At 71.7% G+C, this 228,066-nt stretch carries 201 protein-coding genes, 1 tRNA gene and 2 pseudogenes (2 of these 204 only partly in view); 116 read left to right on the plus strand and 88 right to left on the minus strand.

What is annotated here, in order from left to right; all coding sequences use genetic code 11:
* The 3 genes in view from ABT127_RS07355 to ABT127_RS07365 are tightly spaced (each overlapping or abutting the next) and all read left to right on the plus strand, a layout consistent with a single transcriptional unit that may run on beyond the window.
* Window positions 1-31, plus strand: partial view of a roadblock/LC7 domain-containing protein gene (locus ABT127_RS07355; protein ID WP_111666118.1) — the 3' end only. It extends 398 nt beyond the left edge of the window; the window shows 31 of its 429 coding nt (coding positions 399-429); its start codon lies off the left edge, out of view; it ends in the stop codon at window positions 29-31.
* Complete coding sequence (locus ABT127_RS07360; protein WP_351445537.1) at window positions 28-384, plus strand: DUF742 domain-containing protein; 357 nt, start codon at window positions 28-30, stop codon at window positions 382-384. Before ABT127_RS07355 ends, ABT127_RS07360 begins: the two co-directional genes overlap by 4 nt.
* Entirely contained in the window at window positions 368-964 is a 597-nt protein-coding gene (locus ABT127_RS07365; RefSeq protein ID WP_351445539.1) for a GTP-binding protein, read from the plus strand. The genes ABT127_RS07360 and ABT127_RS07365 overlap by 17 nt, the downstream gene beginning before the upstream one ends.
* 132 nt (window positions 965-1,096) lie before the next feature.
* Here ABT127_RS07365 and ABT127_RS07370 read toward each other — a convergent pair whose 3' ends face one another.
* Window positions 1,097-2,065: an ABC transporter substrate-binding protein gene (locus ABT127_RS07370; protein WP_351445541.1), complete on the minus strand. Its 969-nt coding sequence runs from the start codon at window positions 2,063-2,065 to the stop codon at window positions 1,097-1,099.
* A 491-nt stretch (window positions 2,066-2,556) separates the two neighbouring features.
* Here ABT127_RS07370 and ABT127_RS07375 point away from each other — a divergent pair, with 491 nt between their 5' ends.
* The 12 genes from ABT127_RS07375 (at window position 2,557) to adhE (ending at window position 17,594) form a co-directional block, all read left to right on the plus strand.
* On the plus strand, window positions 2,557-3,420 hold the full coding sequence (locus ABT127_RS07375; RefSeq protein ID WP_351445543.1) for an amino acid ABC transporter permease: 864 nt from the start codon (window positions 2,557-2,559) through the stop codon (window positions 3,418-3,420).
* Window positions 3,417-5,201, plus strand: coding sequence for an FAD/NAD(P)-binding protein (locus ABT127_RS07380; RefSeq protein WP_351445545.1), 1,785 nt, complete (start codon window positions 3,417-3,419; stop codon window positions 5,199-5,201). Before ABT127_RS07375 ends, ABT127_RS07380 begins: the two co-directional genes overlap by 4 nt.
* Window positions 5,202-5,262: 61 nt before the next feature.
* Window positions 5,263-6,153 (plus strand): amino acid ABC transporter permease, encoded by an 891-nt coding sequence (locus ABT127_RS07385; RefSeq protein ID WP_351445547.1) that lies wholly within the window; start codon window positions 5,263-5,265, stop codon window positions 6,151-6,153.
* Window positions 6,150-6,911 (plus strand): amino acid ABC transporter ATP-binding protein, encoded by a 762-nt coding sequence (locus ABT127_RS07390; RefSeq protein WP_351445549.1) that lies wholly within the window; start codon window positions 6,150-6,152, stop codon window positions 6,909-6,911. Before ABT127_RS07385 ends, ABT127_RS07390 begins: the two co-directional genes overlap by 4 nt.
* Window positions 6,912-6,955: 44 nt before the next feature.
* Window positions 6,956-7,924: an ABC transporter substrate-binding protein gene (locus ABT127_RS07395; RefSeq protein WP_351445551.1), complete on the plus strand. Its 969-nt coding sequence runs from the start codon at window positions 6,956-6,958 to the stop codon at window positions 7,922-7,924.
* Between the two features lie 108 nt (window positions 7,925-8,032).
* Window positions 8,033-9,091, plus strand: coding sequence for an LLM class flavin-dependent oxidoreductase (locus ABT127_RS07400; RefSeq protein ID WP_351445553.1), 1,059 nt, complete (start codon window positions 8,033-8,035; stop codon window positions 9,089-9,091).
* Complete coding sequence (locus ABT127_RS07405; protein WP_351445555.1) at window positions 9,088-10,401, plus strand: LLM class flavin-dependent oxidoreductase; 1,314 nt, start codon at window positions 9,088-9,090, stop codon at window positions 10,399-10,401. Before ABT127_RS07400 ends, ABT127_RS07405 begins: the two co-directional genes overlap by 4 nt.
* Window positions 10,398-11,150: a DUF1684 domain-containing protein gene (locus ABT127_RS07410; protein ID WP_351445557.1), complete on the plus strand. Its 753-nt coding sequence runs from the start codon at window positions 10,398-10,400 to the stop codon at window positions 11,148-11,150. Before ABT127_RS07405 ends, ABT127_RS07410 begins: the two co-directional genes overlap by 4 nt.
* Window positions 11,151-11,406: 256 nt before the next feature.
* The gene (locus tag ABT127_RS07415) at window positions 11,407-12,312 is read left to right on the plus strand and encodes a S1 family peptidase (protein ID WP_351445559.1); all 906 of its coding nucleotides are present in this window, start codon (window positions 11,407-11,409) and stop codon (window positions 12,310-12,312) included.
* A gap of 207 nt (window positions 12,313-12,519) precedes the next feature.
* Window positions 12,520-13,311 carry a slipin family protein gene (locus ABT127_RS07420; protein WP_351445561.1) on the plus strand — a complete coding sequence of 264 codons (792 nt, stop codon included), beginning with the start codon at window positions 12,520-12,522 and terminating at the stop codon, window positions 13,309-13,311.
* Between the two features lie 331 nt (window positions 13,312-13,642).
* On the plus strand, window positions 13,643-14,725 hold the full coding sequence (locus tag ABT127_RS07425) for a S1 family peptidase (RefSeq protein WP_351445563.1): 1,083 nt from the start codon (window positions 13,643-13,645) through the stop codon (window positions 14,723-14,725).
* A 268-nt stretch (window positions 14,726-14,993) separates the two neighbouring features.
* On the plus strand, window positions 14,994-17,594 hold the full coding sequence (adhE, locus tag ABT127_RS07430) for a bifunctional acetaldehyde-CoA/alcohol dehydrogenase (protein WP_502971665.1): 2,601 nt from the start codon (window positions 14,994-14,996) through the stop codon (window positions 17,592-17,594).
* 82 nt (window positions 17,595-17,676) lie between these two features.
* Here adhE and ABT127_RS07435 read toward each other — a convergent pair whose 3' ends face one another.
* Window positions 17,677-18,330, minus strand: coding sequence for an acetate uptake transporter (locus tag ABT127_RS07435; RefSeq protein WP_351445567.1), 654 nt, complete (start codon window positions 18,328-18,330; stop codon window positions 17,677-17,679).
* Window positions 18,331-18,416: 86 nt separating this feature from the next.
* Window positions 18,417-19,466, minus strand: a complete 1,050-nt coding sequence (locus tag ABT127_RS07440) for an ABC-2 transporter permease (RefSeq protein WP_351445569.1) — start codon at window positions 19,464-19,466, stop codon at window positions 18,417-18,419.
* A 148-nt stretch (window positions 19,467-19,614) separates the two neighbouring features.
* Between ABT127_RS07440 and ABT127_RS07445 the strand changes: the two genes are divergently transcribed.
* Window positions 19,615-20,868, plus strand: a complete 1,254-nt coding sequence (locus ABT127_RS07445; RefSeq protein ID WP_351445571.1) for an ROK family protein — start codon at window positions 19,615-19,617, stop codon at window positions 20,866-20,868.
* An 11-nt stretch (window positions 20,869-20,879) separates the two neighbouring features.
* Here ABT127_RS07445 and ABT127_RS07450 read toward each other — a convergent pair whose 3' ends face one another.
* Window positions 20,880-21,986, minus strand: coding sequence for a Gfo/Idh/MocA family protein (locus tag ABT127_RS07450; protein WP_351445573.1), 1,107 nt, complete (start codon window positions 21,984-21,986; stop codon window positions 20,880-20,882).
* Window positions 21,987-22,123: 137 nt separating this feature from the next.
* Between ABT127_RS07450 and ABT127_RS07455 the strand changes: the two genes are divergently transcribed.
* On the plus strand, window positions 22,124-23,149 hold the full coding sequence (locus ABT127_RS07455; RefSeq protein WP_351445575.1) for a sugar phosphate isomerase/epimerase family protein: 1,026 nt from the start codon (window positions 22,124-22,126) through the stop codon (window positions 23,147-23,149).
* Here the strand turns inward: ABT127_RS07455 and ABT127_RS07460 are convergent.
* Together ABT127_RS07460 and ABT127_RS07465 are read right to left on the minus strand one after the other, a co-directional pair.
* Window positions 23,136-24,140, minus strand: a complete 1,005-nt coding sequence (locus ABT127_RS07460; RefSeq protein ID WP_351445577.1) for a DNA polymerase Y family protein — start codon at window positions 24,138-24,140, stop codon at window positions 23,136-23,138. The two genes, ABT127_RS07455 and ABT127_RS07460, sit on opposite strands and share 14 nt — an antisense overlap.
* Window positions 24,137-27,595: a DNA polymerase III subunit alpha gene (locus tag ABT127_RS07465; protein WP_351445579.1), complete on the minus strand. Its 3,459-nt coding sequence runs from the start codon at window positions 27,593-27,595 to the stop codon at window positions 24,137-24,139. The genes ABT127_RS07460 and ABT127_RS07465 overlap by 4 nt, the downstream gene beginning before the upstream one ends.
* Before the next feature lie 143 nt (window positions 27,596-27,738).
* Here ABT127_RS07465 and ABT127_RS07470 point away from each other — a divergent pair, with 143 nt between their 5' ends.
* Complete coding sequence (locus tag ABT127_RS07470; protein WP_351445581.1) at window positions 27,739-28,206, plus strand: GNAT family N-acetyltransferase; 468 nt, start codon at window positions 27,739-27,741, stop codon at window positions 28,204-28,206.
* 86 nt (window positions 28,207-28,292) lie between these two features.
* Here ABT127_RS07470 and ABT127_RS07475 read toward each other — a convergent pair whose 3' ends face one another.
* Window positions 28,293-28,667 (minus strand): cupin domain-containing protein, encoded by a 375-nt coding sequence (locus tag ABT127_RS07475; protein WP_351445583.1) that lies wholly within the window; start codon window positions 28,665-28,667, stop codon window positions 28,293-28,295.
* A 128-nt stretch (window positions 28,668-28,795) separates the two neighbouring features.
* Between ABT127_RS07475 and ABT127_RS07480 the strand changes: the two genes are divergently transcribed.
* Window positions 28,796-29,242, plus strand: a complete 447-nt coding sequence (locus ABT127_RS07480; protein WP_351445584.1) for a MarR family winged helix-turn-helix transcriptional regulator — start codon at window positions 28,796-28,798, stop codon at window positions 29,240-29,242.
* Window positions 29,243-29,320: 78 nt separating this feature from the next.
* On the opposite strand, the gene ABT127_RS07485 is transcribed toward ABT127_RS07480, so the two are convergent.
* Window positions 29,321-30,328 (minus strand): lytic polysaccharide monooxygenase auxiliary activity family 9 protein, encoded by a 1,008-nt coding sequence (locus tag ABT127_RS07485; protein WP_351445586.1) that lies wholly within the window; start codon window positions 30,326-30,328, stop codon window positions 29,321-29,323.
* A 198-nt stretch (window positions 30,329-30,526) separates the two neighbouring features.
* On the opposite strand from ABT127_RS07485, the gene ABT127_RS07490 reads away from it, so the two are divergent.
* Window positions 30,527-31,000 (plus strand): GNAT family N-acetyltransferase, encoded by a 474-nt coding sequence (locus tag ABT127_RS07490; protein WP_351445588.1) that lies wholly within the window; start codon window positions 30,527-30,529, stop codon window positions 30,998-31,000.
* 15 nt (window positions 31,001-31,015) lie between these two features.
* On the opposite strand, the gene ABT127_RS07495 is transcribed toward ABT127_RS07490, so the two are convergent.
* Window positions 31,016-31,153, minus strand: a complete 138-nt coding sequence (locus tag ABT127_RS07495) for a hypothetical protein (protein ID WP_351445590.1) — start codon at window positions 31,151-31,153, stop codon at window positions 31,016-31,018.
* 251 nt (window positions 31,154-31,404) lie between these two features.
* Here ABT127_RS07495 and ABT127_RS07500 point away from each other — a divergent pair, with 251 nt between their 5' ends.
* Together ABT127_RS07500 and ABT127_RS07505 are read left to right on the plus strand one after the other, a co-directional pair.
* Complete coding sequence (locus ABT127_RS07500) at window positions 31,405-33,186, plus strand: DUF6461 domain-containing protein (RefSeq protein ID WP_351445592.1); 1,782 nt, start codon at window positions 31,405-31,407, stop codon at window positions 33,184-33,186.
* Window positions 33,183-33,785, plus strand: a complete 603-nt coding sequence (locus ABT127_RS07505; protein ID WP_351445594.1) for a class I SAM-dependent methyltransferase — start codon at window positions 33,183-33,185, stop codon at window positions 33,783-33,785. Before ABT127_RS07500 ends, ABT127_RS07505 begins: the two co-directional genes overlap by 4 nt.
* Here ABT127_RS07505 and ABT127_RS07510 read toward each other — a convergent pair.
* Window positions 33,778-34,275: a ribonuclease FAU-1 family protein gene (locus ABT127_RS07510; RefSeq protein ID WP_351445596.1), complete on the minus strand. Its 498-nt coding sequence runs from the start codon at window positions 34,273-34,275 to the stop codon at window positions 33,778-33,780. The genes ABT127_RS07505 and ABT127_RS07510 overlap by 8 nt on opposite strands.
* Window positions 34,253-35,191 (minus strand): GNAT family N-acetyltransferase, encoded by a 939-nt coding sequence (locus tag ABT127_RS07515; RefSeq protein WP_351445598.1) that lies wholly within the window; start codon window positions 35,189-35,191, stop codon window positions 34,253-34,255. The genes ABT127_RS07510 and ABT127_RS07515 overlap by 23 nt, the downstream gene beginning before the upstream one ends.
* A gap of 71 nt (window positions 35,192-35,262) precedes the next feature.
* Between ABT127_RS07515 and ABT127_RS07520 the strand changes: the two genes are divergently transcribed.
* Window positions 35,263-35,628, plus strand: coding sequence for a GntR family transcriptional regulator (locus ABT127_RS07520; protein ID WP_351445600.1), 366 nt, complete (start codon window positions 35,263-35,265; stop codon window positions 35,626-35,628).
* A gap of 169 nt (window positions 35,629-35,797) precedes the next feature.
* On the opposite strand, the gene ABT127_RS07525 is transcribed toward ABT127_RS07520, so the two are convergent.
* Window positions 35,798-36,892 (minus strand): DUF5925 domain-containing protein, encoded by a 1,095-nt coding sequence (locus ABT127_RS07525; protein ID WP_351445602.1) that lies wholly within the window; start codon window positions 36,890-36,892, stop codon window positions 35,798-35,800.
* Between the two features lie 153 nt (window positions 36,893-37,045).
* On the opposite strand from ABT127_RS07525, the gene ABT127_RS07530 reads away from it, so the two are divergent.
* A complete protein-coding gene (locus tag ABT127_RS07530) occupies window positions 37,046-38,467 on the plus strand; it encodes a GH39 family glycosyl hydrolase (protein WP_351445604.1) in 1,422 nt (473 codons plus the stop codon).
* 30 nt (window positions 38,468-38,497) lie between these two features.
* Here the strand turns inward: ABT127_RS07530 and ABT127_RS07535 are convergent, their stop codons facing one another.
* The 6 genes from ABT127_RS07535 to ABT127_RS07560 form a co-directional block, all read right to left on the minus strand.
* Window positions 38,498-42,193: a lipopolysaccharide biosynthesis protein gene (locus ABT127_RS07535; RefSeq protein ID WP_351445606.1), complete on the minus strand. Its 3,696-nt coding sequence runs from the start codon at window positions 42,191-42,193 to the stop codon at window positions 38,498-38,500.
* Window positions 42,186-43,007: a polysaccharide deacetylase family protein gene (locus ABT127_RS07540; RefSeq protein WP_351445608.1), complete on the minus strand. Its 822-nt coding sequence runs from the start codon at window positions 43,005-43,007 to the stop codon at window positions 42,186-42,188. Before ABT127_RS07540 ends, ABT127_RS07535 begins: the two co-directional genes overlap by 8 nt.
* Window positions 43,004-44,050 (minus strand): glycosyltransferase family 2 protein, encoded by a 1,047-nt coding sequence (locus tag ABT127_RS07545; protein ID WP_351445610.1) that lies wholly within the window; start codon window positions 44,048-44,050, stop codon window positions 43,004-43,006. Before ABT127_RS07545 ends, ABT127_RS07540 begins: the two co-directional genes overlap by 4 nt.
* Window positions 44,047-44,877, minus strand: a complete 831-nt coding sequence (locus ABT127_RS07550) for a glycosyltransferase family 2 protein (RefSeq protein ID WP_351445612.1) — start codon at window positions 44,875-44,877, stop codon at window positions 44,047-44,049. Before ABT127_RS07550 ends, ABT127_RS07545 begins: the two co-directional genes overlap by 4 nt.
* A 395-nt stretch (window positions 44,878-45,272) precedes the next feature.
* A complete protein-coding gene (locus tag ABT127_RS07555; RefSeq protein ID WP_351445614.1) occupies window positions 45,273-45,653 on the minus strand; it encodes a hypothetical protein in 381 nt (126 codons plus the stop codon).
* 193 nt (window positions 45,654-45,846) lie between these two features.
* A complete protein-coding gene (locus tag ABT127_RS07560) occupies window positions 45,847-47,064 on the minus strand; it encodes a S8 family peptidase (RefSeq protein WP_351445616.1) in 1,218 nt (405 codons plus the stop codon).
* Window positions 47,065-47,351: 287 nt separating this feature from the next.
* On the opposite strand from ABT127_RS07560, the gene ABT127_RS07565 reads away from it, so the two are divergent.
* Window positions 47,352-48,149: an SGNH/GDSL hydrolase family protein gene (locus tag ABT127_RS07565; RefSeq protein WP_351445618.1), complete on the plus strand. Its 798-nt coding sequence runs from the start codon at window positions 47,352-47,354 to the stop codon at window positions 48,147-48,149.
* A 22-nt stretch (window positions 48,150-48,171) separates the two neighbouring features.
* On the opposite strand, the gene ABT127_RS07570 is transcribed toward ABT127_RS07565, so the two are convergent.
* The gene (locus ABT127_RS07570; protein WP_502971666.1) at window positions 48,172-49,725 is read right to left on the minus strand and encodes a serine/threonine-protein kinase; all 1,554 of its coding nucleotides are present in this window, start codon (window positions 49,723-49,725) and stop codon (window positions 48,172-48,174) included.
* 611 nt (window positions 49,726-50,336) lie between these two features.
* Here ABT127_RS07570 and ABT127_RS07575 point away from each other — a divergent pair.
* The gene (locus tag ABT127_RS07575; protein WP_111666157.1) at window positions 50,337-50,609 is read left to right on the plus strand and encodes a hypothetical protein; all 273 of its coding nucleotides are present in this window, start codon (window positions 50,337-50,339) and stop codon (window positions 50,607-50,609) included.
* A gap of 198 nt (window positions 50,610-50,807) precedes the next feature.
* Here ABT127_RS07575 and ABT127_RS07580 read toward each other — a convergent pair whose 3' ends face one another.
* Entirely contained in the window at window positions 50,808-51,593 is a 786-nt protein-coding gene (locus tag ABT127_RS07580) for an ABC transporter permease (RefSeq protein WP_351445622.1), read from the minus strand.
* Window positions 51,590-52,564, minus strand: coding sequence for an ATP-binding cassette domain-containing protein (locus tag ABT127_RS07585; RefSeq protein WP_351445624.1), 975 nt, complete (start codon window positions 52,562-52,564; stop codon window positions 51,590-51,592). Before ABT127_RS07585 ends, ABT127_RS07580 begins: the two co-directional genes overlap by 4 nt.
* A 63-nt stretch (window positions 52,565-52,627) precedes the next feature.
* Between ABT127_RS07585 and ABT127_RS07590 the strand changes: the two genes are divergently transcribed.
* Window positions 52,628-53,347: a TetR/AcrR family transcriptional regulator gene (locus tag ABT127_RS07590; RefSeq protein ID WP_351445626.1), complete on the plus strand. Its 720-nt coding sequence runs from the start codon at window positions 52,628-52,630 to the stop codon at window positions 53,345-53,347.
* Between the two features lie 6 nt (window positions 53,348-53,353).
* Here the strand turns inward: ABT127_RS07590 and ABT127_RS07595 are convergent, their stop codons facing one another.
* The 3 genes from ABT127_RS07595 to hmgA form a co-directional block, all read right to left on the minus strand.
* A complete protein-coding gene (locus ABT127_RS07595) occupies window positions 53,354-54,583 on the minus strand; it encodes a type ISP restriction/modification enzyme (protein ID WP_351445628.1) in 1,230 nt (409 codons plus the stop codon).
* 22 nt (window positions 54,584-54,605) lie between these two features.
* Window positions 54,606-55,355 carry a GntR family transcriptional regulator gene (locus tag ABT127_RS07600; protein ID WP_351445630.1) on the minus strand — a complete coding sequence of 250 codons (750 nt, stop codon included), beginning with the start codon at window positions 55,353-55,355 and terminating at the stop codon, window positions 54,606-54,608.
* A gap of 108 nt (window positions 55,356-55,463) precedes the next feature.
* Entirely contained in the window at window positions 55,464-56,777 is a 1,314-nt protein-coding gene (gene hmgA, locus ABT127_RS07605) for a homogentisate 1,2-dioxygenase (RefSeq protein WP_351445632.1), read from the minus strand.
* Window positions 56,778-56,933: 156 nt separating this feature from the next.
* Here hmgA and ABT127_RS07610 point away from each other — a divergent pair, with 156 nt between their 5' ends.
* From ABT127_RS07610 to ABT127_RS07625, 4 genes are all read left to right on the plus strand, one after another.
* Entirely contained in the window at window positions 56,934-57,446 is a 513-nt protein-coding gene (locus ABT127_RS07610) for a hypothetical protein (protein WP_351445634.1), read from the plus strand.
* A 21-nt stretch (window positions 57,447-57,467) separates the two neighbouring features.
* Window positions 57,468-58,076, plus strand: coding sequence for a TetR/AcrR family transcriptional regulator (locus tag ABT127_RS07615; RefSeq protein ID WP_351445636.1), 609 nt, complete (start codon window positions 57,468-57,470; stop codon window positions 58,074-58,076).
* A gap of 166 nt (window positions 58,077-58,242) precedes the next feature.
* Complete coding sequence (locus ABT127_RS07620) at window positions 58,243-59,670, plus strand: CitMHS family transporter (RefSeq protein WP_502971655.1); 1,428 nt, start codon at window positions 58,243-58,245, stop codon at window positions 59,668-59,670.
* A gap of 7 nt (window positions 59,671-59,677) precedes the next feature.
* Window positions 59,678-60,910, plus strand: coding sequence for an MFS transporter (locus ABT127_RS07625; protein WP_351445638.1), 1,233 nt, complete (start codon window positions 59,678-59,680; stop codon window positions 60,908-60,910).
* Window positions 60,911-60,922: 12 nt separating this feature from the next.
* On the opposite strand, the gene ABT127_RS07630 is transcribed toward ABT127_RS07625, so the two are convergent.
* The 3 genes from ABT127_RS07630 to ABT127_RS07640 all read right to left on the minus strand — a co-directional run bounded on the left by ABT127_RS07630 (window position 60,923) and on the right by ABT127_RS07640 (window position 69,790).
* Entirely contained in the window at window positions 60,923-64,168 is a 3,246-nt protein-coding gene (locus ABT127_RS07630; RefSeq protein ID WP_351445640.1) for an ATP-binding protein, read from the minus strand.
* Window positions 64,169-64,250: 82 nt separating this feature from the next.
* A complete protein-coding gene (locus tag ABT127_RS07635) occupies window positions 64,251-67,214 on the minus strand; it encodes an FG-GAP-like repeat-containing protein (RefSeq protein ID WP_351445642.1) in 2,964 nt (987 codons plus the stop codon).
* The gene (locus ABT127_RS07640) at window positions 67,214-69,790 is read right to left on the minus strand and encodes a S8 family serine peptidase (RefSeq protein ID WP_351445644.1); all 2,577 of its coding nucleotides are present in this window, start codon (window positions 69,788-69,790) and stop codon (window positions 67,214-67,216) included. The genes ABT127_RS07635 and ABT127_RS07640 overlap by 1 nt, the downstream gene beginning before the upstream one ends.
* Before the next feature lie 175 nt (window positions 69,791-69,965).
* Between ABT127_RS07640 and ABT127_RS07645 the strand changes: the two genes are divergently transcribed.
* On the plus strand, window positions 69,966-71,354 hold the full coding sequence (locus ABT127_RS07645; RefSeq protein WP_351445646.1) for an aldehyde dehydrogenase family protein: 1,389 nt from the start codon (window positions 69,966-69,968) through the stop codon (window positions 71,352-71,354).
* Between the two features lie 19 nt (window positions 71,355-71,373).
* Complete coding sequence (locus tag ABT127_RS07650; protein WP_351445648.1) at window positions 71,374-72,456, plus strand: Zn-dependent alcohol dehydrogenase; 1,083 nt, start codon at window positions 71,374-71,376, stop codon at window positions 72,454-72,456.
* Window positions 72,457-72,508: 52 nt separating this feature from the next.
* Here ABT127_RS07650 and ABT127_RS07655 read toward each other — a convergent pair whose 3' ends face one another.
* The 3 genes from ABT127_RS07655 to ABT127_RS07665 form a co-directional block, all read right to left on the minus strand.
* Window positions 72,509-72,883, minus strand: coding sequence for a hypothetical protein (locus tag ABT127_RS07655; RefSeq protein ID WP_351445650.1), 375 nt, complete (start codon window positions 72,881-72,883; stop codon window positions 72,509-72,511).
* A 123-nt stretch (window positions 72,884-73,006) separates the two neighbouring features.
* A complete protein-coding gene (locus ABT127_RS07660; RefSeq protein ID WP_351445652.1) occupies window positions 73,007-73,855 on the minus strand; it encodes an urea transporter in 849 nt (282 codons plus the stop codon).
* 230 nt (window positions 73,856-74,085) lie between these two features.
* Window positions 74,086-74,730, minus strand: a complete 645-nt coding sequence (locus ABT127_RS07665) for a TetR/AcrR family transcriptional regulator (protein ID WP_351445654.1) — start codon at window positions 74,728-74,730, stop codon at window positions 74,086-74,088.
* Window positions 74,731-74,792: 62 nt separating this feature from the next.
* Between ABT127_RS07665 and ABT127_RS07670 the strand changes: the two genes are divergently transcribed.
* The 3 genes from ABT127_RS07670 to ABT127_RS07680 all read left to right on the plus strand — a co-directional run bounded on the left by ABT127_RS07670 (window position 74,793) and on the right by ABT127_RS07680 (window position 77,053).
* On the plus strand, window positions 74,793-75,950 hold the full coding sequence (locus tag ABT127_RS07670) for an acyl-CoA dehydrogenase family protein (protein ID WP_351445656.1): 1,158 nt from the start codon (window positions 74,793-74,795) through the stop codon (window positions 75,948-75,950).
* Between the two features lie 76 nt (window positions 75,951-76,026).
* Window positions 76,027-76,317 (plus strand): YiaA/YiaB family inner membrane protein, encoded by a 291-nt coding sequence (locus ABT127_RS07675; RefSeq protein ID WP_351445658.1) that lies wholly within the window; start codon window positions 76,027-76,029, stop codon window positions 76,315-76,317.
* An 88-nt stretch (window positions 76,318-76,405) separates the two neighbouring features.
* On the plus strand, window positions 76,406-77,053 hold the full coding sequence (locus tag ABT127_RS07680; RefSeq protein ID WP_351445660.1) for a TetR/AcrR family transcriptional regulator: 648 nt from the start codon (window positions 76,406-76,408) through the stop codon (window positions 77,051-77,053).
* 15 nt (window positions 77,054-77,068) lie between these two features.
* On the opposite strand, the gene ABT127_RS07685 is transcribed toward ABT127_RS07680, so the two are convergent.
* The gene (locus tag ABT127_RS07685; protein WP_351445662.1) at window positions 77,069-77,530 is read right to left on the minus strand and encodes a MaoC family dehydratase; all 462 of its coding nucleotides are present in this window, start codon (window positions 77,528-77,530) and stop codon (window positions 77,069-77,071) included.
* Between the two features lie 81 nt (window positions 77,531-77,611).
* Here ABT127_RS07685 and soxR point away from each other — a divergent pair, with 81 nt between their 5' ends.
* Complete coding sequence (soxR, locus tag ABT127_RS07690) at window positions 77,612-78,079, plus strand: redox-sensitive transcriptional activator SoxR (protein WP_351445664.1); 468 nt, start codon at window positions 77,612-77,614, stop codon at window positions 78,077-78,079.
* Here the strand turns inward: soxR and ABT127_RS07695 are convergent.
* Window positions 78,036-79,349, minus strand: a complete 1,314-nt coding sequence (locus tag ABT127_RS07695) for a uracil-xanthine permease family protein (RefSeq protein ID WP_351445666.1) — start codon at window positions 79,347-79,349, stop codon at window positions 78,036-78,038. The two genes, soxR and ABT127_RS07695, sit on opposite strands and share 44 nt — an antisense overlap.
* Entirely contained in the window at window positions 79,346-80,464 is a 1,119-nt protein-coding gene (locus ABT127_RS07700; protein ID WP_351445668.1) for an aryl-sulfate sulfotransferase, read from the minus strand. The genes ABT127_RS07695 and ABT127_RS07700 overlap by 4 nt, the downstream gene beginning before the upstream one ends.
* Window positions 80,465-80,583: 119 nt before the next feature.
* Here ABT127_RS07700 and ABT127_RS07705 point away from each other — a divergent pair, with 119 nt between their 5' ends.
* Entirely contained in the window at window positions 80,584-81,096 is a 513-nt protein-coding gene (locus tag ABT127_RS07705; RefSeq protein ID WP_351445670.1) for a helix-turn-helix domain-containing protein, read from the plus strand.
* Between the two features lie 85 nt (window positions 81,097-81,181).
* Here ABT127_RS07705 and ABT127_RS07710 read toward each other — a convergent pair whose 3' ends face one another.
* Entirely contained in the window at window positions 81,182-81,904 is a 723-nt protein-coding gene (locus ABT127_RS07710; RefSeq protein WP_351445672.1) for a 3-keto-5-aminohexanoate cleavage protein, read from the minus strand.
* Between the two features lie 68 nt (window positions 81,905-81,972).
* Between ABT127_RS07710 and ABT127_RS07715 the strand changes: the two genes are divergently transcribed.
* From ABT127_RS07715 to ABT127_RS07730, 4 genes are read left to right on the plus strand one after another with little or no spacing between them, the layout of a single operon-like run.
* Window positions 81,973-82,485 carry a hypothetical protein gene (locus ABT127_RS07715; protein WP_351445674.1) on the plus strand — a complete coding sequence of 171 codons (513 nt, stop codon included), beginning with the start codon at window positions 81,973-81,975 and terminating at the stop codon, window positions 82,483-82,485.
* 58 nt (window positions 82,486-82,543) lie between these two features.
* Window positions 82,544-82,954: a helix-turn-helix domain-containing protein gene (locus ABT127_RS07720; protein ID WP_351445676.1), complete on the plus strand. Its 411-nt coding sequence runs from the start codon at window positions 82,544-82,546 to the stop codon at window positions 82,952-82,954.
* Window positions 82,951-83,334, plus strand: coding sequence for a DUF4180 domain-containing protein (locus ABT127_RS07725; RefSeq protein ID WP_351445678.1), 384 nt, complete (start codon window positions 82,951-82,953; stop codon window positions 83,332-83,334). Before ABT127_RS07720 ends, ABT127_RS07725 begins: the two co-directional genes overlap by 4 nt.
* Entirely contained in the window at window positions 83,331-85,070 is a 1,740-nt protein-coding gene (locus tag ABT127_RS07730) for an Imm49 family immunity protein (protein WP_351445680.1), read from the plus strand. The genes ABT127_RS07725 and ABT127_RS07730 overlap by 4 nt, the downstream gene beginning before the upstream one ends.
* A gap of 88 nt (window positions 85,071-85,158) precedes the next feature.
* Here ABT127_RS07730 and ABT127_RS07735 read toward each other — a convergent pair whose 3' ends face one another.
* The gene (locus ABT127_RS07735; protein WP_351445682.1) at window positions 85,159-85,761 is read right to left on the minus strand and encodes a hypothetical protein; all 603 of its coding nucleotides are present in this window, start codon (window positions 85,759-85,761) and stop codon (window positions 85,159-85,161) included.
* 268 nt (window positions 85,762-86,029) lie between these two features.
* Between ABT127_RS07735 and ABT127_RS07740 the strand changes: the two genes are divergently transcribed.
* Complete coding sequence (locus ABT127_RS07740) at window positions 86,030-88,918, plus strand: penicillin acylase family protein (protein WP_351445684.1); 2,889 nt, start codon at window positions 86,030-86,032, stop codon at window positions 88,916-88,918.
* 32 nt (window positions 88,919-88,950) lie between these two features.
* On the opposite strand, the gene ABT127_RS07745 is transcribed toward ABT127_RS07740, so the two are convergent.
* From ABT127_RS07745 to ABT127_RS07755, 3 genes are all read right to left on the minus strand, one after another.
* A complete protein-coding gene (locus ABT127_RS07745; RefSeq protein WP_351445686.1) occupies window positions 88,951-90,222 on the minus strand; it encodes a serine-threonine protein kinase in 1,272 nt (423 codons plus the stop codon).
* A 92-nt stretch (window positions 90,223-90,314) separates the two neighbouring features.
* Entirely contained in the window at window positions 90,315-91,568 is a 1,254-nt protein-coding gene (locus tag ABT127_RS07750) for an MFS transporter (RefSeq protein WP_351446232.1), read from the minus strand.
* Between the two features lie 157 nt (window positions 91,569-91,725).
* A complete protein-coding gene (locus tag ABT127_RS07755; RefSeq protein ID WP_351445688.1) occupies window positions 91,726-92,982 on the minus strand; it encodes an exo-beta-N-acetylmuramidase NamZ family protein in 1,257 nt (418 codons plus the stop codon).
* A 254-nt stretch (window positions 92,983-93,236) separates the two neighbouring features.
* On the opposite strand from ABT127_RS07755, the gene ABT127_RS07760 reads away from it, so the two are divergent.
* From ABT127_RS07760 to ABT127_RS07770, 3 genes are read left to right on the plus strand one after another with little or no spacing between them, the layout of a single operon-like run.
* Window positions 93,237-94,001 carry an SDR family oxidoreductase gene (locus tag ABT127_RS07760; protein WP_351445690.1) on the plus strand — a complete coding sequence of 255 codons (765 nt, stop codon included), beginning with the start codon at window positions 93,237-93,239 and terminating at the stop codon, window positions 93,999-94,001.
* Entirely contained in the window at window positions 93,998-95,668 is a 1,671-nt protein-coding gene (locus ABT127_RS07765; protein WP_351445692.1) for a class I adenylate-forming enzyme family protein, read from the plus strand. The genes ABT127_RS07760 and ABT127_RS07765 overlap by 4 nt, the downstream gene beginning before the upstream one ends.
* A gap of 23 nt (window positions 95,669-95,691) precedes the next feature.
* On the plus strand, window positions 95,692-96,288 hold the full coding sequence (locus tag ABT127_RS07770; RefSeq protein ID WP_351445694.1) for a TetR/AcrR family transcriptional regulator: 597 nt from the start codon (window positions 95,692-95,694) through the stop codon (window positions 96,286-96,288).
* Between the two features lie 594 nt (window positions 96,289-96,882).
* Here the strand turns inward: ABT127_RS07770 and ABT127_RS07775 are convergent.
* The 3 genes from ABT127_RS07775 to ABT127_RS07785 form a co-directional block, all read right to left on the minus strand.
* Entirely contained in the window at window positions 96,883-98,106 is a 1,224-nt protein-coding gene (locus tag ABT127_RS07775) for an acyl-CoA dehydrogenase family protein (protein WP_351445696.1), read from the minus strand.
* Window positions 98,107-98,114: 8 nt separating this feature from the next.
* Window positions 98,115-99,143: a phosphotransferase family protein gene (locus ABT127_RS07780; protein WP_351445698.1), complete on the minus strand. Its 1,029-nt coding sequence runs from the start codon at window positions 99,141-99,143 to the stop codon at window positions 98,115-98,117.
* Between the two features lie 187 nt (window positions 99,144-99,330).
* Window positions 99,331-99,627, minus strand: coding sequence for a hypothetical protein (locus ABT127_RS07785; protein WP_351445700.1), 297 nt, complete (start codon window positions 99,625-99,627; stop codon window positions 99,331-99,333).
* Between the two features lie 249 nt (window positions 99,628-99,876).
* On the opposite strand from ABT127_RS07785, the gene ABT127_RS07790 reads away from it, so the two are divergent.
* Both ABT127_RS07790 and ABT127_RS07795 read left to right on the plus strand, forming a co-directional pair.
* Entirely contained in the window at window positions 99,877-100,056 is a 180-nt protein-coding gene (locus ABT127_RS07790; protein ID WP_351445702.1) for a hypothetical protein, read from the plus strand.
* Complete coding sequence (locus ABT127_RS07795; protein ID WP_351445704.1) at window positions 100,049-100,927, plus strand: sigma-70 family RNA polymerase sigma factor; 879 nt, start codon at window positions 100,049-100,051, stop codon at window positions 100,925-100,927. Before ABT127_RS07790 ends, ABT127_RS07795 begins: the two co-directional genes overlap by 8 nt.
* Before the next feature lie 55 nt (window positions 100,928-100,982).
* Here the strand turns inward: ABT127_RS07795 and ABT127_RS07800 are convergent, their stop codons facing one another.
* The 4 genes from ABT127_RS07800 to ABT127_RS07815 are packed head-to-tail and all read right to left on the minus strand — an operon-like array spanning window position 100,983 to window position 103,142.
* Window positions 100,983-101,303: a DUF202 domain-containing protein gene (locus ABT127_RS07800; protein WP_351445706.1), complete on the minus strand. Its 321-nt coding sequence runs from the start codon at window positions 101,301-101,303 to the stop codon at window positions 100,983-100,985.
* Window positions 101,304-101,306: 3 nt separating this feature from the next.
* Window positions 101,307-101,699 (minus strand): YidH family protein, encoded by a 393-nt coding sequence (locus tag ABT127_RS07805; RefSeq protein ID WP_351445708.1) that lies wholly within the window; start codon window positions 101,697-101,699, stop codon window positions 101,307-101,309.
* Window positions 101,700-101,720: 21 nt separating this feature from the next.
* Window positions 101,721-102,242: an NUDIX hydrolase gene (locus ABT127_RS07810; protein ID WP_351445710.1), complete on the minus strand. Its 522-nt coding sequence runs from the start codon at window positions 102,240-102,242 to the stop codon at window positions 101,721-101,723.
* A gap of 9 nt (window positions 102,243-102,251) precedes the next feature.
* Window positions 102,252-103,142 carry a DMT family transporter gene (locus ABT127_RS07815; protein WP_351445711.1) on the minus strand — a complete coding sequence of 297 codons (891 nt, stop codon included), beginning with the start codon at window positions 103,140-103,142 and terminating at the stop codon, window positions 102,252-102,254.
* 342 nt (window positions 103,143-103,484) lie between these two features.
* Here ABT127_RS07815 and ABT127_RS07820 point away from each other — a divergent pair, with 342 nt between their 5' ends.
* From ABT127_RS07820 to ABT127_RS07835, 4 genes are all read left to right on the plus strand, one after another.
* Window positions 103,485-104,462: a hypothetical protein gene (locus tag ABT127_RS07820; protein ID WP_351445713.1), complete on the plus strand. Its 978-nt coding sequence runs from the start codon at window positions 103,485-103,487 to the stop codon at window positions 104,460-104,462.
* An 87-nt stretch (window positions 104,463-104,549) separates the two neighbouring features.
* Window positions 104,550-106,088 (plus strand): APC family permease, encoded by a 1,539-nt coding sequence (locus ABT127_RS07825; protein ID WP_351445715.1) that lies wholly within the window; start codon window positions 104,550-104,552, stop codon window positions 106,086-106,088.
* A 251-nt stretch (window positions 106,089-106,339) separates the two neighbouring features.
* A complete protein-coding gene (locus tag ABT127_RS07830) occupies window positions 106,340-106,993 on the plus strand; it encodes a molybdopterin-dependent oxidoreductase (protein WP_351446234.1) in 654 nt (217 codons plus the stop codon).
* Complete coding sequence (locus tag ABT127_RS07835; RefSeq protein ID WP_351445717.1) at window positions 106,977-107,585, plus strand: cytochrome b/b6 domain-containing protein; 609 nt, start codon at window positions 106,977-106,979, stop codon at window positions 107,583-107,585. Before ABT127_RS07830 ends, ABT127_RS07835 begins: the two co-directional genes overlap by 17 nt.
* Window positions 107,586-107,663: 78 nt before the next feature.
* Here the strand turns inward: ABT127_RS07835 and ABT127_RS07840 are convergent, their stop codons facing one another.
* Together ABT127_RS07840 and ABT127_RS07845 are read right to left on the minus strand one after the other, a co-directional pair.
* Window positions 107,664-109,070 (minus strand): GntT/GntP/DsdX family permease, encoded by a 1,407-nt coding sequence (locus ABT127_RS07840; RefSeq protein WP_351445719.1) that lies wholly within the window; start codon window positions 109,068-109,070, stop codon window positions 107,664-107,666.
* Window positions 109,071-109,136: 66 nt separating this feature from the next.
* On the minus strand, window positions 109,137-109,661 hold the full coding sequence (locus tag ABT127_RS07845; RefSeq protein ID WP_351445721.1) for a gluconokinase: 525 nt from the start codon (window positions 109,659-109,661) through the stop codon (window positions 109,137-109,139).
* 130 nt (window positions 109,662-109,791) lie between these two features.
* On the opposite strand from ABT127_RS07845, the gene ABT127_RS07850 reads away from it, so the two are divergent.
* Complete coding sequence (locus ABT127_RS07850; protein ID WP_351445723.1) at window positions 109,792-110,493, plus strand: FadR/GntR family transcriptional regulator; 702 nt, start codon at window positions 109,792-109,794, stop codon at window positions 110,491-110,493.
* Window positions 110,494-110,705: 212 nt separating this feature from the next.
* On the opposite strand, the gene ABT127_RS07855 is transcribed toward ABT127_RS07850, so the two are convergent.
* The 8 genes from ABT127_RS07855 to ABT127_RS07890 all read right to left on the minus strand — a co-directional run bounded on the left by ABT127_RS07855 (window position 110,706) and on the right by ABT127_RS07890 (window position 120,573).
* Window positions 110,706-111,086, minus strand: a complete 381-nt coding sequence (locus tag ABT127_RS07855; RefSeq protein WP_351445725.1) for a YchJ family protein — start codon at window positions 111,084-111,086, stop codon at window positions 110,706-110,708.
* 5 nt (window positions 111,087-111,091) lie between these two features.
* Window positions 111,092-113,365 carry a glycoside hydrolase family 3 N-terminal domain-containing protein gene (locus ABT127_RS07860; RefSeq protein ID WP_351445727.1) on the minus strand — a complete coding sequence of 758 codons (2,274 nt, stop codon included), beginning with the start codon at window positions 113,363-113,365 and terminating at the stop codon, window positions 111,092-111,094.
* Entirely contained in the window at window positions 113,362-115,296 is a 1,935-nt protein-coding gene (locus ABT127_RS07865) for a glycoside hydrolase 5 family protein (RefSeq protein ID WP_351445729.1), read from the minus strand. The genes ABT127_RS07860 and ABT127_RS07865 overlap by 4 nt, the downstream gene beginning before the upstream one ends.
* Before the next feature lie 35 nt (window positions 115,297-115,331).
* The gene (locus ABT127_RS07870) at window positions 115,332-116,354 is read right to left on the minus strand and encodes a LacI family DNA-binding transcriptional regulator (protein WP_351445731.1); all 1,023 of its coding nucleotides are present in this window, start codon (window positions 116,352-116,354) and stop codon (window positions 115,332-115,334) included.
* Window positions 116,351-117,208, minus strand: a complete 858-nt coding sequence (locus ABT127_RS07875) for a carbohydrate ABC transporter permease (RefSeq protein ID WP_351445733.1) — start codon at window positions 117,206-117,208, stop codon at window positions 116,351-116,353. Before ABT127_RS07875 ends, ABT127_RS07870 begins: the two co-directional genes overlap by 4 nt.
* A gap of 20 nt (window positions 117,209-117,228) precedes the next feature.
* Complete coding sequence (locus tag ABT127_RS07880) at window positions 117,229-118,170, minus strand: carbohydrate ABC transporter permease (RefSeq protein WP_351445735.1); 942 nt, start codon at window positions 118,168-118,170, stop codon at window positions 117,229-117,231.
* Window positions 118,171-118,213: 43 nt separating this feature from the next.
* Window positions 118,214-119,500, minus strand: a complete 1,287-nt coding sequence (locus tag ABT127_RS07885; RefSeq protein ID WP_351445737.1) for an ABC transporter substrate-binding protein — start codon at window positions 119,498-119,500, stop codon at window positions 118,214-118,216.
* Between the two features lie 158 nt (window positions 119,501-119,658).
* Window positions 119,659-120,573: a helix-turn-helix domain-containing protein gene (locus ABT127_RS07890; RefSeq protein ID WP_351445739.1), complete on the minus strand. Its 915-nt coding sequence runs from the start codon at window positions 120,571-120,573 to the stop codon at window positions 119,659-119,661.
* A 184-nt stretch (window positions 120,574-120,757) separates the two neighbouring features.
* On the opposite strand from ABT127_RS07890, the gene tkt reads away from it, so the two are divergent.
* The 9 genes from tkt (at window position 120,758) to ABT127_RS07935 (ending at window position 134,160) form a co-directional block, all read left to right on the plus strand.
* Window positions 120,758-122,854, plus strand: a complete 2,097-nt coding sequence (tkt, locus tag ABT127_RS07895) for a transketolase (protein ID WP_351445741.1) — start codon at window positions 120,758-120,760, stop codon at window positions 122,852-122,854.
* Between the two features lie 50 nt (window positions 122,855-122,904).
* Window positions 122,905-124,032: a transaldolase gene (tal, locus tag ABT127_RS07900; RefSeq protein ID WP_351445743.1), complete on the plus strand. Its 1,128-nt coding sequence runs from the start codon at window positions 122,905-122,907 to the stop codon at window positions 124,030-124,032.
* A complete protein-coding gene (zwf, locus tag ABT127_RS07905; protein WP_351445745.1) occupies window positions 124,029-125,576 on the plus strand; it encodes a glucose-6-phosphate dehydrogenase in 1,548 nt (515 codons plus the stop codon). Before tal ends, zwf begins: the two co-directional genes overlap by 4 nt.
* Window positions 125,573-126,514, plus strand: coding sequence for a glucose-6-phosphate dehydrogenase assembly protein OpcA (opcA, locus tag ABT127_RS07910; protein ID WP_351445747.1), 942 nt, complete (start codon window positions 125,573-125,575; stop codon window positions 126,512-126,514). Before zwf ends, opcA begins: the two co-directional genes overlap by 4 nt.
* On the plus strand, window positions 126,507-128,162 hold the full coding sequence (gene pgi / locus ABT127_RS07915) for a glucose-6-phosphate isomerase (RefSeq protein ID WP_351445749.1): 1,656 nt from the start codon (window positions 126,507-126,509) through the stop codon (window positions 128,160-128,162). The genes opcA and pgi overlap by 8 nt, the downstream gene beginning before the upstream one ends.
* 44 nt (window positions 128,163-128,206) lie before the next feature.
* Window positions 128,207-129,082, plus strand: coding sequence for a phosphogluconate dehydrogenase (NAD(+)-dependent, decarboxylating) (gene gnd / locus ABT127_RS07920; protein WP_351445751.1), 876 nt, complete (start codon window positions 128,207-128,209; stop codon window positions 129,080-129,082).
* A gap of 176 nt (window positions 129,083-129,258) precedes the next feature.
* Window positions 129,259-130,470, plus strand: coding sequence for a 4-hydroxybenzoate 3-monooxygenase (locus tag ABT127_RS07925; protein ID WP_351445753.1), 1,212 nt, complete (start codon window positions 129,259-129,261; stop codon window positions 130,468-130,470).
* 111 nt (window positions 130,471-130,581) lie between these two features.
* A complete protein-coding gene (locus ABT127_RS07930; RefSeq protein ID WP_502971667.1) occupies window positions 130,582-132,285 on the plus strand; it encodes a methyltransferase in 1,704 nt (567 codons plus the stop codon).
* A gap of 174 nt (window positions 132,286-132,459) precedes the next feature.
* The gene (locus ABT127_RS07935) at window positions 132,460-134,160 is read left to right on the plus strand and encodes a carbohydrate binding domain-containing protein (protein ID WP_351445757.1); all 1,701 of its coding nucleotides are present in this window, start codon (window positions 132,460-132,462) and stop codon (window positions 134,158-134,160) included.
* A 47-nt stretch (window positions 134,161-134,207) separates the two neighbouring features.
* Here the strand turns inward: ABT127_RS07935 and ABT127_RS07940 are convergent.
* Window positions 134,208-134,292 (minus strand) — tRNA-Leu (locus ABT127_RS07940).
* Between the two features lie 196 nt (window positions 134,293-134,488).
* Between ABT127_RS07940 and ABT127_RS07945 the strand changes: the two genes are divergently transcribed.
* The 3 genes from ABT127_RS07945 to ABT127_RS07955 all read left to right on the plus strand — a co-directional run bounded on the left by ABT127_RS07945 (window position 134,489) and on the right by ABT127_RS07955 (window position 137,117).
* Complete coding sequence (locus tag ABT127_RS07945; RefSeq protein ID WP_111666222.1) at window positions 134,489-135,814, plus strand: M20/M25/M40 family metallo-hydrolase; 1,326 nt, start codon at window positions 134,489-134,491, stop codon at window positions 135,812-135,814.
* Between the two features lie 164 nt (window positions 135,815-135,978).
* Window positions 135,979-136,212, plus strand: a complete 234-nt coding sequence (gene chpH / locus ABT127_RS07950; protein ID WP_351445760.1) for a chaplin ChpH — start codon at window positions 135,979-135,981, stop codon at window positions 136,210-136,212.
* Window positions 136,213-136,379: 167 nt separating this feature from the next.
* Complete coding sequence (locus ABT127_RS07955) at window positions 136,380-137,117, plus strand: chaplin (protein WP_351445762.1); 738 nt, start codon at window positions 136,380-136,382, stop codon at window positions 137,115-137,117.
* An 84-nt stretch (window positions 137,118-137,201) separates the two neighbouring features.
* Here ABT127_RS07955 and ABT127_RS07960 read toward each other — a convergent pair whose 3' ends face one another.
* Entirely contained in the window at window positions 137,202-137,390 is a 189-nt protein-coding gene (locus ABT127_RS07960) for a DUF5703 family protein (protein ID WP_111666225.1), read from the minus strand.
* Between the two features lie 47 nt (window positions 137,391-137,437).
* On the opposite strand from ABT127_RS07960, the gene ABT127_RS07965 reads away from it, so the two are divergent.
* Window positions 137,438-138,097 carry a hypothetical protein gene (locus ABT127_RS07965; RefSeq protein ID WP_351445764.1) on the plus strand — a complete coding sequence of 220 codons (660 nt, stop codon included), beginning with the start codon at window positions 137,438-137,440 and terminating at the stop codon, window positions 138,095-138,097.
* A 468-nt stretch (window positions 138,098-138,565) separates the two neighbouring features.
* A pseudogene (locus ABT127_RS07970) lies at window positions 138,566-139,410 on the plus strand (IS5 family transposase).
* A gap of 15 nt (window positions 139,411-139,425) precedes the next feature.
* Here ABT127_RS07970 and ABT127_RS07975 read toward each other — a convergent pair.
* Window positions 139,426-141,612, minus strand: coding sequence for a helix-hairpin-helix domain-containing protein (locus ABT127_RS07975; protein WP_351445766.1), 2,187 nt, complete (start codon window positions 141,610-141,612; stop codon window positions 139,426-139,428).
* Entirely contained in the window at window positions 141,609-142,592 is a 984-nt protein-coding gene (locus ABT127_RS07980) for an aldo/keto reductase (protein WP_351445768.1), read from the minus strand. Before ABT127_RS07980 ends, ABT127_RS07975 begins: the two co-directional genes overlap by 4 nt.
* Before the next feature lie 144 nt (window positions 142,593-142,736).
* Between ABT127_RS07980 and ABT127_RS07985 the strand changes: the two genes are divergently transcribed.
* Both ABT127_RS07985 and ABT127_RS07990 read left to right on the plus strand, forming a co-directional pair.
* Entirely contained in the window at window positions 142,737-143,801 is a 1,065-nt protein-coding gene (locus tag ABT127_RS07985; protein WP_351445770.1) for an LLM class F420-dependent oxidoreductase, read from the plus strand.
* 251 nt (window positions 143,802-144,052) lie between these two features.
* Window positions 144,053-144,841 carry a ferritin-like domain-containing protein gene (locus tag ABT127_RS07990; RefSeq protein WP_351445772.1) on the plus strand — a complete coding sequence of 263 codons (789 nt, stop codon included), beginning with the start codon at window positions 144,053-144,055 and terminating at the stop codon, window positions 144,839-144,841.
* Between the two features lie 21 nt (window positions 144,842-144,862).
* On the opposite strand, the gene corA is transcribed toward ABT127_RS07990, so the two are convergent.
* Window positions 144,863-145,870 (minus strand): magnesium/cobalt transporter CorA, encoded by a 1,008-nt coding sequence (gene corA, locus ABT127_RS07995; RefSeq protein WP_351445774.1) that lies wholly within the window; start codon window positions 145,868-145,870, stop codon window positions 144,863-144,865.
* 62 nt (window positions 145,871-145,932) lie between these two features.
* On the opposite strand from corA, the gene ABT127_RS08000 reads away from it, so the two are divergent.
* The 6 genes from ABT127_RS08000 to ABT127_RS08025 all read left to right on the plus strand — a co-directional run bounded on the left by ABT127_RS08000 (window position 145,933) and on the right by ABT127_RS08025 (window position 153,176).
* A complete protein-coding gene (locus ABT127_RS08000; RefSeq protein WP_351445776.1) occupies window positions 145,933-146,619 on the plus strand; it encodes a histidine phosphatase family protein in 687 nt (228 codons plus the stop codon).
* A gap of 65 nt (window positions 146,620-146,684) precedes the next feature.
* Window positions 146,685-147,275 (plus strand): DUF3090 domain-containing protein, encoded by a 591-nt coding sequence (locus ABT127_RS08005; protein ID WP_351445780.1) that lies wholly within the window; start codon window positions 146,685-146,687, stop codon window positions 147,273-147,275.
* A complete protein-coding gene (locus ABT127_RS08010) occupies window positions 147,239-148,078 on the plus strand; it encodes an SCO1664 family protein (RefSeq protein ID WP_351445782.1) in 840 nt (279 codons plus the stop codon). Before ABT127_RS08005 ends, ABT127_RS08010 begins: the two co-directional genes overlap by 37 nt.
* Window positions 148,079-148,146: 68 nt before the next feature.
* The gene (locus ABT127_RS08015; RefSeq protein ID WP_351445784.1) at window positions 148,147-148,587 is read left to right on the plus strand and encodes an SRPBCC domain-containing protein; all 441 of its coding nucleotides are present in this window, start codon (window positions 148,147-148,149) and stop codon (window positions 148,585-148,587) included.
* Window positions 148,588-148,715: 128 nt separating this feature from the next.
* Window positions 148,716-149,945 (plus strand): cysteine--1-D-myo-inosityl 2-amino-2-deoxy-alpha-D-glucopyranoside ligase, encoded by a 1,230-nt coding sequence (mshC, locus tag ABT127_RS08020; protein ID WP_351445786.1) that lies wholly within the window; start codon window positions 148,716-148,718, stop codon window positions 149,943-149,945.
* Between the two features lie 147 nt (window positions 149,946-150,092).
* The gene (locus ABT127_RS08025) at window positions 150,093-153,176 is read left to right on the plus strand and encodes an NPCBM/NEW2 domain-containing protein (RefSeq protein WP_351445788.1); all 3,084 of its coding nucleotides are present in this window, start codon (window positions 150,093-150,095) and stop codon (window positions 153,174-153,176) included.
* Between the two features lie 86 nt (window positions 153,177-153,262).
* On the opposite strand, the gene ABT127_RS08030 is transcribed toward ABT127_RS08025, so the two are convergent.
* The 15 genes from ABT127_RS08030 to ABT127_RS08100 all read right to left on the minus strand — a co-directional run bounded on the left by ABT127_RS08030 (window position 153,263) and on the right by ABT127_RS08100 (window position 167,779).
* On the minus strand, window positions 153,263-153,928 hold the full coding sequence (locus ABT127_RS08030; RefSeq protein WP_351445790.1) for a hypothetical protein: 666 nt from the start codon (window positions 153,926-153,928) through the stop codon (window positions 153,263-153,265).
* Window positions 153,929-153,966: 38 nt separating this feature from the next.
* Complete coding sequence (locus ABT127_RS08035; protein WP_351445792.1) at window positions 153,967-155,706, minus strand: S8 family peptidase; 1,740 nt, start codon at window positions 155,704-155,706, stop codon at window positions 153,967-153,969.
* 279 nt (window positions 155,707-155,985) lie between these two features.
* The gene (locus ABT127_RS08040) at window positions 155,986-156,981 is read right to left on the minus strand and encodes a PAC2 family protein (RefSeq protein ID WP_351445794.1); all 996 of its coding nucleotides are present in this window, start codon (window positions 156,979-156,981) and stop codon (window positions 155,986-155,988) included.
* Between the two features lie 156 nt (window positions 156,982-157,137).
* Complete coding sequence (locus ABT127_RS08045) at window positions 157,138-157,809, minus strand: FadR/GntR family transcriptional regulator (protein ID WP_351445796.1); 672 nt, start codon at window positions 157,807-157,809, stop codon at window positions 157,138-157,140.
* Between the two features lie 55 nt (window positions 157,810-157,864).
* The gene (locus tag ABT127_RS08050; RefSeq protein WP_351445798.1) at window positions 157,865-158,887 is read right to left on the minus strand and encodes a Rieske 2Fe-2S domain-containing protein; all 1,023 of its coding nucleotides are present in this window, start codon (window positions 158,885-158,887) and stop codon (window positions 157,865-157,867) included.
* A gap of 5 nt (window positions 158,888-158,892) precedes the next feature.
* The gene (locus ABT127_RS08055) at window positions 158,893-159,117 is read right to left on the minus strand and encodes a recombinase-like helix-turn-helix domain-containing protein (protein WP_502971656.1); all 225 of its coding nucleotides are present in this window, start codon (window positions 159,115-159,117) and stop codon (window positions 158,893-158,895) included.
* A gap of 19 nt (window positions 159,118-159,136) precedes the next feature.
* Entirely contained in the window at window positions 159,137-160,081 is a 945-nt protein-coding gene (locus ABT127_RS08060) for a PDR/VanB family oxidoreductase (protein WP_351445802.1), read from the minus strand.
* Window positions 160,082-160,093: 12 nt separating this feature from the next.
* Window positions 160,094-161,710: a thiamine pyrophosphate-binding protein gene (locus ABT127_RS08065; RefSeq protein WP_351445804.1), complete on the minus strand. Its 1,617-nt coding sequence runs from the start codon at window positions 161,708-161,710 to the stop codon at window positions 160,094-160,096.
* Window positions 161,711-161,719: 9 nt separating this feature from the next.
* Window positions 161,720-162,496, minus strand: a complete 777-nt coding sequence (locus ABT127_RS08070; protein WP_351445806.1) for an SDR family oxidoreductase — start codon at window positions 162,494-162,496, stop codon at window positions 161,720-161,722.
* Window positions 162,497-162,515: 19 nt separating this feature from the next.
* The gene (locus ABT127_RS08075) at window positions 162,516-163,256 is read right to left on the minus strand and encodes an SDR family oxidoreductase (protein WP_351445808.1); all 741 of its coding nucleotides are present in this window, start codon (window positions 163,254-163,256) and stop codon (window positions 162,516-162,518) included.
* Complete coding sequence (locus ABT127_RS08080) at window positions 163,249-163,770, minus strand: cupin domain-containing protein (RefSeq protein ID WP_351445810.1); 522 nt, start codon at window positions 163,768-163,770, stop codon at window positions 163,249-163,251. The genes ABT127_RS08075 and ABT127_RS08080 overlap by 8 nt, the downstream gene beginning before the upstream one ends.
* 5 nt (window positions 163,771-163,775) lie before the next feature.
* The gene (locus ABT127_RS08085; RefSeq protein ID WP_351445812.1) at window positions 163,776-164,570 is read right to left on the minus strand and encodes an alpha/beta fold hydrolase; all 795 of its coding nucleotides are present in this window, start codon (window positions 164,568-164,570) and stop codon (window positions 163,776-163,778) included.
* Window positions 164,567-165,364 carry an aspartate dehydrogenase domain-containing protein gene (locus tag ABT127_RS08090; protein WP_351445814.1) on the minus strand — a complete coding sequence of 266 codons (798 nt, stop codon included), beginning with the start codon at window positions 165,362-165,364 and terminating at the stop codon, window positions 164,567-164,569. Before ABT127_RS08090 ends, ABT127_RS08085 begins: the two co-directional genes overlap by 4 nt.
* Window positions 165,361-166,272 carry a VOC family protein gene (locus ABT127_RS08095; protein WP_351445816.1) on the minus strand — a complete coding sequence of 304 codons (912 nt, stop codon included), beginning with the start codon at window positions 166,270-166,272 and terminating at the stop codon, window positions 165,361-165,363. The genes ABT127_RS08090 and ABT127_RS08095 overlap by 4 nt, the downstream gene beginning before the upstream one ends.
* Before the next feature lie 22 nt (window positions 166,273-166,294).
* Entirely contained in the window at window positions 166,295-167,779 is a 1,485-nt protein-coding gene (locus ABT127_RS08100) for an aldehyde dehydrogenase (RefSeq protein ID WP_351445818.1), read from the minus strand.
* Between the two features lie 264 nt (window positions 167,780-168,043).
* Between ABT127_RS08100 and ABT127_RS08105 the strand changes: the two genes are divergently transcribed.
* Together ABT127_RS08105 and ABT127_RS08110 are read left to right on the plus strand one after the other, a co-directional pair.
* Complete coding sequence (locus ABT127_RS08105) at window positions 168,044-169,408, plus strand: MFS transporter (RefSeq protein ID WP_351445820.1); 1,365 nt, start codon at window positions 168,044-168,046, stop codon at window positions 169,406-169,408.
* A 128-nt stretch (window positions 169,409-169,536) separates the two neighbouring features.
* Entirely contained in the window at window positions 169,537-170,067 is a 531-nt protein-coding gene (locus ABT127_RS08110; RefSeq protein ID WP_351445822.1) for a MarR family winged helix-turn-helix transcriptional regulator, read from the plus strand.
* A 4-nt stretch (window positions 170,068-170,071) separates the two neighbouring features.
* Here ABT127_RS08110 and ABT127_RS08115 read toward each other — a convergent pair whose 3' ends face one another.
* The 5 genes from ABT127_RS08115 to ABT127_RS08135 form a co-directional block, all read right to left on the minus strand.
* Window positions 170,072-171,130, minus strand: coding sequence for an LLM class flavin-dependent oxidoreductase (locus tag ABT127_RS08115; RefSeq protein WP_351445824.1), 1,059 nt, complete (start codon window positions 171,128-171,130; stop codon window positions 170,072-170,074).
* A gap of 115 nt (window positions 171,131-171,245) precedes the next feature.
* Window positions 171,246-172,859: a glycerol-3-phosphate dehydrogenase/oxidase gene (locus ABT127_RS08120; protein WP_351445826.1), complete on the minus strand. Its 1,614-nt coding sequence runs from the start codon at window positions 172,857-172,859 to the stop codon at window positions 171,246-171,248.
* Window positions 172,860-172,867: 8 nt separating this feature from the next.
* A complete protein-coding gene (gene glpK / locus ABT127_RS08125) occupies window positions 172,868-174,406 on the minus strand; it encodes a glycerol kinase GlpK (protein WP_351445828.1) in 1,539 nt (512 codons plus the stop codon).
* Between the two features lie 57 nt (window positions 174,407-174,463).
* Window positions 174,464-175,255, minus strand: coding sequence for an MIP/aquaporin family protein (locus ABT127_RS08130; protein ID WP_351445830.1), 792 nt, complete (start codon window positions 175,253-175,255; stop codon window positions 174,464-174,466).
* A 375-nt stretch (window positions 175,256-175,630) separates the two neighbouring features.
* On the minus strand, window positions 175,631-176,404 hold the full coding sequence (locus ABT127_RS08135) for an IclR family transcriptional regulator (RefSeq protein ID WP_111666263.1): 774 nt from the start codon (window positions 176,402-176,404) through the stop codon (window positions 175,631-175,633).
* A 297-nt stretch (window positions 176,405-176,701) separates the two neighbouring features.
* Here ABT127_RS08135 and metH point away from each other — a divergent pair, with 297 nt between their 5' ends.
* The 3 genes from metH (at window position 176,702) to ABT127_RS08150 (ending at window position 182,985) form a co-directional block, all read left to right on the plus strand.
* Complete coding sequence (metH, locus tag ABT127_RS08140) at window positions 176,702-180,220, plus strand: methionine synthase (RefSeq protein ID WP_351445832.1); 3,519 nt, start codon at window positions 176,702-176,704, stop codon at window positions 180,218-180,220.
* An 88-nt stretch (window positions 180,221-180,308) separates the two neighbouring features.
* Complete coding sequence (locus ABT127_RS08145; protein ID WP_351445834.1) at window positions 180,309-181,004, plus strand: HAD-IA family hydrolase; 696 nt, start codon at window positions 180,309-180,311, stop codon at window positions 181,002-181,004.
* A 376-nt stretch (window positions 181,005-181,380) separates the two neighbouring features.
* On the plus strand, window positions 181,381-182,985 hold the full coding sequence (locus ABT127_RS08150) for an ABC transporter substrate-binding protein (RefSeq protein WP_351445836.1): 1,605 nt from the start codon (window positions 181,381-181,383) through the stop codon (window positions 182,983-182,985).
* Window positions 182,986-183,055: 70 nt separating this feature from the next.
* On the opposite strand, the gene ABT127_RS08155 is transcribed toward ABT127_RS08150, so the two are convergent.
* Together ABT127_RS08155 and ABT127_RS08160 are read right to left on the minus strand one after the other, a co-directional pair.
* The gene (locus ABT127_RS08155; protein ID WP_111665813.1) at window positions 183,056-183,727 is read right to left on the minus strand and encodes a response regulator; all 672 of its coding nucleotides are present in this window, start codon (window positions 183,725-183,727) and stop codon (window positions 183,056-183,058) included.
* A 38-nt stretch (window positions 183,728-183,765) separates the two neighbouring features.
* Window positions 183,766-184,686, minus strand: coding sequence for a RecB family exonuclease (locus ABT127_RS08160; RefSeq protein ID WP_351445838.1), 921 nt, complete (start codon window positions 184,684-184,686; stop codon window positions 183,766-183,768).
* Window positions 184,687-184,864: 178 nt separating this feature from the next.
* On the opposite strand from ABT127_RS08160, the gene ABT127_RS08165 reads away from it, so the two are divergent.
* The 3 genes from ABT127_RS08165 to ABT127_RS08175 all read left to right on the plus strand — a co-directional run bounded on the left by ABT127_RS08165 (window position 184,865) and on the right by ABT127_RS08175 (window position 188,135).
* Window positions 184,865-186,355, plus strand: a complete 1,491-nt coding sequence (locus ABT127_RS08165) for a site-2 protease family protein (RefSeq protein ID WP_351445840.1) — start codon at window positions 184,865-184,867, stop codon at window positions 186,353-186,355.
* Window positions 186,356-186,420: 65 nt separating this feature from the next.
* A complete protein-coding gene (locus tag ABT127_RS08170; RefSeq protein ID WP_111665810.1) occupies window positions 186,421-187,326 on the plus strand; it encodes a tRNA (adenine-N1)-methyltransferase in 906 nt (301 codons plus the stop codon).
* A 224-nt stretch (window positions 187,327-187,550) separates the two neighbouring features.
* On the plus strand, window positions 187,551-188,135 hold the full coding sequence (locus tag ABT127_RS08175; protein WP_351445842.1) for a hypothetical protein: 585 nt from the start codon (window positions 187,551-187,553) through the stop codon (window positions 188,133-188,135).
* Window positions 188,136-188,222: 87 nt separating this feature from the next.
* Here the strand turns inward: ABT127_RS08175 and ABT127_RS08180 are convergent, their stop codons facing one another.
* Window positions 188,223-188,537, minus strand: coding sequence for a ferredoxin (locus tag ABT127_RS08180; protein ID WP_351445844.1), 315 nt, complete (start codon window positions 188,535-188,537; stop codon window positions 188,223-188,225).
* A 275-nt stretch (window positions 188,538-188,812) separates the two neighbouring features.
* On the opposite strand from ABT127_RS08180, the gene arc reads away from it, so the two are divergent.
* The 6 genes and pseudogenes from arc to prcA all read left to right on the plus strand — a co-directional run bounded on the left by arc (window position 188,813) and on the right by prcA (window position 194,602).
* On the plus strand, window positions 188,813-190,579 hold the full coding sequence (gene arc, locus ABT127_RS08185; RefSeq protein ID WP_351445846.1) for a proteasome ATPase: 1,767 nt from the start codon (window positions 188,813-188,815) through the stop codon (window positions 190,577-190,579).
* Window positions 190,580-190,847: 268 nt separating this feature from the next.
* Entirely contained in the window at window positions 190,848-192,359 is a 1,512-nt protein-coding gene (dop, locus tag ABT127_RS08190; protein ID WP_351445848.1) for a depupylase/deamidase Dop, read from the plus strand.
* A gap of 140 nt (window positions 192,360-192,499) precedes the next feature.
* Window positions 192,500-192,718, plus strand: a complete 219-nt coding sequence (locus ABT127_RS08195) for a ubiquitin-like protein Pup (protein ID WP_111665804.1) — start codon at window positions 192,500-192,502, stop codon at window positions 192,716-192,718.
* Between the two features lie 78 nt (window positions 192,719-192,796).
* A pseudogene (locus tag ABT127_RS08200) lies at window positions 192,797-192,976 on the plus strand (endonuclease domain-containing protein); the annotation flags it as partial.
* A complete protein-coding gene (gene prcB, locus ABT127_RS08205) occupies window positions 192,928-193,773 on the plus strand; it encodes a proteasome subunit beta (protein WP_351445850.1) in 846 nt (281 codons plus the stop codon). The pseudogene ABT127_RS08200 and the gene prcB, both read left to right, overlap by 49 nt.
* A 61-nt stretch (window positions 193,774-193,834) precedes the next feature.
* Window positions 193,835-194,602: a proteasome subunit alpha gene (gene prcA / locus ABT127_RS08210; RefSeq protein ID WP_351445852.1), complete on the plus strand. Its 768-nt coding sequence runs from the start codon at window positions 193,835-193,837 to the stop codon at window positions 194,600-194,602.
* Window positions 194,603-194,700: 98 nt separating this feature from the next.
* Here prcA and ABT127_RS08215 read toward each other — a convergent pair whose 3' ends face one another.
* Window positions 194,701-195,750, minus strand: coding sequence for a LacI family DNA-binding transcriptional regulator (locus ABT127_RS08215; protein ID WP_351445854.1), 1,050 nt, complete (start codon window positions 195,748-195,750; stop codon window positions 194,701-194,703).
* A gap of 151 nt (window positions 195,751-195,901) precedes the next feature.
* Between ABT127_RS08215 and ABT127_RS08220 the strand changes: the two genes are divergently transcribed.
* The 17 genes from ABT127_RS08220 (at window position 195,902) to ABT127_RS08300 (ending at window position 213,125) form a co-directional block, all read left to right on the plus strand.
* Window positions 195,902-197,161, plus strand: a complete 1,260-nt coding sequence (locus ABT127_RS08220; RefSeq protein ID WP_351445856.1) for an MFS transporter — start codon at window positions 195,902-195,904, stop codon at window positions 197,159-197,161.
* Window positions 197,162-197,170: 9 nt separating this feature from the next.
* A complete protein-coding gene (gene pafA, locus ABT127_RS08225; RefSeq protein WP_026246688.1) occupies window positions 197,171-198,532 on the plus strand; it encodes a Pup--protein ligase in 1,362 nt (453 codons plus the stop codon).
* A 136-nt stretch (window positions 198,533-198,668) separates the two neighbouring features.
* Window positions 198,669-199,679 carry an FKBP-type peptidyl-prolyl cis-trans isomerase gene (locus ABT127_RS08230; RefSeq protein WP_351445858.1) on the plus strand — a complete coding sequence of 337 codons (1,011 nt, stop codon included), beginning with the start codon at window positions 198,669-198,671 and terminating at the stop codon, window positions 199,677-199,679.
* A gap of 61 nt (window positions 199,680-199,740) precedes the next feature.
* Complete coding sequence (locus ABT127_RS08235; protein ID WP_351445860.1) at window positions 199,741-200,115, plus strand: FKBP-type peptidyl-prolyl cis-trans isomerase; 375 nt, start codon at window positions 199,741-199,743, stop codon at window positions 200,113-200,115.
* Window positions 200,116-200,277: 162 nt separating this feature from the next.
* Window positions 200,278-201,231 carry a helix-turn-helix transcriptional regulator gene (locus ABT127_RS08240; RefSeq protein WP_351445862.1) on the plus strand — a complete coding sequence of 318 codons (954 nt, stop codon included), beginning with the start codon at window positions 200,278-200,280 and terminating at the stop codon, window positions 201,229-201,231.
* A 17-nt stretch (window positions 201,232-201,248) separates the two neighbouring features.
* A complete protein-coding gene (locus tag ABT127_RS08245; protein ID WP_111665795.1) occupies window positions 201,249-202,205 on the plus strand; it encodes a helix-turn-helix transcriptional regulator in 957 nt (318 codons plus the stop codon).
* A 76-nt stretch (window positions 202,206-202,281) separates the two neighbouring features.
* A complete protein-coding gene (locus tag ABT127_RS08250) occupies window positions 202,282-202,551 on the plus strand; it encodes a CpXC domain-containing protein (RefSeq protein ID WP_351445864.1) in 270 nt (89 codons plus the stop codon).
* Between the two features lie 9 nt (window positions 202,552-202,560).
* A complete protein-coding gene (locus tag ABT127_RS08255) occupies window positions 202,561-202,758 on the plus strand; it encodes a hypothetical protein (RefSeq protein ID WP_351445866.1) in 198 nt (65 codons plus the stop codon).
* A 259-nt stretch (window positions 202,759-203,017) separates the two neighbouring features.
* The gene (tatA, locus tag ABT127_RS08260) at window positions 203,018-203,311 is read left to right on the plus strand and encodes a Sec-independent protein translocase subunit TatA (RefSeq protein WP_351445868.1); all 294 of its coding nucleotides are present in this window, start codon (window positions 203,018-203,020) and stop codon (window positions 203,309-203,311) included.
* 61 nt (window positions 203,312-203,372) lie between these two features.
* Window positions 203,373-204,323: a twin-arginine translocase subunit TatC gene (gene tatC / locus ABT127_RS08265; RefSeq protein ID WP_351445870.1), complete on the plus strand. Its 951-nt coding sequence runs from the start codon at window positions 203,373-203,375 to the stop codon at window positions 204,321-204,323.
* Between the two features lie 42 nt (window positions 204,324-204,365).
* Window positions 204,366-205,256 carry a diacylglycerol kinase gene (locus ABT127_RS08270; protein ID WP_351445872.1) on the plus strand — a complete coding sequence of 297 codons (891 nt, stop codon included), beginning with the start codon at window positions 204,366-204,368 and terminating at the stop codon, window positions 205,254-205,256.
* 43 nt (window positions 205,257-205,299) lie between these two features.
* Window positions 205,300-208,107, plus strand: a complete 2,808-nt coding sequence (locus tag ABT127_RS08275) for a DEAD/DEAH box helicase (RefSeq protein WP_351445874.1) — start codon at window positions 205,300-205,302, stop codon at window positions 208,105-208,107.
* Window positions 208,108-208,460: 353 nt separating this feature from the next.
* Window positions 208,461-210,113 carry a sensor histidine kinase gene (locus tag ABT127_RS08280; protein WP_351445876.1) on the plus strand — a complete coding sequence of 551 codons (1,653 nt, stop codon included), beginning with the start codon at window positions 208,461-208,463 and terminating at the stop codon, window positions 210,111-210,113.
* Window positions 210,110-210,517, plus strand: coding sequence for a roadblock/LC7 domain-containing protein (locus ABT127_RS08285; RefSeq protein WP_351445878.1), 408 nt, complete (start codon window positions 210,110-210,112; stop codon window positions 210,515-210,517). Before ABT127_RS08280 ends, ABT127_RS08285 begins: the two co-directional genes overlap by 4 nt.
* Window positions 210,514-210,933 (plus strand): DUF742 domain-containing protein, encoded by a 420-nt coding sequence (locus ABT127_RS08290; protein WP_351445880.1) that lies wholly within the window; start codon window positions 210,514-210,516, stop codon window positions 210,931-210,933. The genes ABT127_RS08285 and ABT127_RS08290 overlap by 4 nt, the downstream gene beginning before the upstream one ends.
* The gene (locus ABT127_RS08295; RefSeq protein WP_502971657.1) at window positions 210,914-211,564 is read left to right on the plus strand and encodes a GTP-binding protein; all 651 of its coding nucleotides are present in this window, start codon (window positions 210,914-210,916) and stop codon (window positions 211,562-211,564) included. The genes ABT127_RS08290 and ABT127_RS08295 overlap by 20 nt, the downstream gene beginning before the upstream one ends.
* Window positions 211,565-211,619: 55 nt before the next feature.
* Window positions 211,620-213,125 (plus strand): cytochrome P450, encoded by a 1,506-nt coding sequence (locus ABT127_RS08300; RefSeq protein WP_502971658.1) that lies wholly within the window; start codon window positions 211,620-211,622, stop codon window positions 213,123-213,125.
* On the opposite strand, the gene ABT127_RS08305 is transcribed toward ABT127_RS08300, so the two are convergent.
* Window positions 213,119-214,087, minus strand: coding sequence for a pseudouridine synthase (locus ABT127_RS08305; RefSeq protein ID WP_351445882.1), 969 nt, complete (start codon window positions 214,085-214,087; stop codon window positions 213,119-213,121). The genes ABT127_RS08300 and ABT127_RS08305 overlap by 7 nt on opposite strands.
* A gap of 143 nt (window positions 214,088-214,230) precedes the next feature.
* Between ABT127_RS08305 and ABT127_RS08310 the strand changes: the two genes are divergently transcribed.
* The 3 genes from ABT127_RS08310 (at window position 214,231) to ABT127_RS08320 (ending at window position 218,217) form a co-directional block, all read left to right on the plus strand.
* A complete protein-coding gene (locus tag ABT127_RS08310) occupies window positions 214,231-215,688 on the plus strand; it encodes an FG-GAP-like repeat-containing protein (RefSeq protein ID WP_351445884.1) in 1,458 nt (485 codons plus the stop codon).
* Window positions 215,689-215,745: 57 nt separating this feature from the next.
* Window positions 215,746-217,221 (plus strand): integrin-like protein, encoded by a 1,476-nt coding sequence (locus tag ABT127_RS08315; RefSeq protein WP_351445886.1) that lies wholly within the window; start codon window positions 215,746-215,748, stop codon window positions 217,219-217,221.
* Window positions 217,222-217,368: 147 nt separating this feature from the next.
* Window positions 217,369-218,217: an SDR family NAD(P)-dependent oxidoreductase gene (locus ABT127_RS08320; protein WP_351445888.1), complete on the plus strand. Its 849-nt coding sequence runs from the start codon at window positions 217,369-217,371 to the stop codon at window positions 218,215-218,217.
* Here ABT127_RS08320 and ABT127_RS08325 read toward each other — a convergent pair.
* Both ABT127_RS08325 and ABT127_RS08330 read right to left on the minus strand, forming a co-directional pair.
* Window positions 218,214-219,050: a siderophore-interacting protein gene (locus tag ABT127_RS08325; protein WP_351445890.1), complete on the minus strand. Its 837-nt coding sequence runs from the start codon at window positions 219,048-219,050 to the stop codon at window positions 218,214-218,216. The two genes, ABT127_RS08320 and ABT127_RS08325, sit on opposite strands and share 4 nt — an antisense overlap.
* Window positions 219,051-219,100: 50 nt before the next feature.
* Window positions 219,101-220,060 carry a 5'-3' exonuclease gene (locus tag ABT127_RS08330; RefSeq protein WP_351446240.1) on the minus strand — a complete coding sequence of 320 codons (960 nt, stop codon included), beginning with the start codon at window positions 220,058-220,060 and terminating at the stop codon, window positions 219,101-219,103.
* 230 nt (window positions 220,061-220,290) lie between these two features.
* On the opposite strand from ABT127_RS08330, the gene ABT127_RS08335 reads away from it, so the two are divergent.
* From ABT127_RS08335 to ABT127_RS08360, 6 genes are all read left to right on the plus strand, one after another.
* Window positions 220,291-221,397, plus strand: a complete 1,107-nt coding sequence (locus ABT127_RS08335) for a quaternary amine ABC transporter ATP-binding protein (protein ID WP_351445892.1) — start codon at window positions 220,291-220,293, stop codon at window positions 221,395-221,397.
* Window positions 221,390-223,993, plus strand: a complete 2,604-nt coding sequence (locus ABT127_RS08340; protein WP_351445894.1) for an ABC transporter permease/substrate binding protein — start codon at window positions 221,390-221,392, stop codon at window positions 223,991-223,993. The genes ABT127_RS08335 and ABT127_RS08340 overlap by 8 nt, the downstream gene beginning before the upstream one ends.
* 119 nt (window positions 223,994-224,112) lie before the next feature.
* Entirely contained in the window at window positions 224,113-225,087 is a 975-nt protein-coding gene (locus ABT127_RS08345) for a hypothetical protein (RefSeq protein WP_351445896.1), read from the plus strand.
* 111 nt (window positions 225,088-225,198) lie between these two features.
* A complete protein-coding gene (locus ABT127_RS08350; RefSeq protein WP_351445898.1) occupies window positions 225,199-225,774 on the plus strand; it encodes a helix-turn-helix domain-containing protein in 576 nt (191 codons plus the stop codon).
* Window positions 225,775-225,784: 10 nt separating this feature from the next.
* Window positions 225,785-226,495: a helical backbone metal receptor gene (locus ABT127_RS08355; protein WP_351445900.1), complete on the plus strand. Its 711-nt coding sequence runs from the start codon at window positions 225,785-225,787 to the stop codon at window positions 226,493-226,495.
* Window positions 226,492-226,680: a hypothetical protein gene (locus ABT127_RS08360; RefSeq protein ID WP_351445902.1), complete on the plus strand. Its 189-nt coding sequence runs from the start codon at window positions 226,492-226,494 to the stop codon at window positions 226,678-226,680. The genes ABT127_RS08355 and ABT127_RS08360 overlap by 4 nt, the downstream gene beginning before the upstream one ends.
* On the opposite strand, the gene ABT127_RS08365 is transcribed toward ABT127_RS08360, so the two are convergent.
* A complete protein-coding gene (locus ABT127_RS08365; protein WP_351445904.1) occupies window positions 226,652-227,827 on the minus strand; it encodes a TDT family transporter in 1,176 nt (391 codons plus the stop codon). The two genes, ABT127_RS08360 and ABT127_RS08365, sit on opposite strands and share 29 nt — an antisense overlap.
* A 70-nt stretch (window positions 227,828-227,897) precedes the next feature.
* Between ABT127_RS08365 and ABT127_RS08370 the strand changes: the two genes are divergently transcribed.
* A protein-coding gene (locus tag ABT127_RS08370; RefSeq protein ID WP_351445906.1) for a LysR family transcriptional regulator crosses the window boundary here: on the plus strand, window positions 227,898-228,066 show its start. Its footprint extends 785 nt past the window's final position; only the first 169 of its 954 coding nucleotides appear in the window; the start codon lies at window positions 227,898-227,900; its stop codon lies beyond the right edge, outside the window.

Below are 228,066 nucleotides of genomic sequence, written 5' to 3' on the forward strand. Positions count from 1 at the left end.
CGCCGATCTGCGGGAGACGCTGCCGCGATGAGCGAGCCCCGCGAGCCCGGCGACTCGTCGGAAGCCTTCGTGCGTCCCTTCATTATCACCGGTGGACGGGTGCGGCCCGCCCAGGCCGATCTCCGGCTGGAGACCCTCGTGGTCGCGGTGGACGCCCCGGACGGCGGTGCCGCGCCTCTCGCCTTCGAGCACCAGCGCATCGTGACGCTCTGTCAGGAGCCCACCACCGTCGCCCATGTGGCCGAGGCCGTCGGAGTTCCGCTCGGCGTCGCCAAGGTGCTCATCGCCGACCTCGTCGTGGGCGGCCGGCTGTCGTGTTCGCAAACCACGGAGCTGCCGCTCCACACCCTCGAAAGGATCAGGGACCATGTCAGGGCGCTCTGAACGCGTCGCCCCCCTGGCCGTGAAGATCGTGGTCAGCGGCGGGCTCGGGGTCGGCAAGACGACCTTCATCGGGGCGGTCTCGGAGATCGAGCCGCTCGACACCGAGGCGGCGATCACCCAGGTCTCGGTGGGCGTCGACTCGTTGGCGGGTGTCGAGGGCAAGACGACCACCACGGTCGCCCTCGACTTCGGGCGCATCACGCTCGATCCGACGATCGCGCTGTACCTCTTCGGCACGCCCGGGCAGGACCGGTTCTCGTTCCTCTGGGACGACCTGGTGGAAGGCGCGCTCGGCACGGTCGTGCTCGTCGACACCCGGCGCATCGAGGACTGCTTCCCCGCGCTGGACTACTTCGAGGCGCACGGGGCGCCGTTCGTGCTCGCCGTGAACCGGTTCGAGGGGTCGGACCGGTTCGAACTCGGCGAGATCCGCGAGGCGTTGGGAGTGAGGGAGTCGGTGCCGGTGGTGGAGTGCGATGCGCGGGCGCGGGGGTCTGTGCGCGATGTCCTGGCCGCGCTGATGGACCAGGTCATCGGGGTTCGGGTGCGGGGGCGGCGGGGGGTTGTGGCCGCCCGGTGATGTGAGCGCCGTCGTGGCTGGTCGCGCAGTTCCCCGCGCCCCCGAGGCATGCGCTTCGCGCCGCCTCCCCTTCAGGGGCGCGGGGAACTGCGCGACCAGCCCCCACCGGCCCGCAGACGAGGACGGACCGGATCAGTCCTTGATCTCCGGAGGGGAGATCTGGGACTTGCTGATCGCCGAATCCGCCGTACCCCACTTGGCAAGGATCTTCCGATAAGTACCGTCCGCGATCAACCGGTTCACCGCGGAGCGGAACGCGGGGGCCAGAGGCGTCCCCTTCTTGAACGCGAACCCCACGTCGAGCCGATGGAACTCGTTCAGGAACCGCAGCCCCTCCTGATGGGCCACCCCGTAGCGCAGCCCGTTGATGGTGCTCATCACCACATCGCTGCGCCCCTGCTGAAGCGACGACCAGATCGCGCTCGGCTCCGCGTACGTCTTCACGTCGTACGCCTTCTTGCCCGCCTTGCGGCACAGATCCTTGTTCTCCTCCAGCGTCGTCTCGAACGTGGTGCCGGCGCCGGTCGCGACGTTCAGGCCGCACAGCTGCGTCAGGTCGGTGACCTTCTTCAGGTCGCTGTCCTTGCGGACGGCGAAGCCCTGGCCGTCGTTGATGTACGTGACGAAGTCGATGGTCCTGCGGCGTTCGTCGGTGACGCCGAAGTTTCCGGTGCCGAGGTCGTACTTGCCGCTGCCGAGGGCCGGGAGGATCGCCTCGAAGCTCGCGACCTGCTGGTCGAGCTTGATGCCGAGCACCTTGGCGACCGCGTTCGCGAAGTCGATGTCCTGCCCGACGACGGTCTTCCCGTCGGGCAGATACGTGGAGTTGGGCGGGCTGCCGCCCACGCTCACGGCGATGGTGAGGCTGCCGCTCTTGCGGACGGACGCCGGGAGGAGCTTCGCCGAGGCGGGGTCCTTCGCCACGGACGACACCACGTCCTTCGTCGGGATCTTGTCGCTCGCGGCACCGGCCGGCGCCGCGTCGTCCGTCCCGCTCCCCGAGCCGCAGGCGGTCAGTCCCAGAGCGGCGACGGTGATCAGGGCAAAAGTCGAGAGTATGGAGGAAGCGGACAGTCTGGAGGTGCGAGTGGAGGAACGCATGGCGGAGAGAGATGCCCTTCGATGGCAAGCAGAGCAGAGGAGAACAGAGCAGTGCGACTTGGCAGTGCTGGAGAACCGGCTGTGCGAGGGGAGCGTGCAGCAGGGTGAGGGCGCGTACCTGGACCGGGAACGGGACGCGTCGAAGTGCGGCGGAATCGCCGGGAGATGAAGGGAGAAAGAAGAAAAGACGCGCTCAGAGGCGTCGGAAGGGCATCAACAGGACGCGGACCACACGCGACCGAAGTCGATGTGGGAGCGGGTGACCAGCCACTGCTGCGGATGCATGGGCATTAGTGGAACAGGCATCCGGTTCGGCGTCAACTCACTTGAGACGCGCGGCTCACAGTCTGGACAGCCTTGACAGGCGGCGTGACAGGCCCCGTACTCTCGGGACGGGACCGCTGCTGAGGGGCTCGGCCCGAGCGACACGCACGCAGCAGGTGTGACGGCAGGACCGTACTGGACGGGATTCCAGCCCACGGAGCCTTCCCATGTCCTCAGACACACTGTCGTCCCCCTCGGATCCCCTGGCCGAAGCGCCACCCGGCAAGGCCTCCGCCGCCGCCCCGCGCATCGTTCCGCGCCGCCGTACCGGACAGTGGGCCGCCGCGGTCGTCGTGCTCGCCCTGCTCGGCCTCGCCGTGAACTCGGTGCTGCGCAACGACGCGTTCCAGTGGGACGTCGTCGCCGACTACTTCACCACCGCCTCCGTGCTGCGCGGGCTCTGGCTCACGCTGTGGCTGACCGCGCTCGTCATGACGCTCGGCTTCGCCTTCGGCACCCTGCTGGCCGTCATGCGGCTCTCCGCCAACCCCGTCCTGCGTGCCGTGAGTTGGGGATACGTCTGGCTGTTCAGGTCGGTGCCGATCCTGGTGCAGCTGCTGTTCTGGTTCAACATCGGCGCCCTGTACCCGCGCCTCCTCGGGGTGAAGACCGTCGACCTCTTCGGGCCCGTCACCGTCGCCATCATCGGACTCACCCTGCACGAGGCCGCGTACGCCGCCGAAGTGGTGCGCGGCGGCATCCTCTCCGTGGACCGGGGGCAGGTGGAGGCGGCCCAGGCGCTGGGACTCAGCCGGTACCGGCGCTGGCGCCGGATCGTGCTGCCGCAGGCCATGCGGGCCATCGTGCCGCCGGCCGGGAACATGCTGATCGGCACCCTCAAGGGCACCTCCATCGTCAGCATCATCGCCGTGCAGGACCTGCTCTACTCGGTGCAGCTCGTCTACCACCGCACCTACCAGGTCATCCCGCTGCTGCTGGTCGCCACCATCTGGTACATCGTGGTGACCTCGCTGCTCAGCGTCGGCCAGTACTACGTCGAGCGGCACTACGCGCGCGGGACGCAGCGATGAGTCCCGTACGGCAGTCCCTGGTGATCGTGGGGGCCGGGCCGCGGGGGACCGGCATCCTGGAGCGCCTCGCCGCCAACGTCCCGGACGAGGCGGACCAGTTGGCGCTCGACGTGCATCTCGTCGATCCCTATCCGCCGGGCGGCGGGCGCATCTGGCGGCGCGAGCAGTCGCCGCTGCTGTGGATGAACTCGCAGGCCCAGGACGTCACGATGTTCACCGACGAGACGGTGGAGCTGGCCGGGCCCGTGGTGCCCGGACCCGTGCTGCACGAGTGGGCGGGGATCGACGGGCGGACCTTCGCCGACCGGCGCCGGCAGGGCGGCTATCTGCGGTGGGTGTACGAGCGGGCCGTCGCCGCGCTGCCCGACGGCATCACCGTCCACCACCACCCCCGGCGCGCCCTGCGCGTCTCCGGGCCGCGCCACGGCCGCCAGCAGGTGTGGCTGGACGGCGTGCCGCGTCCGCTGTCCGCCGACGCCGTCGTCCTCGCGCAAGGACACCTGGACGCCGAACTGGACGATGAACAGCAGGCGTTGGGTGCGTACGCCGCCCGGCACGGCCTCGTCCATCTGCCGCCCGACTTCACCGCCGACTCCGACCTGAGTGTGCTCGCGCCGGGCCAGGACGTGCTCGTCCGCGGGTTCGGGCTCGCCTTCGTCGACCTGATGGTGCTGCTGACGGAAGGGCGCGGCGGCCGCTTCGAGGGGGACGCCTACGTGCCCTCGGGGCGGGAACCCGTCCTGCACGTCGGATCGCGGCGCGGGGTGCCCTACCACGCCAAGCTGGGCTACGACTGGGGCACGGGGGAGCGGCCGCCGCTGCCGCGCTTCCTCGGACCGGCGCAGATCGACGAACTCCTCGCCAGGGAGGGCGGGTTCGGGCCCGACGACTTCCGGCGCGACGTGTGGCCGCTGATCGACAAGGAACTCGGCTTCGCGCACTACCACCGCCTGTTCGCCGCCCACCCCGAGCGCACCCGTGTCGCCTGGGACGTCTTCGAGGCGAAGTACGCCGCCGCGGCACCGCTCAGCGCCGAGCAGCGGGCGCTCGTCGCCGCCACCGTGCCTGACCCCGCCGACCGGCTCGATCTCGCCGCCCTCGACCGCCCGCTCGACGGCGTGCGGTACGGCTCGTACGAGGAACTGCAGGAGGGCCTGCGCGGCCACATCACCGACGACCTGGAGCGCCGCCACGACCCGGCGCACAGCCCCGACCTGGCGGTCTTCCTCGGCCTGCTCTCCGTGTACGGGCAGCTCGTCAGGCTCGGCGACGTCGGCCCGTGGTGGCACGGGTTCTTCAGCTATCTGGCGTCGGGACCGCCCGGCCCGCGCCTGCGCCAACTGCTCGCGCTGTCCCGCGCGGGCATCGTGAAGTTCGTCGGCGCCGACATGCGGGTCGAGGCGCGCGACGGCGTCTTCAGGGCCACGAGCGCCGGCGCTCCGGGCGTCACGGTCGAGGCCCGCGCCCTCGTCGAGGCCCGCCTGCCGCAGCCGACCCTCGCCCGCACCCGCGACCGGCTGCTGCGCACGCTGTACGAGGAGGGCGCCCGGTCCACCGACGAAGGGCTGCTCGCCGTCAACCCGGCCGACGGGCGCGTCCTGGACCGCGACGGCACCGCCCACCCGCGCCGCTTCGCCCTCGGCCCGCACACCGACGCGCGCGGCGCCGGCGCCTTCACCCGGCCGCGCACCGGCGGCCCGGCGTTCCGGCAGAACGACGCCACGGCCCGCGCCGTCCTCGCCCTGCTGCACGACCTCTCCTGTCGCGCCACCGCCGCCTGAGGCCGGTCCGGCCGGTCTCGCCCGCTCCTTCTTCCCTGTTCGTCCGTCTCCGAGGACACCCATGTCTCTGACCAGTGATCCACCCCTGGACACCACCGACGCCGCCGAGGCGCCGCGCGACGCCTACGCACACCTCAAGGTCGTCCCCGTACGCCATCCCCTGCGGTGGGTGGCCATCGCCGTGACCGCCGTGCTGCTCGCCCAGTTCGTCCACGGCCTGGCCACCAACGCCGGCTGGGAGTGGGAGGTGTTCGCGGAGTTCTTCACCGCGGACGTCATCCTCAAGGCCGTCTGGACGACCCTCCAGCTCACCGCGTACGGCACGGCGCTCGGCTTCGCCCTCGGCATCGTGCTGGCCTTCATGCGCCTGTCGAGCAGCCGGTTCCTGCGGACGGTGGCGTTCGGCTACATCTGGGCCTTCCGCTCGATCCCGCTGATCGTGCAGCTGCTGTTCTGGTTCAACCTTGCCTATCTGTACAAGGAGTTGACGTTCGGCATCCCCTTCGGACCGGGCTTCTTCTCCTTCGACACGATGGGGCTCGTCGGCGCGATGAGCGCCGCCGTCCTCGGCCTCGCCCTGCACCAGGCCGCGTACGCCGCCGAGATCGTCCGCGGCGGTGTACTCGCCGTCGACGGCGGCCAGTTGGAGGCCGCGGCCGCCCTCGGCATCCCGCGCCTGCGGCAGATCCGCCGGATCGTGCTGCCGCAGGCGATGCGCTCGATCCTGCCCAACGCCGCCAACGAGGTCATCTCCCTCTTCAAGGGCACCTCGATCGTCTCCGTCATGGCGATCGGCGAACTCTTCTACCAGGTGCAGGTCATCTACGGCCGCAACGGCCGCGTGGTGCCCCTGCTGATGGTCGCCACCGCCTGGTACATCCTCCTGACCAGCGCGCTCTCCGTACTCCAGCACTACGTCGAGCGTCACTTCGCGAAAGGTTCCACCCGATGAGCGCCATGGTGGACATCAAGTCCGTGCACAAGAGCTTCGGCTCCGTCGAGGTGCTGCGCGGCATCGACCTGGAGGTGCGGGCCGGCGAGGTCACCGTCGTCCTCGGCCCCTCCGGCTCCGGCAAGTCGACGCTGCTGCGCACCATCAACCACCTGGAGAAGGTCGACAGCGGCTGGATCAGCGTCGACGGACAGCTCGTCGGCTACCGCCGCTCCGGCGACAAGCTGTACGAGCTGCGCGAGCGCGAGATCCTCAAGCAGCGCACCCACATCGGCTTCGTCTTCCAGAACTTCCACCTCTTCCCGCACCTGACGGTCCTGGAGAACGTCGTCGAGGCCCCGGTCTCCGCGCTCAAGCGCCCCCGCGCCCAGGCGGTGGAGAGCGCCCGCAAGCTGCTCGACCGCGTCGGGCTCGCCGACAAGGCCGACGCCTACCCGCGCCGGCTCTCCGGCGGCCAGCAGCAGCGCGTCGCCATCGCCCGGGCCCTCGCCCTGGAACCCAAGCTGCTGCTGTTCGACGAGCCGACGTCCGCGCTCGACCCCGAGCTGGTCGGCGAGGTCCTCGACGTCATCCGCGACCTCGCACACCAGGGCACCACGATGATCGTCGTCACCCACGAGATCGGCTTCGCCCGCGAGGTCGCCGACACCGTCGTCTTCATGGACGACGGCCGCATCGTCGAGCGGGGCACCCCCGGCGACGTACTGGACGCGCCGCGCGAGGAACGCACCCGGGAGTTCCTCTCCAAGGTCCTCTGACGTCCCCACCCTTCCTGTTCGACATCTCTTCGAGGAGTACGCACATGCTGTCCCGCCGCACCCTGACCGCCTCCGTCGCCGCGCTCGCCCTGGCTCCCCTGCTCACCGCCTGCGGCGGTGACAGCGATGCCGCGACCAGCGGCTCCGGCACGAAGAAGGTCGGGAACATCAACATCGGCCCCGACCAGCACCGCATCCGCGGCAAGAAGGTCGACAAGATCGCCGCGCTGCTCCCCGCGGCCGTGCGCGAGCGCGGCACGCTGCGGCTCGGCGGCAGCGCCGACGCCTCGCCGCCACTCGGCTTCTTCGCCACCGACGACAAGACCCGCATCGGCTCCGAGATCGACCTCGCCGTCCTCGTCGCCGACACCCTCGGCCTCAAGGTCAAGCAGGAGCTGGTCAGTTGGGAGAACCTGTTCGTCGGACTCGACAGCGGCAAGTTCGACGCCGTCTTCTCCAACGTCACCGTCACCGAGGAGCGCAAGGAGAAGTACGACTTCGCCACCTACCGGCTCGACAACATCGCCTTCGAGGCGAAGAAGGGCACGAGCTGGCGGGTGAAGGAGCCCAAGGACGTCGCGGGCAAGACGATCGCCGTCTCCTCCGGCACCAACCAGGAGAAGATCCTCGTCGACTGGAGCAAGCGCAACGAGAAGGCGGGCCGCAAGCCCGTCACCATCAAGTACTTCCAGAAGGACACGGACTACTACCTGGCGCTCCAGTCCGGCCGCATCGACGCCTACCTGGGACCGAGCCCCGCCTCCTCCTACCACGTCGCGTCCGCCGGGCAGTCGCAGATCATCGGGACCATCTCCGGGGGCGGCGACGAGGTCCAGGGCGAGATCGCCGCGACGACGAAGAAGGGGAGCGGGCTCGTCGACGCCTACGCCGCCGCGCTCAACCACGTCATCGAGGACGGGTCGTACGCGCGAGTGCTGAAGCGGTGGGGGCTGAGCAGTGAGGCCGTGCCGAAGTCGGAGGTCAACCCCCGGGGGTTGCCCAAGACCTCGTAGGCGGGTGCCGGGAGCTGTGGGTGGCCGGCCGCGGGCCTCGTCGCGGCCGGCCACCCGGTTCCCCTCGCCCCTGGCCGAGCTGCTGTTTTCCCTGATGAGAGGCCCGCCATGCTTCATCTCGCCGCCGCCGTCGACCTCGCCGACACCTACGATCCCGCCCCCTACCTGGAGCTCGCCCGGCTCGCCGAGCACGGTGCGCTCGACTTCGTCAGCCTGCGCGACACCTTCGCCGCGCCCGGACCGGACGCGCTCGCCGTACTGTCCGGGATCGCCCCGGCGACCTCCCGGATCGGGCTCGTGCCCACCGTGACCACCACCCACACCGAGCCGTTCCACGTCCAGGCCGCCGTCGCCACCCTCGACTGGGTGAGCCGCGGGCGGGCCGGCTGGCGGCCCGACGTGTCGCCCGGCGACGACGAGGTGCGGCTCTTCGGGCGGCGGGACACGGCCGCCCCGCCCGCCGACCTGTGGCACGAGGCGGGCGAGGTCGCCGAGGTGGCGAAGCGGCTGTGGGACAGCTGGGAGGACGACGCCGAGATCCGGGACGTCGCCACCGGCCGCTTCATCGACCGGGACAAGCTGCACTACGTCGACTTCGAGGGCCGGACGTTCTCCGTGCGCGGGCCCTCGATCGTGCCCCGCCCGCCCCAGGGCCGCCCCGTCGTCGTGGTCGACGCCACGCAGCCGTACGCGTACGACGTCGCGGCCCGGCACGCCGACGTCGCGCTCGTCGGCGTCGGCGACCCGGACCGGCTCGCCGCCGCCCGCACCGGACTGCGGCGCCGCGCCACCGAGCACGGCCGCGACCCGGACGAACTGCGGGTCTTCGGCGCGCTCCGCATCGACCTCGGCGGCGGCGAGCACGCCGCCCAGCCGGGACACGGCGGCGGACCGCTGCCCACCGACGAGGGACCGCTGTACCGGGGCGGCCCCGTCGACCTGGCCGACCTGATCGCCGACTGGCACCGGACGGGCGCCGCCGACGGCTTCCACCTCACCCCGCTCGACCCGCGCCGCGACCTGGAACGCCTCGTCAACGGCACCGTGCCGCTGCTCCAGCACCGCGGCCTGTTCCGCACCTTCTATCCGGGCGCCACCCTGCGCGAACACCTGGGGCTCGCCCGGCCCGTCAGCCAGTACGCAGCCGCCCCGGGGGCCCGCTCATGACCAGGCACGCCAGCAGTACGGACGACGCGCGACAGATCCATCTCGCCGCCCACTTCCCCGGTGTCAACAACACCACCGTGTGGGCCGACCCGCGCTCGAGGTCCCAGATCGACTTCACGTCCTTCGAGCATCTGGCCCGCACCGCCGAACGCGGCCTGTTCGACTTCTTTTTCCTCGCCGAAGGACTCCGCCTGCGCGAGCAGCGCGGCCGCATCCACGACCTGGACGTCGTCGGCCGCCCCGAGTCGATCACCGTGCTCAACGCGCTCGCGGCGGTGACCGGGAAACTGGGCCTCGCCGCCACCGTCAACGCCACCTTCAACGAACCGTTCGACACCGCCCGGCGCTTCGCGACCCTCGACCACCTCAGCGGCGGCCGGGCCGCCTGGAACGTGGTCACCTCCTCCGACGCGTTCACCGGCGAGAACTTCCGCCGCGGCGGCTACCTCGACCGCGCCGAGCGCTACACGCGCGCCGCCGAATTCGTCGACCTGGCACGGGAGTTCTGGGACGCGGGCACCGACCACCCGGTCCGCCACCGGGGGCGGCACTTCACCGTCGAGGGCGACTTCACCGTGCCGCGCCCGCCCCAGGGCCACCCCGTCGTCATCCAGGCCGGGGACTCCGCCGAGGGCCGCGAGTTCGCCGCGTCCGCCGCCGACGTGATCTTCACCCGGCACGGCACCCTGGAGGCCGGGCAGGCCTTCTACGCCGATGTGAAGGCACGGCTCGCCGCGTACGGGCGCGAGCCCGACGACCTCAAGATCATGCCCGGGGTCACCGTGGTGCTCGGCGACACCGCCGCCGAGGCACAGGAGCAGGCCGCCGAGATCCGCCGGCAGCAGGTCTCCCCGCAGACCGCGATCCTCGCCCTGGAACAGGTGTGGGGCGTGGACCTCTCCTCCTACGACCCCGACGGGCCGCTGCCCGACATCGACCCCGTCCCCGACTCCGGCCTCTCCCAGGGACGCACCCGGCGCGGCGACGTCTTCGAGATCGCCGAGAAGTGGCGGGCGCTCTCCCGCGCCAAGGGCCTGTCCATCCGGCAGACCGTGATCGAGACGACCGGCCGGCAGTCGTTCATCGGGACACCCGACGCGGTCGCCGCCGAACTCGACGCGTTCGTGCGCGGCCGCGCCGCCGACGGATTCATCCTCGTCCCGCACCTGACCCCCGGCGGCCTCGACCCGTTCGTGGACCGGGTCGTCCCGCTGCTCCAGGAGCGCGGTGTCTTCCGCACGGAATACACCGGCTCCACCCTGCGCTCCCATCTGGGACTGCGCACTCCCGAAAGGATCCTCACCGCATGAGCGACGCCGCCGACGCCTGGAAGCTGTGGCACGAACAGCGGACCGCGTCCGTCTCCGCGCCCCACGGGCCCCTCTCCCTCACGGGCACCCACTGGCTCGACGACTATCCGGACGGCAAACTTCCGGCCATCCCCGGAGAGTGGCGGACGGACGGTGACGCCGTCGTGCGCACTCTCGACGGAGAGGAGACCCGGCTCGGCGCCGACGCCACCGTCGCGCTCGGCGAGCGGCGGCTCGTCGTGATCGTCCGCGAAGGACTGTGGGGCGTACGGGACTTCGACCCCGCCGCGCCCGCCCGCACGGCGTTCCTGGCGTCGGCGGGCATCGACGCCACTCCGTACGACCCGCGCTGGTCGGTCGAGGGGCGCTTCACCCCGTACGCGGACGGGAGCACGGACGTCCGCGTGGAGAACGCCGACGGCAGGAAGCGGGCGCTCGGGCTCGCGGGCGAGCTGGCCTTCACCCTCGCCGGGCAGGAGCACACGCTGCAGGTCGCGCGGCAGGCGGACGGCCGGCTCTGGGCCGTGTTCGCCGACGCCACGAGCGGCCGCGGCAGCTACCGGTTCCGCTTCCTGCACCCGGCGGCGCCCGACGCCGACGGCCGGACGACCGTCGATCTCAACCGGGCGACGCTGCCTCCGTGCGCCTTCGCCGATCACTTCCTCTGCCCCTTCCCGCCCCCGGGCAACACCCTCACCGTGAGCATCGAGGCGGGCGAGCGGAACCTGGCGGCCCCGGGGACCGTCTGACAGGCCGAGCCGAGCCCCGGCGGACCTCGTACGCGGAGTGCGAGGAAAGCCGCCGGGGCGCTTTGTCGTGTCCGCGAAGATCCCCCGGGAGGCCGAAAGGCGCCCTTGTGCCGGGTAGTTGAGAGACCGAATACTCCCGAACAGCGCTTGTCAGGGTCACGGCGTGTTCGGAATCCGGACCACACCGTCCCTGACCGCGCCTCACGGGCCCCGACCCCCACGCGGGCCCCCGACTTCCCTCAGGAGGGAACGACCAGTGAGGATCAAGCGCACCACCCCCCGAAGCGGCATGGCGAGACGGACCGGGCTGATCGCCGCGGGCACCGGACTGCTGGCCGCGGCAGCGTTCACCATCCCCTCCGCGCACGCCGCGGAGAACCAGACGTTCAGTGCGGCCCAGCTCACCCGCGCCAGTGACGCGGTGAAGTCCGCCGACATCGGCGGTACCGCCTGGGCGGTCGACGCCAAGACCGGCAAGGTCGTCGTCACCGTCGACAGCACCGTGTCGCAGGCCGAGATCAACTCGATCAAGGAGTCGGCCGGCAGCAACGCGGGCGCGCTCCGGATCGAGCGGACGAACGGCACCTTCAAGAAGCTCATCGCCGGCGGCGACGCCATCTACGGCGGCGCCTACCGCTGCTCCCTCGGCTTCAACGTCCAGGACAACAGCGGCAATTACTACTTCCTGACCGCGGGCCACTGCGGTGAGGTCGCCTCGACCTGGTACTCGAACTCCGCGAAGACCACGGTGCTGGGTTCGAACGTGAACTACAGCTTCCCCACCAACGACTACGCGCTGGTGAAGTACAGCAACAGCTCGGTCGCGAAGTCCGGCACCGCGGGCAACACGGACATCAAGAGCGCGGCCACGCCGAGCGTGGGCGCCACGGTCTACCGTGACGGCTCCACCACCGGCATCCACAGCGGCAAGGTCACCGCGCTGAACGCCACCGTGAACTACGGCAGCGGCGACATCGTCTACGGCATGATCCAGACCAACGTCTGCGCCGAGGGCGGCGACTCCGGTGGCGCCCTCTACTCCACCGGCGGCGTGGCCTACGGCCTGACCTCCGGCGGCAGCGGCAACTGCTCCTCCGGCGGCACGACGTTCTTCCAGCCGGTCACCGAGGCGCTCAGCGTCTACGGCGTCCACGTGTTCTGACGGCACCACCCGCGTCACCCGTAGGAAACCGCACCGACCGTACGTCTTGTGTACGTCTGTGCAGCACCGCGGTCACCAGTGGAAGCCCCCGTCCGGCAGCGCACCGGGCGGGGGCTCTCCCGTGCCGCCCCGCGCGGAGCTACCGTCGAAGGGCGCGCCCGAACCACGCGCCTGAAGCGTCCACTTCGGATCCCGGGGGGCCGTGAGATGGTCGAGGAACTGGTGGCGGCCGGAGCGGCCGTCGTCTGTGCCGGAGCGGTGTACGCGACCGCGGCGGCCCGTGTCGTCAAGCAGTACGAGCGCGGAGTGGTCTTCCGCCTCGGCCGGCTGACCTCGTCGGTGCGCGGCCCCGGGCTCACGATGATCGTGCCGTTCGTGGACCGGCTCCGTAAGGTCAACATGCAGATCGTGACGATGCCGGTGCCCGCGCAGGACGGCATCACCCGGGACAACGTGACGGTGCGGGTGGACGCGGTCATCTACTTCAAGGTGATCGACGCTGCCGAGGCCGTGGTGCAGGTCGAGGACTACCGCTTCGCGGTCTCCCAGATGGCGCAGACGTCACTGCGCTCCATCATCGGCAAGAGCGACCTCGACGATCTGCTCTCCAATCGTGAACGGCTGAACCAGGGGCTCGAGTTGATGATCGACAGCCCGGCCGTCGGGTGGGGCGTGCAGATCGACCGGGTGGAGATCAAGGACGTGTCGCTGCCCGAGACCATGAAGCGGTCGATGGCACGGCAGGCCGAGGCCGACCGGGAGCGGCGCGCCCGGGTCATCAACGCCGACGCCGAACTGCAGGCGTCCAGGAAGCTCGCCGAGGCCGCGCAGCAGATGGAGGACACCCCGGCCGCGCTGCAACTGCGTCTGCTGCAGACCGTGGTGGCCGTCGCCGCCGAGAAGAACTCGACGCTGGTACTGCCGTTCCCGGTGGAGCTGCTGCGGTTCCTGGAGCGGGCGACACCGGCGGCCCGCGCCGAGGAGGGGGACGCGCCGTAGGGCCCCTGGCGTGTGCCGGGTGCGGATCCGGTGGGGCTTCTGGCGCCGTTCCCCGCGCCCCGGGCGGGGCTGTTTTTGGACAGGACTAGTCCTCACCCTGTGCCCAAGGGTGCGCGCACGGAGTGTTTGCTTTGGGGATCGCAGGTGGACGACCTCGGCAGGGCCGGTGCACGCAAGGGCGAATGTGTGGACGTGGGTTGACGTACGCGCGTCCTGAAGTCGACCTTGTGTGTCCCCTGTGACGGTCGGGATAGTGGGCCCGTCAGCCTCACGGAACCCGGTCCGTCCCCCACGTCGGCCCGGTTCCCAACCCCCCACAGGAGGACGTGAGTTGAAGCACCGACGCATACCCAAGCGGCGTGTCGCCGTGGCCGGAGCGGGAATAGCCGCACTGGCCGCCGCGGGCATCACCTTCCAGACTGCGAACGCCAGCACCGACACCCCGGACCTGACGCCGAAGAGCATCTCCGTCGCGAAGGCCGGAAATCTCGCCTCGTCCCTGCACAAGGACCTCGGCGCGGACGCGGCGGGCAGCTACTACGACGCCAAGGCCAAGCACCTCGTCGTCAACGTGCTCAGCCAGGACGCGGCGCAGACCGTCGAGGCGGCCGGCGCGCGGGCCAGAATCGTGCAGAACTCCCTGGCGGCGCTGAAGAGCGCCCGGACGACGCTGAAGAGCGACGCCTCGATCCCGGGCACCTCGTGGGCCACGGACCCCGCCACGAACAAGGTCGTCGTCACCGCCGACCGCACGGTCAAGGGCGCCGACTGGCAGAAGCTGAACAAGGTCGTCGACGGCCTCGGCGCCAAGGCCGAACTCCAGCGCACACAGGGTGAGTTCAAGCCCTTTGTCGCGGGCGGCGACGCCATCTCGGGCGGCGGCGGCCGCTGCTCCCTCGGGTTCAACGTGGTCAAGGGCGGCCAGCCGTACTTCATCACCGCGGGCCACTGCACGGAGGCGATCTCCACCTGGTCCGACTCCAGCGGCCAGGAGATCGGCACGAACGAGCAGTCCAGCTTCCCGGACAACGACTTCGGCCTCGTGAAGTACACCGCGGACGTCCCCCACCCCAGCGAGGTGAACCTCTACAACGGGTCCGCCCAGGCGATCACCAAGGCCGGTGACGCGACCGTCGGCCAGAAGGTGACCCGCTCCGGCTCCACCACCCAGGTGCACGACGGGACGGTGACGGGGCTCGACGCCACCGTGAACTACGGCAACGGCGACATCGTGAACGGTCTGATCCAGACCGACGTCTGTGCCGAGCCCGGCGACAGCGGCGGCTCGCTGTTCTCCGGCGACACGGCGATCGGCCTCACCTCCGGCGGCAGCGGCGACTGCACGTCCGGCGGCGAGACGTTCTTCCAGCCGGTCACGGAAGCGCTGTCCACGTTCGGCGCGGAAATCGGCTGACCGGTTTTCCCGGGGCGCCCCGCACGTGCGGGGCGCCCTTTTTCCACGAAATTCTTGTGAAAGTTTTCACAAGCTCGCAAGGGGCTTAAGTCCTTCGGTGTCTTCGCAGGTGGGGGAGTGTTTCCCTGAGCCGGGAGCGATCTTCGGGGGACCTTCGGCCTGCGAGCCGAGGCCCTTTACCAGCCGCCGGACCGCCCGAAAAGGTGTGCAATCGAACTGTCGAAGAAAAGGCCGCGAAGAAGGAGATCCTGCCGTGGATGCCAAGGGGATGGTCGACGAACTGGTCACCGGCGCACTGGAGGCGCTCGCCCGGTTCGAGACGTACGACCAGGAGCAGGTCGACCACATCGTCAAGAAGGCGTCCCTCGCGGCGCTCAGTCACCACGGCGACCTGGCGAAGAGCGCCGTCGAGGAGACCGGGCGCGGGGTCTTCGAGGACAAGGCGGTCAAGAACCTCTTCGCGAGCGAGCACGTCGTCAACTCGATGCGCGGCCTGAAGACAGCAGGTGTCATCTCCCGCGACGAGATCAACGGCGTCACCGAGATCGCCGAGCCGGTCGGCGTCATCTGCGCGATGACCCCGGTCACCAACCCGACCTCCACCACGGTCTTCAAGGCGCTGATCGCGCTGAAGACCCGTAACCCGATCGTCTTCGCCTTCCACCCGAGCGCCCAGAAGTCCTCGGCCGAGGCCGCCCGGATCGTGCGCGACGCCGCGGTCGAGGCCGGTGCCCCCGAGAACTGCGTGCAGTGGATCGAGCAGCCCTCCATGGAGGCCACCGGCTTCCTGATGAACCACGAGGGCGTCTCCACCATCCTCGCCACCGGCGGCAACGCCATGGTCAGGGCCGCCTACTCGTGCGGCAAGCCGGCCCTCGGCGTCGGCGCGGGCAACGTCCCCGCCTATGTCGCCAAGGACGCCAAGCTGGGCCGCGCCATCCACGACATCGTCCTGTCCAAGGCCTTCGACAACGGCATGATCTGCGCCTCCGAGCAGGCCGTCATCCTCGACCAGGAGATCTACGAGGACGGCATCGCCGAGCTGCGCCGGCTCCAGGCCCACGTCCTGACCGCCGCCGAGAAGACCAAGCTGGAGGAGTTCGTCTTCGGCACGACCGCGTACGGCACCGACTGCGCGGGCGCCAAGCTGAACGCCTCCGTCGTCGGCAAGCCGGCCACCTGGATCGCCGAGCAGGCCGGGTTCGAGGTCCCCGCCGACACCTCGATCCTCGTCGCCGAATGCGCCGAGGTCGGCCCGGCCGAGCCCCTCACCCGCGAGAAGCTGTCCCCGATCCTCGCCGCGCTGAAGGCCCGCGACACCGAGCACGGCCTCGAACTCGCCGCGCAGATGGTCGAGTTCAACGGCCTCGGCCACTCCGCCGCCATCCACACCGAGTCCGAGGAACTGGCCGAGGAGTTCGGCCGACGCGTCAAGGCGATCCGCGTCATCGTCAACTCGCCCTCCACCTTCGGCGGCATCGGCGACGTCTACAACGCCTTCCTCCCGTCGCTGACCCTGGGCTGCGGCTCCTACGGCCACAACTCGGTGTCCAACAACGTCTCGGCGGTCAACCTCGTCAACGTCAAGCGGATCGGGCGGCGCAACACCAACATGCAGTGGTACAAGATCCCGTCGAAGATCTACTTCGAGCGGAACGCCGTCAAGTACCTCGCCGAGATGGACGGCGTCAGCCGCGTCAGCCTCGTGACCGACAAGACGATGGGCGCCATCGGCTTCGTCCGGAAGATCACCGACATTCTCGGCTCGCGCCCGCAGCCGGTCACCGTCCAGGTCATCGACACCGTCGAGCCCAACCCCGAGCTGGCCACCGTGCAGGCGGGCGCCGCCGCCATGCGGGACTTCCGGCCGGACACGATCATCGCGCTCGGCGGCGGCTCGCCGATGGACGCCGCGAAGATCATGTGGCTGATGTACGAGCACCCGGAGATCGAGTTCGCCGACACCAAGGAGAAGTTCTTCGACATCCGCAAGCGGGCCTACACGTTCCCGCAGCTCGGTGAGAAGGCCAAGCTCGTCGCGATCCCGACCACCTCCGGCACCGGCTCCGAGGTCACCCCCTTCGCCGTCATCTCCGACCCCGAGGCGGCCCAGAAGTACCCCCTCGCCGACTACGCGCTCACCCCGAACGTCGCGATCATCGACCCGATGCTCCCGATGAACCTCCCGCCCACCGTGACCGCCGACTCCGGCTTCGACGCGCTGACCCACGCCACCGAGGCGTACGTCTCCGTCTACGCCAACGACTTCACCGACGGCCAGTGCCTCCAGGCCATCAGGCTCATCTTCGAGAACCTGGAAGCGTGCGTGAAGGACGGCGCCAAGGCTCCCGAGGCGCGCGAGAAGATGCACAACGCCTCGACGATCGCCGGCATGGCCTTCGCCAACGCCTTCCTCGGCCTGGTGCACGCCATGGCCCACACCCTGGGCAACACCTTCCACGTCGCCCACGGCCGCACCAACGCGCTGCTGCTGCCGCACGTCATCCGGCACAACGGCACGGTCTCCTACAAGGCGACCCCGTGGCCCAAGGCCGAGACCTACCAGGCGCCCGAGCGGTTCCAGGACATCGCGAAGATGCTGGGTCTGCCCGCCGCGACCCCGCAGGAGGGCGTTGAGTCGTACGCCCGGGCGGTCGAGGAACTGCGCGACCGGTGCGGCATCCCCGCCTCGTTCGCCGCCGAGGGCGTCGACGAGAGCGCCTTCCTGGAGGCACTGCCCCAGCAGGCCATGAACGCCTACGCCGACCAGTGCGCGCCCGCCAACCCGCGGATGCCGATGATCGACGACATGCAGCAGCTGATGCGGCAGGCGTACTACGGGAACCGGGAGGGCACGCCCACCGCGTGACCCGTGCCGCCACGAAGACGCGCGCCCCGCCACCGTTCGCACGACGGTGACGGGGCGCGCTTTTCGGCACGCGTACGGGCGTTCAGGTCTCGGCGAGTTCCGGGGGCGTGAGGAAGCGGCCCATCGGCAGCACCGGGCGGCCCCACGTCGACGCCATCACCTGGCCCGCGAGCAGATACAGCGCCCCGGCCGTGGCGCCGAGTCCGAACCAGCCGGCGACCCGGTTCCAGCCTTCGATGCCCGTGAAGCCGTTGCAGGTCATCGCGACGAACACCACCAGCACGCAGCTGAAGGTGAGCAGCAGGACCAGATGGATGCGCCAGCTCGCCAGCCACAGGACGAAGACCACGAAGACCCAGGGGAGCGTGAACAGACCCATCGCGTCGCCCCGCAGCGACGGGTCGAGCGACGGCACGATCCACTGGAGCATCAGCGCCTTCGCCATCCAGAACAGGCCGAAGCCGCCGAAGACCGTGGCGTGCCAGGTGTCACCGCGCTGGGCCTGGAAGAGACCGGCGAGCAGCTGGGCGAGGCCGCCGATGAAGAAGCCGACCGTGGGGACGTCGGCCGCCGCGAGCCGGTCGGGGAAGATGCCCGCGTCGATGCCGGTGGCGATCATCGTGACGACGATGAAGCCCGTCAGGCCCAGGGGGCCGAGCTGGGCCTGGGCCGTGGGCTCCATCCGTTTGACGGAGCTGGCCTGGGCGGCCGGGCCTGATCTGTGGGGGAGGTTCACTGGGGGCGCCTTTTCGTCTGCCGGGTCCGCTGTGGGGCGGCGGGTGCAGGTTGTGGTGGGTTGCTCGCGCAGTTCCCCGCGCCCCCCTACGGGGCCGCAGGCCTCGGCGACTCTGAGGAAGCACGCTTCTTCTCGCGCAGGCTCGACACCAGCAGGGTCACCGCCACGCCCGCCACCGCCCACGCCGACAGCACCAGGAGCGACTTCGTCATGTCGTTGCCGTGGAAGTACGCGATCGAGCGGGCCGACCAGGTGCCCGCGCCCGGCGGCAGCCAGGGGCCGATCGCCTTCCAGAACGGGGGCAGCATCGGCAGCGGGAAGGCGCCGCCCGCGCTGGGGTTGCCCGCGACGACGACCACCAGGACGGCCAGGCCGATCCCGACGATGCCGGTCAGCTCCTCCAGGGCCAGGGTGAGCGCGCCGACCGCGAAGGTGACGAGCGCGCCGAGCCCGGCCAGGCCCCAGAAGGAGCCGGGCAGCGCACCGAGGATCGAGTCGCCGATGATGAGCGAACCGCCGATGCCGCCCGCGATCGCGACCAGCGCCATCGTGCCGAGCCGGATCAGCGCGCGCGGCGGGCTGGTGGGCTTGGAGCCGGCGCTGATCGACATGATCGAGGCGCAGAGATAGCCGCCGACGCACCAGCCGACGACGAGGTAGAACGCCGACAGGCCGTCGAAGTCCCTGGGCGAGGCCGGGGCCACGTCGACCGTGCGCACCGTGCGCTGCTGGGTGGCGTCGATCTCGCCGGCCAGGTTCTCCAGGGCGCTGGCGAGGACGGTGCCGCCGCCGGACGCGACGAGCAGGGTGTCCGTGGTGCCCCGCGCGTTCAGCACCAGGGCGCCGTCGATCTCCCGGTCCAGGATCTGCCGCTGCGCCGTCGCCGCGTCGGCGACCACGCGCGGGTCGAGCGGCGAGCCCGGCAGTTTCGCCAGCTGCTGCTCGGTCTGCTGGGCCACGGCCGCCGTCGGACCGACGACACCGAACGGCACGTCCTTCGGCTTCGGGCTGTGCAGCGCGCCCACGTAGGAGGCGATGAAGAGCAGTTGCAGCGCGAGTACGCCGACGACGAGCAGTGCGGCCCGTGGAGTGACGGCGTCCTTGAACTCTCGGGCGAATCGATCGGCGAATCTCATGTCCCCACCGTCCGGCGGGGCACCGTTCCATGCAGTCGGGGTGGACCGAACGAGTGGCCCCGGGGCGGCCGCCTCGTCCGCCCGGCCCTGCCCGTGCGCCCGGGCACGCCATAAGCTCGTCCTCCCGACCCCATGGAGACTGCGCCGTATGACCGAACAGACCCAGACGCTGTCGCTGGTCCTGAGAACCATCAGGAGCGGCCTGGCGGTGACCCGGCCCGAGTTGAGCCGGCACACCGGCCTGGGCCGGACGATCATCCAGCAGCGGGTCGACCACGCGCTCAGGGCCGGGCTGCTCAGCGAGGGCGAGCCCGCGCCGTCGACCGGCGGCCGACCGTCGCGGATCCTGCACATCGCGGCCGGGCGCGGCGCCGTCCTCGGGGTGGTCTTCGGCGCCACGCACCTGCACCTCGCCGTGGCGGACCTGGACGGCACGCAGCTCGCCGACCGGCGGCTGCCCTGGGACGTCGAGGCCGGCCCCGAGGCGTCCCTGGCCGCGCTCTTCGAGGCCGCCGCCGACCTGCTCACCGGAGAGCTGGCGGACCGGCTGTGGGGCGTGTGCGTGGGCGTCCCCGGACCGGTCGACTTCGCCCGGGGCACCCCCGTCCATCCACCCATCATGGAGGGCTGGCACGGCTTCCCGCTGCGCGAGCGCCTGGAGGCCCACTTCGCCGTCCCGGCCTGGGTCGACAACGACGCCAACGTGATGGCGCTGGGCGCCTGGAGCCGTGACCGGGTCACGGCCGGCGACAACGTCCTGCTCGTCAAGGCCGGCACCGGCATCGGTCTCGGCCTGATCTCCCGGGGCCGCCTGCACCGCGGGGCCCGGGGCGCGGCCGGCGACCTGGGCCACACCATCGTCGCCGCCGAGTCCCGCCACCGGTGCCGGTGCGGGAAGTTCGGCTGTCTGGAGGCGCTGGCCGGGGGCTGGGCGCTCGCGCGGGACGCCCGCGCCGCGGCCCTGGCCGGACGCAGCGCCTTCCTCCAGGAGCGGCTCGACCATCTGACCGTCACCGAGGTCCTGGACGGCTGCGCGCACGGCGATCCGGTCAGCATCGAGCTGGTCACCCGGGCCGGAGAGCTCGTCGGATCCCAACTGGCGCTGCTGGTCAGCGTGTTCAACCCGTCGACGGTGTATCTGGCGGGCACGCTGGCGCAGGCCGGTGACGTGTTCCGCGCGCCGGTCGTCGACCAGGTCACCCGGGGCGCCCTCCCGCTGGCCACCGACGAACTCGTCATCACCGAGGCCGACCCGGACCGCGCCGAGGGGGTGGGCGCGGCCCAGCTTGCCATCGAGGAGCTGCTGCACCCCGACATGCTCGGCGAGTGGCTGCCCCACGGCAGTCCGCGCGACGCGCACGCCCGCGAGCGAGCGGGCGCCGAGCCGCTCTACCTCTCCTGAGCGGCCCCCGCTCACCGGGGCCGCTGGGTCTCCTTCACGTCCACCCAGCCGCCGTCCTGCGCCGACGCCACGACCGCCTCGGCGATGTGCGCGGCCCGGACCCCGTCCGCGAAGGTCGGCATCCCCTCGACCTCCGTACCGCGTACGGCGGCGTGGGCGTCGGCGACGAAGTCCGCGAAGCACTCGTAGTAGCCCTGGGGGTGACCGGCGGGCAGCGCCGCCGAACGGCCCGCCGGCGACATGGCGCGGCCCGGGTCGCGCACGACCACCCGCGCGCCGTCGCGGCCGCCGATCCACAGCGACTCGGGGGTCTCCTGGTGGAACGCGAAGCTGGCGTCCGGCCCGTCGAAGGAGAACGACAGGGCGTTCTTGTACCCCGCGGACGCCTGGCTGACGACGACCGAGCCCACGGCGCCGGAGTCGGTCCGCAGCTGCACGACCGCCCCGTCCTCCGTCGCGACCGGACGCGGGGTGCCGTCGGCCGCCGGGCGGGTCGCGGCGGTCCGCGCGAAGGTGGCCGACACCTGGGTGATGCGCTGGCCGGTGACGAACTCCGCCAGGTCGCACCAGTGGACGCCGATGTCGCCGAAGGCGCGGGTGGCGCCGCCGTCCGCCGGGTCGACGCGCCAGTTGCCGGTGTCCGGATCGGCGAGCCAGTCCTGGAGGTAGCTGCCGTGCAGCAGCCACGGCGGCCGCTGTCCGGGCCGGGCGAGGCGCAGCCGGGCCTCGCGCACCGAGGCGTAGTACCGGTAGACGAACGGCACCGCGGTCACCAGCTCCCGCTCGGCCGCCAGTTCGTGCAGCTCCCGGGCGGTCGCCGCGTCCGTGGCCAGCGGCTTCTCGCAGACGACGGGGACACCCGCGGCGAGCGCGGCGCGGGCGAACCGGGCGTGCGAGGCGTTGGGCGTGCACACGTGCACGACGTCCACCCCGGCCCGCAGCACGTCCTCGACCGAGTCGAACCCGCGCCCGGCGCCGAACCGCTCCGCCGCGTCACGCCCCTTGTGCGGGGTGGACCCGACGATCCCCACCACGTCGGCGCCCGCCGCGCGCGCGGACCGGGTGTGCACCGCCCCCATGAAACCCGTTCCGATCACCGCGACACGGAGTTGACTCATGATGCCCTCGTCTTCCTCTCCCAAGGGGGCTTCAGCAAAGCCTCACACGAACAAAAGGTATGGCCCTGAAGAGATCCTTGGCCGATAGTTTTGTTCAAACTAAGCTAAAGTCGCGAATGGAGCCAAGGAGGCACCGCATGACCCAGCACCCGCGCCCGGCCCGCCGACCGGTCACCCTGTTCACCGGACAATGGGCCGACATGCCCTTCGAGGAGGTCGCCCGGCTGGCGAGCGAGTGGGGGTACGACGGTCTGGAGATCGCGGCCTCGGGCGACCACCTCGACCTGGCCCGCGCCGAGGAGGACCCGGACTACCTCCCCGCCAAGCAGGCCGTCCTCGACCGGTACGGGCTGAAGGTCTGGGCGATCTCGCACCACCTGGGCGGCCAGGCCGTCTGCGACGACCCCATCGACTTCCGCCACCAGGCGATCCTGCGCCCCTCGGTGTGGGGCGACGGCGACGAGGAGGGCGTGCGGCAGCGGGCCGCCGAGGACATGAAGCGTGCCGCCCGCGTGGCCCGCCGGCTCGGCGCCGACACCGTCGTCGGCTTCACCGGGTCGAAGATCTGGAAGTACGTCGCCATGTTCCCGCCGGTCCCGCAGTCCGTCATCGACGACGGCTACGAGGACTTCGCCCGCCGCTGGAACCCGATCCTGGACGTCTTCGACGCCGAGGGCGTGCGCTTCGCCCACGAGGTCCACCCCTCCGAGATCGCCTACGACCACTGGACCAGCGTGCGGACCCTGGAGGCCATCGGCCGGCGGCCCGCCTTCGGGTTCAACTGGGACCCCTCGCACATGCTCTGGCAGGGCGTCGACACCGTCGGCTTCATCACCGACTTCGCCGACCGCATCTACCACGTCGACTGCAAGGACACCCGGGTGCGCCCGCAGACCGGCCGGTCCGGCATCCTCGGCTCCCACCTGCCCTGGGGTGACCCGCGCCGCCGCTGGGACTTCGTCTCCGTCGGCCACGGCGACGTGCCCTGGGAGGACGCCTTCCGCGCCCTCGCCGCGATCGGCTACGACGGGCCGATCTCCGTCGAGTGGGAGGACGCCGGCATGGACCGCCTGCACGGCGCGGCCGAGGCCGTCGACCGGATCAAGGCCGCGCTGTGGCCGCTGCCCGAGGCGTCCTTCGACGCCGCGTTCAGCAACCAGTGACCGACGGTCCGGTCCCCGCGAGGGTGCCCGGCCGCACCGCGCCGGGACCGAAGCGGCGGCGTGCCTTGTCCGCGGCGGCCTCCACGGCGCGGGCCCGGTCGGCCCCCGGGTCGAGCGAGAGCTGACGGTGTGCCGCGCCGGCCGGGCGGAGGTCGTCGGCGCGGACGGTGAAGGCGCGGACCCGCGCGCGTTGCAGCCCGAGACCGGCCAGCAGCGCGAGCGCGGTGCCGGCGAGGGCCGGTGAGTGTCCGGTGGACTCCGGCAGGGCGCGGGTGCGCGTGGTGGAGCTGCGGTCCGCGTACCGCACGGTGAGGGTGAGCCGCCCGGCTGCCCGGCCCTGGCCGCGCAGCCGCTGACCGAGCTGATCGGCGAGTCCCAGGACGGCGCGGTGCTGCTCGGCCGGGTCGAGGCAGTCGCGGTCGAGGACGTGATCGACGCTCAGGTGCTCGGCGGGCTCGGCCGGGACGACCGGACGCGGGTCGTGGCCGCGGGCGCGCTCGGCGAGCAGCCGGGCCTGCGTGCTGCCGAGGAGCCGTTGCAGGGTCGCGGGCGGCAGGTCCGCGAGCTGCCCGATGGAGTGCAGGCCGTACTTGCCGAGCGTCGCCGCCGTGCTGCGGCCGATGCCCGGCAGGGCGGCGACCGGACGCGGCGCGAGCCACTGCGCGGCCCGCTCGGCGGGCACCCAGGTGGTGGCCTCCGGCGCCGAGGCGTCCGCCGCCATGGCCGCCAGCATGCGGTTGCCCGCGAGTCCGGCGCTGCACTCGACGCCGTAGAGGGCCTTCAGCCGCATCATCGCCATCTGGACCGCGTCGTACGGGGACATGTCGAAGTAGCGGAGCGCCGAGGTCAGGTCCAGCTGGACGGCGTCCGGCGGGACGGCCTGCACGTGCGGCGTGATACCGGACATCAGTTCGATTACGTGTGCGTACTGCTCCTCGGTCAGCCGGGCGTGCAGATGGAGATGGGCGATGTGCCGCCGTCGTGTGGTCATCCCGCGCTCCCCGGACTCCTGTGACCGAACTTCTTCAGATCCGCCGACCGGCTGCCCGCGGGCTGCAGATCGGCGTACGGGTGCAGCCGGGCGCCCGTGGTGCCGTTGGCCAGGGTGCGCCGCGGCTGGGCGGGCGTCGGATGCGGACGGTCGGCGCCGAGCAGGGCGAGCGCGGCCTCGGGGCCGTTGTCCCGGCGGGCCGCGGCGATCTCGTCCAGGTCCCAGGCCATGCTGCCGACCACGGTGCGGCGGGTGCCGCGCACCTGGACCGTGCCGCGCACCAGGAGCAGCCCGCTGTGGAAGACGGTGTGCGCGCAGGCCGGGTGGGAGTCCTCGAAGAACGCCAGGTCGACCAGGCCCGAGCCGTCCTCCAGGGTGACGAAGATGATCCGCTTGCCGCTGGCGATCGGCGGCGTCTGGGTGGAGGCCCGGACCCCGGCGACGAGCACCTGCTGCCCGGCGCGCAGCCCGGCCAGATGCGCCGAGTCGGTCGCGCCGATCTCCCGCAGCAGCCGGTGGTGGTGCTCCATCAGGTGCTTGGAGACGTCGAGGCCGAGGGTGTTCAGCTCGGCGCCCATCGTCTCCCGCGAGGTCAGGTCCGGCAGCCCGCTGGGGTCCTGCCCGCCCACCGCGCCGGTGTCGAAGGGGAGTTGGCCCTCGCCCGCGGTCCGGGTGCGGGACTGCCGGTGCAGTTCGGCGATCTGCAGCAGCAGGTCGCGGCGGGTGAGCCGGTCGTCGTGCAGCGGGCCCAGGGCGCCGATCTCGGCGAGCCGCTCGGCGGTCGGCCGGCTGGGGCGGGCCCGCTGCCAGAAGTCGGACAGCGAACCGTAGGGCTGCCCCTCCTCGATCCGCGCGGCCTCCTCCTCGCTGATGCCGCGCACCTCGGACAGCGCGAGCCGCACCCCCCACCGCTCCCCGCCGGTCTCCTCGACGACGTGCCGCACCCGGGACCGGTTGACGTCGACCGGCAGCACCGGCACACCGCTCCGGCGCGCGTCGGCGACCAGGACCCGCTTGGGCCACATGCCGGGATCGTGTTCGAGCAGCCCCGCCAGCAGATACGCGGGGAAGTGCGCCTTGAGCCAGGCGCTCTGCAGGGCCGGTACGGCGAACGCGACCGCGTGGGCGCGGCAGAACCCGTAGGCACCGAACGCCTCGACGGTCCTCCAGACCTCCTCGCGGACCGCGTCGCCGTACCCGCGCGCCCGCGCCTCGCGGTGGAACCAGTCCCGGATGCGGGGCAGCCGGTCCTTGTCCCCGAGCGCGCGCCGGGCGATCTCCGCCATGGCGCGGTCGCAGCCCGTCAGCACCGACAGGGTCTCGATGATCTGCTCGTGCCAGATGGTCACGCCGTAGGTGTCCGCGAGGACGGGCTCCAGGTCGGGGTGGGCGTACTCGGGGGCGCCGCCGTGCCGGGCCGCGATGTACCGCTCGGGCATCCCGCCGGCGACCGGCCCGGGACGGAAGAGGCTGATGTCGGCGATGACGTCCTGCGGATCGCGGGGCTGCAGCCGCGACAGCAGGTCCTGCTGGCCGGGCGACTCCAGCTGGAACATGCCCAGGGTGCGGCTCTCCTGGATGAGCTTGAACGCGAACACGTCGTCGAGCGGCACCTGCCGCTGGTCGTCCAGGTCGACGCGGTTGCCGGTGGTCCGCTCGATCTCCGCGACGGCGTGGGCCATCGCGGACTGCATCCGCACGCCCAGGACGTCCAGCTTGATGTTGCCCAGCGCCTCGATCTCCTCCTTCGCCGCCATCGCCATCGGGTAGTCGCCCTGCGGGGTCGGCTGCACCGGCAGCCGGTCCAGGAGCGTCGCGTCGCTGATGACCACACCGCAGGGGTGCATGGCCATGCCGTGGACCAGGGAGTCGAGCCCCTCGGCCAGCTCCCACAGCGGCCCGTACCGGTGCGCCTGCGCCGCGAGCCCGCGCAGCTCCGGCAGTTCGGCGAGGGCGCCGGTGATGTCGGAGGCGCGCAGGTGCGGGAAGCTCTTCGCGATTCTGTCGACCTCCGCGGGCTCGATGCCCAGGGCGAGCCCGACGTCGCGCAGCGCCCGGCGCGCCCGGTAGGTCTCGGGCATCGCGGTGACCGCCACCCGCTCCTTGCCGAACCGCTCGAAGATCACGTCGTAGCACTCCAGGCGCCGCGCGGACTCCACGTCGAGGTCGATGTCCGGCAGCGAGGCCCGGCGCACGCTCAGGAAGCGTTCGAACAGCAGCCGGTGCTCCAGCGGGTTCGCCGTGGCGATCCCCAGCGCGTGACAGACCATCGAGCCCGCGCCGGAGCCGCGCGCGGCGACCCGGATCCCCTTCGCGCGGATGTCGGCCACGACCTGCCCGATGGCGAGGAAGTACGCGTCGTAGCCCAGCTCGGCGATGACGGCGAGCTCCTCGTCCAGCCGCTTCAGGGCGGCCGGGTCGCGGTCCAGGCCGCGCCGGGCCAGACCGGCCTCGGACTGCTCGCGCAGCAGCCGGGCCGCGCCGCCGGACCGGGGCGAGGCGCCGAACAGCTCGGGCTCGGGGAGCTTGTGGGTGCCCAGGCCGAGATCCGCCACGGGGTCCACGGCGCAGGCGGCGGCGGTGGCCGCGGTGTCCGCCAGCAGCCGCTGCGCCCGCCGCGGTCCGGCTCCCGCGCACTCGGCGATCATCCGTGCGACGCCCGCCATGGCCGCCTCGTCCTTGAGCCAGCGCTGTCCGCTGTCGAGGCGGCGCCGGTCGACGGGGCGCAGCAGCCGCGCGGCGTCCAGGACGTCGGCGAGGCGGTGCTGGTCGGGGTCGGCGTACCGCACCGCGTTGGTGAGGACGGCGGTGGTGCCGGTGCGGTCGGCCAGGGTCAGGGTGCGGGCGGCCAGGCGGAGGGATCCCGCGCCTGTGCTGAAACGTTTCTGCGCGACCGCTTCGAGCCGCACCCCCGCCCCGAAGGCCTCCTGCCACGGGGTCAGCAGCTTCCGTGCGACGTCCTCCCGGCCCGCGGCCAGCGCCCGGACCGGCTCGGAGAGGGGGCCGAGCAGCACCGTCAGGCCGGGGCCGCCGTGCTCACGCAGCGCTTCCCACGGCGCGACCGGCATCCCCGACGGGGTGGTCGCGGCGCGGGCGTGGGCGGCCGAGGTGATCCGGCACAGCCGGGCCCAGCCGATCCTGTTCTCCGCCAGCAGGACGACCCGCAGCGGCGGCTCGATCACGTGCGCCCCGCCGCGGGCCGGTGTGCGGCCGCGTTGGGCGGGGGGCGGGGGTGCGAGGGCCTCCACGGCGAGGTCGATCCCGAAGACGGGCCGGATGCCCTCCGTCGCGCACGCCCGGGCGAATCGAACAGCGCCGGTGACCGTGTCCCGGTCGGTCAGCGCGAGGGCCGGCATGCCGCGCTGCGCCGCCCGGCGGGCCAGGTGTTCGGGGTGGGAGGCGCCGTAGCGCATCGAATAGCCGGAGGCGACATGCAGGTGAGCAAAGCCCGTCATGCCACACCTCCATCGCTTTGCCCCCTTCGCCGCTTCTGTCCGACAATTCAATCGTACTCGCGTTCGATAACCCCGCTAAGCCTAGCTCAGTGTTCGAACATTTGATCGCATCGGAAGTGGCAGGTGGGGGCTAAGGTGCCCGCATGACGAACGATCCGCGCCTGTGCGCCATAACCCCCGACACCTTCGACGCCGCCCTCGGTGTGCGGGTGCGGCCGGACCAGGAGCACCTGGTGGCACCGGTGGTGAAGTCGCTGGCGGAGGCCTACGCGCATCCCGGGGTGGCCTGGCCCCGGCTGATCGTCGACGGGGAGCGGACCGTCGGGTTCCTGATGGCCTTCTTCGACATCGACTGGACCGGCGACGGCACCGACCGCCGCTCCGGCCTGTGGCGGCTGAACATCGCGGACGGCGAGCAGGGCCGGGGCTACGGCCGCTTCGCAGTCGAGGCCGTGGCCGACGAACTGCGCCGCCGCGGCGGCACCCGCATGTTCGTCACCTGGCACCCCGGCCCCGACGGCCCCGAGGGGTTCTACCTCGCCCTCGGGTTCCGGCCGACGGGGGAGACCAGCGGCGGGCAGACGGTCGGTGAACTCGTGCTGGAGGACTGAGAGGGCTGAGGGGACTGAGAGGACTGAGAGGACTGAGAGGACTGAGAGGGCTGAGGGGATCTCGGGCGGGCCGGGGCCCGGGGTGCTCAGTGCGTCCAGGGCGGCGTGATCCGCGTCCCGTCCGCCAGTTCCGCCTCCAGGCCCACCGATGTCGTCACCCACATCGCCGCCGGGGCGTCCGTGGGGTTCTCCACCGCGAGCGTCGTGCCCGCGTTCACGATCGCCGTGTCGCCGGCGGTGACGGTGTGGGTCTCTCCGTCGAGGGTCAGCCGCAGCGTCCCCGCGAGCAGATGCAGCACCTCCTCGTGGGTCACCGTGTGGGCCGGGGCCCGGGTGTCGGCCGGGATCTCGCCCCGCCAGGCCGCCAGTTGGGCGCTGCCGGTGCGGGGAGTGGCGTACGAGACGAAGCGGGCGCCGTGCATCTCGTGGACGACGGCCTCCGACGCGCGGACTACGGGCATGTCTCCTCCTTGAGGGATCCGGTGGCCGGGGATTTCTGAATCCGGAGGCCAATTGGTCAAGCAGCTTGACTACATGCTCATATGGTCAGGCTGCTTGACCATTCCGTCAAGGGTGTTTCAATGCGGGGGTGCAGAAGACCGAAGCCCTCGCCCTGTCCGCCGCCCTGCTCGCCGCCGCGGGCGACCTGACGCAGCGCCTGCACGAAGGCGTCGTGGCCAGAGGGTTCGACGGGCTGCGGCCCGTGCACGGCTTCGCGTTCTCGCGGCTGTCCGCCGGGGACGCCACCACCACCGAACTCGCCGCCCACCTCGGCGTGACCAAGCAGGCCGCGAGCCAGCTCGTCGACGAGATGGTGCGCAAGGGGTACGTGGAGCGGCGGCCGCACCCGCACGACGCGCGGGCCCGGCTCCTGGTGCTCACCGAGCGCGGCCGGGCCTGCACCCGGGCCGCCGAGGAGGCCGCCGGGGAGGCCGTGCTGCCCTGGGTGGAGCGGTTCGGAGAGGAGCAGGTGCGGGCGCTGACGGCCCAGTTGCTGGCCATCGCACCGGGCGGGCCGGTCCGGCCGGTCTGGTGAGCCGGCGGCGGCACGCCGACGCCCCGGCGGGCTGCTCGGCCGGCCGGGGCGTACGGGAAGGGGTGTCGAAGCGCGGGGTCAGCGGCTGTGCCGGCCACCGCCCGCCACCGCGCGCCGCCGCACCGAGGTGAACAGGCCCGCCGCGCCGATCGTCAGGGCGGCCGCACCGCCGATCGCGATGTACGAGGTGGACGCGTCGCCACCGGTCTCCGCGAGCCGCTCCGAACTGCCGTCCGTGGACGGGGTGTTGCCGTCGGTCGAGGCCGCTGCCGCCTCCGTCGACGGGGACGCCGAGCCGTGGTCCTCGTGCGGGGTGACCGTGTCGCCGTCGCCCATGTCCATGCCGCTGTGGTCCACCGTCGACTTGTCGGCGTCCTCGGCGATCTGCTCGTCGGAGGGGGCCGAGGCTGCGGGCGCCGCCGCCGCGCCCGTGGACCCGGAACCGCCGCTGCCGCCGTACGTCACGTCCGAGCAGGAGTAGAACGCCTCCGGGCTGTCCGAGCGCTGCCAGATGCCGTAGACCAGCTGACGGCCCGTGCGCTCGGGCAGCGTGCCGGAGAACGTGTAGTAGCCGCCCTCGGCCGTCGGGTCCGTCTTCGTCGCCACCGGGTGCTCCAGGTCCAGGTCGGACCAGGCCAGCGGCTTCGACGCGTCGTAACCCTGCTTCGTCACATAGAGGTTGAAGGTGCCCTTGTGCTGGGCGGTCACCTTGTACTTGAAGGTGTACGCGCCCGCCGAGACCTTCGTCGCCGGCCAGTCGTCGCGCGCCAGGTCCAGGCCCTTGAACTCCTCGGAGTTCGCCGAGCACAGCTTGCCGTCCGGGATCTTCGCCTGGTGCTGCCCGCCGGCGTCCCCGATCCGGATGCCGTTCCAGTCGTACAGGGCCTGCGAGCCGCCGGCCGCGACCGCCGCCTTGCACGCCGCGGAGGTGGGGTTCTCGGCGCCCTCCGCGTAGCAGGCCGCGACCCGGCTGACCGGGTCGCCGAGCGTGCCGTGCGCGGCGGCGGGCGACGCGGCGAAGGCGGCGAGGGCGGTGGCGCCCGAGGCGACGGCGGTGAGCGCGGTCAGGGTGCGGCGTGTGGGCATGGGGGCTCCTCGGTCTTGTCCGACGTGGGGGTGTGCCAAGGAAGTTAGCCCGCGAGAACGCCCCGTCCGGCCCTTCCGGGGGCCCCGGGACGATCTTTATGGCCCGCTTAAGGCCGGGCTCAGCCGGGGATCAGAAACGGCGCCGCCCCGCCGGATCCCGATGGTGCGGGGGCGGGGTGGTGGCGTAGACAAGGAGACATGAACGAAGAAGCACGTACGACGGATCCGGGACTGCGCGTCCGTCCGGCCGTCGCCGCCGACGTACCGGCCGTCAAGGCCGTCACCGACGCCGCGTACCACCCCTACATCGCCCGCATCGGCATCGCCCCGCAGCCCATGGAGGCCGACCACGCCGCGAACGTCGCGGCGGGCCTTGTGCACGTCACGGGGGACCCGGACGTCATCGGGCTCGTGGTGGTGGAGGCCCGGCCCGGTCATCTGTTCCTGGACAGCGTCGCGGTCCACCCCGACGCCCACGGGCGAGGGGTGGGCCGCCGCCTGCTCGGCTTCGTCGACGAGCACGCGCGCGCCCTCGGCCTGCCCGAAGTCAGGCTCTACACACATGCGTTGATGTGGGAGAACCAGGAGATCTACCCGCGCTACGGATACGAGGTCATGGAGCGCCGTGTCGACGGGCCCTACGACCGCATCCACTACCGCAAGCGGCTCTGAGGAGCATCCCGGGGCCTACTCGTCCGGCCACCACGTCTTGCGCACGTCCTTGCGCACTTCGGGCCGCTCCCGCTGCCGCTCGACAGCCTCTTCCCGTAGCCGGCGGGCGATGGTGCTCTGCCCGACGGGCTTGTGCATGGTCACTCGGCGCATGGGTGCCTCCTGTACCTACACGGTCTCCAACGTGGTGCCGTTGTAGACCTGTTCCCGGAGCCTTGCTCATCGAAGCGCATTTGTCAGTGGCGGTTGTCACGGAGGTCGCGGGCGTGCGCCCCCTGGCGGGGGCCGCGTTGTCAGTGCCGCGTGGTCTGATGCGGGACATGAGCGAGAGACCCGAGAGCACCGTCCCTCCTGTCCCAGAAGCCTGGGGGCGCATCGAGGCATGGCTGAGCGCACACGCGCCTGTGACGTATGCCACGTTGCGGCCCGGCGTCGCTGCGGACGAGGTGGCTGCGGTCGAGGAGGAGCTCGGTCTGCGCCTGCCCGCCGACTTCGTGGCCGTCCTGACCCGGCACGACGGGGTGGCGTCGGGGCAGGGCGCGTTCACCTTCCCCGGCGACGGCGCGCCACTGTCGCTCGCCGAGCTGCTCGACGGAGCACGGATGCACCTCGACCTCTGGGACGACGGCAGCGAGGACGGCGAGGACGGACTGCTCGACGGCGACTACTGGCACCGCCGGTACGTCATGTTCACCGGGGGCAACACAGCGGACGGGCTGGTGCTCGACTGCCGCCCCGGCGACACCTTCGGGGCGGTCGGCGACTTCTTCAACGGCGAGGGCACCCGCTTCGGCCGCCGGCCCTCGTACACGGGGCTGCTGACCGAGGTCGCCGACGCGCTGGAGAACGGCACACCGGTGGGCGGGATCCTCAAGTACGTGGGCGTGGCCTTCGCCGGTGAACTGCTGTGGGAGCCCGAGCCGCAGCCCGAGCCCGCGCCGCTCTCCCTGTTCGACCGTGCGGCGGCGGAGCCCGCACCGGCCCCGGCCGAGCCCTTCGACGAGCGGTTCCGGCCGGTCGCCGAAAAGGGCTGGGCGGGCGAGTACGCCGAGTTCTGCCTCACCTTCGTGCACGGTGTCGGCCCGGACGAACTCCTCGACCGGTACGGCGCGTTGCCCGGCACCCGCGCCGAGCGCACCCGCGTCGACGCCGTCGAGGACAGCGCCCGCTGGACCGGCGTCCATCTGCCGACCGTGCGCGCCGGCCGGGCGGGGGAGTGGGCCTTCGGCATCGAGCAGGGCCATGCGGAGGGCGCGCGGGACGCGGTGCTGCGCCGGCTGTCGCGGGGCACCCGCGCGGTGTCGCTGCACTTCTCCGGATTCACCGCGCTCTCCCTGTACGAGGACGGCCGCCGCGTCACCCTCCACGACACCCGGGGCGTGCCGCGCGGCCGGGACGAGCGCGACCCGTACGAGGTGTTCCCCGCACTGCCGGGGCGCTCCGGCTCCGAGCGGCCGTCGCGGCCGGGCCTCGGGCAGCCGCTGGGGACCGCGGTTCCGACGCCGCGACAGCCCCCGCGCGCGACCGGGCCGGGACTCGCCCTGCTCGGCGCCGCCGAGCCCGCGCCCGATCCCCGGTACCTCACGGTCGCGACCCCGCCGGGCTTCGCGGGACCGAACCGCGAGGTCCTGCGCCAGGTGTGCGCTGCGCTCACCGCCGCCCTCGGCATCGAACTGCCGCCGGACGCCCTCGGCGGCGCGCTGCCCAGCGCCCAGGTCCTGCCGGTCCTGGAACCGCTCACCGGCCCGGGCGGGGCCCTGCCGGACGCCGTGACCGCGCTGCTGGACGCGGCCGGTCCGACGGCCCTGCGCACGGCGCTCGCCGCCCAGCTCGCCCTGCTCACCGAGGAGACCGGCCTCGACCGCCACCCCGAGGTGACCGCCGCCCTCACGGTGGACGGCCAGGGACCCGTCGACGACGACTCCCCGCTCGGCAGACGCGCACGCACCGTGGCGGCCGAGTGGGCAGGTGCCCGGCGGGCGCAGGGCAAAGAGGTGGCCGGACAGAAGGTGACCCGGGACGACGTCAGCGGCTGGCGGCGGCGTGACGGAGCGGCACGGGCGGTGCGGGCCTGGTGCGAGCGGCCCGCGCGGGAGGCGGCCGGCTGGATCCTGCCGCAGCGCGAGGACCCACAGTGGCGCACGCGCCTTGTCACCGACCTGACCGACGCGAAGGAGCGGGCATGAGCACGAGCGACATGTGGGACGAGGCGGCGGCCGCCTTCGACGACGAGCCGGACCACGGGCTGCGGGACCCCGACGTGCGCGCGGCCTGGGCGGACCGTCTCGACAGCTGGCTGCCCGTGGCGGCGGGTGGCGCGCTGCTCGACCTCGGCTGCGGCACCGGCAGCCTGTCGCTGCTCGCGGCCGAGCGGGGCCACCGGGTGACGGGGGTCGACAGCGCCCCGCGCATGCTGGAGCTGGCCCGGCGCAAACTGGCGGGCCGGAACGCCGAGTTCCACCTCGGTGACGCGGCGGCCCCGCCGGTGCCGCCGCACGCGTACGACGTGGTGCTCGTCCGGCACGTGCTGTGGGCGCTGCCCGATCCCGAGGACGTGCTGCGGCACTGGCTGACCCTGCTGCGGCCCGCGGGGCGGCTGGTGCTGATCGAGGGGGTGTGGGGCGAGCTGAACCCGGTGGGCATCCCGGCCGATCGGCTCCTCGGCGTGCTCGGCTCCCTCGCGCCGCTCGTCCGCGAGGTGCGGCACACTCCGTTGTCGCAGGACGCGCGGCTGTGGGGCGGGCCGGTGCGCGACGAGCGCTACGCGGTGGTCGCGCTCAGCTGAGCAGCGCGGGGAACCCGCCGCGGCGGGCCAGGAGTTCGAGACCGTCGAGGGCCCGCGTCGCCTCCCGCGCGGCGGCCGGGTACCGCTTCGCGAGCCCGCTGTCGGCGAACTCGTCCTCGTCGAGCCGGATCACCTCGGAGCCGTCCGCCGAGACCCACAGATCGAGGTCGAGATCCTCGGAGAGCAGGTCCCCGTCGTCGCCGCGGACCACCGGGCGGGTGATGTCGCAGTACCAGCCCTTCAGCGTGCCGTCGCCCGCCCGCACCTCCTTGACCGCGTACCAGCGGTCGCGCCAGTAGTGCTCGGTGAGGACATCGCCGGGCGCGAACTGTACGAAGCCAAAGTCCCGTACGCCCTCGCTCGCCCACGCGGCGCGGACCACCACGTGCGTGCCGTCGTCGCGCAGCAGCGCCGCCGGATACCTGATCTTCGTCCGCCCGGCCTTGACCAGGCGGACGTGCACCGGGTCAGACGTCGAGGGTGCGGACATGGCGGATCTCCTTCGCGTCGAACGTGTAGCCGAACCAGGCGTTGATCGCGAGCATCGGCCCGTTGCCCGCGTCGTTGCCCGTGAACGCCACCGTGATCCCGGCCTCCCGGGCGCGGTGCAGCGAGTCGTTCTTGGCCAGCTTGGCGAGGCCCCGGCCGCGGTGGTCGCGGGCCGTGCCGGTCATGCCCGACGAGTAGCGGCCGTCGCCGTCGGTGTGGGCGAAGGTGAACGCGGCGGGGGCGCCGTCCACCACGGCCACCGACGTCAGCTCGTGGTCGAGCAGGGGGTGGTGCCAGACTTCCGCCAACCACTGCTCGTAGTCGCCGAGTTCGGTGGCGATGTCGCTCGGCTCGTCGGCCGCAGTCTCCGCGTCGAGGGTGAACAGGGGCCGCGGGTCGGCCGCGTAGTCGGCGCCGGTGCGCAGCTCCACCCCGGACGGGACGGGGCCGCGCGGCGGCAGGGCGTCGTCGGCGGTGAGGTCCAGGCGCAGGAAGTGGGCGCTGCGGCTGGCCCGGTAGCCGTGGGCCGCCGCCCAGGCGAGATTGCGGTCGCCGTCGAGCGCCCAGCAGAACACCTCGCGGGCGCCGTGCCGGGCGAGATGCTCCTCCGCCGTGCGCAGGATCAGGCTGCCCGCGCCCCGGTTCTCGTGGTCCGGGTGGACGTAGACGTTCGCGTAGCCCTGGCCGGGCTGCGGGCTGTCGTGCGCGATGCCGACCTGCGCGGTGCCGATGACCGTGCCGTCGTCCGTCACCGCGATCAGCTGGCGGTAGTGGGCGTCGGGGTGGGTGCGGGCCGCGTGGTGGGCGACCGAGGCGGGGGTCGCCAGCATCGCGGGCACGCAGGCCCGGCGTACTCGGGTGAAACCGTCCACCTCGGACGGGGAATCGGGGCGCAGCGTACGAACGATCAACGTCATGGGGCCGGACGGTACGCGCCGGTCGTGCCCGGGTGCCTCTCATTTTCCGGGCCTGCGGGAGAATCGGGGCCGTGACCCTGAAGATCCGGATTGACGACAGCGCGGCCCCCTACGAGCAGGTGCGGGCGCAGATCTCCGAGCAGGCCCGGGGCGGGACACTGCCCGTGGGGTACAAGCTGCCCACGGTGCGGGGGCTTGCCGAGGAGTTGGGGCTTGCCGCCAATACCGTGGCCAAGGCTTATCGGGCGCTCGAGGCGGACGGGGTGATCGAGACGCGGGGGCGCAACGGCACGTTCGTCGCGTCCGCTCGGGATGCGGCTTCTCGGGAGGCGGCCGGTGCGGCTCAGGTCTATGCCGAGCGCGTTCAGCGGCTCGGGCTCTCGGAGGAGGACGCCCTCGCCGCCGTCCGGGACGCGGTGCGGGCCGCTTATTCCTAGCCCGTCCCCGTCCGCGGCTCTCGTCGTGGCTGGTCGCGCAGTTCCCCGCGCCCCTGAGATGCGCACTTCGTGCGGCATCTCATCAAGAGAGGCGGCGCGCAGCGCCTGCCCCAGGGGCGCGGGGAACTGCTCGGGAAGCGGCCACCGGCAGGCAGCCGAACGCGGCGCCCTACAAATACAACCCCGCATCGGCCCCACCCCGCTGATCCGGCACCGCTGTCGGCGACACGCCACGGCGGAGGGCGTAGAGCTCGGCCAGGGTGGCCCCGTCCCGTCCCAGCCCCTCCTCGGTGCCCAGCCACGTCACCGATTCGCGATGCGTCAGCGGGCCCACCTCGATACGGGCGAGGCAGCGCCCGGGCCGCACCACCGCGGGATGCAGACGTTCCAGGTCCTCGTTGGTGGTCACGCCCACCAGAACGTTCCTGCCCTGCCCGAGCAGCCCGTCCGTGAGATTCAGCAGCCGGGACAGCGCCTGCCCGGCGGTGTGCTTGGCCTCGCCGCGGATCAGCTCGTCGCAGTCCTCCAGCAGAAGCAGCCGCCAGCGCCCCTTCGCCGTACCGTCGTCCTCGCCGATCGCGATGTCCATCAGGTAGCCGACGTCGGAGAAGAGCCGCTCCGGGTCGAGGACGCAGTCGACCTGGCACCAGTCGCGCCAGGAGCGGGCCAGGGTGCGCAGCGCCGAGGTCTTGCCGGTGCCGGGCGGCCCGTGGAGCAGCAGCAGGCGGCCCGCGATGTCCTCGGGCCGCGTCTTCATCAGGCCGTCCATCGCCTCGGCGACCGGCGCCGTGTAGTTCGGCCGGACCTCGTCCCACGTACCCGCCGAGATCTGCCGGGTCGTCCGGTGCGGCCCGCGCCGCGGCGAGACGTACCAGAACCCCATCGTCACGTTCTCCGGCTGGGGCTCGGGCTCGTCGGCGGCGCCGTCCGTGGCCTGCCCGAGGACCTTCGCGGCCAGCTCGGTGGTGGTCGCCGTGACCGTGACGTCGGCGCCCCGGTTCCACCGGGAGATCAGCAGCGTCCAGCCGTCGCCCTCCGCGAGCGTCGCGCTGCGGTCGTCGTCGCGCGCGGAGCGCAGGATGCGGGCGCCCGGCGGCAGCAGGGTGGCCCCGGACCTGACCCGGTCGATGTTGACCGCGTGCGAGTGCGGCTGCTCGCCCGTGGCGAAGCGGCCGAGGAAGAGCGCGTCGACGACATCGGAGGGTGAGTCGCTGTCGTCGACGCCCAGCCGGACCGGCAGCGCGTCGAATGGGTTCGCAGACATACCGCCATGATCCGGCAAGTGAGGGCCGCGCGCACGGAATTTGCGCAGCGCGTCACCTGTACCGCGCGCCACGCCCGGCTCCCGTCCGCCGTCACGAGGCTGTGACGGTGGATCCTGTCGATTCGTCAACTCCCCTGGTTACCCTTGTCCTTGATGGGATGTCATGGGTGGAATTCGGACGTGCGGCGATGGCGGCTCATCGCCGCGCTCGGCGTGGGGATGACCGCACTGGCCCTCGTGCTGACGGTGCTCAGCACGCTTTCCGGCACCGGGGCCAGCATCGCCGGCACCACACCCGACGGCGCCAAGGTCCACGGCACACCGGCGGACCCGCCCCTGCAGGAGGGCCCCACCGTCGGCTGGGGCTTCACGCACACCCAGCACTCGGCCGACGAGGGCGCGGCGAGCGCCGTCACCCGGACGGAGAAGCTGCTCGGCGAGCGGCCGATGCCGCAGAATCAGGCGATCATGGGCTGGGGCGCGGACAACCCCGAGCCCGTGAAGGGCCGTTACGACTTCGACGCGCTGGACCGCCGCATCGACTTCGTCCGCGCGTCCGGCGGCACACCCGTGATCACGCTGTGCTGCGCGCCCGACTGGATGAAGGGCGGCGAGGCGGGCGTCGACAAGACGAACTGGACGCAGCGGAACCTGGAGAAGGCCCCGGACCCGGACCACTACCAGGACTACGCGAACCTGGCCGCGACCGTTGCCAGACGCTACCCGGACGTACGCCACTTCATCGTGTGGAACGAGTTCAAGGGATTCTGGAACGACGACGAGAGCCGCTGGGACTACGAGGGCTACACGAAGCTGTACAACCTCGTGCGCGCGGCCCTGAAGAAGGTCGGCGAGGGCATCCGGGTCGGCGGCCCCTACCTGGTGATGGACAGCCTCGACCCGAAGCAGACCGAGGGCGCCTCGAAGGCCGTCACGGGGCCCTGGGGCCGCCTGGACCAGCGGATCGTCGACGCCTTCACGTACTGGAACCGGCACAAGACGGGCGCGGACTTCGTCGTCGTCGACGGGGCGAGCTACACGGACGACGACGAGCTGCTGCCGGACGAGTTCGGGGCCACCGACAAGTTCACGGCCGTCAGCAGATGGATCGAGCGGCAGACCGGCGGCCTGCCGCTGTGGTGGGCCGAGTACTACGTGGAGCCCGCCGACAGCAGGGACGAGCGCGACGGCTGGAGCGAGACGCACCGCGTCGCCGTGCAGGCCGCCGGAATGATCGCCCTGGCCAAGGGCGGCGCGACCTCCGGCTTCTACTGGAACCCCGAGGACGAGAAGGGCCGTTCCTGTGCCGGCTGCCTGTGGCGGCCCACGCACGGCGCGGGCGGCGGGGGAGCACTGCCCATGTACGGGCTCGTGTCGAGGTTCAACGAGGAGTTCGGCCCGGGCACGACGTTCACCCCGGTCTCCGTGGCCGCCGACGACGTCCCCCACGTGCGGGTCCTCGCCGACGACCGGGCCGCGCTCGTCGTGAACACCCTGAACCGGCCGATCAGCGCGAAGATCGACGGCAAGCGGTTCCAGATGCAGGGCTACGAGGTGACGTGGCTGAAGCGCTGACACCGGGGCGAGCGGTGCCGGCGCCTCCCGTCAGTTCAGCCCCATCGTGAGGAACCGCTGGATCAGCGACGCCACCACCACCGCGAGCAGCGGCAGCGAGAACCAGAACGTGCTCTGCAGCCGGCGCAGCCGCCGCACGCTCGGCGGCGTCACCACCCGGATCACCTCGCGCGCCGTGAGCAGCACGATCAGGATCAGCGCGGCCAGCGCGCCCACCACCGACCACGGCGTCCAGGTGATCCGCGGGCCGGCCGGGCCCGGACTCGGCTCCTCGACCGCGCCGGACGGCGGGGTGCGCAGCCGGTACAGGGTCACGTCGGCGTTGGCATAGGCCTTCTCCAACTCCGTACGCCGGTCCAGGTTCTGGGCCAGACGCGCGGCCCAGGCCGCCGAGCGGCCGGTGTCGAGCCGCAGATAGACGACCTGGCTCTTGTTGATCATCAGATACGAGTTCGGGCCCGCGTCCTTGAGCGCCTTCACGAGACCGCCGACCAGCACCGGGTCGACGGGCGCCGGCGCCGGTACGTACTGGACCCGCTCCATGTCGCGCGCGCCCCACGGCAGCGAGGGCGTGACGTCGTCGACGGTGTCGTCGCTCAGCCACAGCAGCCGTACGGTCGGCCGGTCGTGGGCGTAGACGTAGTCCATCGCCGCGACCTCGCCGGTCCTGACCCGTTCGAACGGCTCGTTGCCCCAGCGGGCCACGAGGAAGCCGCCGAACAGCAGCAGGCCCGCAAGGAGCGCCGCCAGGGGGGCCAGGGTGATCCCGTCCCTGTCGCGTTCCTTCATGGTGACGCCGGTCCGCGGGAACAGCGCGAGGCCCGACAGGAGCGCGGCGCCGGGCAGCGCGAACAGGAAGACCCGCAGCGCCATCTCCCCGCCGTACGACTGCATGCCGAAGCCGAGGAACGGCACGAAGGTCAGCACGATCAGCGAGCGCTCGCGGTACTTCCAGTCGTGGCGCCGCCACCAGCCGAAGCAGGCGAACGCCAGGAGCCCGGCCGCCAGCAGCACCCGGGTGTACAGCACCAGCTTGTGGGTCGAACTGCCGCCCTGGATGCGGCCGGAGACCGAGGCCGAGACATTGCCGCCCACCCCGCCGATCCCGCCGAACAGGTCGTCGAAGTGACCCGACCAGTACGGCTCGGCGAGGAAGCCCAGCCAGACGACGGCGATCACCCCGAACAGCAGCGGCAGGCCGCGCAGTTCGGACCGGCCGGCCAGGACCAGGCCGGCGAGCACCCCCAGCATCATGAACGGCGTCAGCTGGTGCGCGGGGACCGTCGCGACGAACAGCGCGATCAGCACGACGAGCAGCACGGCGCGCCGGCGGCGGTCCGCCGGCTCGACCTCCGTCTCGCCCGGGCGGTGCTCGGTCCACAGCATGCGGGGCGCCCGGAACCAGACCAGCAGGATCGCCACGAACATCAGATAGAGCAGATACGTGAAGCTCTGCGGCGAGAAGTAGTCCTGGCCCACCCAGCCGCTCAGCACGAAGATCCACAGGCCGGTCCACTTGGCCTTCCAGCTCGCCCGCAGCGAGCGCAGCAGCAGGATCATCGGCGCCAGACAGAGCAGCTGGACCGTCATCGGCCACCAGCGGACGACCTCACCGAGATCGCTGATCCCGCACGCCCGGGCGACGAAGGCGGCCGCCGCGAAGAAGCCGGGCCAGCTCCAGCGGGCGTCGAGATCCGGCACCGCCGAGCCCGTGCGGTCGATGTAGTCCAGGAAGCCCAGGTGCTGCCACGCGGTCGCGAAGCGCGGCTGCGCCTCGACGACGGCGGGCAGCGCGTGCAGCGACACCACCGTGGCGAGCAGCGTCGCCGCCAGCAGCCAGGTGTGCGGGCGGTCGAGCCACAGCAGTGACGCGAAGACGCCGATGAGCAGCGCGCCGCCGAGCAGCGTCACGGGGGAGAGGACCGAGATCAGGCCGAGTCCGCCCATGCCGTCCAGATCGGCGTCGCTCATCGCGAGGACCGGACCCCAGTACAGGCCGAGCCCGGCGACCAGCAGCAGCGCCAGAACGGCCACGGACGGGGTGAGCCGGGCGCGCCGCGGCCCGGTCCGGGCGGCCCGCGGGCCGGGCTCCGGGCCCGGCGTGGCGCCGCCCCCGGAGTCCGGCGCGGGCGCCCCGCGCGGCGGGGGCACCGGGCCCGGCCGCACATCGGGCCGCCGCTCCTGGTGGTCCAGGTTGAGCTGGACCGCGAGTTGCAGCGTGTCCGAGTCCATCGCGCCGCGCAGCGCCTCCTTGGGGCCCTGCCGGTCCGCCCGGCGCGCCGGTGCCCTCGGCGTCCCGAGGTCGGCGAGGTCGCCGTCGGGGGCCATGCTGTCCGAGGGCGGCGCCACGGGCGCGGCGCGCACCACGCGCCACAGCCTCGGCGCCGCGATCGTCATGATCACCGCGAGCGAGGAGACCTCCGCGACGCCCGCCCCGGCCAGCCCCAGCCGCGGCAGCAGCAGCAACGTCAGACCGAGCACCAGCACGCACAACAGGCCCTGCAGCCAGGCGAGTCCCGCGGTCCTGCTCTGCGCCCGCAGCACGGCGAAGTACGTCTCCATGACCACCCGCAGGGCCGCGCCCACGGCGAACCAGCGCAGCAGCGGTGTCGCCGCGTCCGCGTAGGCCGCGCCGAAGACATGAAGGACGTACGGCGCGAGCGCGAACAGCAGGACGCAGACCGGGATCATGATGCCGGCCATCCGGCGCAGCGCCGCCCGGGTGTTGGCGGCGAGCCGCGCCGGGTCGTGCGCGCTCTCCACCGTCAGCGAGGCGCCCATGTTGACGGCCAGCAGGTTGATGGTGCCGCCGATGGTGGCGGCGATGTAGAAGTACGCGTTGTCGGCGGAGCTGACCTGCGAGGCGATGACGACGGGCACGAGGGACACGACGGCGAGCGAGAACAGCGAACCGGTGGAGTCGCCGGCGACGAACCGGCCCATCTGCCGCAGCGTCGGCGGATCCGTCCTCCCGTCGGTCGCCTCGACGTGCCGGGGCACCAGCCGGCGGAAGACCAGCCGGCCCAGCGGGACCAGCGAGAACGCGATCGCGACGACCCAGGACACGAACACCCCGGTCGTCGTGAGCGCCGCCGCGAACGCGACCAGCAGCGCGAGCTTCACCAGCGAGAACACGGTGTTGCCCACCGGCACCCACAGCGCGCTGCGCAGCCCGGTCAGCACGCCGTCCTGCAAGGTGAGCAGCGCCCAGGCGACGACGGCCGCGACGAACCCCAGACCGTTGACCGGCCCGTGCAGGAAGCGGTACGAGGGGCCCCACGCGTCCAGGGTCAGCAGGAAGACCAGCGCGGCGCACGCCACCGCCAGCGCACTCCCCGCGTACGTACGGAAGATGAGCCGCCCCGTGCCGCGCCCGGCGACCGGGATGAAGCGGGCCAGGGCCCCGGTCAGCGTCACGGCCATGAGCCCCGCGAGGAACTTCATCGCCGCGATCGCGGCCGAGCCCTGACCGACCGCGTCCGCCGTGTAGTAGTGCGCGGCGGCCAGCCAGAAGCCGACGCCGAGCACGCCCGAGATGCCGGTGTTCAGCATCAGCGCATAGGCGTTGCGGAGCAGTTGGTCACCGTCCCCTGACCCCGTGCCGCCCGATGTGCCCTTCCTGCTCCTGCCCCAGCCGGGCAGCCTGAGTCTGCGGCGGGGCGGCGACGGGGGCTCGGCGGTGGCGGCCGGTCCGGCCTCGGTGGTGGTCGTCGTCGCGTCAGACACGGATACGGGCCGCCTTCCGGCGGGCCTGTCGGGCTCTGCGGACCACGGCGTACCCCTTCGTGAGGGCATGGTCCGTGGCGAAGGTGCGGCCGATCGCGCGGCCCTCGACGAGCCGCTCGAACTCGGCCGCGCCGGTGGAGCGGCGCACGGTGACGCGCCGCAGGGCGTACGGGCCCTGCCGGCGCCTGGCCAGTCCGTTGCCGACGGCGAGCGACTGGGCGAAGCCGGCCGCGCGCACGGCCCCGCGCACCCGCCGGTCGGAGTGACCGTACGGGTACGCGAAGGAGACGGGCGCGACGCCCAGCTCGTCCGTCACGATCTCCCGGCAGATCCGCAGCTCGAACTCCAGGTCGTCGTCCGGGATCTGATCGAGCTGGGGATGCGTATGACTGTGCCCGCCGATCTCCACGCCCTGCCCGGCGAGCGCCCGCACCTGGTCCCAGTCGAGCATCGTGTCGAGCCCGCCGCCGATGTCGTGCGCACCCCGCAGCCACCCCGTCGAGACGAACAGGGTGGCGGCGAAGCCGTGCCGGGCGAGGACCGGCAGGGCGTGCCGGTGCACGCCCTCGTAGCCGTCGTCGAAGGTGATCAGCACGGGCCGGTCGGGCAGCGCCCGGCCGGCGCGCCAGATCGCGGCGAGCTCTGCGGTGGTCAGCACGGTGCACCGGTGATCGGCGAGCACCTCCATCTGCTCCGCGAACCGGCTGGGGGAGACCGAGAGGCCGCGCGTCCTCGCGCTCGGCTCCCGGGCGACCGAGTGGTACATCAGGATCGGGACGGGCGCCCCGTCCGCCGTCCGTGCCCGCTCGCTCATGCCGCCTCCCCCCAAGCGTCGTCCCCGTCGTCCCCGTCGTCCCGGTCGCCCCGGCCGGTCGCCACGACGGTGAACGGCGCGGCACTCCCGCCCCGCGCCCGCAGGCTCCCGAGAACGTATCCGCCGGCCGCCGCCGCCATCCCGGCCACGATGGCTCCGGCCCGTCTCGCCCCACCGGCCCGGCCGAGCGCGATGTCGCGCACCCCGCGCGCCACTCCGGCCGGGAGGACCCGGCTCGCGTAGGCGCGCTCGCTCTCAAGTCCTTTGCCGACGCCGACACTTCGTGCGACCAGCGCCTTCGACAGGCCTTCGGCGTAGGTGCGGGTGCGGAAGTAGGCGAACCGTTCCCGCGCGGCCGGTACCCGGTGGTGGATCACCGCGCGGTCGTCGAGGAGCAGCACCGCGTCCGGCCGCGCGCGGGACAGCCGGATGCACAGCTCCGTCTCCTCGCAGCCCAGCGGCCGCTTGTCGCCGTCGCGGCCGATGCCGGTGGCGAACCCGCCCACCGCGTCGAAGGCGGTGCGCCGGAACGAGGCGTTGCCGCCCAGCACGTTGCGCACCTGGGCCCGGCCGTGCGGCAGCCCCTTGTACGCACAGCCCACCACCCAGTCGAACTCCTCGGGGAACCACACGGGCCTTCGCCCCGACGCCCAGATCGGCTCGGTGCGCCCGCCGACGGCCAGCACCCTCGGATCGGCGTACCCCTCGGCGAACCAGTGCAGCCAGTCCCGCTCCGCGACCGCGTCGTCGTCGAGGAACGCGACGATCTCCCCGTACGAGGCGGCGATCCCGGTGTTCCGCCCGGCGGACAGGCCGCGCGGTCCCTGGTTGGCGAGGACCCTGAGCTCGGTCGCCTCCTTGTACTCGCGGGTGAGGCGGTCGAGCAGCGCCGGGTTGTGGTCGACGACGAGCAGCGTCTCCAGGGCGGGCCGGGACTGCGCGCGCACCGAGTCGACGGCGGCGAGGATGTCGCTCCAGCGGTCCTCGGTGTAGACGCAGATGACGACCGAGGCCGACGGCCCCGTGCTCCGGGGCGCCGTCACGCCCCTTCTCCCCGCGCGAGCGCCGGCTTCGCGGCGGCGGTCCCGACCCGCAGGGCGCGCCGGTTCGACCGCTCCTTGAGGATCACCTTCAGCACCCGGAGCCCGTCCCGCACGGCACGCAGATTGCTCGCTCCGTGGATGCGCAGGTACTCGTGGCTGGGGATCTCCTGGACCTTCAGGCCCGCCTTGACGACCCGGATGTTCATCAGGGTCTCCACCTCGAAGCCGGTGCAGTCGAGGTCGATCTCGTCGAGGCAGTGCCGCCAGAACGCGTTGTAGCCGTAGCAGAGGTCGGTGTAGCGGGCGCCGAACTTGGCGTTCACGGCCGTGCACAGCGCCCAGTTGCCCAGCTTGCGCACGGGCGTCATGTCGTCCGTGCCCCCGCCGTTGGCGAACCGGGAGCCCTTGGCGAAGTCGGCGCCCGACACCAGCGCCGACACATAACTGACGATCTCCTGTCCGTCCGCCGAGCCGTCCGCGTCGACCATCACGATGATGTCGCCCGAGCAGGCCTGGAAACCGGTGATCAGGGCGTCCCCCTTGCCCTTGCCGCGCTGCGGCACCACCACCACGTCCGGCCGCAGCACCCGGGCCACCTGCACGGTGTCGTCGGTGGAGTCGCCGTCCACGAGGACGACCTCGTGGATCCACTCCGGCAGTGTCCGGAAGACGTAGGGCAGGTTCTCCGCCTCGTTCATGGCGGGAATGACCACGCTCACCCGTGGTGCGATGGCCAGGTGGGTGGAGATCGCCCGGTACCGGGCGGGTAAGTCGGCCGGCGTGGTCCCGTCGTCCGGTGCGGCCGGGCGCACCACGGAACTGCTCATGAGTCTGGTCCCTCTCGTCCGGTGGACCGCCCACCCCTCGGGCGGTCCGGCTGTGTGTCCGGTTCGAAAGGGGGGTTCTCACTTACGGCCAGGCCGGAACGGCTCTCCGTACGGGCCGGGTGAGCTGGCAATAGACACCGGTCGAACGGACCGGTCGCGCGGCACGCGACTCGACGACCCACCACGCAGGAACAAGCGAATCACCGAGCACGGCACCCCCCTACCGCGCCCCGCGCCGGGTCCGTGGCGATCCTGAGCCCTCCCCTGGACCGCCGTACGTGATGGACCGATGCGGGTAGATGTAAGACGGTATTGATGATTGAGACCGTATGGCAAGGCCTGAAATGAGAAACCATGTTTTTGTCGTTCTGTCCTTAATTTCAACTAACGCCCCACTAGCGGAGTTTGTGTCTCCCTTTGCGGAGGGCGAGCTGAAGCAGGAACGCGGCCGCGGTGAGTGCGCCCACCGCGACGACTCCGCCGTCGGCCGACCAGTGGTGCGTGGCGAGCATGGTCTGGGCGACCAGGACCACGACGCAGACCGCGCCGGCGCCCGAGACGAGGAACCGCGCCCCCGGGTCGAGGCCGCGCAGGGCCGCGGCGAACGCGGAGCCGGGCGCGGCCAGCAGGAAGAAGAGAGTGAGCGGTCCGCGCAGTGGTGAGCCGGCGTGGGTGAGCGCGAGCACCAGCCCCGCGCCCGCCGCGACCGCGCCCGCCCCCAGGAGCAGGTGCGGTCCGTCGCCGGTTGATGGCGGCTTGAACTTTATGGTCCGCATGGGCGACTTGCCCCCCGAAGCGCCGGATGCCGGACCTCAATGTCGCGCAGCGGCGGGGCGGCGTCAAGACGCGTCCTGGGGCGGCGGGGTCATGGAAAATTCCCCGGAGGCGACGGGCGCCTCCGGGGAACCGTTTCGTCCCACCGGCGGATCGACGGCGGCTGTCAGTACCGCCTGGTGAGTCCCCGGGTCGTTACGGGACGATCTTCAGCAGCTTGTTCGGCGAGCCGCTGCCGGGGCTGGTGACGACCCCGGACGTGGCCCCGTTGACCAGCGCCGAGGCGACCTGGGCGGGCGTGGCGGAGGTGTGGCCCGCCAGATAGACCGCGGCCGCGCCCGCGACGTGCGGCGTGGCCATCGAGGTGCCGGAGATGGTGTTGGTCGCGGTGTCGCTGGTGTTCCAGCCCGCCGTGATCGACACGCCGGGTGCGAACAGGTCCAGTACGGAACCGTAGTTGGACCAGCTGGCCTTCGCGTCGGTGTTGCTCGTGGCGCCGACGGTGATGGCCTGGGTGACCCGGGCGGGGGACGAGGTGGAGGCGTTCGCACCGGAGTTGCCGGCCGCGACCGCGTACGTGACGCCGCTGGAGATGGAGTTGCGCACCGCCGTGTCCAGCGCGGTGCTGGTGCCGCCGCCGAGCGACAGGTTGGCGACCGACGGGCCGCTGTGGTGGGTGGTGACCCAGTCGATGCCGGCGATGACGCCCGCGGTCGTGCCCGATCCGTTGTTGTCGAGCACGCGCACCGCCACGATCTTCGCCTTCTTGGCGACGCCGTAGGTGGTGCCCGCGATGGTGGTGGCCACATGGGTGCCGTGGCCGTTGCCGTCCTGCGCGACGCTGTCGTTGTCGACGGCGTCGTAGCCGTTCGAGGCGCGGCCGCTGATCTGGGAGTGGGTGATCCGCACGCCGGTGTCGATGACGTACGCCGTCACGCCGCCGCCCGCCGAGTCCGGGTAGGTGTACGTGCCGGAGAGCGGCAGGGCCGACTGGTCGATGCGGTCCAGACCCCAGGGCGCGCTGGTCTGGGTGGCGTCCACGTGCACCCGCTGGTTCTGCTCGACGGACGCCACCGCCGGATCGGCCGCGAGTTTCGCGGCCTGGGTGGCCGAAAGTCCCTTCACCGCATAGCCGTTGAGCGCGCCGCGGTACGTCTTCTGCACCGCGCCGCCGTGCTCGGATATCAGGCTCCTGCCGTCCGCGGACGCGGCCGTGAGGCCCGCCGGGCTCTGTGCGGGCTTCTTGAGCGTGACGATGTAGCTGCCGTCGACGGCCTCGGCCGAGCCTGCCGCGAGGACCGTGCCGGTGGCCGGGGTGGCGGCCTGGGCGGGCAGTGCGGTGAGCGAGCCGAGCAGGCCGACGGCCGCCGCGGTCGAGGCGGCCGCGGTCACCAGTGCTTTGGAGAGTGCCATTACGAGGGAGTCCTCCTCATGGGCGACGCGTGCCGAAGCAGGGCGCGCGTCAGTGGGGGGTGTGCGCTGGGTGGCGCACACGGGCCGTCGGGATCGGGGTACTCCGTCCGGGCCCGCTCAGCAGACTGGGGCCGTCTACGGGCGTAGCTCAAGGAATCTGAGGGTATGTCACAACCCTGACATGTACCTGCAATTGAACGGCCGGTGAATGTCCGTCAGGGGTACTTCCCGGTAACTCTGTGGCGTGCTACCACAGATGTGGCAGAAATCCTGCTAAGGGAGGTTCCATGAGACGTTTCCGACTTACGGCATTCATGACGTCGTTCCTCTTCGCGGCCGGCGTCGCCCTCACCGGGGCGACGGACGCGCAGGCCGCCGCCACCGGCTATGTGGCGCTCGGCGACTCCTACTCCTCGGGAGTCGGCTCCGGCAGCTACACCAGCGAGAGCGGCGACTGCAAGCGCTCCACCAAGGCCTATCCGGCCCTGTGGGCGGCCGCCCACTCACCCTCCAGCTTCAACTTCACCGCGTGCTCGGGTGCCCGTACGGGTGATGTCATCTCCGGCCAGCTCGCCCCGCTCGGCACCGGCACCGGCCTGGTCTCCCTCAGCATCGGCGGCAACGACGCGGGCTTCGCCGACGTCATGACCACCTGTGTGCTCCAGTCCGAGGCGACGTGCCTGAACCGCATCAACACGGCTCGTGCGTACGTCACGTCGACGCTGCCCGGCAACCTCGACAAGGTCTACGACGCGATCCGCGCCAAGGCCCCGGCCGCCCATGTCGTGGTCATCGGCTACCCCCGCTTCTACAAGCTCGGCGGCAGCTGTATCGCGGGCCTGTCCGAGAACGAGCGGACCGCCATCAACAGCGCCTCCGACCTGCTCAACACCACCATCGCCAAGCGCGTGGCCGACCACGGCTTCACCTTCGGCGACGTGCGGACGGCGTTCTCCGGGCACGAGATCTGCTCCGGCAACTCCTGGCTGCACAGCGTCAACTGGACCAACATCGGCGAGTCGTACCACCCGACGGCCGCCGGACAGTCCGGCGGCTATCTGCCCGTGTTCACGTCCAACGCGTGAGCCGAACCCGGTGAGCGGCGCCTCACGGCGAGGGTGAAGCGGTGGTGGCTCCCGTGGAGGGGGTCACCACCTCGCACGTCACCGCGTAGGCCACGTAGTTGGAGCTCGCCGCGACCGGGCTGCGCACCTCCACACCGATCTCGTTGTGCAGCGTGGCGCCGGTCTCGTACTGCGTCTCCGTGGTGCTCACCGTACGGCTCTTCGCGCCGCCCGAGCCGAAGTCCAGGGTCTTCCAGCCCGGGTCCGACGGCCGGCCGCTCCTCGTCACCCACCGGTACTCGACCGTGGCCGGGGTGCGCCCCACTGTGATCGTCGCCGTGAAGGCCGGAGCCGCGGCACCCGGCGGCGGGCAGGCCCCCGAGTAGCTGCCGCGGACCGCCGAGACGCTGACCCGCACCGACTGGGCGGGCGTCGTCGTGTGACCGCCGCTCCCGCTCCCGTGGCCGGACGACGCGCTGCCGCCGTAGGACTTCGACGCGCTCGCACTCGTACTCGCGCTCGGACTTGCGCCGCCCGTCGTGCCCGCGCTGTTGCCGCCGGTCGACGAACTCCCGCCGTCACCACCGTCACCGCCGTCCCGGTGGAGCAGTGTGTACGTCACTCCGCCGAGCGCCAGCAGCAGGATCACGAGGCCGGCCATCAGGGCGAGCGAGGTGCGGCGGGCGTCGCGTCCGCCGGTGTCCGCCGGGACCGCCGAGGTGGTGCCCGCCGAGGGCGAGGAGGACAGGGCGGGCGCGGGCAGGGGCAGCGGCGGGGTGGGCGCCGACGTCACCGTCGGCATCGACGACATCGGCGTCGCCCGCACCGGATCCGCGCGCAGCGTGCCGCCCGCGCCGACGATCCGCAGATCGTGCTCGGCCCGCTCCGCGCCGGTCCGCTCGGCCGGATCCTTGCGCAGCAGGCCCTCGATGACGGGCGCCAGCGGGCCCGCGCGGCGCGGCGCCGGCAGCTCCTCGTCGACGACGGCACGCAGCGTGCTCAGCGGGGTGTCCTGCCGGAACGGCGAGTGACCCTCCACCGCCGCGTACAGCAGCACGCCCAGCGACCACAGGTCCGACTCGGGCCCCGGCGTCCGCCCCAACGCCCGCTCCGGGGCGAGGAATTCGGGCGAGCCGATCACCTCGCCGGTCATGGTGAGCGCCTGCGTCCCCTCCACCATGGCGATCCCGAAGTCGGTGAGGACGATCCGGCCGTCGTTCGACAGCAGCACGTTCCCCGGCTTCACGTCGCGGTGCAGCACCCCGGCCCCGTGCGCGGCGCGCAGCGCGGCGAGGACCTCCGCGCCGATGTGCGCCGCGCGCTGCGGGGGCATCGGACCTTCGGCGTCGAGCTGGTCGGCGAGCGAGACGCCGCGCACCAACTCCATGACGATCCACGGGCGTTCGTCGTCCGTCGCCACGTCGTACAGCGTGATCACGTTGCGGTGCGAGATCCGTGCGGCGGCCCAGGCCTCCCGTTCGAGCCGCTGGTACATCCGGTGCCGGTCCGCCGTCGGCAGACCCGCGGGGGCCCGCACCTCCTTCACGGCCACCTCGCGCCCGAGCACGTCGTCATGGGCCCGCCACACGGTGCCCATGCCGCCCTCGCCGATCGGGTCGCGCAGCCGGTACCGGCCCGCCACGACCCGCCCGCTGCTTCCGCCACTCCCCGGCCCTGTGTTCACGGGCGCCGCCCCCACTCGCCACGACAACACGACAAGTCAGAACAAAACTAGCTCAGCCGGGGGCCGATGCGGCCCCCTCGGGCACCGATCCGGACCCGGAGGCCGACTCGAACTCGGGACCGGTTCGGCGTGCGGCGGGCCGGGGGCACGTGAGATCGCCCACGTTCGCGCCGCGCCGGGCGTCCGGGTCGCCGGGGGCGGGAGACGCTCCGGCGTCGCCCCCGCGTTCCTCGGGAGTACTGTCCGACAATGGCTCCGACACGCCGTGGCCCGCCTCCGGCTTGACCTCGGGCGCATCCTCACTGTCGGTCACGGCCGCATCGGGCGGCGCCCCGAACCGCCCTTCTGGCGCCCCGCTTGTCCAACTCGCCCTGAATTCAGTTGGATTCGGAGAGTAACCGGCAAGGGGGCGTCAACCTCCTTACGGGGGAGGTGAATCCTGCGACCGGGATACACGAGTGTCGCGATGGGGCGATAGGGTTAACCTGCCCGGGCTGAGTGCCCTCGTACGGGTGGGGAGTGACATGGAACAGATAACAGTGCGCAGCAGGCCTCGCGTGCCTGCGATCACCTGCGGGAGCAGCGCGACCAGTTCGCGGCTCGACCGCCATCTCTCGGTGCTCGGCGGCCCCGCCGTCCCGCAGCGCGAGACGGCCGAGGCGACGACGCTGATGCGGGAGCTGACCGCGCGTGACGCCGCGCACGACGAGCGCAGCACGAGCCGTGCGCGGGTGCGGCGGGTCTCGCTCTTCGCACCACTGCGGCGACTGCGCCGCTCGCTGTTCGGCGGCCACTAGGCGGCCGCCCGTCCAGCAAGGGCCCCGGGCCCGTGTCCGACCCCCGCGCCGTCCGGCGTACCGCTGCGCATTTCCGCGACCGTCATCCCCACGGCATGCGGCGGGCGCCCCGGCGGGGGAGTCGGGTGCGGGCCCGGGGCTTCTTCCGTTCCCCGTGCGCCGCGCGGCGTGCCGGAGGGGCTCTCCTGGCGGGAGCGCTCACCGACCGCCGTGCGTGTACCGGCGGACGGCGAGCGGCACGCACAGGGCCAGCAGGACCGCGCACCAGGCCAGTGACCCGGCCACCGGATGCGTCACCGGCCAGGCGGCGCCGTGCGGGACCGGGGCGTTGCCGAACAGGGCGCGGGTGGCCGTCGACACGGCGCTGATCGAGTTCCATTCGGCGAGGGTGCGGACCCAGCCCGGCATCCCGGCGGTCGGGATGTAGGCGTTCGACAGCAGCGGCAGCATGAACGTCGCGCCGCCCAGCTGCCCCGCCGCCTCCTCGCTGCGGGAGACGAGCCCGAGCAGGATGCCCACCCAGGTCGCCGCGAACCGGAACAGCAGCAGCAGGCCGAACCCGGCGCAGGCGTCCGCGGCCCCGCCCTCGATCCGCCAGCCCATGGCGAGGCCCACCAGGACGAGGGGGACGAGCCCGGCGGCCGTCGTCACCAGATCCGCCGCGGCCTGCCCGAGCGGCACCGCCGCCCGGCTCATCGGCAGGGTGCGGAAGCGGTCCATCACCCCGCGGTGCGCGTCCTGGGCCGCGGTGAACATCCCGGTCATGATGCCGTTCGCCGCCGTCGCCACCAGCATGCCGGGCACCAGGAACGCCCGGTACTCGGCGCCCGGCAGGGCGAGCGCGCTGCCGAAGACGTACCCGAAGAACAGCAGGAACACGATCGGCATCGTCTGCGTCATGACGAGGATCGCCGGGGCGTGCCGGACGCGCTGGAGGTGCCGTCCGAGCATCGCCGTGCCGTCGTACAGGAGCGCGGAACTCATGCGGCGACCTCCTCGGTCACGGACGTGCGGGTGGTGGTGAGGCGCAGGAACACCTCGTCGAGGGTGGGCGGACGCAGCGTCGCGTCCAGCAGCGGCACGCGGGCGGCGTCGAGTTCGCGCACGACGCGGGGCAGGGTGACGGCCGGATCGAGGACGACGGCGCCCACGGTCCGCCGCTCCCGGTTCATGTCGGGCCGCGCGCCCGTGAGGTGGTCGAGGACCCCGGCCGCCGCGAGCAGCGCCGCCTCGCCCGCGCCGTCCGCCAGCACCACCTGGGCGTAGTGCCCGATCTGCGCCTTCAGTTCGGCGGGCGTGCCGCTGTGGGCGGCGCGGCCCTCGTCGATGAGCACGATGTCGTCGGCGAGCCGGTCGGCCTCGTCCAGGTACTGCGTGGTCAGCAGGACCGTCGTGCCCTCGCGGGCCAGCTCGCGGACCGTGTCCCAGACGGCGCCCCTGCTGTGCGGGTCCAGTCCGGTCGTCGGCTCGTCGAGGAACAGCACGGCGGGCCGGGTGAGCAGGCTCGCGGCCAGGTCCAGCCGGCGGCGCATCCCGCCCGAGTACGTACGGACCGGCCGCGCGGCTGCGTCGGTGAGTCCGAACCGCTCGATCAGTTCGTCGGCGCGCGAGCGCGGCGCGCGCAGCAGGCGGGCGAACAGACGCAGGTTCTCCCGCCCGGTGAGGTCGCCGTCGACCGACGCGTACTGCCCCGTGACGCCGATCCGGCGCCGGACCGCGTGCGCGTCGGCGGTGACGTCGTGGCCCGCGACGCGCGCGGTGCCCGCGTCCGGCCGCAGCAGGGTCGTCAACAGCCGGACGGCCGTCGTCTTGCCCGCTCCGTTCGGCCCCAGCAGGCCGCAGACCGTGCCCTCCCGCACGGCGAGATCGAGACCGCGGACGGCGTGCACGGCCTTCTCTCCCGAACCGAAGCGCTTCTCCAGACCTTCACTAAGTACAGCGTACGTAGAAGTCATGGCGCCACCGTAGCGCACTACGTACGCCGTACGTAACTAGGATGGTGCGCGAGGTGATGATCCATGGCGGGCCGACCGGCCGTACCCGAAGTGATCTGGGCGCGCCCCGAGCGCGCCGGACGGGGCCCACGGCCCGCGCACAGCCGGGCCGACATCGCGGCCGCCGCCGTGCGCGTCGCCGACGCGGAGGGCATCGACGCGGTGTCCATGCGGCGGGTCGCCGGTGAGCTCGGCATGGGCACGATGTCGCTGTACAACTACGTGCCGCGCAAGGAGGACCTGTACGAGCTGATGGTCGACGCCGTCAGCGCCGAGTACGCGTACCCCGAGCCGAGCGGCGACTGGCGCGCCGACGTCCTCGGGCTCGCCCGGCAGGCACGGGCCCTGATGCACCGGCACCCCTGGATGCCGCGCCTGATGTCCCCGGTCTACGGGTTCAGCCCGAACGCGCTGCGGTACCTGGAGTACTGCCTCTCCTGCCTGGACCCGCTGGAGCTGCCCTACGGCACGAAGATGGAGCTGATCGCGTCGGTGACGAGCGTGGTGACGACGTACGTCGCCAACGAGATCGCCACCGCCGAGCGGACGCGGTCGCTGCCGTGGAGCGAGGAGCAGGAGAACGCGGTGCGGATCGCCTATCTCGGGGGGCAGGTGGCGTCCGGGAAGTATCCGCGGCTCGCCGCCGCGTTCACCGAGGACTCCGGGCCCATCGATCTGGAGGCCGTGTTCGAGCGGGCGCTACGCAGGACCTTGGCGGGGTTCACCGAACCGTCCGCCACGTGACCTCCCCTACAGGATCGCGAACTGGCCGCCCGGGCCCTCCTCCTGGTGGTCCAGGACCGAGGCCGGGCGGCGGGAGCCGGCGGGCGGCGGGAGGACGCGGGCCCGGGCCAGTTCGGCCGGGGTGATCCGCTCGCCGATCTCCGCCGTCAGTTCGTCGCGCTGCGGGCCCAGTTCCGCCAGCAGCGCGAGGACGGTGATCAGCTCCAGGAGTTCCGACGTCCAGGGCTGCGGCCAGGACTTCGGGCGGACCGCCGCCAGGGTGCCCGGCTCCGCCGGGGCCGTCCGGCGGGCGAACCACTGCTCCAGGACGCGCACCCCGCTCACCTGGAAGTCCCAGGACGCCGCGGGGACGGGGGAGATGCGGCCGTCGCCGACGAGGAGGGTCTCCTCCGCGCGGTCGTAGACGAGTTCGGCGGGCCGGTCGGGCAGCGGCGCGCGCACGTACGGGCGTCTGCCGCCGGGCAGCTTGGGGCGCTCGGCGCCCGTGCCGCGGCGCTCCAGCCACAGGATCCGGCGGCCGAGGCCGACCCCGCGCCGCCAGACGTCGGGGTCCACGGGCAGCGGCACCCGGCAGCTCCGGTCGGCAGCGCGTTCGGCCACGGCCAGGATCCAGGCGAACAGGTCGGCGGCGGTGACCTCGTGGTCGTACGTGCCGGACAGGTGCTGGAGCAGGCCCGGCGCGATGTTCGGCTCCGCCGCGCCCGGGCGGCGGTAGAGGGGGCGGATCCGGCCGGGGCGGCCCGCGGGGGAGCGGCCCTCGGGCAGCACGGCGCAGGCCAGCACGGCGGGACCGCCCGCGTCGGGCACGTGCCCCTGCTCCACCAGGTACAGCTGCCGCTCGTCCGCGACCCGCCACAACTCGGGCCGAGCCGCGTCGATCAGGCGCTGGTCGGGGATCAGCCACTGCTCGTCGAACGGGCCGTGCAGCACGCGGACCGGCTCCGGGCACGGACCCGAGGCGTGCGCGAGCGGCTCGGTGCCCGTGCGGATCCCGGGGAGCTGGGCGGCCGCGGTGTGCAGCGTGCGGCTGCGCGTCGCCTCCAGGAGTGTCTCGCGGCGGGCGGGGTCACTGCCGACGAACGTGTCCCAACGCGCCTTCAGGGACGCGGCGTCCGGCGCCACGGGCCAGCCGCGGCCCAGGCGCAGCGGCGCCACGGACCACGGCATCAGGTCCGGGAGCGCGGGCGCGTCGGCGGCGTCGACGTCGGTGAGCCGGTCGTTCGTCACGCCCGGCATGGTACGTCCCCCCGGCCGCCCATCAGTCGGCGTCCAGCGTCACCGAGAACGAGAAGCGGTCCCCGCGGTAATGGATCACCGCCACGTCCAGGACCCGGTTCTCCTCGTCGTACGTGATGCCCGTGTAGTGCAGGATCGGGCTGAGCAGCGGTACTTCGAGCAGCCGGGCCGTCTCCGGGTCCGCCAGGCGGGCCTCCACCGAGTCCGTGACCCGGGTGATGCGCACCCCCACGACGTCCCGCAGCACCTTCGTCATCGGCCAGCGCTCCAGATCCGCGACGTCGACCCGCTCGGCGAGTTCGGACCGGACGTAGTTGCGGGCGTGGTTGGTCGGCTCGCCGGTCTTCTCGTCGCTGCGCAGGCGGTGGTACGTCGCCACGTGGTCCGCGCCCGGGAAGTGGTCGGCCAGCGCCGCGGGTACCGGGACGGTGCCGTGGTCGAGGAGTTCGGCCGTCATGCCGGACTGCTGCGCCACGATCGCGTCCACCGAACCGAGCAGCCGTACCGGGGCGCCCCGCCGGGCCGCCGGCTCGATGAACGTGCCGCGGCGCCGGTGCCGGGTGATCAGCCCCTCGTCCTCCAGCTCCTTCAGGGCCTGCCGCATGGTCAGCACGGAGACGCCGTAGTGGCCCGCCAGTTGCTCCTCGGTGGGCAGTCGCAACGGGTCCTGGGGGGAGCGGCCCAGTATGGAGGCGCGCAGGGACTGCGACACCTGATACCAGAGCGGCAGCTTGCGGTTCAGGACGATCGAGTCCGGGGCGAATGACGTCACGGGCTTATCCGTATCGGTCGGGGACGGGATGTGCAATGCGGTCCGGGCGCGGGTGCCTCTCCGCCCGCGACCAGCCCCCACGCACCCGCGGACGAAGAACCGTGCACCCTAACCCCGGAAGTGTCGTTCCAAGCCGCGCCATACATCGTCATAGGCCCGCTGCAAGTGCCCCGCGCCGGCGGCCTGCGCCGTGGCCGTCACGGGCCACCGCGTCTCGAACATGAACGCCAGCCCGTCGTCGACCCGTTGCGGCACCAGCTCGGCGGCGCTGGCCTTGTCGAACGTCTCCCGGTCGGGCCCGTGGGCCGACATCATGTTGTGCAGCGACCCGCCCCCCGGCAGGAAGCCGGAGGCCTTCGCGTCGTAGGCCCCCTCGATCAGGCCCATGTACTCGCTCATCACGTTCCGGTGGAAGTACGGCGGCCGGAACGTGTCCTCGCCCACCAGCCACCGCGGCGCGAAGACGACGAAGTCGACCCCGGCGAGCCCCGGGGTGTCCGACGGCGAGGTCAGGACCGTGAAGATCGACGGGTCGGGATGGTCGTACGAGATCGAGCCGATGACGTTGAAACGGCGCAGGTCGTACACGTACGGGACGTGATTGCCGTGCCAGGCGACGACGTCCAGCGGGGAGTGGTCGTAGGTCGCGGTCCACAGGTTGCCGCAGAACTTGTTCACCACCTCGACCGGCCCCTCGACGTCCTCGTACGCGGCGACCGGAGCCCTGAAGTCCCGTGCGTTCGCCAGCCCGTTGGCGCCGATCGGGCCCAGGTCGGGGAGCTGGAAGGGCGCCCCGTAGTTCTCGCACACGTAACCGCGCGCGCTGCCGTCGAGCAGCTCCACCCGGAAGCGCACCCCGCGCGGGATCAGCGCGACCTCGCCGGGACCGGCGGCGAGCAGCCCGAACTCGGTGCGCAGCAGCAGACCGCCGCGCTCGGGCACGATCAGGAGTTCGCCGTCCGCGTCGCTGAACACCCGGTCCGTCATCGAGGAGTCGGCGGCGTACAGGTGCACGGCCATGCCGGTGCGCTGCGTCGCGTCCCCGTTGCCGCCCAGCGTCCACAGGCCCGCCAGCCAGTCGGTGCCGGGGGCGGGGTCGGGCAGCGGGTTCCAGCGGCGGCGGTTGGGGTCGGGGACCGACTCGGTGAAGGGGGCCGTGCGCACCGTGCCGTTGTCCGTGCGCGTGAACTCGGGGTGCGCCGCCGAGGGACGGATCCGGTACAGCCACGAGCGCCGGTTGTGCGCGCGGGGCTCGGTGAACGCACTGCCGCTCAGCTGCTCCGCGTAGAGACCGAGCGGGGCGCGCTGCGGTGCGTTGCGCCCCTGCGGCAGGGCGCCCGGCGCCGCTTCCGAGGCGTGTTCGTTGCCGAAGCCCGTCAGGTAGGCCAGGGCCTCGGCCGTCGTGCGTGGGTCCCCGCTCATCGTTGCTCCCTCGCCCCTCATCCAGCATTCCTATGCTCAACCGTAGGATTCGCGATCCGGACACGCAAGACGCCGTCCGGCCGGATTCGATCTCCCCCTGCGGGCCTCCTCCCCGAGACGGATCCGAAAACGTGAACGGTCGCCTACTGTCCGAGCATGCCCAGGACGACCCCGGCCCGCGCCCTCGCCGCCACCCTCCTCGCCTGCGCCCTCGTGACGGGCCTCGCCGGGTGCGGTGACGACGACGACGGCCCGCGCCAGGTCGGCAAGGTGCTCGACACGGCCGACACCGACGGCCGCCGCTACCGTCAGGTCCCCGCCGACGACGCCCCCGAGGTCGGCCTGATCGTGCAGCCCGACCCGCGGCCCGACGGCGGCTGGGACGTCAGGGTCCGGATGCGCAACTTCCGGTTCAGCCCCGAGGACGCCGCGACCCGCGCCGTGCGGGGCCGCGGCTACGCCCAGCTCTACCTGGACGGCAGCCGTCTGTCCCTGCTGCGCGCCGTCGACTACCGGCTGCCCGGCACCCGCGTCAGCCGCGGCACCCACAAGGTCACCGTCCGGCTCTACGCCGACGACGGCACCGTCTGGGCGGTCGAGGGCGAACCCGTCGAGGCCACCGCCGACCTCACCGCGTCCGGCGCGGAGACGGCATCCCCATCTCCGTGAGTCGGCCGTAGGGTGACCGGCATGCCTCATCCGACCCCCTTGCGCCGTACGCCCGTTCAGCAGCGCAGCGCCGAGCGGCTGAGCCGGATCCTCGACGCCTGCGCCGATCTCCTCGACGAGGTCGGCTACGAGCAGTTGAGCACGCGGGCCGTCGCGGGCGCCGCCGAGGTCCCCATCGGCTCGGTCTACCGTTTCTTCACCAACAAGCGCGCCATGGTCGACGCCCTGGCCCAGCGCAACCTGGAGCGCTACGCGGAGCGCGTCGCCGGGCGGCTCGGCACCATCCCGGCGGACGACTGGCGCGCCGCGATGGACGCCATCCTCGACGAGTACCTCGCCATGAAGCGCACCGCACCCGGCTTCTCCCTGGTCGACTTCGGCACCCAGATCCCGGTCGGCGACCCCGACTCCGCCCCCAACCTGCGGGTCGCGGACACCCTCACCGACCTCCTCGCCCCGCACCTCGGCCGGACCGCCGACGACGCGCTCCGGCGGACGTTCCTGGTGGCGGTCGAGGCCGCCGACGCGCTGGTGCGGCTCGCGTTCCGGCTCGATCCGGCGGGCGACGCGCGCATCATCACCGAGACCAGAGAGCTGCTGCGCGCGTATCTGGCCCGGACCCTCGATTGAGGGCACCTGAGGCCGCCCACCGCAACGCAAAGCCGTGACCTGGAGTTTTGCGCTTATTGCTCACGTGTCAACGTCTTGTTAACGCTGACGGACGGGCCCTAGCGTCTCGCTGACCGCCGACCCCCGGGCGGTAGTTCAAGGGCGAACGACGTTAGGAACCCCCTTCATGCTGACGATCCTCGGATTCGTCATGATCGCCACCTTCCTGGTGCTGATCATGATGAAGAAGGTGTCGCCGATCGCGGCGCTCGTGCTCATCCCGGCGCTGTTCTGCGTCCTGGTGGGCAAGGGAGCCCACCTCGGTGACTACGTCATCGCCGGCATCGGCGACCTGGCCCCCACCGCCGCCATGCTGATGTTCGCGATCGTCTACTTCGGCGTGATGATCGACGTCGGTCTCTTCGACCCGATCGTGCGCGCCATCCTGAAGTTCGCGAAGGCCGACCCGGTCCGCATCGTCGTCGGCACCGCCGTGCTCGCCGCGATCGTCTCCCTGGACGGCGACGGCTCCACCACGTTCATGATCACTGTCTCGGCGATGTACCCGCTGTACAAGCGCCTGAAGATGAGCCTGGTCGTGATGACCGGCGTCGCGGCGACCGCCAACGGCGTCATGAACACCCTGCCCTGGGGCGGCCCGACCGCCCGCGCGGCGACGGCCCTCAAGCTCAACGCCACCGACATCTTCGTCCCGATGATCCCCGCGCTCGGCGTCGGCCTGCTCTTCGTCCTCGTCCTCGCGTACGTCCTGGGCCGCCGCGAGCGCAAGCGCCTCGGCCACCTCTCCCTCGACGCCCTCGACCGGGTCACCGAGACCGTGACTGAGACCGTGACCGAGACGGCCGACGAGAAGGTCCTCGTGGGCGCCGGTGCGGGCACGGGCACCGGCACCGGCGGCGGCGACCGCTCCGCCGGCGCCGCACCCTCGTTCCGGAACGAGGACGGCGAGACGTTCACCGGCCTCGACCCCCACCGCCCCACCCTGCGGCCGAAGCTCTACTGGTTCAACGCGCTGCTCACGGTCGTCCTGCTGACCGCCATGATCATGGAGCTGCTGCCGATCCCGGTCCTGTTCATCCTGGCGGCGGCGCTCGCCCTCACCGTCAACTACCCGCACATGCCCGACCAGAAGGCCCGCATCGGCGCCCACGCCGAGAACGTCCTCAACGTCTCCGGCATGGTCTTCGCCGCCGCCGTCTTCACCGGCGTCCTCCAGGGCACCGGCATGGTCGACCACATGGCGAAGTGGGTCGTCGGCGGCATCCCCGACTGGATGGGCCCGCACATGGCCCTGGTCACCGGCGTCCTCTCCATCCCCTTCACCTACTTCATGTCGAACGACGGCTTCTACTTCGGCATCGTGCCGGTCCTCGCCGAGGCCGGGAACGCGCACGGCGTCTCCACCCTGGAGATCGCCCGCGCCTCCCTCGTCGGCCAGCCGCTGCACATGTCCAGCCCGCTCGTCCCGGCCGTGTACGTGCTCGTCGGCATGGCGAAGGTCGAGTTCGGCGACCACACCAGGTTCACCGTGAAATGGGCCGCGCTGACCGCGCTCGTCGTCCTCGGCGCCGGTCTGCTCCTCGGGATCGTGTGACCGACGGATGAGCCGTACCTGGCTGCTGCGCCTCGTCATCGCCTTCAGCTTCGCGCAGGGGGCGGTGTCGATGGCGCGTCCCGCCGTCTCCTACCGGGCGCTCGCCCTCGGCGCCGACGAACGCGCCGTCGGCGTCATCGCGGGCGTCTACGCGCTGCTTCCGCTGTTCGCCGCCGTGCCGCTCGGCCGCCGCACCGACCACGGCCGCTGCGCCCCGCTGCTACCGGCCGGGGTGGTCCTCATCGCGGGCGGGTGTGCGCTCAGCGGCACCGCGAACTCCCTTGCCGGGATGGCCGCGTGGAGCGGTGTGATGGGCCTCGGCCACCTCTGCTTCGTCATCGGCGCCCAGTCGATCGTGGCCCGTCAGTCGGCCCCCGACGAACAGGACCGCAATTTCGGCCACTTCACGATCGGCGCCTCGCTCGGCCAGCTCGTCGGGCCGATCGCGGCGGGCGCGGTGATCGACGGCGCCGACATGGACGGCACCAGCGCGCTGGCCCTGCTGATCTCGGCGGCCGTCTGCGCGTTCGCCCTCACCTCCCTGTGGCGCATCGAGGCCCGCCGCACGGGGTCCGGCTCGCGTACGGGGACGAGCGCGCCCCGGGTGCCGGTGCACCGCATCCTGCGCACCCGGGGTGTTCCCGGCGGCATCTTCATCAGCCTCGCCGTGCTGTCGGCCACCGACATCCTCACGGCGTACCTGCCGGTGGTCGGCGAGCACCGGGGCATCGCGCCCGCCGTGGTCGGGGTGCTGCTGAGCCTGCGGGCGGGTGCCACCATCGCCTGCCGCCTGGTCATGACGCCGCTCATCGTCTGGCTGGGCCGCGCGCTGCTGATCACGTCGACGTGTCTGCTGGCGGCGCTGCTGTGCGCGGCGATCGCCCTTCCGGTGCCGGTCTGGGCGCTGGCGGTGATCCTGGTGCTGCTGGGGTTCTGCCTGGGCGTGGGCCAGCCGCTCTCCATGACGACGGTCGTCCAGGCCGCCCCGCCGGACGCCCGCTCCACGGCCCTGGCCCTCCGCCTGACCGGCAACCGGCTGGGCCAGGTGGCGGCGCCGGCCTCGGCCGGAGTCGTCGCGGGGGTGGCCGGCACGGCGGCGCCGTTCGTGATGCTGGGCGGCCTGCTCCTCGTCGCGGCCGGCCTTGGCCTGCGCGGGGGGACTCCGTCCCGTCTGCCGAGTCCCGTTCGGGGTGGGCCGCGGGTGCGTCGTGGCGGGTCGCGCAGTTCCCCGCGCCCCTGAAGGCCGCAGGCCTCAGCCCCCACCGGCCGTCAGCTGCTCGACGACCGACAACCCGGCCGGATACGGCAACCCCCGTGCCAGCTCGGCCACGCCGTCCAGTACGCCGCCCCCGGCGACGGCGAGCACGACACCGGCATCCACCTCGGCGAGCCGCTCCCCGCTCGCGCGAGCCCGCTCCACCTCGGCCCCGGCAATCCGACGGGCCGCCGCGGGCCGCCCGTCCAGCAGATGCGCCCACGCGGCGAGCACCGGCGCCTCGGCGTCCGACACCAGCGCGGGCACCCGGCCGGGCGCACCCTCCCGCAGCGCCAGTTCGGCACGGGCGCTGCGGACCTCGAAACGGGCCTGCCGGTCCATGCCCACGGCCCGCTCGGCCCGGTCGAGCAGCGGCACCGCCGCCCCCGTGCCACCGGTGCGCATCCGGACCCGGGCCAGCGCGGCCAGCGCATAGGGAAGCGACCACGTGGCATCGCCGTCGACCCCCGCGACGGCCGCCTCGGCCAGCTCCCGGGCGGCGTCGAGCTCCCCCAGAAGAAGCCGGAGTTCGGCCAGATTGGCCCGCTCGAAGGCGGCCGCCGTCGGATCCCCCGACTCCTCGGCGAGCCCCAGCGCCCGCAGCCCGGTGCCGACGGCGTCCCGCAGCCGCCCCTCGCGCCGCGCGTTCTCCCGCAGCACCGACAGCACGGCGCCGAGCAGCGCCGAGTCCCCGTACGACTCGGCCGGCGCGAGCGCCCGGTCGGCGGCGGCGCGGGCCTCCTGGAAGCGTCCGGCGAGCGCCAGATTGGTGGCCTGCCCCGCGTGGCAGCGGGCCTGCAGCCCCTGGCCGGTGAGGCCGGGCACCCGCAGCGCGGCGGTGAGGGCCTGCCGGGCGGCCTCGTACCCGTCCGCGTACCGGCCCTGCACACCGAGGGCGACCCCGAGGGCGAGGCCGTGGGTGGCGGCCGGTTCGGGTCCGGTCCCCGCGCCCGGCGGGTGGGCGTTCAGCACGTCGAGGCCCGCCTCCGGGGTCTCGGCCTTGACGAGGGTCTCGGCGAGCCGGGCCGCCGCGAGCACGGTGTCGTCGTGGTCGCCCCGCCGTACGAACTCGGCGAGCGCGAGCCGCAGGACGTCCGCCGCCTGCGCGAAGTGCCCCATGCGGCGCAGGACCTGGGCGTGGCCGAGGCGGGCGCGGGCGGCGTCCACGTCGAGCCGGGCGACCAGGTCGCGGTAGTAGCGGTCGGCGGTGTCGTTGGCGTAGACGGAGGCGGCCCGCTCGGCGGCCCGGCGCAGATACTCGGCCGCGCGGGGGTCGTCGGCGCGCGCGAAGTGCGAGGCGAGCGTGTCGACGGCGTCGGGGCGGCGGCGCAGCACGGTCTGCGCGAACGCGGCGTGGAGCCGGCGGCGGCGGACGACCGTGAGCTGTTCGTAGCAGGTGAGCCGGACCAGCGGATGCCGGAAGGCGAGTCCCGCCTCGGCCCGTCCCGCGACCACCACCTGCCGCTCCTCGACCACGGCGGCGCCGATGGCGTCCTCCAGCGCGGCCACCGCCTCCACGGGCGGCCGCAGCCCGTGCTCGGCGACGTCGAGCAGTTCGCTCAGCGCGACCTCGCCGCCCGCGACGGCGATCGCCTCCACCACCCGGCGGGTGTCCAGGCCGAGCCGCCCGAGCCGCTCGCCCACCAACTGCCGTACGCCGTCGGGCGCTTCGTCGCCGACCGGCCCGCGGGCGAGTTCGAGGGCGAAGAGCGGGTTGCCGAGGGAGAGTTCCCAGACCCGGTCGAGGCGCTCGGCCGGGGCGCCGGCGTCGCGGATCACGGCCAGGCAGGCGTCGCGGCCGAGCCGCGTGACGTCCTCGCGGGCGGCGAGCCCGGCCCGTCGCAGCGCGGCCAGGGCGGACCGGCGCGGGTCGCCCTCGGGCAGCTCCTCCTCGCGGTACGTCACCAGGAACCGCAGTGCCGTCACCCGCCGTGCCAGATGGCTCAGCAACTGGAACGAGCCCTCGTCGGCGGCGTGCAGATCGTCGAGGACGACCAGGACCGGGCGGGCGGCGGCGAGTTCGCCGAGCAGCGCGCCCGCCGCCCGGAACAGCCGGTCCCGCTCCTCCTCGGGGCCGCGCTCACCACCGGCCCCGACCCGCCCCAACGACGGCAGGAAAGCGGCCAGTTCGGGATACTCGGCGCCCACCCGGGCCCGCTCCCCGGCGTCCCACTCGGCGAGCCAGCCGTCGAGGGCCTCGGCGAACGCCCCGTACGGGGTGTGTCCCTCGGCGTCGTGCCCGCCGCCCCACAGCACGGCGGTCCCGGCCGCGGCGGCCCGCCGTGCCGCCTCACCGGCCAGGCTCGTCTTGCCGACGCCCGCCTCGCCGGTGAGCAGGGTGACCTGCGGTCCTTCGGCGGCGAGCAGCCGGTGGATAACGTTGTCACGGCCGTGCAGCGGCCCGGCGGCAGGCGCCCGCAGCGGGGCGGGCAGCGACGGCGGCGTCAGCGCGGGGGCGGGCGAGTCGGTCAGCGCGAGCCGGTGCAGCCGCTCGGTCTCCGGCCCCGGGCGCACGCCCAGTTCGGCGTCGAGCGCCGCCCGGCACTCGTGGTACTGGCGCACCGCGAGGCGCCGCAGCCCCTGGCGCAGGTACGCCTCCATCAGGATCCGGTGGGCGGCCTCCTGCGCCGGGCCCGCGGCCAGGATCCGCTCGGCCGCGGTGACCGCGTCGGCGAGGGAACCCTGCGCCATGTGCGCGGCGGCGAGCGCGAGCTGCACCTCCTCGCGCAGGACGACCAGCTGATCGCGCCGCGCCTGGGCCCAGTGCGCGTACCGGTCCTCGGGGAGCAGGTCGCCGGTGAACAGGCCGAGGGCGGCGGCGAGTCGTCCGGGGTCCCGGGTGGCGAGCGCGGCCCGCGCCGCCTCCTCGGCCTCGTCGGCGTCGATCCGTACGGTGGCCGGATCGAGGCGCAGCAGGGCGCCGTCGGATATCAGGTACGAGGAGCTGGCCCGGGGCGCGAGTTCGGGTTCGAGGGCGCGGCGCGCGGCGTGCAGGGCGACCCGCAGGCTGCCGGTCGCGGAGTGCCGGTCGGCGTCCGGCCAGCAGATGTCCATGGCCTGTTCGCGGTGGAGCCGGTGGTCGGGGACGACGGCGAGCAGCTTCACCAGGGTCCGGGCGCTGGGGCGCGGCCAGCGTTCGGCCGGTGCCGGGCCGCCGTCGCGCGTCGCCGTGAAACCGCCGAAAAGGTGCAGACGCAGCAGGGGAGTGGCCGCATGGGTCCGGTCCGTCCGCTGCTCGTTCATGAGGGCGCAACTGTAACCGAGCGAACCGAGAACCCCCTGGGCGAGGCCCAGGGGGTTCCGGCCGGTAAGGCTACGGCTCAGGTCACGACAGCTTGTACGCCGTCATCTGGTGGATGGCGTAGCTGCCCGAGTAGTACCCGCCACCGAACAGACCGGTCACCCGGTCACGGCCGCCGAGGTCCTCGTTCAGGGACAGCACCTCGTCGACGCCGTCCCCGTCGAGATCGCCCGAGAAGTAGCCGTGGGCGCCCATGAGGGTGGGGATCTGACCGACGGACGGGGCCCAGGAGTCCTCGGAGTCGAGGATGCTCGGGTCCCACAGGTACAGGCCGCCGTCCACACCGGCGCCCAGCAGCTCACGCCCGCCGGGTCCGGTCAGGAAGCCGCCGCCGAACGACGTCGGGAAGACGCCCTGCTGGGTGTCGTCGCCGTTCGCGCGGAACCGCCGGAACGAGGCCACCCCGCCTTCGTACAGCGCCCCGTCCTTGGCGAAGAAGCTGTTGTGCGTCCACAGGCCGCCGGAGACCCAGGTGTGCAGCACCTCGCCGGTGCGGCCGTCGCGGATCTCGAACACGTTCTGCGTGCCGATCACGGTGGCACCGTCGATCTTGATGGGCGCGTCGACGGCCCACGTGTAGACCACCGCGTGCCCATCGGCGTACGGGATCTCCTTGGAGGCGAACACGCCCTGGTTCGGGATGACGGTGCGGATCCCGCTGGAAGAGCCCTCCGGGGCCTTCGGAGCGGCCGACCAGCGGGTCTTGCCGGTCTTGGCGTTCAGCGCGACCGCGTTCGTCACCGGCGTGGTCAGTTCGATCGCGTCGGCGCTCGCGTACGAGGCGTACACCCGGCCGTCGTTCACCGACGGATCGGCGAACTGCACGTCGCCGGCGGCCGCCGGGGCCTTGTACGTCCAGAGGGCGTGGCCGTCGCCGTAGTAGGCGCGCAGTGCGTCGGTCGGGACGAGGATGTCCTGCCCGCCGTCGCCGTCGAGGTCGGCCAGAGTCACCGTGCGGACGTACTGGCCGCCGCCGTCGATCGTGGCGAGCGTCCTGCCCGTCCTGCCGTTGAGGACGACCGTGGCGGTGTCGGCCGCGACGACGATCTCGTCCTTGCCGTCGCCGTTGACGTCACCGGTCTCGATGTCGTGGACCGCGCCGGGCAGGGTGGCCTGCCAGAGCTTCTCGGGCTTGGCGCCGTTGACGAGCGACGGTCCCGAGTACGCCCACAGGCCGTTCGACGAGCCGCCCACGATCAGGTCGTTCTTGCCGTCCTTGTTCAGGTCGGCGCTCTGGGCGTGCGAGATGTCGCCCTGCAGCGGTGTGACGCTCTCCGCCTTGCCGTTGGCGAGCTTGAACGTCCGGATGTTCTCCGCCGGGTCGATCAGGCGCAGGTGCGTGCCCGCGGCGTCGCTGTAGGTGTCCTGGTACATCGCCGTGCCGGCGACGCCCCTGGACTGCCACGTGACGTCGCCCTTGCCGGAGAACACGGTCAGCGACGCGTAGCGGGTGCCGCCCCGGTTGTCGGGCAGGTCGAACTTGTCGTTCTCCTGACCGGCCATGATCAGCTTGCCGTCGGCCACCGACAGGCCGAAGGTGTTCGCCCCGTTGTTGCCGTCGCCGTCGCTCCGCTTGATCGTGTTCGACCACCGGAGCGTGTCCGCGCTGTCGCCGCCCACGACGCGCACGGTGCTGGCGTTGACGAAGTAGTTCTCGTCGAACGAGGACTCCGCGACCGCGTACTCGTCGCCGGCCCTGCCGCCGAGGTCACCGACCGCCAGCGCGGTGGGGACCACGTTGTCGCGGCTCTGCAGGGTGGCGCGGTGACCGGTCTTCAGGTCGTACGAGGCGACCTCGTAGCGCACCGCGTCCGTGGCGTCGGACTGCTCGAGGGCGACGATCCGCTTGCGGCCGGCGTCCAGCCGCATCTTGCGGTTGTACAGCATGCTGTCGGTCTGCCAGGTGACGGAGCCGTCGGCCGTGTCGAGCACGAGCGTGCGGCCGCGGGCGTCGACGCCGTCGTACTTGTCCAGGTTCCAGGAGACGACGACCTTGCCCTTGCCCAGGTCCTGGATGTCGCCCCAGTTCGCGTACCGGGCTTCCTCGGAGTCGTACGTCCACGTGGCGGCCGGGGTCAGCCTGCCGTCCGAGCCGGACGTGAAGCGCATGCCCGTCAGGGTGAGCGTCGCGTCGGCCGGGACCTTCGCGTCGCCGCTCATCCGGGGCGCGTCGGCGACCAGCAGGGTGCCGTCGACGATCTTCACCATGGAGGCGTGGTTGTACAGCTTCGACCAGACAGTGGTGCCCGTCCTGCCGTCGAGGACCGTCACGAACGTGCCGCTGGTCAGCGGCGAGCCCGGCGAGCTGAAGGCCCGCGGGTACGGTGACGTGCCGACCTGCGCCGAGAACACCAGGTCCGGCACGCCGTCGCCGGTCAGGTCGCCGGCCGAGTACCCGGAGTCCGAGTTGGGCGCGAAGGGCGAGACCGCGTTGTAGCCCATGAGGATCTGCGCCGGGTAGGGCTCGGTCCGCCACGGCTGGAGCGGCTTGACCTGCCAGTCCGGATAGAACGAGCTGCTGGTGCGCTCCCACTTCGTACTGCCGTCGGCGGCGTGGAGCTGCACGTAGCCCATGCTGTTGACGGAGTAGTAGTCGCCCTTCTTGCCGACCGCGACCGTGGCACCCATGCCGCGCACGCCTTCCAGCGTGGACTTCGCGGTCAGGGTGACCTTGGTGTTCGGGTCGACGCCGGCGGCGGCCTTCGCTGCGGCCTCCTTGGAGGCGTCGCCCTTCGAAGCGGCGTCCGTCGACGCGGAGCCGCCGTCCTTCGCCGTGCCCGTGGAGTTCTCGGCGGTGTCCTCGGCCGAGACCCACGGGTCGAGGCTGACGTTGGCGGCGGCCTTCTTCGCCTCGGCGCCGGTCAGCTTCATCACCGAACCGCTGTCGCCGTCGGCGGCCAGGGCCTGCGGCACGGCGGTCAGGCACAGACCGGCCGCGACCAGACCGGAGGCGAGCGCCAGGGCCCGCCGCGAGTGGTGGGCTCTCATCACTTGGCTCCCTGCGTGAAGCGGACGGCGGTGCCGTCGGCGATCACGGACTGGTTGTAGGAGTACTGGAGGGCGTCGGTGCCGGACTGGTCGGCGATGCCGACGGTGGCGCCCGCGCCCTTGTCGGCGACCGACTGGTACTGCAGGGTCACGGCGCCGGAGGCCTCGTCGAAGACGGCCTCGAAGGTGGCGCGGCCCGATGTGCCGTTCGCGTAGGCGGCGTTGTTCCACACGATGGCGAACGTGCGGCTGCCCTTGGTACCCGTGGTGGCCGTCTGCACGGAGGACTTCTTGTCGAGCGTCAGGTCGTCCCACAGCGGGGCGATGATGCCCTTGACGCCGTTCGCACCGGTGGTCGGCAGCGCGGTGTTGCCGTAGTCGCCGACGCGCGAGGACAGGAAGTTGACCAGGCCGTCGGTGGTGACCGAGGCGGAGGAGTACGAGACGCCGTACAGCTTCACCGAGAAGGGCAGCGCGACCGGGGCGGAGTCCTCGTCACCGGTCAGGGAGACCTTCTTGGAGCCCGCGATCCACGAATAGGCGGCCGGGGCGCAGGAGTTGCCCGAGTTGTCGGTGCGGTTCGGGACCTGGACGTTCTTGGTCAGGTCGGCCGAGGCGACGGTGGTGGTGCCGTTGTAGACGCCGTTGCACAGGACCGGCGCGGCCGGCGTCACCGAGAGGTCGTACGAGCCCTCGGCGACCTTGGCGAAGGTGTACTTGCCCTTGGCGTTCGTGGTCACGGCGTCCAGCGGCGAACCGTTCATCTGGACCGTCGCGCCCGGCAGGGCCTTGCCGGTGACGTCGAGAACGGTGCCCGTGACGGCGTGCTGCGAGACGGCGGTGAGCGCGATGTCCTGGGTCAGCGGAGTGCCGGCGATCACCTCGACGCCGGAGAGCGTCCTGGCCGCGTAGCCGTACTTGTCGATCGTGAAGTCGTACGTGCCCGGGACCAGCGCCACCTTGTACGTGCCCTCGGGGCCCGTGGTCACCTGGTGGTCGCCGTCCGCGCCGGTGGCCTTGACGGTGATGTCGGAGAGGGGCGCGCCCGTGTCCTTGTCGGTGATCTTCCCGGTGACGTAGACGGCGTTGCGCGGGGCCTTGGTGACGGAGGCGAGGATGTCGAGCTTGCCCTCGCCCCAGACGTTGTTCATGCCGGCGGTGCCGCCGCAGTGCGTGTCGTCCACGTCGCGGGCACCCTCTCCGAGGAGCTTGCGCGTCTCGTCGATGTTGCTGATCAGCGACGGGGCGGCCGACCAGAGCAGGGCGACCGCGCCGGCGACGTGCGGCGTCGCCATCGACGTACCGTCGATGGTGTTGTACGCGTCACCCGGCCACGCCGAGGTGATGTCGACGCCCGGCGCCGAGATGTTCGGCTTGGCCGAGCCGTCCACGGGGGAGGGGCCGAAGCCGGAGAAACCGGCGATCGTGCCGGTGGAGTCGTACGCGCCGACGCCGTACGACGTGTCCTGCGCGCCGGGCGCGCGGGTGGTCGAGCAGGTCGTGCCGTTGCCGTCGTTGCCCGCGGCGAAGGCCTCGAAGATGCCCGCGGCGTTCCAGGCCTCGACGATGTCCTTGTAGAACGTCGTGACGCCGCCGCCCCACGAGTTGTTGACGATGTTCGGCGCGAGGTCCGGGCGCGGGTTCTGCCCGTTGTGGTCGGTCGGCGCGAGGATCCACTGGCCGGCGGCGAGCGTGTCCTCGTCGCGGCACTCGCCCTGCGGTCCCGCGCACGCCTTGGCGGCCATCCACTTCGCGTTCGGCGCGACACCGATGCCGTTCTTGCCGACCATCGTGCCCATCGTGTGGGTGCCGTGGCCGTTGTCGTCGCACGGCGTGCTGCTGGTGTCGCAGGTGCCGGTGGCGTCGTAGAAGTTGTAGTCGTTCGTGAACGTGCCGTCGCCGTTGTTGCCACGGTAGTTGCCGACGAGGTCCGGGTGGGTGGAGTCCACACCGGAGTCGACGCTGGCGACGACGATGCCCTCGCCGCGGTCCTTGTACTGGTCCCAGACCTGGTCGGCCTTGATGTCGGAGACGCCCCAGTCGGGGGTGGCGTCGCTGACGGCGTCGCCGTCAGCGGTCGTCCGCGAGGCGGTGACCTCGGCGTCGGACGTCTCGATCTTGTCGAGCCGGTACGTCTGCGACTTGACGATGTCCTTGACGTCCGCGCGCATCGCGAGCTTCTCGACGAGGGACTTGTCGCCGGTGACCTGGACGGCGTTGGCGATCCAGTAGTCCTTGTGTCCGACCTTCTCCTTGTCGAGGAAGGCCGTGAGCGACTTCTGGCTGTCCTCGGCGTTCGTCCGCAGCGCCTTGTACGCGGCCTTGGCGGCCTTCGCGTGCGTGCGCTGCTTCTTGGCGGTCGTCAGGTCGGCCCGGTCCTTGAGGACGACGTAGAACGTCGCGTCGCCGCCCTTGGCGACGGCGCTGCTCAGCGACGAGTCGATCTTCGCCGCGGTGGCGGCGGACGGGGTGTCGGCGGCGACGGCCGGCATGACGCCGGCGGCCAGAGCGGTCGCGGTGAACGCGGCCGCCGCCCATGCGGCGGTTCTGCGCCGGGGCGGTCGGGGCAGGTGCATCGGGGGTGCTCCTCCGGGAACGGTACGGGGGAGTTCGCACGCTAGAAAGGTGCCGTTACTGAGGAATTACTGACGGCGTGACGGGGGTCTCCGGCGGGTCCCTGGCGCCGGAAAACTATCACCGCTAGTTTGGGGTGCAGGACGACCGGCAGCGCAGTCAGTACGGAGGAGAGCCATGAAGGCCCACGACGGGATGTACATCGGCGGAGAGTGGCGCGCCGCCGCCGGCGGCGAGACGATCGCCGTCGTCAACCCGGCCGACGAGACGGTGATCGGCCACGTCCCCGCGGGCACCGTCGAGGACGTGGACGCCGCCGTGCGCGCCGCCCGCGCCGCCTTCCCGGCCTGGGCCGCGACGGCCCCCGCCGAGCGCGCCGCGAAGATCGCCGCGCTGCGCGACGTGCTCGTGGCGCGCAAGGACGAGGTCGCGGAGACGGTCACCGCCGAGCTGGGCGCCCCGCTGCCGTTCTCGCAGACGGTGCACGCCGGCGTGCCGATCCTCGTGTCGGGTTCGTACGCGGAGCTGGCCGCCTCGTACCCCTTCGAGGAGAAGGTCGGGAACTCCACCGTCCACTCCGAGCCGGTCGGTGTCGTCGGCGCGATCACGCCCTGGAACTACCCGCTCCACCAGATCGTCGCGAAGGTCGCCCCGGCGCTCGCGGCCGGTTGCACGGTCGTGCTGAAGCCGGCCGAGGACACCCCGCTGACCGCCCAGCTGTTCGCCGAGGCGATCGACGAGGCGGGCATCCCGGCGGGCGTCTTCAACCTCGTCACCGGTATCGGCGCGGTCGCGGGTCAGGCCCTGGCCGAGCACGAGGGCGTCGACCTGGTCTCCTTCACCGGCTCGACGGCGGTCGGCCGGCAGATCGGCGCGACCGCGGGCGCCGCCGTCAAGCGCGTCGCCCTGGAGCTGGGCGGCAAGTCGGCGAACGTCATCCTGCCGAGCGCCGACCTCGCCAAGGCCGTGAACGTCGGCATCGCCAACGTCATGGGCAACTCCGGCCAGACGTGCAGCGCCTGGACCCGCATGCTCGTGCACACGGACCAGTACGACGAGGCCGTGGAGCTCGCGGGCGCCGCTGCCGCCAAGTACGGCGACCGCATCGGCCCGCTCGTCAACGCCAAGCAGCGGGCGCGGGTTCGCGGCTACATCGAGAAGGGCGTCGAGGAGGGCGCGCGCCTCGTCGTCGGCGGCACCGAAACCCCGCACGAGAAGGGCTACTTCGTCGCCCCGACCGTCTTCGCGGACGTCACGCCCGAGATGACCATCGCGCAGGAGGAGATCTTCGGCCCGGTCGTCTCGATCATCCGGTACGAGGACGAGGACGATGCCCTGCGCATCGCCAACGGCACCGTGTACGGGCTCGCGGGCGCGGTCTGGGCCGGCGACGAGGCGGAGGCCGTCGCCTTCGCGCGCCGCATGGACACCGGTCAGGTCGACATCAACGGCGGCCGCTTCAACCCCCTCGCCCCGTTCGGCGGTTACAAGCAGTCGGGGGTCGGGCGCGAGCTGGGTTCGCACGGCCTGGCCGAGTACCTCCAGACCAAGTCCCTCCAGTTCTAGTCAGGGAGTTCGCACCGTCATGGTTCGCGCCGCAGTACTGCCCGCCGTCGGCTCCCCGCTGGAGATCGCCGACATCGACCTGCCCGAGCCGGGGCCCGGCCGGGTCCGCATCAGGCTCGCCGCCGCCGGGGTCTGCCACTCCGACCTGTCCCTGACCGACGGCACGATGCGCGTGCCGGTCCCCGCGGTCCTCGGCCACGAGGGCGCGGGCACCGTCGTCTCCGTCGGCGAGGGCGTCACGCACGTCGCGCCCGGCGACGCCGTGGTACTCAACTGGGCGCCTTCGTGCGGCAGTTGTCACGCCTGCTCGCTCGGCGAGGTCTGGCTGTGCGCCAACGCGCTGGCGGGCGCGGGCGACGTCTACGCGAAGCGCGCGTCGGACGGCTCCGACCTGCACCCCGGTCTGAACGTCGCGGCGTTCGCGGAGGAGACGGTCGTCGCCGCGAACACCGTGCTGCCGGTCCCGGACGGCGTCCCGCTCACGGACGCGGCCCTGCTGGGGTGTGCCGTGCTGACCGGCTACGGCGCGATCCACCACTCGGCACGCGTCCGTGAAGGCGAGACCGTCGCGGTGTACGGCGTCGGCGGTGTCGGCCTCGCCACGATCCAGTCCGCGCGCATCGCGGGCGCCTCGAAGATCATCGCGGTCGATGTCTCCCCGGAGAAGGAGGAGTTGGCGCGGTCGGCCGGTGCCACGGACTACGTCGTCGCCTCCGAGAACACCGCCCGCGAGATCCGTGGCCTGACCGGCAAGCAGGGCGTGGACGTGGCCGTCGAGTGCGTCGGCCGCGCGGTGACGATCCGTACGGCCTGGGAGTCCACCCGCCGCGGCGGCCGCACCACGGTCGTCGGCATCGGCGGCAAGGACCAGCAGGTCACCTTCAACGCCCTGGAGATCTTCCACTGGGGCCGCACCCTGTCCGGCTGCGTCTACGGCAACTCCAACCCGGCCGAGGACCTGCCGGTGCTCGCGGAGCACATCCGCGCGGGCCGCCTCGACCTCGGCGCCCTGGTCACCGAACACATCACCCTGAACGACATCCCGTCCGCCTTCGACAACATGCTCGCGGGCAAGGGGGGCCGGGCGCTGGTGGTGTTCTAGGCACTGCGGCGGCCCGCCTCCGAGGGGGCGCGCCGCCGGGTTCACCTGCCGGTCACGCGAAGCAGCCGCTGCTCTCGACCGCCACGGCCACCTTGGTCACGGTGTGCGTCTCCTCGATGTACTCACCCGGAGCCACGGCGATCCTGGACTCCGCGCTGACGCAGTACATCAACGACGTCTCGTTCGTGATGCTCGTGACCTCGGTGGGGCTGTCGAAGGTGTACGACGTCCCCTGGGGGATCAACACGTTGCCCGACGGGTTGGCCTCGGTGGGCTCCACGGTGACGCAGACGTAGCCGGTGATGATGCAGTTGGAGGACGAGGCGGACTGGATGCCGGCGGCGCTCGCCGCGCCCGTGCCGAAGGCCGCCAGGGCGGTCATGGTGGCGCCGACCAGAGCCGCGCGCAGGGCGTTGTGTCGCAACATGGTGAATCCCCTGAGTAGGTGGGCACAGCTTGTGGCCGTGCGGGCCGAACCTCTCCGTACGAGCGGGAGTTGCCCGTGGCCAGTGAGGAAGTCGGACCCTAGGCAGGCCCAGTTACTGAGGCGTTACTGGTCAACTCCGGTCGGTGCGGCCAGCCGGGGGAACGACCGTGCCGCCGCCACGAACACCAGCGTCGTCAGCACGAACGGCCAGGTGAACGCCGTCGCCCCGAACGCCGGTGCCGCAGCCGTCGCCACCATGGCCCCGGCCAGCGCGTACGGCAGCGTCCGCGGGCCCGCCGCCAGGAACACCCCGCACAGCGCGAGGGCGACGAGCGCGCCGTTGTAGCCGCCGATCCCGTCCGCGAGACGCTCGGCGGGCATGCCCAGGGCCCACGCCGTGGCCATTCCGACGGCGTTCCCGAGACAGGCCACCCCGGCCACGCGGGCCCCCGCCACCAGCAGTCCGGCGAGCACGAAAGCGCCCACGTACCACTGCGGCAGCAGGAAGATCTGCCCGAACCCGGCGAGGAACCCCCGTGCGGTGTCGCCGAGTGGGAGCGCCCGGCTGCCGTCCGCCACCTCCGTGACCGGCCCGGCGCGCCGCGCGAGCGTGATCGCGCTCGCCACCACGCAGAACGGCAGCGTCAGCGCCGGCAGCCCCCACGTGCCGAACGCCCGTCCCGCCGCGGCGGTCACCACGGTCGCCGCGGCGCAGCCCAGCAGGGCGACGAGGGCCGTCGACGCCCGGGTGCCGCCGAGCAGCACGGCGCAACTCACTGCGACGAGGCAGGAGTTGAACCCCTCCATGCCCTGGGCGAGCCGTTCCTCGTCCACGCCGAGCAGCCACGCCCCCGCGGTGCCGAGGGCGGCGCCGCCGATGCCGTACAGCGCGTACTGCCAGCCCGCGGCGAGCAGCGCCGTGGCGAACAGGGTCCCGGTCAGTGCTCGGGGCAGGAAGGTCACCTGTCCCATGCCGCGCAGGACGCGCAGCGCGAATTGCCTGCAATCAGCTGCCCTGTTGTGTCCGACTTCGGGGCGAATCGAGGCCCCCGCCATCTGCGCCATCCGCCGCTCCCCTGTTACGACGATGTTTCCTCACCCGGCGGATGGACTGTACAGGGGTGAAGCGACCGGAGCTCGCCCTCAGGGGCGCGGGGAACTGTGCGACCGGCCACGACGAAAGCCGCACCCGCCCAACCACCTCACCCGGCGGACGAGACCGCGTACTGCACCGAAAGTCCGTCGAGCAGCGCCGTGAGCCCGGTCTCGAAGGCCCGGTCGTCGATCAACTCCTGCTTGTCGGCCAGGAGATGGGCCTGCCCGAGATGCGGATAGTCGGCGGGATCGTACGCGGCCTCGTCGTCCACGAAGCCCCCCGCGAACGACCCCAGCGCGGACCCCATCACGAAGTACCGCATGAGCGCCCCGATGGACGTGGCCTGGGCGGCGGGCCACCCCGCGTCCACCATCGACCCGAACACGGCGTCCGCGAGCCGCAGACCGGCGGGCCGCCGGCCCGGCCCCTGGGCCAGCACGGGAACGATGTTCGGATGCTCGCGCAGCGCCGCCCGGTACGAGACGGCCCAGTCGTGCAGCGCCGTGCGCCAGTCCCGCTCGTCGCCCGCGTCGAACATCGACAGATCGACCTGCGCGCTCACCGAGTCGGCGACCGCCTCCAGGATCTGGTCCTTGGTCCTGAAGTGGTTGTAGAGGGACGGCCCGCTCACTCCGAGCTCGGCCGCGAGCCGCCGCGTGGAGACGGCGGCGAGCCCCTCGGCGTCGACGAGGGCGCGGGCCGCGTCGACGATGCGGTCTCGGCTGAGGAGGGGCTTGCGCGGTCGGGCCATGGCGCACATAGTAGGGCTGTCCCCTTAAAACTAGCAGTGCTAATTTAAAGAGAGAGTCGGCCATGAATCTGGAGCTGAACGAGGAGCAGACGGCCGTCCGCCGGCTCGCCGAGGACTTCGTGGACCGCGAGATCACACCGAACGTCGTGGCGTGGGACCGCGCGGAGGAAGTCGACCGCGCGATCGTGAAGAAGCTCGGCGAGGTCGGCTTCCTGGGGCTGACGATCGACGAGGAGTACGGCGGCTCCGGCGGCGACCACCTCGCGTACTGCTTGGTCACGGAGGAGCTGGGGCGCGGCGACTCGTCGGTGCGCGGCATCGTCTCCGTCTCCCTCGGGCTGGTCACGAAGCCGATCCAGCAGTGGGCGAACGAGGAGCAGAAGCGGTACTGGCTGCCCCGGCTCACCGCGGGCGACGCGCTCGGCTGCTTCGGCCTGACCGAGCCCGGCCACGGCTCGAACCCGGCCGAGCTCCGGACGAAGGCCGTCCGTGACGACGCCACCGGCGAGTACGTCATCAACGGCACCAAGATCTTCATCACCAACGGCACCTGGGCCGACGTCGTCCTGCTCTTCGCCCGCACCAACGACACCCCGGGCCACAAGGGCATCTCCGCGTTCCTGGTCCCCACCGACACCCCCGGCCTGACCCGCAACACCATCCACGGCAAGCTCGGCCTGCGCGGCCAGGCGACGGCCGAACTGGTCCTCGAGGACGTCCGGGTCCCGGCGAGCGCCATGATGGGCCCGGAGGGCAAGGGCTTCTCCGTCGCCATGTCCGCCCTCGCCAAGGGCCGGATGTCGGTCGCGGCCGGCTGTGTCGGCATCGCCCAGGCCGCGCTCGACGCCGCCGTCGGCTACGCCAAGGAGCGCGAGCAGTTCGGCAAGCCCATCGCCTCGTACCAGCTGGTGCAGGAGATGATCTCCGACATCGCCCTCGACGTGGACGCCGCCCGCCTGCTGACCTGGCGCGTCGCCGACCTGATCGACCGCGGCGAGGACTTCCAGGTCGCGGCCTCGAAGGCCAAGCTCTTCGCCTCCGAGGCCGCCGTGCGCTGCGCCAACAACGCCCTCCAGGTCTTCGGCGGTTACGGATACATCGACGAGTACCCGGTCGGCAAGCTGCTGCGCGACGCCCGTGTCATGACCCTCTACGAGGGCACCAGCCAGATCCAGAAGCTCATCATCGGCCGTGCGCTGACGGGCGTATCGGCGTTCTGACGCCCGACTGTCTGAGTACGCGGATGAGTACGGGAGCGGATGGGGCTTCGGCCCTGTCCGCTCCATGCTGTGCTCCATGAGTGAGACACCGGTCAAGCAGCAGAACACCACGGCCTACTACGGTCAGGCCATCGCGTCCTTCGCCCTCGCGCTCGGCGCGGTCTCCATCGGGATCTACCGCCTCGACGCCAGTGGCTGGATCAGGGCGTTCCTGGCGATCTCGGTCCTGTACCTGACGACGTCGGCGTTCACCCTCGCCAAGGTGGTCAGAGACCGTCAGGAGGCGGACCAGATCGTCAGCCGCGTCGACAAGGCCCGCATCGACAAGATCCTCGCCGAGCACGACCCGTTCAAGCCGGTCGCCTGAGCCCCGCCGGGCGAAGTCGGCCTAAGCGGCCGCTCACCTCGGGAGGTATGGTGAGGCGCAGCCCCACCGACAGGATGTGAGCGGAGCGATGACGCAGGACGAACGGGTCGACGGCCGGCAGCCCGAAGACATCGACGAGATGCCCTGGGCCGAGGTCACCCCCGACGCCGCCCGGCGCCTGCTCGTCGCCGCGGTCGAGGCCTTCGCCGCGCGCGGCTACCACGCCACGACGACCCGGGACATCGCCGGCCGGGCCGGCATGAGCCCGGCCGCGCTCTACATCCACTACAAGACGAAGGAGGAGCTGCTCCTCCGGATCAGCCGCATCGGCCACGAGAAGGCGCTGCGGATCCTGCGCCGCGCGGCCGACGGCGAGGGCACGCCCACCGAGCGGCTGACCGAGGCGGTGCGCTCCTTCGTGCGCTGGCACGCGGGACACCACACCACCGCGCGCGTGGTCCAGTACGAACTGGACTCCCTCGGCGACGAGCACCGGCCGGAGATCGTGGCGCTGCGCCGCGAGAGCGACGCCGCCGTGCGCGAGATCATCGAGGACGGGGTGGCGGCGGGCGAGTTCCAGGTGCCCGACGTGCCCGGTACGACGGTCGCGATCCTCTCCCTGTGCATCGATGTGGCGCGCTGGTTCAACACCCAGGGCCGCCGGACGCCCGACGAGGTCGGCGCGTTCTACGCCGACCTCGTGCTCAGGATGGTGGGCGCCGCGCCGCGTGCGTAGCACCCACCGGGGCAGTCACAGGTAGTAGCGGGACACCGACTCGGCGACGCAGACCGGCTTGTCGCCGCCGTCCCGCTCCACCGTGAACGCCACCGACACCTGCACACCGCCCGCCACGTCCTCCACGGACGTGATCCTCCCGGTGGCGCGCAGCCGCGAGCCGACCGGGACGGGCGCGGGGAAGCGCACCTTGTTCGTCCCGTAGTTCACGCCCATCTTCACGCCCTCGACGGCGATCAGCTGCGGGCCGAACAGCGGCAGCAGCGACAGCGTCAGATAGCCGTGCGCGATCGTCGTGCCGAACGGCCCGGCCTTCGCCCGCTCCGGGTCCACGTGGATCCACTGGTGGTCACCCGTGGCCTCGGCGAACCGGTCGATGCGGCCCTGCTCGATCTCGACCCAGTCGCTGTGTCCGAGCTGCTCGCCGACGGCGCCCTTCAGCTCGTCGACGTCCTTGAAAACCCGCGGCTCCGCCATGCTGTACATCCTCCATCGCAATGTCTAAGCGCTTGCTCAGCATGCTAACAACGCGGCCGCGCTGCGACTAGGCTCGACCGGGTGCCACAGATCCCGGAGAAGATCCACGAGCTCACCGTCGGACAGGTCGCCGCGCGCAGCGGCGCGGCCGTCTCCGCGCTGCACTTCTACGAGTCCAAGGGCCTGATCACCAGCCGCCGCACCTCCGGCAACCAGCGCCGCTACTCCCGTGACACCCTGCGCCGCGTCGCCTTCATCCGGGCCGCGCAGCGCGTCGGCATCCCCCTCGCGACGATCCGGGAGGCGCTCGCCGAACTCCCCGAGGAGCGCACCCCGACCCAGGAGGACTGGGCGCGCCTGTCGGAGACCTGGCGCTCCGAACTGGACGAGCGGATCACGCAGTTGAGCCGGCTGCGCGACCACCTCACCGACTGTATCGGCTGCGGCTGCCTCTCCCTGGAGAACTGCGTGCTGTCCAACCCGGACGACGTCTTCGGCGAGCGGCTCACGGGGTCGCGTCTGATGGCGGAGCGCCGCTCCCGGCCGTGATCCGGGGGCCCAGCGCCCGGAAGACCGCGCAGAGCACGACCGCCGCGATCGCCCCGGCCGCCACCCCGCTGCCGAACAGGGTGCGGGCCCAGGAGGGCAGGCCCGCGTACATCCCGGGCTCCACGAGGGGCAGCATGCCGACGACCAGCGCCAGCGCGATGACGACGCTGTCCGTGCCGTGCGTGAGATCGGTACGGGAGAGCATCCCGAACCCCATGACGGCGATCACGGCGTAGATGACGAGACCGGCCGCGCCGACCACCGGCTCGGGGAGGGCGGCCAGCACCCGGGTCAGCGGCGTGAGCAGCCCGCACACCACGAGCAGCACCCCGGCCGCCGCCGTCACGAACCGGCTGCGGACGCGCGTGAGCTGGACGATGCCGATGTTCTCGGCGCTGGTCACCATCAGCGACGTACCGAAGACGCCGGAGCCGAGCGAGACCAGCGCGTCGGCGCGGGCGATCCGCGGCACGTCGCGGCCCGGGTCGGGGGTGCGGCCCACGGCCTCGCTGTTGAGCACGGTCTGCCCGGTGGCCTCGGCGAGCGAGGCGAGCGCGAAGACCAGCAGCGGCACGGCGGCGAGCAGGTCGATGTGCGGGGTGCCGTACGGGAAGAGGCCGGGCAGCGCGAAGGTGCCGCCCTGCTCGACGTGCAGCTCGGTGCCGGTCAGCACCGCCACGACCGTGCCGCCGGCCAGGCCGAGCAGCACCGCCATCTGCCGCCACACGCCCCGCAGGACCAGGAAGAAGAAGCCGATCACGCCGAGCGTGGCGAAGCCGAGGCCTGGGCCCGAGGCGACCATCGGGGCGGTCACCTTGATCATGTTGATGCCGATCAGGACGACCGTCGTCCCCATCACCAGGGGCGGGAAGAGGCGGACCAGACGCCCGTAGAACGGCAGGACGCACAGCAGGAAGGCGGCGGCCACCAGGACCGAGCCGGACGCCGTCGCCGGTCCGTACTCCTGCGCGATCTGCAGGAAGATCGCGACGGCGGCGCCGCCCGGCAGCATCAGGAACGGCAGCCGGGCTCCGGCCCGCAGCACCCCCACCCCGAGGGACTGCAGCAGCGCGCCCGCCCCGCACAGCACGAGCGTCGCGCTGAGCAGGGACGCCGTGCGGTCGGGCGACAGCCGCAGCGTCGTCGCGATGAGGATGACGGAGGAGACGGGCGCGGCCACGCCCGCCAGCACGTGCTGGCAGGCGAGGGGGACGAGGCGGCGCAGCGGCAGCCGCTCGTCGACCGCCTCGCTCACGACCGCCGCACTCACCGGTTCAGCCAGGGCAGCTCGGCCGCCGCGTAGCGGTACGAGCGGAACACGGCGTTCGGCTCGGACGGGAAGAGCTTGCGGACCTCCTCCTCGGCGTAGCCGCCGAAGAACGGCACGACGTACTCCCAGCACAGGTAGCCGTCCGCGGTGACCTCGAAGAGCCGGCCCGCGGGGGAGTCGGTGACGAGGGTGTTGCCGTTGGGCAGGCGCTGCGCGCTGCCCATGAACGGCGCGAAGAACGACTCGCGCGCCGGGTCGTGGTACTCCCACGCGATCTTTCCGCTGGTGCGGTCGATCTCGATGACACGGCTGAACGGCACGTCCCAGTGGGGCCGGAACACGCCGTTGTCGAAGACGAGGATGTTGCCGTTCTCCAGCTCGGTCGGGCAGTGCTGCTGCGAGACCGTGCCCGGCTCGGAACGCCAGACGATGTCGCCCGTGGCGCGGTCGATGACGACGACCGCCGACACCGAACGGAAGCTCGCCAGGACGGTGCCGTCGGCGAGCGGGAGCACGCTGTTGATGAGGGGGTAGTGCTCGCGCGCGTAGTCCGGGTGGAGCGGGAACTCGTCCCGGCCGAGGTGCTCGGAGACCTTCCACTCCCAGGTGCGGTTCCCCTCGGCGTCGACCTCGACGATCGTGTCGGCCCAGACGGTGCCGCCGTCCGCCTCCGACCCCGGCACCCCGCCGCGCACCGCGGCCGCGGCCTCCCCGGTCAGCGGCTCCAGGGCGGTGTAGAGGATCCGGCCGTCGCCGTAGTGGTGGGCGTCGTGGTGCTGGAGCGGATCGCGGTGCTCGCGTATCACCGTGCCGTCCGGGGTGATCTCCTGCATCAGGCCGCCGCGGTACTTGTGCCACATGGGGAAGAGTGCGGGCTCGCCGGGCAGCACGCCGTTGTAGGCGAGGTTGCCGTTGGCCAGGATGCGGGCGTGGCGCCCGGGGCGGTGCGGCAGGTTCCACCGGTGCACGACCTCGCCGTGCAGGTCGATCAGATACACCTCGCCGGAGCCGGTCAGCGGGGCGAACAGCGTGTACCCGCCGTACGAGGCCTCCTCGTCCAGGGCGATCAGGCCGGTGCCGCGGCGGCGCCGCTGGTTCTGGTCCACGCGAGCCATGGGGGCTCTCCCTCCGGTGGTTAACCCAGTGGTTAAGTTTTTTAAGTGACGGTGAAGGAGTTAACCACGACGGTAAGGTGCCGGGAACAGCGCGAACGGCGAAGGGGCGTTACAAGTTCATGAACGTGGGACCCGGCATCCGGCGCAGGCGCCGCGCCCTGGAGCTGACCCTGGCCGAGGTGGCCCGGCGGGCCGGGGTCTCCGTGCCCTTCCTCAGTCAGGTGGAGAACGGCCGGTCGCGCCCCAGCATGAGTTCGCTGCAGCGGATCGCCGACGCGCTCGACACCACGGCCGTCGAGATCCTCGCGGCGGCGCAGGAGCCCCGCCCGGTCGACGTCGTACGGGCCGCCGACGGCGCCGCGACCGCCGACGGGACCCGGCCCCTGGTCCGCGGTGCGCAGCGGCTGCACGCGCTGGAGTTCACCGGCGACCACGACTGGGACCGCGAGTACCGGCACCGCGGTGACGAGCTCCTCTACGTCGCTGACGGCGCGGCCGAGGTGGAGGCGGACGGCGTCCGGTACCGCCTGGAGCGCGGCGACACCCTCTACTGCGCGGCCGAACTCCCGCACCGCTGGCGCCCGCTGGAGCCCGGGACGAGGGTCCTGGTGGTCGGAACCACAGCCCCGTAAGGGGAGCGGGGAACCGCACGACCAGCCACGGCGAAGATCGCGGACGCGTCCGCACATCAGCCGACCGGACGCTTCCGCGGATCTGCTACGGCTGGGTGCCGCTCCGGACGGCGGCCTCCACCAACTCCGCGTTGCTCACGGCCCGGTTCCCGTCCGGCAGGACCAGCGTGTCCTCCAGGCCGACCCGGGTCGCGAGCCCGAGGCGCCGCGCGAGCCGGAGCACCGGCCACGCGCCGCCCTCCTCGCCGTGCAGCAGTACGGGCCTGCCGTGCGCCGTTCCGATCGCGTCGAGCAGCTCGGCGGCCGAGGCCCGCGCGGTGGCCGGGTCGGTGTCCGTCACCTCGGCGAGCACCCGCAGCACCCGCCCGGCGAGCGGCGACGCCGCGAACCGCGCGGCGCCGTCCGTGCCGGACCACAGCCCGGCCTCCACGCCCACGCCCCGGTCGAGCAGCGCGGCGGCGACGTCCTCGGCGCCCTCCTCGTGCCAGTTCACGGACGCGTGGTCCGGCAGCGTCGTCCAGGACCGGATCCGCGCCACCCGCGCCGCGGGTTCCGGCTCCGCCCACGCGCCCGTCGTCACCCCGACCGGCACCGCCACCCGGGAGCGGATCGCGTCGAGCGTGGCCGCGACCGCCCGCGGTGACAACGTGTCTTGCCCGCAAGGGGACTTGGGGTGAACATGCACATCCGACGCACCGGCGGCGACGGCCACCGCCGCGGCGTCACCGAGCGCGGCGGGGGACAGCGGGACCACCGCTCCGTCGCCCGCACCGCGGGCACCGTTCAGACACACCTGTACGAACTCCATCCCTGTGATGGTGCCACCGGCCACCGACCACAGCAGCCGAACCGCGACGACGGGGAAGGGCGAAGCGCATGGCATTGGCGATCAGTTCACTGAAGTTCGAGGCCGCCCGCTCGGGCACCCAGAAGATCACGTACGACAGCGACGGCTACCACCTCGTCCGCTTCCCGTACGCGGCGGCCGAGGAGTCCTACGACCCCTGGAACATGCACGCCCCGTCCGCCGGCGGCGGCTCCTCCACGTACCCGGACGCCCGCTCCGGCCTGATCTGGCCGAGCCACGACGGCTGGGGCACCCTGTCCGCGCTCGTCTTCTGGGCGGCGAACGACCGGGCCACCGAGTACCGCGCCCGCTTCGTGCGCGACCCGCTGAACCTGTCCACCGGCTACGACTCGACCGCCACCACCGACATCGCGGCCACCGGCGGCGGCCAGTACCGCTCCTACACCTGGCAGATGTTCGTGCACCCGGGCACCCCGGTCGGCCTGAAGGTCGCGGCCCGCCGCGGCGACACGCATCTCGCGGTGCGGCTCGCGCTGGCCGAGTTCAAGCTGGCGATCGAGACCGAGGTGATCCGCCCCTGAGCTTCCCTTGAAGTACCTATAATTCCCTCGGTTTTCTCACTTGAGGTACTTTGAGGGAGTGCAGCGACAGTATTACTCTCTCGACGAAGTGGCCGATCTGCTCGGACTCCATGTCCGGACGGTCCGCGGCTACGTACGCGACGGCCGGCTGAAGGCCACCCAGGTCGGCCGCCGGTACCGGGTCACCCGCACCGACCTGGAGGAGTTCACCGGCACCCCGCGGACCGGGGCGCCGCACGCCGAGGCCTCGGTCATCGTCCAGGTCGACGGGGTCGGACCGCAGGAGGCGATGCGGCTGTCCAACACCGTCGTCGCGAGCGCGGGCGGCCGCAGGGACGGCGGACGGCTGCGGGTGGAGAGCGTGTACGACGAGGAGCGCGCCGCGCTGAAGATCATCGTCCTCGGCGGGCTCGCGGATGCCGCCGAGGTGCTCAGGATCGTCGACACCCTGGTGGAGGACCCCCGATGACGGAAGAGCCGTTCACGCTGCGGGACATGGGAGGCGTTCCCGTCCTCGTCTGCGCCGCCGAAGGACCGCCGCTCGCCGACGAGCGTGCCGCGCTCGACCTGATCGGCGACGCCGGATACCGGGGCGCGCGCTGGGTCGCGGTCCCCGCCGGACGGTGCGGCGACGACTTCTTCCGGCTGCGCACACGGATCGCGGGCGACATCGTCCAGAAGTTCGCCAACTACCGCATGGGCCTGGCGATTCTCGGCGACATCCGGTCAAGAACCGAGGCCAGTACGGCACTTCACGACTTCGTCCGGGAGAGCAACCGCGGCGGCCAGCTCTGGTTCCTGCCCGACGAGGACGCGCTGGCGGCGCGCCTCGTAGAGTCGGGGCCGTGACCTCACACGACACGTCCGATCCGCACCTGTCCATGCTCACCGGTGCGCAGGCCGACCGCCTGCGCGCCCTCGTCGCCGGTCATCTGCACGTCCGTACCGGCGCGCACCCCACGATGACCGGCGACGCGGCCGAGTCCGAGGGACACCGCCACCCGCTGACGAACCTGGGCCGGCGCTGCCGGGTCGCGCCCGAGGCGGAGTGGCCCGCGATGGTCGAGGCGTTCTTCACCGACCTGGCGGAGGCGTCCCGAGGGGGCGAGAGCGCCGAGGAGCTGCTGGCGCGGACGTGCCTGCGACTCGTGCCGCCGGACGCGATGCCCACCGGTCCGGACGACGGATTCACGTATCTGAGGAGCGTCGCCGAGGGGCTGAGCCTCGCCCTCGCCCTCGACGCACCCACCTCCGTGCGGCTGCTCACCGACGCCGATGTGCGGCGGGCCGGCGCCGACGCGCTGTGGGCCGCGGCCGAGCGCAACCTCGTCCGCGAACCGATGCGGCTCGAGGAGGTACGGCTCGACGGCCACCCCGTCCTGTACTCCGTGTACGGGGACTCGCCGTTCGTCTCCACCAAGGCACTGATCCTGCCCGAACTGGTCGCCGAGGCCACCGGGAAGCGGATGCCGGAGGCGGGCGCGCTCGTCGTCGTCCCGACCCGTCATCTGCTCGCGTTCCACCCGATCGTCGACGGCACCGCGGCCGACGCCGTCGACGACCTGGCCACGTACGCCGTCAAGGCCCACGAGGACGGCCCGGGATCGCTCTCGCCGTACGTCTACTGGTGGCACGACGGGCGCCTCACCCCGCTCACCGTCGTCTCCGACGAGGACCGCACCCTCGCCCAGCGGCCGCCGCGGGAACTCCTCGACGTGCTGCGGGGCCTGCGCGGACTCGACCGGGCCGGACGGCTCGTCACCTCCGCGCCCGACGCCCGGGTGGCGGAACTGACGGCATCCACCGCGGAGTTGATCATCGAGGCCGCCGCCGACGCGGACCGGCTGCCCGAGGCCTTCGACGCCGCCGTCACCCTCGCCCACGCGCACGCGGCAGACGACCCGGACGCGGACCGGGCGGAGACCTGGGACGCCTGGGTGAGCGCGCTGCAGCTCGGCACCGCCCTGTTCACCACGACCGACGAGGTCACGGTCCGGCTCGGCGAGCGGGAGCTGACGGTGCCCGCCACCGGCCCCGAGGTGCGCGGGGACGCCCGCGCCTGGCTCGACGTGTTCTGGCTGACGCTGGTGACCCGGGAGCGCGAGCGCACGGAGCGGCTCTGCCAGGTGGACCCCGACGCGCTGCGCGACGAGCGGACGCCGGTCGACGACCACGTCCTGCACTTCGCCGGCACCCTGCGCTCCTACTGGCTGCGCCGCCCCGTCGACGAGGTCGTCGAGAAGCTGGCCGCCGCGATGGACGCCTCGCACCCCAAGACGGGCACGCTCGCGCCGAAGGACTTCGTCAACGCCGTCGACTACCAGCCCATCGGCCTCTTCCACCGGCTGCTCACCCAGGAGGACGAGAAGTTCACCGAGCTGCTCGCCGGGGCGCTGGAGGAGCACCGCGGCTACTGGGCCGGGTCCTGCGCGCCCCGCTCGCGGATCGCGCTCGGCCCGCTGGCGCTGGCCTGTCTCGCGTACGACGGGGAGCTTCCCGTGAGCACGGACCAGCCGTTCCTGCCGCGCCGTCTGCTCGACCGGGGACGTCTCGAAGCGATCCCCGACTCGCTCGCCCGGGGCTGAGGGCAGCCGTCTGAACCGGGGGTGCGATGGTGGCCGATGCTCCGGCCCGCACCCCCGTCGCGCTGTACGTGGCTCCACGCGGGGAGCGCTAGGCCGAGACCAGCATCCGTGCCCGGCGGGCGTCGGTGAGGGCTTCGGGGGTGAGAACAGGCCGCGGCACGACGATGCCGCAGCGGGTGCAGACGGGGCCCGACGACGGCTCGTGCGCCAGGTCGTGCATCCAGACGAGCCCGCTGCCCGCACAGACCGGGCAGCTCTCGCCCGGGTCGCGCTCCAGAGCGGCGATCAGCCGGCGGAGAACCTCGGCCAGCGCTCCGCCGGGATGCACCGACGGGTCGTCGCACCAGGCGACTCCGAAGCCGCCCCAGGTCAGCCGGTGCCAGTCGTCCACCGTGCCCGGGCGGCGCAGCCCGTCGTGCTTCTCCTTGCGCCTGCGCTCCGCGAAGGCGACTTCGTACGCGAGCCAGACCGCCCGCGCCTCTTCCAGCTCCTCCAGCGCCGCGACCAGCCGGGCCGGGTCGGGGGAGCGGTCCTCGGGTCCGAAACCGGCCCGTGAACACAGGTGGTCCCAGGTCGCCCGGTGCCCGTAGGGGGCGAATCTCTCAAGGCACTTGCGCAGTGAGTAACGCCGCAGTGCCAGATCGTTGCGCGGATCGCGCACCTGTCTTGCCAGACTCCGGAATCCAGCCATCGCCCTGCACCTCCGTCACACGTACGTCGGCGTCGCCGCAGCAGTGGAGCGACGTCGCCGAGTAGACGTACCGACACACGATTCGGATCCCTTCAAGGGCCGCCGATTCCCATTCGATTTCCGATGGGGTCCATCACCGGCACCTTGTGAGGCCGGGGACTTGCTGAGTGATCCCTGTGATGATTCCGAAAACGTGACGCATGTTCATCTTCTGTCGTTGGCTAACCGCCGGTAACCTCCGGCACACCCATCGTCGGGAGGACCAGGCATGCGACGACGCATTCCACGCACCACCCTGAACAGAGTGCCCAGCAGGACCCGCGGTCCTCTGCGGAGAGTTACGGCCGCCGCGGCTCTCCTGCTCACCGCGGGACTGCTTTCCCCACTGACGACCTCGGCGGCGAGTGCCGCCGATGAGCCCGTCCCGGTCACCGATTACTGCAAGGGGCAGTGCTCGGACATACTGCCGCCCGGGGCGAACGGCAGCGCGACGCTTGCCGAGATCCTCGGGAACAAGCTGTTCGGCACACAGCCCCAGCATGCGGACGATCAGCTCGGTCCCTATGACGCGCTCTCGTCCGGCTACCCGTCGCTCACGGACGACACACTCGCGAACTTCTTCAACGACTCCTCCTTCGGTGTACCGGCCGATCAGGTCGCCTCCGTCACGCGGCCGCGCGACGACGTGACCATCACCCGTGACAAGAAGAACGGCGTACCCCACATCAAAGGTTCCACGCGCTACGGAACCGAGTTCGGCGCCGGTTTCGCCGCAGGTCAGGACCGCCTGTGGCTGATCGACCTGTTCCGGCACATCGGCCGCGGCGAGCTGACGTCCTTCGCGGGCGGCGCGCTGGCGAACCAGGGACTGGAACAGGAGTTCTGGCCCCAGGCCCCCTACACCGAGGACGATCTTCAGAAGCAGGTCGACTTCATCAAGGCCCAGGGCACCCGCGGGCAGCAGGCCATGGACGACGCGCAGGCCTACATCGACGGCCTCAACGCCTACCGGGTCAAGTCGAAGAACGGCCGCTACTTCCCGGGTGAGTACGTACTCACCGGCAAGGTCGACGCGATCACCAACATCGGCGAGATCCAGCCGTTCAAGGTGACCGACATGATCGCGCTCGCCTCGGTGGTCGGCGGTCTCTTCGGCAACGGCGGCGGGGGAGAGGTCGGCCAGGCCCTCTCGCTGATGCAGGCGCAGGAGAAGTACGGCGTCCAGAAGGGCACCGAGGTCTGGGAGTCCTTCCGCGGCCGCGACGACCCCGAGGCCGTCAGCACCATCCACGACGGCACCAGCTTCCCCTACGGCCAGAAACCGGCGAACGCGCGCGGCCAGGCCCTGCCCGACAAGGGATCCGTTCAGACGGAACAGGTCGTCTACGACCGCACCGGCTCGGCCGCCACGGCGTCCGCCAAGTCCGGCGACAGCATCGCCAAGGACCCGGTGAAGGCGGCGAAGAACCTCAAGCCGCTCCAGGGCATGTACGACGACGGGGTGCTCCCCGCCGATCTGTTCGCCGGCAACGACTCCGGCACCAGGAAGGGCATGTCGAACGCCCTGCTCGTCTCCGGCGCCCACACCGCGTCCGGCCACCCGGTCGCCGTCTTCGGCCCGCAGACCGGCTACTTCGCGCCCCAGCTGCTGATGATGCAGGAGCTCCAGGGCCCCGGCATCAGCGCGCGCGGCGTCTCCTTCGCCGGGGTCGGCATGTACATCCAGCTCGGCCGCGGCCAGGACTACTCCTGGTCGGCGACCTCCGCCGGACAGGACATCACGGACACCTACGCGGTCCAGCTGTGCGAGGCCGACGGCTCCACGCCCACCAAGCAGTCGACGTCGTACCTCTACCACGGCACCTGCACGTCGATGGACAAGCTGGAGAAGAAGAACTCCTGGAAGCCGACGGTGGCCGACTCCACGGCGGCCGGCTCCTACCGCCTCCAGGTCTTCCGTACGAAGTACGGCGTCGTCACGCACCGCGCGACGGTCGGCGGCAAGCCCGTCGCGTACACCGCGCTGCGCTCCACCTACCGGCACGAGGCCGACTCGATCATCGGCTTCCAGATGCTCAACGACCCGTCCTACGTCAAGGACGCCGCGAGCTTCGAGAAGGCGGCGCAGCACATCAGCTACGCCTTCAACTGGTTCTACGCCGACTCGCGCGACATCGCGTACTACAACAGCGGCAGCAACCCCGTGCGCGCGGCCGACGTCGACGGCTCGCTGCCCGTGAAGGCCGAACCGGCCTACGAGTGGAAGGACTTCGACCCGGCGGACAACACCGCCGCGTACACGCCGCCGGACCAGCACCCGAACTCCGTGAACCAGGACTACTACGTCTCCTGGAACAACAAGCAGGCCAAGGGCTTCGGGGCCGCCAACTTCAGCCTCGGCGCCGTGCACCGCGCCGACCTGCTGAACGGCCGGGTGAAGAAGCTCACCGAGCAGGGCGGGGTCACCCGCGCCTCGCTGACCCAGGCCATGGAGGAGGCGGCGGTCACCGATCTGCGCGGCGAGCAGGTGCTGCCGGAGATCCTCAAGGTGATCCGCAGCAAGCCGGTCGACGACCCCCAGCAGGCGAAGGCCGTGCAGCAGCTGGAGGCCTGGCAGAAGGCGGGCGCGCAGCGCAACCAGACGTCCGCCGGGTCCAAGACGTACGCGCATCCGGACGCCGTACGGATCATGGACGCGTGGTGGCCGCTCCTGGTGGAGGCCGAGTTCAAGCCCGGGCTCGGCGACGACCTCTACCAGGCGCTGACCGCCGAACTGACCGTGGACGAGGCGCCGTCCGCCGGGCACGGACCGACGGGCTCGCACGCCGGGTCCTCGTTCCAGTACGGCTGGTGGGGCTATATCGACAAGGATCTGCGGTCGGTGCTCGGGCAGCCGGTGCAGGGGAAGCTGGGCGCGCAGTACTGCGGCGCCGGTGACCTCTCCGCCTGCCGGGACGCGCTCCTGAAGACCCTGGCGACGGCCGCGGCCAAGCCGGCCACCGAGGTCTACCCCGGTGACGACAACTGCAAGGCCGGGGACCAGTGGTGCGCCGACACCATCGTCCACCGGGCGCTCGGCGGGATCACGCACCGCTCGATGCAGTGGCAGAACCGGCCTACGTACCAGCAGGTCGTGGAGTTCCCGGCACACCGGTAGCCGTCGGGGGCGCGGGGCTCGCCCCGCGCCCCTCACGGGGCGATCCGGCCCGCCCCCAGGACCACGCGGGCCAGCTCCGGATGGCAGATGTCGCTGTGGGCGCCCGACGGGGGAGGTCCCTTGCGGACCACCTGGGAGGCGTCCACGCTCACGCACCCCGACTCCGGCACCCCGGCCCCCAGCACCTCGGCCAGGGAGCGGCGCACCGACCCGTTCACCTCCATGATCCCGTCGTGGCCCAGGGCGCCCCAGCGCAGGCCGAGATCGATGGCGCCGCGGTCGTCCCCCGAGAGGCGCGAGGCCAGCGGGTACAGCACGCCCAGCGCCGTGTCGAAGCGCGAGTAGCAGCCCACCAGCGGGCCGTCGACGCGCGCCTGCCGCCCGGCCAGCGAGCCGCGCCGCGCGAACGAGTAGTGCGAGAACGCGCCCTGGAGCAGGGTCACCGACTTCACGTTCCGTGCCTGCGCGGGCAGCCCGGCCAGGGCGAACGACACGAGCCGGGCGCCGAAGCTGTGCCCGACCAGGTGCACGCGCACCCCGGGCGCCTCGGCGGCGAGCCGCCCGAGCGCCGGCCCGAGCCCCTTCTGCCCGACCGTCCCCGCCCGCCGCTTCATGGCGAAGTACGTGGCCTGGCGCAGGAGTTCATGAGCGCCGTGCCAGACCTTGGCCAGACCGCCGGGCAGTGTGAAGGTGGGGACGTCCCCGGCCGTCTCCGCCAGCGCCTCGGCGAACTCCCGGCAGGTGTCCCGGGTGTCCCGCTGGAACATGGCGAGCGCACTGTGCGCCGACAGTTCCGGCACCGTGTCGGCGGCGATCCCGTCCGTCCGCACCCCCGTCAACTGCCTTACCAGACCGCCGAACTCGTCGAACGCGTCCGGCGGCTGCGCGTCGAGGAGTCCGGCCAGCCGGTCGATGACGGGCTCGTGCCCGGGGAAGACCGCGCCGAGCGCCCGCCGGGTCTCCTGATCGAGGGCCGACCGCGGTACGGCGGGGCCCGCCGCGGCCGCCGCGGGGGCGAAGTCCGGGATCAGCTCGTCCGTGAAGCGCATCGAGGGCCAGAGCACGCCCGCGTACCCGAGGTGCGCGCCGGGTGCGAGGGAGGGGAACGGCGCGAAGAAGCGGTCGTAGAGCCGGGACGCGGTGTCGTGGTCGTTGTTCCAGCCGTGCGCGAGGAGGACCAGGTCCCGCACCCCGCGCTCGCGCACCCCGCGCAGCAGGGCGTCCCGCTGTCCGGGATCCGGGTCCCCGGCGGCGTCGAACGTCAGCTCCCAGTAGGGCCGTACGTGTACTTCCGGTGCAGCCATGGCCAACCCCCGTGGCAGTGGTCCGTGCGGTGTGCCGCATCGTCCCGCCGGTCACGGGGGTTGGCCATACACCCCGTCGAAGTCGCTTCGGTTCAGGTGAGTTCGCGCTCCCGGGTCTCCGGCAGCGCCAGGACGCACAGCAGCGAGACGACGGCCATCGCGCTCACGTACCAGCCCACCGACGCCGAGCCGAAGGAGCCCTGCAGCCGCGTCGCCACCAGCGGGGCCACCGCACCGCCGAGCACCCCGCCCAGGTTGTACGCGAACGAGGCGCCGGAGTAGCGCACCCGCACCCCGAACAGCTCCGGGAGATAGGCGCCCATCGGGCCGTACACCACGCCCATGCAGAACAGCGCCCCGCCGAGCGCGAGCGCGATGAGCACCGGCTGCTCGGAGTCCATCAGCGGGAACAGGACCAGGCCCCACACGATCGCGATCCCGGAGCCGATCAGCACCGTCCTGCGCCGGCCGCCCGCGTCCGAGCGGGTCGCCGCCAGCCAGGTGCCGCCGGCCAGGAACAGACAGGCCACGAGCTGGGTCGTGAGCATCGTGCCGCGCGGGACGCCGAGCGTCTTGGTGCCGTACGCGAGACAGTACGTGGTGGCCGTGTAGAAGAGCCCGTACGCGATGATCATGCCGCCCGCGCCGAGCAGGATCTCCTTCGGATGCCGCTTGAACACCTCGAACGCCGGTGCCCTGCTGGCCTCCTGCTGGTCCATCACCTTCTGGAAGACCGGCGTCTCACTGATCTTCAGACGGACGAACAGGCCGACCGCGACGAGCAGGAAGGAGAGCAGGAACGGCACCCGCCAGCCCCACGACGTGAACGCGTCGTCGGACAGCGTCTCCGACAGCAGCCAGAAGATTCCGGTGGCCGCGAAGAAGCCGACGGACGGGCCGAGTTGGGGGAACGCGGCGAACAGGCCGCGCTTGCCGCGCGGTGCGTGCTCCACCGCGAGCAGCGCCGCCCCTCCCCACTCGCCGCCGAGCCCGACGCCCTGGAGGAAGCGCAGCAGGACGAGCAGGACCGGCGCCCACACGCCGAGAGTGGAGTAGCCGGGCAGCAGGCCCACGCACGCCGTGGACAGGCCCATCAGCGGCAGCGACGCCACGAGCACCGACTTGCGGCCGACGCGGTCGCCGAAGTGGCCGAAGACCAGCGAGCCCAGCGGGCGGGCGGCGAACGCGACGGCGTACGTCGAGAAGGAGGCGAGGGTTCCGTTCAGATCGGAGAGGTTCGGGAAGAACGCGTCGTTGAGGACGAGCGCGGCGGCCGTTCCGTAGACGTAGAAGTCGTAGAACTCGATGGCCGTACCGATGAAACTGGCCACCGCGACGCGGCGCAGGCTCTCCGGTGGTGAGGCCTGCGCCGCGTCCGCCGACGTCGCGTCTTCCCTGGTCGAGTCGTCTTTGAGCACGGGTCGACTCTGATTGTCCGTGTACGGTCCAGTCAATATTCTGGGACGCTTGTCCCGGATTCCGAGACGAGAGGTGTGGCCGGGGCTACTTGTACGTGAGGTACTTGCGGCGTACGTCCCTGAACGCGGCCAGTTCCTTGCGCCAGGCCGCGACCACCTCGTCCGCCGAGGCCCCCGCGTCGATCATCGTGCGGACCTGGGTGGACCCGGTGAGCTTGTCGATCCAGTTGTCGGAGCGCCAGGCGAAGTCCTTCCAGGCCTTCTTCGCGGTGACGAGGAGCGCGATGCCCGTGCGCACCGGGTCGAAGGACTCCCGGTCGTCGACGTGCAGCTGCACCCCGCCGATGGTCTTTCCCTGGAACTTGGAGAACGTCGGCGCGAAGTACGCCTCCCTGAAGTGCACGCCGGGCAGGGCGAGTCCGTTCGCGGCCGCGGCCCACGACCGGTCGATGCCCTCGGCGCCGAGCAGTTCGAAGGGCCGGGTCGTGCCGCGGCCCTCGGACAGGTTCGTGCCCTCGAACAGGCAGGTGCCCGCGTACACCAGGGCGGTGTCGGGCGTCGGCATGTTGGGGCTGGGCGGCACCCACGGCAGACCGGACGCGTCGTAGAAGTCGCCGCGCCGCCAGCCGCTCATCGTGACCGTGGCCAGCTCGACGGGGTGCGTCAGGTACTCGCCGTTGAACAGCCGGGCCAGCTCGGTGACGGTCATGCCGTGCGCCTGCGAGATCTCGCGGCGGCCGACGAACGTCGCGAACTCCTTGTGCAGCACCGGCCCGTAGGCGTTCCGGCCCGTCATGGGGTTCGGCCGGTCGAGGACCACGAACCGCTTGCCCGCGAGCTGCGCCGCCTCCATGCAGTCGTACAGCGTCCAGATGTACGTGTAGAAGCGGGCGCCCACGTCCTGGATGTCGAAGACGATCGTGTCCACGCCGGACGCCGTGAAGACGTCCGCGAGCGCCTGGCCGCTCTTCAAGTACGTGTCGTACACCGGGAGTCCGGTCGCCGGGTCGTCGTAGCGCCCCTCCGAGCCGCCCGCCTGCGCGGTGCCGCGGAAGCCGTGCTCGGGGCCGAACACCGCCTTCAGGTCGACGCGTGCGTCGTCGTGCATCACGTCCACGATGTGCTGGACGTCGCGGGTGACGCCGGTCGGGTTGGTGACGACACCGACCTTCTCGCCGTCGAGGAGCCGGTAGCCGTCCGCCTCCAGCCGCTCGAAGCCCGTGCGCAGGGGGCGGCCCCCGCCGCTCCGCCCGGCGGCCTGGGCCGGTCCGGCGGCACCGACGCCGGCGGCGCCCGCCGCCCCCGCGCCCGCCGCGAGCAGCAGCCGTCTCGACATGTTCATGCGGGAACCTCCGTGATCATCGGAACTGGCATGGCCATGCACGCTAGCCCGTGGGCGGCTCCCGGGGAACGAACCCCGGGAACGAACCTCGGCGGATCGCCAGGTCCGAACCCCTTCCACCGCTCCATACCGACTGGTTAGTCTGCTGGGGCGACGGGCCGTTCTCGCCCTGCCGAGACCGCGCCGGAGTCGCACCGGAAGTCGTGCCGAAAGGCGTGCCGCAAGTCGTGCCGAAGTCGTGTCGAAGGAGACCGATGGTGGAGAGTCTGCAAGGCCAGTCAGTCGTCGTCACGGGGGCGGGCGGCGGTATCGGCGCCGCGCTCGCCCGCCGGTTCGCGGACGCGGGCGCGCGGGTCGTCGTCAACGACCTGGACGCGGCCAAGGCCGCGGCCGTCGCCGAGGAGATCGGCGCGACGGCCGTGCCCGGAGACGCCTCCACCGTCGTCGAGCAGGCCCGCGACGCCCTCGGCGGCACCGTCGACGTCTACTGCGCCAACGCGGGCCTGGCCTCCGGCGGCACCGAGGCCGCGCCCGAGGAGGTGTGGGCCGCGGCCTGGGACGTCAACGTCATGGCGCACGTCCGCGCCGCCCACGCCCTGCTGCCCGACTGGCTGGAGCGGGGCACCGGCCGCTTCGTCTCGACGGTCTCCGCCGCCGGACTGCTCAGCATGGTCGGGGCGGCCCCGTACAGCGTCACCAAGCACGGCGCGTACGCCTTCGCCGAATGGCTCTCGCTCACCTACCGCCACCGCGGCCTCAAGGTCCACGCGATCTGCCCGCAGGGCGTGCGCACCGACATGCTCACCGCCTCCGGATCCGCCGGGGACCTGGTCCTCGCCCCGACCGCCATCGAACCGGCGGACGTCGCCGACGCGCTCTTCGCGGGCATGGCCGAGGACCGCTTCCTGATCCTGCCGCACCCGGAGGTCGCCGAGTACTACACGGCCCGCGCCGCCGTCCCCGACCGCTGGCTCACGAACATGAACCACATCCAGCAGAAGTGGGAGGCCGCCCGGTGAGCCCCTCGATCTATGCGGCGCAGCCCTGGCTCGGCGTCCTCAACGACGCGCAGAAGGCCCCCGTCACCCCGGCCGCCTCCGTCGCGCACGCCTTCGCCGCCGCGGTCCGCCGCGCCCCCGACGCCACCGCCCTCGCCTACTTCGACGGCCGCCTGACCTACGCCGAGGTGGACGCCCTGTCCGACTCGGTGGCCGGGCACCTCGCCGAGCGCGGCCTGGCCAAGGGCGACCGCGTCGCGGTCATGCTGCAGAACTCGCCGCACTTCGTGCTCGCGCTGCTCGGCGCGTTCAAGGCCGGTGCCGTCGTGGTCCCGGTCAACCCGATGTACAAGTCGGGCGAGGTCGGCCACGTCCTGCACGACGCCGAGGTCGCCGGGCTCGTCTGCACGGACCGCGCCTGGGAGGCGTATCTGCGCGAGACCGCCGCGGACTCACCGGTCCGGATCGTGCTGACCGCCTGCGAACTCGACCTCCAGACGCGCAACGACCAGCGGGTTCTCAACTTCGAGCGGGTCACCCCGGCCGCCACGGACGCCGACGACCTCCTCGCCGTCGCCCGCGCGGGCCACGAGGCGCCCGCCGGCCGCGAACCGTCCGGCGACGACATCGCGCTGATCAGCTACACCTCCGGGACCAGCGGCACCCCGAAGGGCGCCACCAACCTGCACCGCAACATCACGTACAACGCGGAGCGCCAGCGCACCGGCCTCGGCCTGCCCGAGGGCGCCACCTACTTCGCGCTCGCGCCGCTCTTCCACATCACCGGCATGGTGTGCGAGCTGGTGGCCTCCTTCGCCAACGCGGGCACCCTCGCCCTCGCCTACCGCTTCGAGCCGGGCGTGGTCCTCGACGCGTTCGCGGAGCACCGGCCCGCGTACACCGTCGGCCCCTCCACGGCTTTCATGGCGCTTGCCGCCCAGCCGCAGGCCACCCGCGAGCACTTCGCGTCGTTCTCCTCGATCTCGTCGGGCGGCGCCCCGGTGCCGCCCGCCCTGGTGGAGAAGTTCCGCGCCGCCTTCGGCCCGTACATCCACAACGGCTACGGCCTCACCGAGTGCACCGCGCCCTGCGCGTCCGTGCCGCCCGGCACCGAGGCGCCGGTCGACCCGGTCTCCGGCACCCTCGCGGTCGGCGTCCCGGGCCCCGACTCGGTCGTCCGCATCCTCGACGACCTCGGCGACGAGGTGCCCTTCGGCGAGCAGGGCGAGATCGCGGTCCGCGGCCCGCAGGTCGTGCCGGGGTACTGGCGCCGCCCCGAAGCCACCGAAGAGGGCTTCCCCGGCGGGGAGCTGCGCACCGGCGACATCGGCTTCATGGACGCGAACGGCTGGCTGTACGTCGTCGACCGCAAGAAGGACATGATCAACGCGTCCGGCTTCAAGGTGTGGCCGCGCGAGGTCGAGGACGTCCTCTACACCCACCCCGGGGTCCGGGAGGCGGCCGTCGTCGGCATCCCCGACGCCTACCGCGGCGAGAGCGTCAAGGCGTACGTCAGTCTGCGCCCCGGCGCGGAGGCGACCCCCGAGGAGCTGGCCGCCTACTGCAAGGAGCGGCTCGCGGCGTACAAATATCCCCGCGAGGTGGAGGTCCTGCGCGAGCTGCCCAAGACGGCAAGTGGGAAGATCCTCCGACGGGAGCTGCGTGCTCCCGCAAGCCACGGACAGTAGACAGCGAAAGGCAGGTGGCGGCAGTGCCCAGGACGACGACGGGCGGCGACGGCACACCCGTTCCGCAGCGCCTCCTCGCGGCCGCCACCCGGCTCTTCGCCGAGCAGGGCTACGACCGCACCTCGGTCCAGGAGATCGTGGAGGCCGCGGGCGTCACCAAGGGCGCCCTCTACCACTACTTCGGTTCCAAGGACGATCTGCTGCACGAGGTGTACGCGCGGCTGCTCCGCCTCCAGCAGGACCGGCTCGACGCCTTCGCCGACCGGGACGAGCCGGTCGAGCAGCGGCTGCGCGAGGCGGCGGCCGACGTCGTCGTCACCACGATCGAGAACCTCGACGACGCGGCCATCTTCTTCCGCTCCATGCACCACCTCAGCCCCGAGAAGAACAAGCAGGTACGGGCCGAGCGGCGCCGCTACCACGAGCGGTTCAGGGCGCTGATCGAAGAGGGCCAGCGGACCGGCGTCTTCGCCCCGGAGACCTCGGCGGACCTGGTGGTGGACTACCACTTCGGCTCGGTCCACCACCTCTCCACCTGGTACCGGCCCGACGGCCCGCTCACCCCGCAGCAGCTCGCGGACCAGCTGGCGGAGCTGCTGCTGCGGGCGCTGCGGCCGTAAGCCTGCGCAGCAGCGCCCCGGCCGCCGGATTGCGCGGCCGGGGCGCCCGCCCCGCCAGCACCACGGTCCGCCCGGGCTCGGGCTGCCGGATGGAGACGCACGGCAGCCCGGCGTCCTCCCCGATCCGCCTCACAGGTGATGCGCCGGTCGAGTCCGCGGTGCGCGGCGAGCCTGCGCACCGCGGACTCCAGACCCGTACCGGCCTTGAACTCGATGAACGGCTCGTCCGCCAGATCCGCCACCGGGGCCTCCCGCACCGAGACCTGGATCCCCGGGAACTCCCGGTGGAATCCGGCCAGTTCGGCCGCGAGGTCCACACAGGTCCGCGAGCGCCTGCCGCGCCTGCGGCAGCAGCGCCCGGCCGGCCTCGAGCCCTGCGCGTGCGCTGCTTCCTGCGGCGCTTGGCTCTGACGGACCATGTGGTGGGCGGCGGCTACTGACCTTCGTCCGCAGGCCGGTGGGGGCTTCTCGCGCAGTTCCCCGCGCCCCTGAAGCGAGCTTCGCTCGCCCAGGGGAGGCTGCGCGCAGCGCAGCCTTAAGGGGCGCGGGGAACTGCGCGACCAGCCACAGATCACCCGCGCCCGACGACGAGACCTAGGCGAACCGCTTCAACTCCCGCCGGGCCAGCGACCGCTGGTGCACCTCGTCCGGACCGTCGGCCAGGCGCAGCGTCCGCGCCCCCGCCCACAGCTCCGCGAGCGGGTAGTCCTGCGACACCCCGCCGGCGCCGTACAGCTGCACCGCCTTGTCGATGATGTCGACCACGGTCCGCGGGGTCGCGATCTTGATGGACTGGATCTCGGTGTGCGCCCCGCGATTGCCCACGGTGTCCATCAGCCAGGCCGTCTTCAGCACCAGCAGCCGCAGCTGCTCGACGGCCACCCGCGCGTCCGCGATCCACCCCTGCACCACGCCCTGCTGGGCGAGCGGCTTGCCGAACGCGGTGCGGGCCACGGCCCGCTGGCACATCAGGTCGATGGCGCGCTCGGCCATGCCGATCAGCCGCATGCAGTGGTGGATGCGGCCCGGGCCGAGCCGCGCCTGGGCGATGCCGAAGCCACCGCCCTCCTCGCCGATCAGATTGCTCACCGGCACCCGGGCCTGATCGAAGATCACCTCGGCGTGCCCGCCGTGCCAGTGGTCCTCGTACCCGTAGACGGTCATGGCCCGCCGCACCTCGACCCCGGGGGTGTCGCGCGGCACCAGCACCATCGACTGCTGGCGGCGGATGTCCGGGCCGTCGGGGTCGGTCTTGCCCATGACGATGAAGATCTTGCAGTTCGGGTTCATGGCGCCCGAGATGTAGAACTTCCGGCCCGTGATGACGTAGTCGCCCGATCCGTCGGAGGAGCGCTCGATCCGGGTCGTGATGTTCGTGGCGTCGGAGGAGGCGACCTCCGGCTCGGTCATCGCGAACGCCGAGCGGATCTCCCCGGCGAGCAGCGGCTCCAGCCACTGCTTCTTCTGCGCGTCGTCACCGAACTGGGCGAGCACCTCCATGTTCCCGGTGTCGGGAGCCGCGCAGTTCAGCGCGGTCGGCGCCAACTGCGGGCTGCGGCCGGTGATCTCGGCCAGCGGCGCGTACTGGAGGTTGGTGAGTCCGGCGCCGTGCTCGGCATCGGGAAGGAAGAGATTCCACAGGCCCTGCCGACGTGCCTCGGCCTTCAGGTCCTCGACCACGGCCGGGGTCTCCCACGGCGAGCCGAGCGCGGCGCGCTGCTCGGCGGCGACCGCCTCGGCCGGGTGCACGTGCTCGTCCATGAACGCGAGGAGCTTGCCGCGCAGCTCCTCGGTACGGGCGTCGAATGCGAAGTCCATGATGCGCGTCAGCCTTTCTGGAGGGTGTCGGTGCCGTGCTCGATGAAGACCGGGACCAGCTCGCCGATCCGGTCGAACCCGGCGCCGACCGTCTGACCGAGCGTGTAGCGGTAGTGGATGCCCTCGAGGATCACGGCGAGCTTGAACCAGGCGAACGCCGTGTACCAGGAGACCGCGGACACGTCGCGCCCCGAGCGCGCGGCGTACCGCTCGATCAGCTCGGCCGGGGCCGGGTGCCCGGCGGCCGACGCCGTCGTGGAGATGGGGGAGTCGGGCAGTTCGAGCCGGGCGCTGTACATCGCCAGCAGGCCCAGGTCGGTCAGCGGATCGCCGAGCGTCGACATCTCCCAGTCGAGGACGGCCTTGATCCGGTCGACGCCGTCGGCATCCTGCCGGACCAGGACGTTGTCCAGCCGGTAGTCGCCGTGCACGATCGTCGCGGCGGGGGAGTCGGGCAGCGAGCGCCCGAGGGCCGCGTGCAGCTCGTCGATGCCGGCCAGCTCCCGGTTGCGGGAGGCGTCCAGCTGCTTGCCCCAGCGGCGCAGCTGACGGTCGAGGAAGCCGTCGGGCCGCCCGAAGTCGCCGAGACCGGCCGCGGCCGGGTCCACGGCGTGCAGATCGACCAGGGTGTCGACGAGCCCGAGCACGGCGGCGCGGGTCCGCTCGGCGCCGAGCGGGGCCAGCTGCTCGGCGGTCCGGTAGGGCGTCCCGTCGACGAACTCCATCACGTAGAACGGCGCCCCGACGACGCTGTCGTCCTCGCACAGCAGCAGTGCCTCGGGCACCGGTACCGGGGTGTCGTGCAGTGCGGCGATGACCCGGTGCTCGCGCTTCATGTCGTGCGCGGTGGCCAGGACGTGCCCGAGCGGCGGCCTGCGGACCACCCACCTCGACGTCCCGTCGCTCACCTCGTACGTGAGATTGGACCGCCCGCCCTCGATGAGCCGCCCGGACAGCGGCCCGACGACCAGGCCGGGCCGCTCGCGATCGAGGTGGGCGCGCAGCTGGTCGAGATCGAGACCTGGTGGGTGACTCATCGTGGTCCTCCGAGAATCCGGGACGGGTGCGACTCATCATGCCGACCAGTCGGTATGTCGTCCAGTGGCTGACGGAAAAGTGATCGTTCCAACCCTGGCCCACGGTGCCCTGTCCGCCCGGACGCGCGAAAGGGCCCGGCGGTGATTGCCGGGCCCTTTCGCCGGATTCCGTCCGGGGCGGGGTGGGTCAGTGATCGTCCCAGTGGCCGTCGTGCTCCGCGTGCCGGTGGCCGTCGTGGACGTAGTCGACATGGTCCCCGTGCGGCACGGCCTCGTGCCCGCAGTCCTCGCCGTGCCGGTGCTCGTGCCGCTGGTGCGCGACGTGCCCGCGCGGCTCGCACTCGTCCCAGTGACCGTCGTGCTCGGCGTGCAGGTGGCCGTCGTGCGCGTAGTCGACGTGGTCGCCGTGCGGTACCGCCCGGTGGCCGCAGGCGGGGCCGTGGGCGTGGGCGTGGACGGGGTGCTCCTGATGGAGGCTGGTCATGATGCTCACCTTCGCTCGCGTCGTCCACTCAGGCTAGTCCGAATTGCCGGAAAGGTGGCTTTGTGCGGGGCGGGTCGCGCCGTGTCCGGTCGCACGGTTCCCCGTGCTCCTGGGGTGCGTCCTTCCGCGGCCACAAGATTTTCCGCGGGCCGTGTAAAGGAATCGGGTGGTGCGCTGCCTCTCAAGGGGCGTACGGCCGCTGCCTCGTCCCGAGGCGCTGGGCCGCAGACTCGAGGAGGTCCAGTGGAGATGACGGGTACGGGCACGGCCGTGTTCCTGATCGTGTTCTTCGCGCCGGCGCTGAGCAAGGTGCTGACGAGCATCGCGTTCCGCAACCGGGCGGCGGGCAGGGCCGAGATAATCCGTGCGAAGCGCGACGGGCGGACGCCGCGGCGGCGTCGGCCGGGAAAGCGGGGGCGGCGTGGCTGACCGGAACAGGCCGCGGTCGCGGCACGCGGAGGAGCTGGCGGCGCTCGTCGAGGAGCGGTACGGCCAGATGGTCGGAGCCGCGGCCAAACGGCTGCGCAGGGGCGACGTGCCGCAGACGTCGGCAGATCCCGAGGACGTCGTGCAGAACGCGCTCAAGGCCGTGCTGTCCTACGACAAGCCGATCGGCAACATGCCCGCGTTCTTCTACGGCTGCCTGGGCAACGAGGTCAGACAGGCGGCGCGGCGCCACTACGCGGGGCGGGGGTACGCCTCCCTCGACGCGGACGTGCGGGCGGAGGACGAGCCGAAGGTGGAGCCGATCGCCCGAGCCGAGATGCGGCACCTCATCGACCAGGCGCTGGACGGACTCCCGCGTCAGCAGCAGAAGGCGCTGCTGCTGACGCGGGAGATGGGGTTCACCCAGGAAGAGGCGGCCCGGATCATGGGGACGGCCACCGGGACGGTCGGCGTCCACACCCACAGGGCGATCAAAACGCTGACCGTGGCACTGGCCGGGCTTGCCGTGGCGCTGGTCACCTGGGTCACCACCGGGCTGGCGAGCGGGACACGCAGGGTTCTTCCGGGCTCCGGCGGCTTCGGACACGCCTCCAGGGGGTTCACGGTCACGCTCGGCCTCACCGGCCTGATCACGATCGCCGCGGTCTGGCTGGCGCTGGCGGTCTTTCTGCCGCGGCGCAGGTACGGCCGGTCGTTCCGGCCGCCGACCGCTCAGGGGCGACGCGCGGCGGGAGCGGCTCCCTCGTCCTCGCCTCCCCCGCCCGGCGGCGATGCCGGTCACCGGGCCGGGGGCGGGGGAGATCTCGGTCCCGGTGTTCCGATCCAGACGCCTCTCGACAGGGACGACTACTAGCCGACCACTGGTCGGATGTCCGCCGGGTCCGGCCACCGGCCCCCGACCCGGCGGGTCACACCACCAGAGCCACCGCGAAGACGGCCAGTGCCACCGTGCACAGGGCCGCCGTCACGGCCCCCCGCACCGACATCACCGGCGGCGCCGCCTCGTTCAGGGCCAGGCCGGTGATCCGGCGGTGGGCCACGGACAGGAAGGCCAGCCAGACCAGGAGCACCAGGGCGGCGGCCGTCCACTCGATCACCCCGGCGGCGCCGTGCAGCACGGTCTTGACGGCGAGCACGGCCGCCACGGTGCACGACAGCGTGGTGCGCCGCCAGGCGAGCCGGGTCCGGGCCGGCTGCAACCCGGGATCACGCCGAGCACCGGCCGCCATGCCTCAGCCCTCCCAGCCCACGAGCACCACCACGACCATGGCCACGGCGACCAGCGCCACGACCACGCTCAGCACGGCGGGGAACCGGGACGCCGGCAGGTCCTCGCCCCGCCGCATGGCCCGCTCGCACCGCACCCAGTGGCTCACGGCCCGCAGCGAGCACAGCACCCCGGAGGCGAGCAGCGCCAGCGCGAGACCCACCCGCCAGCCCCAGCGCAGATCGGGCAGGAACTGGTCCACCGCGAATCCGCCGCCGATCAGCGCGAGCGCCGTCCGTACCCAGGCGAGAAAGGTCCGCTCGTTGGCGAGCGAGAAGCGGTAGTCGGGCGTTTCACCCTCGTTCCTGATCCGCTCGGGCGTGAACCAGAGGCGGATGTTGCGCACGAAATCGATCACTGGCAGGACACTACCTCCGGGTCACCGGTGTGCCCTCCACCGGTCGAAGGCGACCAGCCCGTCCGGCGTCCACGCCCACTCGCCCAGCCGCCGCTCAAGCTCGTCGAGGCTCAGGAAGGCGTACCAGTCGACCTCCTCGGCCTGCGGCCGCACCGGAAGGTCGAAGGTGACCTCGTACACGGCCGACCACCAGGAACCCCGCGCGCCGTCACCCTCGTACAGGAACCGGAACAGCGGGGTCGGCTGCGGCAGCCCGCTGACACCCAGTTCCTCCTCGGCCTCGCGCAGCGCGGCCTCGTCGTAGCTCTCGCCCGTGCCGACGACACCGCCGACGAACATGTCGTACATCCCGGGGAAGACCATTTTCGTCGCGGTGCGCCGGTGCACGAACACCTCGCCCGCCGGGTTCCGCGCCAGGACGAACGCGCACCGGTGCCGCAGCCCGCGCGCGTAGGCGTCCCCGCGCGGCGCCTGCCCCACCACCCGGTCCTGTTCGTCGACGATGTCGAGGATCTCTTCGGCCGGAGTCGCGGGAGGAGTCATACGGGCAGGCTACTGCGGGGTGCCGACCCGCTCCCGGGCGGTCGGCACGGCCCCCGGCATGGCCGGATGCAGCCCCAGCAGCACCACGCCCACCACGATCCCGGCCAGCCCGGCCGCCTCCCAGGCCAGCGCTCCGGTGTCGGTGCGCAGCCGGTCCCCGAGGAAGCCCACCCCGCACACGATCCCGGCCAGCGGCTGCGCGGCGGTCAGCGCGGGCAGCGACATCCGCAGCGGCGCCGTCTCGAACGCGCTCTGTACGAGGACCAGCCCCGTCACCCCGAGAGCGATCACCGCGTACGGCTGCCAGCCGGCGAACACCGCCGCGAGCCCCCCGGCCGAGAACCGCTGCCCGCTCACCCGGGTGAGCGCGTCCTGCACCCCGTACAGCAGCCCGGCGGCCACCGCGAGCAGCGCCGGACCCGCGCTCAGCCGCGACCGTTTCGCGAGCGTGGCCAGCAGCAGGGCCACGCCGACCATCACGCCGATGATCAGCCAGTGCCGCAGCGGTTCCGTCACCGCGCTGCCGCCCCGCGGCTGCCCGGCCACGATGAACGCGGTGACCCCGCCCGCCAGCAGCACCAGGCCCGCCCAGCCCTGCCGGCCGAGCGGCTGTCTGGTCTGCCGGCGCGACAGCATCAGCGCGAACAGCAGATTGGTCGCGAGCAGCGGCTCCACCAGGGTCACCTCGCCCTGCCCGAGCGCGATCGCGCCCAGCGCCATGCCGCACACCATCAGCCCTATGCCGCCGAGCCAGCGCGGCACCCGGACGAGGTCGAGGAGCAGGCGCGGGGAGAGGAAGTCCCCCAGCGGGGCGTGCGCCGCCGCGTTCTGCTGGAGGACGAAACCGATGCCCAGGCAGAACGCCGCGCTCACGGCGAGGACGAGGACGAGGACCGACACGCTGCGCACCTCTACGGCTGGAAGAGCAGGGGTGGGTATGCGCCGACCATAGCGCCCCGCGGCGCCCCGCGCCCCACGGGAGCACGCCCTGCCGTGCCCGGACGCCGGACGTCTGTACTCGTGTAACCAGGGCAACGTCCGCCCTGACAAGGCATGTTGAAGATGCAATAACCGCAACTCGCCTACTTGATAGGCGAGTTGGTGAACTCCGTCACCCGATCTCCCTTGACGTGGAGTACCCGCTACCGCTTTGCTGTCCGTGATCATTGACCTGGCCGCGCAGCGTCGCGCGGAGCCGAAGAGATCTGCCGAGATCCGCAGAGCCGTAGAGGAACCGTCGCGGTGCCCCCACCCCCGCCTCCGCTCGGGCGCTCCCGCAGGAAGCCCGGGCACCCCGCGGGCTTCGGCGACCCCGCACTCGACGACCATGACCTCGTGGCCGCCCGCACCGCCCTCGCCCAGGGCCGCTGGACCGAGGCCCGCGCACTGCTCGCCGCCACCGGCGACGACTGGGACCGCCGCGGCCACCGGATGATGGTGCTCGCCCGGGAGGCCACGACGAGCGCCTGGGCGGGCGACTGGCGGCTCGTCGAACCCGAGTCCACGGACGCCCCCGTGCTGCTCGCCCTGGCCACCGTGCACCGCGCCGTCGCCGGGAAGACCCGCCCCGACCGGGCCCGCGACGCCTGTCTCGACGCGGCCGCACTGGTCCCCGACGACCCCACTCCCTGGCTCGGCCTGCTCCACCTGGAGCGGGAGGTCGGGCGCGAAGAGGACGTCGTACGGCTCTTCGACGAGGTGCGCCACCGGCATCCCGTGCACCACCACGCCCACCACCTGATGGTCGCCCGGCTCGCCGAGCGGCGCCCCGAGGCCGGCCAGGACCCGCTCCACGAGGTGTACGACTTCGCCGCCTGGGCCGCGGAACAGGCCCCGCCCGGCTCGCCGCTCGCCGTGGTCCCGGTCGTCGCGCACGCCGAGCGGTTCCGGGTGCTCGCGACGGCGGGCGCGGTGCCCGGCGACCCGAAGCGCTCCGGGCACTGGGCCGGGCGGCGCGCCCGCCTCGTCATGAAGGCCGCCTTCGACTGGTGGCTGGAGTGGGGCGACCCGTACGACCGGGCCGGTGTCGTGCACCCGCGCGGCCGGATCGACCTGAACTTCCTCGCCCACGCCAAGTACTGCGAGGGCCGGCCGGCCGAGGCGGCCGCCCTGTTCCACCGCATCGGACCGCACGTCACGGAAGCCCCGTGGTCGTACGGCGACCAGGAACCGTACGCGGCGTTCCGTGCCGCACACGACGCCGCGCTCGGCGCGGTCTAGCGAGAAGCAGACAGCGAACAAGCAGGCAGCAAGCAGGCAAGGCAAGCCCCCAGACGGCCAGCATCCATCGGAAGGGACGCCCCCGCGATGACCACGGGCAGTTCGAGAACCACCGACACCGCGCCGGAGCCCGGCATAGCGACGTATCTGGGAGAGGAGAGCGCGCTGCGGGCCGGACGGCTCGGCACGGCGGGCCTGCTGCTCTCCGTGCTCGCCGCGACGGCGCCGCTCATGGTGGTGGCCGGCGTCATGCCGACCACGTTCGCCGTGGTCGGCGCGGTCGGACAGCCGCTGCTCTTCCTCGTGCTCGGCGTCGTCCTCGCGCTGTTCAGCGTCGGCTACGCGGAGATGAGCCGGCACGTGCACAACGCCGGCGCGTTCTACGCGTACATCACCCGCGGTCTCGGCCCGACCGCCGGATCCGCGGCGGCGCTGGTCGCCCTCCTCGCGTACAGCTCCTTCCAGGTCGGCATCTTCGGGATCTTCGGCTTCGAGGTGTCCGGCCTGGCCCAGGAACACCTCGACCTGCAGATCGCCTGGTGGATCCCGGCGCTGGTGGCCGTCGCCGTGGTCGCCGTGTGCGGACTGCTGAAGATCGACATCAACGCGCGGGTGCTCGGCGTGCTGCTCCTCATCGAGGTCGCCCTCGTGGTGATCTTCGACATCGCGGCCCTCGGCGACCCGGGCAAGGAGGGCGTCTCCCTGCACGCCTTCAACCCCGACACGCTCTCCGGCGTCGGTGTCGGCACCGCCCTGTGCTTCTGCATCGCCGCGTTCGCGGGCTTCGAGCAGGCGCCGGTCTACGCGGAGGAGACCAGCCGCCCGCACATCCTCGTGCCGCGCGTGATGTACCTCGCGGTGGGCGGCGTCGCCGTGTTCTTCGCGATCAGCTCCTGGGCGCTCACGGTCGCCACCGGCCCCTCGGGCATCGTCGACCAGTCCCGGAAGCAGTCGGCGGGCCTGCTCTTCGCCCTCACCGAGGACCGGCTCGGCGCCACCTTCACGGACGTCGTGCACGTCCTGTTCATCACGGGCATGTTCGCGGCGATGCTCAGCTTCCACAACGTCGTCGCCCGGTACGCGTTCGCCATGGGCCGCGAAGGGCTGCTGCCCGCCGTCTTCGGCCGCACCCACAGCGCGAGCGGCGCGCCCGGCGCGGGCTCGGTGCTGCAGACGGTGATCGCGGCGCTCGTCGTCGTGGCCTTCGCCGTCACCGACTCCGGCGCCGCGGGCGACCCGACGGCGCCGGTCCTGCGCCTGTTCACCTGGGGCGGCAACGTGGGCGCCCTCGGCGTCATCCTGCTCATGGCCGTCGCGTCGATCGCGGTCATCGTCTTCTTCGTCCGGCGCGGGGCCGCGGCCGCCCAGGCCTGGCGACTGGCCGCCTCCGCGGTGTCGGGCGTCGCCCTGCTGGTCATCGCGGGCTACACGGTCAAGGACTTCGACGTCCTGGTGGGCTCCGGCCCCGACTCGTCCCTGAACTGGCTGCTCCCCGCCCTGATCCTCCTGGCCGCCCTGGCCGGCGTGGCCCACAGCCTGATCCTCCGCCGCCGCAATCCGGCGGCCCACGCCCGCATCGGCCTGGGCAACGAGGCCTTCCAGCTGGAGAAGAAGAGCACCTCGTAGAGCGCGAAGCCGCTGCCTCAGGGGGTGCGGGGAACCGCGCGAGCAGCCACGACGCAACCCGCGCCCGCCGACGAGAGCCCACCTGCCACGACGCTGGGCGGCCCGCAAAAAGTGACGGAACGCGGACGGCCCGGCCGGAACCCTGGTCCCGGCCGGGCCGCACGTGCTCGAATCATGACGTGGACCCGCACGACGACCCAGGCACGGACGAAGAACCCGGCACCCCGGTGGGCCGGCGCCTCATCATCGGCATGCTCGGCGCCGGCGCCCTCGGCGTCGCCGCGGCCCCCGCCCTCCAGCGCGCCGTGGAGAGCGTCACCTCGAAGGACCCCACCGGCGTCACGGGCCTGCTCCCGGCCGGCGGCGGCTTCCGCTACTACTCCGTCACCGCCTCCGTCCCGCACAAGGACGAGCGGAACTACCGGCTCACGGTCGACGGCCTCGTCGACCGCCCCACCGCCTACACCCTCCCGGAGCTGCGGGCCCTGCCCCAGACGCGGCTGGTGCGCGACGTCCAGTGCGTCACGGGCTGGCGGGTGCCGAGCACCCCGTTCGAGGGCGTGCGGCTCTCCCGGATCCTGGCCGCCGCCGGGGTCCGCCCGACCGCCAAGGCCGTCCGGCTGACCTGCTTCGACGGCGCGTACAGCGAGAGCCTCACCCTCCAACAGGCCCGCCGCGACGACGTCCTGGTGGCGCTGCGCATGCAGGACAAGGACCTCGGACACACCCACGGCGGCCCGGTGCGGCTCTACGTGGCGCCCATGTACTTCTACAAATCGGCGAAGTGGCTCTCCGGCATCACCGTGACCGACGAGGTGCGGCCCGGCTACTGGGAGGACCGTGGTTACGACGTCGACGCCTGGGTCGGCAGGTCGAACGGGCGGGGCGATGCACCCACCGGCTGAACCCGCCGACCGCGTACGGCGGTTCACCCCGGCCGAGCGGTGGGTGCACCGCACGACGGCCGCCCTGATGGGCCTGTGCGTGGCCAGCGCGGCCTGCCTGTACCTACCGCAGCTCGCCGAACTCGTCGGGCGCCGCGCACTCGTCGTCACGGTCCACGAATGGTCGGGGCTGCTGCTGCCGGCCCCGTTCCTGCTCGGCCTCGCCTCCCGTGCCTTCCGCGCGGACCTGCGCCGCCTCAACCGGTTCGGCAGCCGCGACAGGGTGTGGCTGCGGGCGGCGGTGCGGCGCCGGCCGGGACCGCGCCCGGCGGGGAAGTTCAATGCGGGCCAGAAGCTGTGGGCGTCCTGGCTGGCCGGCGCCGTCCTGGTGATGCTCGGCACCGGCCTGCTGATGTGGTTCACCCGTCTCGCGCCGCTGGCCTGGCGCACCGGCGGCACCTTCGTGCACGACTGGCTCGCCCTCGCGCTCGGCATCGTCGTCGCCGGGCACATCGGGATGGCCGTCGCCGACCCGGAGTCCCGGGCGGGGATGCGCACCGGCTTCGTACGCCGGGAGTGGGCGGAGCGGGAACACGGCGAGTGGCTCCCCTGACGATCCGGTGACCGGCCGCGCGTACGCGAGAGGGCGGCCCGTACGGGAACGGACCGCCCTCCGGAAAACCGCCTGCCGCTACAGGACCAGCGACAACAGCAGCACCAGGCCACCGGCGACCACGGAGATGATCGTCTCCATCAGCGACCAGGTCTTCACGGTCTGCCCGACGCTGAGCCCGAAGTACTCCTTGACCAGCCAGAACCCGGCGTCGTTGACATGGCTGAAGAAGAGCGAGCCCGCGCCGATCGCGAGGACGAGCAGCGCCGTGTGGGTGTCGGTCATCCCGGCCGCGAGGGGTGCGACGAGTCCGGCGGCGGAGACCGTCGCGACGGTGGCCGAGCCGGTGGCGAGACGGATGACGACCGCGATCAGCCAGGCGAGCAGCAGCGTCGGGATCGACCAGTCCTTGGAGATGTCCAGGACCATCTGGCCGACACCGGAGTCGATCAGCGTCTGCTTGAAGCCGCCGCCCGCGCCGACGATGAGGAGCACACCGGCGATCGGGGCGAGGGACTTCTCGGTGGTCTCCTGCAGCTTGCCCTTGGTGAACCCGGCGGGCCGGCCGAGGGTGAACATGCCGACGACGACGGCGACGAGCAGGGCCGTCAGCGGGTTGCCGATGACGTCGAAGACGCGCTGGACGGTGGCGTCGGGGTCGTCCACGACGATGTCGACCAGGGCCTTGGCCAGCATCATCACGACCGGCAGCAGGATGGTGACCACCGCGGCACCGAAGCTCGGGCGCCGCTCCAGCTGCTCGGAGGCGCGGGCCGGGATCATCTTGTCCGGCGCGGAGACGTCGACCCACTTGGCGGCGTACTTCGAGAAGACCGGACCGGCGATGATCACGGTCGGGATCGCGACGACGATGCCGAGCGCGAGGGTGATGCCGAGGTTGGCGTGGACCGCGTCGATCGCGACGAGCGGGCCGGGGTGCGGCGGGATCAGACCGTGCATGACCGACAGACCGGCGAGGGCCGGGATGCCGATGCGCATCAGCGAGTAGTTGCCGCGCTTGGCGACCATCAGCACGACCGGGATCAGCAGCACGATGCCGACCTCGAAGAAGAGCGGCAGGCCGATCACGGCGGCGATGAGGACCATCGCCCACGGCATGGCCTTGCCGCCGGACTTCCCGGCCTTGGCCAGGATCGTGTCGACGATCTGGTCCGCGCCGCCGGAGTCGGCGAGCAGCTTGCCGAGGATCGCGCCGAGCGCGATCAGCACACCGACACCGGCCACGGTGGAGCCGAGTCCGCCGCTGAAGCTGGTGATCACCTTGTCGAGCGGTGCCCCGGCGAACGCGCCGAGCGCGAGCGAACCGATGGTCAGCGCCAGGAAGGCGTGGACCTTGAACTTCGTGATGAGCAGGACGATGACGGCGATGCCGGCGAGCACGGCGATCCCGAGCTGGGCATGGCCAGCGGAGGTGATCGGCTCGACGGTGTCCGCTGCCAGCATCTCGACGCTGAGACTGGTCACGTCTGATCCCTTGTACGTGGATGGGGGGAGGGGAGAGTGGGGGGCTACGGGGGAGCGGTGCGGGCCCTACTGGTCCGTGGGGGCGGAGCCGAGCCCGTCCAGGGCCAGCACGGCCCGGTCGGCGATCTCCTCGGGGGAGCCCGCGACGTCGACCTCGACGCCCGCCTCGTCCGGCCCGAGGGGCTGCAGCGTGGCGAACTGCGAGTCGAGCAGCGCGGTCGGCATGAAGTGGCCCTGCCGGTGCGACATGCGGTCCTCGATGAGCGCGCGGTCGCCGGTCAGGTGGACGAAGACGACGCCGGGGGCCGCGGCCCGCAGCCGGTCGCGATAGGCCCGCTTGAGCGCGGAGCTGGAGGCCACCCCGCCGAGCCCCGCCCGGCCGTGCGCCCACTGGCCGATGGCGTCCAGCCAGGGCCAGCGGTCCTCGTCGGTCAGCGGGGTGCCGGCCGACATCTTGGCGATGTTGGCCTCGGGGTGGAAGTCGTCGCCCTCGGCGTAGGGAACGCCGAGCCGTTCGGCGAGCAGGGGACCGATCGTCGTCTTGCCGGTGCCTGCCACGCCCATGACCACGACGACATGGGGGGTGCTCATCGCTGTGCTGCCTCGCTGTCTGTCTTCATCGACATCGCTGTTGTACGACACTCAAACTCAATAGGTCCGACAAATTCAAGAGGGTGTGATCTATAAGTCAGACCTTTGAGGGCCGGGCTAGTCTTTTCCCATGACCACTCAGGACCGAGGGCTGCACGCCCGTGTACTCGACAGCCTCGGTCCCGCGATCACCGCGGGGGAGTACCCCGCGGGGAGCGTGCTGCGCACGGACGAGCTGGCGCAGCGGTTCGAGGTGTCGCGTTCGGTGATGCGCGAGGCGGTCCGGGTCCTGGAGTCGATGAACCTCGTGACCTCGCGCCGCCGGGTGGGCGTGACGGTGCTGCCCGCACCGGAGTGGAACGTCTACGACCCCCGGGTCATCCGCTGGCGCCTGGCCGGCACCGACCGGCCCCGCCAGCTGCGCTCGCTCACCGTGCTGCGGTCCGCGGTGGAGCCGGTGGCGGCGGGGCTCGCCGCCCGGTACGCCACGGCCGGGCAGTGCGCGCGGCTCACCGAGTGCGCGCTCGGCATGGTGGCCACCTCACGCGGCCAGCAGCTGGAGAAGTACCTGGTCCACGACATCGAGTTCCACCGCACGGTGCTCAACGCCTCCGGCAACGAGATGTTCGCCCACCTCGGCGACCTGGTCGCCGAGGTGCTCTCGGGCCGCACCCATCACCAGGTCATGTTCGAGGACCCGGACCCGGCGGCGGTCACGCTGCACGTACGGGTCGCCGACGCCGTGCGCGAGGGGGACGCGGGGCGCGCCGAGGCCCTCACCCGCGAGATCGCCGAGGGCGCCTTGCAGGAACTGGACATCCTGGCACCCTGATCGTCCGGGTGCGCCACCGTCGTGGCTGGCCGCGCAGTTCCCCGCGCCCCTGAGATGCGCACTGCGTGCACCATCTCATCACCTGAGGCGCGGCCCTCTCGGCGAAGAGGCGCGCGAAGCGCAGCCTCAAGGGGAGGCGGCGCGAAGCGCCTGCCTCAGGGGCGCGGGGAACTGCGCGAGAAGCCCCACCGGCCCGCACCCGTCGACGAGACCTACTCGATGAAGTCGCCGTCCACATAGACCCAGGCGCCGTCCACCCGTACGAACCGGCTGCGCTCGTGCAGCGCCCCGCCCTGATAGCGGGCCCGGAACGTGACAGTGCCGCGCTGATGGAACGCCGAGCCGTCCGAGGCGTCCAGAATCTCCAGCCCGGTCCACCGCGGCGCATCGTCGAAGTCGATCACCGGCGGCCGCGTGTCCGGGTGCCAGGTGCGCAGCAGATACGGACCGTCCTGCCGGACGAAGGCGGCGTACCGCGACCGCATCAGGGCCTCGGCGGTGGGCGCGGCGGCCTTGCCGGAGTGGTACCGGCCGCAGCAGTTCTCGTAGGCCTGCGGGAGCCCGCAGGGGCAGGTGGGGGCAGTGCGTGACATGGGGTTCACGATATGCCCCGGACCACGGTCAGCTCCGCGCCCCGGGTGCGATCGGAGGCCGGCCCGGTCTCCAGCACCAACTCGCCCGGCTCGACAGTGAGTTCCAGATCCCGCCCGACCGAGGCGAGCGTCGCGGCGCCCACCTCGAAGACCACCTCGCGGCGCTCACCCGGCCCGAGATCCACCTGGACGAACCCGCGCAGCTCCCGCACCCGAGGCCACGACGAGCCCCCCGACCGCCTGCGCACGTACAGCTGCACCGTCTCCCGCACGGCGGCCCCGCCCGTGTGCGCGACGGCCACCGTGCAGGTCACCGAGGGATCCGCGGTGGACACGGTGGACCGGCTCAGACGCGGAACGCCGTACTCGACCGTGCCGGACGACAGGCCGTGCCCGAACGCGTGCCGGGCCGTCGCCGGCTGGTCGACGTAGCCGCGGTAGCCGTGGTCCTTGCCGTTGTAGAAGACGGGGAGCTGCGCCGCCGAACGGGGCACCGACACCGGCAGCCGCCCCGAGGGCGCCACGGCCCCGAACAGCACGTCGGCGACGGCGCGCCCGCCCCACGGCCCCGGGTACCACGCGCACAGCACGCCCGCCGCCCGTCCGAACCGTTCCGGCAGCGCGTGCGGGCGGCCCTGCAGCAGGACCACGACGACCGGCACCCCGGTCGCGGCGACGGCGTCGAACAGCGCCGACTGTGCCTCGGGGAGGGCGAGGTCCGCGAGGTCGACGCCCTCGCCGCACGTCATGCCGGCCGGGTTGCCCGACGTGACGACGGCCGCGCCGTTCGCCTCGAACCGGGTGTCCGCCTCCCGGGCGCTCGACCCGCCGAGCACGAGCACCGCCACGTCCGCGCCCGCCGCCGCGGCCACGGCGGCGGCCTGCCCGGACGGATCGGCGCCGACCAGCTCGCAGCCGCGCGCGTACGTCACCTCGCGGTCCGGACCGGCGGCGGCCCGGATCCCGTCGAGCACCGTGACACCGGTGCCGGGGCGCTGCGGCGCCGTGTAGTCGCCGATCTGCTGCGGTACCGAGTCCGCGTTCGGACCGATCACCGCGATCCGGCGTACGCCGGGGCCGAGCGGCAGCGTCCGGGTGTCGTGACCGAGGAGGGTCACCGAGGCACGGGCCAGCCGCTCGCTCAACTCCCGTGCATCCCGGCGGGGTTCGCGCTCGCCCACGTACGGGTTCTCGAAGAGGCCGAGCCGGAACTTGAGGGTGAGCACCCGGGCCACCGCCGTGTCGAGCGTTGCCTCGGACACCAGGCCGCGCCCGATCGCCTCGCCGAGCCGGGGGAACGCGCCGTCCCACAGGCTCAGATCGGTCCCGGCCGCGAGGGCCGCCGCACCCGCCGCCACCGGATCCCCGGCCAGCCGCGCCAGCCGGTCGAGGGCGCAGCCGTCCGCCATCACGATCCCGTCGAACTCCCAGCGGTCCCGCAGCAGTTCGGTGAGAAGGTACGGGTTCGCCGCGCACGGCAGGCCGTCGAACTCGTTGTACGCGGCCATCACCCCGGCCGCTCCGGCCCGCACACCCGCACGGGCCGCCGCCAGATGCACCTCGTGCAGCTCGCGAGCCCCCAGCTCCGTCGCCGCGCTGTTGCGGCCCCCGACCGTCGCGCCCTGCCCGGCGAAGTGCTTCAGCACGACACCGACGCCCTCCGAGCGCATCCCCCGCACCAGTGCCTCGGTGAACCGGGCGGCCAGGTAGGGGTCCTCGCCGAAGCACTCCTCGGCGCGCCCCCAGCGCGGGTCGCGCACCAGGTCGAGCGCCGAGACCAGCGCCACATGCCCGCCGCGCGCCCGGAGTTCGGCGGCAGCGGCGGCGGCCGCCTCCTCGTACAGGCCGGGATCCCAGGAGGCGCCGACCGCCAGATTCACCGGCAGGACCGTGCCGTCCAGCGCCTGATGCCCGTGCGGCACCTCCTCGACCATCAGGACCGGGACGCCCAGCCGCGTCCCCTCGACGACGTGCCGCTGCACCGCGTCGGCGACTGCGGCCGCGTCCGCCGCCGTGATCCCGTCCGCGAAGGTCACGCCCGACCACGGATCGGCGCGCTGCAACCCGTACAGGGCGCCCATCCCGTCGTACGCGGCGACCTCCGCACGGAACGTCTCCGTCAGCCCGAACGCCCCGTCCGCCGTGCGCGCGTACGCGTCCCAGCCGTACAGCCGCTGATTGACCTGCCCGACCTTCTCGGCGAGCGTCATCCGGCCGAGCAGGTCCCGCACCCGGTCCGCGACCGGCGCGGCCGGGTCCCGGTACACCGGCACGCTCATCGCAGTTCCAGCACCCGCACGCCGAAGGCGCCCAGGGTCACCTCGTCGACCGGCTCGCCCGTCGCCAGGTCGTGCAGGGTGCCCGCCGCCCGGGGGGACACCGTCAGCTCCGCGTCGTCCTGGCTGACCAGCCACACGAACCGGCGGCCGTCCTCGTGCTCCAGCACGTCCGCGCCGACGAACGGCGAGTCGACCGTCACCGGCCGCGCCACCCCGGCGACCTCGGCCAGCGCCGCGTACAGCCGGTGCGTCTGCTCCGGGTTGACCCGCGCCGTGCGCGCCGCCATGTGCTCCAGGGGGTACGTGGCGAGCACCGTGCGGCCGTGCCCGGTCTCGCGGCACAGCAGCGCCGGGCGGCCGTGCCCGTCCACCGCGACGACCCGCGCGTCCCTCGGGACCACCGGCAGGTAGGCGCGGCTGTCCTCGTTGCCCGCGACCGGGAAGCGCAGCGTCTGACCGGCCGTGATGCCGCCGAAGTCCTCCCGGAACGTCAGCTCCAGGGTGTCGTCCTCGATCGGCTCCGCCACTCCGTACGAGAGCTGCTGCTCGACCCCGAACAGCCCGTCCAGGTCGTCGAACCACGGCCCGCGCGTGCCCGGGTGCTCGCCCGAGCAGAACGACAGGTACACCGTGGCACCCTCCTCGGCCCTGCGGCGCAGCGCCCGCGTGGTCCGGGTCGTCAACTGCCGGGTGGCGGGCAGCAGATACAGCCGCACGTCGTCCGTGATCCCGTCCGCCTCCCGGGTCAGCGCGGCCGGCAGGTCGGCGGCGCGCGCGGCCACGTACCCCTGGTGCAGCGAGCTGAAGATGAGCGGGCGGTCGGCGGGCCGGCTGTACGGGTAGCCGCGCTCCAGGAAGGCGGGGACGACGAACGCCGCGTCCGCGTCCGCGCGACGGCAGCGCGCGAAGTCGACGTCCTTCAGCACCTCGGCGAAGGCGGCCAGCTCGCGCAGGGGCGCCTTCGGGGCGCCGGTGCTGTCCGTGATGCCGAAGTGCATCTCGAACGGATGGTGGTCGTACGGGGACCGGTCCCACAGGTCGTCGTAGTCGGTGTTGTTCCAGGCGATCCAGCCCGTCGCGCCGCCGAGCAGCGAGTTGTGCAAGGCCTGGCGGTAGTACACGCCCGCGTTCGCGTCGGACACGGTGTCCGTGGAGAGGCCGAACTCCTCCAGGACGACCGGCTGGCCGGTCACCGACGCCAGCTCGCACTCGAAGGCCGCCCGGTAGTGCTGGCGGGCCCGGTCGGTGTCGGAGCGGTAGACGTGCGGGCCCACGAAGTCCACGTACTCGGCGGTGTCGCGCAGCGAGAAGCCGTTGTCGCGGCCCGTCACCTCGATGCCCCAGGCGCCGTCGCCGAGCGAGACGGGCTGAGTGGCGCCGGCCGCGCGCACCGCGTTGCACATCGACTGCGCCCACGCGGTGACGACGTCGCTGTGCGGCGGGTCGACCTGGTAGATCCGGCCGTAGCCCGGCATCTCGTTCGTGATCAGCCAGCCGGTCACGGCCGCGTGGTCCTTGAACCGGCGGGTCATCTGGGAGGCGAACCACGCCTGGCGGCCCACCATCCACACGTCCTCGTACAGATCGCGGCCGCCGCGCCACGCCGGGTCCCAGTTCTCGCCCGACATGTGCCCGACGATGAACGTGGGCACCGTGCCCATCCCCAACTCCTGGTGGGCGTCGAGGAAGTCGTGGAACCGTTCGCACAACTCCTCGTCGATCCGGTGCGGTTCGGGGTGGAAGTCCGGCCAGTAGAAGAACGAGCGGGTCATGTTCAGGCCGTGCTCGCGCAAGGAAGCCAGCTCCTCGCGCACCACCTTCGGGTCGTAGTCGCGCCACATCAGGGGCCCGCCGGTACGGGACCAGAAGTTGGCACCGAGCCAGGGCAGGACGGCGGCGTCGTGGGTCAGGTGGGCGCTGTGGCGTCGCATGGTGGTACGTAGCTCCGTTGCAGTGCTGTTGATGGTCAGGCGGTCGAGGGGCCGGTCGACGCGCGGACGACCAGCTCGGGCCGCCCGTCGAGCGGTGTGTCGGGCACGTCCTCGCCGCACCGGGCGAGCAGCGCCCGCGCGGCGGCGGCGCCGACCCGCTGCACCTGCTGGTCGACCGTGGTCAGCCGCGGGTGCAGCCAGCGGCCGAGCGGCAGGTTGTCGTAGCCGACGACCGACAGGTCCTCGGGCACGCGCAGTCCGGCGCGCTGGGCGGTGCCGATCCCGCACACCGCCATCGAGTCGTTGGCGTAGACGAGGGCCGTCGGCCGGTCGGCCAGGGCGAGCAGCTCCTCGGTCGCGGCGACGGCCGCCGCCTCGCTGAAGTCGGTGTGCAGGACCGCCGAGGGCGCGAACCCCAGCGCCTCCTCGAACGCGGCGAGCCGCAGCCGGGTGTGCTGGAGCTCGGCGGGGCCCGCGACGTACGCGATCCGGCGGTGCCCCAACTCCCGTAGATGCGCGGCGACTTCCCGCACACCGGCGCCCTGGTCGGCGAGTCCGACCACCGGCACCCCCGGCGTGGGCGCGCCGAGCAGCACCGCGGGCAGCCCGAGCCGGGCGAGCAGCGCCGGGCGCGGATCCTCGGCCCGCGCGTCGGTGAGGACCGCACCGTCCACCCGTTTCTCGGCGGCGAGCCGCTCGTACAGCGCGCCCTCCTCGGCGACGTCCGCCACCAGGTGCAGCAGCAGGCCGTACCCGCGCGGCGCCAGCTCGCCCTCGATACCGGTGATCAGCTCGCCGAAGTGCGGGTCGGCGCCCAGCACATCGGTCGGCCTGCGCACCACGAGCGCCAGCGTCCGGGTCCGCGCGCTGCGCAGCGCCGTCGCCGACGCACTCGGCGACCAGCCCAGGTCGAGCGCCGCCGCGAGGATCCGCTGCCGGGTCGCGTCGGCAAGCCGCCCCTTGTCGTTGAACGCCTGCGACACGGCCGCCGTCGACACCCCGGCGGCCGCCGCCACCGCCTTGATGGTCGGCCGCGCACCTGCCTTCGCCCCGCTCACATCTTCACCGCCCCACTCACCAGTGCCTGCTGCATCCGCTTCTGCAGCACCGTATAGACCACCCACACCGGGACCAGGGTCAGGACGGTCCCGGCCGTGAGGACGCCGTAGTCGGTGCCCGTGATGGCCTTCAGGGTGGGCAGGGCGACCTGCACCGTGCGCTGCGCCGGGTCGGGGCCGATGATGACGAGGGAGTACAGGTACTCGTTCCAGAACGTCAGGAAGTTCAGCAGCAGGACCGTCGCGATGCCGGGCAGGCACATCGGCGTGTAGACGTGCCGCAGCACCGCGAAGGTGGAGGCGCCGTCGAGCCGGGCCGCCTCCTCCATCTCCTTCGGGATCGCCCGCATGAACTGCACCAGGATCACCACGGACAGCGGCATCGCCGTCGCGGGGAGGAACAGCACCATGAAGATCCGGGTGTGGAACAGCCCGGTCGCGGCGGCCAGCAGGAACGTCGGGAACAGCGCGGCGAACGTCGGGATCAGGAACCCGAGCGAGAACACCTTCTCCACCGCCGACGCGAGGCGTCCCGTCGAACGGGCGAGCGCGAACGCGGCCGGGATCGCGAGGAGCAGCGTCAGCGCCAGCGAGAACACCGTCACCAGCGCGGAGTTGACCACCGCGAGGCCCAGATGGGCGCTGGTGAACGCCGTCGAGAAGTTGTGGAGCGAGAACGACGACGGCAGCGCGAAGGGCTGCGCGAAGATCTCGTCGTTCGTCTTGAACGCCGAGGCGACGAAGTAGTACAGCGGGATGACCAGAAGCACCGCGTACAGCCACACCAGGATGTGCGCGGGCAGCCACGAGCGGCCGAACCTCGACCGGGGCTGCGTACGGACCGGGGACTTCATGACGTACGGCTCCGATCGGTTCAGTAGCTCTGGCGGAACGCCCGCCGGATGGCGAGCAGCCCGGCGAGGCCGACGAGGAAGAGGAGGACGCCGACGGTCTGGCTGTAGCCGAGGTCCGCCGCGATGAACGCCTTCTGGTAGACGAGGAACGACAGCGTCGTCGACGAACTGCCCGGCCCGCCCTGGGTGAGCAGCAGCACGTGCTGCGCGGACCCGAACAGCGTCCACAGGAACTGCAGCATCGTCACCACGCCCACGTAGTCGCGGATCACCGGGAAGTGGATGCGCCACATGGCCCGCCAGTGCCCGGCCCCGTCCAGCTGCGCCGCCTCGCCCAGCTCCTCCGGCACACTGCCGAGCCGGGCCGCGAACAGCACCGCCGTGAAGCCGATCCCGGCCCAGATGTCGAGGGCGATCAGACAGGCCAGCGCCGTCGACGGCGAGGCCAGCCAGGCGTCGGTCAGCGAGCCGAGCCCGACCGCCTTCAGGCCGCCGTTGAGCAGCCCGTCGGGGGAGAGGGCCGCGTAGAAGACCATCGCCTTGGCCGGGGTCGAGATCAGCCCGGGGATGAAGAGCAGGTACCGGATGACGCGATGGCCGGGCGGGCGCTGCGCCACGTAGTAGCCGACCATGTACGCGCAGACCACCATCACGGGGACGGCGACGGCCAGTTGAACGGCCGTGTTCCGCACGGCGTCCCAGAACACGGGGTCGGCGAAGACGGTCCGTACGTTGTCGAACCCGGCGAACGACACCGGCTGGAGCATGCCCGGCCAGTGCAGCGCCGCCACCACGAAGATGGCGACCAGCGGGCCGACCATGAACACCAGGTACCAGATGAGCGCGGGCAGCGCGAGGACCGTGCCGCCCTGGCGGCGCGGGCGGGCGCCGGGCGCGGGGGAGGGCGGGACGGGGCGGCGGACCGCCGTGCCGCTCGCCGCCGTGGACGTCGTAGTCGCCATGAACGACTCCCTTGCGAAGGAGGAGAAGAAGAGGGGCGGGCGGTCAGACGCCGCGGTACGCGGCTTCCAGGACGGAGCGGACCTTCGCCGCGCTCGTGCCGCGCGTGAAGGACGTGCTCGTCGCGGTGATCAGCGGCTGGCTCGCCGCGGGCGGCACGTACACGTCCGGCAGCAGCACCTCGCTCACGTCCCCGCCGAGCCGCTGCGCCGCCGCCACCAGCGGGAAGCCCGTGCTCACCGCGTCCGAGCGCAACGCCATGTCCCGGCCCGCCTCCTTGACGAACCGGGCGACGGTGTCCTCGCGGTAGAAGAACTTCAGGAACTTCTCGACGGCGTCGATCTTCTTCGTGCCGTTCGGGCTGATCCAGAAGCCGATCAGGGTGTACGTGCGGATGATCGTCGGCTTGTCGTGCGCCGCGCCCGGCGCCAGTGGCCAGCCGCCCACGTCCGTGTGGCGGGCCACCGCGTCGGGGACCTTCGCGAGCGCCGACGACATCGCGGACTGCATCGCCGCCGCCTGCGTGTTGAACTGCGTCGTCATCGTGTCCGAGGTCAGGCCCTGCGCCTTGTCGGTGAAGACGCCCGCGTCGCGCAGCTCCACGAAGTACTCGATGCCCCGGCGCGCGTTCCGCCCGCTGAAGTCGCCTGTCGTGTAGACGTGCCGGGCCTCGTCCTGGCTCAGGAAGGTCTGGATGACCTGGGCGAGCAGCTTCTGCCCGGTCCAGTCGTTGCCGCCGACGGTGACGGGGGAGAGGCCCTTGCCGCGCAACTTCCGTGCGGCGCCGATCAGTTCGTCGCCGGTGACGGGTACCCGGCCGACGCCGGCCCGGTCGAGCAGCGTGCGGTTGAAGGCCACCGGCCAGTTCGTGGCGAAGTACGGGAAGGCGCGCAGCCGGCCCTTGGCGTCGGTCCAGGCGTCGAGCGCCACGTCCCGCACCCGCTCGCGCAGCCCCCAGTCGTCCAGGTAGCCCTTGACGTCGACCGTGGCGCCGACGTCCGTCCAGGCCAGCGTCTTGTCGTACAGGTTGACCATGACGACGTCCGGCTCCTTGCGGGCCAGCCGTGAGGTCTCGTAGACCTGCGCGAGGTCGTCGCCGTTGACGAGGTTGCGGACCTTCAGGCCCGTCTCGTCGCGGAACCGGTCGAGGGCCGCGAGATACGTGGGAGAGCCCGGAGCCGTGGTGCCGAGCTGGCTGTGCACCACGAGGGTGTCGGGGTCGTCGGCGGCGGCGGCGAGGGAGGAGCAGCCGGACAGGGCGGGCAGGGCGGAAGCGGCTGCGAGGGAGCCACCGGCGGCGAGAAGGGCACGCCGACTTGTCGTTGAGCGCACAGCGGGCACAGCGGTATGTCTCCAACCGGGGGATGGTTAATCGATATACCTGCGGGGGTGCGAGCACCGTACGAGGGCAGGGGGGAACGGTCAACCCCCTGTTGCACAGGATGAAATCGAGCCTCTCGGGCCCGGTGGGACCAATGGGATCGGTGGGCTCAGACCTGCTCGGCCCGGAACCCGGCCGGTGTCACCCCGGCGTGCTGCTGGAAGTACTTCGAGAAGTTCGCCGAGTCCGGCACGCCGACCGCCGCCCCGATCCGGCCCACCGGCAGCTCGGTGTGGGCCAGCAGGCGCTTGGCCTCGAGAACCACGCGCCGGTCGATGAAGGCCTTCGGGGTCAGGCCGGTGGCGGCGCGCACCGCGCGGACCAGGGTGCGCCGCGAGTAGCCGAGCTCGTCGGCGTACGCGCTGACGCTGTGGTTCGTCGTGAACTGCTTCTCCACCGCCGCCCGGAACCGGGTGAAGGTGGTGTCGGCCTGCGGTTCGAGGGCGTCGGCCGCGGCCTGCGCCGACACATGGGCCACGCGCAGCATGAAGGCGGTCAGCGCATGGCGCAGGACGCTGGTGTGCAGGCTCAGCGGGAGGGTCGAGGTGTCCAGGTACTCGCGCTGCAACTGCTCCAGCGACGCCCGGATTGCGGCCCGTTGGGCCTCGTCGGGGTGGAGCAGCGGCGGCCGGTCGTAGCGGTACATGCCGGTCGCCTCGACGATCGCGCGCGGCAGGAACCCGGGCTGCATCGTCAGGCTCGTGCCGACGTACGCGTCCGTGGTGGAGAAGCCGTGCACCTGTCCCGGCCGGATCCACAGGATGTCGCCCGCCCCGGCCTCGTACTCGGTGAAGTCGATCATGTGGCGGACCGGGCCCTCGCGGAAGAACAGCAGCACGTGGAAGTCGATGCGGTGCGCCCGTCGGGACGGGACGGCGCTGCCCTCCCAGGGGGTGCCGGTCCCCATCGGTCCGACCCGCATGCCGACCCCGGACAGGCTCTCCGCGGGGTCGAAGGGATACGTACGGATGTGCTCCGTCGGTCCCAGATGTGCGCTCGGATGTGCGGGGTCCTGCTCCGGCATGCGTGTTCCTCGGTGTCGGCCGTCTCTGCTGTCCCATTTTCACCGAACGCTGGCACGGGGCCACCTGTCCCCTCAAAAGTATGACCTTTAGATTTGAAGCTGGCCCGACCAGGAGGTTTGGATTCTGGGGGCCGGTGCCTCGCGGCGCCTTTGATGGACAACGGATGCGAAGGAAGTCATACAGATGAGCACGCAGACACCCGACGGCCTCGACCCCTTCGAGCGCCCCTTCGAGTGGACCGAGCTCGACCAGCGCGCCGTCGACACCGCCCGCCTCCTGGCGGCGGATGCCGTGCAGAAGGTCGGGAACGGGCACCCGGGTACGGCGATGAGCCTCGCCCCCGCCGCGTACACCCTGTTCCAGAAGGCCATGCGGCACGACCCGGCCGACCCGGAGTGGACCGGCCGCGACCGTTTCGTCCTGTCGCCCGGCCACACCAGCCTGACCCTCTACACCCAGCTCTTCCTGTCCGGCTACGAGCTGAGCCTCGACGACCTGAAGGCGTTCCGCACGCAGGGCTCCAAGACGCCCGGTCACCCCGAGTACGGCCACACCGCCGGTGTCGAGACCACGACGGGCCCGCTCGGCCAGGGCGTCGCCAACGCGGTGGGCATGGCGATGGCCGCCCGCTACGAGCGCGGCCTGTTCGACCCCGAGGCCGCTCGGGGCGAGAGCCCCTTCGACCACATGATCTGGGCCATCGTCTCCGACGGCGACCTGGAGGAGGGCGTCTCCGCCGAGGCCTCCTCGCTCGCCGGCCACCAGAAGCTCGGCAACCTCGTCTTCGTCTGGGACGACAACCACATCTCCATCGAGGGCGACACCGCGACCGCCTTCTCCGAGGACGTCCTGGCCCGCTACGAGGCGTACGGCTGGCACGTGCAGCGGATCACCCCGCAGGAGAACGGCGACGTCGACGTCAAGGCCCTGCACGAGGCGCTCGCCGCCGCCAAGGCCGTGACCGACAGGCCGTCCCTCATCGCGATGCGCACGATCATCGCCTGGCCCGCCCCGACCAAGCAGAACACCGAGGGCTCGCACGGCTCCGCGCTGGGCGACGACGAGGTGGCCGCCACCAAGCGCGTCCTCTGCTTCGACCCCGAGCAGTCCTTCGTCGTCGAGGACGCCGTCGCCGCCCACGCCGGGCTCGCCCTGGACCGCGGCGCCGAGGCCCACGCGGCCTGGGACAAGAAGCTCGCCGAGTGGCGGAACGCCAACCCCGAGAACTCCGCGACGCTGGACCGCGTCCTCGCCGGCCGCCTCCCCGAGGGCTGGGAGGAGCACCTGCCCGCCTTCGAGACCGGCACCAAGGTCGCCACCCGCGCCGCGTCCGGCAAGGTCCTCCAGGCGCTCGGCCCGGTCGTCCCCGAGCTGTGGGGCGGCTCCGCCGACCTCGCCGGCTCCAACAACACGACGATCGACAAGACCTCGTCGTTCCTGCCCGTCGGCAACCCGCTGCCCGAGGCCGACCCCTACGGCCGCACCGTCCACTTCGGCATCCGCGAGTTCTCGATGGCCGCCGAGATGAACGGCATCGCGCTGCACGGCAACACCCGCATCTACGGCGGCACCTTCCTGGTGTTCTCCGACTACATGCGCAACGCCGTCCGCATGTCGGCGCTCATGCAGCTCCCGGTCACGTACGTCTGGACGCACGACTCCGTCGGTCTCGGCGAGGACGGCCCGACCCACCAGCCCGTCGAGCACCTGGCCTCGCTGCGCGCCATCCCGGGCCTGAACATCGTCCGCCCGGCCGACGCCAACGAGACCGCCATCGCCTGGCGCGAGATCCTGCGCCGCGGCTCGGTCAAGCCGGCCCCGCACGGCCTGGCGCTCTCCCGCCAGGGCCTGCCCACCTACGAGGCCAACGAGGCGGCCGCCAAGGGCGGTTACGTCCACACCGAGGCGTCCACCGGCACCCCCGAGGTCATCCTCGTCGCCACCGGCTCCGAGGTGCAGCTCGCCGTCGCCGCCCGCGAGACGCTGGAGGCCGAGGGCGTCGCGACCCGCGTCGTGTCGATGCCGTCCGTCGAGTGGTTCGAGGAGCAGGACGCCGAGTACCGTGCGTCCGTCCTGCCGCCGTCGGTGAAGGCCCGCGTGGCGGTCGAGGCCGGCATCGGCCTGACCTGGTACCGCTACGTCGGCGACGCCGGCCGCATCGTCTCCCTGGAGCACTTCGGCGCCTCCGCCGATGCGAACGTCCTCTTCGCGGAGTTCGGCTTCACCGCCGAGAACGTCGCCGCCAAGGCCCGGGAGTCCCTGGCCGCCGCCCGCGCCTGACACCACGACCCGCACGTACTGCGTCACACCGAAAGAAGATGAAGCACACCATGAGCAACGCCGTCAGCTCGTCGCCCCTCAAGGCCCTCTCCGACGAAGGCGTTTCCATCTGGCTGGACGACCTGTCCCGCACCCGCATCGAGTCCGGCAACCTCGCCGAGCTGATCGAGAAGTCCCACGTCGTCGGCGTCACCACCAACCCGTCGATCTTCCAGGCCGCCATTGGCTCCGGCGCGGGCTACGAGGACCAGCTCGCCGACCTCGCCGTCCGCAAGGTCACCGTCGACGAGGCCGTCCGCATGATGACCACGGCCGACGTCCGCGCCGCCGCCGACATCCTGCGCCCCGTGTACGACGCCACCGGCGGCCGCGACGGCCGGGTCTCCATCGAGGTCGACCCGCGCCTGGCCCACGACACCGAGGCCACGATCGCCGAGGCCAAGCAGCTCGCCTGGCTCGTCGACCGCCCCAACGTCATGATCAAGATCCCGGCGACCCTCGCGGGCCTCCCGGCGATCACCGAGGTCATCGGCCTCGGCATCTCGGTCAACGTCACGCTGATCTTCTCCCTCGACCGCTACAAGGCCGTCATGGACGCCTACCTGGCCGGTCTGGAGAAGGCCCACGAGCGCGGCCTCGACCTCTCGGTCATCCACTCCGTCGCCTCGTTCTTCGTCAGCCGCGTCGACGCCGAGATCGACAAGCGGATCGACGCGCTCGGCACCGACGAGGCCAAGGCCGTCCGCGGCAAGGCCGCCCTCGCCAACGCCCGTCTCGCCTACGAGGCCTACGAGCAGGTCTTCGCCTCCGAGCGCGCCACCAAGCTGGCGGCCGCCGGCGCCAACAAGCAGCGTCCGCTGTGGGCCTCGACCGGCGTGAAGGACAAGGCGTACAAGGACACCCTGTACGTCGACGAGCTGGCCGCCCCGGGCACCGTCAACACCATGCCGGAAGGCACCCTCAACGCCACCGCCGACCACGGCGACATCCACGGCGACGCCGTCTCGGGCACCTACGAGACCTCCCGCGAGGAGCTGGCCGCCGTCGAGAAGCTCGGCATCTCCTACGACGAGGTCGTCCAGCAGCTCGAGGACGAGGCCGTCGCCAAGTTCGAGATCGCCTGGAACGACCTGCTCGCCACGGTCGCCGACCGCCTCCGGGGCGGCGAGGCCAAGTGAGCGTCCCCTCCCTTCCGTCGCAGGAGTGGGCCAACCCGCTCCACGATCCCCGCGACCGCCGTCTGCCGCGCGTCGCGGGCCCCTCGGGGCTCGTCATCTTCGGCGTCACCGGTGACCTGTCCCGCAAGAAGCTGATGCCGGCGGTCTACGACCTCGCCAACCGCGGTCTGCTGCCGCCCGGCTTCTCGCTCCTCGGCTTCGCCCGCCGCGAGTGGGAGGACCAGGACTTCGCCCAGGTCGTCCACGATTCGGTGCGCGAGCACGCCCGTACCCCCTTCCGCGAGGAGGTCTGGGCCCAGCTCGCCGAGGGCATGCGCTTCATCCCCGGCGACTTCGACGACGACACCGCGTTCAAGCAGCTGCGCGACGCCGTCGACGAGCTGGACGAGAAGCAGGGCACGAGCGGCAACTACGCCTTCTACCTCTCGGTCCCGCCGAAGTTCTTCCCCAAGGTCGTCCAGCAGCTCAAGAAGCACGGCCTCGCGGACGCCCCCGAGGGCTCGTGGCGGCGCGCCGTCATCGAGAAGCCGTTCGGCCACGACAGTGCGTCGGCGCGCGAGCTCAACGCGATCGTGCACGACGTGTTCGCGCCCGAGCAGGTCTTCCGCATCGACCACTACCTCGGCAAGGAGACCGTCCAGAACATCCTGGCGCTCCGCTTCGCCAACCAGATGTACGAGCCCATCTGGAACCGGTCGTACGTGGACCACGTGCAGATCACCATGGCCGAGGACATCGGCATCGGCGGCCGCGCGGGCTACTACGACGGCATCGGCGCCGCCCGTGACGTCATCCAGAACCACCTGCTCCAGCTGCTCGCCCTCACGGCGATGGAGGAACCGGCCGCGTTCGACGCCGAGTCGCTCGTCAACGAGAAGCTGAAGGTCCTCAAGTCCGTCCGGCTCCCCGCCGACCTGGAGCGCTCCACCGTGCGCGCCCAGTACGCGGCGGGCTGGCAGGGCGGCGAGAAGGTCCGCGGCTACCTCCAGGAAGACGGTATCGACCCGCAGTCGAAGACCGACACCTACGCGGCCGTGAAGCTGGAGATCGACAACCGCCGCTGGGCGGGCGTCCCGTTCTACCTGCGCACCGGCAAGCGCCTGGGCCGCCGCGTCACCGAGATCGCGGTCGTCTTCCAGCGCGCCCCGCACTCCCCGTTCGACTCCACCTCCACCGAGGAACTCGGCCAGAACGCGGTCGTCATCCGGGTCCAGCCGGACGAGGGCATGACCGTACGCTTCGGTTCGAAGGTCCCGGGTACTTCGATGGAGATCCGTGACGTCTCGATGGACTTCGCGTACGGCGAGTCGTTCACGGAGTCCAGCCCCGAGGCGTACGAGCGGCTGATCCTGGACGTGCTGCTCGGCGACGCCAACCTCTTCCCGCGCACGGAGGAGGTCGAGGAGTCCTGGCGCATCCTCGACCCGGTCGAGGAGCACTGGGACAGCCACGGCAAGCCCGCCCAGTACGCCTCCGGCAGCTGGGGCCCGGGGGAAGCGGACGAGATGCTCGCACGAGACGGACGGAGCTGGCGCAGGCCATGAGGATCGACCTGACCGACACCACGGCAAGCAAGATCAACAAGGCGCTCGTCGAGGGGCGCCGGGCCATCGGGACGCCCGCCGTGGGCATGGTCCTGACGATGGTCATCGTCACGGACGAGGAGAACGCGTACGACGCGACGAAGGCCGCCCAGGAGGCGTCCCGCGAGCACCCCTCGCGCACCCTCGTCGTCATCAAGCGCACCAAGCGCTCGCCGCGCGACCGGCAGGGCAACCGGCTCGACGCCGAGGTCCGGGTCGGCTCCGACGCGGGCACCGGCGAGACCGTCGTCCTGCGTACGCACGGCGAGGTCAGCCAGCACGCCGCCTCGGTCGTGCTGCCGCTGCTGCTCCCCGACGCCCCGGTCGTCGTGTGGTGGCCGGTGGACGCCCCGGACGAGCCCGCCAAGGACCCGCTGGGCGCCCTCGCCGCGCGCCGCATCACCGACGCCTACGCGGTCGAGGACCCGATCGGTGCCCTCGCCCTGCGCGCCGCGTCGTACGCCCCCGGCGACACCGACCTCGCCTGGACCCGCCTCACCCCGTGGCGCTCCATGCTGGCCGCCGCCCTCGACCAGGCCCGCGCCGAGGTCGTCTCCGCGGCCGTCGAGTCCGAGGCCGAGAACCCCAGCGCCGAGCTGCTCGCGCGCTGGCTCGGTGCCCGGCTCGGCGTCGAGGTCGAGCGGGTCACCACCGACGGCCCGGTCGTCACCGCGGTCCGCCTCGGCACGCCCGGCGGCGAGATCGTCATCGACCGCCCCGACGGCCCCCTCGCCACCCTGTCCCTGCCCGGCCAGCCGCAGCGCACCCTCGCCCTGAAGGTCCGCTCCACGGCCGAACTGATCGCCGAGGAACTGCGCCGACTCGACGCCGACGAGATGTACGCCGTCGCGCTCCACGGCAGCGCCTCCGGCCCCAAGGAGTCCGTTCAACATGCCTGAGAACGCCCCTCTGCTGACGCGCCGCCCGCAGTGGACCGCCCTGGAGGACCACCGCGCGAAGTTCAACGGCACGCACCTGCGCGACCTGTTCGACCGTGACCCGGAGCGCGCCGGTCGCTACACCGTCCAGGTCGGCGACCTGCACATCGACTACTCCAAGAACCTGGTCACGGACGAGACGCTCGCCCTGCTCCAGGAACTGGCCACCGCCACCGACGTGTTCGGGCAGCGCGACGCCATGTTCCGCGGCGAGAAGATCAACACGACCGAGGACCGCGCCGTGCTGCACACGGCCCTGCGCGCCCCGGCCGACGCCGTGATCGAGGTCGACGGCGAGAACGTCGTACCGAAGGTGCACGCCGTCCTCGACAAGATGACCGCCTTCGCGGACAAGGTCCGCTCCGGCGAGTGGACCGGCCACACCGGCAAGCGCATCAAGAACGTCGTGAACGTCGGCATCGGCGGCTCCGACCTCGGTCCCGCGATGGCGTACGAGGCCCTGCGCCCGTACACCGCGAGGGACGTGACGGTCCGCTTCGTGTCGAACGTGGACGGCGCCGACCTGCACGAGGCCGTCCGCGACCTCGACCCGGCCGAGACGCTGTTCGTCATCGCCTCGAAGACGTTCACCACGATCGAGACGATCACCAACGCCACGGCCGCCCGCACCTGGCTGCTCGCCGGGCTCGGCGGCGACACGGACGCGGTGGCGAAGCACTTCGTCGCCCTGTCGACCAACGCCGAGAAGGTGTCGGACTTCGGCATCGACACGGCCAACATGTTCGAGTTCTGGGACTGGGTCGGCGGCCGCTACTCCTTCGACTCGGCCATCGGCCTGGCGCTGATGATCGCCATCGGCCCGGACCGCTTCCGCGAACTGCTCGACGGCTTCCACCTGGTCGACGAGCACTTCCGCACGGCGCCGGCGGAGGCCAACGCGCCGCTGCTGCTCGGCCTCCTGGGCGTCTGGTACGGCAACTTCCACGGCGCCCAGTCGCACGCGGTGCTGCCGTACTCGCACTACCTGTCCAAGTTCACCGCCTACCTCCAGCAGCTCGACATGGAGTCCAACGGCAAGTCCGTGGACCGCCAGGGCCGCCGCGTGGAGTGGCAGACCGGACCGGTCGTCTGGGGCACGCCGGGCACCAACGGCCAGCACGCCTACTACCAGCTCATCCACCAGGGCACGAAGCTGATCCCGGCCGACCTCATCGGCTTCGCCGAGCCGGTCGACGAGCTGAGCGACGACCTCAAGGGCCAGCACGACCTGCTGATGGCCAACCTGTTCGCCCAGGGCCAGGCGCTCGCCTTCGGCAAGACGCCCGACGAGGTGCGCGCCGAGGGCGTCGCCGAGGAGCTGGTCGCCCACAAGACGTTCCAGGGCAACCACCCCACCACGACGATCCTGGCGAAGGAACTGACCCCGTCGGTCCTCGGCCAGCTCATCGCCCTGTACGAGCAGAAGGTCTTCGTCCAGGGCGCCGTCTGGAACATCGACTCCTTCGACCAGTGGGGCGTCGAGCTCGGCAAGGTCCTCGCCAAGCGCGTCGAGCCCGCCCTCACGGAGGGCGCGGAGGTCCCCGGCCTCGACGCGTCCACCCGGTCCCTGGTCGACACCTACCGCGCGCTGCGCGGCCGCACGTCCTGACCCCCCGACTCGTTCCCAAGACTCCCGAAAGTAAGTGAACTGACATGCAGCTTGGTCTCATCGGTCTCGGCAAGATGGGCGGCAACATGCGCGAGCGCATCCGCCGCGCGGGCCACGACGTCATCGGCTACGACCGCAACCCCGAGGTCTCCGACGTCGCCTCCCTCGCCGAACTGGTCGAGAAGCTCGAAGGCCCGCGCGTGGTCTGGGTGATGGTCCCGGCGGGCGCCGCGACGCAGTCCACCGTCGACGAGCTCAAGGAGCTCCTGTCGGAGGGCGACATCGTCGTCGACGGCGGCAACTCCCGCTGGACGGACGACGAGAAGCACGCCGCCGAGCTGGGCGTGAAGGGCATCGGCTTCGTCGACTGCGGCGTCTCCGGTGGCGTCTGGGGCCTGCAGAACGGCTACGCGCTGATGTACGGCGGCTCCGAGGCGGACGTCGCCAAGGTCCAGCCGATCTTCGACGCCCTCAAGCCCGAGGGCGAGTTCGGCTCGGTCCACGCGGGCAAGGTCGGCGCCGGCCACTTCTCCAAGATGGTCCACAACGGCATCGAGTACGCCATGATGCAGGCCTACGCCGAGGGCTGGGAGCTCCTGGAGGCCGTGGACTCGGTCACCGACGTCCGCGAGGTCTTCCGCTCCTGGCAGGAGGGCACGGTCATCCGCTCCTGGCTGCTCGACCTGGCCGTCAACGCCCTGGACGAGGACGAGCACCTGGCCGACCTGCGCGGCTTCGCGCAGGACTCCGGCGAGGGCCGCTGGACGGTCGAGGCCGCCATCGACAACGCCGTGCCGCTGCCCGCGATCACCGCGTCCCTCTTCGCCCGCTTCGCCTCGCGCCAGGACGACTCGCCGCAGATGAAGATGATCGCGGCGCTGCGCAACCAGTTCGGCGGCCACGCGGTCGAGAAGAAGTAACACCCCGCACCCCGCTCCACCCGGCCGGCGGGGAACGGCCCACGTCACGTGGCCCGTTCCCCGCCGGCCGTCGTGCACCTGCGTGCATGATCCACGGTGCGTGCATACGGGGGAATTCGGCACGGTGCGGCACCGGGGGCGACCTACGATCACCCGCTGTGACAGAACCTCACTCCATGGCAACATCCGGTGATACCGCCGACGTTGTCATCCTCGGGGCCGGACCGGCCGGCCTCCTCCTCGGCAACCTCCTCCAGCGCGGCGGCGTCGACTGCGTCGTGCTGGAGCGGGGCAGCCGGGAGCACATCCGGACCCGGGCGCGCGCCGGTTTTCTCGCCGCCCACACCGTACGGATCCTCCAGCGGCACGGCCTCGCCGACGGCCTGAACCGGGACGGCCAGGACCACAGCACCTGCGAGTTCCGCTCCGACGACGGCCGCTTCCGCCTCGACTACAGCCGCCTCGGCCGCGGCGAGCGGCACACCGTCTACCCCCAACAAGCCCTGGTGAGCGACCTGCTGGCGCACTACGTCGACGCCGGGGGACGCATCCGCTTCACCACCGAGGCGCTCGACGTGCGGGACACCGGCACCGACCGGCCCACGGTCACCGTCCGCACGGCCGACGGCCGCCCCGGACACTGGCGGGCCCGCTACGTGGCGGGCTGCGACGGCCGGCACGGCGCCGCCCGCCGCTCGCTTCCCGCGGACACGGTCCGCCGCCACCACCTCGACCACGGCGTGAGCTGGCTCGGTCTGCTCGCCGAGGCCCCGCCCAGCCTGGACGCCGTCGGCTACGGCGTGCACGGCCGAGGCTTCGCCGGACACATGGCCCGCACCTCCACCGTCACCCGCTACTACCTCCAGTGCCCCCGCGACACCCGCGCCGACGACTGGTCCGACGACCGGATCTGGGACGAACTGGCCCTGCGCCTGCGCGCCGACGCCTACGGCCCGCTGCACCGGGGCCGGATCGGTCAGCGCGGTGTCGTCCACCTGGAGTCCGACGTCATCGAACCCCTGCGCCACGGCTCACTGTTCCTGGCCGGCGACGCCGCCAGCCTGATCAGCCCGTCCGCCGCCAAGGGCGCCAACCTGGCCGTCCTGGAGGCCGAACTCCTCGCCGAGGCGCTGCTCGACGACCTCGCGCACGGCGACTCCGCGGGCCTCGACACGTACTCGGCGCGCTGCCTCGACCACATCTGGCGCGCCCAGGAGTTCTCCCACTGGATGATCGCGCTGCTGCACGGCAGCCCCGGCACGGACGGCGAGGCGCGGTTCCGCGACTCCCTGCGCCGGTCCCGGATCTCCGCCCTGCGCGACTCCCGCGCCCAGCAGGACTGGTTCGCCGAGCACTACGTGGGGATCGGCACCGTCCGTGCTGCCTGAACGTTTCTTTTCCTTTTCGATCCTTTCTGAACTCCCTTTCTCCGGACGCTCCCTTCCCGAGCGCCCTTTCTCTTTCTGATGCTGAGCACTCGAATCGAGGCACCACACCCGATGGTCACCACGATGGCAGGCGACACATCCCGTCTGCGCGCGACGGTCGACTTCGTCCGCGAGCAGGACACCGCCACCCTGCTCCCGCTGCTGCTGCCCGGCCTCGACGGCCCGGAGCTGCGCTCCCTGGCGGACCGCTGCCGCTTCGCCCACGCGGCCCTGCTGCTCTTCCCCCGCGACGAGCGCGACCTGCACACCACGCTCACCGAGTGCGGCCTCGACCCCGACGGCCCGCCGCGGCCGAGCGTCGTGGTCCGTGAACGCCTCGCCGTACGCCACCGCCGCGACCCCGCCGACCTCGACGTCGGCATCCTGCGTCCCGCCGTCACCGGACTCGACGGAGCGCACCGCACCGTCGAGGTGTTCGCCCTGACCGTCCCCCCGGGCTCCGGCCTGGAGTCCCTCGTCTCCCACGAGCGCGAACACCGGCACGAGGCCCATCTCGCGTTCGAGGTCGACGGCCCCGACCCGCTGGTGCTGCGCGGCCTGTGCGCCACGCTCGCCCGGTACGGCGCGGTGCCCGACGGCGGCGGCTACAACCCGCACGAGAACGGCACGGTCTTCTACTTCGCCGCGCCCGACGGCGCGAAGACCGAGTACCGCCGCCTGGAGCTCTACGCCCCCGGCGACCACCGCGACGTCCTCACCGCCCACCTCGCCGAACACCGGGCACGGCAGCCCGCCGAGGCCCTGCTGCGCCTGCTCACCGGCGCCTGGACCACCCAGGCCCTCGCCGCCTTCGCCGAGCTGCGGATCGCCGACGCCCTGGACACCGGGCGGTGGACGGGCGTCGACGACCTGGCGGAACGTATCGGCGCCGCTCCGGGCGCCCTCGCCACCCTCCTGCGCTATCTGGAGACCCTGGGCGCGGTGACGGCCGACCCGGGACTCACCAACGGCTACCGGCTCACCGCGCTCGGCGCCCTGCTGCGCACCGACGCCCCGGAGTCGATGCGCCCCCTCGCCCTCCTGTACGGCGGCCCGTTCTACCGCTCCTTCGGCGCCCTCGCCCACACCGTGCGCACCGGGGAGCCCGGCTTCGAGCACCTCTTCGGCGCGCACCACTTCGACCACTTCGCCGCCGACCCCGAACTCGCCGACCTCTTCGACCGGTCCATGGCCGCCGGCGCCGCCATGTTCGGGCCGCTGCCCACCCACCCGGTCCTGCTCGCCGCCGGCCGCGCGCAGACCTCGGCGACGGTGGTCGACATCGCGGGCGGCAACGGCGCGCTGCTCGGCCGGGTCCTCGCCGTGCACCGGCGCCTGCGCGGGGTCCTCCTGGAGCGCCCGCACGTCGTCGAGGCCGCCCGTGAAGCCCTGGAGGGCGCCGGGTTCGGCGACCGCTGCACGTACCGCAGCGGGGACTTCGCGGACGTCCCCGCCGACGGTGACGTCTATCTCCTGTCGCGCATCCTGCACGACTGGGACGACGACCGGTGCCGGGAGATCCTGCGGCACGTCGCCCGCGCGATGCCCGCCCACGCCGATCTGCTCGTCGTCGAGAGGGTGCTGCCCGCCGACGGCTCGGCCTCCCTGGCCACCGCCTGGGACCTGCACATGATGTGCAACGTCGGCGGCCGGGAACGCCGCGCCGACCACTACGCCCGCCTCTTCGCGGACGCGGGCCTGACCCTGGTCGGCCAGGAGCGGCTCCCGCTGGACGGCAGCGTGCTGCACGTACGGAAGGCGGCCGCCGCGGGCTGACCCGGGGGAGGGGGTGTTCCGCCCGGGACCCGGTGTCCCGGGCGGAGTCACGGACCGCGCGGACCGTCTTGACAACGGCATTGGTCCATACCAACTTAGGTGCGACACAGGAACGGCAGAGCACCACCAGGTTCGCGCATGTCCCCAACCCCCCTCCAAGCACCGGGAGTTCGCGTGTCCCCCACCCGAAGACGGCGTCCTTCGCGACGCTCCGGAAGATCCCGCATCCTCGCGCTCGTCGGCACCGCCGCCCTCGCCGTCGGCGGCGCGGTCGCCCTGCCGGGCACCGCCCAGGCGGCCAACATCCTCTCCAACGCGGGCTTCGAGTCCGGCGCGCTCGGCTCCTGGTCCTGCACCGGCAACCTCGGATCCGTGGTCTCCAGCCCCGTCCACGGCGGCACCAAGGCCCTCGCGGGCGCCGCGAGTTCGAGCGACAACGCCAAGTGCAGCCAGACGGTCGCCGTCCAGCCGAACACCACGTACACCCTCTCCGGCTGGGTGCGCGGCAGCTACGCCTACCTCGGCGTCGACGGCGGCGGCTCCACCTGGACCCAGTCGCCCTCCGCCTACGCCCAGCTGTCGGTGAAGTTCACCACCGGCGCGTCGCAGACCAGCGCCACGGTCTACACCCACGGCTGGTACGGCCAGGGCACCTACTACGCCGACGACATCAGCCTCGACGGCCCCGGCGGCAGCAGCGACACCCAGGCCCCGACCGCGCCGACCGGTCTCACCTCCACCGGCAAGACGTCCTCCAGTGTCTCCCTGTCCTGGGGCGCGGCGAGCGACAACGTCGGGGTCACCGGCTACGACATCTACAGCGGCGGCAGCAACAAACTGCTGACGGTCAGCGGTACGTCGGCCACCGTCTCCGGGCTCTCGCCCTCCACCGCGTACAGCTTCACCGTCAAGGCGCACGACGCGGCCGGCAACAGCTCGCCGGCGTCGAACGCGGTCTCCGTGACGACGAGCGCGGGCTCCGGCGGCACCACCGGCTTCAAGCAGGCCGCGCCCTACTTCTACACCGGCTGGGGCAACCCGCCCAGCCCGTCCACCGTCATGAGCGCCACCGGCGTCAAGTGGTTCACGATGGCGTTCATCCTCTCCTCCGGCGGCTGCAACCCGGCCTGGGACGGCTCGCGCCCGCTCACCGGCGGCCAGGACCAGACCGCGATCAACGCCATCCGGGCGGCCGGCGGTGACATCGTCCCGTCGATCGGCGGCTGGAGCGGCAACAAGCTCGGCCCCAACTGCTCGACACCGGAGGCCCTCGCGGGCGCCTACCAGAAGGTGATCGACGCCTACCAGCTCAAGGCGATCGACGTCGACATCGAGAACACCGACGAGTTCGAGAACACGGTCGTGCAGGACCGCGTCCTGAACGCCCTGAAGATCGTCAAGGCCAACAACCCCGGCCTGCGGACGATCCTCACCTTCGGCACGTCCACCACCGGCCCGACCTCGTACGGCAACCGGCTCATCGAGCAGGCCAAGGCCCTGAACGCCGACATCGACGTCTTCACGATCATGCCGTTCGACTTCGGCGGCGGCAACGACATGTACGGCAACACCGTCAACGCCGCCGAGGGCTTGAAGACCAAGCTCAAGTCGGTCTTCGGCTGGGACGACGCGACCGCGTACGCCCACATCGGCATCTCCGGGATGAACGGCCTCAGCGACCAGCAGGAGACCACGACCCCGGCGATCTGGACCCAGATCAAGGACTGGGCGAACACCAAGCACATCGCCCGGCTCGCCTTCTGGTCGGTCAACCGCGACCGCCCGTGCGCGGGCGGCGGCGTCGCCGAGAACTGCTCCGGCATCAGCCAGGACAACTGGCAGTTCACGAAGATCACGGCCGGCTTCACCGGCTGAGACAGCAGAAAGGCCCGACAGCTGGGCTGCCGGGCCTTTCTCTTTTGTGTCCGAGGGGGGACTTGAACCCCCACGCCCGATAAAGGGCACTAGCACCTCAAGCTAGCGCGTCTGCCATTCCGCCACCCGGACAAGGTGTCTGCCGCTTTGTGTGCGGGGGGCTTCCCCGCGGCGACACAGAGAACATTACCAGGGTTTCCGAGTGCTCCGATCACACCCCCACCTCGGCGCTTGCCCTGTGAACGGCACGTGACGAGCGGTGCCCGGCCTTGGGTCCCGACGCCGGGGGAGAGAGGATGAGAGGGATCCCAGGAAGAGAGGAACAAGCGTGAGTGAGCCGAGCACGGGCAGGGCGGTCTCCGGACAGGACGAGGTCGTCGACCTCTGCCGCGAACTGATCCAGATCGACACCAGCAACTACGGCGACCACTCGGGCCCCGGCGAGCGCAAGGCCGCCGAGTGGGTCGCGGAGAAGCTCGCCGAGGTGGGCCTCGAACCGAAGATCTTCGAGTCGCACCCCGGCCGCGCCTCCACGGTCGCCCGCATCGAGGGCGAGGACCCGTCGCGGCCCGCGCTCCTCATCCACGGCCACACCGACGTCGTCCCGGCCAACGCGGCGGACTGGACCCACCACCCCTTCTCCGGCGAGGTCGCCGACGGGTGCGTGTGGGGCCGCGGGGCCGTCGACATGAAGGACATGGACGCGATGACCCTCGCGGTCGTCCGCGACCGGCTGCGCACCGGCCGCAAGCCCCCGCGCGACATCGTGCTCGCCTTCCTCGCCGACGAGGAGGCCGGTGGCACCTGGGGCGCGCGTCACCTCGTCGACAACCACCGGGACCTCTTCGACGGGGTCACCGAGGCGATCAGCGAGGTCGGCGGCTTCTCCTTCACGGTGAACGAGCAGCGCAGGCTCTACCTCATCCAGACCGCCGAAAAGGGCATGCACTGGATGAAGCTGAGCGTGGCCGGCACCGCCGGGCACGGCTCGATGATCCACCGGGACAACGCCATCACCGAGCTGTCCGAGGCCGTCGCCCGGCTCGGCCGCCACCAGTTCCCGGTCCGCGTCACCAAGACGCTGCGCCACTTCCTCGACGAACTCGGCGACGCGCTCGGCACCGAGCTCGACCCCGAGGACATGCAGGAGACGATCGCCAAGCTGGGCGGCATCGCCAAGCTGATCGGCGCGACCCTGAGCAACACCGCGAACCCGACGCAGCTCGGTGCCGGGTACAAGGTCAACGTCATCCCCGGCGAGGCGACCGCCCACGTCGACGGGCGCTTCCTGCCCGGACACGAGGACGAGTTCCTCGCCGACCTCGACCGGCTCCTGGGCCCGAACGTCAGGCGCGAGGACGTCCACGCCGACAAGGCCGTCGAGACCACCTTCGACGGGGCGCTCGTCGAGGCCATGCAGACCTCGATCGCCGCCGAGGACCCGATCGGCAAGGCCATCCCGTACATGCTCTCCGGCGGCACCGACGCCAAGTCCTTCGTCGAGCTGGGCATCCGCAACTTCGGCTTCGCGCCGCTGCAGCTGCCGCCCGAGCTGGACTTCGCCGGCATGTTCCACGGTGTCGACGAGCGGGTCCCGGTGGACGGCCTGAAGTTCGGTGTGCGGGTGCTGGACCGCTTCATCGACGCGTCCTGAGCCGGCTGTCGGCGTCAACCTGGCGACAGCCCGGTAATTCGGCCGTTCGTGCGTACTGGGCTGAAAAGAGTGAAAGGAACCATAGGCTCGTAGCCCCATCACTTTCTCCTCGTTACAGGGAGTGCAGTCCGCGGCTGGGACTGCATTGCCAACAAGGAGGAATAATGATCAAGAAGGTCGTCGCTGCTGCGGCTGCCACTGGTGGTCTGGTTCTCGCGGGTGCGGGCATGGCCGTCGCCGACTCCGGTGCCCAGGGTGCTGCCGTGCACTCTCCCGGCGTGCTCTCGGGCAACGTCATCCAGGCGCCCATCCACATTCCGGTGAACGTCTGCGGCAACACGGTCTCCGTGATCGGGCTGCTGAACCCCGCCTTCGGCAACACCTGCGTCAACAAGTGACGTTGTTGAGCCTCACCCCTTGAGGGTCTGAGTCCGTCGGCCCCGGAGTGCGCGCCATGCACTCCGGGGCCGACGGGCATTCGGGGCCCCGGGGCACACCAGTTCCCCGGCCCACCCAGGTGAAGTGCAGTGCTTCGAGCGCTGAGAGTGCTAAGGCAGGGAAACCTATGCGACAGGTCACGCGCAAGGGCCTGACCATCGTGGCGGCCGCGACCGGCGTCCTCGCCGTCACCGGCGGCTACGCGCACGCCGACTCGGGTGCGAACGGAAGCGCGTCGGGCTCGCCCGGCGTCGCCTCCGGCAACAATGTGCAGGTGCCGGTCGAGGTCCCGGTCAACGTCTGCGGCAACACCGTGAACGTCATCGGGCTGCTCAACCCGGCGATGGGCAACAAGTGCGCCAACAACACCCCCCACGACAGCGGCTACGGCGACGAGAGCGGCGGCGGCCACCACCAGCCGCCCGGCGGCGGGTCGCACGCCGGCGGCCACACCGGTGACTCGCCGGGTGTCGGCTCGGGCAACCACGTACAGGTGCCGGTGGAGGTCCCGGTCAACGTGTGCGGGAACTCCATCGGAATCATCTCCGTCGGCAATCCCGTCACCGGCGACGACTGCGCCAACCCGGGCGGTGAGCACGCGACGCCGCCGTCCACCCCCGGGCAGCCCCACCACCCGGGCACGCCCGGCAAGCCGGGGGAGGCCGTCAAGCCCGTGACGCGGGCCCTGCCCCCCACCGAGAGCAAGCCCAACCAGCCGGAGACGCAGAGCGTCACCCGGGCCAGGGGCGACTCCCAGCTCGCCATGACCGGCAGCTCGCTGCCGGTCGGCGCGACGGGCGCGCTGGCCGCGGGCGCGCTGCTCGGCGGCGCGGTGCTCTACCGCCGGTCCCGGACCGGCGCCTAGCGCACAGGCCAGGCAGCTGCCACGGAGCGGGCCCCGCATCGGCGGGGCCCGCTCCGTTTTCGGCCGGAGGCCGTCAGATTCAGGTCACCATGTGGCCCGCACCTGGCGGATGATCCGCCGCCGCAGGCGCACGCGGCGACTGCCGTCGCGGCGCAGGCTCAATCGGTCCAACTCCCAGTGTCCGTACTCTGCATGGTCCGTCAGCAGGCGCGTCGCGTCCTTGCGGGAGACCCCGCGCGGCACGTACACGTCGACAAATTCGTATTCCGGCATCGCATCTATTGTGCGGGCACGGGCCCGGTACGGATAGCGTCTGCACTATGTCTGATGCTGCGCAGCCCACCGCTGCCGAGGTACGCACCGCCGCAGAGGCGGTCAAGGCTGCGCTCGACCGTCACCTGGCGGCTGTCGAGCGCAGGTCGGGAGAGGACGACCCGGCCGTCTACGAAGCGTTCAACGAGCTCGCCGTCGCGGCCGAGGAGTACGACGAACTCCTCTACGACCGCTACGACGAGGTCACCCCCTTCGAGATCCCCAGCGGCGACGACTCGCTGCCGCCGTACACCGGACCGGAGGAGCCGAACGCGCTGAGCGTGCTGATCCGACGCGACTACGCCGTGGTCGAGCCGCAGCGTCTTCTCGCCCAGGCGGGCCGGGTGGCCGACATCGACGCGGGCCCCGACCCGGACAGCGCGGGCAGCAGTGTCCATGCCGCGCTCGGCGTGCTGTTCGGCGAGTTCGAGCCGGACGAGATCGCCTCCCGGCACAAGGAGTTCGGCCTGGAGGAGGGCGACTCGACACTCTGGGTCGCGGCCGCCGACGAGCCGGCCGAGCCGGGGGAGTGGCTAGAGGCCCCGTTCGACCAGGCGGATCCGCAGCGGGTGGTGTGCCGCTTCGACGTCAGCTCGGTCTTCGACGACGAACTCGACCCCGACGACGACACCGTCACCACGGAGTCCCTGGAAGACGCCGACCGCTGATCCCAGCGCTCCGGCCGCCGCCCCGGACGAGGCGGCGGCCGGACCCGGGCTCTAGGCCGTCTCTTTCGGATCATGCCTAGATAGCCTCGTCCTCCGCCCGCACCCAGGCCAGTTGCGCGTCGCTCAGCAGGGGGTCGAATCCTTCTGGGAACATCAACATCAGCGGTTGCGGCCACATGTTCTCAAGCCCGTGCTCTTGGCAGCTCAGGGCGATGAGATGCGGCCCACCCCCACAGCCCTCATGCCGGTAGGGACGGTCATGGGCCTGGCAGAAGTACCCGAACCTTGTGCAGTTGTCCGCATCACTCGGCTCATAGAAGCCGGGATCACAGACAATCTGGGTCACCGGTTCCTGCAGATTGAACCGGGGGATGGGCCGGGGGTCACGCCACAGCAGTCGGGGAGGAAGCACAAGCTCATCGTGCACCGAAGCCGTCCGGTTCGGACCATCGGGTCGTTGGTCCGGTCATGTCGTTGACCGATGTGCAGTGGTCGCGGATTGAGCCGCTGCTTCCGGACCGGACTCCGAGACGTGGCGGGCGGTGGCGTGATCACCGGCAGATGATCGAGGCGATCGCGTGGAAGTACCGCACGGGATCGCCCTGGGAGGCCATGCCTTCCGAGTTCGGTTAGTGGAAGGGCGTCTACACCCTCTTGCGGAAATGGGCGCTCGACGGCACCTGGGAGCGGGTGTTCACCTCATTGCTCGCCCAAGCGGACGCCGAGGGGGATCTCGGGTGGGTCGTCGCGATCGTTTCAACTATCGTCCGCGCCCATCAGCACGCGGCAGGCGCCCGTAAAAAGGGGCTCTGGCTGGCGAGCCAGAGGATCATGCCCTCGGCCGGTCCCGTGGCGGACTGACCACCAAGGTCCACTTGGCGGCGGACGACCACTGTCGGCCTCTTGCCTTCGTGCTGACCCCCGGACAGGCAGGTGACGCACCCGCATTTGAGCAGCTCATGGCCTCAATCCGGGTGCCTCGCACACTCGGGCGTCCTCGGGTGAGGCTGGCCATGGTCCTGGCGGACAAAGCCTATTCCTCTCGCGCGATCCGTGAACATCTCCGCAGGCGCGGCATCCGAGCGGTCATCCCCCAGCCTTCGGACCAGATCGCCAACCGAAAGCGCCGAGGCCGCCACGGCGGAAGGCCGCCCGGCTTTGACAGGGCTTCCTACAGGCAGCGGAACACCGTCGAACGGTGCATCAACAAGCTCAAACAGTGGCGCGGCCTTGCCACCCGATATGACAAGACCGCAACCATTTACGAGGCCGGCCTCCACCTCGCGGGCATCCTTGTCTGGGCCGCGCGGTGATCCGAAAGAGACGCCCTAGGCGCCCGGCACCTGAGCCCGGACCAATCGCTGCAACCGGGTCGTGCGCGGCTTGGCCGCGACCTCCGCGACGGCCCGGGGCAGCGCGGCGTCCACCCCGTGCACCACGGACAGATGGCGCTCCCCGCGCCCGAACGCCGTGTACACCCAGGGCCGGCTCAGCGCGGCCGCCGCGTCACCGGGCAGCACCACCACGGCGGCGGCCCACCGCAGCCCCACGGCCTGGTGTCCGGTCACCGCCCAGCCGTGCCGCACGGCCCGCTCCACCTGCTCCTTCGGTACGAGCACGGGCTCCCCGTCGCACTCCAGCCGCAGCCCCTCCGCATCGGCCCCGACGACCCGCCCGGGCCTGATCCGCCCCGGACCTGCGACGTGCACCACCCGGTCCCCGGGGTCGAACCCCCCGAACCGGCCGGGGCCCGGGTTCAGCCGCTCCTTCAGAGCCGCGTTCAGCACCCGCGTCCCCGCGGCTCCCGCATGCCCCGGAGTGATCACCTGGGTCTCCTCGGCGGGCACCCCGATGGCCCGCGGCACCGAGTCCGCGACGAGCTGCACGGTGCGGTGGACCGCCTCGGCGCCGTCCCGCACCGGCACGATCACGACCTCCTTGCCGGGCGCCTCCACCTGATTCAGCTCACCGATGCCGATGCCCGAGACCAGCTCGCCGATCGGCCCGAAGTCCGGCGTACGGGACGCCAGACGCGGGCAGATCCCGGCGGCCAGCAGGTCCGCGAAGATCCGGCCGGGCCCCGCCGACCACAGCACGCCCGGATCGCCGCTGAGCACCAGGCAGGTCCCGTCGGCCAGCAGCTCCACGAGCATCGCGGCCGCGTCCACGTCCAGCTGCGGCGCGTCCAGGACGACCAGGAGATCGACGGCGAGCGCGCCGTCGGCGTCCCGGCCGGGGCCCTGGGCCTGGGTGAGCAGGCCCTCGATGGTGGCCGTGGCCGTCTCCGGCGCGTCGGCGCCGAGCAGCGCGGCGGCCCGGCGGCGCCCGTCCGCGCTGTGGGCGGCCACGCAGACCCGCAGACCGAGACCGGCCGCGGCGGAGGCCAGCGCGAGCGGCTCGGCGCGGGCGGCCTCGCCACCGGTGTGCAGCACCAGCCGGTGCGCGGCGGCGGCCCGGATCAGCTCGGCCGTCGTACCGGAAGCGGCGGCGGCCGCCGTCTCCCAGTCGGGCCCGGAGGAGTCGCCTTCCTTGGGTGCGGAGTTGATGAGGCGGGCGACGCCGTCGGCGAGGCTCTCCTCGGCGAGCGCGTACCGCTCGAGACCGACGAGGATCCGCACCGGCCGCTCGGCCTCCTCCTCGCCGTCCTCGCCGTCCTCGGCGGGCTCGGGCTCGGGCGCGTCCTCCACGGGGTCCTGGAACAGGATCGCGTCGCCCTCCGCGGCGGCGCTCTGCACGGCCTCGTCCGGATCGGGCACCCCGCGCTTGCCGAGCGCCTCCGACAGCACCGGCAGGTCCAGTGCCGTGTGCCCGGCGACCGCCGCCTGCTCGAGCAGCCACACGGTGACCGCGCGGCCCCGCCGCTCGTCCTCGGGGCCGCACTCGGCACCGAGCAGCGCCCGCGCGAACCCGTCGGCCTGCTCCGGGCGCACTCCGCTCACCCGCAGCAACTGCCAGGGGTCCTCGCGCAGCAGGTCCTCGGCGCCCTCGCCCAGCGCCGCGGCGGCCGCCACGGCGAGCGTCTCGGGTGCGCCGCCCTCGACGAGCACCGCCCGCACGGCGGCCACCGTGTCGGCGTCGGGCCCCGCGTCCACGACCGGCGCGACGGGCACGGCGGGTGTCCGGGGCCGCGGCTCGGGCACGGCGGCGGCCGGGCGCGGCTCGGGCGCGGGCTCCGGCTTCGCGAACACTGCGGCGGCCGGCTTCTCACCGCTCTCCACGGCACGTACGGCGGCGAGCAGATCGGCGGCCGTGCCGCTCAGCTTCGTACCGGCGGCGATCGGACCGTCCTTGGCGGCCTTGCGCTGCGCGATGCGCTCCCGCAGCTCCCGCTGCGCGGCGATCTCGGCCTCGGCCTCGGACGGCTGGGCCGCCGCCTCCTCGGTACCGGCCGCTTCTTCGGTCCCGTCCCCGGCCGCTTCGGTGGTCTCGGCCGCCTCGACGGGTGCCTCCGTGTCCGGCCCGGCGTCGGGGCCCTGCCCTGACTCGTTCTCCGCGGCAGCGGACTCCGTACTCACAACGTGCTCCAGTCCTGATCGGGATAGCGGTGCACGGGCGCCGACACGTCGTCGAGCGCCTGGCAGATCTCGTCAGGAAGACTAAGGGCCTCCACTGACAATGCCGCCGTGAGCTGCTGGGTGTTGCGCGGTCCGATGATCGGCGCGGTCACGCCGGGCCGGTCCCTGACCCAGGCCAGGGCGACCTGGAGCGGGGTCACCGCGAGCCCGTCCGCGGCTATGGCCACCGCGTCCACGATGTGTCTCGCGGCCTCGTCCAGGTACGGGGCGACGAACGGCGCCATGTGGTCGGAGCCGCCCCGGGAATCCGTGGGGGTGCCGCCGCGGTACTTGCCCGTCAGCACCCCGCGCCCGAGCGGCGACGACGGCAGCAGCCCGATGCCCAGGTCCAGGGCGGCGGGCAGCACCTCCCGCTCCACGCCGCGCTGCAGCAGCGAGTACTCCATCTGCGTACTGGCGATACGGGTGCGGGTGCCCGGCGCCGCGAGCTGCCAGGTGCCCGCCTTCGCCAGCTGCCACCCGCAGAAGTTGGACACCCCCGCATAGCGCGCCCGCCCGCTGCTGACAGCGATGTCGAGCGCCTGGAGGGTCTCGTCGAGCGGGGTGTCGGTGTCGTAGGCGTGGATCTGCCAGAGGTCGACGTAGTCGGTGCCGAGCCGGGCGAGCGAGGCGTCGAGCGCGGCGAGCAGATGGCCGCGCGAGCCGTCGAAGCGCCGGTCCGGGTCGGGCACGCTGCCCGCCTTGGTGGAGATGACCAGGTCACGGCGGGGGACCAGGCCCTCGACGAGCCGCCCGAGCAGATACTCCGACTCGCCGTCCCCGTAGACGTCGGCCGTGTCGACGAGCGAGCCGCCCGCCTCCCAGAAGACCTTCAACAGGTCGGCGGCGTCGTGCTCGTCCGTGTCCCGCCCCCACGTCAGGGTGCCGAGCCCGATCCGGGACACACGCAGGCCGGTACGGCCGAGATGCCTCTGCTCCATGGGCGCTGAGAGTACTGGCCGAAGGTCAGGATGGGGGGCCCGGCGCATATCTGTCCTGCCGCCCGTCGCGCTAGGGTGCCCGGGAAGAGACGTTACCGATGGGTAATCCAGCGGTTCCCGCACGCGGTTAAGGGGATGTGGTCAATGAAGCTCGGCATCAATCTCGGGTACTGGGGCCTGGGGATGGACACCGACAACCTCGCCGTCGCCAAGGAGGCCGATCAGCTCGGCTACGCGGTGTGCTGGGCGGCCGAGGCGTACGGCTCCGACACCGTGACGGTGCTCAGCTACGTCGCCGCGCAGACCGAGCGCATCGACGTCGGCTCGGCCATCATGCAGATCCCGGCCCGCCAGCCCACCATGACGGCGATGACCGCCGCGACCCTCGACACCCTCTCCGGCGGCCGCTTCCGCCTCGGTCTCGGCGTCTCCGGGCCGCAGGTCTCCGAGGGCTGGTACGGCGTGAAGTTCGACAAGCCGCTGGCCCGCACGCGCGAGTACGTCGACATCGTGCGCAAGGCCATGAGCCGCGAGCGGGTCTCCTACGAGGGTGCGCACTGGACCCTGCCGCTGCCGGAGGGCCCCGGCAAGTCGCTGAAGCTGACCGTGCACCCGAAGCGCGAGCACATCCCGCTCTACATCGCGGCGATCGGCCCGAAGAACCTGGAGCAGACCGGCGAGATCGCCGACGGCGCCCTGCTGATCTTCCCCTCCGCCGAGCACCTGGAGGACACCGCGATCTCCTACCTGCGCGCGGGCCGCGAGAAGGCCGGCAAGACGATGGAGGGCTTCGACGTCTGTCCGACCGTGCCGATCGCGGTCGGCCCGGAGGGCGGCGACAAGGACATCTCCGCGCTCGCCGACTCGTTCCGTCCCTACACCGCGCTCTACGTCGGCGGCATGGGCAGCGCCAAGCAGAACTTCTACAACCAGCTCGCGCAGCGCATGGGGTACGAGAAGGAGGCCGCCGAGATCCAGGAGAAGTACCTGTCCGGCGACAAGGACGGCGCCGCCGCGGCCATCCCGCAGAAGCTCATCGACTCCACCACGCTGCTCGGCTCGGTGGACCGGATCGCCGACCGGATGCGTCAGTACGCCGAGGCCGGTGTCACCACCCTGACGCTGTCCCCGGCCGGCTTCACGCTGGACGAGCGGCTGGCCTCGCTGCGCGCGGGCGTCGAGGCGGTGGAGCGCGCCGGACTGGCCTAGATCGCGGGGGGGGGGGAGTCACCTGCGGAGTTTCCGCGGCCGTGGTGGGGGCTCGGGGGTCTTCCCCGCCACGGCCGTCACGGGTATCAACGCGCCACCGGGCGCACGGTTACGCCTCGCATCCCGGTACGGATCCTCCTTTCGGCCGAGTTGTCGGTCATTCCTGTTGCCTGCCACCGCCTCCCGCATTTGACTCGGTCTTTGCGAGCCATGGAGCCGCGGACCGCGCGTGGAGGCACGGAGGTACCCAGATGCTGTCGGCCAGGAGCCTGTTCCAGGAGATTCTCGACAACGACGATTCGTTCCGGCTGTTCTGCTCGATCGCGGCCGGGGGAGAGGCGCAGGGCGGCTGGGAGAACGGCCGGATCGCCGCCCTCGTCCCGGAGGCCGAGCGGGCCCTCGCGCCCAAGATCGCCCGGCACGGTGCCGACGAGGACAAGCACGGGCGCATCTTCAACGCCCTGCTGAAGAAGCGCGGCCTGACCCCGGTGCCGGTCCCGGACGAGACCGACTACACGATGCTCCTGGAGCGGCACGGCATCGGACTCCCGCACGAGCGGCTCAAGCGCGACGAGCCGCTGTCCGTGCAGGACATCGTCACCTACCTCGCCCACAGCCGCGTCACCGAACAGCGCGCCTCCGAGCAGATGGAACTGCTGCGCAAGCACTTCTCCGGGCACCCCGACATCGGCCGCGCGGTCAAGATGATCTCCAACGACGAGGACAACCACCTCGCCTACTGCCACGAGGAACTGCTGCGGCTCGCCCACGCGGGTCACGGCCGCGCCATCCAGCGCATCCTGCGGGAGTGCGCCCTCGCCGAGATCGCCGTCTACCGGGACGTGAGCCTCGCCGTCATGGACCACATGGGCCGCATCCTCGGCTGGTCCGCCCCGAAGGCGGGCGTGCTCGCCGCCGGGATCCGCGCCGTGTACGCGTACGAACGCCTCGGCGGCTGGCGGCGGATGGTCTCCCTGTCGATGCCGCGACGGCGCGACGCGCTCGGCGGTCCCGCCACCACCTCCGTCGAGTTCGCGTGAGCGGGACCTCCGTGACAGGCCCTACAGCCAGCCGCGCCGCTTGAACATCCGGTACAGCACCAGTTCCAGGACGGCCATCAGCACGATCACCGCCGGGTACGACCACACCCAGTGCAGCTCGGGCATGTGGTCGAAGTTCATGCCGTAGATGCCCGCGATCATCGTGGGCACCGCGGCCATGGCGGCCCAGGCGGAGATCTTCCGCATGTCGTCGTTCTGCCGCACGCTCATCTGCGCCAGGTGCGCGGACAGGATGTCGGTCACCAGGCGGTCCAGGCCGTCCACGGACTCGTTGACCCGGGTCAGATGGTCGTGCACGTCGCGGAAGAACGGCCGCGCGTCCTCGGCGACGAACGGCACGGCCGTGGGGAACGGGCCGATCCCCGCGAGCCGTGCCATCGGCATCGCCAGCGGCCCGGTGGCCCGGCGGAACTCCAGGATCTGCCGCTTGAAGGCGTAGATCCGCGACGCCGTGTCCCGCGAGCCGCCGCCGTCCGGCGAGAAGACCTCGGCCTCCAGCTCCTCCAGGTCGGTCTGCAGCTCGGTCGCGACGTCCAGGTAGTGGTCGACCGTGGCGTCCGCGACGGCGTACAGGACCGCCGTCGGACCGTGCCGCAGGAAGGCCGGGTCGTGCTCCAGCCGCTTGCGCACGGCCGCCAGGGACGAACCCTCGCCGTGCCGCACGGTGACCACGAACGAGTCGCCCAGGAAGAGCATCACCTCGCCCGACGACACCCGGTCGCTCTCCGGCTCGTACACGACCGGTTTGAGGACCACGAACAGCGAGTCGTCGTAGACCTCCAGCTTCGGCCGCTGGTGCGCCTTCATGGCGTCCTCGACGGCCAGCGGGTGCAGCCCGAACTCCTCGGTCACCGTCCCGAACTCGACCTCCGTGGCCTCGTACAGGCCGATCCACACGAAGGCGTCGTCCGACGCCCGCGCCGCCGCGAGCGCGTCCGACAGGTCCTTGATGTCCGCCGGGGCCTCGACACGGCGCCCCTCCCGGTACACGGCGCAGTCGACGATCATGACGGCCATTCTTCCCAGAGGGTTCGCCCGCTGCACTTCCGCGTGCCTTTAGGCTGGCGGGCATGCCCACGCTGATCCTCGTCCGCCACGGACGTTCCACCGCCAACACCGCGGGTCTGCTCGCCGGGTGGACGCCCGGCGTGGCCCTCGACGAGCGCGGCAGCGCGCAGGCCGCCACGCTGCCCGAGCGGCTGAAGGACCTGCCGCTCGCCGAGATCGTCAGCAGCCCCCTGCAGCGCTGCCGGGAGACCGTCGCCCCGCTGCTCGCCGCACGGCCCGGGCTGACCGCGCACACCGACGACCGGATCGGCGAGTGCGACTACGGCGACTGGTCGGGCCGCAAGCTGACCGAACTCGCCGACGAACCGCTCATGCAGGTCGTCCAGCAGCACCCGACCGCCGCCGCCTTCCCCGGCGGCGAGTCCATGCGGCAGATGCAGCACCGGGCTGCGGAGGCGGTGCGGGAGTGGAACGCGCGCGTGGAGCGCGACCACGGCGCGGACGCCGTGTACGTCATGTGCTCGCACGGCGACATCATCAAGTCCCTCGTGGCGGACGCTCTCGGGCTCCATCTGGACCTCTTTCAGCGGATCTCTGTAGAGCCGTGTTCCATCACCGCGATCCGTTACACCCGGCTGCGCCCTTTTCTCGTACGTCTCGGAGACACCGGCGACTTCGGCTCGCTGGCCCCGCGCGAGCAGCCGCAGGGTCCTGACGCACCGGTCGGGGGCGGCGCTGGCGCACCGTGATCGTCCGCCGCAGTAGGGTGAAGCTGCCGTAAGCACAGACCATCCCCAGACCATGGAGACAGGACGTGTCCCGTCAGGTGTTCCTCTACGACCCACCGGAGCGTTTCGTGGCCGGTACGGTCGGGCTCCCCGGGCGCCGCACCTTCTTCCTGCAGGCCTCGGCAGGAACCCGGGTCACCAGCGTGGCGCTGGAGAAGACCCAGGTGGCCGCGCTCGCCGAGCGCATGGACGAGCTGCTCGACGAGGTCGTGCGGCGCAGCGGCGGAAACGCGCCGGTGCCGGCCGTGGCGCCCAACGAGGTCGCCGACACCGCCCCGCTCGACGCACCGGTCGAGGAGGAGTTCCGGGTCGGCACCATGGCACTGGCCTGGGACGGTGACGAGCAGCGGATGATCGTCGAGGCGCAGGCCCTCGTCGAGATGGATGCCGAGTCCGACGAGGACCTTGCGGAGGCCGAGGAAAGGCTTCTCCAGGACGAGGAGAACGGCCCGCCGATGCTCCGCGTCCGGCTCACCGGCAACCAGGCGCGCGCCTTCGCCAGGCGCGCCCTGGAGGTCGTGAACGCGGGCCGCCCGCCGTGCCCGCTGTGCAGTCTGCCGCTCGACCCGGAGGGACACGTATGTCCGCGCCAGAACGGATACCGGCGCGGCGCGTGAGCGGCGACGACGCCCTGGACCTCCTCACCCGCGGGGAGCTGCACGTCGAGGGGCAGATCAGGGACGCGTCGAACGCCGTCCTGCTGTGCCGCGTCACCCACGGGGACCGGGAGGCGGCCTGCGTCTACAAGCCCGTCCGCGGTGAGCGGCCGCTGTGGGACTTCCCCGACGGCACGCTCGCCCAGCGCGAGGTGGCGGCCTTCGAGGTCTCCGAGGCGCTCGGCTGGGGCCTCGTCCCGCCGACCGTGCTGCGCGACGGGCCGTACGGCGAGGGCATGTGCCAGCTGTGGATCGACACCCCCGACGAGCCGGCCGAGGACGGCAGGCTGCTGGCGCTCGTGGACGCCGAGGAACCGTCGGAGGGCTGGAAGGCCGTCGGGTTCGCCGAGGTCGATGAGGGCCGGACCGCCCTGCTCGTGCACGCCGACGACGCCCGCCTGCGACGGCTCGCCGTCCTCGACGCGGTGATCAACAACGGCGACCGCAAGGGCGGCCACCTGCTCGTCGACGCCGGGGCCCGGCTGTACGGCATCGACCACGGGGTCACCTTCAACGTCGAGGACAAGCTGCGCACGCTGCTGTGGGGCTGGGCCGGGGAACCGCTGACCGAGGAGGCGACCGGGGCGCTGGAGGCGCTGCGCGGGCGCCTGGCCGAGGGCGAGCCGCTCGCGGACCGGCTGGCCGCGCTGATCACCCGGGCCGAGCTGGACGCCGTACGGGAGCGGGTGGCCGCGCTGCTGAAGTCCGGCCTGCACCGGGAGCCGAGCGGGGAGTGGCCCGCCATCCCGTGGCCGCCGATCTGATCCCGTCCGACCTGCGGTTCTGTCTCTTTCGGGGGCGTTTGTCGGTGGCCCGCGCTACGTTCGAGGGCATGACCAAGCTGATTGTCGAGGACCGGATCGACCGCCCGGCGAAGGACGTGTTCGAGGCCATCGTCACGGTCGAGGGCCTGTCGGGTTTCTTCGTCGGGCGCACCTCCGGGCCGATGGTGCCCGGCACCACCGTGACCTGGAGCTTTCCCCATGCCGACGCGGAGTTCGACGTCGAGATCGGCGAGATCGAGCCCGACCGGCTCGTCTCGTGGTCCTGGCCCGGCGGGCAGGTCACCATCGAGCTGCGGGAGACCGGTGGCGGGGCCACCGCGCTCACCGTGACGGAGCAGCCGATGGGGGACGGCATCGAGGGCGCGGCCCTCGCGGTCGGGCAGGCACAGGGCTGGGCGTACTTCGTGTGCACCCTGCGCGCCTATCTGCTGCACGGCCTGCGCCATTTCGGGCTCTCGGACGGCATCCGGGCCACCGTGACCGACTAGCGGGGCTCCAGGGCTGTGTGTCGACACACGCCCGTAGCGGCCCCGGCCCGCGCGGGCAAGAGGGCCTCGTCGGCCATCGGACCTGGTCCGGTTCGTATCCGGAAGCACCGTCCGGTTACGCTCATGTCATGCATGCCTGGCCCGCTTCTGAGGTCCCCGCCCTGCCTGGCAAGGGCCGCGACCTGAGGATCCACGACACCGCGACCGATGGGCTCGTCCCCCTTGACCCCGGTCCCGTCGCCCGTATCTACGTATGCGGCATCACGCCGTACGACGCGACCCACATGGGTCACGCGGCGACCTACAACGCGTTCGACCTCGTGCAGCGCGTGTGGCTCGACACCAAGCGGCAGGTGCACTATGTCCAGAACGTGACGGACGTGGACGACCCGCTGCTGGAACGGGCCGTGCGCGACGGCGTCGACTGGGAGGGCCTCGCCGAGCGCGAGACCGCCCTGTTCCGCGAGGACATGACCGCCCTGCGGATGCTCCCGCCGCAGCACTACATCGGCGCCGTGGAGGCGATACCCGGCATCGTGCCGCTCGTCGAGCGGCTGCGGGACGCCGGTGCGGCCTACGAGCTCGACGGCGACATCTACTTCTCCGTCGAGGCCGACCCGCACTTCGGCTCCGTCTCGAACCTGGACGCCGCCGCGATGCGGCTGCTCTCCGCCGAGCGCGGGGGCGACCCGGAGCGCCCGGGCAAGAAGAACCCGCTCGACCCGATGCTCTGGATGGCCGCCCGCGAGGGCGAGCCGAGCTGGGACGGCGGCTCCCTGGGACAGGGGCGCCCCGGCTGGCACATCGAGTGCGTCGCCATCGCCCTCGACCACCTCGGCATGGGCTTCGACGTCCAGGGCGGCGGCTCCGACCTGGCCTTCCCGCACCACGAGATGGGCGCCTCGCACGCCCAGGCGCTGACCGGCGAGTTCCCGATGGCCAAGGCGTACGTGCACGCCGGGATGGTCGGGCTCGACGGCGAGAAGATGTCCAAGTCCAAGGGCAACCTCGTCTTCGTGTCGCAGCTGCGCCGCGACGGGGTCGACCCGGCCGCCATCCGGCTCGCGCTGCTCGCCCACCACTACCGCTCCGACTGGGAGTGGACCGATCAGGTGCTCGCCGACGCCGTGGCCCGGCTCGACCGCTGGCGGGCCGCCGTGTCCCGGCCCGACGGGCCTGCTGCGGAGGGCCTGGTCGAGGAGATCCGCGCGGCTCTGTCGAACGATCTCGACGCGCCCGCGGCGCTGGCCGCCGTGGACCGGTGGGCCGAGTCGCAGGACACCGAGGGCGGGTCCGACGAAGGTGCGCCGGGTGTCGTCTCGCGCGCCGTCGACGCGCTGCTCGGGGTCGCGCTCTAAGCGCCGCCCACCTGTTCCTTCTCCCAAAGCCCCTCCAGGGCGATCGAGTCGAGGCCCCGGGGCTCCGCCCCGGGCCCCGCTCCTCAATCGCCGGAGGGGCTTTGTCGCGCTCTAGCGCCGTGCTCGTTTCTGCGCTAAAACACGGTCATGCGATCAGCATCGAGCACGCTCGGGCGTTCTGGACGCCTCAGATCCCTCGTCGCCGTGGCCCTTGTCGGGCTCGCGGCCGCACTCGCCGGGCCCGGGCAGGAGGCGCGGGCCGCCGACAGTCCGGGAGCACTCGGCGACGTCACCGGGTTCCGTCCGGACAAGGCCCGCTACACCTTCGACGCCGGGCCGGCCGAGGCCCGGGTCAGCTTCGTGTCCGCCGAGAGCTTCCGCATCGAGGTCGCCCCGGACGGCACGTTCACCGACCCCGCGGGCGACGACATCGTCCTGCCGCAGGGCGCGCCGCCCGCCACCCGCTGGAAGGACCGCGGCGACCGCTACGAGCTGAGCAGCTCCGAGGTCACCCTGCGCGCCTACAAGTCCCCGCTGCGATTCGCCCTGTTCAGGAACGACGGCACCCAGGTGTGGGCCGAGAGCGCGCCCATCAGCTGGAGCGCGGACGGCACCACCCAGAGCCTCGACCGCGGCGCCGACGAACAGTTCTACGGCGTCGGCATGCAGAACGGGCGGGGCAACACCAGCCTGCGCGGGCAGACCGCCAAGGCCGAGGTCAGCTACGACTGGGACGACGGGGGACACCCCAACTCCGTGCCCTTCTACCTCTCCTCGGCCGGGTACGGCGTCTTCCGGAACACCTACGCGCCCAACACGTACACCTTCGGCGCGCCCGTCACCGCCGCCGCCGACGAGCGCCGCTTCGACGCCTACTACTTCGCGGGCAGCGGCGAGGACAGTGCCAAAGACGTCATCGGCCAGTACACCCGGCTGACCGGAAAACCGTTCCTGCCGCCGGTGTACGGGCTCGAAGTGGGCGACGCCGACTGCTATCTGCACAACGCCAACCGCGGCGAACGGCACACCCTGGACGCCCTGAAGATCTCCCGGCAGTACGTCGAGCAGGACATGCCGCTCGGCTGGATGCTCGTCAACGACGGCTACGGCTGCGGATACGAGGACCTGGCCGAGACCGCGCGGGGACTCCAGAACGACAAGGCGCGGCTCGGCCTGTGGACCGAGGACGGCATCGACAGGATCGCCGACCAGGTGAAGGCCGGGCAGCGCGTCGCCAAGCTGGACGTGGCCTGGGTCGGCGACGGCTACAAGAAGGCCCTCGACGGCTGCAAGGGCGCCTACCGGGGCATCGAGGACAACTCCGATGCCCGCGGCTTCACCTGGGCCCCCGAGAGCTGGGCCGGCGCCCAGCGGTGCGGGGTGCAGTGGTCGGGCGACCAGTCCGGCTCCTGGGACTACATCCGCTGGCAGATCCCGACGTACGCGGGCGCCACCCTGTCCGGGCTCGCGTATACGACGGGTGACGTGGACGGGATCTTCGGCGGCAGCCCCAAGACGTACGTACGCGACCTGCAGTGGAAGTCGCTGCTGCCCGTGACCATGACCATGGACGGCTGGGCCGCCAGCGACAAGCAGCCCTTCCGGCAAGGCGAGCCGTACACGACGATCAACCGGAAGTACCTCAAGCTGCACGAGTCGCTGCTGCCCTACCTGTACTCGTACGCCCACGAGGCCACGAAGACCGGAGTGGGCGCGGTACGGCCGCTCGCGCTGGAGTACCCCGACGACCCGAAGGCCGCCACGGACGCCGCCAAGTACGAGTTCCTCACCGGCGAGGACTTCCTCGTCGCGCCCGTGTACGAGGACTCCGCCACGCGGGACGGCATCTATCTGCCCAAGGGCACGTGGACCGACTACTGGACCGGCCGGGTCTACCGGGGGCCGACCACGGTCGACGGCTACAGCGCGCCGCTCGACACCCTGCCGCTGTTCGTGAAGGGCGGCGCCGCCGTGCCGATGTGGCCGGGGATCCGCTCGTACACCGACCGGGACAAGGACTCCCCGGTCGCCTGGGACGTGTACCCGCAGGGCAGTTCGTCCTTCGAGCTGTACGAGGACGACGGCGTCACCCGCGCCCACCGCGGCGGCGCCTACGCCACCCAGCGCGCCACCGTCACCGCGCCGCGCTCCGGCCCCGGTGACGTGCGGGTGCGGATCGGCGCGAGCGAGGGCCGCTACGACGGGAAGCAGACCGCGCGGCCCTACTCCTTCACCGTGCACACCGGGGACGCGCCGAGCCGGGTCGACCTCGACGGGAAGAACCTGGCGCGCGCCGGGTCGAAGAGCGCGTTCGACAAGGCCGCGCGGGGCTGGTTCTACGACCCGGACGACCGGGGCGGGGTCGTGCGGGTGAAGACCGGGACCCTGTCCACCGGGCGGGCCTTCACCGTCGACCTCCGCGACACCGCAGCCGTGGGCGGAGCCGTGCCGGGCGCCGAGGCGGCCGTGTCCGCGGCCGTGGGCCAGGAGCTGGGCGCGGGCGTCACCGGCACGGTCGCCGTCGACGTCACCGCGGGGAACCGGGACGCCACCGGTGTCACCGTCGGCGTCGACGCCCCCGAGGGCTGGACCGCCGGGGACCCCGTGACCGTCGGCCGGATCCCGGCGGGCACCACCCGGCGCGTCGACGTCGCCGTCGCACCCGGCGCCGGCGCCAAGCCGGGAGAGCGGGCGCTCACCGCCACCGCGCACTACCGCAGCGCCGGCCAGGAGCGCGCCGCGCAGGGCCACTTCGCGGTCTCGGTGATGCCGGAACCACCCTCGGGGCAGACCTGGGCGAGCGACCTGGAGTGGCTGACCTCGACCAACGGGTACGGGCCCGCCGAACGCGACCGCAGCAACGGCGAGTCGGGCGCCGCCGACGGGCACCCCCTCACCCTCGCCGGGAAGACGTACGACAAGGGCATCGGGGTGCACGCCGACTCCGACATCGAGGTCTATCTCGGCGGGCGGTGCACGAAGCTCACCGCGGACGTCGGGATCGACGACGAGATCAACGGCTACGGCGAGGTCGCCTTCTCCGTCGAGGCCGACGGGAAGGTCCTGTGGACGTCGCCGAAGGTCACCGGCGCCTCGGCCACCGTCCCCGTCGACGTGGACGTGAGCGGTGCCCGGCACCTGCGGCTGAAGGTCACCGACACCAACGGGTCGAAGACCGGCGACCACGGGGACTGGGCCGCCGCCGCGTTCACCTGCGCGGGCGGGAGCTGACCCGGGGCAGGGACAGGTGAAAGGGGCGCCTCCCCCGCGGTGACCGCGGGGGAGACGCCCCTCCTTTCAGCTGTCACACGGTGCGGTCAGATCTTGCGCACCTGGATGCTGCGCAGGACCTGCGGCGACCCGGAGTCCCAGACGCCGACGACCTGGTGACCGAAGGCGAAGGCCTCCTGGACCTGGTCGTGGGTCTGGGGGTTGGGGTTGGCGAAGATCCGGAACTGGTTCTGGATGCGCAGCGCGATGATGCTGGGCTGCCCGGGCAGCGGCTGCACCACGTCGATGTAGGCGTCAGCGATGCCGGCCTGGAGGACCTGCTGCTGCACCTGCTGCTGGGAGTGCTGCACCGCCATCTGGGCGATCTGGTGGAGGTGCTGCTGGACCTGCTGCTCGACCTGCTGCTGCTGTTGCTGCTGCTGGCCGCCGCCCTGCTGCTGACCGAGCTGCTGCAGCAGCCCCTGGTACGGCTGCTGCTGGCCGAGGTGCTGGAGCTGCTCCAGCGAGCCGCCCATACCCATGGGCTGCTGCTGCCCGTAGCCCTGCTGTCCGCCCTGCTGACCGAACGGCTGCTGGCCGAAGCCCTGCTGGCCGTAGCCCTGCTGGCCGAAGCCCTGCTGCTGGCCCAGGCCCTGCTGGCCGTAGCCCTGCTGTCCGCCCTGCTGACCGAACGGCTGCTGCTGCTGATAGGGCGACGTGCTCGGGAACTGCTGTCCCTGCCCCTGCTGACTCATCTGCGGGGTCATGCTCATGCGGGTGCCACCTTCCATCGATGGTTGGCTGCGTCGCTTCAGCCCGTGACCACAAGGCCGACGATCTCGTCGTCCGAGAACCAGACACGGACATCGGGCCGTCCCCCCGCGAAGGCGCTGTGCACCGCCTGGCGGGTCTCCGGGGACGGGTCGTTCAGGTTGCGCCAGGCGCCCGCCACGAACAGCCTGAGCCGGGGCGGGAGTTCGCGCGGATACGGGATCAGTTCGTCCCAGTACCGCTCGGCCTGGCCCGAACCGACGGTCGAGGGCAGCAGATGGGTCACCGCTCCTCTGATGTCGGGCCGGTTGCCGATCCGCTGCGAGGCGGGCCGGCCGGGGGCGTCCTGCTGCGGAGAGCCGGACGCCCGGAGCACCTCGCGCGCCCGCGACGAGTTCATCGGGCGCTGGCCGCCGGCCTTGAGCATGCCCTGGAGGGCGGCCAGCGCGCCGACGACCACCGGGGAGGCAGCCGAGGTGCCGGAGAAGGTATCGGTGTACCAGGCGATCTCCTCGGAGCCGCCCTGCAGATCGCCGGGCCGGTCCCAGAAGCCGCCGGTGGTGGTGACCTCGCGGCCCCAGCCCTGGGCGTCCACCCGGGCGCCGTAGTTGGAGAACGCCAGCCGCGAGCGGTCCGGGCCGTGGTCGCGGCCGTGCGTGCCGGGCGGCGGCGCGCCCGCGCCGACCAGGACCGCGCCGGACGAAGGATTCGTCGGGTTGAACGGGTTGTGCCACCAGGCCGGGAAGCCCTCCGGACGCCGCTCGTACAGCCCGTCGTCCAGCGACTCGCCGCCGTTGCCCGCCGCGCTCACCACCACGATGCCCAGCGCGGTGGCGTACCGGATCGCCGCGAAGTCGTCGGGCCACCACTCGAGGCCGATGTAGCCGCGCTGGTCGTCGCGCGACTCGAAGTCGAACCGCGGTCCCGGCCGGTGCAGTTCGATCAGCACGATGTCACCGGGGCCGAGCCGCTCGGCCGCCGCGTGGATCGCCGCCGCCGTGCCGACGCCCTGGAAGGAGGCCGCCGCCGTCACCGCCTGCGGAGCGATGCCGGTGATCCCGTGCTCGTTGCGGTCGCCGCCGATCACGCCGAGGACGGCGGTGCCGTGGTTGCGCCAGGCCAGATCCTCGACGGGGGCCCCGACGACGACGCCCGCGAGCTTCGCCGACAGGTCCTCGTGGCTGAGCTGCCAGGCGCCCTCCACGTCGATGACGGTGACGCCCTCTCCGCCGCCGCCGAGCCGCTGCCACGCCCACAGCGCGTCCACGCCCTCGGGCGCCGGCGCCAGATAGCCCTGCCGGCCGGTGAAATCGGGCGTCGCGGCGGTCTTCTCCTTCAGTCGCCGGGCCTCGTCGAAGTCCTCCGGCGGGCCGGCCGGCACCGCGCCGGGCTTCACGTACGCGGTGTCGACCTCCGGCAGCGCCGCCATCCGGGCCCGCAGCTCCTGGGCCCGGCCGCCCGCGCCGCGCACCCGGTAGAACAGTGCGAGGTCCGGAACGTCCGCCCCGGCTCCCACCGCCTCCGACGCGCTCCGCAGCCGCTCCTCACTGCCGAACAGCGGTTCGAGGGCGAGCTGTTCGTCGCCCAGGAACATGTTCAGGGCCGATACATCGGCGCCGGCGGCGGACCTGACCCCGTCCGCCTGGGCCCGCAGCCGGGCCTCGGGCCGTGCCAGGACGATCAGTTCCGCTTCCGTCCCGCGATAGGTGAAACCGGCTCCGTCCGGACCCGGACCCGCAGCTCCCGGGCCCCGCGCCGGTTCTGCGTGCTGGTCGGTCATCGGTCCACAGCTCCCCTCGCCACTTCTGGTCGTACGGGTGTGCTTGTGCCGTGTTCGTCGGGCACACCTTGCTACGGCCGGGCGCGCTCGTCCACCCCTTGTTCGCCAAATGCGTTTGGGAACAAGTTGAACGGGGAACCCCGTGCATTTTGCACGGAATCATCTGTCACGCCGCAAACCGGCCAAAGGGCAGGCGAACGGGGACGGCGCGAAAGCGCCCCCGGTGCCGGTTGCCCGGCGCCGGGGGCGCTCCGTGTCGATCGTGGACCGCGGTCCTACCTACTCGTCGCGGTCACCGTCACCGTCACCGTCGTCGGTGTCGGTGTCCGGGCGCGGCGGCTTCGACGGCCGGCTCTTGCCGGTCGGGTTGTCCCGCAGGTACGGCGAGCCGTCGCCGCCGTCCGTGGCATGGCTGCCGGCGCCGGGTGGTGCCCCCGGGTCGCGCCGCCGCAGATACCGCTCGAACTCGCGGGCGATCGCCTCGCCCGACGCCTCCGGCAGCTCCGCGGTGTCGCGTGCCTCCTCCAGCGTCTGCACGTACTCGGCGACCTCGCTGTCCTCCGCCGCCAGCTGGTCCACGCCCAACTGCCAGGCCCGCGCGTCCTCGGCCAGCTCACCCAGCGGCAGCCGCAGGTCGATCAGGTCCTCCAGGCGGTTGAGCAGCGCCAGCGTCGCCTTCGGGTTCGGCGGCTGCGACACGTAGTGCGGGACCGCCGCCCACAGCGACACCGCCGGGACGCCCGCGTGGGTGCACGCCTCCTGGAGGATCCCCACGATGCCCGTCGGGCCCTCGTACTTGGTCTCCTCCAGGTCCATGCGCGTAGCGAGATCCGGATCGGAGGTGACGCCGCTGACCGGAACGGGCCGGGTGTGCGGGGTGTCGCCGAGCAGCGCGCCCAGGATCACCACCAGCTCCACGCCCAGCTCGTGCGCGAATCCCAGCAGCTCGTTGCAGAACGAGCGCCAGCGCATGGACGGCTCGATGCCCCGGACCAGGACCAGGTCACGCGGCTTGTCGCCGCCGACGCGCACCACCGAGAGCCGGGTCGTCGGCCAGGTGATCTTGCGTACGCCGTCCTCCAGGAAGACGGTCGGCCGGTTGACCTGGAAGTCGTAGTAGTCCTCGGCGTCCAGCGCCGCGAACACCTCGCCCTTCCACTCCTTGTCGAGATGCGCGACCGCGGTGGAGGCGGCGTCGCCGGCATCGTTCCAGCCCTCGAACGCGGCCACCATGACCGGGTCGACCAGCTCGGGAACCCCCTCGAGCTCGATCACCCAGCGCCTCCTTCCGACGTGCCCTCGCGTACCTGCCCACCTTACGGCGTCAGCGGGGACCCTCCGCAGCCCCCCGAAACCCGGAGGCTGCCCGGAACACTGCCCCGTGTCGCAGGAGCGCACTCCACCTGGATGCCGGGGTTTGCGCCCGGGGGCTCACAGGGTGGAGCGCAGCCACTGCTCCACGCTCGCGATGTGCACGGTCGCCCAGGAGCGTGCCGCCTCCGGGTCACCGTCGCGCAGCGCGGCCAGGATGGCCCGGTGTTCGCGCAGGGTGCGGCCGACCGCGTCCTCCTGGGTCAGGCCGCGCCAGACGCGGGCCCGGGTGGTCGGCCCGGACAGGCCGTCGAGCAGGGAACAGAGCACCGAATTGCCCGTGGCCGCCACGATGCCGCGGTGGAAGTCGAGGTCCGCCGCGACCAGCTCCTCCACCGACGGCTCGGGCCCCAGCTCGTCCAGTTGCGCGGCGAGCCGGTCGAGCTGGTCCCGGCCGATGGAGGTCGCCGCCATCGCCGTGGCGGCCGGTTCCAGGATGCGGCGGACGGCGAGGAACTCCAGGACCGTGTCGTCGCGGTGGAAGTCGACGACGAAGCTCAGCGCCTCCAGCAGCAGCTGCGGATCCAGGCTCGTGACATAGGTGCCGTCGCCCTGCCGGACGTCGAGGATGCGGATGAGGGAGAGCGCGCGCACCGCCTCGCGCAGCGAATTGCGCGAGAGCCCCAGCTCCGCGGCGAGCTCGCTCTCCTTGGGGAGCCGGTCGCCGGGGCGCAGCGCGCCCGAGACGATCATGCCCTTGATCTTCTCGATGGCCTCGTCGGTGACGGCCATGGCAGCCCCCTCTGCTCGTCCGTCGGAGAGACCGGTCCTCCGATGTCTCGGACCATTATGGGCGTACGGGGATGCCCTGGGCCTCGGCGCCCGCGCGGTACAGGCGGCGCAGCCGGACCACGCCCAGGTCGTGCTGGTACAGGTTCTCCTGCTGGTCGGCGTCGGAGGGCATCGCCTCCAGCATCACCCGGTCCTGCTCCAGGACCTCCCAGTGCCGCTTCTCGATCAGCGTCCTGTACAGGAACCGCCAGGTGTCGCGCTGCCAGCCCTGGACCGTGCGGTAGCGCCAGAAGAAGACGGCGCAGCGCTCCGCGTCGACCGGGCGGACCATGCCGACGATGCCGAACGGGCCGCCGGGTCCCGCCGACGGCGGGTAGGGGATCGACAGGTCGACCCAGTCGACGCCCGTGCGGCACAGCTCGACCCAGTCGAAGTTGACGCCGCGCTGGTCGGTCTTCTCGAAGAAGTAGCCGCGGTCCGTCTCGCGGATGCGGAACTTGGCGGTGGTGTCACCGTCGAACATCGTGTGCGAGTCGTGGTGCAGGAACGCGCCGTGCATCGGGTCGAGCAGGTTCTCGACGGCGTACCGCCACGGCACGTTCCACTCCGCGTAGCAGAGGATCGCCTCGGTGTCGGGGTCGGTCAGCGGCTCGGGCAGTGTCAGCTCGACCGGCTGCGGCTGCTCCTCGGTGCCGAAGTAGGCGAGGACGGCGCCGGACACCTCCTTGACGGGCAGCGAGACGACGAGCTGCTTGCCCTCCAGGTTGCAGCCGGGCAGGCCGGGCACGGAGGAGACAGTGCCGTCGCTCCCGACCTCCACGCCGTGGTACCAGCAGGCCACCCGGTCGCCGAGGTGCTTGCCCAGCGAGAGCGGGGCGCCGCGGTGCGGGCAGCGGTCGGCGAGCATGCTCAGGGTGCCGTCCGAGCGGCGGAACAGCAGCCACTGCTCGCCGAGGACGGTGACCTTGCGCATCGCGCCGGGCGCGACGAACGAGGACGGGACGACCGGGTGCCACTGGCCGCGCAGGCCCGTCGCGTACAGGTGGTCGGCGGTCGGGGCGGGGGCTTTCGGGGTCATGGCGGTCACGCTCCCAGTCGGTGCATCTCGGCGCGGAAGGAGTCCTCGGTCCACGGGGCGCCGTCCGGTGCCGGAATCTGACGGACATTCAGCCCGCGTACGACGTCAGCGAGTTCGTGGCCGTCCTTGGTGAAGACCTCTTCGAGGGTGGCGGCCAGCTTCAGCTCGTAGGGCGACGGCTCGTGGGTGCGGGACTGGTGGATCTCCAGGTACGGCCAGTCGGTGTTCATGGGCATCTCCCGGTTCGGATCACAGGTCGAGGACGAGGCGGGAGCCGGCGGCGCAGCGCGAGACGCAGATCATCATCGAGGCGTTCGCGGTGTGCTCGGCTTCCGAGAGGAGGAAGTCGCGGTGGTCGACGGCGCCGTCCAGCACCCGCGTCTCGCAGGAGCCGCAGATGCCGTCGCGGCAGGAGCTGGCGACGTCGAGTCCGGCCTGCTCGGCGGCCTCCAGGACCGAGGTGCCGGCGCCGACGGTGAGGGTGAGCCCGGAGGCCCGGCACTCGACCTCGAACTCCCCGTCGTCCGGCGTCCGTTCGATGACCGGCGCCGAGAACCGCTCGACGCGCAGCACCTCGGCCGGGCACACCGCCTCCACGGCGGTGAGCAGCGGTTCGGGTCCGCAGCAGTACACGAGGGTGTCGTCGGGCAGCCCGCCGAGCGCGGCCGCCAGATCGATGTGGCCCCGCTCGTCCTGCGGTACGAGCGTCACGTCGCCGCCGAGCGCGGCCAGCTCGTCGGTGAAGGCCATGGAGGCGCGGCCGCGCCCGCCGTACACCAGGCGCCAGCGCGCCCCGCGACGGGCGGCCTCGCGGGCCATGGCGAGGACCGGGGTGACCCCGATGCCGCCCGCGACGAAGACGTAGCCGCCCGCGTCCTCCAGGGCGAAGTGGTTGCGCGGCTCGGACACGGTGACGGTCTGGCCGGGCCGCAGCGCGGTGTGGACGTGGCGCGAACCGCCGCGCGAGGACGGCTCGTTGAGCACGCCGATCCGGTACGTGCCGGTGGCGGCCGGGTCGCCGCACAGGCTGTACTGGCGGATCTGCCCGCCCACGTGCACGTCGATGTGGGCGCCCGGCGCCCAGCCCGGCAGCGGCTTGCCGTCCGGATGGGTCAGCTCGACGGAGAGGACGCCCTCGGCCTCCCAGGTCATCCGCCGGACCAGCAGCTCCAGTTGACGGTCGGAGTCGGTCATGGTGGGGCCTCCTTACGCGCCGGGGATCTTCACGGGCGGGGTGAACGGGTTCTTCATCGGGCCGAGTGCCGTCAGGTCCACCTCGACGAGCACGGGTCCGTCCGAGCCCACGGCCTCCCCGATCACGGGTCCGGCGTGCTCGGCGTCCGCGATCCGCAGGTAGGGCAACCGGCAGGCACGGGCGAGGAGTTCGAAGTCGGGCGTGGTCAGATCGACGCCGGAGCGGCGGTCCGCGTACCGGTCCTGCATGTTGCGCAGCACGCCGTACCCGCCGTCGTTGAAGACCAGCAGGGTCAGCCGGGGCCGTTCCTGGGCGAGCGTGAGGAGTTCCCCGAGGTGGACGGCGAGCCCGCCGTCGCCCGCGATGACGACGGTCGGACGCCCGGGGTCGGCGAGCGCGGCGCCGATGCCCATGCCGAGGCCCTGGCCGATGCCCCCGCCGCGCGGGAAGACGTTCGCCCTCGGGTCGTACATCTCCAGAAGCCGGTTGCCCCAGCTGCTGGAGGGGATGGTGACGTCGCGGGCGACGACCGCGTCCCGGGGGAGCGCGGCGCGCAGCGCGTCGCAGATCGCGGCCTGCGGGCCGATGCTGTCGTGCAGCGCGGCGCGCACGTCGGTACGGACCCGGCCGACGCGGTCCGTCCAGTCCGGGCCGGCCCGCCGGGCGTGCGGGAGCAGCGCGCCGAGGGTGGCGGCGGCGTCGCCGTGCAGGGCGTGCGCGACCGGGTAGACGCGGCCGAGCGCGGCCGCGTCGATGTCGATCTGCACATGCGCGGCGGGGAGCCCGAGCCCGTAGTCGGCGGTCTCGTTGGACCGGAAGTGGGTGCCGACCGTCAGGAGCAGATCGGCGTCGGCGAGCAGGGCGCGGACCGCGGGCGTGGTGGCGAAGTTGCCGATGACCTGCGGGTGGTCCTCGGGCACCGCGCCGCGTCCGGAGTTGGACGTGAGCAGTCCCGCGCCGGTCGCCTCGACGAGCGCGGTCAGTTCGCCGCGGGCCCGGGTGGCGCCGCCGCCGGCCCAGATCAGCGGACGCTCGGCCGCGCTCAGCAGCGCCGCCGCCCCGGTGACGTCGGCGACCGGGAGGACGTCGGCCGGAGCCTCGCGCACGGCGTCGGTCTGGGCCGCGTACTGCAGATCGATCGGCCACTCGACGCTCGCCGGGCCGCCCGGTGAGGCGAGCGCGGCGCGGGCGGCCGCGCGCAGCACCCGGCCCGCCTCGTCCGCGGAGCCCACCGTGGCCGCGTGCGCGGAGACGGCGGTCAACATGCCGAGCTGGTCCTTCGTCTCGTGGATGAACCCGCGCCCGCTGCCCAGGAACCTGCTCTCCACCTGCCCGGTGACGTGCAGCACCGACGTGCCCGACGCGAGCGCCTCGATGAGCGATCCGGCCGCGTTGCCCGCGCCCGTCCCGGTCGAGGTGAGCGCGCAGCCGATCGAGCCGCGTGCGCGGCCGTAGGCGTCGGCGGCGTTCACGGCGCTCGCCTCGTGCCGCACGGGGACGAAGCGCAGCTCGCGGTCGACGGCCTCGACCAGCGGCAGATTGTGCACGGAGACGATCCCGAAGACCGTGTCGATACCCAGTTCCTTCAGAACGGCGACGAGGAGGGCGCCTCCATCGGCGTACTTCATGCGAACTCCTCAGAGGATGCCGCGGCCGACTCCGCCGCAGACGTCGATGCTGGTTCCGGTGATGTACGAGGCGCGCGGCGAGAGCAGCGCCACGATCGCGTACGCCACCTCCTCCGCGCGGCCGAGCCGGCCGAGCGCGATGCCCCGGTCGGCGGCCAGCTCCCCCTGCCAGTCCTCGTAGGACAGACCGGAGCCGGCGGCGGCGTGCCGGCGCGTCCACTGGCCGGTGTCGACGAGGCCGAGGCAGACCGAGTTGACCCGGATGCCGTCGGCGGCGAGTTCCGTGGCCAGGGACTTGGAGAGGTTGAGGATGCCGGCGCGGGCGGCGCTCGTCGTGATCAGCCGGGTCTCGGGCTGCTTGGCGAGGACGGCGTTGACGTTGACGACGGACGCCGCGTCGGACGCGGCGAGATGCTTGCGGGCCGCCTGAAGGGGGTTGAGGACGCCCGCGAACTTCAGCTCCAGCTCGTCGCGCCAGTCCTCGGCGGTGGTGTCGTCGAGCCGCTTCATCCGGGACTGCCCGGCGTTGTTGACGAGCCCGTCGACACGGCCGCCGAACGCGTCGGCGGCGGCCGTCACGAAGTCCCGTACGGCATCGGCGTCCCGCACGTCGCAGACGGCCGTGAACAGCCGGTCGTGGGTGCCGGCGCGGGCGAGCCGGTCGGCGTCGCGCCCGCAGGTGGCGACGTGCGCGCCCTCGTCGAGCAGGGCGCGGACCGTGGCCAGGCCGACGCCCGAGCTGCCTCCGGTGACCACGTAGGTCCGGTCGGCGAGGCCCAGATCCATCAGTCGGTTCCTTCGTTCGTCAGTTCATGGTGAATCCGCCGTTGACGGCGATCACCTGTCCGGTCAGATAGCGGGACTCCTCGGAGAGGAGGAAGGAGGCCAGGCCGACGAGGTCGTCCGGCTGCTGGGGACGCGGGATGGCCCGGTTGTCGCGGTACAGGCCGTGTCGCTCCGCCGGGACCGTCTCCGTCGCCTCGCACTCGGTCAGGCCGGGCGCCAGCGCGTTCACGGTGATGCCGCGCTCGCCGAGTTCGCGGGCCATCGCCCGGGTGAGGGCGATCACGGCGCCCTTGGAGGCGATGTAGTGCGCGAGCCGGGGCGAGCCGTAGAGGGCCGCGTCCGAGGCGATGTTGACGATGCGTCCGCTCGCTCCGAACAGCGGATGGAGGGCTTTCGCGACGAGCCACGGGCCGCGCGCGTTGACCGTCATCAGCCGGTCCCAGGCGGCGATGTCGATGTCCTGGAACTCCTTGCCGCCGACGCCGTTGGCGAGCGCGGCGTTGTTCACGAGCCCGTACAGCCGCCCCAACGCCCCTACGGAGGTCACCAGTTCGTCGACGGAGGCCGGGTCGGCGACGTCGCATCGCACGAAGCGCGCGTCGATCCCCTCGGCGCGCAGGGCGTCCGCCGCGGCCGTGCCCCGCTCGGTGTCGACCTCGGCGACGACGACCCGGAAGCCGTCCTCGCCGGCCCGGCGGGCCATGGCCAGTCCCAGGCCGCGGCCCGCCCCGGTCACGACGACCAGAGGGGCGTCAGTCACGGGTCACGCCGTGCATCGGCGAGTACTCCGGGTACGTCGGCACCTGCGGCTTCTGCGTGCCGATGACGACGCAGAACAGGGCGTCGGTGTCGCCCTCGTTCTTCAGCGAGCGGGTCACCCCGGCGGGCACCACGATCATGTCGCGGTAGCCGAGGGTGCGGTACTCGACCTCGTCGGGGCCGCGGTGGATGCCCACGCGGACCCGGCCCTCCAGGACGAAGAACGCCTCCTCGACGTCGTGGTGGGTGTGGGCCGGGCCCTCGGCGCCGGGCTCCAGCAGCATGTTGGAGAACGTGAAGCCGCCGGACGGGATGATCCGCTTGTCGCCCTCGTGGTTGCCGGTGGCGCCGGAGCCCACGTAGCGGATCTGACCGCGGCGGAACTGCGGGCCCGCCTTCTCCTGGAAGGAGAGGGTGTCGAAGTCGGCGACCCGGGAGTCCTTCGTGGCGATGAGGGAGTCGGTGTACGCGCCGAGGTGGCCGCCGTTGTCGTACTCGGTGGTGGTCAGAGGCATGGTGATCAGCCCTTCCGTGCCCGCTGCGGGCGGGAGTCGGTGACGATGTGCAGATGGGACAGGACCCAGGCGTTGAACCGCTCGGGCTGTTCCTGGTTGGCCAGGTGACCGGCGTCCTTGACGATCACGAAGGCGGTCTTGTGCAGGCCCCCGGCGAGGACCTGGGAGGCCTCGACGCCGGTGACCGTGTCGCGGTCGCCGCACACGACGAGCGCGGGCGCGGTGACGGCGGACAGTTCGGGGCGCAGATCGGCGCCGGCCATGGACGCGGCGGCGTACCCGTAGCCGGGCAGCCGCACCGCGCGGGCCATGGTCTCGACGACCCGCTCGACGAGGGCTGCGGGTGCCAGGTCGGAGACGAGACGCGGGCCCCTCTTCTCGGCGAAGGCCCGCGGCCCGGACTCGGCCAGCTCGGCGGCGCGGGCCCGCATCCCGGCGGCCTTCGCCTCGTCGGTGCCGGAGCCCGCGCTGGAGTCGGCGACGATCACGGAGCCGACGAGGTCCGGATGGCGCGTGGCGAGCCGCAGCGCGATCACGCCGCCCCACGAGACCCCGAGCACATGGGCCGGGCCGCCCTGGGCCCGGATGACGTCGGCGGCCGCGTCCGCGAACCCGTCCAGGTCCAGCGGGCCGTCCGGGTCGTCCGACCTTCCGTACCCGGGCGCGTCCCAGGCGACGACCCGCACGTGCGGGGAGAGCCCGGCGAGCTGCGGGGCGAACGCCGCCGACGAGGAGCCGATGCCGTGCAGACAGAGCAGCAGCGGGCCGTCTTCCCCCGCGGTCTCCAGGTGGACGGTCACAGGATCTGCCCCGACCGTCCGGCCAGCGCCGCGAGCGAGCGCAGCACCGCGTACGGCACGACCTGGCTGGTCGCCGGGTTGCCCGGGTCGGGCCGGTGGGCCACCTCGAAGCGGTACGCGCCGTGCTCGCCGGACGCCTCGACGACGTGCCGGGTGAGGGTGGCGCCCGGATCGGCGACGACCCGGACCCGCACAGCGTCCAGGTCGCCGACGGCGAGCGCGACCGACGCCGCGACATTGGTCGACTTGGGGAACTTCACCGGCACGTCGCGCGCCGTCCCGCTCATCACCTCGACCGGCCCGGACGCCGCACGCATCCGGTCCAGCAACGCGGCGTCCATCCACGGCTGTTCGAGGGTCGAGGGCAGCTTGGTGGTGGTCAGGCGCACGTCGCCCAGCGGGCCCAGCGCACGCACGGCCTGGAGCAGATCGAGGCCGCCGACCGCTCCGCCGGTGAAGTACACCCGGCCGGGACCGGCCGCGAGCAGCCGCGCGGCCAGCTCCTCGTCGGTCAGCGCCCCGGTGGACGCCACCAGCAGATCGGTGCCGGAGGCGAGGACGCGCTCACCCCATTCCCGTACGACGCCCTGGCCCGCGGCCTCCACGATCAGGTCACAGCGGTCGAGGGCCTCCTCGAAGCCGACCTGCGGGGCGGGCGCCGCCACACCGAGCGGGCGGTTGTCGACGATGCACGTCAACTTCGCTCCCGGGATGCCCTCTTCGGCGAGCGCGGTGCCGACGACACGGCCGATGGCGCCCCAGCCGACGAGTCCGACCTTCAGCGTGCCGCTCATGCGAGGGGTCCTTCCGGGTTGCCGGCCATGTGACAGCGGATCTCCTTCGACGGCGGCCCGGCCGTGCCCCACAGGTCGGACAGCTCGGGCACCCGCCGCCACACCTTGGCGATCCACCGGTCCTCGACGACCTGCGCGACCTCGGAGGTGTACTCGCAGACCAGGCCGGTCGGGTCGGTGAAGTAGGAGAAGGTGTTGTTGCCGGGGCCGTGCCGGCCCGGACCCCACTGCGGGACGATCCCGTGGTGGCGCAGGCGGCCGATGCCCCGCATGAAGTGGTCGACCGAACGCATCTCGTACGCCACGTGGTTGAGGGAGACCCACTCGGCCTGGTTGAAGGCGACGCAGTGGTGGTCGGCGTTGCAGCGCAGGAACGCCATCTGGTGCTCGGACCAGTCGGAGACGCGCAGCCCGAGCACCTCGCGGTAGAAGGCGACGGCCGCGTCGATGTCCGGGGTGTTGAGGACGGTGTGGGTGACGCCGACCGGGACCGCGGCGTCCCGGCCGCGCGGGGCGACCGCCCAGGTGTCGGCGGACAGCTCGACGAGCCGGCCCTCGTGGTCGTGGAAGCGCAGGCCGTAGCCGCCGCCGACCTGGTCGAGGGGGCCAGGGCCCGCGACGGGCCGGATGCCACGGGCTTCGAGCCGCCGGGCCGCCTCGTCGATCTCGGCGGGGGTGGCGACGGCGAACACGAGCCGGCCGAGGCCGGTGCGCTCGGACCGGGTCAGCTGGAGGGCGTGGTGCTCCTCGCCGGTGCCGCGCAGCCAGCTCGCGCCGTGCTCGGACTCGACGACCTCCAGGCCCCAGGCGTCCTCGTAGAAGTCGGTGGCCTCCGTGAAGGAGGGGGTGAGCAGTTCGACGGAGCGCAGCGCGCGCAGCCGGGCGATCGGGGGGTGCGGGTGGGACATGGGAACTCCGGGGGAGTGATGGTCAGTTGGCCCAGGGCAGCGGGGCGTCGGAGGTGCCCCAGTACAGGGACTTCTGGCGCTGGTAGGCGCGGATCGCGTCCCGGCCCTTCTCCGTGCCGAGCCCGCTGTCCTTCATCCCGCTGAACGGGGTGGACGCGCTGAACTGCTTGTAGGTGTTGATCCAGACGGTGCCCGCGTCGATCCGGCGGGCGAGGCGCCAGGCGGCCCGGTGGTCCCGGGTCCAGATCCCGCAGGCGAGCCCGTACACGGAGTCGTTGGCCTGCGCGACCAGGTCGTCCTCGTCGTCGTAGGGCAGCACCACCAGGACCGGGCCGAAGATCTCCTCCTGGCAGGTGCGCGCCGAGTTGGGCAGTCCGGCGAGCACGGTCGGCAGGTAGTAGGCGCCGTCGGCATACTCGGGTCCCTCGGGCGCGGCGCCGCCGCACAGCACCTCGGCGCCCTCGGAGCGGGCCAGGTCCACGTACGCGGCGACCGAGTCCCGGTGCCGGTGGTGGACGAGCGGCCCGACCTGGGTGTCCGGCGCGGTGCCGGGCCCGACCCGCAGCTTCCGTACCCGGGAGACGAGTTCGGTGACGAAGGCGTCGTGGATCTCGCGCGCCACGAAGAGCCGCGAACCGGCGATGCAGGACTGCCCGCTGGATGAGAAGATCCCGAACATGACGCCCGCCAGGGCCTGTTCGACGTCGGCGTCGGCCCGCACGATCGTCGGGGACTTGCCGCCCAGCTCCAGCGAGGCGGGGATCAGCTTCCGGGCGGCGATCCCGGCGATGGAGCGGCCGGTCTCCGTGCCGCCCGTGAACCCGATCCGGCCGACCAGCGGGTGCCGCACCACCGCGTCACCGACCACCCGGCCGCTGCCCGGCAGCACCGACAGCAGGGCCGTGGGCAGGCCGAATTCATCCAGGGCGCGAGTGATGAGGCGGCCCAGCGCGAGGGAGACGAGCGGGGTCCAGGCGGCGGGCTTCAGCAGTACCGCGTTGCCCGCCGCGAGCGCAGGGGCGATCTTCTGCGCGTCGCTCGCGACCGGCGAGTTCCAGGGGTTGATGGCGCCGACGACGCCGATCGGCTCGTGCACGCTCATCGTGACGTACGCGCCGCGCGCCGGGGTGAGGGCGTCCTCCGCCGTCTCCAGCGCCGCCGCCAGATAGCGGAACGTGCCGGCGGCGCTGAGTGCCAGCGCCTTCGTCTCGGTGAGCGTCTTGCCGGTGTCCGCGGTCTGGATCGCGGCCAGCTCGTCCGCCGCCTCCTCCGTCAACTCCGCTATGCGGTACAGGAGTCGGGCCCGCCGGTGGGGGAGCAGGTCGCGCCAGGCCGGGTCGGCAACGGCCTGCGCCGCCGCCCGCGCCGCCTCGTCGACCTCGTCGGCCGACGCGGAGTGCACCGTGGCGAGTACCGCGCCGGTGGCCGGGTCGACCGTCTCGACGGGCTCGCCGCCGCCGCGGCGCCACCGGCCCGCGACGAGGATCTCGGTGAGGGGGTGGGGCACGGCGGGACCTCCGATGCGGAACAGGCGGGACAGGTGCAGAATCGCTGAAGTGCTAGAAATCTAAGCGCTTAAATGATTCTCCGCAAGACCCTTGATCGGGAGGCTTGTTGCCGCCGTACTCCCCTCTGTGCAGCGTCAGTTACGCGCAGGTGACGGTGGAGTCACTCTCTACATGTCTAAGTGCCTAACCATTGACCGCTTAGGTGTCGGCTCCTACTGTCTGCGGAACCCCCTGTCTCGCGTGTCTCGCGGAAGGACCCCTCCATGACGACTGTGGCCGGCACTCAGGGCCTCGGCTCGATCGCCGCCAGGCTCGAACGGCTGCCGCACTCCCGCTGGCACGTCAAGGTCCGATTCCTGATCGGCGCCGTGACGTTCTTCGAGGCCTTCGACCAGCTCCTGGCCGCTTCCGCCCTGCCCGTCCTGACCAAGGACTGGAACCTCTCGACGGGGCAGGCGACCTTCGCCGTCACCGCGGGCTCGATCGGCATGCTGCTGGGCGCGCTGGTCGCGGGCTGGCTCGGCGACCGGATCGGCCGGGTGCGGACGGTCGCGCTCGGCGTGGGGATCACCGGCGTCGCCAGCCTCGCCGTCGCGCTGGCGAACGGGATCGAACTGTTCTCCCTCTTCCGGTTCGTCCAAGGGCTCGGCATCGGCGGCGTGGTCCCGGTCGCGGCCACCTACATCAACGAGATCTCCCGCTCCGACAAGCGCGGCCGCTTCGTCCTGCTCTACGAGATGATCTTCCCGGCCGGGCTCGCGGCGGCCAGCCTCGTCGCCGTGTGGGTGGTGCCCAACCTCGGCTGGCGCGCGATGTTCGTGCTCGGCGCGCTGCCCGTCCTGATCGCGGTCCTGCTGCCCCGGCAGGTCGCCGAATCACCCCGCTGGCTGCTCTCGCAGGGCCGGGTCGAGGAGGCCGAACAGGTCATCGCCCGGATCGAGGCGGAGGTCGAGAAGGCGGTCGGCGAGCCACTGCCCCGGCCGGCGGACACCCCCGCGGAGGAGGTCACCCGGGGCCGCCTGCGCGACCTGTTCACCGGCCGCTATCTGCGCCGCACCGCCGTGCTGTCGGGCCTGTGGTTCGTCGCGTACTACGTCAATCACGGCATCTCGACCTGGCTGCCCTCGCTGTACACGAAGAACTTCGGCCTGGACCTCACCACGGCGCTCGTCTACACGCTCCTGAGCAACCTCACGGGACTGGTCGGCACGTTCGCCGTCGCGCTCCTCATCGACCGGGTCGGCCGGCGTCCCGCCCTGGTCGCCGCACTGGGCGGCACCGCGCTCGCGCTCGGCGTCCTCGCCCTCATCGGGGTCACCTCCGGCCTCCAGGTCGCGGTGTTCGCCTCGTGCACGACGTTCTTCGTCTACGCGATCAACGCCGGCCTCTACCTCTACTCGCCGGAGCTCTACCCGACCTCCAACCGGGCCAGGGGCGCGGCGTTCGGCGGCCTGTGGAACCGGTTCGGGGTGATCCTCGGCCCCGTCACGGTCGGCGCGATCCTCGGCGCGGGCGGCAGCCTCGGCCTCGTCTTCGCCCAGTTGGCCGGAGTGGCCGCGGTCGGCGCGGTGATCGCGCTGTTCGCCGTGGAGACGAAGGGGCGGACACTGGAGGAGCTGAACGCGTAGCCGCCAGGGTGCGGCCACGGGGCGGTCCTCGGCCCCCTCGACGGTGGACGGCGCGTGATCGCTTCAGGGATAGAATTTTCAGGGGCGTACGATCACGCGCCCACCCGGGAGCTGCGCGAGGGGACGGGATGGCCGAGCGGAAGGCGACGCGGCAGGACGCCGTGACACAGATCGTGGCGGACTGGGCCCGCGAGCGCCCCGAACTCGACACCTCCCCGCTGGAGGTCCTGGCCCGTCTGCACCGCTCGTTCCTGCGGTACAACACCAAGCTCAACGCGTCGATCGAGCGGCACGGCCTGTCCGTCGCCGGGTTCGACGTGCTGACCGCGCTGCGCCGCTCGGGCACCCCGTACCGGCTCACCGCAGGGCAGCTCGCCGACTCCGGGCTCGTCTCCTCGGCCGGGGTCACCCTGCGCATGGACCGCCTGGAGAAGGACGGCCTGATCGTGCGCGAGCGCGACGCCGACGACCGGCGCGTCGTCTACTCGCGGCTCACCGGCGCGGGACTCGCCAAGGTCGACGAGGTGTTCACCGAGCACCTGGACAACGAGAACCGGATGCTCGCCGGCCTCTCCCCGTCCGAACGGCGTCAACTGGCCCGGTTGCTCGGCAAGCTGGAACACTCCATCGTCGACTCGGGGCCGGACGGGGAGAGCTGAGCGCTCACTCCCACAGCGAGCTGGGGGCCTCGGCCCGCACCACGGGCGCGATCTCCTCGGCGAACCGCTGCAAGGTCTCGATCTGCTCGTTGGTGCCCTGCCCGAACCCGTCCACCGTGACCGACTGCAGGTCGTGCCGGTACACCTCGTGGTACCCGAGGATCTTGTCGATGATCTGCTGCGGCGAGCCGATCAGCTGCGGCCCGTCCGCGATGGCGTCCTCGATGGTCCGGAACGGCGTGTTGTAGCCCGCCTTCCCCGCCAGGTGCGGCTTGAAGGTCTGCTCGACCTTCGCCTCGTACAGATCCCGGTAGCGGGCCACCGCCTGCTCGTGGGTGTCCGCGATGAGCAGCCCGCCCGACCCCGCCGCCACGTGCGCGTCGGCCGGATCGTGCCCGTATGCCGCGAACCGCTCCCGGTAGTGGTCGATCAGCTCGGCGTACGCGGCCCGCGGCTGGATCGCGTTCGCCGTGAACAGCGGATCGCCGTGCTTGGCCGCCAGTTCGGGGGAGTTGCGGGAGGTCGCCGAGCCGTGCCAGATCCGGGGCGGACCCGCGTACGGGCGCGGCACCGTCGTCACCCCCTTCAGGGCGGGCCGGAACTCGCCCTCCCAGTCGACGCCCTCCTCCGTCCACAGCCGGCGCAGCAGCTCGTACTTCTCCTTCTGGAGGTCCCACTGGCGGGCCTCGTCGAGCCCGAACAGGTCGAAGTGGCCGGCCTCGGCGCCCTTGCCGACGACCAGCTCGACGCGCCCGCGCGAGAGCTGGTCGAGCGTCGCGTAGTCCTCCGCGACCCGTACGGGGTCCAGGATCGCCACGACCGTCACCCCGGTCAGCAGGCGGATCCGGGAGGTGCGTGCCGCCAGCGCCCCGAGCACGACCGTCGGGCTGGACGACAGGAACGCCCCCGCGTGCCGTTCACCGACCGCGTACGCGTCGTAGCCCAGCTCCTCGGCCGCCGAACCGACGTCGACGACCTGCGCCAACCGGTCGGCGGCGGAGGGGAGTTCGCCGGTGAGTGGGTGCGGGGCGTGCCCGATGATGGAGAGGACCTGGAACTTCATGCCCTCACTCTCGCTCCCGGACATTGCGGGCGTATGTACGCGGCATGGCAGCGCACGGGGCAGCGCGAAGGGGCGGCTCCCCCCGTGGGAGCCGCCCCTCATCGCAGCGTCGGCGTCACTTCTTGCCGAGCAGGTCCTCCACCTTGCCGCGGATCTCGTCCGTCGCGAGACCCCGGATCGTCAGCGTCGTCCGGCGGCGCAGCACGTCGTCCGCCGTCTCGGCCCACTCGTGGTCACGCGCGTAGGCGACCTGTGCCCAGATCTCCGGGGCGTCGGGGTGGACGCGCGCGGCCAGCTCCGGGTTCTCGTTCGCGAGGCGCGCGATGTCGAAGGCCAGCGAACCGTAGTGCGTCGCCAGGTGCTTGGCGGTGTCGGCGGCCATCCGCGGGCCGGGCGCCGGGTTGTCGACCAGGAGGCGGTGCGCGACGGCGCGCGGGTTGGCGACACCCGGGAGCGGCATCCGCTTCGGGAGCTCCTTGATCGGCTCGAAGTCGTCGCCGAGCGGGTGGCCGGGCAGCGACTCCAGCTTCTGCATGACCGTACGGCCGATGTGGCGGAACGTCGTCCACTTGCCGCCCGCGACGGACAGCATGCCGCCCTTGCCCTCGGTGACGACCGTCTCGCGCTTGGCCTTCGAGGTGTCGCCGGGACCGCCCGGCAGCACCCGCAGACCGGCGAACGCGTACGTCATCAGCTCCCGCTCGAGCTGCTGGTCGCGCACGGAGAAGGCCGCCTCGTCGAGGATCTGCTCGATGTCCTTCTCGGTGACCGAGACGTCCGCCGGGTCGCCCTCGTACTCCTCGTCGGTCGTACCGAGCAGCAGCATGTCCTCCCAGGGCAGGGCGAACGTGATGCGGTACTTGTCGATGGGGGTGGCGAGCGCGGCCTTCCACGGCGAGGTCCGCTTCATGACCAGGTGCGCGCCCTTGGACAGCCGGATGGACGGCGCCGCGTTCGGGTCCTCCAGCTTGCGCAGGTGGTCGACCCACGGTCCGGTCGCGTTCAGCACGAGGCGGGCGCTGACGCCGAACTCCTCGCCGTCCATCCGGTCCTTGAGCTCCGCGCCGGTGACCCGGCCCTTGGTGAAGCGCAGGCCGGTGACCTCGGCGTGGTTGAGGACCACCGCGCCCGCGTCGACGGCCGCCCGCACGGTCATCAGGGCCATCCGCGCGTCGTTCATCTGGTCGTCGCCGTACACGGCCACGGCCTTCAGGTTCTCGGTGCGCAGCTCCGGCACGTCCTGCTGGGCCTTGGCGGGGGAGAGCAGGTGCCCGACGCCGTCGCCGAACGCCGACAGCGCGCTGTACGCGAAGACGCCCGCGCCCAGCTTGGCCGCGCCGTGCGGGCCGCCCTTGTACACGGGCAGGTAGAAGGTGAGCGGGTTGGCGAGGTGCGGGGCCACGTTCCGGGACACCGCGCGCCGCTCGAAGTGGTTCTCCGCGACCAGCTTGACCGCGCCGGTCTGCAGGTAGCGCAAGCCGCCGTGGAGCAGCTTGGACGAGGCGGAGGAGGTGGCGCCGGCGAAGTCGCCGGCGTCGACCAGGGCCACCCTGAGACCGGACTGCGCCGCGTGCCAGGCCGTGGAGATGCCCAGGATGCCGCCGCCGATGACCAGGAGGTCGTACGTCGCCTTGGAAAGCTGCTCGCGGGTCTCGGCGCGGCTCGGGTTGGAGCCGGCGACGGGGTGCGTTCCGAGGGCAGGCACGGTCTGCAGGGTGGGGGTGTTCATCTGGGGTCTTACTCCTCGTCTTCGAGCCAGCCCATGGACCGCTGCACGGCCTTGAGCCAGTTCTTGTACTCACGGTCGCGGGTGTCCGCGTCCATGCGGGGGGTCCATTCGGCGGCCCGGCGCCAGTTGGCGCGCAGGTCGTCGGTGCTGGACCAGAAGCCGACGGCGAGACCGGCGGCGTAAGCGGCACCGAGGCAGGTCGTCTCGGCGACCATCGGGCGCACCACAGGGGCGTTCAGGACATCCGAGAGGGTCTGCATCAGCAGGTTGTTGGAGGTCATGCCGCCGTCGACCTTGAGGGCCGTCAGCTCGACGCCGGAGTCCTTCGTCATGGCGTCGCTGATCTCGCGGGTCTGCCAGGCGGTGGCCTCCAGGACGGCGCGCGCGATGTGCGCCTTGGTGACGTACCGGGTCAGACCGGTGATCACACCGCGGGCGTCGGGACGCCAGTACGGGGCGAACAGACCGGAGAAGGCCGGCACGAAGTACGCGCCGCCGTTGTCCTCGACCGACGACGCGAGCGTCTCGATCTCGGCGGCCGACTTGATCAGGCCCATCTGGTCGCGCATCCACTGCACCAGCGAACCGGTGACGGCGATGGAGCCCTCCAGGGCGTAGACCGGCTTGGCGTCGCCGATCTGGTAGCCGACCGTGGTCAGCAGACCCGAGTAGGAGTTGATGGCCTTGTCACCGGTGTTGATCAGCATGAAGGTGCCGGTGCCGTACGTGGACTTGGCCTCGCCCTCGGCGAAACAGGTCTGGCCGAACAGGGCCGCCTGCTGGTCGCCGAGCGCCGAGGCGACGGGGATCCCGCCCAGCACGTCGCCGAGCTTCCCGCCGGTGACCTCGCCGTAGACCTCGGCGGAGGAACGGATCTCGGGCAGCATCGACATCGGCACGCCGATGGAGGAGCAGATGCGCTCGTCCCACTGCATCTCGTGCAGGTTCATCAGCATGGTGCGCGAGGCGTTGGTGACGTCGGTGACGTGCTTGCCGCCGTCGACACCGCCGGTCAGGTTCCAGATGACCCAGCTGTCCATGGTGCCGAAGAGGATGTCGCCGCGCTCGGCGCGCTCGCGCAGCCCCTCGACGTTGTCGAGCAGCCAGCGGGCCTTGGGGCCGGCGAAGTAGGAGGCCAGCGGCAGGCCGGTCTCGCGGCGGAAGCGGTCCTGTCCGACGTTGCGGCCCAGCTCGCGGCAGAGGGCGTCGGTGCGGGTGTCCTGCCAGACGATGGCGTTGTGGACGGGCTCACCGGTGTTCTTGTCCCAGAGCAGCGTGGTCTCGCGCTGGTTGGTGATGCCGATGGCCTTGATGTCGTCGCGGGTGATGCCGGCCTTGGTGATGGCACCGGCGACGACCTCCTGGACGTTCGCCCAGATCTCGGTCGCGTCGTGCTCGACCCAGCCCGGCTTCGGGAAGATCTGCTCGTGCTCCTTCTGGTCGACCGAGACGATCCGGCCGTCCTTGTCGAAGACGATGCAGCGGCTGGACGTGGTGCCCTGGTCGATCGCGGCGATGAAGGGGCCTGCGGTGTGTGCGTCGGTCACGGGGTGCTCCTGAAAGTTCTCGGTGCGGCTCGGGCGGAGTGCTGGCGGCGGGGCGGCCTACTTGAACGCGAGGTTGTAGAGGCCACCGGCGATGGCGCCGCCGATCAGCGGACCCGCGACCGGGATCCAGGCGTACGTCCAGTCGGAGCCGCCCTTGTTGGGCAGCGGGAGGAGGGCGTGCACGATGCGCGGGCCGAGGTCACGGACCGGGTTGATCGCGTAGCCCGTGGGGCCACCGAGCGAGAGACCGATGCCGACCACCACGAGCGCGGTGATCAGGGCGCCGAGGGTGCCCAGGCCGTTGCCGCCGTCGTTCAGGCCCTGCGTGAGGATGGCGAGGACCAGCACGACCGTCGCGATGATCTCCGTGATCAGGTTCTGCACGGCGTTCCGGATCTCCGGGCCCGTGGAGAAGATGCCGAGCACGGGGCCCGCCTTGGGCGCGGCCTTCTGGTCGACCAGGCCCTCGTCCCCGGGCTGCGCCGCGATGATCTCCGGGTCCGTCAGGTGCGCGCGGAACTGTCCGTAGTACGTCGCCCAGACCAGCACGGCGCCGATCATCGCGCCGAGGAGCTGGGAGCCCAGGTAGAGCGGTACGTCGCTCCACTTGGTGCCGCCCTCGATGGCGAGGCCGATGGTGACCGCGGGGTTCAGGTGGGCGCCCGAGACGCCACCGGCGAGGTAGGCGCCGGTCAGGACCGCGAAGCCCCAACCGAAGGCGATGGCGACCCAGCCGGCGTTGTACGCCTTCGAGCGCTTGAAAGTGACGGCGGCGCAGACGCCACCGCCCAGCAGGATGAGCACGGCGGTACCTATGGTCTCGCCGATGAAGATGTCGGAGCTGGACACCCGCGACTCCTTTGTCCTTCGTCCAGGGGATACCCGAGTACGGAACCTCCGGGTCCCTTTCCGGTGGTCCGAGCCCCGTGAGGGGGCGGGTTGCGGCCTGGCCTTGTCCACACTCTAACGCGTATTGCCGGTAGGTGTTCGACAATGTCGACCGATGGACGCGAGTCTCGCCCCGCGTTCACTGAATCGTCAAGGGTTCTGTTATCGAAACCACGATCGTTATTGATCGTTCCCGCCTATCGCCGCCCACACGCTCGCTGGACGTGCCTCGATCGTCGCGCGGTTCGGTGTGCTCTGCACCTTGGCCGTCCGCGGACATGCGGAAGCCCCGTCCGGGGACGGGGCCTGAGGGTGTGGAGAGGGGCGGGGCCGGGGTCAGAAGCGGCTGGCGCCCAGGTCGCGGGAGACGGCACGGGCGCAGTCCCGTACGGCGGCGATCAGCTCGGGCCGCGGCACGCCCTGCTCGTCGGGCTTGCAGACCCGCTCCACCGCGCCGGTGATGCCGATCGCGCCCACCGGCATCCGGTGCCGGTCGTGGATCGGCGCCGCGACCGAGGCGACGCCCTCCCAGGTCTCCTCGACGTCCTCGGCGTACCCGCGCGCGCGGGTCAGATCGAGCACCGACTCGAACTCGGTGAGCCCGCTCACCGTCCGGGCCGTGAACTCCTTGCGCTCCGTCTCGGCGACCTCGCTGTGCGCGACCGGGTCGTACGCGGAGATGACCTTGCCCAGCGCCGTCGAGTGCAGCGGCTGCATGGCCCCCACCTCGAGGACCTGGCGGCTGTCGTCGGGCCGGAACACGTGGTGCACGATCAGGACGCCCTGCTGGTGCAGGACCCCCAGATAGACGGCCTCACCGCTGGACCGGGCCAGATCGTCGGTCCAGACGAGGGCCCGGGCCCGCAGCTCGTGGACGTCCAGATAGCTGTTGCCCAGGCGCAGCAGCTCCGCGCCCAGCTGATAGCGCCCCGACGCGGCGTCCTGCTCCACGAAGCCCTCGGCCTGAAGGGTGCGCAGGATGCCGTGCGCGGTGCCCTTCGCCAGGCCGAGCGCCGAGGCGATGTCCGAGAGGCCGAGTCGCCGCTCGCCGCCCGCGAGGAGCCGGAGCATCGCCGCGGCCCGTTCCAGCGACTGGATGTTGCGTGCCATCGCAGTCCCTTCCTCCCTCGGTCCACTCACCAACGTTCGGCAATGCTGAACAGTATCGGTCGTTGCCGACCTCTGCTAATGCGGCGTGCGCCTCTATTTTGGCCCGTTCGCCACGACCGCCCGCCACGGACCACCGCAACACGCTGTCCCCTCCGCTCCGGCCCGTCCGGCACGCCCGGCCCGTCCGGCTCGTGGACGTCTGCACTGAAGGACGAAGGTCCCGGCTACCCTGGCCGGGTGCGCCTCCAGCAGTGGAGCCGCAAAGCCGACAGCCGTCGCACCTCAGGGAGCACTTTCATGGCCTCGTTGCCGACGCCCGCATCCGCCACCGCTGATTCCCGCGCTCGCGTGGACGCCCTACGGCAGGCCCTCGCCTCCCGTGTCGTGGTGGCCGACGGTGCGATGGGCACCATGCTCCAGGCGCAGGATCCCACGCTCGAGGACTTCCAGGACCTCGAGGGCTGCAACGAGATCCTCAACATCACGCGCCCGGACATCGTCCGCTCCGTCCACGAGGAGTACTACGCCGTCGGCGTGGACTGCGTCGAGACCAACACCTTCGGCTCCAACTTCACCGCGGCCACCGAGTACGAGATCGCCGACCGCATCGTCGAGCTGTCCGAGGCGGGCGCGCGGATCGCCCGCGAGGTCGCCGACGAGTTCACCGCGAAGACCGGACAGCAGCGCTGGGTGCTCGGCTCGATCGGCCCCGGCACCAAGCTGCCCTCGCTCGGCCACATCGACTACGCCACGATCCGCGACGGCTACCAGCAGAACGCCGAGGGCCTGCTCGCCGGCGGCGCGGACGCGCTGATCGTGGAGACCAGCCAGGACCTCCTCCAGACCAAGTCGTCCCTGATCGGCGCCCGCCGCGCCATGGACGCACTCGGCGTCTCGGTCCCGCTGATCTGCTCCCTCGCCTTCGAGACCACCGGCGTGATGCTGCTCGGCTCGGAGATCGGCGCCGCGCTGACCGCCCTGGAGCCGCTCGGCATCGACCTGATCGGCCTGAACTGCTCCACCGGCCCCGCCGAGATGAGCGAGCACCTGCGCTACCTCGCGCAGCACTCCACGACGCCGCTGATGTGCATGCCGAACGCCGGTCTGCCGATCCTGGGCAAGGACGGCGCCCACTTCCCGCTGACCCCGCCGGAGATGGCGGACGCGCAGGAGAACTTCATCAACAGCTACGGCCTCCAGCTGATCGGCGGCTGCTGCGGCTCCACCCCCGAGCACCTGCGCCAGGTCGTGGAGCGGGTCCGCGAGATGACCCCGCCCGAGCGCGCCCCGCGCCCGGAGCCGGGCGCCGCCTCGCTCTACCAGACGGTGCCGTTCCGCCAGGACACCGCGTACATGGCGATCGGCGAGCGGACGAACGCCAACGGCTCGAAGAAGTTCCGCGAGGCCATGCTGGAGGCCCGCTGGGACGACTGCGTCGAGATGGCCCGCGACCAGATCCGCGAGGGCGCGCACATGCTCGACCTCTGCGTCGACTACGTGGGCCGCGACGGCGTCGCCGACATGAAGGAGCTGGCCGGCCGCTTCGCCACCGCCTCCACTCTGCCGATCGTCCTCGACTCCACCGAGGTCGACGTCCTGCAGGCGGGCCTGGAGAAGCTGGGCGGCCGCGCGGTCATCAACTCGGTCAACTACGAGGACGGGGACGGCCCGGAGTCGCGGTTCGCGAAGGTCACGCGGCTGGCCCAGGAGCACGGCGCCGCACTGATCGCGCTGACCATCGACGAGGAGGGCCAGGCCCGCACCGTCGAGAACAAGGTGGCCATCGCCGAGCGGCTGATCGACGACCTGACCGGGAACTGGGGCATCCGCGAGTCGGACATCCTCATCGACACCCTGACCTTCACCATCTGTACGGGTCAGGAGGAGTCCCGGGGCGACGGCATCGCCACCATCGAGGCGATCCGCGAACTGAAGAAGCGCCACCCGGACGTGCAGACCACGCTGGGCCTTTCGAACATCTCCTTCGGCCTGAACCCGGCCGCCCGCATCGTGCTCAACTCGGTCTTCCTCGACGAGTGCGTGAAGGCCGGACTGGACTCGGCGATCGTGCACGCCTCGAAGATCCTGCCGATCGCGCGCTTCGACGAGGAGCAGGTCAAGACCGCCCTCGACCTGATCTACGACCGCCGCAGCGAGGGCTACGACCCGCTGCAGAAGCTGATGGAGCTCTTCGAGGGCGCCACCGCCAAGTCCCTCAAGGCCGGCAAGGCCGAGGAACTGGCCGCCCTCCCGCTGGAGGAGCGCCTCCAGCGGCGCATCATCGACGGCGAGAAGAACGGCCTGGAGGCCGACCTCGACGACGCGCTGCGCACCCGTCCCGCGCTGGACATCGTCAACGACACCCTGCTCGAAGGCATGAAGGTGGTCGGCGAGCTGTTCGGCTCCGGCCAGATGCAGCTGCCGTTCGTGCTCCAGTCCGCCGAGGTCATGAAGAACGCGGTCGCCTACCTGGAGCCGCACATGGAGAAGTCCGACTCCGAGGGCAAGGGCACCATCGTGCTGGCCACGGTGCGCGGCGACGTCCACGACATCGGCAAGAACCTCGTCGACATCATCCTGTCCAACAACGGCTACAACGTCGTCAACCTGGGCATCAAGCAGCCCGTCTCCGCGATCCTCGACGCGGCCGAGGAGCACAAGGCCGACGTCATCGGCATGTCCGGCCTCCTCGTCAAGTCGACCGTGATCATGAAGGAGAACCTGGAGGAGCTCAACCAGCGCAAGATGGCGGCCGACTACCCCGTCATCCTCGGCGGCGCCGCCCTCACCCGCGCCTACGTCGAGCAGGACCTGCACGAGATCTACCAGGGCGAAGTCCGCTACGCCCGCGACGCGTTCGAGGGCCTGCGCCTGATGGACGCCCTCATCGCGGTGAAGCGCGGCGTCCCCGGCGCCACCCTCCCCGAGCTTAAGCAGCGCCGGGTGAAGGCGAGCAGCGTACAGATCGAGGAGCCGGCCGACGAGGGGCCGGTGCGCTCGGACACCCGCACCGACAACCCGGTGCCGGAGCCGCCCTTCTGGGGCACCCGCGTCATCAAGGGCATCCAGCTCAAGGAGTACGCCTCCTGGCTCGACGAGGGCGCCCTGTTCAAGGGCCAGTGGGGCCTGAAGCAGGCGCGCACCGGTGACGGGCCGACGTACGAGGAGCTGGTGGAGAGCGAGGGCCGCCCCCGGCTGCGCGGCTGGCTCGACGAGCTGCACACCAAGAACATGCTGGAAGCGGCCGTCGTGCACGGCTACTTCCCGTGCGTCTCCAAGGGCGACGACCTGATCATCCTGGACGACGACGGAAACGAGCGGACCCGCTTCTCCTTCCCGCGCCAGCGCCGCGGCCGCCGCCTGTGCCTGGCCGACTTCTTCCGCCCGGAGGAGTCCGGCGAGACCGATGTCGTCGGCCTCCAGGTCGTCACCGTCGGCTCGAAGATCGGTGAGGCCACCGCCGAGCTGTTCGCGTCGAACTCCTACCGCGACTACCTCGAACTGCACGGCCTGTCCGTACAGTTGGCCGAGGCGCTCGCCGAGTACTGGCACGCCCGGGTCCGCTCCGAGCTGGGCTTCTCCGGCGAGGACCCCGCCGAGATGGAGGACATGTTCGCCCTGAAGTACCGGGGCGCCCGCTTCTCCCTCGGCTACGGCGCCTGCCCCAACCTGGAGGACCGGGCCAAGATCGCCGACCTGCTCCGGCCGGAGCGGATCGGCGTCCACCTCAGCGAGGAGTTCCAGCTCCACCCCGAGCAGTCCACCGACGCCATCGTCATCCATCACCCCGAGGCGAAGTACTTCAACGCGCGGTAATCGGGAACAGTCGTACACTGGTCCGTCCAGCGCAGGCCGGTCCCCGCAAGGGGGCCGGCCTCTTCGTCCCTCATGGAGGTGTGCCCGGATGACCAGTACGGTCCCCGCACTCGGTACCCGAACGGCCGAAGGGTCCGCCCTTCAGGCCGTACTCCTCGACATGGACGGAACTCTCGTCGACACCGAAGGCTTCTGGTGGGACGCGGAATCCGCCGTCTTCGCCGGCCTCGGCCACACCCTGGACCCGGCCTGGAAGCAGGTCGTCGTCGGCGGTCCGATGACCCGCAGCGCGGGCTTCCTCATCGAGGCGACCGGCGCCGACATCTCCGTACCCGAAGTGTCCGTGCTCCTCAACGACGCCTTCGAGCGGCGGATCGGCCAGAACCTGCCGCTGATGCCGGGCGCCGCAAGACTGCTCGCCGAACTCGCCGCCCAGCGGGTGCCGACCGCGCTCGTCTCCGCCTCCCACCGGCGCATCATCGACCGCGTCCTGCACTCGCTCGGCCACGCCAACTTCCGCCTCACCGTCGCCGGTGACGAGGTGGCCCGCACCAAGCCGCACCCCGACCCGTACCTGATCGCCGCCGCCGGACTCGGTGCCGCACCGGAGCGCTGCGCCGTCATCGAGGACACCGCCACCGGAGTCGCCGCCGCCGAGGCCGCGGGCTGCCACGTCGTCGCCGTCCCGTCCGTCGCCCCCATCGAGCCGGCCCACCGGCGTACCGTCGTGACCTCCCTCGAACACGTCGACCTGCCCTTCCTGCACGGCCTCATGACGCCCTGACAGATCGCACCGCGGCGCGGGACGCGGCCGGAGAGCGGCTGAAGTACCGCAGCCCTCACACGAGTTGATTGTGTGACCTTTCCCACGCTTCCGTGGGTCGACAGGTCCGCCCGGGCGTGCTGTGTGTCCGCTTTCTGCCCGCCCGGGCGTGCCCATGTGTCCCGATTGGTAGCCGCCTGCGGCGAACCTTCCTCCTGAGGCGTTTTCGGTGCGTCCACACCCGGTTTCACAGCGTGATGGGTGCCCCGAACGGGCGTCTGTGGCCCCCGGCGGCACGCGCATTAATCTCATCGCGAGAACATCGCCCCACCCCTCGTGCTCCAGTCGCCCACTCCGCGCCGGACTCGAGTGGGTCAAGCTCTGGAGAACGTCGAGCATGAACCGCAAGACTCTGGTGCTGTCGGCCGTCGTCGGCCTGCTCGCCCCAACGCTGGCCGCGTGCGGAGGCTCGGACAGCGGTAGTGGTGACGACGCCATCGTGGTGGGCACGACCGACCAGTTCGAGCTGACGTCGGATACTCCGGCCCCGTTCGACCCGGCGTACTCCTACGACGCGGGCGTGTGGAACGTGCTGCAGCAGACCCTGCAGACCCTCGTGGCGGTGCCCAAGGGTGGCGGCGAGCCGGTGCCGGAGGCGGCACAGAGCTGCGGGTTCACCGACAGCGGCAGCGAGCGCTACGCCTGCAAGCTGCGGGACGGGCTGCAGTTCTCCGACGGCACGCCGGTCACGGCCGCCGACGTGAAGTACTCGATCGACCGCGTGCGCAACATCGACAGCGACAGCGGTATCGCGGGTCTGCTCTCCACGATCGACACCATCGAGGTCGTCGGCAAGGGCGAGGTCGTCTTCCACCTGAACACGCCGGACGCGACCTTCCCGTACAAGCTGACCACCCCGGCGGCCGCCCTGGTCAACCCGGACGACTACGAGAAGAAGAAGCTGCGCAACGGCTTCGACATCAGCGGGTCGGGCGTCTACACGCTGAAGACCGAGGTCGAGAACAAGAAGGTCGTCAAGGCCGTCTTCACCAAGAACCCGCACTACAAGGGCCAGTTCAAGGTCAAGAGCGACACCGTCGAGATGCGCTCGATGTCCAGCGCGGAGGCCATGGAGACGGCCCTCGAAAAGGGCGACATCGACGTCATGGGCCGGACGCTGACGCCCGACCAGATCGCCAAGTACTCCTCCAAGGTCCCCGAGGGCGTCAACTTCGTCGCGACCCCGGGCCTGGAGACCAACTTCCTCGGCTTCTCGCTCGGCCAGGGCCAGGTGGGCGACAAGGCCGTCCGCCAGGCGATCGCGCAGATCGTCGACCGCGGCCAGATCGCCTCCGAGGCGTACAAGTCGACCTCCGACTCGCTGTACTCGCTCGTCCCCGCCGGCGTCGTCGGGCACGCCAACTCGTTCTTCAACAAGTACAACGACCCGGACAAGGCCAAGGCGGCCGCGATCCTGCAGCGGGCCGGCATCACCACGCCCGTCAAGCTGTCGCTGCACTACACGCAGGACCACTACGGCCCGGTCATGAAGAACCAGTTCGACCTGCTGGCCCAGCAGCTCAACGACAGCGGCCTGTTCAAGGCGGAGACCCACGAGACCAAGAAGTGGACCAAGTTCCGCGCCGAGGAGCTGGCCGGCAAGTACCAGGTCTACGGCATGGGCTGGGTCGCCGACTTCCCCGACGCCGACAACTTCCTGGCGCCGTTCCTCGACAAGGACAACTTCCTCGCGTCGACGTACACCAACGCCACCATCACGCGCGACCTCATCCCCGCCTCCCGTCGTGAGTCCGACCGGGCGGCCGCGTCCAAGACGCTGAAGCGGATCCAGGACATGGTCGCCGACGACGTCCCGATGCTGCCGCTGACCCAGAGCAAGCAGTACATCGCCGCGGGCGACGACATCACCGGCGCCGAGTGGGCCCTGTCCACCACCTCCCTGCTCCAGCTGTGGGAGCTGGGCCGCGGCGTCAGCGGCTGATCTCCTCCCGTACGCACATGAAGGCGGCGGCCACCTTCCGGTGGCCGCCGCCTTCATGCTGTCGTCAGAACTACTGGGCGCCCGGCCGCACGAGACCGCTCTCGTACGCGTACACCGCCGCCTGCACCCGGTCGCGCAGCCCCAGCTTCGTCAGCACATGGCCGACATGGGTCTTCACCGTCGTCTCGCTCACGAAGAGGTCGGCGGCGATCTCCGCGTTCGACAGCCCGCGCGCGACCAGCTTGAGCACCTCGACCTCGCGCTCGGTCAGCGTGTGCAGCGTGTCCGGCACCGGCTCGTCGCCGGACGGCAGATGGTCCGCGTACTTGTCGAGCAGGCGGCGCGTGATGCTCGGCGCCAGCATCGCCTCACCGGCGGCCACCACCCGGATCGCCTGGACCAGCTCATTGGCCGGGGCGTCCTTGAGGAGGAAGCCGCTGGCCCCCGCCTTCAGCGCCTCCACGACATACTCGTCCAGATCGAAGGTCGTCAGCACGAGCACCTTCGCCGGGCCGTCCCGCCCCGGGCCGGTGATCTGCCGGGTCGCCTCGACCCCGTCCATCCGCGGCATCCGGATGTCCATCAGCACGACGTCGGGCTGGAGCGCGCGCACCTGATCGAGCGCCTGGAGGCCGTCCCCGGCCTCACCGACGACCGCGATGTCCTGCTCGGCCTCCAGAATCATCCGGAAACCCGTACGCAGCAGAGGCTGGTCGTCGACCAGTAGGACACGGATCGCCACGAAACACTCCTTCGATAGTCCGGGCCCATTCTGCCCTGCTACACCCCGTCCGACTCGGCCGCCCTGTCCGACTCCTGCGCGGGCGGCGGCACGGCCGCCACGATCTGCAGCGGATAGGGCGGGGGAGTACCGCCGAATTCCGGACAGACGGCCTGGTGGTCGCACCAGCCGCACAGCTTCGTCGGCCGCGGCCGCCAGTCGCCGCTCTCCGTGGCGAGCTGGATCGCCTCCCACAGCGCGTGCAGCTTGCGCTCCACCCGCTCCAGGTCGGAGACGACCGGGTCGTACGTGATGACGTCCCCGCTCCCGAGGTACACGAGCTGCAGGCGCCGCGGCACGACGCCCTTCAGCCGCCACACCACCAGCGCGTAGAACTTCATCTGGAACAGGGCGCCCTCGGCGTACTCGGGGCGGGGCGCCTTGCCCGTCTTGTAGTCGACGATCCGCACGTCACCGGTGGGTGCCACGTCGACCCGGTCGATGATCCCGCGCAGCTTGAGTCCCGACTCCAGCTCGGCCTCGACGAACAGCTCCCGCTCGGCGGGCTCCAGACGCGTCGGGTCCTCCAGCGTGAACCAGCGCTCGACCAGCCGCTCGGCATCCCCGAGCCAGCGGGTCATCCGCTCGCCCGCGGCGCTTTCGTCGGCGTCCGCGAACAGCTCGGCCAGCTCGGGCCGCGCCTCGCGCAGCCGGTCCCACTGCCCCGGGATCAGCGACTTGGCGCGCGACGCCGTCCGCTCCAGCGCCGGGGCGTCGAAGAGCCGCTCCAGCACGGCATGGACCAGGGTGCCCCTGGTCGCCGCCTCGCTCGGCTTCTCCGGCAGCTTGTCGATCACCCGGAACCGGTACAGCAACGGACACTGCATGAAATCGCTCGCGCGCGAGGGCGACAGCGAGGCCGGCCGCGCGGCGGGCTTTTCCGGGCCGCTCTCAGCGCCCGTCTTCGTACTGGTCTCCATGCCTCACCACGTTACGGCCCGCCACCGACAGTCAGGCACCTGCGCGCTCCACGGCGTCTTGCGTAGCGTGGCCCGGGGGAGTCGGCGGGGGCCGACGGACCCCGTCCGCATACCATCGACGCCAGAACGTCCCGCCCTGCGGCGGGAGACGCTCGAACGAGGGGACCGAGGGATCACCGTGGACGAGAGCGGGCAGCCGCAGTCCGGCACCGGCGAGGCGACCCCGCCCGCGGAGCACACCGGGGCGCGTCCCGCGACGGACCGGGCCGACACCATGGCCGAGCGCACGGGCCCCGGCCCGGACGACGCACCCCGGCGGGACCCCGCCGGGCCGGCCCCGGAGGAACAACCGGACACCCGGCCCGCCGCCGGCCCCGACACCTCGGGGAACCCCGACGAGGCGCCGGCCCCCGACAAGCAGCCCTCCGGGGACGCGCGGACCGCCGGTCCCCACGACCGGCACCCCGAGCGCGCCGCCGCCACCTCCGGCCGGCGCAAGGGACCGGCCAAGCCCCCCGAGCCGCGCGGCGGCCTGCTGATGGGCCGCCCGTTCGGCGTGCCCGTCTACGTGGCGCCCAGCTGGTTCCTCGTCGCCGCCCTCATCACCTGGGTGTTCGGCGGCCAGCTCGACCGCGTGCTGCCGGAGCTCGGCGCGGCCCGCTACCTGGTCGCCCTCTTCTTCGCCGTCGCCTTCTACGCCTCCGTGCTCGTCCACGAACTGGCCCACACCGTCGCGGCCCTGCGCTTCAAGCTCCCGGTCCGCCGGATCCGGCTGCAGTTCTTCGGAGGGGTGTCGGAGATCGAGAAGGAGTCGGAGACCCCGGGCCGCGAGTTCGTCCTCGCCTTCGTCGGCCCGCTCCTCTCCCTGGTCCTCGCCGGCGTCTTCTACCTGGCCATGAAGGCCGTCGAGCCGGGCACGGTGCCGGGTGTGCTGCTCGCCGGGCTGATGATCTCGAACCTCATCGTCGCCGCGTTCAACCTGCTGCCCGGCCTGCCCCTGGACGGCGGCCGGATGCTGCGCGCCGTCGTCTGGAAGATCACCGGCAAGCCCATGAGCGGCACGATCGCCGCCGCCTGGGTCGGCCGCGCCCTCGCCATCGCCGTCCTCATCGGCCTGCCGCTGCTCACCCAGACCGACGCCCTGGGCTCGAACACGCAGGACACCAGCAGCATGGACACCGTCACCGACGCGCTGCTGGCCGCCATCCTCGCCGCGATCATCTGGACCGGCGCCGGCAACAGCCTGCGCATGGCCCGGCTGCGCGAACACCTGCCGGAGCTGCGCGCCCGCAGCCTGACCCGGCGCGCGGTGCCCGTCGAGCACACGACCCCGCTCTCCGAGGCCCTGCGCCGGGCGAACGAGGCGGGGGCCCGCGCCCTGGTCGTCGTCGACCCCGACGGCGAACCCCGCTCGATCGTCCGCGAGGCAGCGATCGTCGGTGTCCCCGAGCACCGCCGGCCCTGGGTCCCGGTCAGCGGTCTCGCCCAGGACCTCACGGACGGCATGCGCGTCTCGGCCGAGCTCGCGGGGGAGGACCTCCTCGACACCCTGCGCGCGACCCCGGCGACCGAGTACCTGGTGGTCGAGGAGAACGGTGCGATCTACGGCGTCCTCTCCGCGGCCGACGTCGAACGCGCTTTCGTCAAGGCGATGGCCCGCCCCAGCTGAGAACGGCGCTCGGCGGCCGTTCCGCCGTGGTCGGCGCCCTGCCCCGCGCCCGGTACTCTGGTCACATGTCCGAACCGACCGGTGCCGCCCGCCGACGCGGGCCCTTCAAGGTCGGGGACCAGGTTCAGCTGACCGACCCCAAGGGCCGTCACTACACGTTCACGCTCGAAGAGGGAAAGAACTTCCACACCCACAAGGGTTCCTTCCCGCACGACGAGCTGATCGGCGCTCCCGAGGGCAGCGTTGTCCGCACCACCGGAAACGTCGCCTACCTGGCGCTGCGCCCCCTGCTCCCCGACTATGTCCTGTCCATGCCCCGCGGCGCCGCCGTGGTCTACCCCAAGGACGCGGGGCAGATCCTGGCCTTCGCCGACATCTTCCCCGGCGCGCGCGTCGTCGAGGCGGGTGTGGGCTCCGGCTCGCTGAGCAGCTTCCTGCTGCGCGCCATCGGTGACGAGGGCATGCTGCACTCGTACGAGCGCCGCGAGGACTTCGCCGAGATCGCCAAGGGGAACGTCGAGCGCTACTTCGGCGGTCCGCACCCCGCCTGGCAGCTCACCGTCGGCGACCTCCAGGACAACCTGTCCGACGGTGACGTCGACCGGGTCATCCTCGACATGCTCGCCCCCTGGGAGTGCCTGGACGTCGTCAAGAAGGCGCTCGTGCCCGGCGGCATCCTGTGCTGCTACGTGGCGACGACCACCCAGCTGGCCCGCACCGTGGAGTCCATCCGCGAGATCGGCTGCTTCAACGAGCCGACCTCCTGGGAGTCGATGATCCGCAACTGGCACGTGGAGGGCCTCGCCGTCCGCCCGGACCACCGGATGATCGGCCACACCGGCTTCCTGCTCACCGCCCGCCGCCTCGCGGACGGCGTCGAGCCGCCCATGCGCCGCCGCCGCCCCGCCAAGGGCGCCTACGGCGAGGACTACGAGGGCCCGAACGCCGACGGCGGCGCCCGCGGCCGCTGAGCCCCGCCCCGTCACCCGTACCACCGCACAACGCATCGACGCCGCCGCCCAGTTCCCCGTCCCGTACGGGAACTCGGCGGCGGCGTTCGTACGTTGACCCTCCGGCAGCACTGGGCTCAGAAGCCACTCGGGAAAACCGGCGACCCCGCCGTTCCCCTGCACTGTGACGTATGGCACGATGCTGGCCACCCCCACCGGCACAGCCCTCACAGGAGACGCTCTTCGTGCAGCAGCCCCCCCGGCAGGCGATCCCGGAACTGGCGCACACCACCACCCGTCCCATCCACTGGCTCGCCACCGCGGCCGCCCTCGCCGGCGTCGTGGCGCTCTCCGGCCTCCTGCAGCCGGGCTCCGCCACCGCCGCCCAGGCGGACACGGCGTCACCCGCCGCGCACGGCGCGGCCGTCACCCCGCCCGACCCGGCGAAGGCCGACTTCCCGCTGGACTGCGGACCCGTCAAGGTCCTCGTCCAGAAGAAGGCCACCGGCGACCTCGACGGCGACGGCCGGCCCGAGACGGTCGCGGTCGTCCGCTGCGACGCCGGCTCCGGCACCCCGCCGAACGGCGTGTACGTGCTGACCCGCTCCGGCGACGGCAAGCCCCGCGTCGTCGCCACCCTCGTCGACCCGAAGGACACCTTCACGGTCACCGACCTCGCGGTGCGCGACGGAGCCGTCACGGCCTCCCTCGACGGCTACTCGTCGCCCGACGTGCCCCGCTACCGGCCCGACGTCCACGAGAAGGCCAAGTGGCAGTGGAAGAACGGCGCGTTCGTCCGCTCCACCCCCGCGGCCGCGCAGAGCGCCTGACCACACGCGCGAAAGGGCCCCGCACACCGGTCACCGGTGTGCGGGGCCCTTTCGACATGCCGGGGCGGCGCTCAGGCCGCCCCGCGCTCAGTCGGCGTCCGGCCCGTAGACCTCGACGCTGTCCGAAACGCGACGTACATGGATGCAGTCACCCGGGCACTCCTTCGCGGACGCCACCACGTCCGTGAGAAGCGGCAGCGGCACCGGCGCGGAGGCCCCCGGCTGCTGGAGCAGCTCGTCCTCCGCGTCCTTCACATAAGCGAGCCCGTCGATGTCCAACTCGAAGACCTCGGGCGCGTACTGGGCACAGATCCCGTCGCCGGTGCACAGATCCTGGTCGATCCAGACCTCCAGCGCCTCACTGGTGTCGGTGCCGGATCCGGCCTCTTGCTGCACGGTCATGATCTCCTGCCACTCCCTGGGTCCCGCTCTGCCGCACTGTCCGGAAACCGACTTCACAGACGCAAGTCGGGCCAGCCCTGACGGGTGTTGAACACTTCGACCCTACAACCGCCCGCTTTCCGATGTTGTTGGGTGGGTATTCCACTGGCGTGAGGGAGAGCGCAAGGGTGAAGATCGGACACACCTCGACCGTCTTTGTGATCTAGGGGTTTCAATCGACACCCGCCCAGGTAGGGTCTGGAAGCGTCCAGCTCCCCTTGGAGGAGGTGAGGACCGTGGCAGCCCACGACGACGACATCAACCGCGGCATCCGCCCGGGACGAGGGTCCGACGACCCTGCCGGACAGATTGCCTATCTCGAGCAGGAAATCGCCGTCCTGCGGCGCAAGCTCGCCGACTCTCCGCGTCATACGAGGATTCTCGAAGAGCGGATCGTCGAGTTGCAGACCAACCTGGCCGGCGTGTCCGCCCAGAACGAACGGCTCGCAAATACGCTCCGCGAGGCCCGCGACCAGATCGTGGCCCTCAAGGAAGAAGTCGACCGGCTCGCACAGCCGCCGGCCGGTTTCGGAGTCTTCCTCACCGCGAATGAGGACGGCACCGCCGACATCTTCACCGGCGGCCGCAAACTCCGCGTGAACGTGAGCCCGAGCGTCGAACTCGAAGAGCTTCGGCGCGGCCAGGAAGTAATGCTCAACGAAGCGCTCAACGTGGTCGAGGCCATGGAGTACGAGAGCGTGGGCGACATCGTCACCCTCAAGGAGATCCTTGAGGACGGCGAGCGCGCCCTCGTCACCGGGCACACCGACGAGGAGCGGGTGGTGAGGCTCGCCGAGCCTCTGCTGGACGTCACCATCCGCCCCGGCGACGCCCTTCTTCTCGAACCCCGATCCGGCTATGTCTACGAAGTCGTACCGAAGAGCGAAGTGGAGGAACTGGTCCTCGAAGAGGTCCCGGACATCGGCTACGAGCAGATCGGCGGCCTGGGCAACCAGATCGAACTGATCCGCGACGCGGTCGAGCTGCCGTACCTCTACCCGGACCTCTACCGGGAGCACGAGCTGCGGCCGCCCAAGGGCGTCCTGCTCTACGGGCCCCCCGGATGCGGCAAGACCCTCATCGCGAAGGCGGTCGCCAATTCCCTCGCCAAGAAGGTCGCCGAGGTGACCGGACAGGGCCAGGGCAAGAGCTTCTTCCTGAACATCAAGGGTCCCGAGCTCCTCAACAAGTACGTCGGTGAGACCGAGCGGCAGATCCGGCTCGTCTTCCAGCGTGCCCGTGAGAAGGCCAGCGAGGGCACTCCCGTCATCGTCTTCTTCGACGAGATGGAGTCCCTGTTCCGCACCCGTGGCTCCGGTGTCAGCTCGGACGTGGAGAACACCATCGTCCCGCAGCTGCTCGCCGAGATCGACGGTGTGGAGGGCCTGCAGAACGTGGTGGTGATCGGCGCCTCGAACCGTGAGGACATGATCGACCCCGCCATCCTGCGCCCCGGCCGGCTCGACGTGAAGATCAAGATCGAGCGCCCGGACGCCGAGGCCGCCAAGGACATCTTCGGCAAGTACCTCACCGACCGCCTGCCGCTGCACACCGAGGACCTCGGCGAGCACGGCAGCGACAAGGCCGCCACGGTCCACGCCATGATCCAGACGGCCGTGGAGCACATGTACGCGGAATCCGAGGAGAACCGCTTCCTCGAGGTCACGTACGCCAATGGCGACAAGGAAGTCCTGTACTTCAAGGACTTCAACTCGGGCGCGATGATCGAGAACATCGTGGGCCGCGCCAAGAAGATGGCCATCAAGCAATTCCTCGACCAGAATCAGAAGGGCCTCCGGGTCGCTCACCTCCTCCAGGCTTGCATCGACGAGTTCAAGGAGAACGAGGACCTGCCGAACACCACCAACCCCGACGACTGGGCCCGAATCTCCGGCAAGAAGGGCGAGCGGATCGTCTACATCCGCACGCTCGTCACCGGAAAGCAGGGCGCGGACACCGGACGCTCCATCGACACGGTGGCGAACACCGGGCAGTACCTGTAAAAGACAGGGTGGCTGCGGGTGCCCGGACCGGGTACCCGCAGCCCACTGTTTTTCCAGGCAACTATCGGTTCCTCACCACGCGACTGCCCGCCCGACGTCGGAGCAAAGCAATGACGCAAATGATCTCCCCACCAGTGCAAAGGCGTTCTAGGCTCTTCTCTGCCGCCGAGTCGCGCCGTGCGGGGACGGGCACCGCACACGCACCGGAGAACCAGCGGTACTTGAGCGCCGCCCCCGACCGAGGGCGCCGCCGGGCAAGGAGGGCCGCATGACCGTACGGCGAGTAATGGGCATCGAGACCGAGTACGGAATCTCCGTGCCCGGCCACCCCAACGCCAATGCCATGCTCACCTCGTCCCAGATCGTCAACGCCTACGCCGCGGCGATGCACCGGGCCCGCCGGGCCCGCTGGGACTTCGAGGAGGAGAACCCGCTGCGCGACGCCCGAGGCTTCGACCTCGCGCGGGAGGCCGCCGACTCCAGCCAGCTCACCGACGAGGACATCGGCCTGGCCAATGTCATCCTGACCAACGGCGCGCGCCTCTACGTGGACCACGCGCACCCCGAGTACAGCTCCCCGGAGATCACCAATCCCCGGGACGCCGTCCTGTGGGACAAGGCCGGCGAGCGCATCATGGCCGAGGCCGCGGAGCGGGCCGCCCAGCTGCCCGGGGCCCAGCCCATCCACCTCTACAAGAACAACACCGACAACAAGGGCGCCTCCTACGGGACGCACGAGAACTACCTGATGAAGCGGGAAACCCCCTTCTCGGACATCGTGCGCCACCTGACGCCCTTCTTCGTCTCCCGCCAGGTGGTCACCGGCGCGGGCCGCGTCGGCATCGGTCAGGACGGTCACGAGCACGGGTTCCAGATCAGCCAGCGCTCCGACTACTTCGAGGTCGAGGTCGGCCTGGAGACGACGCTCAAGCGGCCCATCATCAACACGCGCGACGAACCCCACTCGGACGCCGAGAAGTACCGGCGCCTGCACGTGATCATCGGCGACGCGAACCTCTCCGAGATCTCGACCTACCTCAAGCTCGGCACGACGGCCCTGGTCCTGTCCATGATCGAGGACGGGTTCATCGCCGTGGACCTGGCGGTCGACCAGCCCGTCCGCACCCTCCACCAGGTCTCCCACGACCCGACCCTCCAGCACCTGATCACGCTGCGCAGCGGCCGCACCCTCACCGCGGTCCAGCTCCAGATGGAGTACTACGAGCTGGCCAGGAAATACGTCGAGGAGCGCTTCGGCGCCGACGCCGACGACCAGACCAAGGACGTCCTGTCCCGCTGGGAGGACGTGCTCGGCCGCCTGGAGACCGACCCGATGAGCCTGTCCGGCGAGCTGGACTGGGTCACCAAGCGGGAGCTGATGGAGGGCTACCGGCGCCGGGACGGCCTGGACTGGGACGCGGCCAAGCTGCATCTCCTCGACCTGCAGTACGCCGACGTACGCGCCGAGAAGGGCCTGTACAACCGTCTGGCGGCCCGGGGCAAGATGAAGCGCCTCCTGGACGAGGCGGAGGTCGAGCGGGCCCGTACGCAGCCCCCGGAGGACACCCGGGCGTACTTCCGCGGCCGCTGCCTGGAGCAGTACGCGGACGACGTCGCCGCGGCCTCCTGGGACTCGGTCATCTTCGACCTGCCGGGCCGGGACTCGCTCCAGCGCGTTCCAACCCTCGAACCCCTTCGCGGGACGCGTAACCACGTGAAGGAGCTGCTGGACCGGTGCCGGACGGCCGAGGATCTGGTCCGGGTCCTGTCCGGCGGCTGATCCGCGGCTGAAAGGCCGGGCGAAGGGGAATCACAGAGGTGGGCCCCGCATTGGACGAAGTGCGGGGCCGATGTCAGAGCCGACAAGTAGGGTTCTGATCACGAACGACCTGTATCTCGAACCGAGCGGGGTGAGCTGAGATGGCGACCAAGGACACCGGCGGCGGGCAGCAGAAGGCGACGCGTTCCACCGAGGAGGTCGAGGAGCAGGCGACTGATGCGCAGGCCTCCGAGGACCTCAAGGAGCGCCAGGAGAAGCTGAGCGACGACGTCGACTCGGTCCTGGACGAGATCGACGACGTCCTGGAGGAGAACGCCGAGGACTTCGTGCGCTCCTTCGTTCAGAAGGGTGGACAGTAGTCCACGGATGTGATCGACGTCCTCTGATGGCTGTGACGGGCGGCAGGACTCTCGTGCGTCCTGCGCCCGCGAAAAGACCATGTGGATCACCGCCCCAAGACGGGTAGGGTCCGTGGCGTAATGTGCTTCAACTGCAATTCGGCCATCGGCAAGTTGGGAGAAGATCCCGACGCTGCACGGAGGCTCGCCGCTTACTTGGAAGGAAACGTGTGGAAGCCAACCCTCGTAGCACCGGGCGTCTACCAGCTGCCTTCCTGACGCCTGGGTCGTCGTCCTTCATGGACTTCCTGTCCGAGCATCAGCCCGAAATGCTGCCGGGCAACCGGCAGTTGCCGCCGACGCAGGGTGTCATCGAGGCCCCGCACGGCACGACCATCGTGTCCGTCACCTTCCCCGGCGGCGTGGTGCTCGCCGGTGACCGGCGCGCGACGATGGGGAACGTCATCGCGCAGCGCGACATCGAGAAGGTCTTCCCGGCCGACGAGTACTCGGCCGTCGGCATCGCCGGCACCGCCGGTCTCGCCGTCGAGATGGTCAAGCTCTTCCAGCTGGAGCTGGAGCACTTCGAGAAGGTCGAGGGCGCCCAGCTGTCGCTGGAGGGCAAGGCCAACCGGCTGTCGACCATGATCCGGTCGAACCTGGGCATGGCCATGCAGGGGCTCGCCGTCGTGCCGCTGTTCGCGGGGTACGACGTGGACCGCGAGAGGGGCCGCATCTTCTCGTACGACGTCACCGGTGGCCGCAGCGAGGAGCACGGATTCGCCGCGACCGGTTCCGGCTCGGTGTTCGCGCGGGGAGCGATGAAGAAGCTCTACCGCGAGGACCTGACGGAGGAGCAGGCGACGACGCTGGTCGTGCAGGCGCTGTACGACGCGGCGGACGACGACTCGGCGACGGGCGGCCCCGACATGGCGCGGCGGATCTTCCCGATCGTCACAGTGATCACGGACGACGGATTCCGCCGGCTCACCGACGACGAGTCGTCGGAGATCGCCCGGGCGATCCTGGAGCGGCGTCTCGAGCAGCCGGACGGCCCCCGCGCCGCCCTGCTGTGAGCCGCCCCCTCTTTGTTGCTGCCTACTCACTGAGTCACTGACAGAAAGGGACGGATAGCCGGTGTCGACGCCGTTCTATGTCTCACCCCAGCAGGCGATGGCCGACCGCGCGGAGTACGCGCGCAAGGGCATCGCCCGCGGTCGCAGCCTGGTCGTGCTGCAGTACGCCGACGGCATCGTGTTCGTCGGCGAGAACCCGTCCCGTGCGCTGCACAAGTTCAGCGAGATCTATGACCGGATCGGCTTCGCGGCCGCCGGCAAGTACAACGAGTACGAGAATCTGCGGATCGGCGGCGTGCGCTACGCGGACCTGCGCGGCTACACGTACGACCGCGACGACGTGACCGCACGCGGCCTGGCGAACGTGTACGCGCAGACGCTGGGCACCATCTTCTCCAGCGCCGGCGAGAAGCCGTACGAGGTGGAGCTGGTCGTCGCCGAAGTGGGGGAGACCCCCGAGGGCGACCAGATCTACCGCCTTCCGCACGACGGCTCGATCGTCGACGAGCACGGCTCGGTCGCGGTCGGGGGCAACGCGGAGCAGATCAGCACCTTCCTCGACCAGCGGCACCAGGACGGCATGACGCTGTCCGAGGCGCTGAAGCTGGCCGTGCAGGCGCTGTCGCGCGACACCAACGGGAGCGAGCGGGAGATCCCCGCGGAGCGCCTCGAGGTGGCGGTCCTGGACCGCACGCGGCCGCAGCAGCGGAAGTTCAAGCGGATCGTGGGGCGCCAGCTGTCGCGGCTGCTCACGGCCGAGGGTGCCGCCGCCACGGAGGCGGAGTCGGACGCCGTCTCGGACGAGAGCTCGTCCGACGACGGCAAGTAGCGCGAGCGGAGCGAGAAGGACGAGCGGGGACGTGTGAGCGCGTCGCTCGTCGTGTGTGTGCCCCGGCCGGTTCGGCAACCGGCCGGGGCACACGTGTGTCAGGCGCCGGCCGGCGCCGGGCCGGTCGAGCCGCGCACGACCAGCTCGACGGGGAGCGGATCGGTCTCGGGCGTGCGGCCGTCGAGCACGGCGAGGAGCGCCGCCATCCCCCGCTCGCCGAACGCCTCCGCGGGCAGCCGCACGGTGGTGAGTTCGGGTTCGATCGCCGTCGCCAGGGACAGGTCGTCGAAGCCGGTGACGGAGAGGTCCTCGGGGATGCGCAGGCCCGCACGGCGGGCGGCCTTGTAGGCACCGGCGGCGAGTTTGTCGTCGTCGCAGACCACAGCGGTGGGGCGGACGGGACCCGCGTCGCCCAGAGCCCGGTCCATCGCCGTGACGGCGTCCTCGACCGTGAGCGCGGAGCGCACCGTGCGGACGGTCGTGCCGGGCACCCGGGCGGTGCGGGCGGCCAGTTCGTCGGCGCGGACGTCGAAGGTCCAGGAGTCGACCGCCGAGGCGAGATGCAGGAAGTGCCGGTGACCATGAGCCAGCAGGTGCTCGCAGATCCCGCGCATCCCGTCGGCGAGGTCGAGGTTGACGGTGGTCGCGCCGGGGGCGCCCGCCGGGTCGCTGTCGAGCATGACGAGCGGGAGGTCGTCGCCGCGCAGGGCGGTGACGGCGCCGGCGGCCATGGAGGAGGCGAGGATGCCGTCGAGGGCGGCGCGGGCGCTGGGGAAGGGATCGCGGGCCGGGCCGACGCCGTCGGGGGAGGGATAGAGGACCACGCCGAAGTCGTGCCGGGCCGCGACGCGGGCGGCGCCGGTGTACACGCCCGCGAAGAACTCGTTGGTGAGCGCGGGGACGACGAGGAGCGCGGTGCGGGTGCGGCCGAGGCGGAGGTTGCGGGCCGCGAGGTTGGGCCGGTAGCCGAGCCGGTGCGCGGCGGCCCGGACGCGCTCGGCGGTGGTCTCGGCGACCCGGCCGCGCCATTTGTCGCCCATGACGAGGGAGACGGCGGCCTGTGAGACGCCGGCCGCCCGCGCCACGTCCCGGCTGGTGGGACGGGCGGGGCCCGCTCCGGCCGCCGTCGTGTCGGTGCCGCTGGTCACTGGTGCCTCCGTGCGTCTGGTGCCGTGGTCCCGGGGCTGCCGACGGTATCGGGTGGCCCTCGTCGCAGCGTACGTGGTACGTATAACGGCGCGACGTTATACGTAACACTTCCGAACACGTCGCCGATGACGTCGAGGACGGGGTGGGGCGATGGCCGCGGGTTATGCAGAGATCCTCAGGGCGCGGCACGCGATGCGGCTGCTCACGGGGACGCTGGTGGGCAGGCTGCCCAATGCCACGGCGGCGATCGCCATCGTGCTGTTCGTCCGGGACGAGGGCGGCACGTACAGCCTGGCGGGCGGCCTGGCCGCGGTGTACGGGGTGGCGAACGCGATCGGGCAGCCGGTGCTCGGCCGCCTCGTGGACCTGCGCGGCCAGCCGAAGGTGCAGCTGCCGGCGGCGGTGCTGTCCGGGCTGGCCATGGCCGTGTTCGCCTTCGCCGGGACCGGCTCGCTGCCGCTCGCCTACACGGCCGTGGCCGCGGCCGGGCTGTTCACCCCGCCGCTCGAGGGCGGTCTGCGGGCGCTGTGGCCGAGCGTGCTGCCGCGCGAGGAGCAGGTGCACACGGCGTACGCGATGGACGCGATCGCCCAGGAAGTCATGTTCACCGTGGGCCCGTTGCTGGTGACGGTGTGCGTGTCGCTGTGGTCGGCGCAGACGGCCCTGGTCGTCCTGAACGTGATCGGGGTGCTGGGAGCCCTGTCGGTGGTCGTGTCCCGGCCGTCCCGCGCCTGGCGCTCGGCGCCGCGCGAGGCGCACTGGCTGGGGGCGCTGCGCTCGCCGGGCCTGCTGGTGCTGCTCGCCGCGTTCCTGTTCATCGGACTCGCGCTCGGGTCGATCACCGTTGCCGGAGTCAGCTACGCGGACGCCAACGGCGGGGACGCCACGTACGGCTGGATGATGGCGGCGCTCGGGCTCGGCGCGCTCGTCGGCGGCACGGTCTACGGCGCCCGGCAGTGGAGCGGCGCCCCGGAGGCCAGGCTGCGGTGGCTGGTGGCCCTGCTCGCCCTGTTCTACGTGCCGTTGGTGCTGATGCCCGGACCGGTGGCGATGGTGGCGCTGAGCGCGGTGGCGGGCGTCTTCCTCGCGCCGTCGATCGCGTGCGCGTTCATCGTCGTCGACCGGCACGCCCCGCGCGGGACGGTGACGGAGGCGTTCTCCTGGCTCGTGACCACGTTCACGGTCGGCGCCAGCGTGGGAACGGCCGTCGCGGGGCCGGTCGTCGAGTGGGGCGGCACCCGCTGGGGCTTCGCCGTGCCGGCGGTGACCGGGGCCGTGGCGCTGCTCGTTCTGCTGGCCACGGGCGGGGCCCTCGCGGCACCGCGTACCGCCGGGCGTGTCGCGGTCTCGTCGGAAAATGATCCAAACCGTGCCGTCGAACCCCGTTTCAGCTCGGGGGATCGGGCGTAATGTTCAGTCATGGACCGCCGCATTTTCGGGCTGGAGAACGAGTACGGCGTCACATGCACGTTCAGGGGACAGCGCCGCCTGTCTCCTGACGAGGTGGCGCGGTACCTCTTCCGCCGTGTCGTGTCATGGGGCCGCAGCAGCAATGTCTTTCTGCGGAACGGCGCCCGCCTCTACCTGGACGTGGGATCGCATCCGGAATACGCAACTCCCGAATGCGACAACGTGACCGAGCTGGTCACCCACGACAAGGCAGGCGAGCGCATTCTCGAAGGCTTGCTCGTCGACGCAGAGCGCCGTCTGCACGAGGAGGGCATCGCAGGCGACGTATACCTGTTCAAGAACAACACGGACTCGGCCGGCAACTCCTACGGCTGTCACGAGAATTACCTGGTGGCGCGACACGGGGAGTTCTCCCGACTCGCGGACATCCTCATTCCGTTCCTGGTCACGCGTCAGTTGCTGTGCGGCGCGGGCAAGGTGCTGCAGACTCCGCGCGGTGCCGTGTACTGCGTGAGCCAGCGCGCCGAGCACATCTGGGAGGGCGTCAGCTCCGCGACGACCCGCTCCCGGCCGATCATCAACACCCGCGACGAGCCGCACGCGGACGCCGAGCGCTACCGCAGGCTGCACGTCATCGTCGGCGACTCGAACATGTCCGAGACGACCATGCTCCTCAAGGTCGGCGCCACCGACCTGGTGCTGCGCATGATCGAGGCGGGCACGGTGATGCGCGACCTGACCCTGGAGAACCCGATCCGGGCCATCCGCGAGGTCAGCCACGACATCACGGGCCGCCGCAAGGTCCGCCTGGCCAGTGGCCGCGAGGCCTCCGCCCTGGAGGTCCAGCGCGAGTACTACGAGAAGGCCGTCGACTTCGTGGAGCGCCGGGGCATCCGCACCGGCACCGTCGACCAGGTCCTGGAGCTGTGGGGCCGCACGCTCGACGCGATCGAGGCGGAGGACCTCGACCGCATCGGCACCGAGATCGACTGGGTCATGAAGTACAAGCTCATCGAGCGGTACCGGGCCAAGCACAACATGACCATGTCGCACCCGAGGGTCGCGCAGATCGACCTCGCCTACCACGACATCCACCGCCGTCGTGGGCTCTACTACCTCCTGGAGAAGAAGGGCCAGGCCACGAGGATCTGCAACGACCTGAAGATCTTCGAGGGCAAGTCGGTGCCGCCGCAGACCACGCGCGCGAGGCTGCGCGGCGACTTCATCCGCCGGGCCCAGGAGCAGCGCCGTGACTTCACGGTGGACTGGGTGCACCTGAAGCTGAACGACCAGGCGCAGCGCACGGTGCTGTGCAAGGACCCGTTCCGCAGCGTGGACGACCGGGTGGAGAAGCTCATCGCGGGGATGTAGGGCACCCGTCGCACACACGGCCGATCCGGTCAGGGGCCTCGTACGAATCATTCGTACGAGGCCCTTCCGCGCTCTTTGAAACGGTGAGCGAGGGCCTACAGTGGCCGGACCGTATCCGAGCGACCTGAGGATCCCTGTGCGACGCCGACTTGCAGCTCTACTGATCGTGCCGGCACTGGCGCTGACCGCGACCGCCTGCGGCAGCGACGACGGCAAGAAGGACGCCGCGGACAAGGCGGACTCCTCCTCGCAGGCCTCCGGCGTGCCCAAGCCGGTGGACGCCGCGGACCCGATGCCGAAGGTCTCGGGCGCGTACGGCAAGACGGCGACGATCACGCTGCCCAAGAGCGACCCCAGCGACAAGTTCGTCGTGCACACGGTCTCCGAGGGCAGCGGCGCCACGGTGAAGAAGAACGACCTGGTGTCGTTCAACTACACCGGCAAGATCTGGAAGGGCGCCAAGGACCTCGGCTCCACCTACGGCGCGAAGGGCGGCGGCGACCAGCTCGTCACCGCCGGGGCCGCAGGTCAGTTCCCGGCGTTCTCCGACGCCGTCGTGGGCCAGAAGGAGGGCAGCCGCGTCCTCGTCGTGGCCCCGCCGGCCGCGGGCTTCGGCAGCCAGGGCAACCCGCAGTTCGGCGTCGACGCCAAGGACACGCTGGTCTTCGCCGTGGACGTCAAGAAGGTGGAGCCCAAGAAGGTCGAGGGCACCCAGGCGGCCATCCCGTCGGACCTGCCGCAGATCAAGGCCGACGAGGAAGCGCCCGCCACGATCTCCGTGCCGAAGAACGACCCGCCGAAGAAGCTCGTCGACCAGGTGCTGATCAAGGGCAAGGGCGCCGAGATCAAGAGCGGCCAGAGCGTCAACATGCAGTACAGCGGTGCGGTGTGGAAGCAGAACGAGGGCAAGGCGAAGGCCGCCCTGTTCGACTCCTCCTGGAACCGCGGCGGCCAGCCGTTCACGACGACCATCGGCCAGGGCCAGGTCATCAAGGGCTGGGACACCGGCATCGTCGGCAAGCACGTCGGTGACCGGGTGCTCCTGGTGATCCCCGCCGACCAGGCCTACGGCAGCAAGGACCAGGGCAAGACGCTGCCCGCGAACTCGACGCTGGTCTTCGTGGTCGACATCCTCTCGGCGCACTGACCCGTCCTCTGATGGCAGACTGACCCGGTTGCCCAACAGCCAACAAGCAGGAGCAATTCACGTGAGCATCGACAAGCCCGAGGTCGACTTCCCCGTAGGCGAGCCCCCGGCGGACCTCCAGATCAAGGACCTCTGGGAGGGCGAGGGCGCCGAGGCGAAGGCGGGCGACACCGTCTCCGTCCACTACGTGGGCGTGGCCTTCTCGTCCGGCGAGGAGTTCGACGCCTCCTGGAACCGCGGCACCCCGCTGCAGTTCCAGCTCGGTGCCGGCCAGGTCATCGCCGGCTGGGACCAGGGCGTCCAGGGCATGAAGGTCGGCGGCCGTCGCGAGCTGACCATCCCCGCCCACCTGGCGTACGGCGACCGTGGCGCCGGCGGCGGCCGGATCGCCCCCGGCGAGACGCTGATCTTCGTCTGCGACCTGGTCGCCGTCTGAGTCGGTCACCCGACGACCACAAGCGGTCAGGGAAGAGCCCGTGCCTGATGGCACGGGCTCTTGCTCTGCCCCTGGCTTTTGCCACGACACCCCGGGGCGGTACGGTCGTCCGTCGGGAGCTTTACGGGGACCACGGGGAACACACCAGGGGAAAGGGCGTCGATGGCGATTGCCAAGGCCGAGCGGCTGATGAATCTGGCGCTGTGCCTGCTCGGGACGCGCCGCCCGCTCAGCAAGCGCGAGCTGCGCGGCTCCATCGAGGCCTACCTGGAAGCCGGCAACGACGACTCCTTCAACCGGATGTTCGAGCGCGACAAGGACGACCTGCGCGAGCTCGGCCTGGTCATCGAGACCGTGGAGAACCTGGACGGCGAGGTCGGCTATCTGGCCCGCCGCGACAGCAACCACCTGCCGCCCGTCACCCTCGACGCCGAGGAGGCCGCGGCCCTCGGCCTTGCCGCCAAGGTGTGGCAGCAGGCCCGCCTCGCCGGCGCCGCCAGCGGCGCCCTGCAGAAGCTGCGCGCCGCCGGGATGCCGGAGGACGTGGACCCGTACGAGAGCCATGGCGCGCTGGAGCCCCGGATCCCCGCGCACGAGGCGTCCTTCGAGCCGCTGATGCTGGCCTGCCGTGACCGGCGCCCCGTCGTCTTCGACTACCGCAAGGCGACCGCCGCCCGGCCCGAGCAGCGACACGTCGAGCCGTGGGCGCTGGAGTGCTGGCGCGGCCACTGGTACCTCGCGGGCTGGGACCGCGACCGGCAGGCCGAGCGGGTCTTCCGGCTGTCGCGGATCACCGGCAAGGTGCGCTCGCGCGCCGGACAGTTCAAGGCGCCGGTGCCGGACGTCGTCACCGTCCGCGAGACCGTCGCGGGCTGGGCGGGCGAGACCGCCGACCGCTCCGCGCTGATCAGGCTGCGCGCGGGCGCCGGCTACCCGCTGCGCGCCAAGGCCTCGTCCGTCCGCGCGCTGGACGACGGCTGGGACGAGCTGGAGATTCCGTACGGGCACGGGCTCGACGCCTGGCTCGTGGAGTTCGGTCCTGACGTGGTGGTGCTGGAGCCGGCGGAGCTGCGGGCCGACGTCGTCGACCGGCTGCGCGCCGTGGCCAAGGGCTGAGGGGAGTACGGAGAACCATGGCTGCCAACGCCATCGACCAGACCCGGCGGATGCTGTCCCTGGTGACGTACCTGCGCGAGCGCCCCGGCGCGCGCGTGGAGGACGTGGCCCGGGCCTTCGGCATCACACAGGACGAGCTGATCTCCGACCTGGACGTGCTGCCGCTGTGCGGGACCAGCTTCCGCGGCGGCGACCTCCTCGACATCGACACCGACGGCGACCGCATCTGGTGGCACAACCCGGACGACGTCGCCGCCGCGCTGCGGATCTCCGCCGACGAGGCGACCGCCCTCCTGGTGGCCGCCCGCGCGGTGGCCACGCTGCCCGGGCTGCGCGAGGGCGACCGGCTCGCCCTGCTGCGGGCGACCGCGAAGCTGGAGGCGGCGGCCGGTGAGGTGGCCGGTGCCAGCGCGCGGCTCAGCGTCACCTTCGAGTCCGAGGGCGGCGTCTTCGCCGACGTCGACCGGGCGATCTCCGAGCGGCGCCGGCTGTGGATCCGCTACTACTCGCCCGCGCGCGACGAGGTCACCGAGCGCGAGATCGACCCGATCCGGCTCGTCTCCGTCGGCCACACCTACGTAGAGGCGTGGTGCCGCAGGTCGGAGGCGCGGCGCACCTTCCGGCTCGACCGGGTCGCGGAGATCAGGATCCTGGACGAGGCGTCGGCGCCGCCGGAGATCGAGCTCCGGGACCTGTCCGAGGGGCTGGTGCAGCCGGCCGCCGAGGACCCCGAGGTCGTCGTCGAGGTCGGGCCCGGCGGGCGCTGGGTCGCCGAGTACTACCCGCACGACAGCGCCGAGGAGCTGGCGGACGGTGGTCTGCGGATCACGCTGCGTACGCCGGACCCCTCGTCCCTGCGCCGGCTCGCGCTGCGGCTCGGCCGGGACGGGCACATCGTGGCCCCCGCCGAGCTCGCGGACAGTGCGCGGGACGCGGCCCGGGAGGCGCTGGCCGCGTACGACGGGGCGGCGTGAGCCGCTCGGAACGGCCTGCACGGCCTGAACGGCTCGAACGGATGGAAGGCGCGAGGTGGGGGAAATGACCGGGACGATGGATATGGCCGAAATCACCCGGATGTCCGCCGTGGTCGACGGCCCCGCCGCTGTCGTCTTCCGCGCCGCCTGCCCGGACTGCCGCGCCAGCTTCGAACTCGACGCGTCCGCCATCCGGTTGGCGATCGGCGGCAGCCGCCGCACCACCTTCTACTCGTTCACCTGCCCCGAGTGCGAGGCCGCGGTGCGCAAGCCCGCCGGTGAGCGGATCGTCGAACTCCTCACCGGTGGCGGGGTGCGCACCCTCCGTCTCCACCAGACCGTCTAGGCTCGGCGCATGTTCTGGGCGATGGTGTCGGTGGCCGTGGGTTTCGTGGGGCTTGCTGTGCTCGCCTTCTTCGCGGTGAAGGTGTTCGTCGAGGCGGAGCGCCTCGGACGTCAAGTCGCGGACACCACACAGCAGATCAACCGGGCCGCCGAGGAGCTGGAGCGGGCCGCGGTCAGCGCGGCGCGGGCGGGCAGCGACGCGGTCTGACGCACCGGAACACCGCGAAGGTCCCCATGGAAACCGCTTTACTCCTGTGGCCTGTCGAACGGCCAGGTTCGCCGGGTACGCTCCTTAACGCGACCCAGGAGTGAGGCGCGGGCCGCAACGGGGAGTACGCAGAGGGATTGCCCCCTGTTCACCCCCACGGGATACGATCGCTGCCAGAACGATGGTCGGACACCAGTCCTAAGTCCGACCGGTACCCGGCAGTCCCGCCCCTGCCGCCTCAGTGAGAAGGTAAACGGATATGTTCGGAAAGCTCGGCGCACCTGAGATCATCCTGATCCTTGTCGTCATCATCCTGCTGTTCGGCGCGAAGAAGCTTCCGGACATGGCGCGCTCGCTGGGCAAGTCCGCCCGCATCCTCAAGAGCGAGGCCAAGGCGATGAAGAGCGAGGGCAACAACAACGCCGCCGCTCCGTCCGACCCGCCGGCCCAGGACGAGCAGGGCCAGGCCGCCCCGCGCACCATCCAGGCCGCGCCCGGCGACGTCACCAGCTCGCGTCCGGTGACCGAGCCGACCAACACGACGAAGAGCTGATCAAGAGCTGACCCAAGGCCGCCCCGTCTCGGCGGCCTGACGCACGAGATGAGGACGTGGGTTGCTCAAGACTGCCCGCCAGCAGGAGAAGGACCCCGAGGGGCGGATGCCGCTCGCGGATCACCTGCGTGAGCTTCGCAACCGGCTGGCGAAGGCGCTGCTCGCCGTTGTCGCCATCACGATCGTCGCCGCGTTCTTCTACGACGACATCATCGATCTGATCACCAAGCCGATTCTCGACTCGGTCGGATGTGAGCAGACGTTCTCGCAGTTGGCTCAGGTGAAGAAAGAGCCCTGCGCGGAAATCACCATCAACGGTCTGCTGGCCCCCTTCACGCTGGCCCTGAAGATCTCGCTGATGGCGGGCATCGTGTTCGCCTCGCCGGTCTGGCTCTACCAGCTGTGGGGCTTCATCGCGCCCGGACTGCACAAGCACGAGAAGAAGTACGCCTACGGGTTCGTGGGCACCGGCGTCCCGCTGTTCCTGGCCGGCGCCTACTTCGCGTACGCGGTGCTGCCCACCACGGCGAAGGTGCTGATCGGCTTCACCCCGGGCAACGCGTCCAACCTGTTGCCCCTCGACGACCTGCTCGACCTCGTGACGCGCATGGTGATCGTCTTCGGCCTCTCCTTCGAGCTGCCGCTGCTGCTGGTGTTCCTCAACCTCATCGGGGCCATCACGGGCAAGCGCATGCTCGGCTGGTGGCGGGCGATGATCATGGGCATCACGGTCTTCGCGGCGGTTGCCACGCCCAGTACGGACCCGCTGTCGATGATGGCGCTGGCCGCCCCGATCTGGGTGCTGTACTTCGCCGCGACGATCTTCTCGCTGCTCAACGACCGGCGCAGGCGGCGCAACAACCCGGACGCGGATCTCGACGACGACGAGGCCTCCGACCTCGATCTGACCCCCGAGCGGGTCGGCGACGTCGAGAGCGTGAGCGCGAGCCGGACCCCGCTGCCCGAGCAGACGACGACGGACCGGGTCAACGGTTACGACGATGTGACCTGAGGTAACTCCTGTTCGCGACGGGACGGTTGTTAAGGTCCGGCCGTGAGCAGTGAGATCACCCTCTTCGTCAATCCCACCGCGGGACGCGGCCGGGGCGCAGGTGCTGCGCAGCCGGCCGCTTCCGCGTTGCGGGCCGCCGGGTTCTCCGTACGGAGCGTCATCGGTGAGGACGCCCCCGATGCCCTGGCACGCGCGCGTGCCGCCGTCCGGGAGGGGACCGGGGCGCTGGTCGCCGTCGGCGGGGACGGCCTGGTGAATCTCGCGCTGCAGGCCGTCGCCGGGACCCGGACGCCGCTCGGCGTCGTCGCGGTCGGCACCGGAAACGACTTCGCGCGCTCCCTCGGACTGCCGATCCGCGAGCCGGCGGTGGCGGGCGCCCTGGTCGCGGACGCGCTGAAGGGGGAGCGGATACGGGAGATCGACCTCGGCCGGATCGGCGATCACTGGTTCGGCACCGTGCTCGCCTCCGGCTTCGACTCCCGGGTCAACGACCGCGGCAACCGGATGCGGCTGCCGCTCGGCCGCTTCAAGTACGACCTGGCGATCGTGGCCGAACTGGCCACCTTCAAGGCGGTGCCGTTCCGGCTGACCCTGGGCGACGGCGAGGTACGGGAGGTCGCCGCCACCCTCGTCGCCGTCGGCAACGGGACCTCGTACGGCGGTGGCATGCGGATCTGCGCCGACGCCGTGATGGACGACGGACTGTTCGATGTGACGGTGGTCGGGGAATGCTCCCGTACGACGCTGTTGCGGGTCTTTCCGCGCGTCTACAAGGGCACCCATCTCACCCACCCCGTGGTCAGCGTGTACCGGGCGGCGCGGGTCGAGCTGGTCGCGGAAGGGATCACCGCGTATGCAGACGGGGAACCGGTCGGAGGGCTGCCCCTGGTCGCCGAGTGCGTCCCCGGAGCCGTGCGGGTCCTTGCCGGATAATGATCGTCCGTTGTCGGTGGTGGCCGGTAGGCTCGAATGCACGATGACAGAGGACCTCTCACCGGCCGAGCGGTACGCGGCAGCCCGTAAGCGGGCCGTCGAGCAGGCCACCGCGCTAGCTTCCTTCCGCGAGATGTACGACTTCGGTCTCGACCCCTTCCAGATCGAGGCGTGTCAGGCGCTGGAGGCGGGCAAGGGTGTCCTGGTGGCCGCGCCCACCGGCTCAGGCAAGACGATCGTCGGCGAGTTCGCCGTGCACCTCGCCCTCCAGCAGGGCAAGAAGTGCTTCTACACGACACCCATCAAGGCGCTGTCGAACCAGAAGTACCAGGACCTCGCGAAGCGCTACGGCGCGGACAAGGTCGGCCTGCTGACCGGCGACAACAGCGTGAACAGTGACGCTCCGGTGGTCGTGATGACCACCGAAGTGCTGCGGAACATGCTGTACGCGGGCTCGCAGGCGCTGATCAATCTCGGCTATGTGGTCATGGACGAGGTGCACTACCTCTCGGACCGCTTCCGCGGCGCCGTATGGGAAGAGGTGATCATCCACCTCCAGGAGTCGGTCACCCTGGTCTCCCTGTCGGCGACGGTGTCGAACGCCGAGGAGTTCGGCGACTGGCTCGACACCGTGCGCGGCGACACCGAGGTGATCGTCTCCGAGCACCGGCCCGTACCGCTGTTCCAGCACGTGCTCGCCGGGCGGCGGATGTACGACCTCTTCGAGGAGGGCGAGGGCAGCAAGAAGGCCGTCAACCCCGACCTCACGCGCATGGCGCGGATGGAGGCCAGCCGCCCCTCCTACCAGGACCGCAAGCGCGGACGGAACATGCGGGAGGCGGACCGCGAGCGGGAGCGCAGACAGCGCTCCCGGATCTGGACGCCGGGACGGCCGGAGGTCATCGAGCGGCTCGACTCGGAGGGGCTGCTGCCGGCGATCACCTTCATCTTCAGCCGGGCGGCCTGCGAGGCCGCCGTGCAGCAGTGCCTGTACGCGGGCCTGCGGCTGAACGACGAGGACGCGCGGGCCCGCGTCCGCGAGATCGTCGAGGAGCGCACCGCCTCCATCCCGGACGAGGACCTGCACGTCCTCGGCTACTACGAGTGGCTCGAAGGGCTCGAGCGGGGGATCGCCGCCCACCACGCCGGCATGCTGCCGACCTTCAAGGAGGTCGTCGAGGAGCTGTTCGTGCGCGGCCTGGTCAAGGCGGTCTTCGCCACGGAGACCCTGGCGCTCGGCATCAACATGCCGGCCCGTTCCGTGGTCCTGGAAAAGCTCGTGAAGTGGAACGGCGAGCAGCACGCCGACATCACCCCGGGCGAGTACACCCAGCTGACCGGGCGGGCCGGACGGCGCGGCATCGACGTCGAGGGACACGCCGTGGTGCTGTGGCAGCGCGGCTTCAGCCCCGAGCACCTGGCGGGCCTCGCCGGCACGCGCACCTATCCGCTGCGCTCCAGCTTCAAGCCGTCGTACAACATGGCGGTCAACCTGGTCGAGCAGTTCGGGCGGCACCGCTCGCGCGAACTCCTGGAGACCTCGTTCGCGCAGTTCCAGGCCGACAAGTCGGTCGTCGGGATCTCCCGGCAGGTGCAGAAGAACGAGGAGGGACTTGAGGGCTACAAGGCCTCGATGACCTGTCACCTCGGCGACTTCGAGGAGTACGCGCGGCTGCGGCGCGACCTCAAGGACCGGGAGACCGAGCTGGCCAAGCAGGGTGCCGCGCAGCGCCGGGCGCAGGCCGCCGCCGCGCTGGAGAAGCTCAAGCCCGGCGACATCATCCACGTGCCGACCGGGAAGTTCGCCGGCCTCGCGCTCGTGCTCGACCCGGGCCTGCCGGCCGGCCGGTCCAACGGGCACCGCGGGTTCGAGCACCACGACGGCCCGCGCCCCCTGGTGCTCACCGCCGAGCGCCAGGTCAAGCGGCTCGCCTCGATCGACTTCCCGGTGCCGGTGGAGGCGCTGGAGCGGATGCGGATCCCGAAGTCGTTCAACGCGCGCTCGCCGCAGTCGCGGCGGGACCTCGCCTCGGCGCTGCGGACCAAGGCCGGGCACATCGTGCCCGACCGGCACCGGAAGGGCCGCGCCCCGGCCGCCGACGACCGGGAGATCGCCCGGCTCCGCTCCGAGCTGCGCGCCCACCCCTGCCACGGCTGCGACGAGCGGGAGGACCACGCGCGCTGGGCCGAGCGCTATCACCGGCTGCGCCGGGACACCGTGCAGCTGGAGCGGCGCATCGAGGGCCGGACGAACACGATCGCGCGAACCTTCGACCGCATCGTGAAGCTGCTGACCGAGATGGACTATCTGCGCGGCGACGAGGTCACCGAGCACGGCAAGCGGCTCGCGCGGCTCTACGGTGAGCTCGATCTGCTCGCCAGTGAGTGTCTGCGGGACCGCGTCTGGGAAGACCTCGACCCGGCCGAACTCGCCGCATGCGTCTCCGCGTTGGTGTTCGAGGCACGCGTCGGCGACGACGCGCTCGCGCCCAAGGTGCCCTCGGGCAAGGCGAAGGCCGCGCTCGGCGAGATGGTGCGGATCTGGGGGCGGCTGGACGCCCTGGAGGAGGACTTCCGCATCAATCAGGCGGAGGGGGTCGGTCAGCGCGAGCCCGACCTCGGGTTCGCCTGGGCCGTCTACCAGTGGGCCTCGGGCAAGGGGCTCGACGAGGTGCTGCGGGAGGCGGAGATGCCGGCCGGCGACTTCGTCCGCTGGTGCAAGCAGGTGATCGACGTGCTGGGGCAGATCGCCGCGGCCGCGCCCACCGGCGACTCCACCGTGCCGCGCAACGCCCGCAAGGCCGTGGACGCGGTGCTGCGCGGAGTGGTGGCGTACTCGTCCGTCGGGTGAGCGTCGCAGCGAGTGTGTGAAGAGGGCGCCGTCCTGCGGGACGGCGCCCTCTTCCGTGTGCGGCGCCGGGCGATTCGGACGGGCGGACGCCTTCACTCCATGTGTGCGAACGGAAGCTCAGCGTGTAAATGGGTGAGTGTATTCCTCCCGGCGAGCTTATTTCAGGCCCTTGCGGAATATGACCCGGCGATGATCCGGCGCGACTAAGCTCGCCCGCAGCGCGCCGAGTTGAGAGGGATTCGGCCGCTTGTTCCCGTGTGCGCCGATGGTTCGCATTGATCCAGGGAACGACAGGCAGAGAAACGTAACGAACCGTCGCAAATTCCCCCGATACGACCGTTCAGAGGGCATACATGGTGAGTGTTCAATCGCCTCCCGGTGGCCGAGAAGTCCCGTACGCACGCGTGCTGTTACTGCCCGCGATGGTCATGGCCGCCGCCACCGGAGCGGCCGTCGCCCTGGTCGCGGAGCCCGCACGGCTCGCCGTCGCCCTGTGCGGTGCCCTCGGCACGCTCCTGGTGGTGGCCGTCGCGGCGGAGGCCGTGCGCCGGGGCCGCGTCGTCCGGGAGCAGCGCACCCAATACGCCCGTCACGTGGCCGAGTTGGAGAACCGGATCGCCGACCAGGAACACCGCACGATGCGGGTCGCCAAGGAAGTGCTGCCGCACGCCCTGTACCGGCTGCGCACCGGGGACAACCCCGTGGACGCGGTCCGCAACACCTGCGACGCCGAGCCGGCCTTCCGCGACGTCACCCGCGGTGAGCGCGCCCTGATCAGCGACTGCCTCAAGGAGATCGACCGCGAGGCGGCGGCGAACGACGCGGCCCAGCGCGCGTTCGTCTCCATCGCCCGCCGCGTCCAGGCCATCGTGCACAAGCAGGCCCAGGAACTCCGCGAGATGGAGGAGGACCACGGCCGCAACCCCGAGGTCTTCGACGACCTGCTGCGCATCGACCACGGCACGGCCCTGATCGGCCGCCTCGCCGACTCCGTCACCGTCCTCGGCGGCGCCCGCCCCGGCCGCCAGTGGCCCAAGCCGGTCAAGCTCTACAGCGTGCTGCGCGGCGCCATGTCGCGCATCCTGGAGTACCCGCGCATCGACCTGCACGCCATCTGCGACATCGCCATCAAGGGCATCTCCGTCGAGCCGCTGATCCACGCCGTCGCCGAACTGCTCGACAACGCCACCCGCTACTCGCCGCCGCAGACCCGCGTGCACGTCACCGCGGTCGAGGTGCAGACCGGTGTCGCCATCGAGATCGAGGACGGCGGCGTCAGCCTCGGCGAGGAGCAGCGGGCCCGGGTCGAGCGGATGCTGGACCGCGCCCAGGCCGGAGTCGACCTCAACGACCTCGGCGAGAACCCGCGCCTCGGTCTGTCGATCGTCGGCCGGCTCTGCTCCATGTACGACATGCAGATCTCGCTGCGCCAGTCCGCGTACGGCGGCGTGCGCGCCGTGCTCGTCGTCCCGCGCGACATGATGAGCAGCGAGCCCGCGCCCGGCATCGCCCACGGCATCGGTGCCACCGCCGTGCCGCGCGTCGACCACAACGGCGTTCCGATCAAGGAAGAGCCGCGGCTGAAGAAGACCCGCCGCCCCACCACGGGCCCGCGTCCCTCCGCCCCGCTCCTCGCGATGGAGGACGACGTCCCGGTGGTCACCGAATGGCGGGCCAACGGGCTCCCGCAGCGCCGCAGGAAGGTCGACACGAAGGTCATCGAGAACCAGATCATCGTGACCCCGCGCCATCCCGATCTGTCCGCACCACCGCCCGGGACGCAGCACTACGGGGGAGCGCCCGTCCCCACCCCGTCCGTGGAGCCGGAGCACGACAAGCCCGAGCCTGACAAGCCGGAGCAGCCCGAACCCGGCCTGTGGGTCGAGGCGTTCATGAACGGGCTGAAACCGGATGAGGCGGCCGGGGCCGCCGGACCCGGTGAGGCCACGCAGAAGCCGCACGACGACGCGTACAACCAGCAGGTCGACGAGGGAGACCGTCAGTGATCCAGCAACGCGCCAACTTCGACTGGATGCTCAAGGAGCTCGCCGACAGTGTGGCGAACGTGCAGCAGGTGGTCGTGCTGTCCGCCGACGGACTGCGCATCGCCCGCTACGGCGGCGACCCCGACGCCGCCGACCGGATCGCCGCCGCCTGTGCGGGACTTCAGTCCCTCGCCTCCGCGGTCGCCACGGAGATCCCCGAATCCAGCGGCAAGATGAACATGGTCATCATCGAGGTCGACGCCGGCTTCTTCTATCTGATGGCCGCCGGCAAGGGCGCGTACCTCGCCGTCCTCGCCAACCAGTTCGTCGACGCCGGCATGATCAGCCACCAGATGCGCGACCTGGTCATCCGGATCGGCGCGCACCTGACCAGCCCGCCCCGACGCAACGGGCAGACCGTATGACGCCTCCGCCCCAGCCCCCCTACCGGGAGCCACCACCGCCGCGGCGTGAACGGCGCTCGGCCCAGGGGCCCCAGGGTCCGCAGGACCCCAAGGACCTCGAGCGCCTGTACGTCATCACCGGCGGCACCGACGGCGGCGAGCGCGCGCCGCTCGACCTGGTCACCCTGATCGTGGCCCGGACCGAACCGAAGCCGACGGCGCCGCCCGAACAGGCCGCCGTGCTGCGGATGTGCCGGACGCCCCTGTCCACGGCCGAGATCTCGGCCTACCTCAATCTGCCGTTCAGCGTGGTCACCGTGCTGCTCGGCGAACTCCTCGCGGCCGAACAGGTCCAGGCCCGCGAGCCGGTCATCCGGGGCGCCGTCGCGGACCGTTCCCTCCTCGAAGCGGTGATGCATGGACTACAGAAGCTCTGAGAGCACGGCCGCCGTCGAGGCCGCCCGCGGCGGTGTGCACATCGCCGGACCGCGGGCCGAGGACCGGATGCCCGAGACGGTCACCTCGGCCGTCAAGATCGTGATCGTCGGCGGATTCGGCGTGGGCAAGACCACGATGGTCGGCTCGGTCAGCGAGATCCGCCCGCTCACCACCGAAGAGACCATGACGCAGGCGGGCATCGGCGTCGACGACGACTACGGCTCCGACACCAAGACGGCCACCACCGTGGCCATGGACTTCGGCCGGATCGGGATCACCGACGAACTCGTGCTGTACCTGTTCGGCACACCGGGCCAGGAGCGCTTCTGGTTCCTGTGGAACGGGCTGTTCGAGGGCGCGCTCGGGGCGGTCGTCCTGATCGACACCCGCCGGCTGGAGGTCAGCTTCGACGTGATCGGGCGTCTCGAGGAGCGCGGCGTCCCGTTCGTGATCGCCAACAACGCCTTCCCGGACGGCCCGCGCTACCCGGCGGAGGAGCTGCGCAGCGCGCTCGACCTGGACCCGCAGGTACCGATCATCGAGTGCGACGCGCGCCGCCGCGCCTCCAGCCGCGATGTGCTGATGACCCTGATGCGCTATCTGCACGAGATGGCCCTGCACCGCGCCTGACCCCGAACTCCCGCGTCCGACAGACCAGTCCCCCCAATCGACCGGAGCGATTTCCGTGACGCCTCCTCCCCCCGACTCCTCCCTGTCACCCGCCGGGTACGACAACCTCGAAGGCTACGGCGAGGCCCCGCCGCCCGGCTGTCCGGCGCACGCCCTCGGCCCGGACGGACTGCGCCGGCTCTACGGGCCCGAGGCCGACGCCGACATCCCCGCCCTCTACGAGAAGCTGCGCGCCGAACACGGCCCGGTCGCCCCCGTGCTGATCCACGAGGACGTCCGGATGTGGGCCGTGCTCGGCCACACCGAGAACCTGCACATGGTGCGCAGCACGTCCCAGTACACCCGGGACGCCCGCATCTGGACGCAGATGAAGAACGGCACGTTCAAGCCCACGCACCCGCTCGCCCCGGTCGTCAGCTGGCAGCCCATGGCGTCCTTCGTCGAGGGGGCCGAGCACGCCCGGCTGCGCGGCGCGGTCACCGCCGCCATGTCGACCATCGAGCACCGCAGCCTGCGCCGGTCCATCAACAAGGGCACCCAGGAGATCATCAACCGGTTCTCCGAGCGCGGCACCTGCGACATCGTCAGCGAGTTCGCCGAGCACCTGCCGATGAAGGTGATGCTCGACGTGATCGGCGCCCCCGAGGCCTACAGCGAGCGGATCGTGCAGAACGCCCGCGACTTCCTCAAGGGCACCGAGACGGCCATCGCCAGCAACGAGTTCATCATGGGCGTCCTGTTCGACCTCGTGGCGCGCCGCCGGGCCCACCCGGTCGACGGCGACTTCACCAGCGGCCTGATCGGCGACCCGGCCGGGCTCACCGACGAGGAGGTCGCGCATCACCTGCGGCTGGTCCTCATCGCCGGGTACGAGGCCACGGCCAACCTCATCGCGAACGTGCTGCGCGTCGTGCTCACCGACCCGCGCTTCCGCGCCCAGCTCAACGGCGGGCAGATGACCGTGCCCGAGGCGGTCGAGCAGTCGCTGTGGGACGAGCCGCCGTTCAGCGCCATGATCGGCTACTTCGCGAAGGTGGACACCGAGCTGGGCGGGCAGCACATCCGCGCGGGCGACGGCCTGCTCTTCGGGATCCAGCCGGGCAACGTGTGCCCGGTCGTCCGCCCCGACCCGACCGCCCACATGATGGGCAACCGCTCGCACCTCGCGTTCGGCGGCGGGCCGCACGAGTGCCCCGGCCAGGACATCGGCCGCGCCATCGCCGAGATCGGCGTCGACGCGTTCCTGATGCGGTTGCCCGACACCGAACTCTCCGTCGACGAGAGCGAGTTGCGGTGGCGCTCGTCGATCCTGTCCCGGCACCTGGTGGCGCTCCCGGTGACGTTCACGCCCCGGGCGCAGCAGGACGTCAGCGGCAAGCCCAGCATCACCCCGCCGCGCAGGCCCGACTGGCAGGTCTCGTCGGCCCGCGAGCCGGTCGTGCCCCCGCCGCCCGCCGCGCCCGCGGAGCCCGAGCGCCCCGCCGCCCCGGTGCCGCAGGCCGCGCCGGAGCCGCCGGTCGGCGCCTGGCAGCGGTTCCTGCGCTGGTGGCGCGGCTACTGATCGGCAGGTTCGGCGGCCCAGGAGTCGTACGACGTCCAGGCGCGCAGGGTGCGAGCACTGACGAAGCGGTGCTCGTGCCCGGTCACCGGATCCCGGAACTCCAGTGAGCGCGCAAGGAGTTGCAGCGGCCGCCGGAAGTCGCCGGGCGCTACCGGATCGGTGACCTCCGGGTACAGCGGGTCGCCGAGGATCGGCAGGCCCAGGCTGTTCATGTGCACCCGCAGCTGATGGGTGCGCCCGGTGTGCGGCGCCAGCCGGTACAGCCCGAGCGGCCCCGCGCGCCCGTCGAGCCGGACCCCGGTCTCGGCGTTGGGCTCGCCGCCCGGGATCTCCCGGGCGGCGAGCACCCCGCGCTCCTTCTCGATCCGGCTGCGCAGGGTCACGGGCAGCGCTACCGCGGGATCGTACGGGGCCACCGCCTCGTACTCCTTGGTCACGAGCCGGTCCCCGAACAGCGTCTGGTACTTCCCCCGGTCCTGCGGCCGTACGACGAACAGCACGAGTCCCGCCGTCAGCCGGTCGAGCCGGTGCGCGGGACCCAGCGCCGGGATGTCCAGGTCGCGGCGGAGACGGGCGAGCGCGGTCTCGGTGACATGGCTGCCGCGTGGTGTCGTGGCCAGGAAGTGCGGCTTGTCGGCGACGACGATGTGCTCGTCGCGGTACACGATGCCGACGGGGAACGGCACCGGTGTCTCGGGCGCGAGGTCGCGGTGGAACCAGACCTGGCCGCCCGGTTCGTACGCCGCCGTGGCGGTGACGGCGCTGCCGTCCGCCCGCACGATGCGGCCCTCGGCGATCATCGCGTCGATCACGCCGTCACCGGCGCTGAGCCGCTCCACGAGGTGGTCGCGGAGCGTGGCCCAGGCCTCCGCGCCGTCGACCGGCAGCCGTACCCGTACCGGGTCGATGCCGTCGCGCTGGGGGAGCGGGGCCGGTGCGGTGCGGAGTCTTCGGCGCGTCATCAGGGCAAGGGTACGTGGCCCCCGAAGGGCACCGCGTTCACGCTCAAGTCCCTCTCGCACAACCCTTCGTACACCTCAGGTGTCACACAGCCCGGAAAAGCTTCCCCTTCTTCTCGACCTTCTCTATCTCCGGGAGAACCATCGTGCGTGTAGGAACCCTGGGCGCCACGGCCGCCGTCGCGGCCCTCACCGCCGCCGGGCTGACCCTGCCCCTCGCCGGAACCGCGGCCGCCGCGACCCCGGTGCGCGCCGACTTCAACGGGGACGGCCTGACCGACCTCGCCGTGGGCGTGCCGTCCGCGACTGTGAACGGCAAGGCCCAGGCCGGGTACGTGAACGTGGTCTGGGGCGGGGTGAACGGGCTCGGCCCGAGCAGCTCCACCGGCATCATCAGCCAGTCCTACCGCGCCGTGCCCGGCACCCCGGAGGCCGGGGACCACTTCGGTTCCGCGGTGGCGTCCGGCGACCTCGACGGTGACGGCATCGCCGACCTCGTCATCGGCGCGAGCGGCGAGGCCCTCACCGACGCGGGATACGGCCACGAAGGCAGCGTCACCGTGCTGTACGGCTCCCGGCTGGGCTTCGGCAATCACGACAGCGTCGGCTTCACCGCGGCCAGGGGCGAGGGCGAGTTCACCCAGCTCGGCAGCAGCATCTCCGTGGGCGACTACGACCACGACGGTGACCAGGACCTCGCGCTCGGCGCGGCCGAGGAGGAGGGCGGCTCGCTGCGGCTGCGGCCCGGCCCGCTCGCTCCCGGCACGCCCACCACGACCGAGGTCATCGAGGAGTACAGCATGGGCGGCCGCACCCGCGACCTCGCGACCGGCGACTTCGACGGTGACGGCAAGGACGACCTCGCGGTGACGTACAAGGAGTTGGAGGGTTCGGGCACCTTCATCCTGCGCTGGGACGCCGATGGCCGGCCCACCCGGTACTGGAACAGCTGGGACTACGGCCAGTCACTGGCCGCCGCGGACTTCGACCGGGACGGCAAGGACGACCTGGCCATCGGATACGACCAGCCCAACCCCGAGTCCGAGGAGGCCCCGCTCTGCGCCGACGAGCGGACCGGCGGCGCGGTCGCCGTGGTGTACGGCAAGGGGGACGCCTTCGGCTCCGCGTACGACTGCTTCACGCAGGACAGCCCCGGGGTCGCCGGGGCCTCCGAGGCGGGCGACTGGTTCGGCTTCTCGGTCGCCGCGGGCGACCTGAACGACGACGACCTCCCGGAACTCGTGGTCGGCGTGCCCGGTGAGGACGTCGGCACCGTCAAGGACGCGGGCGCGTACGTCGTCCTGGGCGGTACCGCCACCGGCCCGTCCGGCGGTGTCGCGCGCCACCAGGACACCCCCGGCATGCCCGGCACCGCCGAGGCCGGCGACCGGTTCGGCGCCCAGGTGACCACCGGCAGGTACGACCCCGACCAGCTGGGGGACGTCGCCGCGAGCGCCCCCTCGGAGAACGCGGGCGAGGCCCGCTCCGGCGGCGTCTGGTACGCGCAGACCACGACGACCGCCTATCCCGTCGGACGGCCGCTGACGCCGTACGGGCTCGCGCTGTCCACCGGCACGAAGTACGGCGAGGTCCTCGGCCAGTAGGCGCCGGCACACCCTCACGCGTGAAATCGCCCTTCCGGTAAGCAACTTGGAGTGACTGTGCGGAGAAAGACTCTCTCGGCGGCGGCCCTGTGCGCCGCCACCGTCCTCGCCACGCTCGGCACGGCCGGTGGTCCGGCCGCCGCCGCGCCGACTGCGCGCGCGACCGTCGATTTCAACGGCGACGGATACGCGGATGCCGCTGTCGGCGTCCTCGACGGCACCGTGAACGGGCTCAGGAGCGCGGGTTACGTGCATGTCCTGTTCGGTGGTCCGAACGGTCTCGGCTCCCGCGGCGCCCTCAAGCTGAGCCAGGACAGCGCGGGCGTGCCCGGGACTTCGGAGAAGAACGACCGCTTCGGGCTGGCCGTCGCCACTGCCGACTTCGACGGCGACGGTCTGACCGACCTGGCCGTCGGCGCCCCCGGCGAGACGGTGGGCGACGGCTCCGCCGGGACGGGCCAGGGCAGCGTCACCGCCCTGTACGGATCGTCGAACGGCTTCGTAGGCGGCAAGACGGTCGCCCAGGGACAGCGGGGCAGCACCGGCACCGGCGCCACGCTCGCCGTGGGCGACTTCACCCGTGACGGCCGCGCGGACCTGGCGATCGGCCAGTCCAACGGCGAGTCCGGCAAGGTCGCCCTGCGGCCGGGCCCGCTGAGCGAGGACAAGCCGCTGCAGCCGGTCCTCGACAACGGATACGGCGGCACGGCGGGCCAGCTGGCGGCGGGCGACTTCGACGGCGACGGCGCCGACGAGCTGGCGATCTCCGCGTACAACCTGGAGTCCTCCGGCACACGGCTGCTGCGATGGAACGCCACCGACGCGACACTCGACGCCTACTGGTGGTCGGACGCGGCCGGATACTCCCTCGCCGCGGGCGACTTCGACCGGGACGGCGTGGACGACCTGGCGATCGGGCAGTGCCGGATCATCGGCCACGAGACCAGCAAGGACTGCGGCCCGGCCGAACTGGCCAAGGGCGGAAAGGTCCAGGTGGAGTACGGCGGCCGGCCCTTCGGCTACCGCAGCCAGACCATCAACCAGGACACCCCGGGCGTGCCCGGCACCGCGGAGGACGGCGACAACTTCGGGGTCGAGCTCAAGGCCGGACGGTTCAACGGCGACGACGCGGACGACCTGGTGATCGGCGCGCCCGGCGAGGCCATCGGTACCCGGACCCAGGCGGGTTCGGTGACCGTGCTGGTCGCCGGCAGCGGCGGTCTGATCGATGTGTGGGGCCAGACCCGGGGCATCGCGGTCCACCAGAACACGGCGAACGTGCCCGGCTCGGCCGAGGCGAACGACCTGTTCGGCGCGGCGTTCACGATCGGCGACTACGACAAGGACTACTTCCCCGACCTCGCGGTGGGCTCGTACGGCGAGAACGGCGGGACGGCCGAGGGCTCCGGCGGCGTCTGGTACCTGCGCGGCAACGGTTCCTCCGTGCCGACCTGGGCGGGGTCCGTGGCGCTGACACCGTCGAAGCTGAGCCTGACCGGGGCGATCGAGTACGGGCGGGTGCTCGGCCTCTGACCGCGTGCGGAGCGGACCCGTGCGCCCGGCGGGTGCGCCCACGCGCCCGCCGGCGCTTCCGCAGCGGGGCTGACGAGGGCCGCCTGCCGCCGCCACGATGAGGTGCCGCCGGGTCGGCGGCGCACCGACGGGCAGCCGGGGGAACACATGGGACGACGCTGGCTCATCACGGGATGTTCTTCCGGCCTCGGCCGGGCGCTGGCGGTCGCGGCCGCCGCGGCGGGCGACGACCTGGTGGTCACCGCGCGCAAGACCGCCGATCTGGAGGATCTGGCCGCCGCCTGGCCCGGCCGCATCACGCCCGTCGCGCTGGAACTGCGCGACGCCGCCTCCTGCGCGGACGCCGTCCGGCGCGCGGCCGAGCGCCTGGGAGGCATCGACGTCCTGGTCAACAACGCGGGCGGCGGCCTCTTCGGCGCGGTCGAGGAGACCTCCGACACCGAACTGCGCGACCTCCTGGACGTCCTGCTCGTCGGCCCGTGGCGCCTGACGCGGCTCGTCCTGCCCCTGATGCGCGCTCAGGGAGCGGGACACATCCTCAACGTGTCGACCGTGGCCGGGCACATCACGCTGTCCGGCACGGCCGCCTACGCTGCCGGGAAGCAGGCGCTGGAGGCCATGAGCCAGACGCTCGCGGCCGAGACGGCGCCCCACGGCATCCGCGTCACCGTCCTGGAACCCGGCATGTTCGCCACGCGCTACGGCACCGCCATGACCGAGACCCGCGACCACGTTCCGGCCTACGACGAGGCCAACGGGCCCATGCTCGCGGCCTTCCGCGCCCTGACCGACACTCCGCAGGTCGGTGACCCGGACGACTTCGCCGCCCGGGTGCTCGCCGTCGTCGCCGCCGAGGGGCCTCTTCCGCTCAGGATCCCGGTCGGCGACGACGCGTTCGGCTACCGGGAGGCCGCGGCCGAGGACGCCCGGGCGGATCTGGCCGAGGCACGACGGCTCTTCGGCAGCCCGGCCGTACGTGCGACCGAGGGGCCCTAGCTCTCCTGCTCCGCCTCCACCTGCGCGTTCCAGTCGCGCTTCGAGGCCTGCCAGCCGTCCTCGTTGTGGCCGAGCCGCCAGTAGCCGGAGATCGACAGGTCCTCACGGGGGATCTGGCGCTCGATGCGCAGATAGCGGCGCAGCTCCTTCACGAAGCCGGCCTCGCCGTGGACGAAGGCGTGCAGCCGGCCCTCGGGGAAGTCGAGTCCGGTGACCGCCGCGACGAGCGCCTGGCCGACCGGACGGCCCGCCCGGTGCAGCCAGGTGACCTCGACGGGGGTGTCGATCTTCTGCTCCTCCTGGGGGCCCTCGATCTCGATGAAGGCGTGGGCCCGCGTCCCCTCCGGGAGCACCTCCAGCGCGGCGGCGATCGCGGGCAGCGCGCTCTCGTCACCGGCGAGCAGGTGCCAGTCGGCGGCGAGGTCCGGGCGGTAGGCGCCGCCCGGACCCATGAAGTGGATCGTTTCTCCGGGCGCGACCGCCGCCGACCAGGGACCGGCCAGGCCCTCGTCGCCGTGGATCACGAAGTCGACCGTCAGCTCGCGCGCGGCCGGGTCCCAGGCACGCACCGTGTACGTACGCGTCACGGGCCACTGCTCGCGCGGCAGCTCCTCCCGGATCCGCTCCACGTCGAAAGGCTCCTCGTACGCGACGCCGGGCGGCGTGAACAGCAGCTTCACATAGTGGTCGGTGTACTCCAGCTCGGCGGGGAAGTCCGCGAGGCCGTCCCCGCCGAGCACCACCCGCTGCATGTGAGGCGTCAGGCGCTCGGTGCGCACGACCTGTGCGGAGCGGGCCTTGCGGGGCTTGCGCGCTGCGGGACGCTCGGCCATGTGCGGTCTCCCTTGATCCACTGCTACTTAGGTATGCCTAAGCTAGCACCTCACCCCGAGAGTGTGGCGAGGAGTCGCTGCAAAGAACCCCCCAAGCCCCAGCGGGCCCCCAACTGCTCGACGGCGGCCGCGTCGTGGGGCGTCCGGGGCAGGGCGGTGTCCACGTCGGGCAGCGGGACGTCGCCAGCGACCTGCACGACCTTCGGCGCCACCGCCAGGTACGGGCGCGACTCGTCGAGCCGCTTGCGCTGGGTCGGCGTCAGCTTGGCCTTCGGGTCGTCGACCGCGGCCATGATCCCGGCCAGGTCCCCGAACTGCGCGAGCAGCTTCGCGGCCGTCTTCTCGCCGATCCCGGGGACGCCCGGCAGGCCGTCGCTGGGGTCGCCGCGCAGCAGCGCCATGTCCGCGTAGCCGGAGCCGTCCACCCCGTACTTCTCACGCAGCAGGTCCTCGTCGGTGATCTGCAGCGTGCCGACGCCCTTGACCGGGTAGAGCACGCGCCGCTCCCGCTTGTCATCGACGAGCTGGAAGAGGTCGCGGTCGCCGGTGACGATGTCCACCGGGCCGTCCGCCCGGCCGGTGAAGGTGCCGATCACGTCGTCCGCCTCGTACCCGGCGACACCGACCCGTGCGATGCCCACGGCGTCGAGCACGGCCTCGATGATCGGGACCTGCGGCGACAGCGTGTCGGGCACCTCCTCCTCGTCGGGGGTGCCGGAAGGTGTCTCCTCGGCGACGCGGTGCGCCTTGTACGAGGGGATCAGGTCGACGCGCCACTGGGGGCGCCAGTCCGCGTCCATGCAGGCCACCAGGTGCGTGGGGTGGTGGTCGTGGACGAGGCGCGTGATGAATTCGAGCAGTCCGCGCACCGCGTTCACCGGAGTGCCGTCCGGGGCCTTCACGGAGTCGGGCACACCGAAGTAGGCCCGGAAGTACAGGGACGCGGTGTCGAGCAGCATCAGACGCTGCTGCGCGGAGGGGGCTGCGGGTCCTTGGGTCACCTTGCGCATCATGCCGTACACCACCGACAGCGGCCGGACGGGCGGTGAACGGAATGTGAACTGGATCACTCATGTGTTTGGTCCGCATAAGCCCGGGCAGGCGCCGAGCCGGAGCGCATCCGGTCCCGTATTCAACTAGTGAACGGTGGGGACGGTCGACCGGACGGGCAGAACCCGTACCGCTCCACGGCCTGCCGGCGGGGGAGGCGGGCCGTCCTGCTCCAACCCGAGAGGTGTATGTGTCCAGGCTTGAAGCCGAAGACCTGTACAAGGTGTTCGGAAGACGACCCGCTGAGGCGGTGGAGAAACTCCGCCGCGGAGCCGACCGTGAGGAGCTGCGCGCCGACGGCACCACAGCCGCCGTCATCGAAGCGTCCTTCACCGTCGAGCCGGGCCAGATCTTTGTCGTCATGGGTCTGTCCGGATCAGGCAAGTCCACGCTGCTGCGCATGCTCAACGGACTCCTGGAGCCCACGGCGGGGCACGTCCGCTTCGACGGCCAGGACCTGACGCAGCTGTCCGCGCGCGACCTGCGCGAGGTGCGCTCCAAGAAGATCAGCATGGTCTTCCAGCACTTCGCGCTCTTCCCGCACCGCTCCGTCCTGGAGAACGCGGCCTACGGGCTCGAGGTGCAGGGCGTGCCGCGCGCCGAGCGCGAGAAGCGTGCCCACGAGGCGCTGGAGCTGGCCGGTCTGAAGGGGTGGGAGAAGTCCTTCCCCGACGAGCTGTCCGGCGGCATGCAGCAGCGTGTGGGCCTGGCCCGCGCGCTCGCCACCGACGCCGACATGCTCCTGATGGACGAGTCGTTCAGCGCGCTCGACCCGCTGATCCGGCGCGACATGCAGGACCAGCTGCTCGAACTGCAGAAAACCCTGAAGAAGACCATCGTCTTCATCACCCACGACCTGAACGAGGCCATGCGACTGGGCGACCGCATCGCCGTCATGCGCGACGGCCGCATCGTCCAGATCGGCTCCGCCGAGGACATCCTCGTCACGCCGGCCAACGACTACGTCGCGTCCTTCACCCAGGACGTCGACCGCTCCCGCGTGCTGAGCGCGGGCGCGATCATGGCCGCCCCCGACCAGGGGTACAAGGCGGCCGAGGCCCCGGCGACGGTCACCGAGGACACCCCGATCATCGAGCTGTTCACGCCCTGCTCGACCAGCGAGATACCCGTGGCCGTGACCGACGACGCGGGCAAGCTGCTCGGCGTCGTCCCGCGGCAGCGGCTGCTCGCCGTGCTCGGCGAGCCGATGAAGACCGTAGAGGCACCGGAGGCCTCGCAGGCCCCGCAGGACTCGGAGGGCGACGGCCCGGTGGAGAAGGTGAACGCCGGTGCCTAGGATCCCCTTCGGCGACTGGGTCAACAGCCTGGTCGACTGGCTGCTCAACCACGTCGCGTGGCTCTTCGACTTCCTCAAGGCCGTCTTCGACGGCGTCTACAACGGCATCACCGACGTGCTGCAGGCTCCCGAGCCGCTGCTGCTCGCGGGAATCTTCGCCGTCATAGCCTTCTGGCTGCGCGGCACGCTCGCCGGCGTGCTGACCTTCGTCGGATTCGCGTTCATCGACAACCTCGAGTTGTGGGACCACGCGATGATGACGCTGTCGCTGGTCCTCGTGTCGACGCTGATCGCGCTCGTCATCGGAGTGCCGCTCGGCATCTGGGCGGCACGGTCCGACCGGGTCAGCGGATTCTTCCGGCCGGTGCTCGACCTGATGCAGACGCTGCCGGCGATGGTCTATCTGATCCCGGCCATCCTGTTCTTCGGTTCGGGCGCCCCGGCCGGCATCGTCGCGACGCTGATCTTCGCGGTCCCGCCGGGCGTGCGCATGACCGAGCTGGGCATCCGGCAGGTCGACGGCGAACTGGTCGAGGCGGCCTCCGCGTTCGGCACGACGCCGCGCAACACCCTGCTGCGCGTGCAGCTGCCGCTGGCCCTCCCGACGATCATGGCCGGTGTCAACCAGGTCATCATGCTGGGCCTGTCCATGGCCGCCATCGCGGGCATGGTCGGCGCCGACGGCCTCGGCGGTGACGTCAACGAGGCGATCGGCCAGCTCAACGTGGGCCTGGGCGCCGAGTCCGGTGTCTCCATCGTCATCCTGGCGATCTACCTGGACCGCATGACCAGCGCGCTCGGCCAGCAGGTCTCCCCGCTCGGCCGTCGCGCCCTCGCCAAGCTCCGCTCCACGCAGGGACTGAACATCTGGTCCTACCGTCCGCGTCCCGCCGTCGCAGTGGTCGGTGTCGTCGTCCTCGCGCTCGTCGCGGGCGGCATGGGCCTGTTCGGCAACTCCTCGTCGGGCACCGCGGTCGCGGACTCCACGAACGTGGGCAAGGGCAAGAAGATCACCATCGGCTACATCCCCTGGGACGAGGGCGTCGCCTCCACCTTCCTGTGGAAGGAGATGCTGGAGCAGCGCGGCTTCGACGTCGAGGTCAAGCAGTTCGACGCCGGCCCGCTCTACACGTCGCTGGCGCAGGGCAGCGTCGACTTCGAGACGGACTCCTGGCTGCCGACCACGCACGCCCAGTACTGGAAGAAGTACGGCAAGCAGCTCGAGGACCTCGGTTCCTGGTACGGCCCCACCTCTCTGGAGCTGGCGGTGCCCGCGTACATGAAGGGCATCGACTCCATGGAGGACCTGAAGGGCCAGGCCTCCAAGTTCGACGGCAAGATCACCGGCATCGAGTCCAGCGCCGGCGAGATGGCCCTGCTCAAGAGCAAGGTCCTCAAGGCGTACGGCCTCGACAAGGATTACAAGGTCGTCGACAGCTCCACTCCGGCGATGCTGGCGCAGCTCAAGCGCGCCTACGCCAAGAAGGACCCGATCGTCACCACGCTCTGGTCGCCGCACTGGGCGTACAACGACTACAAGCTCAAGAAGCTCAAGGATCCGAAGGGCGCCTGGGGCAAGGGCGACGGAGTGCACTCGCTGGCCCGCAAGGGCTTCGGAACCGAGTTCCCCGAGGTCGACAAGTGGCTCAAGGACTTCAAGATGAGCGAGAAGCAGCTCACGAGTCTTGAGGCCGAGATCAACGAGGCCGGCAAGGGCGACCAGCAGGACGCCGTCAAGGCGTGGCTGAAGAAGAACCCGGGCGTCGTCGACAAGTGGGCGCCGGTGAAGAAGACGGCCGCCGAGGCCGAGCGTGCCGTGAACGTCGCGTGGTTCCCGTGGGACGAGGACGTCGCGGTCACCTACCTGTGGAAGAACGTCCTGGAGAAGCGCGGCTACAAGCTGAATCTCAAGCAGATGGACGTGGGCCCGGTCTACACCGGCCTCGCCAGCGGTGACCTGGACGTCAATTTCGACGCCTGGCTGCCGTACGCGCAGAAGAACTACTGGGACAAGAGCAAGGACAAGCTCAACGATCTGGGCAGTTGGTACAGCCCGACCTCGCTGGAGCTCGCGGTGCCCTCCTACGTGAAGGGCGTCAAGTCCCTCGCGGACCTCAAGGGCAAGAGCAAGACCTTCGACGGGAAGATCATCGGCATCGAGCCGGGCACCGGCGAGATGAGCCTCCTGAAGAAGGACGTGCTGCCCGGCTACGGCCTGGACAAGGAGTACAAGGTCGTCGACGGCTCCACGCCGGCGATGCTCGCCGAGCTCAAGCGGGCCTATGCGAAGAAGGAGCCGGTCGCGGTCGTGCTCTGGTCGCCGCACTGGGCGTACAGCCAGTACAAGCTGACCAAGCTCGCCGACCCGAAGAAGAAGTTCGGTGAGGGCAACACGATCCGCACCATCTCCAGCAAGGACTTCCCGAAGCAGTACCCGCAGCTCACGAAGTGGTTCAAGAACTTCAAGATGAGCGAGGACGAGCTCGGCACGCTGGAGGCCGAGATCAAGAAGCAGGGTCAGGGCCACGAGGAGGCGGCCGTCACCGCGTGGCTCACGGCGCACAAGGACGTCGAGCAGCGGATGACCTCCGGGTGACCGACGACTGACCCTGACGCGTGACACGCGGGGTGGGCTCCCCACAGCCGAGTCTGTGAGGGAACCCACCCCGCTGCCCGTTCCGCGGACCGGGCCCCTGTTCGTACGCTCGATCCGAAGTGACCGCCGCCCGGCTCAGCGCCTTCGTCGCCGCCGCGCTCGCCGTCGTCCTGCTGCTGACGCAGCTGCCCGGGGCCAGCGCCCAACCGGCCTCGGCGGCCACTGCCCGTTTTGTCGCGCTTGCCGCGGACGTCACCGCGGCGGACGGCCATCGCTACGGCCTCACCGACGACACCGGCGCCACCATGGACGCCGCCCAGATCGTGCAGGCCGGCAGCGGAACGTACCTGGCCGTCTACCACACGATGAGCGCCGACGGCCGCTTCCACTCGGCCGTCGCCACCTCCGCCGACCTGCTGCACTGGCAGCGCCGGCACGACTTCGGCGCCGGCTCCAGCCAGCCCGCGCTCGCCGCCGACGGCCGCGGCGGCTACGTCCTCGCGTACGAGAAGGACCCCCGCAACCACATCGCCGTACGCGCCTACGACGATCTGGACGCACTCCTCACCGGCCGCGCCGCCCACCGCTTCGACGCGCCCCGCACCCTCTCCGCCTGCGCCGAGGGCACCCCGGCGATCACCGCCGTGCACGGCGACACCGTCGAGCTGACCGGCCACTACCGCGCCGGCTGCGACACCGACCGCCAGCTCACCGCCACCCTGAAGCACTTCACCACCTGGAGCGCCGCCCCCGACCACCGCCTCGACCGGGCCGTGGAGCGGTACGGCACCAGCGGGAACATAGGGGACCGCGACCGGGTCGGCCTCGCCGGAGAGCCGATGGTGCTCATCGAGGGGCAGCGGTGGCGCGACGACTTCGGCAGCTGGTCGGCGTACGCCTACGATCCCGCGTCCGGCCGAGCCGACCGGGTCCCGCTGCGCACCCGCGGAGGCTCCACCTCCTTCGCCAATCCGTCCGCCACCCGGATCACGGACCCTGGCGGTCACCGGGCGCTCCTGGTAAGCCTGTTCATCCCGGCGGAGGGGGCCGCGCCGGGGGAGGCGGGACAGCTCGTCTACTGGCGCGAGCTTTAGCACACGGCCGGATCCGGGACCACGGCTTGCGCCGCTCGCATGAAACGGTGCGACGAACATGCGTAGGGTGCAATCAAACGGACAGGCCGGCGGTGGGAGGGAGCGGACGTCATGGATGAACACAAGGAGTCACTTCGTGTGGGCGCGGCCGTCCGGCGCCGCCGCCGGACGCTGGAGCTGACGCTGTCCGCCGTCGCCGAGCGCAGCGGTCTGTCGGTCCCCTTCCTCAGCCAGGTGGAGAACGAGCGGGCGCGGCCCAGCCGCCGCTCCCTGGAGAAGGTCGCCGACGCCCTCGGCACCACCGCCGTCGAACTGCTCGCCGCCGCCGACCCGGCCCGCACCGTCGATCTGGTCCGCGCCGACGACACCGACGTCGAGGAGGACTCGGCGGGCGGCGTCGTGCGGTCCCTGGTGCGCGGGCACCACCAGATGCACGCCCAGGAGTTCGTGGGGGACCACGACCCGGGCCGCGAGTTCCAGCTGCGCAACGACGTGCTGATGCATGTCACCGAGGGCGCCGTCGAGGTGGAGGCGGAGGGCCGCGCGTACCGTCTCGTGCGCGGCGACACCCTGTATCTGACCGGTGGCGTACGGCACCGCTGGCGGGCGACCGTGCCGGACGCGCGGGTGCTCGTGGTGGCCGTCGCCGAGCACATCGAGGCGGTCGACGAGCCCGGGCCCAAGTAGGGCCGGGGCCGTGCGCGTCGTCTCCCTCGTGCCGTCCCTGACCGAGGCGGTCGCCGTCACGCTGCCCGGTGTCCTCGTCGGCGCCACCGACTGGTGCACCCACCCCGCGGGGCTGGACGCGACCCGGATCGGCGGCACCAAGAACCCCGACGTCCCGGCCGTCGTCGCGCTCCGCCCCGACCTGGTCGTCGCCAACGAGGAGGAGAACCGCGCGCCCGACCTCGCCGCCCTGCGCGCCGCCGGGATCGAGGTCCTGGTCACCGAGGTGCGCACGCTGCCGCAGGCGACGGCGGAGCTGGACCGGGTGCTGCGCGCGTGCGGGGTGCCGTCCCGGCCGCGCTGGCTCGACGACGCCGAGGCGGCCTGGGCCGCCCTCGCTCCGCCCGCCCGCCGCATCCGAGCCGTGATCCCCATCTGGCGGCGCCCGTGGATGGTGCTCGGCCGCGACACCTTCGCCGGGGACCTGCTCGCCCGCCTCGGCGTCGACAACGTGTACGCGGACCACGCCGAGCGCTACCCGCGCGTCCCGCTCGACGCCCTGGAGGCCGTGGAAAAAGACGTGGTGGTGCTGCCCGACGAGCCGCACCGTTTCACCGCCGACGACGGACCGGAGGCCTTCACGGCGCCGTCGGCGCTGGTCAGCGGCCGCCATCTCACGTGGTACGGACCGTCGTTGGGACAGGCGCCGGAGGTGCTCGGCCGGGAGCTGGGGGAGCGGTGAGCAAACGGCGCTACGTGGCACGGGGTGTGCCGGGCGGCTACCGGGTCTGGGACAACCGGGGCCACCGCTGGTGGGGCGACCACTACGAGCTGTGCCCCGACGACCTGCTGACCGAGCTCAACGGAGCGGCGGACCAGGACCGGATCACCGCGCTGCTCAAGCGCTACCGCGCCCTGAGGCGCTGACCGTCACGCGCGCGGGCGGCGCGAGCAGCCGCCCGTCGAGCAGGCCCCGGACCGTCCGGACCGACGCCACCGCCCAGGCCGCGACCAGGGCCGCGTACAGCACGAGCGCGAGCCCGTCGAACACGGCGAGACCCGTGTGCCTGCCCAGGCCCTCCGCGCCGGTGACACAGGTCCCGACGGGGAACGTGAACGCCCACCACGTCATCGCGAACCCCATCCCCTCGCGCCGCGCCCGCACCACCATCGCCACGGCGAGCGCCAGCCACAGCAGCGCGAACCCCATCACCGGCACCCCGTACAGCACCGCGAACACCGTGAAGCCCTGCGCGTACGAGGCCGGGAGCACGCCGGCCGCGACGTCGGCGAACTTGTCGGCGGCCGTCGTCGACTGGCCCAGCGGGCCGAGGACGAGGAAGAGGGTCGGGGTGAGCGCCAGCGGCAGCGGACCCGTCGTGACCAGCCGGGCGAAGATCACCGGCAGCATGACCAGCGTCGCCAGCAGGCTGAGCCCGAACATCGCGTAGCAGGCGAGGAGGAAGGACTCCCGCCACGGCCCGGCCGGCAGGTGCGGCACCAGCAGCGGGCCGACCGCCGCCGACACCATCGGCGCGACCACGGGCAGCAGCCACACCGGTGACGCCTGCCCCGGCTCGATCCGGTGCCGTACGACCATCAGGTACGGGATCGTGACGGCGGCGGCGAGCCCGACGGCGGTACCCGCCACGAACAGCACGGTGTCGACCGCCACGGCGGCGCCGGGGCCGATCCAGTCCTGGCCGACGAGCAGCGTCCCGGCGCCGACCGCGAGCAGCGCCATCGACAGACAGCCGTAGAAGGGCGCCACCGCCGGGTCGAGGAGATGGGCCCGGGCCTGGTCGCGGTGGTGCGTCCAGTGCAGCGCCCGCGCGGTCAGCACCGCCGCCAGCAGGACGCACGACAGCGCCCAGACCACCGTGCAGCCGGTGCGCAGACCCGGGAACCCGGCCGGCAGTGTGGCGCCCGCGTTGGCGACGATCGCGGTGCCCATGACGGCCGCGTACCAGTTGGGCCCGAGATGGCGGACGGCGATCACACGGCTGGAGGGGCCGGCGGGGCCGGAGCGGACGCCGGTGGCGGGGACGGAGCGGGGCTGGGCGGCAGTGACCATGCCTTCACGATGCGCCGACCGACCGCCCCCCACCAGGGACGTTCCCTGTATGAGGGCATAACCTGGCCTTATGGGCGAGGAACGGCAGAGGCGGCAGGAGCAGCAGATCCCCGGGCGCGAGTCCCCGCCCGGGCTGCTCGCCCACCGTGTTCCCGACCTCGGCGCGCTCGAACTGCTCCTCGCCGTGGCGCGCCTGGGCAGCCTCGGCGCCGCCGCGCGGGAGCTGGGCATCACCCAGC

The sequence above is a fragment of the Streptomyces sp. NPDC001904 genome (assembly GCF_040297005.1).
Classification (GTDB): domain Bacteria; phylum Actinomycetota; class Actinomycetes; order Streptomycetales; family Streptomycetaceae; genus Streptomyces.

Bases quoted from the DNA above. Each gene is read 5' to 3' on its own strand.
- ABT127_RS07390 (WP_351445549.1), top strand. From the start codon at position 6,150: ATGAGCGCCATGGTGGACATCAAGTCCGTGCACAAGAGCTTCGGCTCC.
- ABT127_RS08350 (WP_351445898.1), top strand. From the start codon at position 225,199: ATGGATGAACACAAGGAGTCACTTCGTGTGGGCGCGGCCGTCCGGCGC.
- ABT127_RS08045 (WP_351445796.1), bottom strand. From the start codon at position 157,809: ATGGCCGTCACCGACGAGGCCATCGAGAAGATCAAGGGCATGATCGTC.
- ABT127_RS07445 (WP_351445571.1), top strand. From the start codon at position 19,615: ATGACCGAACAGACCCAGACGCTGTCGCTGGTCCTGAGAACCATCAGG.
- ABT127_RS08120 (WP_351445826.1), bottom strand. From the start codon at position 172,859: ATGAACACCCCCACCCTGCAGACCGTGCCTGCCCTCGGAACGCACCCC.
- ABT127_RS07810 (WP_351445710.1), bottom strand. From the start codon at position 102,242: ATGACTCCTCCCGCGACTCCGGCCGAAGAGATCCTCGACATCGTCGAC.
- pafA (WP_026246688.1), top strand. From the start codon at position 197,171: ATGGACCGCCGCATTTTCGGGCTGGAGAACGAGTACGGCGTCACATGC.
- ABT127_RS07670 (WP_351445656.1), top strand. From the start codon at position 74,793: ATGAATCTGGAGCTGAACGAGGAGCAGACGGCCGTCCGCCGGCTCGCC.
- ABT127_RS08290 (WP_351445880.1), top strand. From the start codon at position 210,514: ATGACGCCTCCGCCCCAGCCCCCCTACCGGGAGCCACCACCGCCGCGG.
- ABT127_RS07980 (WP_351445768.1), bottom strand. From the start codon at position 142,592: ATGGAGCAGAGGCATCTCGGCCGTACCGGCCTGCGTGTGTCCCGGATC.
- ABT127_RS07625 (WP_351445638.1), top strand. From the start codon at position 59,678: ATGAGCCGTACCTGGCTGCTGCGCCTCGTCATCGCCTTCAGCTTCGCG.
- ABT127_RS07510 (WP_351445596.1), bottom strand. From the start codon at position 34,275: ATGTCCGCACCCTCGACGTCTGACCCGGTGCACGTCCGCCTGGTCAAG.
- ABT127_RS08025 (WP_351445788.1), top strand. From the start codon at position 150,093: ATGCGATCAGCATCGAGCACGCTCGGGCGTTCTGGACGCCTCAGATCC.
- ABT127_RS08145 (WP_351445834.1), top strand. From the start codon at position 180,309: ATGACCAGTACGGTCCCCGCACTCGGTACCCGAACGGCCGAAGGGTCC.
- ABT127_RS07465 (WP_351445579.1), bottom strand. From the start codon at position 27,595: ATGACGGGCTTTGCTCACCTGCATGTCGCCTCCGGCTATTCGATGCGC.
- ABT127_RS07470 (WP_351445581.1), top strand. From the start codon at position 27,739: ATGACGAACGATCCGCGCCTGTGCGCCATAACCCCCGACACCTTCGAC.
- ABT127_RS08250 (WP_351445864.1), top strand. From the start codon at position 202,282: ATGGATATGGCCGAAATCACCCGGATGTCCGCCGTGGTCGACGGCCCC.
- hmgA (WP_351445632.1), bottom strand. From the start codon at position 56,777: ATGAGCGGGGACCCACGCACGACGGCCGAGGCCCTGGCCTACCTGACG.
- ABT127_RS07890 (WP_351445739.1), bottom strand. From the start codon at position 120,573: ATGCCGGAGCAGGACCCCGCACATCCGAGCGCACATCTGGGACCGACG.
- ABT127_RS07715 (WP_351445674.1), top strand. From the start codon at position 81,973: ATGGCATTGGCGATCAGTTCACTGAAGTTCGAGGCCGCCCGCTCGGGC.
- ABT127_RS07790 (WP_351445702.1), top strand. From the start codon at position 99,877: ATGACGGGTACGGGCACGGCCGTGTTCCTGATCGTGTTCTTCGCGCCG.
- ABT127_RS07925 (WP_351445753.1), top strand. From the start codon at position 129,259: ATGGCAACATCCGGTGATACCGCCGACGTTGTCATCCTCGGGGCCGGA.
- ABT127_RS07850 (WP_351445723.1), top strand. From the start codon at position 109,792: ATGACCACTCAGGACCGAGGGCTGCACGCCCGTGTACTCGACAGCCTC.
- ABT127_RS07400 (WP_351445553.1), top strand. From the start codon at position 8,033: ATGCTTCATCTCGCCGCCGCCGTCGACCTCGCCGACACCTACGATCCC.
- tatA (WP_351445868.1), top strand. From the start codon at position 203,018: ATGTTCGGAAAGCTCGGCGCACCTGAGATCATCCTGATCCTTGTCGTC.
- ABT127_RS07630 (WP_351445640.1), bottom strand. From the start codon at position 64,168: ATGAACGAGCAGCGGACGGACCGGACCCATGCGGCCACTCCCCTGCTG.
- tal (WP_351445743.1), top strand. From the start codon at position 122,905: ATGAGCAACGCCGTCAGCTCGTCGCCCCTCAAGGCCCTCTCCGACGAA.
- ABT127_RS07490 (WP_351445588.1), top strand. From the start codon at position 30,527: ATGAACGAAGAAGCACGTACGACGGATCCGGGACTGCGCGTCCGTCCG.
- ABT127_RS07740 (WP_351445684.1), top strand. From the start codon at position 86,030: ATGCGACGACGCATTCCACGCACCACCCTGAACAGAGTGCCCAGCAGG.
- ABT127_RS07635 (WP_351445642.1), bottom strand. From the start codon at position 67,214: ATGAGAGCCCACCACTCGCGGCGGGCCCTGGCGCTCGCCTCCGGTCTG.
- ABT127_RS07615 (WP_351445636.1), top strand. From the start codon at position 57,468: ATGCCTCATCCGACCCCCTTGCGCCGTACGCCCGTTCAGCAGCGCAGC.
- ABT127_RS08150 (WP_351445836.1), top strand. From the start codon at position 181,381: ATGAACCGCAAGACTCTGGTGCTGTCGGCCGTCGTCGGCCTGCTCGCC.
- ABT127_RS08325 (WP_351445890.1), bottom strand. From the start codon at position 219,050: ATGGCCGAGCGTCCCGCAGCGCGCAAGCCCCGCAAGGCCCGCTCCGCA.
- ABT127_RS07855 (WP_351445725.1), bottom strand. From the start codon at position 111,086: ATGTCACGCACTGCCCCCACCTGCCCCTGCGGGCTCCCGCAGGCCTAC.
- ABT127_RS07835 (WP_351445717.1), top strand. From the start codon at position 106,977: ATGCACCCACCGGCTGAACCCGCCGACCGCGTACGGCGGTTCACCCCG.
- ABT127_RS08090 (WP_351445814.1), bottom strand. From the start codon at position 165,364: ATGAGCGGCACGCTGAAGGTCGGACTCGTCGGCTGGGGCGCCATCGGC.
- chpH (WP_351445760.1), top strand. From the start codon at position 135,979: ATGATCAAGAAGGTCGTCGCTGCTGCGGCTGCCACTGGTGGTCTGGTT.
- ABT127_RS07775 (WP_351445696.1), bottom strand. From the start codon at position 98,106: ATGGACTTCGCATTCGACGCCCGTACCGAGGAGCTGCGCGGCAAGCTC.
- ABT127_RS07575 (WP_111666157.1), top strand. From the start codon at position 50,337: ATGGAACAGATAACAGTGCGCAGCAGGCCTCGCGTGCCTGCGATCACC.
- dop (WP_351445848.1), top strand. From the start codon at position 190,848: ATGACCGTACGGCGAGTAATGGGCATCGAGACCGAGTACGGAATCTCC.
- ABT127_RS07660 (WP_351445652.1), bottom strand. From the start codon at position 73,855: ATGGGACAGGTGACCTTCCTGCCCCGAGCACTGACCGGGACCCTGTTC.
- ABT127_RS07515 (WP_351445598.1), bottom strand. From the start codon at position 35,191: ATGACGTTGATCGTTCGTACGCTGCGCCCCGATTCCCCGTCCGAGGTG.
- ABT127_RS07585 (WP_351445624.1), bottom strand. From the start codon at position 52,564: ATGACTTCTACGTACGCTGTACTTAGTGAAGGTCTGGAGAAGCGCTTC.
- ABT127_RS08195 (WP_111665804.1), top strand. From the start codon at position 192,500: ATGGCGACCAAGGACACCGGCGGCGGGCAGCAGAAGGCGACGCGTTCC.
- ABT127_RS08255 (WP_351445866.1), top strand. From the start codon at position 202,561: ATGTTCTGGGCGATGGTGTCGGTGGCCGTGGGTTTCGTGGGGCTTGCT.
- ABT127_RS08095 (WP_351445816.1), bottom strand. From the start codon at position 166,272: ATGTCCCACCCGCACCCCCCGATCGCCCGGCTGCGCGCGCTGCGCTCC.
- ABT127_RS07965 (WP_351445764.1), top strand. From the start codon at position 137,438: ATGTCTGATGCTGCGCAGCCCACCGCTGCCGAGGTACGCACCGCCGCA.
- ABT127_RS07735 (WP_351445682.1), bottom strand. From the start codon at position 85,761: ATGGCTGGATTCCGGAGTCTGGCAAGACAGGTGCGCGATCCGCGCAAC.
- ABT127_RS07360 (WP_351445537.1), top strand. From the start codon at position 28: ATGAGCGAGCCCCGCGAGCCCGGCGACTCGTCGGAAGCCTTCGTGCGT.
- ABT127_RS07560 (WP_351445616.1), bottom strand. From the start codon at position 47,064: ATGGCACTCTCCAAAGCACTGGTGACCGCGGCCGCCTCGACCGCGGCG.
- ABT127_RS07990 (WP_351445772.1), top strand. From the start codon at position 144,053: ATGCTGTCGGCCAGGAGCCTGTTCCAGGAGATTCTCGACAACGACGAT.
- ABT127_RS07460 (WP_351445577.1), bottom strand. From the start codon at position 24,140: ATGACCACACGACGGCGGCACATCGCCCATCTCCATCTGCACGCCCGG.
- ABT127_RS07485 (WP_351445586.1), bottom strand. From the start codon at position 30,328: ATGCCCACACGCCGCACCCTGACCGCGCTCACCGCCGTCGCCTCGGGC.
- ABT127_RS07785 (WP_351445700.1), bottom strand. From the start codon at position 99,627: ATGACCAGCCTCCATCAGGAGCACCCCGTCCACGCCCACGCCCACGGC.
- ABT127_RS07700 (WP_351445668.1), bottom strand. From the start codon at position 80,464: ATGGCTCGCGTGGACCAGAACCAGCGGCGCCGCCGCGGCACCGGCCTG.
- ABT127_RS07580 (WP_351445622.1), bottom strand. From the start codon at position 51,593: ATGAGTTCCGCGCTCCTGTACGACGGCACGGCGATGCTCGGACGGCAC.
- ABT127_RS07475 (WP_351445583.1), bottom strand. From the start codon at position 28,667: ATGCCCGTAGTCCGCGCGTCGGAGGCCGTCGTCCACGAGATGCACGGC.
- ABT127_RS07525 (WP_351445602.1), bottom strand. From the start codon at position 36,892: ATGTCTGCGAACCCATTCGACGCGCTGCCGGTCCGGCTGGGCGTCGAC.
- ABT127_RS08240 (WP_351445862.1), top strand. From the start codon at position 200,278: ATGGCGATTGCCAAGGCCGAGCGGCTGATGAATCTGGCGCTGTGCCTG.
- ABT127_RS07365 (WP_351445539.1), top strand. From the start codon at position 368: ATGTCAGGGCGCTCTGAACGCGTCGCCCCCCTGGCCGTGAAGATCGTG.
- ABT127_RS07590 (WP_351445626.1), top strand. From the start codon at position 52,628: ATGGCGGGCCGACCGGCCGTACCCGAAGTGATCTGGGCGCGCCCCGAG.
- ABT127_RS08115 (WP_351445824.1), bottom strand. From the start codon at position 171,130: ATGAAGTTCCAGGTCCTCTCCATCATCGGGCACGCCCCGCACCCACTC.
- ABT127_RS07640 (WP_351445644.1), bottom strand. From the start codon at position 69,790: ATGCACCTGCCCCGACCGCCCCGGCGCAGAACCGCCGCATGGGCGGCG.
- ABT127_RS08065 (WP_351445804.1), bottom strand. From the start codon at position 161,710: ATGAAGTACGCCGATGGAGGCGCCCTCCTCGTCGCCGTTCTGAAGGAA.
- ABT127_RS07405 (WP_351445555.1), top strand. From the start codon at position 9,088: ATGACCAGGCACGCCAGCAGTACGGACGACGCGCGACAGATCCATCTC.
- ABT127_RS07875 (WP_351445733.1), bottom strand. From the start codon at position 117,208: ATGAAGTCCCCGGTCCGTACGCAGCCCCGGTCGAGGTTCGGCCGCTCG.
- ABT127_RS07370 (WP_351445541.1), bottom strand. From the start codon at position 2,065: ATGCGTTCCTCCACTCGCACCTCCAGACTGTCCGCTTCCTCCATACTC.
- ABT127_RS08035 (WP_351445792.1), bottom strand. From the start codon at position 155,706: ATGACCGACCAGCACGCAGAACCGGCGCGGGGCCCGGGAGCTGCGGGT.
- ABT127_RS07455 (WP_351445575.1), top strand. From the start codon at position 22,124: ATGACCCAGCACCCGCGCCCGGCCCGCCGACCGGTCACCCTGTTCACC.
- ABT127_RS07665 (WP_351445654.1), bottom strand. From the start codon at position 74,730: ATGGCCCGACCGCGCAAGCCCCTCCTCAGCCGAGACCGCATCGTCGAC.
- ABT127_RS07505 (WP_351445594.1), top strand. From the start codon at position 33,183: ATGAGCACGAGCGACATGTGGGACGAGGCGGCGGCCGCCTTCGACGAC.
- ABT127_RS07780 (WP_351445698.1), bottom strand. From the start codon at position 99,143: ATGAGTCACCCACCAGGTCTCGATCTCGACCAGCTGCGCGCCCACCTC.
- ABT127_RS08180 (WP_351445844.1), bottom strand. From the start codon at position 188,537: ATGACCGTGCAGCAAGAGGCCGGATCCGGCACCGACACCAGTGAGGCG.
- ABT127_RS07755 (WP_351445688.1), bottom strand. From the start codon at position 92,982: ATGAACATGTCGAGACGGCTGCTGCTCGCGGCGGGCGCGGGGGCGGCG.
- ABT127_RS08275 (WP_351445874.1), top strand. From the start codon at position 205,300: ATGACAGAGGACCTCTCACCGGCCGAGCGGTACGCGGCAGCCCGTAAG.
- ABT127_RS08135 (WP_111666263.1), bottom strand. From the start codon at position 176,404: ATGGCACGCAACATCCAGTCGCTGGAACGGGCCGCGGCGATGCTCCGG.
- ABT127_RS08010 (WP_351445782.1), top strand. From the start codon at position 147,239: ATGTCCGCGCCAGAACGGATACCGGCGCGGCGCGTGAGCGGCGACGAC.
- ABT127_RS07845 (WP_351445721.1), bottom strand. From the start codon at position 109,661: ATGAGCACCCCCCATGTCGTCGTGGTCATGGGCGTGGCAGGCACCGGC.
- ABT127_RS07565 (WP_351445618.1), top strand. From the start codon at position 47,352: ATGAGACGTTTCCGACTTACGGCATTCATGACGTCGTTCCTCTTCGCG.
- ABT127_RS07880 (WP_351445735.1), bottom strand. From the start codon at position 118,170: ATGGCGACTACGACGTCCACGGCGGCGAGCGGCACGGCGGTCCGCCGC.
- ABT127_RS08220 (WP_351445856.1), top strand. From the start codon at position 195,902: ATGGCCGCGGGTTATGCAGAGATCCTCAGGGCGCGGCACGCGATGCGG.
- ABT127_RS07420 (WP_351445561.1), top strand. From the start codon at position 12,520: ATGGTCGAGGAACTGGTGGCGGCCGGAGCGGCCGTCGTCTGTGCCGGA.
- ABT127_RS07540 (WP_351445608.1), bottom strand. From the start codon at position 43,007: ATGAGCGAGCGGGCACGGACGGCGGACGGGGCGCCCGTCCCGATCCTG.
- ABT127_RS07395 (WP_351445551.1), top strand. From the start codon at position 6,956: ATGCTGTCCCGCCGCACCCTGACCGCCTCCGTCGCCGCGCTCGCCCTG.
- ABT127_RS08295 (WP_502971657.1), top strand. From the start codon at position 210,914: ATGGACTACAGAAGCTCTGAGAGCACGGCCGCCGTCGAGGCCGCCCGC.
- ABT127_RS08110 (WP_351445822.1), top strand. From the start codon at position 169,537: ATGGCCGAGCGGAAGGCGACGCGGCAGGACGCCGTGACACAGATCGTG.
- ABT127_RS08365 (WP_351445904.1), bottom strand. From the start codon at position 227,827: ATGGTCACTGCCGCCCAGCCCCGCTCCGTCCCCGCCACCGGCGTCCGC.
- ABT127_RS07825 (WP_351445715.1), top strand. From the start codon at position 104,550: ATGACCACGGGCAGTTCGAGAACCACCGACACCGCGCCGGAGCCCGGC.
- ABT127_RS08080 (WP_351445810.1), bottom strand. From the start codon at position 163,770: ATGCCTCTGACCACCACCGAGTACGACAACGGCGGCCACCTCGGCGCG.
- ABT127_RS07800 (WP_351445706.1), bottom strand. From the start codon at position 101,303: ATGGCGGCCGGTGCTCGGCGTGATCCCGGGTTGCAGCCGGCCCGGACC.
- mshC (WP_351445786.1), top strand. From the start codon at position 148,716: ATGCATGCCTGGCCCGCTTCTGAGGTCCCCGCCCTGCCTGGCAAGGGC.
- ABT127_RS07655 (WP_351445650.1), bottom strand. From the start codon at position 72,883: ATGTTGCGACACAACGCCCTGCGCGCGGCTCTGGTCGGCGCCACCATG.
- metH (WP_351445832.1), top strand. From the start codon at position 176,702: ATGGCCTCGTTGCCGACGCCCGCATCCGCCACCGCTGATTCCCGCGCT.
- gnd (WP_351445751.1), top strand. From the start codon at position 128,207: ATGCAGCTTGGTCTCATCGGTCTCGGCAAGATGGGCGGCAACATGCGC.
- ABT127_RS08320 (WP_351445888.1), top strand. From the start codon at position 217,369: ATGGGACGACGCTGGCTCATCACGGGATGTTCTTCCGGCCTCGGCCGG.
- ABT127_RS08030 (WP_351445790.1), bottom strand. From the start codon at position 153,928: ATGAGCATGACCCCGCAGATGAGTCAGCAGGGGCAGGGACAGCAGTTC.
- ABT127_RS08245 (WP_111665795.1), top strand. From the start codon at position 201,249: ATGGCTGCCAACGCCATCGACCAGACCCGGCGGATGCTGTCCCTGGTG.
- ABT127_RS08000 (WP_351445776.1), top strand. From the start codon at position 145,933: ATGCCCACGCTGATCCTCGTCCGCCACGGACGTTCCACCGCCAACACC.
- ABT127_RS08050 (WP_351445798.1), bottom strand. From the start codon at position 158,887: ATGACCCCGAAAGCCCCCGCCCCGACCGCCGACCACCTGTACGCGACG.
- ABT127_RS07865 (WP_351445729.1), bottom strand. From the start codon at position 115,296: ATGCGACGCCACAGCGCCCACCTGACCCACGACGCCGCCGTCCTGCCC.
- ABT127_RS07450 (WP_351445573.1), bottom strand. From the start codon at position 21,986: ATGAGTCAACTCCGTGTCGCGGTGATCGGAACGGGTTTCATGGGGGCG.
- corA (WP_351445774.1), bottom strand. From the start codon at position 145,870: ATGATCGTCGACTGCGCCGTGTACCGGGAGGGGCGCCGTGTCGAGGCC.
- ABT127_RS07530 (WP_351445604.1), top strand. From the start codon at position 37,046: ATGGGATGTCATGGGTGGAATTCGGACGTGCGGCGATGGCGGCTCATC.
- ABT127_RS07495 (WP_351445590.1), bottom strand. From the start codon at position 31,153: ATGCGCCGAGTGACCATGCACAAGCCCGTCGGGCAGAGCACCATCGCC.
- ABT127_RS08060 (WP_351445802.1), bottom strand. From the start codon at position 160,081: ATGACCGACTCCGACCGTCAACTGGAGCTGCTGGTCCGGCGGATGACC.
- pgi (WP_351445749.1), top strand. From the start codon at position 126,507: ATGCCTGAGAACGCCCCTCTGCTGACGCGCCGCCCGCAGTGGACCGCC.
- ABT127_RS07550 (WP_351445612.1), bottom strand. From the start codon at position 44,877: ATGAGCAGTTCCGTGGTGCGCCCGGCCGCACCGGACGACGGGACCACG.
- ABT127_RS07380 (WP_351445545.1), top strand. From the start codon at position 3,417: ATGAGTCCCGTACGGCAGTCCCTGGTGATCGTGGGGGCCGGGCCGCGG.
- adhE (WP_502971665.1), top strand. From the start codon at position 14,994: ATGGTCGACGAACTGGTCACCGGCGCACTGGAGGCGCTCGCCCGGTTC.
- ABT127_RS07555 (WP_351445614.1), bottom strand. From the start codon at position 45,653: ATGCGGACCATAAAGTTCAAGCCGCCATCAACCGGCGACGGACCGCAC.
- ABT127_RS07570 (WP_502971666.1), bottom strand. From the start codon at position 49,725: ATGGGCACCGTGTGGCGGGCCCATGACGACGTGCTCGGGCGCGAGGTG.
- ABT127_RS08015 (WP_351445784.1), top strand. From the start codon at position 148,147: ATGACCAAGCTGATTGTCGAGGACCGGATCGACCGCCCGGCGAAGGAC.
- ABT127_RS07710 (WP_351445672.1), bottom strand. From the start codon at position 81,904: ATGGAGTTCGTACAGGTGTGTCTGAACGGTGCCCGCGGTGCGGGCGAC.
- tkt (WP_351445741.1), top strand. From the start codon at position 120,758: ATGAGCACGCAGACACCCGACGGCCTCGACCCCTTCGAGCGCCCCTTC.
- ABT127_RS07620 (WP_502971655.1), top strand. From the start codon at position 58,243: ATGCTGACGATCCTCGGATTCGTCATGATCGCCACCTTCCTGGTGCTG.
- ABT127_RS07955 (WP_351445762.1), top strand. From the start codon at position 136,380: ATGCGACAGGTCACGCGCAAGGGCCTGACCATCGTGGCGGCCGCGACC.
- ABT127_RS07725 (WP_351445678.1), top strand. From the start codon at position 82,951: ATGACGGAAGAGCCGTTCACGCTGCGGGACATGGGAGGCGTTCCCGTC.
- opcA (WP_351445747.1), top strand. From the start codon at position 125,573: ATGAGGATCGACCTGACCGACACCACGGCAAGCAAGATCAACAAGGCG.
- ABT127_RS07410 (WP_351445557.1), top strand. From the start codon at position 10,398: ATGAGCGACGCCGCCGACGCCTGGAAGCTGTGGCACGAACAGCGGACC.
- ABT127_RS08070 (WP_351445806.1), bottom strand. From the start codon at position 162,496: ATGGATCTGGGCCTCGCCGACCGGACCTACGTGGTCACCGGAGGCAGC.
- ABT127_RS08105 (WP_351445820.1), top strand. From the start codon at position 168,044: ATGACGACTGTGGCCGGCACTCAGGGCCTCGGCTCGATCGCCGCCAGG.
- ABT127_RS07680 (WP_351445660.1), top strand. From the start codon at position 76,406: ATGACGCAGGACGAACGGGTCGACGGCCGGCAGCCCGAAGACATCGAC.
- ABT127_RS08330 (WP_351446240.1), bottom strand. From the start codon at position 220,060: ATGCGCAAGGTGACCCAAGGACCCGCAGCCCCCTCCGCGCAGCAGCGT.
- ABT127_RS08280 (WP_351445876.1), top strand. From the start codon at position 208,461: ATGGTGAGTGTTCAATCGCCTCCCGGTGGCCGAGAAGTCCCGTACGCA.
- ABT127_RS07930 (WP_502971667.1), top strand. From the start codon at position 130,582: ATGGTCACCACGATGGCAGGCGACACATCCCGTCTGCGCGCGACGGTC.
- ABT127_RS07650 (WP_351445648.1), top strand. From the start codon at position 71,374: ATGGTTCGCGCCGCAGTACTGCCCGCCGTCGGCTCCCCGCTGGAGATC.
- ABT127_RS07685 (WP_351445662.1), bottom strand. From the start codon at position 77,530: ATGGCGGAGCCGCGGGTTTTCAAGGACGTCGACGAGCTGAAGGGCGCC.
- ABT127_RS07830 (WP_351446234.1), top strand. From the start codon at position 106,340: ATGCTCGGCGCCGGCGCCCTCGGCGTCGCCGCGGCCCCCGCCCTCCAG.
- ABT127_RS08160 (WP_351445838.1), bottom strand. From the start codon at position 184,686: ATGGAGACCAGTACGAAGACGGGCGCTGAGAGCGGCCCGGAAAAGCCC.
- ABT127_RS08305 (WP_351445882.1), bottom strand. From the start codon at position 214,087: ATGACGCGCCGAAGACTCCGCACCGCACCGGCCCCGCTCCCCCAGCGC.
- ABT127_RS07375 (WP_351445543.1), top strand. From the start codon at position 2,557: ATGTCCTCAGACACACTGTCGTCCCCCTCGGATCCCCTGGCCGAAGCG.
- ABT127_RS07675 (WP_351445658.1), top strand. From the start codon at position 76,027: ATGAGTGAGACACCGGTCAAGCAGCAGAACACCACGGCCTACTACGGT.
- ABT127_RS07960 (WP_111666225.1), bottom strand. From the start codon at position 137,390: ATGCCGGAATACGAATTTGTCGACGTGTACGTGCCGCGCGGGGTCTCC.
- ABT127_RS07610 (WP_351445634.1), top strand. From the start codon at position 56,934: ATGCCCAGGACGACCCCGGCCCGCGCCCTCGCCGCCACCCTCCTCGCC.
- ABT127_RS07860 (WP_351445727.1), bottom strand. From the start codon at position 113,365: ATGAGCGTGCCGGTGTACCGGGACCCGGCCGCGCCGGTCGCGGACCGG.
- ABT127_RS07705 (WP_351445670.1), top strand. From the start codon at position 80,584: ATGAACGTGGGACCCGGCATCCGGCGCAGGCGCCGCGCCCTGGAGCTG.
- ABT127_RS07645 (WP_351445646.1), top strand. From the start codon at position 69,966: ATGAAGGCCCACGACGGGATGTACATCGGCGGAGAGTGGCGCGCCGCC.
- ABT127_RS08055 (WP_502971656.1), bottom strand. From the start codon at position 159,117: ATGAACACCGACTGGCCGTACCTGGAGATCCACCAGTCCCGCACCCAC.
- ABT127_RS07745 (WP_351445686.1), bottom strand. From the start codon at position 90,222: ATGGCTGCACCGGAAGTACACGTACGGCCCTACTGGGAGCTGACGTTC.
- ABT127_RS07385 (WP_351445547.1), top strand. From the start codon at position 5,263: ATGTCTCTGACCAGTGATCCACCCCTGGACACCACCGACGCCGCCGAG.
- ABT127_RS07595 (WP_351445628.1), bottom strand. From the start codon at position 54,583: ATGCCGGGCGTGACGAACGACCGGCTCACCGACGTCGACGCCGCCGAC.
- ABT127_RS07760 (WP_351445690.1), top strand. From the start codon at position 93,237: ATGGTGGAGAGTCTGCAAGGCCAGTCAGTCGTCGTCACGGGGGCGGGC.
- ABT127_RS08170 (WP_111665810.1), top strand. From the start codon at position 186,421: ATGTCCGAACCGACCGGTGCCGCCCGCCGACGCGGGCCCTTCAAGGTC.
- ABT127_RS07985 (WP_351445770.1), top strand. From the start codon at position 142,737: ATGAAGCTCGGCATCAATCTCGGGTACTGGGGCCTGGGGATGGACACC.
- ABT127_RS07440 (WP_351445569.1), bottom strand. From the start codon at position 19,466: ATGAGATTCGCCGATCGATTCGCCCGAGAGTTCAAGGACGCCGTCACT.